The sequence below is a fragment of the Streptomyces cynarae genome, from assembly GCF_025642135.1.
Lineage (GTDB): Bacteria > Actinomycetota > Actinomycetes > Streptomycetales > Streptomycetaceae > Streptomyces > Streptomyces cynarae.
Genome location: NZ_CP106793.1, coordinates 4,628,875 through 4,856,357, shown reverse-complemented (window position 1 = coordinate 4,856,357; position 227,483 = coordinate 4,628,875). Strand labels below are relative to the sequence as shown.

Below are 227,483 nucleotides of genomic sequence, written 5' to 3'. Positions count from 1 at the left end.
GCCGTCGATGCTGCGCACCATCTGGGGCGACGACCAGCGCTTCATCGACACCTACTGGTCGCGGTTCGAGGGCAGGTACTTCGCCGGTGACGGCGCCAAGAAGGACGACGACGGCGACATCTGGCTGCTCGGCCGCGTGGACGACGTGATGCTGGTGTCCGGGCACAACATCTCCACCACCGAGGTGGAGTCGGCCCTCGTCTCGCACCCGTCGGTCGCCGAGGCGGCCGTCGTCGGCGCGGCGGACGAGACGACGGGCCAGGCGATCGTCGCCTTCGTGATCCTGCGCGGTACGGCCGCGGAGACCGAGGACCTGGTGGCGGAGCTGCGCAACCACGTGGGCACCACGCTCGGCCCGATCGCCAAGCCCAAGCGGATCCTGCCGGTGGCGGAGCTGCCGAAGACCCGCTCCGGCAAGATCATGCGGCGCCTGCTGCGCGATGTCGCGGAGAACCGCCAGCTCGGCGACGTCACTACGCTCACGGACTCGACGGTGATGGACCTCATCCAGGCCAAGCTCCCGGCGGCACCGAGCGAGGACTGAGAAATCCGGACCACGACGGGGCGCTCGGCAGTACGCCGGGCGCCCCGCTGTCACGCCCCCTTCGCACAACCCGGGAGCACCGGAGTGTAATGATCAGGTAAAATGGCTTTTCTTAGGTGTGCCGGGAAGTCTGGTCGGCAAGCGGTCCGCACGTTCCGTGTCGGCCGTCCGTCTGCCGTGCCCACCCGGAGGTCCCCACCGTGGCAGCGTCCCGCACCCGCACCTTCCTCGGACGTCTGTCCCTGCCCGAGCGCACCTTCGTCGCGGACGCGCTGCGTACCGAGACCGTCGGCGGCGTACTGCTCCTGCTCGCCGCGGTGGCCGCCCTGGTGTGGGCGAACACGCCCGGCCTCGACAGCAGCTACGAGAGCGTCGGCCACTACCACCTCGGCCCCGCCTCCCTGGGCCTGAACCTGTCCGTCCAGCACTGGGCCGCGGACGGTCTCCTCGCGATCTTCTTCTTCGTCGCCGGGATCGAACTCAAACGGGAGCTGGTCGCGGGCGATCTGCGCGACCCCCGCGCCGCCGCCCTCCCGGTGGTCGCCGCACTGTGCGGCATGGCCGCGCCCGCACTCGTCTACGCCCTGACCAACGCGGCCGGCGGCGGGTCCTTCGCCGGCTGGGCCGTCCCCACCGCCACCGACATCGCCTTCGCGCTGGCGGTCCTCGCGGTCATCGGGACCTCCCTGCCCTCCGCCCTGCGCGCCTTCCTGCTCACCCTGGCCGTCGTCGACGACCTGTTCGCCATCCTGATCATCGCGATCTTCTTCACGGACGGCCTGAACTTCGCGGCCCTCGGCGGTGCCGTCGCCGGCCTCGCCGTGTTCTGGGTGCTGCTGCGCAAGCGGGTGCGCGGCTGGTACGTGTACGTGCCGCTGGCACTGGTGATCTGGGGACTGATGTACAACAGCGGCATCCACGCCACCATCGCCGGTGTGGCCATGGGGCTGATGCTGCGCTGCCACCGACGGGAGGATGAGGAGCGGTCCCCCGGGGAGCACATCGAACACCTTGTACGCCCCCTGTCGGCGGGACTCGCGGTGCCGCTGTTCGCCCTCTTCAGTGCGGGCGTCGCGGTCTCGGGCGGGGCGCTCGCGGAAGTGTTCACCCGGCCGGAGACGCTCGGCGTCGTGCTCGGCCTCGTCGTCGGCAAGACGGTCGGCATCTTCGGAGGTACGTGGCTGACGGTCCGCTTCACCCGGGCCTCGCTGAGCGAGGGCCTCGCGTGGGCCGACGTGTTCGCGGTCGCCTCCCTGGCCGGTATCGGCTTCACCGTCTCGCTGCTCATCGGCGAACTGGCCTTCGACGGCGATCCGGCGTTCGGGAACGAGGTGAAGGCCGCCGTCCTCACCGGATCGCTGATCGCGGCCGCCGGCGCGACGGTGCTGCTGAAGATGCGCAACGCCAAGTACCGCGCCCTGTGTGCGGAGGAGGACCGCGACGACGACCTGGACGGCGTCCCGGACGTCTACGAGGAGGACGACCCGGGGTACCACCTGCGCATGGCCGAGATTTACGAGCGGAAGGCCGCCGAGCACCGCAGGCTCGCGGTGCTGAAGTCGGCCGGGCGGGACACGGACGCCGGTCCGCCTGCCGCAGACCCTGACGGCTCGCTTGCGGAAGTGGCGGGCAGGGCAAGCGAGGAGAACGAGCGTCCGGCATGATCTGACACATCACCACACTCCGCAGCGTCCGCGGAGCCCGTATGCAGAGAGCAGGGAGATCGCGATGAGCGCACCCGACGGCAGCCCGGTCGGCGCCGAACGCAGCATCGGCCAGCTGTTCGCCTCGGCGACGACCGAATTGTCCGCACTGGTGCACGACGAGATCGCCCTGGCCAAGGCCCAGCTCAAACGGGACGTCAAGCGCGGCGCGATGAGCGGCGGCGCCTTCTCGGCCGCGGGAGCGGTCCTCCTGTTCTCGCTGCCGATGCTGAACTTCGCTCTGGCGTACGGCATCCGGACGTGGAGCGGCTGGAACCTGGCCGTCTGCTTCCTGCTCTCCTTCGGCGCGAACGTGGTGGTCGCCGGCCTGCTCGGGCTCATCGGCCTGGTGTTCGCGAAGAAGGCGAAGAAGAGCAAGGGCCCGCAGAAGGTCGCCGCGTCGATGAAGCAGACCGCCGGCGTCCTGCAGAACGCCAAGCCGCACCCGCGTGAGCCCCAGCAGGCCGACAAGGCCGTCGAGCCTGTGGCACGCTCGTCCTCATGACGGACCCCGCCACCCCTTCGGCGCAATCCCCCTCGGTCGTACGACTTGACGTCCTCGGCGGGAAAAAGGTGACGCACCGGGACGTAGCGGCCAATGGCGCACGCTTCCACATCGCCGAACTGGGCGACGGACCGCTGGTCCTGCTGCTGCACGGCTTCCCCCAGTTCTGGTGGACCTGGCGGCACCAGCTGGTGGCGCTGGCCGACGCGGGCTTCAGGGCCGTGGCGATGGACCTGCGCGGGGTGGGCGGCAGCGACCGTACGCCGCGCGGTTACGACCCGGCGAACCTGGCGCTCGACATCACCGGGGTCGTACGGTCCCTGGGCGAGCCCGACGCCGCGCTCGTCGGCCACGACCTGGGCGGCTACCTGGCCTGGACGGCGGCCGCCATGCGTCCCAAGCTCGTGCGGCGCCTCGCGGTCGCCTCGATGCCGCATCCGCGGCGCTGGCGCTCGGCGATGCTCGGTGACGTCAGGCAGTCGTCCGCGAGTTCCCACATCTGGGGACTGCAGCGGCCCTGGATCCCCGAGCGCCGGCTCACCGCCGACGGTGCCGCTCTCGTGGGGCAGCTGATCCGGGACTGGTCGGGACCGCGGCCGCCGGACGACGAGGCCGTGGAGGTGTACCGGCGCGCCATGCTCATCCCGTCGACGGCGCACTGCTCCATCGAGCCGTACCGGTGGATGGTGCGCTCCCTGGCCCGGCCCGACGGCATCCAGTTCAACCGCCGCATGAAGCGGCCCGTACGGGTCCCGACCCTGCATCTGCACGGCTCGCTGGACCCGGTGATGCGGACCAGGAGCGCGGCCGGGTCCGGCGAGTACGTCGAGGCGCCGTACCGCTGGCGGCTGTTCGACGGTCTCGGGCACTTCCCGCACGAAGAGGACCCCGTGGCGTTCTCCGCCGAGCTGATCAACTGGCTGAAGGACCCCGAACCCGACCGCTGACCCGCCGCCCACCATCCGGAATCGGCCTGCCTACCGGAACGCCGACGGCCCCGGCCGGTGACGCCGCGCATCCGCCCGGTATCCGGACGAGAACGCCTGTTCCACGAACGGCCACATGCCCGCCGCATAGGCCAATTGGGCGGCCCGGAAACGGTTATCGACCTTCGGGCGGGGGCAGACGTCCGGGTATGGGCTGGACGCACGACTACAGTGACGTAGCACGCAACCGCCGCTCGGCCACCGCGCCGAGCTCCCACCAGAGGGGAACCCCGCAACTGGCGGGCACGGACACCCAGGTGGGGATCCCCCGCATTCTGCGCCGCCGGGCCCGCTGGGTCTCGGTCCGTCTGCGCCACCCGCGCGGCTGAGCCGGCGCCCGTCCACGACACACGGCCGCTCTGGCCCGCCGGGCCTCACAGGGCACAGCTGTCGCTGTCCACCTGCTGGTTCGCCGCACGCCCCTGGGCGATGTCCTCACGGACCTCGTCCGCCGTCAGCGCGTACCCCGTGTTGGCGTCGTCCAGGGACTTCGCGAACACCACCCCGTAGACCCTGCCGTCGGGGGTGAGCAGCGGGCCGCCGGAGTTGCCCTGACGGACGGTCGCGTACAGCGAGTACACGTCGCGGCGCACCGTGCCGCGGTGGTAGATGTCGGGGCCGTTGGCCGTGATGCGGCCGCGGACACGCGCGGGCTGGACGTTGTACGCCCCGTTCTCCGGGAAGCCCGCGACGATCGCGCCGCTGCCTCCGGTCGCGTCCGTGGACGCGAACTTCAGCACCGGGGCGTCCAGGTCGGGCACGTCGAGTACCGCGATGTCGCGCCGCCAGTCGTACAGGACGACCTTCGCGTCGTACTTCCGTCCTTCGCCGCCTATCTGGACGGTGGGCTCGTCGACGCCGCCCACCACGTGCGCGTTGGTCATCACACGGCGGTCACCGAAGACGAAACCGGTGCCTTCGAGGACCTTGCCACAGCTCTGCGCCGTGCCCATCACCTTCACGATGGAGCGCTGCGCGCGCACGGCGACCGCGCTCCTGGCGAGGGCCGGGTCGGGCGGCTGGACCTCGTTGATGGGTTCGTTCGCGAACGGGCTGAACACCTGCGGGAAGCCGTTCTGCGCGAGGACCGAGGAGAAGTCCGCGAACCAGGTGCCCGCCTGTTCGGGCAGGGCGCGCGAGACGCCGAGGAGCACCTTGGAGCCGCGCACCTCGCGGCCGAGCGTCGGCAGCGTCGTACCGGCCAGGGCGGAGCCGATCAGCCAGGCGACCAGAAGCATCGCCACCACGTTGACGAGGGCGCCGCCCGTGGCGTCCAGGGCGCGCGCCGGCGACCAGGTGATGTGTCCGCGCAGCTTGTTGCCGAGGTGGGTGGTCAGGGCCTGGCCGACGGAGGCGCAGACGATCACCACGACGACGGCGACGACGGCGACGGTCGTGCCCACCTCGTGGTCGCCCGTCGCCCGGTCCCACAGGAACGGCAGCAGATAGACCGCGACGAGACCGCCGCCCAGGAAGCCGATCACCGACAGGATGCCGACGACGAAACCCTGGCGGTAGCCGACGACCGCGAACCAGACGGCGGCGACCAGCAACAGGATGTCCAGCACGTTCACTGCTTCAAGCCTCGCCTCGCCTCGTCACGTTCCGGTCGCCGTCGTCCGGCCGGGGACACGGCTCACCACACGGCGGCATGGCGGCACGCCGCTCCCCGGGAAGACACGGCACGGGGGTCACCTTGTCATGCGCGCCAGTCGAGCGGGACCTGCTTGTCGCGGTCCCAGGGGCGCTCCCAGCCTGCGTAGTGCAGCAGACGGTCGATGACGCCGGCCGTGAAGCCCCAGACGAGGGCCGATTCGACCAGGAATGCCGGACCTCGGTGGCCGCTGGGATGGACCGTGGTGGCTCTGTTGGCCGGGTCCGTGAGATCCGCCACGGGCACGGTGAACACCCGCGCCGTCTCGTTCGGATCCACGACACCCACCGGGCTCGGCTCGCGCCACCAGCCGAGGACCGGTGTCACGACGAAGCCGCTGACCGGGATGTAGAGCTTGGGGAGCACGCCGAAGAGCTGCACCCCGGCCGGGTCGAGCCCGGTCTCCTCCTCGGCCTCCCGCAGGGCCGCCCGCAGCGGTCCCTCACCCTTCGGGTCGCCGTCCTCGGGATCGAGAGCGCCACCGGGGAAGGAGGGCTGTCCGGCGTGCGAGCGCAGCGAACCGGCGCGCTCCATCAGCAGCAGCTCGGGGCCGCGCTCACCCTCGCCGAACAGGATCAGCACGGCCGACTGGCGCCCCGCGCCGTTCTCCGGCGGCAGGAAACGGCTGAGTTGGACGGGCTCGACGGTCCGCGCGGCCCGTACGACCGGGTCGAGCCAGTCCGGCAGGCCTTCCGTGCTCAGCCGCAGCCGCCCGCCGTCCGTGTGGTGCCTGTGGCCAGTGTTGCTCGCGTGCGTCATCGCCACCCCCGTTCTGCCGAACCCAACGCCCGCGGCACCACGGATCGTTCCGCACGTCCCTCGTGCGGGTGTCTCACCTCGCGGCCCGCCGCGACACGTCCCTTCCCCGGGTGGCGTGCCGCACCGCGCACGGCCGTCACCCGGCACCCAGCGGCGGGGCCGCCTTTCCGCCCGCGTCCAGGTACGCCTGCGGGGGCTTGAGCCGCTGGCCGGGGAAGCCGCCCTTCTCGTACTTCAGCAGCTTCCTCGCCTTCTCCGGGTCGGTCTCGCCCTCCCCGAAGGCCGGGCAGAGCGGGGCGATCGGGCAGGCACCGCAGGCCGGCTTGCGGGCGTGGCAGATTCGGCGCCCGTGCCAGATGACGTGGTGCGACAGGTCGGTCCAGTCACTCTTGGGGAAGAGCGCGCCGACGGCCGCCTCGATCTTGTCGGGGTCGGTCTCGTCGGTCCACCGCCAGCGGAGCACCAGCCGCTTGAAGTGCGTGTCGACGGTGATGCCGGGCCGCCCGAACGCGTTGCCCAGCACCACGAAGGCGGTCTTGCGGCCGACACCGGGCAGTGTGACGAGGTCCTCCAGCCGGCCGGGGACCTCGCCGCCGAACTGCTCCACGAGGGCCTTCGACAGGCCCATGACCGCCCTGGTCTTGGCCCGGAAGAAGCCGCACGGCCGGAGGATCTCCTCCACCTGCTCCGGGTCGGCGGCGGCAAGGTCCTCCGGTGTGGGGTACTTGGCGAAGAGGGCCGGGGTCGTCTGGTTGACCCTGAGGTCGGTGGTCTGGGCGGACAGGACCGTGGCGACCAGAAGCTGGAAGGGGTTCTCGAAGTCCAGCTCCGGGTGGGCGTACGGATAGACCTCGGCGAGTTCGCGGTTGATCCTGCGTGCCCGCCGTACCAGCGCCGTGCGTGACTCGGGCTTCTGCGGCTTCACAGCCGCCCGCACCACTGGGGGGACCGCCTTGCGCACCTTGCTCTCTGCCATGCAGGAAGGCTACGCCGACGCGGCAGGGGCCGGTGGTCGATCACCGGACCGCCGCACCCTCCCAGGCGCTCGAAGCCCGGTGTCGCCGACAGGGAGGCCCCGGACGCAGCGACGACTCACGCGGAACACCACGGGAGGGAACCCCATCCTCACTCAGACCACGCAGCCCGCACAGCCGGCGCAGTCCGATCTCGCCTCGACCTGGTGATCGAGGACCTCTTCGGGGGACGACGGTACGGCCGGCACGTGCGTCTGCTGGGTCGACCGCCCGGCCGCCGCATGATCCCGGAGTCCGAGAAGGGCCGCTCCCTCGCCGGGACCGACGCCGTCCGTCCCGCGTTCCGGGCTCACCTGCGGGTCGAGACGGTGCCCGGCGAGGGCGTCTACCTGATCTCGGAGCGCAGTGTCACCGCGCTGCGCGGCAGCCAGGCCGTGGCCCTGTGCCCGCTGCTGGACGGCAGCCGGGACCTCGACGCTCCGGCCGTCCAGGCGGGGCTCCCCGGGCCGTGGTGCGGGGACTGCTCGGAAAGCTTTCCACGGCCGGTCTGCTCACCACGGTGCACGACGCCGCCGGGCCGCCCGCCCGGCGGAACACCCCGTGCGTGCCTACTGGGAGCTGACATCGAGGCGCGCGAACTCCGGTACTTCATCGCGGTCGCCGAGGAGTTGAACTTCACGCGGGGGTCCGAGCGGCTGGGGATGGCCCAGCCGCCGCTCTCCGTGGCGATCGGCAAGCTCGAGCGGAAGCTCGGGGTGTCGTTGCGGGAGCGGAACAGCCGCAGGGTGAGCCTGACACCGGCCGGTACGGTCCTGCTCGAGCACGGCCGGATCGCCCTCGAGGGGCTGGGTGCGGCCGTGGAGCGGACCAAGCGGCGCGGGCCGGCCCCCGACCGGCTGACGGTGGCGGTGAAGGCCGACGGTTCGACCGATCTGCTGCGGGAGGTGCTGCGCCGCTGTGCGGATCAGCCGGGCATGCCCGAGGTGACAGCGGAGGTGGCGGCCTGGGGAGAGCCCTCGGTGGCGTTGCGCGAGGGCACGGCTGATGTGGCGCTGCTCCGGACGCCGTTCGAGCCGCGGGGGCTGGACACCGAGGTGCTGCTGGTCGAGCCGCGGGTGGCGGTGCTGCCCGCCGGGCACCGGCTGGCCGGCCGCAAGCGGCTGCGCCGGGCGGATCTGGCCGGCGAGCCGATGCCCCGCTGGGCCGGAGCGGACGAGCGTACGGCGGCCTACTGGGCCGGGCGCGACCCGGAGTCGGTGGACCGGGAGTGGCCGGACGAGCGCCACCCGCCACGCCGCAGGGACCCGAGGTGAGTGATCTGAACCAGCTCCTGGAAACCGTCGCGCTGGGGCGGGCGGTGGCCTATGTGCCGATGTCGGTGACCCGGCGGTACCGGCGGGACGACGTCGTCTCCCTGCCCGTCAGCGATCTGAGTGGCGGCCAGGTGCTGGTGGCCTGGCCGGAGGTGTCCCGCTCGGCGGCGGTGGCGACCTTCGACCGGCTGGCGCTTGAGGTCGCAGAGAGCCATCCGGACCGGGCCGCCGCGTTCGGCTGACGGGTCGCGTATCACGGACCGCCGGACCGGACCGCGGCACCGGATCGCGGCACCGGACGGCAGGACCAAACCGCGGCACCGGACGGCAGGACCAAACCGCGGCACCGGACGGCAGGACCAAACCGCGGCACCGGACGGCAGGACCAACCCGCGGCACCGGACGGCAGGACCAACCCGCGGCACCGGACGGCAGGACCAACCCGCGGCACCGGACGGCAGGACCAACCCGCGGCACTGGACGACAGGACCAAACCGCAGGACCGGATCGCGACACTGGACCGCGGCACCCGACCGCAGGACCGGACCGCAGGGACCCGCCTGCAGGACCCGACCGAAGGACCGGCCCACGGCCCGACCGCAGGTCCGTACCCATACCGCTCGGAGACGGTGTCAGGTGCGGCGACGTCTGTCAGGAGGTGCAGCCTCAGGCCGGGCCGGTCCGCGGAGCCGGCGGCTTGGCGTGGCTGGGCCGTGCCTCGTAGGCCACGGTCAGTCGGCCGCCGCCCAGGAGCAGCCGGGCGGTGTCCTGCCGCTGTTCGGCGCTCCCGTGCAGCCAGACGTTCGCGGCGGCGACGAACGAGGTGGCGCCGTAGCCGAGTCCGATCGAGACGTCCCGGCCGAACACCGGTCGCACCGCCCGGACCGACCCGTCCAACCGGGCCAGGCGGCCGGCACGAACTCGGCGTTTCACCCCGGCCGAGCGGAGGAGTGCCTCACCGCCCGGGACGAACCGGGCCTAGTCGTCGGCGGCCAGCACCTCCGCGTCGCTCAACGGACGACCGGGATCATCCGGACTGCCGAACAACTCCTCCAGCCGGACGACGCGGTCCCGGATCGCTGCTCCTCGTTCTCGACCCCGTCCGACGTGTTTGTTGTTGCATGTACCAGCATGTCGGCAGCGTGGCCGGACGGGCTCGACCGGTCCGTGAAGCCCGCCGGTGACCACCGTCCGCAGAGCACCACGCAGGCCGATTTGCGCAGTTTCCCGGGCGCCCGCGCCCCCTGTTCGCCCACAGCGGAATCACGTCGGTCCCCCCGGCCCGCCCGACCCAATCGCCCTGTTCCCACCGGCGATTTGGACACCCGGCCGGCCCGAAGCCCTGCACCGACATCCGCTCCGCACCCGGAAGATCAGCATCCAATTGGACCCCTGCCGCGTACCCCAGCCCATCGGTGCGGCATCCTTGTGACAGATCACACTGTTTGGACCGTCCGGCAAAATGGGGAACACGGTCCCCTGGTATCCGGGGGAGCAAGATCCCCTGAGCAGGTCGACAAGGAGAGAACTCGTGGACGACGTTCTGCGGCGCGCCCCGCTCTTCGCGGCGCTCGATGACGAGCAGGCCGCGGAGCTCCGCGCCTCCATGAGTGAGGTGACCCTCGCCCGCGGCGACTCGCTGTTCCACGAGGGCGACCCCGGTGACCGCCTCTACGTGGTCATGGAAGGCAAGGTCAAGCTCCACCGCACATCCCCCGACGGCCGCGAGAACATGCTGGCGGTCCTCGGCCCCGGCGAGCTGATCGGCGAGCTGTCGCTGTTCGACCCGGGCCCGCGCACGGCGACGGCCACCGCGCTGACCGAGGTCAAGCTGCTGGGCCTCGGCCACGGCGACCTCCAACCGTGGCTGAACGCGCGGCCCGAGGTGGCCGCGGCGCTGCTGCGCGCCGTCGCCCGGCGGCTGCGCAAGACCAACGACCAGATGTCCGACCTGGTCTTCTCGGACGTGCCGGGCCGTGTGGCCCGCGCCCTGCTGGACCTCTCGCGGCGCTTCGGCGTGCAGTCGGAGGAGGGCATCCACGTCGTGCACGACCTCACGCAGGAGGAGCTGGCCCAGCTGGTCGGCGCGTCCCGCGAGACCGTGAACAAGGCGCTGGCGGACTTCGCCCAGCGCGGGTGGCTCCGCCTGGAGGCGCGGGCCGTGATCCTGCTGGACGTGGAGCGGCTGGCGAAGCGGTCGCGCTGACCCTCGGCCTCGGTCGTACGGCTCCGGGTCCCGTCTCTCGTGAGGCGGGGCCCGTTGTCGTTTCCTCCACCGGGTCTGCCGCCCCGGAGATCCGCGCACGCCTGAACGGCGGAGTACGCGCGCGTGCACGGCGTCAGAACCCCGCGCGCAGGGCTCAGATCAGGCCGTGCTCCCTCAGGTAGTCCAGCTGAGCCCGCACCGACAGCTCCGCCGCCGGCCACAGGGAGCGGTCCACGTCCGCGTACACATGGGCGACGACCTCGCTCGGGGTGCGGTGGCCGTTCTCGACCGCCGTCTCGACCTGAGCCAGGCGGTGGGCGCGGTGGGCGAGGTAGTACTCCACGGCGCCCTGGGCGTCCTCCAGGACGGGCCCGTGGCCTGGGAGCACCGTGTGGACGCCGTCGTCGACCGTGAGCGACCTGAGGCGGCGCAGGGAGTCGAGATAGTCCCCCAGGCGGCCGTCGGGATGCGCCACCACCGTCGTACCGCGGCCCAGGACGGTGTCGCCCGTCAGCACGGCCCGGTCGGCCGGGAGGTGGAAGCACAGGGAGTCGGAGGTGTGGCCCGGCGTCGGCACGACCCTCAGTTCCAGGCCGCCGACCGTGATCACGTCCCCGTGGCCCAGTCCCTCGTCGCCCAGGCGCAGCGTGGGGTCCAGGGCGCGCACCTTCGTGCCCGTCAGCTCGGCGAACCGGGCGGCGCCCTCCGCGTGGTCGGGGTGGCCGTGGGTGAGCAGGGTGAGCGCGACCCGCTTCCCGGACTTCTCGGCCGTGTCGATCACGTTGCGCAGGTGGCCCTCGTCGAGCGGTCCGGGGTCGATCACCACCGCCTGCTCGGAGTCCGGCTCGGAGACGATCCAGGTGTTGGTGCCGTCCAGGGTCATCGCCGACGCGTTGGGCGCGAGGACGTTCACCGCGCGCTTGGTGGCCGGGCCGGAGAGGACCGCGCCGCGCGGCCGGCCGGGGAGGGCTGCGGCGTCCGTCATGCCAGGGCACCTTCCGTCGCGTGGGTCGCGTGGGTCATGCGGGCGCCTGGCCCGTCGGGATGTGCTTGGTGAACTCGTCGTGGCCGGGCCAGGACAACACGATCCGGCCGTCCTCCAGGCGGGCCGTGGCCAGGACGGGGGTCAGATCGCGGCCCGGCGCGGCCTTCAGCGCCTCGGCGGCGGTCGCACAGCCGATCAGCTGGCGCAGGGTCGCGATGGTGGGCGGCATCATCAGCAGCTCGCCCTCGTCGTACGCGGCCGCCGCCTCGGCAGGGCGGATCCACACGGTGCTGTCGGCCTCCGTGGAGGCGTTGCGGGTGCGCTGTCCCTCGGGGAGCGCGGCCACGAAGAACCAGGTGTCGTAGCGGCGGGGCTCGAACTCCGGGGTGATCCAGCGGGTCCACGCCCCGAGCAGGTCGGAGCGCAGGACCAGCCCCCGGCGCTCGAGGAACTCCGCGAACGACAGGTCACGGGCGACCAGGGCCGCGCGATCCGCCTCCCAGTCGGCGCCCGTGGTGTCGCCGACGACCGTGTCGGGGGCCGGCCCGGCGAGCAGCACGCCCGCCTCCTCGTACGTCTCCCGTACGGCGGCGCAGACGACGGCCTGGGCGGACGTCTCGTCGACGCCGAGGCGCTGGGCCCACCACGCGCGCGTGGGACCCGCCCAGCCGATCCTCAGGTCGTGGTCGCGCGGGTCGACGCCGCCGCCCGGGTAGGCGTACGCGCCTCCGGCGAACGCCATGGAGGCGCGTCTGCGCAGCATGTGGACGGCGGGTGCGCCGCCGTCGTCCCTGAGGAGCATGACGGTGGCCGCGCGCTTCGGGGTGACCGGGGTGAGCGTGCCCTCCGCGAGCGCGCGGATCCGCTCTGGCCACTCCGGGGGAAACCACTGCCCATTCGCCATGGGCGGAGGCTATCCCGTAGTGAGCGGATGTTCGAGAGGCAACGATCGCCCGCCGAGGGACGTCGTCCTCGCCCTCTCCAGGACGTCATCGCCCTCGCGTGTTCGGCGAGGGTCGATCACGCCTGCGTCAGCTCCACCTGGATCTCCACCTCGACCGGAGCGTCCAGCGGAAGCACCGCCACGCCGACCGCGCTGCGGGCGTGCACGCCCTTGTCGCCGAGGACCTCGCCGAGCAGTTCACTGGCGCCGTTGACGACACCGGGCTGGCCCGTGAAGTCGGAGGCCGACGCCACGAAGCCGACGACCTTCACCACGCGCGCGATGCGGTCCAGGTCGCCCGTCACGGACTTGACCGCCGCGAGCGCGTTCAACGCGCACGTGCGGGCCAGCTCCTTGGCCTCCTCGGCGGTGACCTCGGCGCCCACCTTGCCGGTCACCGGCAGCTTGCCGTTCACCATCGGGAGCTGCCCGGAGGTGTACACGTAGGGCCCCGACTGCACGGCGGGCTGGTAGGCGGCGAGCGGCGGCACGACCTCCGGCAGGGTCAGGCCCAGTTCGGCGATCCGGGACTCGACCGCGCTCACGCCTGCTTCTCCCGCTTCAGGTAGGCCACCAGCTGCTCGGGGTTGTTCGGCCCGGGCACGACCTGGACGAGCTCCCAGCCGTCCTCGCCCCAGGTGTCCAGGATCTGCTTCGTGGCGTGGACGAGCAGCGGCACGGTGACGTATTCCCACTTGGTCATGGGGCCGACTGTAGCCGCTGTGGCCCAAGGGACACTCGGTCGGCCACCATCGTGCCCACGACCTGGCGGAAAGCCGGGCGGAACGGCCGCCGCGGCCGCCGTGCGTGCCCGGCCGGGACGGCGCGGGCACCGGGCGGGAGGCCGACCGGGACCACCGTTGTCCACAGCCTCCCGCGTAGCCCGCGCGCGAACTGGTTAGGCTCGAGGACGTGAGCAGGCTCCAGGTCGTCAGCGGTAAGGGCGGGACCGGAAAGACCACGGTCGCCGCAGCACTCGCGCTCGCCCTCGCGACCGAGGGCAAACGCACCCTTCTGGTCGAGGTCGAGGGCAGACAGGGCATCGCACAACTCTTCGAAACGGAGGCGCTTCCGTACGAGGAGCGGAAGATCGCGGTCGCCCCGGGCGGCGGCGAGGTGTACGCGCTCGCCATAGACCCCGAGCTGGCGCTGCTGGACTACCTCCAGATGTTCTACAAACTGGGCGGCGCGGGACGGGCCCTGAAGAAGCTCGGCGCCATCGACTTCGCCACCACCATCGCGCCCGGCCTCAGGGACGTGCTCCTGACCGGCAAGGCGTGCGAGGCCGTCCGCAGGAAGGACAGGAGCGGCCGGTTCGCGTACGACTACGTGGTGATGGACGCGCCTCCCACCGGCCGCATCACCCGCTTCCTGAACGTGAACGACGAGGTGGCCGGCCTCGCCAAGATCGGCCCTATACACAACCAGGCCCAGGCCGTGATGCGGGTGCTGAAGTCCCCCGAGACGGCTGTGCACCTGGTGACGCTCCTGGAGGAGATGCCCGTCCAGGAGACCTCGGACGGGATCGCCGAACTGCGCGCGGCGAGGCTTCCGGTGGGCCGGATCATCGTGAACATGGTGCGGCCCACGGTCCTGGACCAGGCGGACCTCGACCTCGCGCACACGCTGCCGCGGACGGCCATCGCCCAGTCCCTCTCGGGCGCCGGGCTCGGCGGCGCGCGGCGCGGTGGACTCGCGGAGCGGCTGGTGGACCCGCTGCTGAAGCAGGCCGACGAGTACGCGGAGCGGTTCGGCCTTGAGCGCGAGCAGCGTGCCGTCCTCACGCGGCTGGGCCTGCCCCTGCACGAACTGCCGATGCTCGCCGAGGGAATGGACCTGGCGGGCCTGTACGAACTGGCCACGGAACTGCGTCAGCAAGGGATCTCATGAGCTCGGACCCGGCCCCCACGCACGACGACCAGGCCCCCGCACAGGCCGACACGGCATCCACGCACGACGACACCCACGACGACACGGCCCACCGGCACGCCGGGGCGGCCGATCCGGCCCACGATGCACCGTACGCCCACGACACGGGCTCCACGCGCGCGTTGAACCCGGTGCCCGTCCTGGAGATCGACCCGCTCCTCGACGATCCGCAGACCCGCATCGTCGTCTGCTGCGGCTCCGGCGGCGTCGGCAAGACGACCACGGCGGCGGCCCTTGGGCTGCGCGCCGCCGAGCGCGGCCGCAAGGTGGTGGTGCTCACCATCGACCCGGCCCGCCGGCTCGCCCAGTCGATGGGCATCGACGCGCTCGACAACACCCCGCGGCGGGTGAAGGGCATCGACGACGCCGCGCACGGCGAACTGCACGCCATGATGCTCGACATGAAGCGCACCTTCGACGAGATCGTCGAGGCGCACGCGGACCCCGAGCGGGCGGCCGCCATCCTGGGCAACCCCTTCTACCAGTCGCTCTCGGCGGGCTTCGCGGGCACGCAGGAGTACATGGCGATGGAGAAGCTGGGGCAGCTACGGGCGCGGGACGAGTGGGACCTCATCATCGTCGACACCCCGCCCTCGCGCTCGGCGCTGGACTTCCTGGACGCCCCCAAGCGCCTCGGGTCCTTCCTCGACGGCCGGCTGATCCGGGTGCTGATGGCCCCGGCGAAGATGGGCGGCCGCGCGGGGATGAAGTTCCTGAACGTCGGGATGTCGATGATGACCGGCGCCCTGGGGAAGCTGCTCGGCGGTCAGCTCCTGAAGGACGTCCAGACGTTCGTGGCGGCGATGGACACCATGTTCGGCGGGTTCCGCACACGCGCGGACGCCACGTACAAGCTGCTACAGGCGCCCGGTACGGCGTTCCTGGTGGTGGCGGCCCCGGAGCGGGACGCACTGCGGGAGGCCGCGTACTTCGTGGAGCGCCTGGCCGCCGAGGACATGCCGCTGGCCGGCCTGGTGCTCAACCGGGTCCACGGCAGCGACGCCGCCCAGTTGTCGGCCGAGCGGGCGCTCGCCGCCGCGGAAAATCTTGACGAGTCCCGCATTGTGGATCAGCGGGACGGGAAAGCTGGACTTCGTAACGCTCCCGACACGTACGGCAGTTCAGAATCCCCCTCATCCGGAGCGTCTGGCCCCGGCGCGGACTCCCCCACCGCCACGGACCAGGACCGGAGCGTCGAGCACCTCACCGTGGGTCTGTTGCGACTGCATGCCGAGCGTATGCAACTGCTCTCCCGCGAGCAGCGCACGCGTGACCGCTTCACCGCGCTCCACCCCGAGGTGGCCGTGGCCGAAGTGGCCGCACTGCCCGGCGACGTCCACGACCTCGCGGGGCTACGGGACATCGGTGACCGCCTCGCGGCCAACCAGCCCGATCGGCCCGAGGAGCGCGAGGCATACGCCTGAGCACCCCGACGCAGCCGCCGGGAGGCAGCCGAGACGGGTGTACGACCGCCGGACGCCCGGGGCCGCTCGGAGGGTCGAGGCAGGCATTCGGCCGTGCGCGGGCCCCACGGCACGGCAGTCGGCCTCGCAGGGCCCGGCAGGCAGGGCTGCTGACGCCTGCGCGCCGCCCGTGTCGGCGCGCCCGCCCGGTCGTGCCGCGCCGCACGCGGCACGGACGCGCGGCCGCGCAGGCCGTGACACCCCCGTCCCTGGCGGCACCTTCCTCGAACAGGGCCCTCGGACAGGCCCGTTGGAGGACACCTGCGAAGAGACCCAGGCCGGAGTGGAAGGCACGCCGAGGGCGCCATGAGGTGCCGTTGCCCGCCGACGGCGGGCGCCCGCCTCGGACGGTGGCCGCCCTCAGCTCACCGCCGCGTAGTTCTCGTACGTCTCTTCCTCAACGAGGGGCAGCAGGCCCGCCCCGCGCTCGTACTCCGTACGCGCGGTCTCCAGCAGGTGACGCCACGAAGTGACGGTCGGCCGCCTGCGCAGCAGTGCGCGGCGCTCCCGCTCGGTCATGCCACCCCACACGCCGAACTCGACGCGGTTGTCCAGCGCATCCGCCAGGCATTCCGTGCGTACCGGACATCCGGTGCACACCGCCTTGGCCCTGTTCTGCGCTGCTCCCTGAACGAACAGTTCATCCGGATCGGTAGTGCGGCAGGCCGCCTGCGCACTCCAGTCGGTTACCCAGCCCATACCGGCGCCGTCCTCTCCCGAATCGAGGCTCCCCCACGGCGGCAGCGGCATATTCACCGCCGCCAGTTGAGGACGTTACGGAAGGAGGGGACAGCGCAACACCCCCTTCGGGCCCAATCTTGAATGGTCCGAACGGACTATGGGTAAACGGCAGATCACCCGTGGGAGTGAGCTGGTAACGAACGCGACTTTCCGGACAGACCAGGGCAATTCAGCGGTGTCACAACGGACGCCTGGTGACACACAAGGCGAATCCGGGCACGCATCCGCCAAAAAAGTTCGAGGAACACCGGAACGATTCGGGGTCGCCGGACGTACTTGATACGTGGCCCTACTGCTGTGACAGTTGGGAGCAGCTTAGGCCAAGGCCTGTACGCGTGTCCGGCGAATGAGAACGTAGGCTGCCCTCATGCCAAAAAAGCGCTCGGGCGGGGGGCAGTCCCCTGTGCAGCAGGCCACCAAGTTCCTCGGAGTGAGTGTGCTCGCGGGGGCTGTGATGGCCGGCATCGCGCTGCCCGCCGCGGGTGCGCTCGGTCTTGTGGCCAAGGGGTCGGTCCAGGGATTCGACGACATCCCGGCCAATCTGAAGAGCCCCCAGCTGAGCCAGCGCACCACCATCCTGGACAGCCAGGGCGGCCAGATCGCCGCGGTCTACTCGCGCGACCGCACGGTGGTGGACCTCAAGGACGTCTCGCCGTACGTGCAGAAGGCGATCGTCGCCATCGAGGACTCGCGGTTCTACCAGCACGGCGCGATCGACCTGAAGGGCGTCCTGCGCGCACTGAACAAGAACGCGCAGAGCGGCGGAGTGGCCCAGGGCGCCTCCACGCTCACCCAGCAGCTGGTGAAGAACTACTTCATCGAGGAGGCGGGCGACGACCCGACCAAGGTCGCCCAGGCCACCCAGCAGACCCTCGGCCGCAAGGTCCGCGAGCTCAAGTACGCGATCCAGATCGAGGAGAAGCTCGGCAAGAAGAAGATCCTCGAGAACTACCTGAACATCACGTTCTTCGGCCAGCAGGCCTACGGCGTCGAGGCCGCCTCCGAGCGGTACTTCTCCAAGCACGCCAAGGACCTGAACCTCCAGGAGTCCGCGCTCCTCGCGGGCCTCGTCCAGTCGCCTACGCGCTACGACCCCGTGAACGACGCGGCGGAGGCCAAGCAGCGGCGCAACGTGGTGCTGCAGCGCATGGCCGACCTGCACGACATCTCGCAGGCGGACGCCGACAAGGCCAAGGCGACAGGGCTCGGCCTGCACGTGAGCCAGCCGAAGAACGGCTGCATCACGGCCGTCAAGGGCGCGGGCTTCTTCTGCGACTACGTCCGTGAGGCGTTCCTGAACGACCCGATCTTCGGCAAGACCCAGGCGGAGCGGGCGAAGATCTGGAACCAGGGCGGTCTGACGATCCGCACCACGCTCGACCCGCAGGCGCAGGACTCGGTGCAGAAGTCCGTCAAGGACCACGTCAACAAGAGCGACGAGGTGGCCACGGCCGCGACCATCGTCGAGCCGGGCACCGGCAAGATCCTCGCGATGGGCCAGTCCCGTCCGTACGGCTTCGGCAAGTACGAGACCCAGATCAACCTGTCCGTGGACCGGAACATGGGCGGCGGCGCCGGCTACCAGGGTGGTTCGACGTTCAAGCCGATCGTGGCCGCGGCCGCCATCGAGGGCGGCAAGCCGGCGACCCAGGAGTACTCGTCGCCGTACGAGATGGAGTACCCGAGCCCGGTCGCCGCCTGTGACGGCAAGCAGTGGAAGAACACGGACGGCACCAAGCTCACCAACGAGAACGAGACGGAGCACGGCCCGTACCGCATGAAGGAGGCGACCGCCAAGTCGGTCAACACCTACTACGTGCAGCTGATCAGCGACATCGGCATCTGCCCGGTCATAGACACGGCCAAGAAGATGGGCTTCCACCGCGCTGACGGCGCGCCCATCGCCCAGGCCCCGTCGATCGCGCTCGGCACCCAGGAGGTGTCACCGCTGACCATGGCGAGCGCGTACGCGACCTTCGCCGACCGCGGCACGTACTGCACGCCGGTCGCGATCGAGTCGATCACGCAGACCGTCGGCAACGAGAAGAAGTCCCTGCCGGTCCCGAAGTCGACGTGCTCGCGCGCGATGTCGGAGACCACCGCGGACACGGTCAACACGCTCCTGAAGGGCGTCGTCGAGGACGGTACCGGTACGGAGGCCGGACTCGGCAGCCGTCCCAGCGCCGGCAAGACCGGTACGACGGACTTCCGGTACGCCGCCTGGTTCGTCGGCTACACGCCGAACATGGCGGGCGCGGTCTGGGTCGGCGACCCGGCGCACAAGCGGCAGATGACCCACATCACCATCGGCGGCGTCAGCTATGAGAAGGTCTTCGGCGGCCAGGTCCCGGGCCCGATCTGGCGCGACATGATGACGGGCGCGCTGGCGGGCAAGCCGGCCCCGGACTTCAACCTCGTCGACATCCCGGACGACCACGGTGGCGACAAGGGCAACGGCGACGGTCACGACAAGGGCCGGGGCAACGGCAACGGCAACGGCGGGCAGCAGACGATCGGTGGACTGATCGGCGGCCTGACCACCGGCGGCGCGGCCGACAACGGCGGTACCGCCGGCGGACAGCTCCCGACGCCCACCTTCTCCCTCCCCGACGGCTTCATCCAGGGCACCGGAAACGGCGGCAACGGGAACGGCACCGGCGGGCGGAGGGGATAGCCCTTCACGACAGCGGGGGCGCCCCTCTCGATGAGAGGGGCGCCCCCGTCGGCGTATGCGCCCGCGAGCAGGCGAACCGGTTCAGCCGCTCGCGAGAAGCTGCTTGACCACGGCGGCGACGCGGCCGCCCTCCGCCTGGCCGGCCACCTTCGGGTTCACGATCTTCATGACCTGCCCCATGGCGCGCGGGCCCTCGGCGCCCGCCGCCTTCGCCTCCTCCACGGCCTGCGCGACGATCTGCCGCAGCTCGTCGTCGGACAGCTGCTTGGGCAGGTACGCAGCCAGCACCTCGCCCTCCGCCTTCTCCCGCTCGGCCTGTTCGGCGCGGCCGCCCAGAGCGAACGCGTCGGCGGCCTCCCGCCGCTTCTTCGCCTCACGGGTGATCACCTTGGTGACCTCCTCGTCGGAGAGCTCGCGCTTCTCCTTGCCCGCGACCTCCTCCTTGGTGATCGCGGCGAGCGTCAGCCGGAGCGTCGAGGAGCGGAGCTCATCGCGCTCCTTGATCGCGGCGTTGAGGTCTTCCTGCAGCTTCGACTTGAGCGTGGTCATGCCTCTGATTGTCGCAGGTGCGGCGGGGCGGGTGCCCGTACATTTCCGGGGCGTGGTGGGCGACCGGGACCGTCGGTGCCGATCCCGGGCGTCGCCGGGTCGGGGTCGTCCACAGGTGAACGCGGTGCGGCAGCAGGTTCTGACACGATGGCCGTATGCGCGCACGATACGGAGTACCCCTGGGAATCACGGCGGTCGCCGCCGCCGGACTGCTGTACTCGGCCGGGTTCGAGGCCCGTTCCTTCCGGCTGCGCCGGGTGACGGTCCCGGTGCTGCCCCCGGGGGCGCACCCGCTGCGCGTCCTGCAGGTCTCCGACATCCACATGGTGAGCGGGCAGCGCAAGAAGCAGCGCTGGCTGCGCTCACTGGCGGGCCTGCGCCCCGACTTCGTGATCAACACCGGGGACAACCTCTCCGACACCGAGGGGGTGCCGGAGGTGCTGGACGCACTGGGCCCGCTGATGGAGCTCCCGGGGGCGTACGTCTTCGGTTCGAACGACTACTACGGCCCCAGGCTCCGCAACCCGGCCCGCTACCTGGTGGAGAAGGCGAGGGGCCACCACGGTCTGAACGGCAACCCGCCGGTGGTCGGCGCCATCCACAACCCCTGGGAGGAGCTGCGCGACAGCTTCGACGCGGCGGGCTGGCTGAACCTGACGAACACCCGGGGCACCCTGAAGATCGAGGGCCTGGAGATCGAGCTGACGGGCCTGGACGACCCGCACATCAAGCGCGACCGCTACGCGCGCGTGGCGGGCGGTCCCTCCTCCTCCGCGGACTTCTCGATGGGCGTGGTCCACGCGCCGTATCTGCGCTGCCTGGACGCGTTCGCGGCGGACGGTTATCCGCTGATCCTGGCGGGCCACACCCACGGCGGCCAGCTGTGCATCCCCTTCTACGGCGCCCTGGTCACCAACTGCGACCTGGACGCGGACCGGGTGAAGGGCCTGTCACGGCACACCGCGGAGGGCCGGACGTCGTACCTGCACGTGTCGGCCGGCTGCGGTACGAACCGCTACACGCCGGTACGGTTCGCCTGCCCGCCGGAGGCGACGCTGCTGACGCTGGTGGAAAGGGAGGCATCGCCCGAGGCGTGACCCCCGCCGTACCCCGCCCGGACCATCCCGTATCGCCCCTTCTGCCCCACCCGCTTAGCGTGAGGGCATGATCACGCCGATACCCAAGGAGATCCCGGACCTCCCCCCGGTGCCGGGCAAGCCGACGCTTGCACCGTCCATCGTCCCCGCCGCGGCCGTGGTCGCCCCCGTACGCCGCCACGCAGCGGCCCGCTACCGTCTGCTGGTGGCGCTGACGGCCGCGGCGGCGGTGGCCATGGACCTGGCCCTCGGCAGCCCCTCCCGGGTCCTGAGCTACTTCGCCATCCAGGCCAACGTGCTGCTGGCCCTGACCTTCGCCCTGTCGGCCTGGCGGGCCCGAACGGCCCGCTACCCGCTGCCGGCGCTGATCACCGGCGGCACGCTGTTCTACGCGCTGATCGCGAGTCTGGTCTACCACGTGCTCCTCGTGAACGAGCCGGGCCCCTTCTCGATGACGGACAGGCCCACGATCTGGTCCGCACTCGCCAACCAGGTACTGCACACGGTCACCCCGATCGCGGCCCTTCTGGACTGGCTGCTCCTGACCCGCCCGGCCCCCCTGGGCCTGCAGCACGCCACGCGGTGGCTCCTCTACCCCCTGGCGTACCTGATCTTCACCCTGGCCCGCGGCGCACTGCTCCCACCGACCGCAGACGCGCGCTACCCGTACCCGTTCCTGGACGTCGCCCACCTCGGCTACAGGAGCACCCTCGCCAACGCACTCCTGCTCGGCCTGGCCTTCTTCGGCCTGGCCCTCCTCCTGGTCCTCGCCGACCACGTCCGCCCGGACCCGACGCGCCGCCGCCGGAAAACCGGATTTCGTCTCCGGCCACCAGTGGGCTAAAGTAAACGTCGTCGCCGCGACAGCAGCGACACCGGGGTGTAGCGCAGCTTGGCAGCGCGCTTCGTTCGGGACGAAGAGGTCGTGGGTTCAAATCCCGCCACCCCGACAGCCGAAACAGCAGATCAGGCAGGTACTGAATTCAGTACCTGCCTGATCTGTTTCTGCCTGCGTGTCTACCGCTTCCCGCGTGCCTGCAGCCGCCGTTCCTGCATGCCGAAGATGCCGTCCATGACCACACGGCGCCGGTCTGGATCACGCGCCGGATCTGCTTCCGGTAGACCTCTTCGGTCACGGCGGTCCCCGAGCGCCCGACGGGCCGCGAGATCTCTTCCAGCGGAACGCCCCGGTCGGACAGCAGAGACACGAAGCTGCGCCGCAGCTCCCTCGGCGTCCCTTCGCCTGGCGGAAGGCGCGGCGGACGTCGGCAGCGTCGAGCGGCTTACCCACGGCCGAGGAGAAGACGAGGCCGTGATCCTCCCAGTCGTCCCCCAGCGGCGAGCCGATCCCACCCCTGATCTTCGAACTGCTGCCAGAGGGAGACCAAGCCGCGTTCACGCGACCCCACAGCAGCAGGCCCGCCCCGCCGGGTGGGACGCGGCCGAACCTCGCCGCCCGACGTGGTCACGGAGTGGGTCCGAGGCCTGTCGGCAGCCGTCGGTGGTCGGGCCACCGACGGCGTCCGCGTCGGTCAGCGGGTGCGGAGACTGCCGGTGTACACGTCCGTGCGGTTCTGTGGTGCGCCGGAGTGGGTCTCGGTGAGCACGGCCCGTACTCCCTTGCCGTCTGCCACCAGGCCTTGGTAGTCGCCGAGGAAGTAGCCCCCGGCGAACGGCGCCTGCAGCCAGTCGAAGACCCGCGAGATCCGTCGTTCGGTCCGGAGCTTCGGGTTTCCGTGGTGCAGCGTGGCCAGTTGGTAGGCGGTGGGCAGGGTGGTGGTGTTGCCGGGCTTGAGGAAGCGCAGGTCGTAGTAGGTGAGCGCGACCGTGCCCCGCTCGGCGACCGCGATCGACGGTGAGAAGGCGGGAACGCCCTTGGGGCTGATCAGCTCCGGGGTTCCCCAGGTGCGTCCGCCGTCGGTGGACCGCACAAGCTGGACGGAGTCGAACTTTCCAGCGGAGAAGTCCGAGCCCTCGTAGGCCATGTACAGCGTGCCTGTCTCAGGGTCGACGGCAGGGCTCGGCAGGGTGGCCGCGGCGCGCAGCAGTTTGGTGGGGTCGTTCGGGTCGACCTCCGGTACGGAGGTGTCCCGGGCCACGGTGACCGGGGCGCTCCAGGTCTCTCCGGCGTCGGTCGAAGTGACCACCTCGTAGCGGGCTTCGACGGCTGTGCTCAGGTCGTCGGAGTAGGTGATCCGGTCGAAGAAGTCGTACAGGGTGCCGGTGCGCCGGTCGGCGACGATCAGATGGCCGATGGTCTGGGTGTTGGGCACGGTGCTGGTGTCGACGAACGGCCGGGCCTTGCTCCAGGTGCGGCCGCCGTCGCGGGTGAGGGAGATGTAGCCGGGACCGTCGAGGGAACTGGGGCCGGGTGGGTCGTTGTCGAGGTGGTTCCAGACCTGGTAGGCGGTGCCCTTGCGGATCGGGTCGGCGGTGAGTGAGGGCTTGTCGTTGAAAAACGGCTGCTCGTCGACGTGCGTGGTGGTGAGGTTCTGCCAAGTGCGGCCGCCGTCGCGGGAGGTGACTGCCAGCAGGGCGCTGCGCGTGCTCTTCGTGAAGTCGACGCCCTCCCCGCCGGCGTAGACCGTGCCGTCCGGTCCGGTGCTCACCCAGGGGTCGGAGGCCCGTTCGTAGTCCGCGCCGCCGGGGGCGCACAGGCTGAACGGCAGCGTGCTCCGGTGGAAGGTGTGGCCGTCCGTGGTCCAGCCGGCCGCCAGGCCACGGGCGCCGCCGTCGTTCCAGCGGTCCTGCTGGAACACGGTGACCACGCGCTTGGGGTCGCGCGGATCGACGGACAGGTACGGCTCGACCTCGGTGGCCGGGTAGACGATGCTGTCGGGGGACCTCGCTCCGATGGTGCACTTCGCGTACGGGTCGCCGTGGGACACCTTGACCAGTGGTGTGCCGTCGGGGTTCAGGTCCGCTGCGGCGGGAGTCGCGCCGGTGACCGTGACGGACAGGAGCGCGGCGGTGGTGACGGCGGTCAGGGGCAGGAAGACGCGCATGCGGGATCTCCTCCGGGCCTGTCGGCCGGGGTATGGGACCGCTGTCATCGGGGCGGCCTGGGGCGCGGAGGTGTACCGGAACGCGAGGGTGGGGCGACTCCGCTTGGTCCTTTTCGGCGTTGCAGCCGGTGCCCTTGATGGACCGAACGACGGAGTCGTCCCCGGGGTCGTCGAGGAGCACGGCGGAGCCGACCGGCGGGTGCACCGTGCCGGTCGGCTCCTTGGTCGTGCGGGCGGGGTCGGCCTTGGCTCAGACGGGTTGGTGGAACGGGATGAGCTGCTGGACCTCTTCCACGGTGGGGATGAGTCGGCGCTCGCGCCGGAAGGAAGACTCCATCACCGTCGGCACATGCACGCTGGGGGCCGGCGGGACTGCTCGTTCTTCTGCGCCTGTTCAACTGACGACATGGCAGAGACCGTTCAGGACGGCCGCGAGCGCGGTGTTCAGGACGGCGCGGACCGTCTCGAAGCGGTGACGGCCTTGGCTTCGAGACGGTCGGCGTCCACCATCGCGAGTGCCGCGGTGTCGAGACGGGCGCGGGCGACCCACCCGACGGTGGACCGGGTGCCGTCACCACATACCCACCGCGCCGGGTGCACCGGCCGGACTGGTTGCCCAGCCGTGCGCCGACCGGTCAAGTGATCGCCGGCGTGGTCCCGTCAGGCAGCGCGCAGGCGTCGCCGGCGTAGGGGCGTGAAACGATCTGTCCGCCGGCGGCCGTGCAGTCGTCCCTGGAGATGGTCGGAGACGAGGCGGCCGCGGCGCTGACAACGCCGACGGCGCTCACGCCGGCAAGGGTCGCCGCGGCCAGGGTGAGGCCCAGGATTCTTCGCATGCGCATGACTTCCTTCTCCTCTCAGGCGCCTGCCGTACCTGCCTCCGACGGGTGCCGGGGGCTGCCGCGCGCGGTCCTCTAACGCGGTTCGTGTGCCGCCGCCCGACAGGCAGCGGTCGCGGCGCCGCCCGCCACTCCCGCCCCGGTCAGCCCGGTCACACAACTCTGCAGGTCTCCGACCACGCCACGGCTGCAGGCCGCTGTGACGGAGTCGGAGGCGGTGGCACCGGCCAGTTCGGCCATCTGTGTGCAGGCGGGGATGTCCGCCCGGACCGCGGGAGCGGCGAGGACCGCACCGCCGAGGGTGAGGGTCAGGCCGGTGAGGGCACCGGCGATACGGGTCGACGTGCGCATGGGACGCACCTGCCTTCCGGGTTGGTCGCGCGGTCCTGTTCCCGGCGGGCCGGATCCACGCGGTAAGGCCGCCTGGCGACGCTCGGTGACTGGTGCCCCGGCCGGCGATTCTGCGTCGCATCCATTGAGCCGCACGGGGACATGGCCACCAGGCCGAAGGAGAGGGCCCCGGAGGGGATGAGACGACTCTCCCGGCTACGCTCGCGCGGGAGCGCCCCGCGGCGCGTGGCTGCGGGGCGCCTTGTGGTTTTTAGTCGACCTGCTCCCCGTCGTACGTACCGCCCCTGCAGTAGTTGCCCGCCTCATTGATCGCGGGCGTTCCGCCGCCCTGCCTGCACTCAGAAGGGGTTACGTAGGATGGGGCACCCTGTGCGGTGGCGGCGGTGGCGGCGCCTGTGACGCCGAGTCCGGCGAGGGCTGCCGTGGCGATGGCGGCGGCGAGGATTCGTCGAATGCGCATTTGGTTCCCCTTTCACGGATTGCCCCGGTTGGGGTACTAGCCAGCCTGATCTTCACCCATGTGGGTGGCACGTTACGTTGCTCCATTCGGGTGACAGTGCTGTCGGGTGCAGAGTCGGTGACGCGACCCGTCGGACAGGCCCTGAACGCGGGGTACGTCGAGTTTGCTGCTGCGGCCCTTGGCGCGACGCCGCTGCCGTGAACGTCGAACGGGGCCCGCATATGCATTCGCGGTGATTCGGTGAAGGAATAAATGCGGAACGCGTTCGAATTCACACACCCTCCATTTCCTTCATGGAATGCGATGCACGGTTTTGAGGTGGGGAGGTCCGTTCTCACAGCCCGGCAGGGGTCGGGTATGAGGCAATGAAACGGGCGATTAACTGACGCGTAGCTGTGGGGAATCCTCGTCCCGGTCCACTCCTGGGCACTGCCTTTCACGCACAGCGTCAGGAGGGGCCATGTCCTTTTTCGCCAGGGCGTCCTGGCCGGGAGACCATCGCGACGAGATCGTCGCGGGTGCGCTGGTCGCGGCGGTGATCGTCGTGCTCGGATACGCCTCCGGCATCGGCGCGCCGGCACCCACGACCCTGGGCACCGCCGCACCGCCCGCAGCCCCGGCTCCGTCCCCTTCCGCCGGCCCTTCGCAGGGTACGGCGTCCGGGGCTTCAGAAAATCCTGGTGGCGATATGGGGGCCGGTTCATCGGGGGGTTCCTGGGCCGAAGGCGGCGGTGCCGGAATTCCCGTCATCAGCGACACGTCTTCTGCCGGTGTGCACGGCGGTCCCGACGCCGGCGGTGGGGACGGAGGCCGGATGCCCATGCCCGGCCCCTCAGATTCGGCACCCGATCACCCTCCGCCCCTGCCTTCCCCCATTCCTTCTCCGTCGCCGTCGGACAGCTGCCGGAAGGGCGAGGTGCACCTCGTGCAGCCGCTGCTGAGCGGAACGCTCACCGCCGTGACCGGGCTGCTGGACGGTCTGATCGGGCCGGACGCCTCTGGAGTCACGGCCTCCCCGACGCCCTCTCCTTCCTCGTCGCCGTCGGCTGCCGGCCTCTCGTCGCTGTGCGTCGGCGCCGCACCGTCGCCCTCGGTGCTGCCGGAGGTGCTCCCGTGAGACACCGCGCCGTGTCCCTGTGCACGACCGCCCTGACCGCCGCCGTCGCCGTCGCCGTCTTGCTGTTGCTCGCGCCTGCCGCTTCGGCTCACACCGAGCTGGAATCCTCCTCACCCAAGGACGGCACTCGGCTCACGCACACGCCGGCCACGGTGCGCCTGACCTTCAGTGAGCCGGTCGACCTGCCCGACGTCCGCGTCAGTGCCGGTGGCAAGCGGCTCGTGGTGTCCCGTCCGGACCAGGACGGTCGTCGCGGCAATGTCATCGAGGTGGCCGTTCCGAAGGCGACCGGGCAGGACCGGCTCAACCTGGTTTGGCAGGTGCGCGACCTGGAGGACGGCCATCCGACCTCCGGGACACTCTCCTTCCCCCTCACCGCGAAGACGACGGCTCCACCCGCCTCCGAAGACGCATCCGCACCCGCGCCTTCCGCCGACGTGCGCGCGGCATGGGCGGCCGTTCGCTGGGTCGGATACCTCGCCCTCGCCCTCTACATCGGCGGCCTCGCCTTCCTCGCACTGCTCTGGCCGCAGGGCACCCAGGATCCTCGTACCCGCCGCATCCTCACGCTCGCCTGGGCAGGTGGGCTCGCGACCGGCGTGGTCGCGCCGGGGCTTGAGGGCGCGTACGGAGCGATGGGAACGATCGGGGATGTGTTTCACCTGGCCACGTACCGGGATCTGCTGGGTACGGAGGTCGGCGTCGTGGCCGCCTGCCGGGTGCTGATGTGGGTGCTCGCCGCAATCGTGCTCACCGCCCTCCTTCAGGGTGGTGAGCGGGCCGCACGCTCCCCGGGCTGGCGGGTGGGTGCTCTCGCGGTCGCCCTCGGACTGCTCCGCACCACCGGCATGGCGGGCCACGATGCCGAGGGCACGCACCCGGGTTGGGGGGCGGTGGCCGACCTGGTGCACCTGCTCGGCGTGTCGGTGTGGCTGGGCGGGCTGATCCTGCTGCTGCTCGGGGTGCTGCCGCGACGGCGCCCGGATGAGCTGTCGGCCGCCGTGTCGGGCTACTCAACGCTGGCCGGCGTGTCCGTCGCGGCGATCGCTGTGGCCGGAGCGGTGCTGGCCTGGCAGATCCTCGGCTCGTTCGGGGCCCTGTTCCACACCGGCTACGGCCGCCTGCTGCTGCTCAAACTGGCCGTCCTGGCCGCCGTGCTCCTGATCGCCCAGGGCAGCCGGAGCTGGGTGCGCACCCGGCTCGACATCGCCGTGCTGCTGCGCGGGGACCGCGCCACCGTCCGGCCCTTCGTCTACTCGGTCGCGGCTGAGACGGGGCTCGTCCTCGTCGTTCTCGCCGCGACGAGTCTGCTGGTCACGTCCGCTCCCGGCCGCTGACCGGCTTCCTCCCTGTCCCACCCCCTCTCACCCCCTCAGCTGACAAGGAGAGACGCACGATCATGCGTACCGACGACATCCCCGCTCCCCCGCCGCGCCACCGGCGCTCCCGGGTGGGCAACCGGGTGCTGCTGGCCACCGGCGCGGGCGCGGCCTCGCAGCCGTCGCCTGTCTGGGCCTGCTCCAGGCGTCCAGCGGCGCAGCCGCTCCGGCGACCGCCGCACCGGCCGCCGAGGCCCACTCCATGGCCCAGGCCCAGCCGGCCGCTTCCCAGGCCAAGGCGGCCGACTACATCATCAAGATCACGAACTACAAGTTCGCCCAACAGGCCCTGACCATCAAGGTCGGCCAGACCGTGAAGTGGGTCAACGAGGACTCCGCTCCGCACACGGTCACCACCACGAGCGGCCCGGCCAAGTTCGACTCCGGCACCCTGAACAAGGGCGACAGCTGGTCGTACACCTTCACCAAGCCCGGTACATACAAGTACTACTGCGCCGTCCACCCGGACATGACGGCCTCCATCACCGTCGTCGCCGACAGCGGCGGCGGCACCGGCGGAGGTACGGGCGGATCGGGCTCCGGGGGTTCGTCCGGAGGCTCCACGGGTGGTTCGACCGGAGGCTCCACGGGCGGGTCCACGGGCGGTTCCACCGGGGGCAGCACGGGCGGCTCGAGCTCCGGCGGCTCCAGCGGCGGCTCGCACGGCGGCAGCAGCGGCTCGGGCGGTACGGGCGGCGGCAGCGGTGACGGCGGCAGCGAGAGTTGCGTCAGCATCCAGCAGGTCCTGCTGCCGATCCTCCAGCACATCGACAAGGCCCATCTGGAGGAGTCCCCGGGGCAGCAGGTCCAGGACGCGCTCAACCTCGACAACTACATCAAGATGCACACCGTCTGGGTGGAGTCCATCCTCACCCCGGCCGTGAACGGCGCCGGCTCCGTCGGAGACGACACCCTCACAGTGCTCCTCCAGCACATCAACTCCGCGCACCTCGAGGAGTCGCTGGGCCAGCAGGTCTCGGACATCCTCAACCCCGACGCCTACGTCAAGATGCACACCGTCTGGGCCGAGCACATGATCACACCGACCGAGGACTACCTCACCAACTCCTGCTGACGAAAGGGCGACGAGACGTGACGGGCCGGCCGAGTCGCAGTCGGCCGGCCCGCCACCACCGCCATTGTCCCGGATCCGTCAGGCGCCCGCCACGAGCCGAGGTACCGCCATGACCACCGAACTCCCGCCCACGCAACCGCTGCCGGCGCACACGTCGTCCACCGCGACCCTGCTACCGCGGACCCGTCACGACCGGCTGCCCCGCGCCGGCGCGTACACAGCCGCCGCCAACCGCTGCATCACCGAACTCACCTACCGGATAGGCCCATTGGTCACCCTGCGCCGACGCGCCGACATCAAGGAGGCGGCGCTGACCATCGCTCCCGACCCCGAAGACTGCGTCCTGAGCCTCGCACTCGGCGGCGACGCGCTCGGCGGCGAACTGCTCACCTTCGTCAGTACCGCCATCGAACCGGTGGCGGGCGGAACACGGCTGCGCCTGCCCGGGAGCCTCGGCACGGGCGACACCTCTCTGGAGCCCGTCCCCGCCGCGCTGCTGCTGCGTGTCGTCGAACGCACCGACGACCGCCTCCTCGTCCTCGGCACCGCACGCGTCCCCTACGGCCCGCTGCGCCGCACGACCGGTTTCGCCCTGTCCCGGACACGCCCAGCAGGCCACCTCGGCCTGCTCCTCGCCGCGGAGTTCATATGCACCACCTGACCGCCCCGCTCCGGCCGGCCCGTGCCGTACGCCTTCTGCTGGCCACCCTGCTCCTGGCGGCCACCGCCACGCTCCTCACCTCCCGCCCCGCGCACGCTGTCACCTCCTACCGCGTCGTGATGTCGGACTACGCCTTCAGCCCGCGCTCGCTCACCATCTCGGCCGGTGACACCGTGACCTGGGTCAACCAGGACCAGGCACCCCATGACGTGAAGACCACCTCCGGCCCGGAGTCGATCCACTCCCCGATGCTGAACAAGGGCGCCACCTGGAGCCACACGTTCACCAGTCCCGGCACCTATGGCTACGTCTGCACCGTGCACCCGGGCATGATCGCCCAGCTCGTGGTGAAGGCGGCCGCCGCCCCCACTCCCACCGCGCACCAGCACACCGGGTCCACCGCCGCAGCACCCCAGCCCGCCCGGTCCGCCGCCGCAGCCGGTCCCACCGCGCACACCGGCCGCAGCGCGGCGGCCGTCGCACCCGTATCGAGCAGCCCGTCCCCCTCCCCGACAACGGCAGCCCCCGCGGCCGCACCCACCCAACAAGCCGTCGAACCGACCGACAGCACCGCCTCCGCGGCCCGCCCCCTCGACCCACTGCTGCTCCTCGCCGGGCTCGTCGCCGGGGTCGCCGTGCTCTGCCTGCTCCTGGTCGGTTCGCGCTCGTCCGCCGCACACGCCCCGCCGACGACACCGCCGTCATCGACATGACCGCGCATGAGGAAAGGGCAGGGTGGCTTCGCCGCCACGAAGGCGGCGAAGCCACCCACCAGCACAGGACCGCGAGGGCCGTTGGCGGAGGAGTGGAGCGGGATACGCGGGATCAGCGTCTGACGAAGACCGTCGCCGAGGCCTCGGACGCTTCGTGCAGGTCGTCGCCCGGCCAGCTGACCGTGTAGGTCACCTCGCGCCGGGCGCGCGGAACGTCGTCGATGGTGAACGTGCCGTCCGCGGCGACGGTCACCGACGACAGCGTGCCGGTGCCGAGCCGGTCGGTCCTGACGACCTTCAGCACCGCCCGGTCCGGCAGCGTCTTGCCCTGCGCGGTGAAGGTGCCGGTGATGTGGACGCCGTCGAGCGTCGCCTCCGCCGGGGCGGTGAGCGCGATCGACGTGGGCGCCTTGGCGACGCTCACGGTGTGCGTGACGTCGGTGGCGGGGCGGTGGGTCAGGTCACCGAGGAAGGACACCGTGTACGTGGCGTCGCCGACGAGGTCGGGCTCGTCGAGGACCGTGAAGGTGCCGTCCTCCTTGACGGTGGCGGTGCCCAGGTCGTGGGTGCCGGTCGCGTCCGTGCGGGTCGCCGTGACCTTCAGCGGAGTGGCGGGAGCGGGCCCGTCGAACTCCAGCTTGCCCCGCACGGCCAGCGGCTCGCCGGCGACCGCCTGTGCGGGGCTGTGGGTCAGGCCGCCGGTGAAGCGGGTGTCGTACTGGACGGCCGGGGGCTGGATGATGTGCAGCCAGAACTGGCTGCCGGCGGCGTTGGTGGTGACCGCGAACAGCCGGGAGCCGTCGGCCGACCATTCCATGCCGCGCGGGGCGACCCGGTCGCCGTCGAGGCTGCCCTCGAAGACGAACTCCAGCGGCGCCGTCGAGTCGGTCGGATCGGCGGGCTGGAGCAGCAGGTCGGGCGTGGAGCCGGTGGCCGCAGCGCCCCGTGCGAGGTACTTCCCGTCGCCGCTGAAAGCGACAGAACTGGCCGTGGCGCCGGCCGGGAGCGCCGGATAGGCGTTCGCCGCGTCGGAGAGGTCAGCGGTGTTCAGCAGCCGGGTGCCGTAGGCGGCGTCGGCGACGGCGACCTTGCTGCCGTCGGAGGAGAACGCCATGTCCTTCAGGTCGAGCGCGCCGTTGCCGGCGCTGTCGGCGAAGCGGCGGGCCGCGCCTCGTACGAGGGAGCCGTTGCCGGTGTCGTACACCGCGAGGAAGGGGTCGGCCGCGTTGTCGTTGCGGGGCTGGCCCATCAGCATCCGGTCGCCGGGGCCGGCCTCCAGCTTGAGCTTGCCGTAGTCGTTCCAACCGGTGCGGGTGTGCACGCCGTTGATGATGCCGTCCAGGTAGGTCTGGGCGGTGGAGCACGTGCCCACGTACTGCGAGTAGGGCGTGGTGAAGTACAACTGGCCGCCCGAGAAGGCGAGTTCCCGGCCACAGGTGTCGGTGTTGGTGTAGGCGAGGACGGCCGGTTGGAAGGTGGTGGTGTCGTACGTCTGGATCTGCTCGCGCAGACCGGCGTAGAGCTTGGTGCTGTCGGCGCTGAGGGCCAGGCCAGAGACATGGGCCGGGGTCTGGATGGTGGTGAGGCGCTCGCCCTGGAAGTCGTAGACGGCGATGACGCCCTTGTTGAGGTAGTAGTCGGTGTTGCTGTCCGCGACGAAAACGCGCTGGTGCACGGAGTCGACGGCGATCGCCGAGTACGACGAGACCGGCAGCTTGATCACCGAGTCGGAAGCCGCCGCGTGGGCCACGGGTGCCACGGCGACGGTCAGGCCGGTTCCCGCCAGGACGGCGGCGAGCATGGTGGCCGACAGGCGTCTGCGATGGTGTGCGGTATTCAAATGTGCCCCCCAAAAGCTGAGTCGGGCGCCGGGTGAGGCGCCCGTCATGGACATGAAACAGCCGTGAAAATCTCCGATCAAGGGGGCGTGAGGCACTCGAGTGAGCGGCGAGGGGTGTTCACCGCGGGAGCAACAGCCCTGGCGGTGACGGGGATCGAGCGGCCTTGCCTGGGAACTGTTTGGTGAATGGGTGCTCTTCTCGCGCTGACCTCGGCGGTCTGCTACGGCGCCGTCGACTTCGCCGGCGGACTGCTGTCCCGCCGGGTTCACTTCACCGTGGTCACCTTCCTCGGGCAGGTCGGCGGTCTGCTGTTCGCGGTGGTGGCCGCGGCTCTGGTGCCTGCCGAGACGGTTCGGCCCTCGGACGCGGTGTGGGGCGCCCTGTCGGGGGCGGGCAGCGGGACCGCCATGCACTTCCTCAACCGCGGGCTGAGCCGGGGAGCCATGAGCATCGTGGTCCCGGTCAGCGCCGTCACCGGGGTCGCCCTGTCCGTGCTGAGCGGCGTGTTCCTCCTGGGCGACCAGCCCACAGGGGCGGCCTGGCTGGGGATCTGCCTCACCCTGCCTGCCCTGTGGCTCGTCTCCGGTGGCTCTCGCCCCGGCCGGGGCGGGGACGGGAGGGAGGCGTCGGTGGACGGGCTGATCGCCAGTTCGGGGGTGGCCCTGCAGTACATCGGCCTCGCTCAGGCCGCCCCGGCGAGCGGTCTGTGGCCCGTGGCCGCCGGGCGTCTCGCCGCCGTCCTGCTCCTGTCACCGAGCGCCTGGCGGCAGGATCACCGGTTCCGGCAGCCCGTGCGGCGGCTGGGTGAGGCGGTCGTCGTCGGGGCGGGTGCGAGCTTCGCCCTCATCCTCTATCTGTTGGCGGCCCGTCGGCAGATGATGGCCATCGCCGTCGTCCTGGCCTCCCTGTACCCGGCGATTCCCACGGTCCTCGGGCTTGCGGTCCTGCACGAGCGGGCCACCCGGACGCAGGTGATCGGCCTGGTGGGCTCGGCCGTCGCCATCGTTCTGCTCACCCTGGGGTGAGGCGGATTCACGCCCGGCGCAGCGCCACGAGCACGACCAGGAGCACGGTGGCGCCGGCGCTCGTTCCGTGCGCCACCACGGCCGCGAGGGGGAAGTGCCGTTCGGCGGTGGTGCCGCCGTGGGAGTGCCGACCGGAGCTGGGCAGCCAGCGCAGCAGCATCATGAAACCGAAGGCGGCCACGACCAGGACGACCGCGCACGCCGTCCAGGCCGAGGCCCCCGTCCCGCCCACGAGGTACACGGTCCAGGCCGCGAGCCCGGCCACGGCGAGTGCCACATGGCCCACGACCAGCCACAGCGGCAGTCGCGTCACGCCGGGCGTGCGTTGCCGCAGTCCGCCGTGACGGATCCACACGGTGGCGAGGTAACCGCCCAAACCGGCGGTCAACAGCCACGCGCACAGCACGAACACCCGCATCGCTTCCCCCTCTTCTTCCCCTCTTCGCCGGTCCGGGCACGGCATGCGTGCCTCAGGACACCGCACCGAAGGGGGGCAGCCCGGACATCCATCCACTTGTTCACTCTTTGGGGTGAATCAGGGCTTGCGCACCATCGGGCACGGCACGCAGGGCAGGGCGGACGACCGAGCAGTTCACCGCCCATGCGGCGCTCGTCCTACGCCAGACCGGATGCGCCGAACTGAGCCGTGGCCAGGACCGTCCCGTCGGGAGCCGCCAGTCGGGCGCCCGCCAGTGTCGAGGCATCGACGGGGGCGGGGCCGGCCCAGTAGCCGTAGCCCTTGTGCAGGGTCAACTCGCCGACGCGGACCGTGCTGCCGTCGTGCCGCACCAGCAGGCAGGAGACCTTGCCGTCGTACGGCGTCCCGGCGTCGGCCAGATCGACGGACATGTAGAGCCAGCCCTGGGGCCCGGGGTGGGCGTAGATCTCGCCCGCCGACTTCCCGAAGGCCCGGGCCGAGACCAGTGAGGCCCTCAGCATGCCCGTGGGTGCCCCGGCGGGGTTGGAGGGGCCGGCCGCGAGCTCCTCGATCGCCGTGCCGACGGCCCAGCCGCCGAACCCGAAGGCGAGGGCGAGGGCGGCCACGGCGGAGGCGACCCGCAGCCGTACCCGGCGCCCGCGCCGGCTCTGACGGGGGATGCCGGCCTCGCGGGCGCGCGAACGCCCTTCGTGCGCCGGAGTTCCCTGCGCCTGTGCGCCGTTCGTCTGCATACCCTCGACCTGCACACCGTCGACCTGCGCGCCCTCGACCGGCACACTCTCGACCTGCACCCCGTCGCCGACCTGCGCACCCGGGGCCTGCGCGTCCTCTGTCCGCACATCCTGGGCCTGCTCACCCTGCCCCTGCGCGCTTCGTGTCAGCGCCTGCGCCACCCGGGTCTCGAACCCGACCGGCGGCTCACCGCACGGAAGCAGCCCGATCAGCCGGTCGCCGACGAGAGTGAGCTGCGCGACGTACTCCCGGCAGTCCGCGCACCGGTCCAGATGGGCGACCGCCCCGGCGCGTTCCCGGCCGGGAAGCACGCCGAGGGCCAGCTCGGCGCCGATCTCCCGCACCTTCTCGCAGGTCACGTCACTGGGCATGGTCCCTCCCCTGGGGAGGGGCGAGGGTGGTGCGCAACTTGCCCATCGCCGTCCTGATGCGTGTCTTGGCGGTGCCCAGCGGGATGTGCTCCCAGTCGGCGATCTGCTGGGCCGTCATTCCGTATATGCCCGCCATCACCAGGGCACGGCCCTGTTCGCGCGGGAGCTGCGCCACCGCGGCCCGCAGCCGCGAGGAGGCCTCGTCGGCCAGGGCGTACTGCTCGGGTGTCTCGCTGACGACGCCCAGGATCGCCTCGAGGTCGTCGGGCGCCAGCGGCTCCGGCCGCCGGGACCGGACGGCGTCGATGGCGAGGTTGTGGGCGATGGTGGTCAGCCAGGTCGTCACGGAACCCCGGCGGGAGTCGTAGATCTGTGCATGGCGCCACGCCCGTTCGAACGTCTGCTGGGCGATGTCCTCGGCGAGCTGCGGGTCCCCGGTGACGGCGACGGCGACACCGAAGACCTTGTGCTGGAACCTCCGTACGAAGGTGACGGCGAGCTCCGGATCGCCGGTGGCCAGCCCGGACAGCAGAGCCTCGTCCGGGAGACGGCCCACCGGGAACCGGAACCTCTGCATACCGCTATATACGGCCTGCTCGCGCCGAGGGATTGCCCGGCCGCGCCAGGGGACTGCCCGCCCGCCACGGAAAGTCATGACCGCGTCCGTGCCGGCAGCGAAGGCCGGGGGGCGGTGCCGACGGCTCGGTTGGAGTTCATGGCGACTCCGGCTGGGCTCGGGTACGGCGTCCCCGGATCACCACCCGCAGGTGACATCTGCCTCAGATGGGATCCAGTCCCACAAATCCATCCTATCGTCCATCACTTTGGGTGAAATCCGCAGTGCGCGGCCACCACGGCCCTCGCCTTCCGGCCGCCGGGCACCTGCCGCGCCGGGAGGAACGGCGAGAACGGTCCGGCAGCCCGCCCGAGCGGCGACGCTTGCGATGTCAGCACCCTCCGATGGGCGTATTGTCCGGATATGGCCATGGGTGGCGGCGACGAGCCGAAGGGCACGGCTCCGGCGCTGGGCGATGCCCCCGACGGACTGGAGGATGCCCTCGACACGGTCCTGGCCACGACGGTGCGCCGCACCGGAGCCTCCATCGGCGGTATCTACCTGATCGAGGAGGCGGAGCCGGTGCTGCGGCTGGTGGCCGTATGCGGCATGCCTCTGGAGTTCACCTCCCCATGGCGGCGGCTGCCGCTCACCGCTCCCGTCCCGCTCGCCGACGCGATCCGCGAGGAACGGCTGGTGTGGATCGGGGACCAGAGCGACATGGCCCGCCGGTACCCGCGTGTCGCGGCGGTCCTGCCCTACAGGTTCCCGCTCGCCGCGCACGCCGTGACCGGAATGCGCCGCTGCTGGGGCGGACTGGTGCTGATGTGGCCCGCCGACCACGCCCGGAGGCCCACCTCCCGCGAACGCCACCACATCACCTCCAGCGCCCGCCGTCTGGCCCGTCTCCTGGACCACGCGTCACGCCCGCCCACGCTTCCCGACCAGCCGCGCATCGTCTCCCTCGACGCCCCGCGCCACCCCGCCCACGTCGGCCTCGTCGCCGTCGACTACGCCGAACGCCTCCCCGAGGGCGCCTTGGCCCTCGATCTGGAGGGCAGGATCACGTTCGTCACCAAGACCGCCGCCCGCCTGCTGGGCCGCGACGACGGCCGACTGCTGGGCACCCGGCCCTGGCAGTCGCTGCCGTGGATGGACGACCCCGTGATCGAGGACCACTACCGCACGGCCGTGGTCAGCCGCGCCCCCCTGTCCTTCACCGCCCTGCGCCCACCGGACCAGTGGCTGACCTTCGAGCTCTACCCGGACACCAGCGGCATCAGCGTCCGTATAACCCCTGCCGCGGAGCAGTCCACACCGAGTACGCGTCCCCGGCCGGTCACGGTGACCCCGACCGGCCGTCTGTACCAGCTGGTCCACCTGGCCGCCGCGCTCACGGAAACGGTGAGCGTGCGCGACCTGTTCGAGCTGATCGCGGACCAGATCCTCCCCGCCTTCCGCGCCCAGGGCCTGGTGCTGTCGGCCGCCGACGCCGGCCGTCTGAAGATCCTCGGCTCGTTCGGCTACCCGCCCGAGGTCGTCGACCGCCTGGACGGGCTCATGCTGGACACCGACCTCTCCCCCGCCGGGCAGGTCCTCGCCACCGGCACCCCCGCCTTCTTCGCCAGCCCTCCGGAACTGTCCCGCAGTTACCCCGATGCGCCCCTGCTGAGCGGCAAACAGGCCTGGGCCTTCCTCCCTCTGATGATCACGGGACGGCCGGTGGGCTGCTGCGTCCTCTCCTACGTCCGGCCCCACACCTTCTCCGCCGACGAGCGGGCCGTCATGACCTCACTGGCCGGGCTGATCGCGCAGGCCCTGGACCGCGCCCGGCTGTACGACGCCCAGCACGGCGTCGCGCACGACCTCCAGCAGGCACTCCTGCCGCGCGCCCTGCCGACCGTGGCCGGACTCGACGTGGCCGCCCGCTACCTGCCCGCGAGCCGCGGCGTCGAGGTCGGCGGCGACTTCTACGACCTGCTGCGCCTCGGCGCCACCACCGCGGCCGCCGTCATCGGCGACGTCGAGGGCCACAGCATCGCCGCGGCCGCCCTCATGGGCCAGGTGCGTACCGCCATCCACGCCCACGCCACCGCCGGCGCACCCCCGGACCAGGTCCTGGCCTGCACCAACCGGCTCCTCGCCGACCTGAACTCCGGTCTGCTCGTCTCCTGCCTCTACGCACAGCTCGACCTGGCCGGCCGGGAGATCGCCCTTGCCAGCGCCGGCCACGTTCCGCCGCTGCTGTGCCACGGCTCCCACGAGGCCGGCCTGCTTCAGGTGGAGCCCGGACCGCTGCTCGGCGTCGACGTCGACTTCCGGTACCCCGTCACCCGCGTGCCGCTCCCCGCCGACGCCCTGCTGGCCTTCTACACCGACGGCCTCGTCGAAGTCCCCGGCACCGACACCAGCCGGGCCACCGACGCCCTGGCGCGGTATCTGGCCGACGTCCGCGACCATGCGCTGGAGGACGTGATCGACGGCCTGGTCCGCCACGTCTGGCCCAGCGGCCGGCACACCGACGACATCGCCGTCCTCCTGCTGCGCGCGCCCGGTGGGCATCCGGTCTCCGGTTGAGATTCCTTTGCGCTGAGATGCGGGCGTCCGGTTCAGGCGGGCCGCCGGTCACTCCTCGTCCGTGGCCTCCGCCGGACGGGCCCGGCCGGGTTCCGGCCGCTCGCCGCGCTGTGCCCGGATGTGCAGGACGTCGCCGATGAACAGGTCGTAGACCAGGACCCCGACCACACCGCCGACGAGAGGACCGACGATCGGGATCCACCAGTAGTCGCTGAAGGAGCCGGGGAGCGTGCCGGGCAGCGCGAGGCTCTGCCAGCCCGCCACCCAGGTGAACAGGCGGGGGCCGAAGTCCCGGGCGGGGTTGATGGCGTACCCGGCGTTCGCGCCGTAGGACATGCCGATGGCGGCGACCGCGAGGCCGATCACGAAGGGCCCCAGGTTGGCCCGTACCCCCGTGTTGCGCAGGTCGATGACCGCGACGACGAACACGACCAGGAAGGCCGTACCGACGATCTGGTCCACGAGCGGACCCCAGATGCCGCCGTGGAAGAACGGCGCGGGGAACGTACCGAAGATCGAGAAGCTGGCGAGCGTGTGCCCGTTCGTCTTCGGCCCCGTCATGGCGTGATCGAAGGTGTTGATCGCGTCGTGGTAGACCGCGTACACCAGCGCTGCCCCGCCGAACCCGCCGGCCAACTGCGCGAACCAGTACGGGAGGACCTTGGGCCAGGGGAACCGGCGGCGCACCGCGAACGCCAGCGTGACCGCCGGATTGATGTGGGCGCCGCTGACGCCGCCCGCGACATAGATGCCGAACGTCACGGCGAGGGCCCAGCCCCAGGTGATCAGGAGCCAGTCGCCGGCGCTGAGGAAGAAGACGGTGGGTCCCGCGGTACGGCCGGATCCCGGCAGCGCGGCGACCGCCGTCGCGACCGAACCGCATCCGAACGCGACGAGGACGAACGTCCCTAGGAACTCCGCGAGGCACTCGCCCAGCAGGCCCCCTCGGCGCCTGAGGCGGGAGGGTGTGAGCAGAGGCGGGGTTTCCACAGCCATGATGGCCCCCTCAGGGACTGTTCCGGCCGGTGACGGGCTCGTTCCCCGGCCGCGGTCGAGGACGCCGGTCGAGCACACCATGAGTATGACTCAAGGACAGCGGCCCCGCTCTTCACCGTCGTCACCGTCACCCGTGCGGGCGAGACCCGACGCCTCTCGCGCCTCTGTGGAACCAGCACCCCCGATACGGCAGTCTTTCTCCCCGTGGGGGCAGGGGTTCCGCAGCAGAACGGGTCGGGTGACGGCGTCCCGCACATGGTGGTGTGCGGGGACGACGGGCTCGCGCACCGGCTGGCCGCCGAGTTGCGCGGGGTTTACGGCGAGCAGGTGACGCTCGTCGTCCCGCCCGCCGTCCGGGTCGCCCGGCAGCCGGTGGTGGGCCGTGCCCGCGCCTCGACGCTGCTCGACCGGGTCTCCGCCGCGGTCACGCGCGCGGCGGGCAACGGTCATGGCAACGGCAACGGCAACGGCAACGGCAACAGTACGGACGGGCGCGCCACGGGATCCGGCGGCGGCGGCCGCAGCACCGAACCCGCCGGTTCGGTACGGATGGTGGAGGCTCCCGAGGCGTCCGAGGCCGTGCTCGCGGAGGCCGGCGTGGACCGGGCGGCGGCGCTGGCGCTCGTCTATGACGACGACGAGACCAACATCCGCGCCGCGCTCACCGCCCGCCGCCTCAACCCGCGGCTGCGGCTCGTCCTGCGCCTGTACAACCGGCGGCTCGGGCAGCACATAGAGGCACTCCTCGACCAGGCGGCGGCCCTGGCGTCCGGCTGGACCGGCGACGCCGAGGCGTTCGACGCGTCCACGACCGTGCTGTCCGACGCCGACACCGCCGCGCCCGCCCTGGCCGCGACCGCCGTCGCCGGCACCACCAAGGTGGTGCAGACCGACGGGCTGATGCTGCGGGCCGTGGAGCGCCCGCCGCCACGGCCGGGTCAGGTCGCCGACCCCGGGCTGTGCACGCTGGCGTTGCTGTCCGCGACGGTCAACGCCCCGGCCGGGGGCGACGGCTTCGACGGCTTCGACGGCGAGCAGGGTCCCGAACTCCTGCCGGACGAAAGCGCGGTGGCGGAGGCCACCGGACGCGGCACCATCGTCCTGGAGACCGTCTCCTACACCGGTCCGGCGCTGCCCGCCGGGCGCAGTGTCGTACCGCTCGGCTCGCTGTTCTCGCGGCGGCTGCGCTGGTCGGTCGCCGGGCTGGTGGGCTGCGTGGTGGGACTCGCGATCGCGTCGATGGCGGTCACCGGTGAACCCCCGCTGCGCGCCACCTACTTGACGCTGCTGGACCTGTTCGCCATCGACAACCCGGCCATCGGTGAACCCGTCGGGCGGCAGATCCTGCAACTGCTGTCCTCGTTGGTCGGGTTGCTGCTCCTTCCCGTGCTGCTGGCGGCCGTGCTCGAAGCCCTCGGCACCTTCCGCAGCGGAACCGCGCTGCGCAGACCGCCGCGCGGGCTGTCCGGACACGTGGTGCTGCTCGGCGTCGGCAAGATCGGCACCCGGGTCATGACCCGGCTGCGGGAGCTGAAGATCCCGGTGGTGTGCGTGGAGGCCGACCCGGAGGCGCGCGGCCTCGCGACGGCCCGGCGGCTCCGGGTGCCGGTCGTGCTCGGGGACGTGACACAGGAAGGTGTGCTGGAAGCCGCCAAGATCCACCGGGCGCACGCGCTGCTCGCCCTGACCAGCTCCGACACGACGAACCTCGAGGCCGTCCTGTACGCCCGTTCGGTACGCCCCGACCTGCGGGTCGTCCTGCGCCTGTACGACGACGACTTCGCGACCGCCGTCTACCGCACCCTGCGCGCGGCGCACCCGCACGCACAGACGCGCAGCCGCAGCGTGTCCCACCTGGCCGCGCCGGCGTTCGCCGGGGCCATGCTGGGCCGGCAGATCCTGGGGGCGATCCCGGTGGAGCGGCGGGTGCTGCTGTTCGCCGCCGTGGACGTGGCCGGGCATCCGCAGCTGGAGGGGAAGACGGTCGCCCAGGCGTTCCGCGCCGGGGCGTGGCGGGTGCTCGCCCTGGACACGGCGGCGCCGGGAGAACACGGCCGGACGCCGGACCCGGAGACGCGCCCGCCCGACCGCGCCTCGGGCCTGGTCTGGGACCTGCCGCCCACCTACGTTCTGCGCGCGGAGGACCGAGTGGTCCTGGCGGCGACGCGGCGCGGTCTCGCTGACCTGCTGGGGCGCAGGCGCCGGGAGCCGCCCGGGGCCTGATCCTGCCCACGAGCGTGCCGAGGGGGTGGAGCCGAGTTGTCCACAGGCTAGGACCTCGTCTGCGGGCGAGTTGTCCACAGGCTGCGGACCGCACCCGCGGGAAGTGGGGCGGGCCAGGCACTATGGGGCCATGACTGAGAGCAACGGGTCCACGTCGCCCCAGCGCGGCGGGGACATGCCGGACTGGGAGAAGCGCTTCCGGGCGCCGCGGGTGTCACTGCCGGACTGGGCGGAGGACGCGCCGCACCGCTCGCTGTTCGTCTCCAACGCCACCGGGACGTACGAGCTGTACGCCTGGGACCGCGTCACGGGTGAGCAGCGCCAGGTCACGGACCGGGCGACCGGCACGACGGAGGGCGTGCTCACGCCGGACGGCGAGTGGATCTGGTGGTTCGACGACACGGACGGCGACGAATTCGGGATCTGGAGACGCCAGCGGTTCGTGCCCGGTGCCTCCGGTGCGGGTGCCGGGCCCGACGAGCCGGCGGCTCCCGGACTCGAGCCGTCGTACCCGGCTGGGCTCGCGATCGGGCGGGACGGGCGGACGGCGGTCGTGGGCCGCTCGACCGACCAGGACGGTTCCACGATCCATCTCGTGCGGGCCGGCCGGGAGCCGGTGGAGATCTACCGGCACCGCGAGTCGGCCGGGGTGGGCGACCTCTCGCATGACGGCTCGCTGATCGCGATCGAGCACACCGAGCACGGCGACGCGATGCACTCGGCGCTGCGCGTGCTGCGGCCGGACGGTTCGACGGTGGCGGAGCTGGACGACACCAAGGGCGGCACGGTCGAGCTGGGCCTCGAGGTCCTGGGCTTCGCTCCGGTCGACGGGGACACCCGGTTGCTCATCGGGCACCAGCGGCGCGGCCGGTGGGAGCCGCTGGTGTGGGACGTCGCCTCCGGCGAGGAGACGGACCTGCAGCTGGACCTGCCGGGTGACGTGGCCGCGGAATGGTATCCGGACGGCTCAGCGCTGCTGATCGTGCACGGTTTCGAGGCCCGCAGCGAGCTGTTCCGCTACGACCTGGCCACGCGGGAGCTGGTGCGGGTGCCGACACCGCCGGGCACGGTGTCCGGGGCGACGGCCCGGCCCGACGGGACCGTGGAGTACCTGTGGTCGTCCGCGGCCGAGCCCCCGGTCGTCCGGTCCACTTCGGGCAGGGTGGTGCTGGATCCTCCCGGGATCAAGGCGCCCGGGTCGGTGCCGGTGGAGGACGTGTGGGTGGACGGACCGGGCGGCCGCATCCACGCGCTGGTACAGCGGCCGGCGGGGGCTTCAGGCCCGCTGCCGACGGTCTTCGACATCCACGGCGGCCCGACCTGGCACGACAGCGACTCCTTCGCCGCGGGCCCGGCGGCCTGGGTGGACCACGGGTACGCGGTGGTGCGGGTCAACTACCGCGGTTCGACGGGGTACGGGCGCGAGTGGACGGACGCGCTCAAGCACCGGGTCGGGCTGATCGAGCTGGAGGACATCGCGGCGGTCCGGGAGTGGGCGGTGTCGTCCGGGCTCGCGGACCCGGAGCGGCTGGTGCTGACGGGCGGCTCGTGGGGCGGCTACCTGACGCTGCTCGGGCTCGGCACCCAGCCCGAGCTGTGGACGATCGGGATCGCGGCGGTACCGGTCGCGGACTACGTCACGGCGTACCACGACGAGATGGAGGCGCTGAAGGCGATGGACCGGACGCTGCTCGGGGGCACGCCCGAGGAGGTGCCCGAGCGGTTCGAGGCGTCGTCGCCCCTCACCTACGTCGACGCGGTGAAGGCACCGGTGTACATCTCGGCGGGGGTGAACGACCCGCGCTGCCCGATCCGCCAGGTCGAGAACTATGTGAACCGGCTCGCCGCGCGGGATGCGGTGCACGAGGTGTACCGGTACGACGCGGGGCACGGCTCGCTGGTGGTCGACGAGCGGATCAAGCAGGTCCGGCTGGAGCTGGACTTCGCGGCGCGGCATCTGGGGGGTGGTGCCGTGGAATAACGGGCCCCAGGGGCGGGCCCGCGGTGGTGGCACCGTACCGTTGAAGGCGTGTACCGGTTTCTGCTGACGCCCCGCTGGTGGGGGATCAACGTCTTCGTGCTGCTGGCCATCCCCTTCTGCATCTTCATGGGGTCGTGGCAGCTGGGCCGGTTCGAGGCACGGGTGCACGAGCAGCGGGCGGCGAGCGAGCAGGTCACCGCGGACCGCAAGGAGGCGGCCCGGCCGCTGGCCGAACTGCTGCCGGTGGACAAGAGGACGTCCGGGAAGCAGGCCACGGCCCGCGGGCGGTACGGCAAGCAGTTGCTGGTACCGGACCGGGATCTGGACGGCAAGCGCGGGTTCTACGTGCTGACCATGTTGCGGACCGACGGCGGCAAGGCGCTGCCGGTGGTGCGGGGCTGGCTGCCGGGTGACGCCGACCCCGCGAAGGCCCCGGCGCCGCCGGCCGGCGAGGTCACCGTCACGGGCGCCCTCCAGGCCCCGGAGAGCCCGGGGTCGAACGGGGTGAGCGCCGCGGGCGGACTGCCGGCCGGGCAGACGGCGGACATCAGCACGGCGACGCTGGTGAACCTGGTGCCCTACGACCTGTACGAGGCGTGGATCACTCTCACCAAGGCCGACAGCGGGATGAAGGCGGTACCGGCGACGGCGCCCCAGGGGAGCGGACTCGACCTGAAGGCGTTCCAGAACCTGGGTTACACCGGCGAGTGGTTCGTCTTCGCGGGCTTCACGGTCTTCATGTGGTTCCGCCTGCTGCGCCGCGAGGTGGAGTACGCCCGCGACGCACAGCTGGGCCTCGTACCGGAAGGGCCGGACACCGGCACGACCGGCGAGGCCGCGCCCTCCCGGGCGGCCGGCGAGGAGTCGGCCACCCGGGAGTCGGCCTCAGGCGGGGAAGCCGTCGGTGAATCGGCCGCAGGCGAAGAAGCCGTCGGCGAGTCGGCCTCAGGCGAGGACGCCGTCGGCGAAACCCCGACGCCGGCCGCCAAGGCCTGAGGCGGGGCCGGGCGGCCGCTGAGAGCAGGTCGGGCCGGCGCGCGGGGGCTGCCGCGGGCTCAGGACCCCGCCAGCATCCCCGTGTGGTAGATCGTGCCGGCGCAGGCGTTCGCGATCGTGGTCGAGGAGCTCGCGGCGCCGGTGCCCGGGGTGAGGGAGACGGTCACGCTGCCGTCGGCCACGCCGTCCTCCGTCATGAGCTGCGGTGCCGTGCCGCTGCTCTCCGGGCTGGAGCCGCCGCCGCTCGTGCTCGTGCTGTCCGAGGGGCTGGGGTCGGGTGAGGCGCCCCCGCCACCCCCGCTGCCGCTGCCCGTGGTCGGGCAGGTCTCCGAGGGCACCCAGGCGAACTTGACCTCGTACGCCGCCCCGGGCTTGAGCACCAGGGAGGAGACTTCCTGCGTGGGGTCGGGCAGGCCGGTGGCCGGGTCGCCGGCGACGTGGTTCACCACGGTGATCTTGGTGGGGTCCGCCGCGCCCTGGGTGGCCGTCGTGACGGTGCCGCTGCTGGAGACGGTACAGCTCGTGGTGGAGGTGTTGCCGACCCGGAACGTGCCGTAGACCGCGCCGGTGGAGTCCGGGGCGGCCGCGGTGGCGGTCGGCTGGCCGATCTGGGCCGCGGTGCACGCAGGTGCGGTCTGCGCGGAGGCCGACGGGTTCGTGCCGCCGGTGGCGCCGTCGGCCGTCCCCTTGCCCTTGTCCTCCTTGCCCTTCTGGCTCCCCTTGCCCGTCTCCTTGGACGTCCCGGCCGATCCGGCGGAGCCGCTGGAGCCGCCGTCCGGGCCCTTGCCCTGGTCGGCGCTGCCCCGGGCCTGTGAGGCCTGGCCGGCGATGGACGGGTCGGCGTTCGAACCAGTGGCGTCCGAGACATGGACGAGGGCCGGGATCGCGGTGCCGATGAACAGGGCGGCGGCCGCCATGCCGACCACGGCCTGCCGCTTGCGGGCCCGCCGGGCGGGTACCGCGCGCCGCAGATGGTCGAGGCTGCCCTCACGCGGCTCGATGTCGCCCACGGCCTGGTGCAGCATCCGCCGCAGCGCCAGTTCGTCCGAACCGAGCCCCTCGGGCGTCCCGTCGTCGCCGGCGGGCAGATCCTCGCCACCGCCGCCGGAGCCCGACCCGGCCCCGCCGCCCCCGAGCGCCGCCAGGAGCCGGTCCCGCCCCGCGCCGGGGTCGTCACCGGCACCGCCCGTGTCCCTGCCGAAGGCGTCGGAGAGGTGGTCCGCGTCGGCGCGGTCCTGTCCGGTGTCCGCACGGACGTGGTCGTCGGGGCGGTGGTTCACGGTTCCGTTCCCAGCGTGCTGCTCGTGGTCGGCCTCGAGGGACCCCGGCCGGTCCGTCGGCTCGTGCCACTCGTACGGTTCGTGTCGTTCGTGGGAGTCGCTCCCCCAAGGGGTGGTGCGCCGCTCCTCGTACTTGCTCATGCCGATGCCCCCATGGCGACACGGAGCGCCGCGATGCCGCGCGAGCCGTACGCCTTCACCGAGCCCAGCGATATCCCCAGCGTCTGCGCCACCTGAGCCTCGGTCATATCGGCGAAGTAGCGCAGCACCAGGACCTCACGCTGACGGCGCTGCAGGCCCTTCATCGCCTTGATCAGCGAGTCGCGCTCCAACTGGTCGTACGCGCCCTCCTCCGCGCTCGCCATGTCCGGCATCGGCTTCGTCAGGAGCTTCAGGCCGAGGATGCGGCGGCGCAGCGTGGAGCGCGACAGGTTGACGACGGTCTGGCGGAGGTACGCGAGCGTCTTCTCCGGGTCGCGGACGCGCTTGCGCGCGGAGTGCACGCGGATGAACGCCTCCTGGACGACGTCCTCGCAGGACGCGGTGTCGTCGAGGAGGAGCGCCGCCAGACCCAGCAGGGAGCGGTAGTGGGCGCGATAGGTCTCGGTGAGGTGGTCGACCGTGGTGCCGGCGACCGTGGTCTCCTCAGCGCCCTCGCGCTGGTTCGGTATGCGGGTGGGCCGCGCTGCGGGCATGGGGGCGATCACCGGCATGCCGCCGGGCGCGCCGGGCATCCGGGGGCGGCGGGGCGGACGAAGGGCCGCGCCCCTCGCCTGTACCGCGGTGAATTCGAGTACCTCTGCCACGCCAGTTGGACACGTCTGACCCCGCCAGGGTTGTACGCGACAGGCATCACGTTCGCGTCGGACAGCACATCCGTCTGCACGTCCCCTCCTGCGCCCCCCAGCGCACCGGACCGTGCGTCAAGTGCCCTCATGCGTACCAGCTCTTCCCCTATGCCCCGTGTGTGGTGGTGCCCAGCCCCCCGAAGGGCGACCGCAAAGACGCTCCCCGCCCTGGACGCGGTTGCGGAGGGCGGGGAGTGAAATCTTCGAACGCCGAGAGACTTCGATTCAAGGTCCGGACCACGGGATGGTCCGTGCAACCCACACAGATCCTACAAACGTTTCAGCCAACGGCCAGGGGTTTCCGGCCGCCCGCCGCCAGTCGGGGCTCCAGGTCGGCCGTCTGTCGGGGCTCTACGCGGTGGCGCCCAGTTCTTCCGCCACCAGCTCGGCGATCTGCGCGGTGTTCAGTGCGGCGCCCTTGCGCAAGTTGTCGCCGCAGACGAAGAGTTCGAGCGCCGTCGGGTCGTCCAGGGCCCGCCGGACCCGACCGACCCACGTGGGGTCGGTGCCCACCACGTCCGCGGGCGTGGGGAATTCGCCCGCCTCCGGGTTGTCGAACAGGACGACGCCGGGCGCTGTGGCGAGGATCTCGCGCGCCCGGTCCACCGTGACCTCGCCCTCGAAACAGGCGTGGACGGTCAGCGAGTGCGTGGTGACCACCGGCACACGGACACAGGTGACGGCCACACGCAGCTGGGGCAGCCCCAGGATCTTGCGGGACTCGTCGCGGACCTTCATCTCCTCCGAGGACCAGCCGTCCTCGCGCGGCGACCCGGCCCACGGCACGACGTTGAGCGCGACGGGCTCCGGGAAGGGCCCGGTGTTGTCGCCCACCACGCGCCGTACGTCACCGGGCTTGGTCCCCAGCTCCGTGCCCGCGACCAGCGACAGCTGCTGCCGCAGGGTGTCGATGCCCGCGCGGCCCGCGCCGCTCACGGCCTGGTACGAGGAGACGACCAGCTCACGCAGCCCGAACTCGGCGTGCAGGGCGCCGAGAGCCACGATCATCGACAGCGTCGTGCAGTTGGGGTTGGCGATGATGCCGCGCGGCCGCACCCGGGCGGCGTGCGGGTTGACCTCCGGCACGACCAGCGGAACGTCGGGGTCCATGCGGAACGCGCCCGAGTTGTCCACCACGATCGCGCCCAGCGCGGCGGCGATGGGCGCCCAGTGCGCCGCGACCTCGTCCGGTACGTCGAACATCGCGACGTCGACGCCGACGAACGCCTCTTCCGAGATCGCCATGACCTCGACCTCCTCGCCGCGCACGGCCAGCTTGCGGCCGGCCGAGCGCGGCGAGGCGAGCAGACGGATCTCGCCCCAGATGTCCGCGTGCTGGGACAGGATCTGGAGCATGACCGAACCGACGGCCCCGGTCGCACCCACGACCGCGAGCGTCGGCTTCGTCCCCCCACGGGGGAGCCCGGTCATCGCCCGGTGCCTCCGTAGACGACCGCCTCGTCGCTCTCGGAGTCCAGACCGAACGCGGTGTGCACCGCACGGACCGCCTCGGGCACGTCGTCCTTGCGCGTGACGACCGAGATACGGATCTCGGAGGTCGAGATCAGCTCGATGTTCACGCCCGCGTCGGACAGCGCGGTGAAGAAGTCGGCCGTGACGCCCGGGTTCGTCTTCATCCCGGCGCCGACGAGGGAGATCTTGCCGATCTGGTCGTCGTAGCGCAGCGAGTCGAAGCCGATCGCGGTCTTGGCCTTCTCCAGGGCGTCGATCGCCTTGCGCCCCTCGCTCTTCGGCAGAGTGAAGGAGATGTCCGTGAGCCCCGTCGACGCGGCCGACACGTTCTGAACGACCATGTCGATGTTGATCTCTGCGTCGGCGATGGCGCGGAAGATCGAGGCGGCCTCGCCCGGCTTGTCCGGCACGCCGACGACCGTGATCTTGGCCTCGGAGGTGTCGTGAGCGACACCGGAGATGATGGCCTGCTCCACCTTCGTTTCCCCTTGCTGCTGTGTCTTCTGAGCGACTGGCTCGCTGCTGACCCACGTGCCCTGGAGCCCGCTGAAGGAGGAGCGGACGTGGATCGGGATGTTGTAGCGGCGGGCGTACTCCACACAGCGGTGGAGCAGCACCTTGGACCCGGACGAGGCAAGCTCCAGCATGTCCTCGAAGGAGATCCAGTCGATCTTCCGGGCCTTCTTCACCACGCGCGGGTCGGCGGTGAACACGCCGTCGACGTCGGTGTAGATCTCGCACACCTCGGCGTCGAGGGCGGCCGCGAGCGCCACCGCCGTGGTGTCCGAGCCGCCACGGCCCAGCGTGGTGATGTCCTTCTTGTCCTGGCTGACGCCCTGGAAGCCCGCGACGATGCAGATGTTGCCCTCGTCCAGCGCGGTCCGGATGCGGCCGGGCGTGACGTCGATGATCCGGGCTTTGTTGTGGACCGAGTCGGTGATGACACCTGCCTGGCTGCCGGTGAACGACTGGGCCTCGTGCCCCAGGTTTTTGATCGCCATGGCCAGCAGTGCCATGGAGATCCGCTCTCCGGCGGTCAGCAGCATGTCGAGCTCGCGCCCGGCAGGGATCGGGGAAACCTGCTCGGCGAGATCGATCAGCTCGTCCGTCGTGTCGCCCATCGCGGAAACCACGACAACCACCTGGTTGCCGTTCTTCTTCGCTTCCACGATCCGCTTGGCGACGCGCTTGATGCCTTCGGCATCGGCTACGGAGGAGCCTCCGTACTTCTGCACGACAAGGCCCACGTGCGCTCCTCGCTCAGTCCGTCTCTTTCCGCGCCTGCGAGACGCAGGTGCGGTCGGCTCAGTCTATCGAGCGACCCAATTTCCCTTCCGGGATACCGCATGGTGAGATGTCCCGCTCACGCGCGGATCATCCCGGTTTTCTTCGGACGTACGACGGCCGTACGACGGTTTTTCACCACCGCTTTCCGTCGGCGCCCGAGGCCGCTCAGCACGGCATCTGCCCCAGGGCCGGGACGGTACGCGAAACGTGCCGCGAGTCACAGCCCGAAGGTGTGAATCACCTTTCAAGCATGAGTGCCATGGACGCGTGACGCCCTTGGGCGCGAGGATGCCGACCCGTGACGCATGGGTGGGCGGGAGACGTGCTGCTGGCCGGGATCGTGCTGTTCGGCGGGTGTGTGCAGTGGCTGACCGGGATGGGGTTCGCTCTCGTCGCCGTGCCCGCCCTCGTGCTGCTGCTCGGTCCCGCCGAGGGCGTCGTGCTCGCCAACTGCGCCGCGGGGGCCATCAGTGTCGTCGGGATCGCCGAGGGGTGGCGCAGGGTGCGGGCCCCGGTGATGGTGCCGTTGTGCATCGCCGCCGTGATCACCGTGCCCGCCGGGACGTGGGTGGCCCGGCAGCTGTCGGAACCCCTGCTGCTGGCGTCCATGGGGGCGCTCGTCACCGTGGCGGTGACGCTGGTCATGCGGGGTCTGCGGGTGCCCGCCCTGCGCGGCGGCCGGGGGGCCGTCGTCGCCGGAGGCCTGGGCGGGTTCATGAACTCGGCCGCCGGGGTCGGTGGACCGCCCGTCTCCCTGTACGCCCTGAACGCCGACTGGAGCGTGCGGGAGTTCGTGCCGAACGCGCAGTTCTACGGCGTCGTCGTGAACGCGGTGTCCGTGGCGTCCAACGGACCGCCCCGGCTCACCGCGCCCGTCTGGGCCCTCGTAGTCCTGGCCCTGGCGGCGGGGGCCCTGATCGGCAGGGCGCTCGCCGGACGCGTGCCCGAGCGGCGCGCCCGGGCCCTCGTCCTGCTGCTCGCGCTGGCCGGAGGTCTGAGCACCCTCGGAAAAGGTGTCGCCGGGCTGGTGTGAGCGCCCGGCCCGTGTCCCCGCGGGCCTACTTCACCGACCGCAGTCCCAGCGGGTCCGCGATCTCCTTGGCCATGACCCGGCCGGCCTCCTCCGCGAGTATCTCGTCACCGAGGTCCTGGTCGGTGTCGAGGCCGTCCAGTTCCTCCAGGGGCTGGTTCAGGCGGACGTGCGCGACCACGGACTGCAGGGCGCGGAGCGTGGCGGAGGCGGTGGCGCCCCAGTTGGAGAAGTACGAGAACTGCCACCACCACAGGGCCTCCGTGGTGCGGCCCGCCCGGTAGTGGACCATGCCGTGGCGCAGGTCCGTGATGACGTCCGCCAGGTCGTCGGAGATACGGGCCGGGACCGGGGCCTTGCGCGGCTCGTACGGGTCGAAGACCTCGGAGTAGACGTCGATCGGGTCCAGCATGGCGGCGAGCCGTTCACGCAGCTCGTCCACGTCCGGCTCCGGGCCCGGGTCCGGCTCGTAGCGCTCGTCGGGGACGATGTCCTCGTGCGCGCCGAGGCGGCCTCCGGCCAGGAGCAGCTGGGAGACCTCCAGCAGGAGGAACGGGACCGCCGAGTCCGGCTCGTCGCCCTTCGCGACCTCCGTGACGGCGACCAGGAAGCTCTCGATCTGGTCCGCGATCTGGACCGCGAAGTCGTCCGGGTCCTGCGTCGTCGCGTGCAGCGTGGCGTCAGACATCTAGGAGTCGTCTCCCCTCGAAGGCGCGGCCGAGGGTGACCTCGTCCGCGTATTCCAGGTCGCCACCCACCGGGAGGCCGCTGGCCAGGCGGGTGACCTTCAGGCCCATGGGTTTGATCATCCTGGCGAGGTACGTCGCCGTGGCCTCGCCCTCCAGGTTCGGGTCCGTGGCCAGGATCAGCTCGGTGACCGTGCCGTCGGCCAGTCGCGCGAGCAGTTCACGGATGCGCAGGTCGTCCGGGCCCACGCCCTCGATGGGGCTGATCGCGCCGCCGAGCACGTGGTAGCGGCCTCGGAACTCGCGGGTCCGCTCGATTGCGACGACGTCCTTCGGCTCCTCCACCACGCAGATGACGGACGGGTCGCGGCGGGCGTCGCGGCAGATGCCGCACAGCTCCTCCTGCGCGACGTTGCCACAGGTCGCGCAGAAGCGGACCTTCGCCTTCACCTCGAGCAGCGCCTGGGCGAGGCGGCGCACGTCCGTCGGCTCGGCCTGCAGGATGTGGAAGGCGATCCGCTGCGCGCTCTTGGGACCGACGCCGGGCAGCCGCCCCAGCTCGTCGATGAGGTCCTGGACCACGCCTTCGTACAACGGACTGCCTTTCCTGAAGAGCTTCGGTACGGCTTCGGTACGTACCGTAGCCGGGCTCGGTTTCTTCGTACGTACGGTAGTTGGCGCTTGCCTTTCGCAGAAGGGACGGTCCGGTGGACACCCTTCCCCGGGCGGGACCGCCCGGTGGGCTCAGAACGGCAGGCCGGGGATGCCGCCGCCGAGACCCTGGGCCAGCGGGCCGAGCTTCTGCTGCTGGAGCGCCTGCGCGTTCTCGTTGGCCGCCTGGACGGCCGCGACGATCAGGTCGGCGAGGGTCTCGGTGTCCTCCGGGTCCACCGCCTTGGGGTCGATGACCAGGGCGCGCAGCTCGCCGGCACCGGTGACCGTCGCCTTCACCAGGCCGCCGCCCGCCTGACCGTCGACCTCGGTCCTCGCCAGCTCCTCCTGCGCGTTGGCGAGGTCCTGCTGCATCTTCTGCGCCTGCTGGAGCAACTGCTGCATGTTCGGCTGCCCACCACCGGGAATCACGATCAGCTCCTGCCTCGTACGGTTCGGCTCGGATGTGCGTATGCGAGTACGGATGTCAGGGCGGGGTTTGCCGCCTCGGCACGAGCCTACGTGGTCACCGGGGTGCGCGCTGGGGTAGCCCGTCCGGACTCGGTTCCCACCCACGGCGGCACTCTTTCGAGTGAGTTTGCCGAGCGTCGTATACCCGACCAAGGCCCCCTTCCGGGCGGAAAAGCCGCGAAACCAGGTTGCCCGCCACCCGCCCGGCGGTAGGAAGGGTGCGGCGCTTCAGCACCATGCGTCACGAGCACACTGCGGGGGTGCACGAAGTGAGCAGCGCACGTACCGCGGAACGTGCAGGGGATTGTGCATCGCGGAACGTCATAGCCGTAGGTAGGGAGTGCCGGGTGAGTCAGCCGGAGATGCAGCCCGAGGGTCCGCTCCAGGACGGGCGGGGCGACGGAGCGGCGGGGCTGCGGCCGGGCGACCCGGGCGACCCCGGTGCCCCCGGCGACCTCATGGGCCGGTCGTTCCCGCACGGCGACTGGGGGAGCCGCGCAGCGGCTCGACGAGCTGTACCGGTGGGTGGAGCGGCGGGCGCTGGAGACGGCGGCCTGGTACCTCGCGAACCGGGTGTGGAAACGGCGGGGGGCGCAGGCGTTGCGTGCGGGCGCGGCGGTGGGCGCCGTGTGCGGGGCCGCGCTGCCGCTGCTGGATCTGACCGGGGTGGCGGACGGGGTGGCGCCGTGGGCGTATCTGTCGCTGCTGGTGGGGGTGGCGTGTGTCGCCGGGGACCGGTACTTCGGGGTGACGTCCGGATGGATGCGGGACGTGGCGACGGCACAGGCGATCGGGCGGCGGCTTCAGGCGCTGCAGTTCGACTGGGCCTCGGAGAGCGTGCGGGAGGTGCTGGGGCCGACGGAGGGGACCGCGGCGGAGGCCGCGGAGCGCTGCCTTTCGGTACTGCGGCGGTTCTCCGAGGACGTGACGGAGCTGGTGCGGGCGGAGACGGCGGACTGGATGGCGGAGTTCCGCACGGGGTCGGCACCGCTGGCGATGCAGTCGTCGGGCGCGGCGGCGCCCCGCCCCGAGGGCACCCTGCCGGGGCGGTTCCCGCCGCCGGGCGCACGGCCCAACATGCCCCGGCAGCGGCCGCCGGAGGCCAGGTGACCGGGTGACCGGGTGACCGGGCCTGTGCCTACCCCGTTTTCGTGTAGGTCAGGGCCTCGCCGGTGGTCGTGTTCACGCGCTTGAGGCGGCCGTCCGGGAGCAGCGTCAGCTCTGACGCGCCGCCCGGGGTGCAGGACGACGCCGGCCGGCCGCCGCCGACCGTGGACGGGCCGATCCGCAGCGGGCCGTTCACGGCGGGCTTCTCGGCCAGCTCGGCCCGGAAGACGCAGTGGTACGTGTCGCCGTCGGCGGTCAGCGACAACACCGTGTCGCCCACCCCGCCCTGCTGGATGACCAGGCGCCGGGTGTTGTGCCCGGTGGCGTTGTCGATCGCGGCGGTCCAGGTGCCGAGGTAGGCGTCGGGGACGGCCCCCGGAGAGCCGGTGCCGGCTGAGACCGACGCCGACGCCGAGGCCGACGAGGACGGCTGCCCGGGCGTGCTCGGGCCGGGGGTGGTGGACGGGGCGGAGGTCCGCGACGGGGTGCCGCCGCCGGTGGTGCCGGTCCCGTCCCCGCGCAGCACCGCGTACACCGAACCGCCCGCACCGAGGGCGACGACCAGGGCGACCAGGATCAGCAGGGCGGTGAAACGTCCGCTGCGCCGCGCAGGCGCCGGGTCACCGTACGCGGACGGACCGTACGGCGGCGTGCCCCAGCCTGCGGGGGCGGGCGGCCGCGGCTGCTGCGGCGGAGGTCCGAAGACGCCGGGCGGTGGCGGTACCGCGCCGTAGGGGGCGCCCGAGGCGGGGGGCGGCCCCGGGATCGTGGAAGCCGACAGAGGTGCCGGAGCCGTGGGCGCATCCGCAGTGCCGGGAGCCCCCGATCCCGCCCTCTCAGGAACCCCGGGCCCCTGCGGGCCCTCCGGACCCCACGGCCTCTCCGGACGCCCCGGCCTCTCCGGACCCCCAGGCCTCTGCGGACGCTCCGGACCATCCCATTCCTCAGGGTCCTCCGGTTCCTCCGGATCCTCCGTGTCCAGCAACCGCACCGCATGGCGCCCCAGCTGGGCGACCAGGGCGCCCGGCAGCCACGGGTCGCGGCTGCGGCCCTCGCTGAGCGTGTCGTCGGCGCCCGTGCGTTCCAGGATCTGCGCCGGGGTCGGCCGCGCGGCCGGGTCCTTGCGCAGGCAGTCCCCCACCAGTTCCGCCAGCCCCTCCGGCAGGCCCTCCAGGTCCGGGTCCTCCTGTGCGATGCGGAACATCAGGGCGTGCACCCCGCTGTTCGCGCCCCCGAAGGGAAGGGCGCCCGTGGCGGCGTACGCGAGCACGGAGCCCAGGCAGAAGACGTCGCACGCGGGTGTGACGCGGTCGCCCCGCACCTGCTCGGGCGCCATGAACCCGGGCGACCCGACGAGCGCCCCGGTGCGCGTGAACCCGGCGCCCGTGAGGGTCTCCAGCGCGCGGGCGATGCCGAAGTCGATGACCCGGGGGCCGTCGATGGTCACGAGGACGTTGGACGGTTTCAGGTCGCGGTGGATCAGCCCGGCGGCGTGGATGTCCTGCAGGGCGTGGGCGAGCCCGGCGGCCAGCACGCGCACGGACCGCTCCGGCAGCGCACCGTGGTCCTGCGAGACGACGGTCTGGAGGGTCGGCCCGGCGACGTACCCGGTGGCGACCCAGGGGATGTCGGCCTCGGTGTCGGCGTCCAGGACGGGCGCGGTCCAGTACCCGCCGACCCGCCGCGCGGCCTGCACCTCCTGCCGGAAGCGGGCCCGGAACTCCTCCTGCTCGGCCAGCTCCCGCCGCACGAGTTTCACCGCGACCGTACGGCCCCGGTCGGAGCGGGCCAGATACACGCTGCCCATACCGCCGGCCCCCAGCCGCGCCAGCAGCCGATAGCCCCCGACGCTCCCCCGGAGCTTGAAGCCCGGGGGGACCCCCAGTGGATCCCCGGTCCCCAGCCGTTCCATCGCCGCCTCACCTACCCCCCTGTGCGTGCGACAGCCAGAGAATAGTGCCGCCCCAGAGGGAGTCGGCGGCAGCGGCGTGCACGGTTCCGTAACGGGCCGCGTCGAGGCGCCCCGCACCCGACAACCTGTCGCGGAATACCCCTGAGCGCAGACATCCCGCCCATGTCCCGCCCGACTCCGCCGCTCCTAGCCTCGCCGCATGATCCCTCAGACCGACCCCCAGGCCGGCGCCGCCGTCAAGGCCGCGGACCGTGCGCACGTCTTCCACTCGTGGTCAGCGCAGGAGCTCATCGACCCGCTCGCCGTCGCCGGTGCGGAGGGGTCGTACTTCTGGGACTACGACGGCAACCGCTACCTCGACTTCACCAGCGGGCTCGTCTTCACCAACATCGGCTACCAGCACCCCAAGGTCGTCGCCGCGATCCAGGAGCAGGCCGCGACCCTGGCCACGTTCGCGCCCGCCTTCGCCGTAGAGGCCCGTTCCGAGGCCGCCCGGCTGATCGCCCGGCGCACCCCCGGCGACCTGGACAAGATCTTCTTCACCAACGGCGGCGCCGACGCGGTCGAACACGCCGTGCGCATGGCGCGCCTGCACACCGGCCGGCCCAAGGTGCTGTCCGCGTACCGCTCCTACCACGGCGGCACACAGCAGGCCGTGAACATCACCGGCGACCCGCGCCGCTGGGCCTCCGACAGCGGTGCGGCGGGCGTGGTGCACTTCTGGGCGCCGTTCCTGTACCGCTCGCGGTTCTACGCCGAGACCGAGCAGCAGGAGTGCGAGCGGGCGCTGGAGCACCTGGAGACGACGATCGCGTTCGAGGGCCCCGGCACGATCGCCGCGATCGTCCTGGAGACCATCCCCGGGACCGCCGGGATCATGGTCCCGCCCCGCGACTACCTCGCGGGCGTGCGCGAACTGTGCGACAAGCACGGGATCGTCTTCGTCCTGGACGAGGTGATGGCCGGGTTCGGACGCACCGGCGCATGGTTCGCGGCCGAACTGTTCGACGTGGTCCCGGACCTGATGACCTTCGCCAAGGGTGTGAACTCCGGCTATGTGCCGCTCGGCGGTGTCGCCATCTCGCCGAGGATCGCCGAGACCTTCGGCAGGCGGCCCTACCCGGGCGGCCTGACCTACTCCGGTCACCCGTTGGCCTGCGCCGCCGCGGTCGCCACGCTCGAGGTGATGGCCGAGGAGGGCGTCGTCGCGAACGCCGCCGTGATCGGCGCGCAGGTCATCGAGCCGGGGCTGCGCGCGCTGGCCGAGCGGCACCCGTCGGTGGGCGAGGTGCGCGGCGTCGGCATGTTCTGGGCCCTGGAGCTGGTCAGGAACCGTGAGACCCGGGAGCCGCTGGTGCCGTACAACGCCACCGGTGAGGCGAACGCCCCCATGGCCGCGTTCGCCGCCGCCGCCAAGGCGCACGGTCTGTGGCCCTTCATCAACATGAACCGCACCCATGTCGTCCCGCCCTGCACGATCACCGAGGCGGAGGCGAAGGAGGGCCTCGCGGCCCTGGACGCGGCGCTGTCCGTGGCCGACGAGTACACGGTCTGACCGGCTGCATCTCAGACAGGGCGCTCATGGGCTCCCCACCGCGTAAGGTGACGTGTCTCCGGCAGGAACACGCACCCGTACGCGGATGGGGGGACCCAGACAACGATGCCCGGCAATGGCGCCGTCACTCGTAGCACCTTGCGGCAGCAGATCGCGGACGCGCTCCGCGACGAGGTGCTGGCCGGCCGGTTGCAGCCGGGGCAGGAGTTCACGGTGAAGGAGATCGCCGAGCAGTACGGCGTCTCCGCGACCCCTGTCCGCGAGGCGCTGGTCGACCTGTCGGCGCAGGGTCTCCTGGACGCCGTCCAGCACCGGGGTTTCGAGGTCCGCGCCTACTCCCTGGACGACTACCGCGGCATGATCGAGGCGCGCAGCCTGGTCACCGACGGCATCTTCCACCGCCTCATCGAGGACGGCGTCGGCGCAGGCCACCGCAGGTCCGCCGCGGACGACCCGCGCCGCACCGCCGCCCTCGCCGCGGTGCGCCGCCGCGGCGAGGAGGCCGAGCGCGCCGCCACGGCCGGCGACCTGAACGTCCTCATCGGCTACGACCTGCGCTTCTGGCGCGAGCTGAGCGCCCTGTACGGCAACCCCTACCTCGCCGACTTCCTGCACCGGCTGCGCGTGCAGTCCTGGGTGTGCGCGGTGCAGCACCTGCGCCGGGTCACCGATCTGAAGGGCCGGCTGTGGGCCGGGCACACCGAACTCGTCGACGCCCTCGCCCGCCGCGACCCCGCCGCCGCGCACGCCGTGGTCGCCGCGTACAACGCGCACTCCCTCGCGCTGCTGGAGCGGCTGGCCGCTGGTTGAGCACGCGGCAGGCCGACTCCCCTTTCACCGACGCCATGTAAGTGGGTGGGCGGGGTGTGGGTATGGGACCTGCACGGCCCTGCACGGCTGAGCGCGACCGGCCGCCCGCACGCCCGCACGCCCATTACGCTTCCTGCACCACACCGATAACCCAAGGAGCTTACTGTTGGCCTGTGACCTGTGGCTGGTCCCGCTCGTCGACGTGTTGTGCCACACCCCCGACAACCCGTTCGCCGAGGAACTCGCCCTCTACGACAAGGTGCTGGGCGAGGCCGGACTGCCGCCGGTGCCGGTGTACCAGTACATGCCGGGCCTGACCGGTGAGGTGGCCCCCGTCGCGGGATTCGACTACGACGCGCTGCACTTCCTGCGCCGCGCCTATCTGCTCCAGGTGTGCGGTCTCGCCGTGACCCCGGTCGACGAGCTGGGCGGCGACTACGAGCAGCTCCTGGAGATGTTCGAGTCGACGGCCCAGCAGTCGCACCTGGTGTGGCACTACGACCACGCCGGCGCCTACGTCCCGGTGGACTTCCCGCAGCCCCTGTCGAACGACGAACTCCTTGCGGGCGGCGGCCCGTTGGGCTCGTCGCAGGCGTTGCTGCGGGAACTGGAGTTCGTGGGCCCGTCGATCGGCATCGATCCGGCGAACCCCCCGGCCGCCCCGGACCCGCCGCTCGCCCCCACGTCCCTGGAGGAACCCGCGCTTCCGGCTCCGTACGACCCGAGCCCGTTCGCCCGCGAACGCCATGTGTGGCTGGGCCTGCACGCGGCGGCGACGCGGAGCCTGGCGCAGGGTTCGATGATCGTCTTCAGCTGAGGCCGGGGAGGGGCTCCCGGTGGACGCCCTCCCCCGGCAGACGGTCACCGCTGACGCGGCAGCCGGATGGTCCGTACAAGGGGCATGTCCGCGTACAGACCGGGATCGACCGTCAGGACATGGCGTCCATCCGGCCAGTCCGGCGTCGGGCGGGACAGGTGGACCGCGTGGCCCAACCGCCACTCCACCCCGTCGCGAAGCAACGCGCCCACGGTGGAAGCAGCCGCGAAGTCGAGTTCGACGATTTCGACGGCGGGCAGTGCCCCGATGTGCTCAGCCAGTCCCTTGCGCATCCCGTCGGCTGCGGCGAGGCAGAGCGCCGGTACGTACACGTGCCGCATGGGTCCGTGCTCGGTGTTCGCGACGAACTGCGAGGCGAGCGAGTTCCCCGAACCCAGCGCCAGCAGAGCCGACTCGTCGAACACGACCCCCGTCGACCCCGCCCTCGTCCCGCTCACAGGCTGTCCACGGGCCGGCCGGCCTCAAGGTCCTGCCAGACCTTCTCCACCCTGTCGTGGTCCTCATCCGTAAGCGTCACACCGAAGTGCGTCTCGCAGTACGCCTTGGTCTCCTCGTAGCGCTTCCGCAGTTCTTCCTTGGTGGGCGTGGCCCCCGCCAGCTCGGCGATCAGGTCGCGCATGGTCATCCCCCGCTCGCGGGCGAGCACCATGAGGCGGTCACGGACAGCGGGGTCGACCTTGACGGTGGTGTCAGCCATGACGGCAGTATACCGTCGGTATACCGTTTCGGTCCGTTCCAGCAATGCAGTCATCGCATCCCTTTCTGTTGGTGGACCCGGCGGCACGGGCGTGCGGCCGGGAGTCTGTGCGTCTACGTGGGCGCGGCCTGCCCCCGCAGCAGCGCCCATGCCAGCGCGCCGCCTCGCCGGGCGGCCTCCCGGTAGGCGGACGCCCCGGGCGTGCGCGTCTCAACCTCGACGGTCGTGACCGGTCCGGCCGTCGGCGGCGCCGGGCGCTTGCGGCGCAGGCGGTTCTCGATGAGGGCGCGCGGCGAGTACACGCGCGGCGGCAGCCCGTCCGTCAGGGCCGCCCGCACTTGGGCACTGCTTACCCCCGCGTCCCACCACTCCTCCACCAGTGGCGCGAGCCGCAGCGCGTCTTCGGCACCGAGCGTCAGCCGGGGTGTGCGCGGCCGAGCAGCTTGGCGGCGAGCGCGGTGCGCTCGCTCGGAGCGGCGGGCGGGGGCGGCGGCGGGGAGGGAGGTTCTTCTTCCCTGGTCTTTTCCCCCGAAGGGGGATCGTCCGACGGCGCGTCGGCCGACTCGCCGGAGGCCAGGTTCTGGGATTCCTCCGATTCACCCGACGGTGGCTCGTCCTCGTACGGAGTGTCGAACACCTCGTAGACGGTGAAGAGTTGGCCCGTCGTGCGGCTCTTGTGCACCACCCGCCGCAGATACCGGGATTCCTCCAGCTCATGCAGGGCCGCGGCGATCCGCGCCCGCCCCTCCTTGCGTTGCTCCGCGAGCGTGCGGATGGTGACGCGGGCGTCGTTCGGCAGGCTCAATAGGTACGTCAGTACGCCTACCGCGCACCAGGAGATGCTGCGATCGCGGAGAAGAGCGTTGGAGAAGACGGAAAAGGCGCGCGTGGGCGTCGTACGATGAATACGCATTGGGAGGGCTAGCTCCTGATGTCGAGCCCCCGGGTGTTGGCGCACCGCGGGGGCGTTCTTGTTGCCTGTTGGCGCGACTCTATGGGCACGCAGAGCGACGAGTGCAAGCCGGAACTGGCTTTACCTGGGGGGTAGTTCGCTTATTTCACTCCGGGGAGTGAAGGGCGGTCCGCAGGAGCAGTGTGTGGACCAGGTCGCCGAATGCCGTCGGCCGGTAGCGCCAACTCAGGGGCCAGGTCAGGCCGTCGAGCGCTGGGATCGGGATCTACGAGATACGGTTCGGGCCGGCGGTGAGGCGCGTGACTCCGTCCGGCCAGGAGCGGTGGGACGTGGTGCCGACCGGGACGAGGAAGTAGACGGCACGTCTTCCGTTGTCCTCCTCGATGGCGGGTCCCGGGGCTCCGCCGGTCATGCGGGCGAGACGGTCGGCGAGGGCGCGACCCCGGTCGCCGTCGATCCGGAGGGCGTCGAACCGGACGCCGGCTTTGCGGAGTTGGATGCCGGTGGAGGGGATCCAGTCCAGGTCACTTTGCGTATTCATGCGGCCAGTTTCGACAGGCGGGGTTAGCGTCTTCCATAACTCTGTGTCGACCAATAGCAACGGTCGGAAACCGGCACGAGCGACTTGCGACCGGTTGAGTTCGGTTGAGTTCGGGGGTGACCGCAATGGCGCGGGCTGTGAACAAGACGGAGGCGAGCGGGACGGCACATCTGGTCGCCGCCCTGGCGAAGGCGCTGCGCGAGCAGCAGCAGCTGTCGCAGGAGGAGTTGGGGAGGAAGATCGGGTACACCGGGTCGGCGGTCAGCGCGATGGAGACGTGCGCGCAGCCCGCCAGCGACAAGATGCTCGTCAAGCTGGAGGAGGCGCTCGGCGGGGGATTGGGCGTCTTCGAGAAGGCACGCAAGTACGTGCTGCTCGACAAGTACCCGCCGCAGTTCAAGGACTTCGCCTTGATGGAGGCCGAGGCAGTGACGCTGTCGTCATACCAGACGTACGTGGTCGACGGCCTCTTCCAGACGGAGGGTTATGCCCGCGCCCTGATCGGCGGCGGCTATCCAAAGCTCGCCGATGACAAGGTGGAGGAGCTGGTCGAAGCGCGCATGGCGCGCAAGGCGCTCTTCGATCGCGATCCCGTTGCCATGATCGAGCTGATCCTCGACGAGTCGGTGCTTCGGCGGCCGTTCGGCAGTTGGGAGGTGCTGCACGAGCAATTGCGCTCGCTAGCAGAGGTCGCGGAGCGGGACAATGTCAGCATCCAGGTGCTGCCATTGGAACGGGGGCTGCGCGCCGGTCATGCAGGAGCCCGCGGTGACATGAAGCTGGTGGAGACGAAAGAGCACCACCACGTGGTCTACATGGAGATCGAGGATGAAAGCGTCCTCGTCGGTGATCCCACCAAGGTGGCCCAACTCTCGCACCGCTATGCGAAGATCCGCACACAGGCTTTGAGCCCGGACGACTCACTGAGCCTCATCCAGCGGCTGGCAGGAGAAGAGCAGCGATGAGCAGCGCACTGCGGTGGTTCAAGTCGAGCTACAGCAACGACAGTGGCGGGGACTGCGTCGAGGTCGCCCAAGACGTTGATGCCATACACATCCGCGACTCGAAGAACCCCACCGGTCCCACCCTCACCGTGTCCTCCGGCGCATGGGGCGCATTCCTCAAGGGCGCTCGTACCCTTTGATCCCCCGGAAGGGGTGAACCGGACACACGTGCCGCATACGGGCGGTAGCCCAAGGGCATGCCCCGGCCATGCGTCACCTCGTCATCGCCTCTGCCCTCTTGGCGGCCCTCGGGCCGGCCGCCGCCCCGGCCGCGCACGCCGTCGCCGTGCCTCCCGGGCATGTGTACTTCTGGCCGGACCCGAACCAGATGGGACCCGGCGGCGCCTGGGGCTACGCACCACCCGGGTATCGGGAGGCCGACCCTCGGGTGAAGCGGCACGCGTACTCCTTCGACTCGCGTGCCTCCGTGACCGTGTACGCGATCAGTTACCAGCCCGGCGGCTGCCTCTACCGCGCGATCTATCCGGACGACTACTCCAACAACTGGGAGTGGGCGACGAAGTTCGACGGGGTCAGTGACAGCACGATGGGGTGCCGGCCGGGCTGATCCGCAGATGCGTCCGCGTACGACGGCCGTTGCCGCGCTCCTCGTCCCCGGCCTGGTCCTCACCGCCTGTGCGACGAAGGCGACCGCACCACCCCGTCCCTCCCCCGACGACGTCATCAAGGCCGCCACCCGGCGGCTCACCGACGACTGTCTCGCCCGCCAGGGCCTGGTCCCTCCCCGTCCGGGGCAGCCGACGCCCTCGTCCGTCGAGCAACGGCGCGTCTCGGACGCGCTGTTCGGGTCGGGCGAGGCAGAACTGTCGCTGCGCCTGCCCACGGGCTACGTGGTCCGCGCCCACACCGACGGCTGCCTCGCGGCGGCCCAGCAGCGGCTCTACGGCGACCAGCGCCGCTGGTTCCGCACGTCGGTGATCGTGAACAACCTTCAGCCCGAGGCCGAGCAGTCCCACCGTTCCCTGGCCGAGGTCCGTTCCCGGCACCGCGCCGAGATCGCCGAGTGGCAGCGGCTGCGTGCCCATGCCCTCGCCGAGGCCACATCTCTCCTCACCGCGAAAGGAAGACCCTCAGCATGAACAAGCGCCTGGCCGCCCTCCTCGCCGCCACCACCCTGTCCGCCGGGGCCGTGCTCGCCACCTCCGCGTCCGCGCAGGCCGTGCCCTGCGGCAGCGGCAACTTCTGTGTGTGGACCGAAGCGAACTTCACGGGCCTGAAGATCGAGCACAGCGGCGACGACCACTGGTGGGAGGGGGACATGGCCTGGCACGACTCCTCCTGGGCGAACCACGGCATCTCCGGCCCGGGCGTCAAGGACCACGTCAAGGTCTACTCCGCGCGTGAGCTGCTGGGCCATGTCACCATCTGCCTGGCCCCGGGACAGGAGGTCGGCTACAACGCCGCCGCGAACGACCAGGGCGCCTCACACACCTGGACGACCGGCTGCTGAACAGGATGACACCCACCGCCCCCCTCACCCGATAGTCGGAAAAACCGCAACACTTTCTCCAGATCTGTCCCACTTTTCCAGCCAGGTACTACCTCCACCCCTGCCATGCTCCCGGACGTGGACCGATCGACCTCCTCCGTCCGGCAGCCCGGGACGGGCACGGTGTACCGCGCGACCCTGGACGCGCTGGCCCAGTACGGCCCCCGGCGGGTCGGCGTGACCCACGTCGCCCGCCTGGCCCGCTGCAACCGCTCCTACCTCTACCGGAACTGGGCCGGCCATCAGGTCCTGATCCGGGACGCCACGCTGGCCGAGCTGCGGCGTCTGCTGCAGGTGGCCTGCGAGGCACCCGGCCCGCTGCCGCCGCCACGGTGCCTCGCCGTCCGCGTCGTGGTGCGCGCGGCGCGTCTGCTGCGCGAGCATCCCGCCACCCGGGCCATGGCGCTGACCGCCCCGGACCTGACGCACGCCGCCGTACTCCGCCCGACCACCGTCTGGCACCGGACGGCCTGCGACTGGCTGCGCCGGCACGTGACCGGGCACCTGCCGAGGGGCGCCACACAGGACACGGTCACACTCGCCGTCCTCACCACCGTCCTGCCCTACGCGCTCACACCCCCGTCCGAGGACCCGGATCCCACCGCCGAGCGCGAGGCCGTCGACCACAGGCTGAGCCTTGCCCTGCACTCCTGTCTCGGCCTCCCGCCCGCCTGCCCCGACTGCGCGCCCCCGCCTGTCGGAGAGGCGGAGGCGGATGAAGGGCACCCGAGCACGCTCAGCTGATCGCCGGCTCGTCGAGCACCGCCACCTCCACCTCCCGCAGCCGTTCCCGGTCCGCGATCACGTCGATCTCCGTGATCAGGCCGTCGGCCAAGGTGAAGCTCAGCACCAGCCGCAGCCGGCCGGCCTCGAGCATCGCCAGGCCGAGGCGGTCGTCCACCAGGACGGCGGCGGTGAACCGGGCCCGGCCCATGGACGCCATCGCGCCCTTGGCCACCGGGTGGGCACCGGCGATGCGGAGGGGTTCGGGGGTCGGGACGACCGAGCGGTCGGCGCGCAGCACCACGTCGGGGTGGAGCAGCGCCAGCAACCCGTCGAAGTCGCCGCCGCGCGTCGCGGCCAGGTAGGCGTCGACGACCCGGCGCTGCCGGGGCAGGTCGGCCTCGGGCGCCGGGGTGCCCTGACCCGGCGGCGGGCGCGGCTCGCGAGCTGCCGGGTCGCGGCCGGGGTCTTCTCGAGCATCGTGCCGATCTCGTCGAACGGCATCGCGAACATGTCGTGCAGCACGAACGCGAGCCGCTCGTCGGGCGTCAGCCTGTCGAGGACGACCAGCAGCGCCAGGCCCACCGAGTCGGCGAGCAGCGCCTCCTCCTCCGGGTCGACGACCGCACCCGTGACCGGTGCCCTGGCCGCTTCCAGCGACTCCTCGCGCCGGTTCTCGCGCGAGCGCAGCATATTCAGGCACACCCGGGCCACCACGGTCGTCAGCCACGCGGCCGGGTTCTCCACGTCGGCCGTGTCGGCGCGGTCGACGCGCAGCCATGCCTCCTGGAGGGCGTCGTCGGCCTCGCTGAGCGATCCGAGCATCCGGTAGGCGACCGCCCGCAACCTGGGACGCTGCACCTCGAACCACTCGGTTGTCAAAGGAAGTTCGGGCACCGTGTCACATTCCTTCCGGGCGACGGGTCATCTCAGTAGATCACCCACTGAGTGATGGATCGACCGATTGAGGAGAACACCATGAACACGACTAACGCGCCCGTCCTGGTCACCGGTGGCACCGGCACACTCGGCCGCCACGTCGTCCCGCTGCTGCGGGAGGCGGGCCGCGAGGTCCGGGTGCTGAGCCGGCACGCACGGGAACTACCCGCGCAGGGCGTCGAACACGTGGCCTGCGATCTGCGGACCGGCGAGGGACTCGACGCGGCGGTGGCGGGCACCCGGACCGTCCTGCACCTCGCGGGCGGCCCCAAGGGCGACGACGAGGCGACCCGCAGCCTGGTCCGGGCCGCGCGGGAGGCCGGGGTCCGGCACCTGGTGTACATCTCGGTCATCGGCGCGGACCGCGTCCCGCTGGCCTGGCTGCGCTCCAAGCTGGAGGCGGAGCGGGCGGTCTCCGGGTCGGGGATCGCGTGGACGACCCTGCGGGCCGCCCAGTTCCACGACCTGGCGCTGCTCATGGCCGAGAAGATGGCCAAGCTGCCGGTGATCCCGGTGCCCGGCGGGATGCGGCTGCAACCGGTCGACGCACGCGAGGTGGCCGCCCGGCTCGTGGAGCTGACGCTCGGCGGACCGGCCGGCCTGGTCCCCGACCTGACCGGGCCGGCGGTGTACGACCTCGCGGACCTGCTGCGCACCTACCTCACGGCACGCGGCAAGCACCGCCCGATGCTCCCGGTCCGCATGCCCGGCAAGGCCGGCCGCGCCTACCGGTCCGGGGCCAACCTGACCCTCGAGGGCGCCGACAAGGGCACCCGGACCTGGGAGGAGTTCCTGGCGGAGCGGACCGGCACCTTGCTCGGGACGGCCTAGAACACCGGCGTGCCGTCCTGCGTCAGCCGCCAGTTGGTGACCGCGAAGTCCGCCGGGTCCAGGGTCCCCTTGGATGTCACGTAGTCGATCATCAGCTGGCGGATCTCGTTTGTCGAGCTGTACGCGATCGGCGCCGAGGCGATGTGCGGGTAGCCGGAGCCGCCGTTGGCGCGGTAGTTGTTGACGGCGACGACGAAGACCTGGTCGTCGGCGACCGGTGCGCCCTTGTAGGAGAGGTTCTTGATGCGCGAGCCCTCGGGCTGCGCGATGTCGATCTCGTAGTCGACCCCGGCGGCGGTGTCGTACATGTAGTCCCAGAAGTTGTCGGCGTTGGTGAGGGTCGCGGTGTCGACCTTCGTGCCGGACGGGACCTGGTGGTAGTACTTCGCCGCGTACTCCAGGTAGTCCTTGAGCTGGGCGCCGGTCAGCTTCTTGCCGTAGAGGGTGTTGTCGTAGATGTAGAGCCCGGCGATGTCCTTGATCGTCACACTCCCCGCGGGGATGTCCGCGGTCCGGCTGAACGGCGCGGCGACCGAGATCAGCGGGAGGGCGGCGTCGGCGGAGGACAGCCCGGAGGCGACCGTCGCCATCTGCACCTGGTGGATGAAGTCCATGATGGGGACGTCCTTCCAGCAGGACTCCGCCGCCGACAGGTCCGCCGTGCAGGTGCCGACGGGCGTGTTGACGTACTTCACCACCAGTTCGTGGTCGGCCTCCAGGAGCCGCTTGATCTCCGGGTCCTCGTCCACCGTGTTGGGGTTGAGGGTCCGGGCCGTCTTGCTCGTCACCTTCCACCGTCCGTGGTGGAGTTCGAGCTCGAAGTCGAAGACGCTCAGGCGGTAGCCCCAGCAGTACGGCTCGGAGAGGAGGACCTCCTCGCCGGTCTCCTCGTTCTTCACCGTGTAGGAGGGGACCTCGACGTGGGTGTGGCCGACCAGGATCGCGTCGATGCCCGGCACCTGCTCGGCGACGAGGTTCGACGCGTTCTCCACGTACGGGAGTTCGTCGCCGTACGAGGACGAGCCGTCCAGGCCCGAGTGGTCCGTCAGGAACACCACGTCACAGCCCAGCGCCCGCAGCCGCGGCACGTACTTCTTCGCCTGCTCGACGAGCCCCGGGAACACCATCTTCCCGCTGACGTTGTCCTTGTCCCACAGCGCGATCCCGGGGTTCGTGAGCCCGAGAATGCCGACCTTGATGTCGGGGGCGCCGGGGACCCGGACGCACTTCACGGTGTACGGACGGAAGGCGGGCCGCAGGGTCTTGGCGTCGAGTGCGTTGGCGCCGAGGAGCGGGAAGTGGCACTGGCTCTCGAACTTCCGCAGGACATCGATGCCGTAGTTGAACTCGTGGTTGCCGAGCGCGGCGGCGTCGTAGCGCATGTGGTTCATGGCGACGGCCATGGGGTGCTTGGGGGCGTCCTTGCCGGTGATCGGGTCGACGCGGGCGAAGTAGTAGGCAAGCGAGGTGCCCTGGATGATGTCGCCGGCGTCCACCAGCAGCACCCGGTCCTCGCCCTTCGCCTCGCGCTGCTGCTTGATGAGCGTGGCGACACGCGCGACACCGACGGAGTTGCCGGCCTTGTCGCTGTAGGCGGCGTCCTTGTAGTAGTCCCAGTCGAAGACGTGGCTGTGCAGATCGGTGGTGCCGAGGACGGAGAAGGACCAGGTGCGGGGCGTCTTCTCGGGCTGGTGGTCGGCAGCCTCGGCCGTACCGCTGCCGACCGTTCCCGCGACGGCGACCGCCGCCGAGGTGACGGCCGACTTCTGCATGAACTCGCGTCTGTTCATGGGGTTGACGGGCATACGAGGCTCCTGGTCTGGAGAGCGGAGAGGGACGGCACTACCCGCGTAGATAGTTCCGGTCCCTACTTCCGCGCGGAACCAGGAGCAGCCCATGGGCCGGTCAAGGATGTCCATGACCGGCCCAACTGGACGGGGATATAAGGGACTTACAGGAACGAGTTGATCTCGATGGTCTCGTCGCGGCCCGGGCCGACGCCGATCGCGGAGATCGGGGCGCCGGACATCTCCTCCAGCGCCTTGACGTAGTTCTGGGCGTTCTTCGGGAGGTCCGCGAAGGTCTTGGCCTTCGTGATGTCCTCCTGCCAGCCGGGCAGCATCTCGTAGACCGGCTTCGCGTGGTGGAAGTCCGTCTGGGAGTACGGGAGTTCCTCGACCCGCTTGCCGTCGATCTCGTATGCGACGCAGACCGGGATCTGCTCCCAGCCGGTGAGCACGTCGAGCTTGGTGAGGAAGAAGTCGGTCAGGCCGTTGACCCGGGTCGCGTAGCGGGCGATCACCGCGTCGAACCAGCCGCAGCGGCGGTCGCGGCCCGTCGTCACGCCCCGCTCACCGCCGATGCGGCGCAGCGCCTCGCCGTCCTCGTCGAACAGCTCGGTGGGGAAAGGACCCGAGCCGACACGGGTCGTGTAGGCCTTGAGGATGCCGATGACGCGGCTGATCTTCGTGGGGCCGACGCCGGCACCGGTGCAGGCACCGCCCGCGGTCGGGTTCGACGAGGTCACGAACGGATACGTGCCGTGGTCGATGTCCAGGAGCGTGCCCTGGCCGCCCTCGAACAGGACGACCTTGTCCTCCTCCAGGGCCTGGTTGAGGATCAGGACCGTGTCGGCGACGTACGGCTCGATCTTCTCGGCGTAGCCCAGCAGCTCCTCGACCACCTGGCCGACGGCGATCGCGCGCCGGTTGTACAGCTTGGTGAGGATCTGGTTCTTGACGTCGAGGGCCGCCTCGACCTTCTGGGTCAGGATCGACTCGTCGTACAGGTCCTGGACCCGGATGCCGACACGGTTGATCTTGTCGGCGTAGGTCGGGCCGATGCCGCGGCCGGTCGTGCCGATCTTGCGCTTTCCGAGGAAGCGTTCCGTCACCTTGTCGACGGTGACGTTGTACGGCGTGATGATGTGGGCGTTGCCGCTGATCAGCAGCTTGGAGGTGTCGACACCGCGCTCGTTCAGACCGCTCAGCTCGGAGAGCAGGACCGACGGGTCGACGACGACGCCGTTGCCGATGACGGGCGTACATCCGGGCGACAGGATTCCGGAAGGGAGGAGGTGGAGCGCATACTTCTGGTCACCTACGACCACCGTGTGGCCGGCGTTGTTGCCGCCCTGGTAGCGCACGACATAGTCCACCGAGCCACCGAGCAGGTCGGTGGCCTTTCCCTTGCCTTCGTCACCCCACTGAGCACCGAGCAGCACAAGTGCGGGCACGCGCGTACACCCCTTCCGGGCGGGGCATGTCCAGGGTCGGGGGCGCACGCGGAGGGTTCACCGCCGTGTGCACCGCGACCGTCGTTGGCCGCAAACCGTCGGACCGGATGCCCCGGAATAGACGAAACCCCTGACGCAATAGCGCAAGGGGCTCTTGCACAGAGATGCTACCCGAGGAAGCGAGGCAGGACCGAGGTGGCGACTTCCGACCAGCTCCTCGTGGTCATCGACCCGGTCGCCCGTCACAGCGACGGTGAGTCGGTACGGATCGCGAAAGACGTGCTCAGCGCGGGTGCGGCCGCCAAGTTGTGCCTCCCGGAGGGACCGGAGGAATTCGCCCGGGCACTGGACCGCCGGGGGTCGCGGCGGCCGGTGGTCGTGGGCGACGACCGGGCGCTGCTGCGGGCGGTGACGCTCCTGCACCGGCGCCGTGAGCTGGGCACGACGGCCCTGGCGCTGGTGCCGGTGGGCGCCCGGCAGTCGCTGGCGCGGTCGCTGGGGGTGCCGGCGGGGGCGGTGGCGGCGGCCAGGGCCGTCCTGGAGGGGGTGGAGCGGCGGCTGGACCTGCTGGTGGACGACAGTGACGGGGTGGTGCTCGGGGATCTGCGGATTCCTCCGGTGCCGGCGCGTGAGGGGGCGGGGACCGATCCGGTGCCGGCTTCGTCGCCGGGCTCGGGCCGTCCGTGGCTGCGGACGTGCCAGTCGCTGGTACGGACGCTCGCGGCGCGTCCGACGCGGGTGCCGTCGCCGCGGCGGCGGCGCCCGGGCCGGCCCGACTGCGGGTGGAGGTCGACGGCGAGACGCTGGTGGACCTGGACCAGCCGGTGGAGGGCGTGTCGGTGACGCCGGGGGAACCGGGGGTGGCCGAGGTGGAGGTACGACCGGTCTCGGTGGGCGCGGAGGCTTCGCCGCTGCTGGCAGTGGGGCGCAGGGTGACGGTGTCGGGGGCCGATTTCCGCTATCGCGCGGATGCGGTGGTGTCGGGGCCGGTTCGGACGCGGACGTGGGTGGTGCGGCAGGGGGCGTGGGGACTCATGCTGCCCGCACGGGCGGGTGAGCTTCGGGATGAGCCCTGACGGCCTGACGGTGGCGGTCAGCCGACCTCCACCCTCAGTCCATCCAGCCCGCGGATCACGAAGTTCGGCTTCCGCTCCGGCTCCGCCGCAAGGCGCAGCGTCGGGGCCTTCTCCAGCAGCGCCGTCATGGACGCCGCCAGCTCGATACGGGCCAGGGGCGCACCGATGCAGTAGTGGATGCCCGCGCTGAAGGAGATGTGCGGGTTGTCCTCACGGGTCAGGTCGAGCCTCTCGGGGGCGTCGAACACGGCCGGGTCATGGTTGGCCGAGCCGAACAGCATGGCGATCTCCGCGCCCCGCGGGATCACCGTGCCGTCGATCTCGATCTCGTCCAGCACCCAGCGCTCGAAGAGCTGGAGCGGGGTGTCGTAGCGCATCAGCTCCTCCACCGCCGAGGGGACGAGCGAGTGGTCCGCGCGCAGGGCGGCCAGCTGGTCCGGGTGGCGGAACAGCGCCCACCAGCCGTTCACGGTCGCGTTGACCGTGGCCTCGTGCCCGGCGTTCAGCAGCAGCACACAGGTCGAGATCATCTCCTGCTCGGTGAGCCGGTCGCCCTCGTCGTACGCGGCGATCAACCCCGAGATCAGGTCCTCCCCCGGCTCCTTGCGACGCTCGGCGATCAGCTCCCGGAGGTACTCCGAGAACTCCACCGAAGCCCGCACCGCCCTGTGTGCCGTCTCCTCGGAGGGGCCCAGCTCGTACATCCCGCAGATGTCCGCCGACCAGGGGCGCAGCTGCCCGCGGTCCGCCTCGGGGATGCCCAGCATCTCGGCGATCACCGCGACCGGCAGCGGCTCGGCGACGTCCGTCAGCAGATCGCCGCCGCCCGCCTCCACCAGCCGCGCCACCAGCTCGCCGGCGAGGTCACGCACATACGGCTTCAGCTGCTCCACGGTCCGCGGCGTGAACGCCTTCGACACCAGGCGCCGGATGCGCGTGTGGTCCGGCGGCTCCAGGTCGAGCATGCCGTGGTCGTTGAGCGTGTGGAAGGGCTCGTGCTCGGGCGGCGGCGCGGTCCGGCCGAATTCCTCGTGCGTGAACCGGTGCTGGTACGTCCGGCCCAGTCGCCTGTCCCGCAGCAACGCCGACACGTCCGCGTGGTGCGGCACCAGCCACTGGCCGGTGGGCTCGAACCAGTGCACCCGGCCCCGCGCACGCAGCTCGGCGTAGGCGGGGTACGGGTCGGCCACGAACGCCGGGTCCCAGGGGTCGAACGCGAGAGCGGAAGGAGCTGCCATGCCCGGACGCTAACCGAGCGGACGCCCGCTGACCAGGGGGGTCTCACACCGAAGAGCGGATCACCCGGGTGTCACCAGTCTCGCCTCGTACGCGAACACCGCGGCCTGGGTGCGGTCGCGCAGGCCCAGTTTCACCAGGATGCGGCTGACGTGCGTCTTGATCGTGGACTCGGCCACCACCAGCCGCTCCGCGATCTCCGCGTTCGACAGCCCCTGGGCGATGAGGACCAGCACCTCCGTCTCCCGTTCCGTCAGGTCCCCGTACGCCGCCCGGGCCGTCGGCGGGAGCGCCGGCCGGTCCGCCAGGCGGGAGAACTCCGTGATCAGCCGCCGGGTGACCGAGGGCGCCAGCAGCGCCTCGCCGGCCGCCACCACCCGTACGCCCTCGGCGAGCTGCTTGGCCGACGCGTCCTTGAGCAGGAAGCCGGAGGCTCCCGCCCGCAGCGCCTGGTACACGTACTCGTCGAGGTCGAAGGTGGTCAGCACCAGCACCTTCGCCGAACCGTCCGCGGCGACGATCTCCCGGGTCGCCTCGATGCCGTTCAGCTCCGGCATCCGGATGTCCATCAGCACGACGTCCGGGGCCAGCTCGCGGACCCGCTCGACGGCCTCCCTCCCGTTGACCGCCTCCCCGACGACCTCGATGTCCGGCATCGCCCCGAGCAGCACCGAGAAGCCCTCCCGGACCATCATCTGGTCGTCGGCGATCAGTACGCGGATGATGCCCCTCGTCACGCGGTGCCCTCCACGGTGGCCGCCGGCAGGAACACCGTCACCTCATAGCCTCCGTCGTCCGTCTCCCCCGCCGTCATCTCCCCGCCCAGCATCGAGACCCGCTCGCGCATGCCCGTCAGGCCGTGCCCCGCCCCGTGCGTCGACTTGGTGAGCGTGACCTGCGGCGCCGGGCCGTTGACGATGCGCAGGCCCAGCCCACCGAGCACATAGCCGATCTCCACCCGTGCCGGGGCGCCCGGCGCGTGCCGCAGCGTGTTGCTGAGGGCCTCCTGGACGATGCGGTACGCCGACAGCTCGACGCCCTGCGGGAGTTCCCGCACCGCGCCCGTGACCACCTTGTCGACGCTCAGTCCCGCCTCCCGCACGTTCGCCAGCAGGGCGTCCAGGTCGGCCAGGGTGGGCTGGGGCGCGTCCGGGGCCTCGTAGTCCTCCGCCCGTACGACCCCCAGGACGCGGCGCAGCTCGGTCAGGGCCGCCACCGCGTTCTCCCGGATCGTGGCGAAGGCATTCTCCAGTTCGGGCGGCGGGTTCTCCACGCGGTAGGGCGCGGCCTCCGCCTGGATCGCGACCACCGACATGTGGTGGGCGACCACATCGTGCAGTTCGCGGGCGATCGTCGTGCGCTCCTCCAGCAGGGTGCGCCGGGAGCGCTCGTGCGCCGTCTCGGTCTGATGGGCGGTCACCTCCTGCTCGGCGTCGCGGCGTATGTGCCAGACGGTGACGGACAGCAGGGAGATCGCGGAGACCACCAGCATGGGCGGGGTGTTGGTGTCGAAGCTGTTCTGGCTGAAGAGGCTCTCGGCGAAGAAGCCGTAGAGCGCGGTGATGACCCACATCCATGCCGCGGTGCGCGGCCGGCTGCGTATCGCCACGACCGTCACCACCACCAGGTGGGAGATAAAACTGCCCGGCGGCCACGGCCCCGCCGCCCAGTCGGGGCTCAGGACCGCCGAGGCGAGGGTCGCCGCCAAGGACAGCCAGAAGGCTCCGACCGGGCGGACCAACGTCAGCAGCACCGGCGCCAGGGCCAGCAGACCGCACAGCAGGGCCGCCCCTCCGCCGTCGCCGGTCGTCAAGGCACCGAACATCGCCACCAGGCCGGCTCCCACCACCACGGCGTGCCGTTTCCAGGCCGCATAGGTCCGCAGGCGACCGGATGCCCGCCCGGCCGACGGAGCGCCGGCGCCGCTGCGGACCAGCGGGCGGTAGGCGAAGGCGTCGTGGAACAGATCCTGCCGCAGCCCGCGCAGGGCGTCCACGGCCAGCCGGTACTCCGGGCTGCGCGGCGTGTACGGCGCGTACGCGCCGTCCGGTGGCGTCTGCCTCTTGGTCGTCTCGGTCACGTGGAAAAGGTAGGCCCGGACAGCGGGCGCGGTCGTCACCAGTGAGGGGGGTCCTCGGGAATCCTCCTCAAGTACTACGGGCGCGGTCGGCCCCCGCCAGGTCGCCCCGCGCCCGCCCGGACGTCAGTAGCCCGACGGCCGCACCAGCCCCGACTCGTAGGCGAACACGGCCGCCTGGGTGCGGTCGCGCAGGCCCAGCTTCACCAGGATGCGGCCCACATGGGTCTTCACGGTCTGCTCGGCGACCACGAGGCGCTCGGCGATCTCCGCGTTCGAAAGGCCCTGGGCGATGAGGGCGAGGACCTCGGTCTCCCGCTCGGTGAGGTCGCCGACGCGCTCCTTCAGCGGCGCCCGGGGCGTGCTGTGCATCCGGGAGAACTCGGCGAGCAGGCGCCGGGTGATGCCGGGCGCGAGAAGCGCGTCGCCCGCCGCCACCACCCGTACCGCCTCGGCGAGCTGATCGGCGGAGGCGTCCTTGAGCAGGAAGCCGGAGGCGCCGGCGCGCAGGGCGTCGTAGACGTACTCGTCGAGGTCGAAGGTGGTCAGGACCAGGACCTTGGGGTGCGGGGTGGCCTCGGTGATGTGGCGGGTCGCCTCGATGCCGCCGAGCTCGGGCATGCGGATGTCCATCAGGACGACGTCCGGGGCGAGTTCGGCGACCTTGGTGATCGCGTCCCTGCCGTCGACGGCCTGGCCGACGACCTCGATGTCGGGCTTTGCGTTGAGCAGCACCGTGAAGCCCTGCCGGACCATCATCTGGTCGTCGGCGATCAGTACGCGGATGGTGCTGCTCGTCATCGGTTCTCTTCTCCTGTCGGGTCGGCGGGAGCGCCGTCGGGCGGGGCGTCCTCGGGGCTGGGCAGGAAGCACGCCACCGCAAAGCCGCCGCAGGCGGTCCCGGTCGCGAAGAGGGTCCCACCGAGCATCACGGCACGCTCGCGCATACCGAGCAGTCCATGGCCCGCGCCCGGTGACGGCGGAACCGGACGGGTGGGCCGGGAGTTGGCGATGTGCAGCTGAAGACCCCGCGGGAAGTAGGTGAGTTCGACGCGGACGGTGGAGCCGGGGGCGTGCCGCAGCGCGTTGCTGAGGGCCTCCTGGACGATCCGGTACGCGGACAGCTCCACCCCGGGTGACAGGGGGCGCACCTCGCCGACGATCTCCGTCCGCACCTCCATGCCGGCGGCGCGGGTGTTCTCCACGAGGGCGTCGAGCCGGTCGAGGGTGGGCTGCGGGGAGTCGGGCGCCGCGCCGGTACCGCTTCCTATGCCGTAGGGGTCGGCGGGGTTCTCCGAGCGCAGGACGCCGAGGACGCGGCGCAGTTCGGTCAGGGCCTCCAGCGCGTTCTTGCGGATGCCGTCCAGGTTCTCCCTCAGCTCGGCGGAGGGGTTCTCCACCAGGTGGGGGGCGACCTGGGCCTGTATGGAGATGACCGACATGTGGTGGGCGACCACGTCGTGCAGTTCGCGGGCGATGCGGTTGCGTTCCTCCAGGAGGGTGCGGCGGGCGCGTTCCTCGGCCGTGACGACGGTCAGTTCGACGAGCTGCGTACGGGCCTCGCGGCGGCCGCGCAGGGCGGTGCCGACGAGGAGGACGAGGCCGAAGACGACCAGCGCGGGCAGGCCGGTGCCGGAGTAGAAGGCCGCGCCCTCGACGCCCTGGATGCAAAACGTCACGAGGGCGGTCACTGCCCACACGCCGGCGGCGACACGGGTGGGCACCCGTAGGGCCAGCAGGAACAGCACGACGGCGCACGAGGTGATGGCGGAGCCCGTCCAGGGCCACGGCGGCGGTTCGACGAGGAACCCGTGGAGGTGGAACGTGGCCATCCGGCCGATCTGGGAGGCCACCAGGTGCGCCGCGAGCGACAGCCACCACGCGGGCAGCGGACGCCACAGGGCCAGCGCGACGGCCCCGCCCTGCGCGAAGCCGATCGCCACGTCGAGCGCGGGAAGCGGGTTGTAGCTGTTGCTCAGCTCGTTGGCCGCCCCGATCGAGAGCACCAGCGCGAGGACGCAGAGGACGACGTGCGGCGCCCGGCGCAACAGGCGGGGCCGTGACAGCGGCGGGAGCGGGTCGGCGTCGAACGTCCACAGGTCGTCCCGGAGGACGCGCAGTTGCCGGCGGAGCGCGGAGAGGGGAGAGGAGACGCCCGAGCCGGGGGAGCCGGCCGAGCGGGGCTCCCCCGGCTCGGGCAATCCGGCATCGGGGGACGGGTGGCGGCCCGGCGTGCCGAACGCGCCGCCGGCCGGGTCTTCGTGCCGTGCCTCCTTCATCCGGCTCACCCTAGGCACCGCGGGCCGTCTTCGCCCCGGTGCGGGGGAACCTGTGGATGAACACCACGCGGGAACGGCGGCCACGAGGCCTGCGCGGCCCCTGTTCGCAGGTGCGGAAGGCGGACCAGCACACGGTGAGGGCCAGCACGAAGACCGGGAGCCAGACCAGGCGGGCGGCCACCCAGGTCAGGTCGTCGGGGGTGGTGTGCAGGCCCGGCAGGTGGCCGGCGAGGAGGCCCGTCGCGGTGGTCGCCATCAGGGCCGTCTGGTGCCACAGGAAGATCGTCATCGCGGAGAGGTTCACCAGTGCCACCACCGCCCAGGCCAGGGGGCGGCGCATCGCGCGGCGCAGCCGTTCGCGCAGCAGCAGCGCCAGTCCGCACTGCGCCAGGCCGAAGGTGACGGCGGCCAGGGTCGGCGGGTTCAGGTTGGAGACCGGCTCGCCCGGGACCCCGACCATCGACGCCGGGTAGCCCGCCCACGCCACCAGCACCGCCGTCGCCGCCGCGCCGCCCACCAGCAGCACCCGGCCCGCACGGCGGCTCTCCAGCTCGCCCCGGGTCCAGGCCGCGCCCAGGGTGTACGGCACGAGCCAGCCCGCCGGCAGGTTCACCCAGCCGAGCCAGGAGGGGCCGCCGAATCCGAAGCGGACGATGTCCACATGGAGGACGACGGCCAGCGGCCACAGCGGGTTGAGACGCGTCAGCAGCGGGGTCGCCGCCGTCAGCGCCGCGAACACCAGCAGGAACCACAGCGGCGACAGGGCCAGCTTCACCAGGGTGTGGACCGTGCCGGCGTCGGCGCCCGTCGCGAGCAGGCCGCACGCCGCGACCGTCCACAGGGTCACGACCGCCGCGACCGGCTTGAACAACCGGGTCAGGCGGGTGCGCAGCCACTGCCCGTAGGTGACGCCCCGCGCATGCGCCGATGCGTACCCCTTCGTCGCCACATGGCCGCCCACCAGGAAGAACACGGCGAGCGTCTGGAACACCCAGGAGATCGGGGCCAGCCACGGCATGAAGTGCAGCGGGCTCGCGGTGTGCAGCGAGCCGCCGTCCGCGACGAGGGCGGTCACCAGCCAGTGCCCCAGGACGACACCGAGGATCGCCAGGGCGCGCAGGGCGTCGACCGCGCGGTCCCGCTCGGCGGGCGTGGCCAGGTCGGTGCGGTGGGCCGCGGTGCGTATCGCGTTCAGGGTCCGCTGCCGCTTCGGGGTCCGCTGCCGCTTCGGGGTGTGCTGCCGCACGGTCGTGTCACGCACGGGTCACCTCCGCCGTCTCGCCGAGGACGATCCGGGTCAGGTTGGCCAGGGAGGCCGAGCCCGGTTCGAAGTAGTCGCTGTGACCGCCGTCGCCCGCCGCGAACACCCGGGCGCCGTAGGCCGGGGAGACCGGGTCCGTGCCGAAGCCGACGGTGGTGCCGAACAGGTCCGCGCGGTGGTGCGGCACGTGTGCGATCCAGTCGTCGGCGCCGCGGGCCGCCCAGATGCGGGCGTGCGTGTGCAGGGCGGCGGCGGAGTCCACGCCCGTGCCGGGACTGCCGATCAGGACGATGTCCTGGGCGTCGACGCCGGCGCCCGCGCGGGCGCACACCACCGTGCCGTAGGAGTGGCAGAGCAGGGAGATGCGGGGCGACGGGCCGAACGCGTCCCGCAGCTGCCGTACGAACCGCTCCAGGGCAGGGGCGGCCTGCGCCGCACGGGTTGTCGTGAGTACGTCGGTGCCGAGCGTGCGGGGCGTGTCGTAGCCGAGCCAGGCGATCACCGCCGTGTCCCGGCCGGTGCTGCGGTGCAGGGCGAGCGCGGTGGCGCGGAAGCGGCCGTAGGTGTCCAGCGTGGTGTCGGAGCCCGGCACCAGGACCGCTATGTGCCGCGCCGTGGCGAGGTCGCCGAAGACCTCGGTCACCCGGCCCGTGCCCCGGCCGTCGAAGGCCAGCAGATCGCGGGCGGGGGCGGCCAGGGCCCGCTCCACCGCCGCCCGGCTCCGGTCGCCGTGGGTCCCCGCCATGCGGGACGCCTCGGCGGCGTCCGCGCGGTTCGCCTCGTACGTCCCGGTGAGCGTGGCCGCCGAGAGCGGGGCGAGCGCCGCCGGCGGCGGGGCCGGGATCCGGGGCGCGCGGCGGCCGACAGGGGAACGACGACGGCGACCGTGACGAGGACGGCGAGCAGGGTGCGTCGGACGCGGCCGAGGCGCCGTCGGCGAAGGCGCCGCCGTTCGTCGTCTCCCCCGTGCCCGTCCCGAGCGTCCGCGTGCCCGTCCCGAGCGTGCGCGTGTGCAGCCGCGGCCGGGCCCCTGCCCCGAGAACCCATGACGTCCTCCCCTTCCGACGGCCCGCTCATCGGGCGGTCACGGGAAGGAAGTTACGGAGCGTCACCCGTCGTCGGCGTCATGCCGCGGAGCTCACTTGGGAGGTAGCTCTCAGGTATTACGGGTATGACCGGGTCCACCCGGGGGCGGGTCCCGGCTACCACGCCAGCTGTGCGATCTCCTCGGCCACCACCGCGCACGCGTCCGCCGCCGGGTCGATCAGGGGGAAGTGGCCGACGCCCTCCAGCAGCGTGAGGCCGACCACCTCGCCGGCCTTCGCCGCCGCCTCCGCGTACGCCTCGGCGACCGCCTGCGGGACCACGACGTCCGTCCGGCCCTGGACCAGGGTGGTGGCGATACCGGTGGGCAGCAGCAGCGCCGGGTCCGCGTACGGTCTGCGCTCCTCGAACCGGTCCCGGCCGCCGAGGAGCTGGACCGCGGCGCCGCCGCACACCTCCAGCTTGTCGGCGACGTGGAAGTCCGCGATCGGGGCGAGCGCCACGACACCGCGCAGCAGCGCGGGGCGGTCCGTGCGCCACGGGCAGTCCGCCGGCAGGACGTGCCGGGCCGCGGCCCACAGCGCCAGGTGGCCGCCCGCCGAGTGCCCGGTGATCACCGTGCGGCGCGGGTCGGCCTGCGGCAGCGCCTCGCGCACCAGCCCGGGAAGCGCGTCGCACGCGGCCGCAACGTCGTCGAACGTGTCCGGCCAGCGGCCCGCCACCGGCCCCGTGCCGCCGCCCGCACCGGACTCCGCGTCCGCGGAACCGTCGGCCTGGGACGGGATGAGGGCGCCCCGGCGGTACTCGACGCTCGCCACAGCGAAGCCCCGGCGGGCCAGGAAGTCCGCGAACGGCGAGATGTGCCGGCGGTCGTACGGCGCACGCCACGCGCCGCCGTGCAGGAGGACGACCAGGGGGGCGAGTCCCGGGGCGGCCGCCGCCCCGGCCGGCTCGGTCTGCCGCGGGGCGTAGAAGTCGATCACCTGGTCGGGGTGGTCGCCGTAGACGGCGGTGGAGTCGGGGTCCACCGGCGGGTGCGAGAAGGCGGACGCCTCTTCGGCGGCATCGCGGGGGGCGGCGTCGTCCGGCATGCTCCAACCTCTCAGCGGCAGAACGGGATTCGTGCGCGGCGGCCGGAGAGTACCGGCCGCTGGCGGGGACGGTATCAGGCGGGTGACGTGCGTCAGCACGGGGTTGTCACTCTGGGTGAGGAGCAGACGGTTCTGCCGAGCCGCCCCGGTGTGCTGTGACGAAGGCCCCGGCCACGGGGTCCGCGGCCGGGTGGGGGGCGGGCCGCCCCGCCCCCCGTGAACCGCCCGTCAGGCCACCACCTCCGCCAGCACCCGGGCCGCCCGCTCCACGTCCCCGAACCCCACGTACAGCGGCGTGAAGCCGAACCGCAGCACGTCCGGCGGCCGGAAGTCACCGACCACCCCGGCGGCGATCAGCCGCTTCATCACGTCCCCCGCGTCCGCACATCGCAGCGCGATCTGGCTGCCCCGTTCCCCGTGTGCGGCGGGGGTCAGGGAATCCACCGTGCCCGGCGGGACGTAGGCCCTCACGCACTCGAGGAAGAAGTCCGTCAGGGCCAGCGACTTGGCGCGGACCGCGTCGATCGAGACGCCGTCCCACACCTCCAGCGCCGCCTCCAGGGCGAGCATCGACAGGATGTCCGGGGTGCCGACGCGACCGCGCACGGCGCCGGGGGCCGCCTCGTAGTCGCTCCGCATGCCGAAGGGTTCCGCGTGCGAGTTCCAGCCCGGCAGCGGTGAGTCGAAGCGGTCCTGCAGCTCCCGCCGCACATACAGGTACGCCGGTGAGCCGGGGCCCCCGTTCAGGTACTTGTAGGTGCAGCCGACCGCCAGGTCGACCCCGTGTTCGTCCAGGCCCACGGGCAGCGCCCCCGCGCTGTGGCACAGGTCCCACACCGCCACCGCGCCCGCCGCGTGCACGGCGGCCGTCAGGGCGGGCAGGTCGTGCAGCCGGCCGGTGCGGTAGTCGACGTGGTTCAGCAGCACGGCCGCGGTACGGCCGGACAGCACCCCGGGGACCTCCGCCGGAGCCACCGGGCGCAGCGTGCAGCCCGTCATCCGCGCCGCCGATCCGGCGATGTACCCGTCCGTCGGGAACGTCGTCGCGTCGACCACGATCTCGTCCCGGCCGGCGTCCGTCTCCCGGGCCATCCGCACCGCCGCCACCAGCGCCTTGAAGACGTCGACACTGGTCGAGTCGCCCACCACGATCTGCCCGGGCGCAGCCCCGACCAGCGGGGCGATCCGGTCGCCGATCCGCTCCGGCGCCGTCCACCAGCCGCTCTCGTCCCAGGACCGGATCCGCAGCGATCCCCACTGCCTGCGGACGACGTCCTCCATCCGGCCCGGTACGGCGGCGGGCAGCGCACCCAGCGAATTGCCGTCCAGATAGACGACGTCGTTGAGGATGAACTCCGAGCGCTTGGCGGCGAGTTCGTCGGCCGCGTCCAGCTTCTCCGCCCTGACGGCGAGTTCCGACGGTTCAGACATGGGACCGCGCCGTCCACAGCTCGGGGAACACGTTCTTCTGGGCCCGCTTCTCCAGCCAGGCCACCCCGGCGGAGCCGCCCGTGCCGGGCTTGGCGCCCATCGCGCGCCGGGTGGCGAGGAGATGGTCGTTGCGCCAGCGCCAGACCAGTTCCGCGACATCCGTCAACGCCTCGCCCAGGCGGGCGAGTTCCTCGTCCGGGTCCCCCGAGTAGACGGCCGCCCAGACCGACTCGACCTCCTCGGACGGCTCGTAGCGCTGCGCGACGTCGCGCCGCAGCACCGCGTCCGGGACGGCGTGCCCGCGCCGGGCGAGGAGCCGCAGCACCTCGTCGTACAGGCACGGCTCGTGCAGCGCCTTCTCCAGTTCGGCGTGGACGCGGGGCGCGCCGCGGTGCGGGACCAGCATGGACGCGGACTTCTCGCCGAGCAGGAACTCCATGCGGCGGTACATCGCCGACTGGAAGCCGGAGCCCTCGCCGAGGGCGGAGCGGTAGGAGTTGAACTGGGCGGGTGTCAGCTGCGCCAGGGGCCGCCAGGACGCGTTCAGCGCCTGGAGCTCCCGTACGGACCTCTTCAGCGCGTCGATCGCCACCGGCACCCGGTCCTCGCGCAGGGCGCGCGCCGCGGTCTCCCACTCGTGGACGATGACGGTGAACCACAGCTCCATCACCTGGGTCGTGACCAGGAAGACCATCTCTCCGGGGTCGTCGGAGAGGGTGTGCTGGAGGTGGGTGAGCACGTCCGCCCGGACGTAGTCCTCGTACGGGGTCGTGCCCTGGAAGTCGAGATGCGGGGTCTCGGGCTCAGAAGCCCCGGGGGAGGGAGGAGTCTGGTGAGCCTGTTGGGACATCGCTGTCTCCTGTATGTACTCCGGGTAGCGGTCCGCCCCTGCCGATGCCGGCACGGGGGCCCCGGTCCCCACAGGCATCCTGCGCAATGCCCCCGGACACCGCAAGGCCCGCCTGGTCACAGGCGGGCCTGACACGCGTGGGGCGTGGGGGCGTGGGGCCCTAGCCCAGGGTCTGGGCCGCCGTCGGGGAGGAGTCCTTCAGGAACTGCGAGCAGCGCTCGTACTCCTCCTGCTCGCCGATGCCGTGCGCGGCGCGCGCGAGGGCGTGCAGGGCGCGCAGGAACCCGCGGTTGGGCTCGTGCTCCCAGGGGACGGGTCCGTGGCCCTTCCAGCCGTTGCGGCGCAGGGCGTCCAGGCCGCGGTGGTAGCCCGTACGGGCGTACGCGTACGACTCGACGACCGCGCCCCGCTCGAACGCGTCGTCTGCGAGCTGCGCCCAGGCGAGCGAGGACGCGGGGTACCGGGCGGCGACCTCGGCGGGCGCCGTACCGCTCGCGAGGAGCTCGCGCGGCTCCGGGTCGTCGGGGAGGTGCGTCGGGGGCGGGCCCCCGAGAAGGTTCTCGTGAAGGGTCATGGGATCAGTGTGCGCCATGGACCGTGTACGCAGGTCGGGCGCCCTCGGTACCTGCTCAGGAGGCCGGACCGGCCCCGGAACCCGCCGAACCGCGCGGCGGCTCGAGCGGTGGTGCGGTCACGGAGCAGTGCATGCGGCACTCGGGGTGGCGGCACTCCGGGGCCGGGCGCCGTACGGTCGCGAAGGCGAGCGCCGCGCCCGCCAGCAGGACGACCGCGCACAGCGGCATCGCACGGCGGAAGGCGGCTTCGAACGCGTCCGGCACGCGGTACGCCTCCGGGCCCATCCCGGTGAGCAGCGGCAGCGCGGCCACGGCGATCAGACCGGCCGCGCGGGCAGCCGCGTTGTTGATGCCGCTGGCCAGGCCGGCCCGGTCGGTGTCCACCGAGGCGAGCACGGTGGCGGTCAGCGGGGCGACCAGGATGACCATGCCCGCGCCCATGACCAGTACGGCGGGCAGGACGTCGGCGGCGTACGCGGCGTCCTTGCCGACGCGCAGCATCAGCAGCATGCCGGCCGCGCAGAGCAGGGGGCCGACGGTGAGCGGGATGCGGGGGCCGATGCGTTCGGCGAGGGCGCCGGAGCGGGACGAGAACAGGAGCATCAGGACGGTCGTGGGCAGCAGGGCGACCCCGGCCCGCAGCGGCGAGTAGCCGGAGACGACCTGGAGCTGGAGCGCGGTGAGGAAGAAGAAGCCGCCGAAGGCCGCGTAGACGCAGAGGGTCACCAGGTTGACCGCCGTGAACTGGCGGGAGGCGAAGATGTCGAGCGGCATCATCGGGTCGGGGCGGTGCCGTTCGACGTGGATGAAGGCGACCCCGGCGGCGAGTCCCGCGACCGCGGTGAGGGCCACCGGGAGCGAGCCGCCGTGGGCCTCGATGAGGGCGTACGTCACCAGGGCGAGGGAGAGAGCGCCGAGGGAGGCGCCGAGGGCGTCGAAGCGGCGGCTGTGCGAGCCGCCGGCGGAGGACTCGGGGACGTGGCGCACGGCGATGGGGGCGCAGAGGAGGGCCAGGGGGACGTTCAGGAGGAAGACCCAGCGCCAGCCCGGGCCGACCACCAGCCAGCCGCCGAGGAACGGGCCTACGGCGGCGCCGATGCCGCCGAAGCCGGACCACAGGCCGACCGCCCTGCCGCGGTCGTCGGGGTGGAAGGTGGCCTGGATGAGGGCGAGCGACCCGGGGGTGAGCAGGGCACCGCCCACACCCTGGAGGGCGCGGGCGACGATGAGGACCTCGGCGGTGGGGGCGAGACCGCAGAGGAGGGAGGCGGCGGCGAACCACAGGACGCCGAGGACGAAGATCCGGCGGCGGCCGTAGCGGTCGCCGAGGGCGCCGCCGAGGAGGATGAGACCGGCGAGCGTGAGCATGTACGCGTTGACGGTCCACTGGAGGGCGGCGAGGCTCGCGTCGAGGGCGTGGCCGATGCGGGGGAGGGCGACGTTGACGACGGTGGAGTCCAGCAGGGCCATGCTGGAGCCGAGCACCGTGGTCAGCAGGATCCATTTCCCCTGTGGGCTGCTGAGCCTGACAGCGGGGGTCGGCTGCGCGGTAACCGCCATGCTGGGATCATCCCCCGTCGCGGGCGCTCGAGCCAGGTTTGCGGTACCCGGGGGAGGTTCCGCGACCCGGTGGTGGCGGGGTGCCCGCAGCTGCGCAGGCTGCGGGCACCCCGCCGACCGTTGTTACTTGATCTTCGTGCCCGTCGAGCGGAGGTTCTGGCAGGCCTCCAGTACTCGCTTCGACATCGACGTCTCCGCCAGCTTGCCCCAGGTGCGCGGGTCGTAGGTCTTCTTGGAGCCGACCTCGCCGTCGACCTTCAGGACGCCGTCGTAGTTCTTGAACATGTGGTCGGCGACCGGACGCGTGAAGGCGTACTGCGTGTCCGTGTCGATGTTCATCTTGACCACGCCGTTCTCCAGCGCCGTCAGGATCTCCTGCTCCGAGGAGCCGGAACCGCCGTGGAAGACGAAGTCGAACGGCGACTCCTTGCCGAACCGCTCGGCCACGCCCTCGTTCAGCTCCTTCAGCAGCTCGGGGCGGAGCACGACGTTGCCCGGCTTGTACACGCCGTGCACGTTGCCGAACGAGGCGGCCAGCAGGTAGCGGCCCTTCTCGCCGAGGCCCAGCGCCTCCGCCGTGCGGAGCGCGTCGTCGACCGTCGTGTACAGGCTGTCGTTGATCTCGTGGGAGACGCCGTCCTCCTCGCCGCCCGTCGGGGTGATCTCCACCTCGAGGATGATCTTCGCGGCGGCGGTGCGGGCGAGCAGCTCCTGGGCGATCGCCAGGTTGTCGGCCAGGGTCTCGGCGGAGCCGTCCCACATGTGCGACTGGAACAGCGGGTTCTGGCCGGCCTTCACGCGCTCCTCGGAGATCGCGAGCAGCGGACGTACGTACCCGTCGAGCTTGTCCTTCGGGCAGTGGTCCGTGTGCAGCGCGATGTTGACCGGGTACTTCTCGGCGACGATGTGGGCGAACTCGGCCAGGGCCACCGCACCGGTGACCATGTCCTTGCTGTACTGGCCGCCCAGGAACTCGGCGCCACCCGTCGAGATCTGGACGATGCCGTCGCTCTCCGCCTCCGCGAAGCCGCGCAGGGCCGCGTGCAGGGTCTGGGAGGAGGTCACATTGATGGCCGGGTAGGCGAACTTGCCTGCCTTCGCCCGGTCGAGCATCTCGTTGTAGACCTCGGGGGTTGCGATGGGCATCTGTCCGCTCCTTGTTGTGCGGGTTGCGTTCTGCGTGCTTACGGCCCTGACCTAGGGAGTGACGTCATCGTCGGCCCCATCTTTCCAGACGTGACCGGATGCTTCGGACACCCTGTCCAGCCTGTGGATGCCCCCGTGTCCTCAGTCCAGACCCAGGTCGTCCTTCGAGTAGGCGAACAGGTAGGGAACCCCGGCCTTCTCCGCGATCGCCTCGGCCGCGCCCGTCGCCCGGTCCACGATCGTCGCGACCGCGACGACCTCCGCGCCGGCCTCCCGCAGCGCCTCCACGGCGGTCAGCACCGAGCCGCCGGTGGTGGAGGTGTCCTCGACGGCCAGCACACGGCGGCCCGCGACCTCCGCGCCCTCGATACGGCGCTGCAGGCCGTGCGCCTTGCCCGCCTTGCGGACGACGAAGGCGTCGAGCGTCTTCCCCCGCGCGGCGGAGGCGTGCAGCATCGCGGTCGCCACCGGGTCGGCGCCCAGGGTCAGGCCGCCGACCGCCTCGTAGTCCAGGTCGGCGGTCAGGTCGAGCATGACCTGACCCACCAGCGGGGCGGCCACGCCGTCGAGGGTGATGCGGCGGAGGTCGATGTAGTAGTCGGCTTCCTTGCCCGACGACAGGGTCACCTTGCCGTGCACCACGGCCTTGTCCTTGATCTGCTGCAGCAGCTCGCCGCGAACGTCACTCATGGCAGCCAGCTTAGAGCCCCGTGTTCAGGGGCCCTCAGAGCCGTCGCCAGGTCCACGTGGTCATGGCCTCCAGCGGCTCGATGGGGGTGACCAGGCGCGGAAGGGTGTTGAGGCCGTCCGGGGGGCCGGTCTGCGGTTCCACGCACACCGCCTCGCGCTGCTCGTCGTAGACCACGACCCACTCCTCGCGGCTGGAGACCTTCAGCTCCAGCTGCCCGGGCCAGGTGAGGGTGACGTCGACGCCGCCGGGCATGCCGAAGCAGTCGTCCCAGGGGCCGGGCTTGGGGTCGACGCGGTTGCCGGTGGGCAGGTGGTCGTCGCCGCGCTCCTCCTGCCAGGCGGGGTCGAAGTCGATGCGGACGTCATCGCCGCCGAGGCTGCGGTGGAACCAGGGGTGCCAGCCGATCTGGGCCGGGAAGGAGTCGTCGTACGTCTCCACGGACATGGTCAGCGTGAGGGCGTCCTCGGTGAGCGCGGCCAGCTGGGTGACGCGGCCGGCATAGGGCCAGGGGGCGACCAGGTCGTAGGTGAGGACGGCCTCGGCGGGCTCGGCGCGGGCGACGCGCCAGACGCCGTCGCGGACGGTGCCGTGGATGGCGTGCGGCGGGGCGTTGAGAGGCATCTGCTGGACGGTGCCGCCGTTGCGGAACCTGCCGTCCCGGACCCGACCGCACCAGGGGGCCATGGGGAAGCAGCCGAACCGTTCCCCCTGCCGCAGCAGTTCGGTCCCGCCGATACGCAGACTCCTCACGCGCCCGCCGTTCCCCGGCGCCAGCACGACTTCCGCGTCTCCCGCGGCCAACGTGATCTCGTCGTTGCTCACGAGCCCGACCCTACTGGGCGGATCAAGGGGGGCGGGTGGTGACGCCGGTGGGCTTACGTCAGCGCCGCCGCCGCAGCAGCCGGCCCGCCACGATCGCCGATGCCACGAGCAGGGCCGCCGCCGGGGCCGCCCAGCGGAGGGTGGCGGTGGCTGCCGCGGCTTCCGGCGGCGGGACGGGCGCGTACCGGCCGCGCGGGGGCGCGTGGTCGACCTCCTCGGCGCTCCGGCCGATCATCGTGCGACGGGCGTGCGCCGCCTCGGCGGGCGGCTCCTCGTCGAAGGTGTCGGGCGCGAGGCCGCCTTCGACCTCCTCGTCGAAGGCATCGGGCACGAGACCGGGTTCGACCTCCTCGGCGAGGGGCTCGGGGGGCGACGCGGGGACCTCGGTGTCGCCGGCCGAGGCGGGTCGCTCCTCGGGAGCCGGCTCCTGTGACGGCGGTTCGGTCATCTCCCGAGGGCCTTCCTCCGCCACCTCCCCGAGCTTCTCGGCGAACCGTCCCAGCAGTCGCGTCGCCGCCGACGCCACCGTCTCCGCCGGCAGGTCCGCGATCCGGCCGTCTGCCGTGGCCGTGCCCGTGAACGTGACCGTGGTGCCGTCCTCGGCCCGGGTCAGGCGCAGGGACAGGGACAGTTTCGCCGTGCCCGTGCCGCGGGCCTCGGTGGCCTCGCCCTCCACCGCGTACGAGCCGTCGTCCCGCCCCTCGATCCGCAGGGTGCCGCGGTAGGTGATCGTGTGGCCGCCGGCGCGCACCTTGAGGCGGCCGGCGACCGGCTCCGTGCCCGCGTCCTGTTGGAGCCCGGGAATCGCGCGGGCCACCCGGGCCGGGTCGGCCAGCGCCTGGCTCAGCCGCTCGGCGGGAACCGGAACGAACACCTCATGCTCCATGTCTGACGAGCCTACCCAGCAGCGCCCGAACCGCACCCGTGCAGGAGGGGATTCGCACGTCCGTGGGGGCCGGGAGGCTCATTCCTGGTACCTCGGATGCACCAGCGTCGACGGGAGCAGCCCCGGCACCCGGGTGCGCGCCGCCGCCCGTGCGTCCGCCCGCAGGGCCGCCCGGGTCAGCGTGCGCAGGCACGGCGTGCGCGGGTCCAGGGTCAGCGTGGGCCGGGTGCGGGCGGCGAGCACGAACCCCCAGTCGCGCGGCGCCCAGACCGCCCCGGCCGTGCGCTCCAGGGCGCGGCCGTCGACGCGGTACGGGGTGGTACCGAGCCCCACCGCCCGTACCGTCGCCTCCACCGTCCAGAACGCGCGCGGCCGGGCGGTCACCGGCCCCGCGTGCACCACCAGCCGCCCGCCCGGTGCGAGCACGCGCCGGGACAGGCCGTAGAACTCCTGCGAGTACAGCTTCGCGCTCGCCGTGCCGCCGGGGCCGGGCAGGTCGGCGATCACCACGTCGTACGCCCCCCGGGTCCGCCTCAGCCAGCGGAACGTGTCCTCCGCATGGACGTGGACGCGCGGGTCCGCGAAGGCGTGGCCGTTCAGCGAGGACAGGGCCGCGTCCTGGCGGGCGAGCCGGAACAACGCCGGGTCCTGGTCGACGACGTCGACCCGCAGCACCCCCGGGTGCCGCAGCACCTCGCGCGCCGCGAGTCCGTCGCCACCGCCGAGGACGAGCACGCGCGCGTGCGGGCCGCCGCTCATCGCGGGGTGCACCAGCGCCTGGTGGTAGAGGCGTTCGTCGCGGCCGTCGACACGGAGCCGGCCGTCGAGGAACAGGTCGAGGGGACGGCCGGGGGTGCCGCCGGTCAGCACCACCTCCTGGCCGCCGGTGCGCAGCGCGACCCGTACGTGACCGCCGTACACCGCGTGGCGCGCGGCCCGTTCGAAGTCGTCGACGAGCACGGCCGCCGCGGCGAGTACGCCGAGGACGAGCAGGTTGGCGACCAGCAGCAGCCGGCGCCCGCGCCGGGACAGGTCGCGCCGGAACAGCCCGAGCACCAGGGCGCCGCCCGCGACCGCGTTCACCGCACCGGTGACCAGGGCACCCGTCAGCTGGCCGAGCTGCGGCAGCAGCAGGAAGGGAAAGGCGAGGCCGCCGACGAGTGCGCCCACGTAGTCGGCCGCGAACAGGTCCGCGACCGCGCCGCCCGCGTCCTGGCGGCGGATGCGCTGGATCAGTTCCATCAGCAGCGGCACCTCGGCGCCGGTGAGCAGCCCGATGGCCAGGGAGAACGCGACCAGCAGGCAGCGCGGGCCGCCGGACCAGACGCCGCCCCAGCCGCCGGTCCAGGCGAAGACCGCGTACAGGGCCATCGCGCTCAGGCCGCCGACGAGTGCGAGCGCCGCCTCCACCGCGCCGAACCCGGCCGCGGCGCGGCAGCGGAGCCGCTTGGCGGCGAGCGAGCCGACCCCCATCGCGAACACCATCACCGACAGCACGACCGAGGCCTGCGTGACCGAATCGCCGATCAGGTACGAGGCGAGCGCGACGAGTTCGAGTTCGTACACGAGTCCACAGGCCGCGCAGACGAACACCCCGGCGAGGACCAGGAACCGCCCGGTGCCCGGGCCCACGGGCAGCCGCGCCTGGTTCCGGCCGCCACCCCAGGAGGCGGCAGCGCCGGGTGGTGCGGGCGCGTGCGGTTCGATCACGTTCGGAACGCTACGTCACGCTTGCGCTCAGCCTTGTCACCCACACGTGTGGCGCCGGGTCGTTCGACACCGAGGGGTGGTGCGGCCGAGTGGGGGCTACCGCCCCCGGAGCGTCGCTTCGGCCTGAACGGGCTCGTCCGCACACGCCGGCCGGGATGACGGTGCACAGCCATGAGTGAATGGGCGCCGATCGTCCTCACCTGCCCGACAGGACCGACTTCTCCCTGGCGTCGTCCCGTCGTTTCGTCCGCTGCCTCACCCCGACCCGGGTCCGGGTCGCCACCAACTGGCCGTCCTGCGGGTAGGCGTGCCAGGTGCGCCAGTGGACCTGGCCCTCATGACGCTGGGCCAGCATCGCGGTGAACGCGTGCGGGCTGCCGGGGAAGACGCCGGCCAGGCCGTTGGGGTGGTCGGAGACCAGGGCCAGGAGCTCCTGGGCGCGGCCGGCGAAGGAGCCGGGCGAGAGCACCTCGACGCGGGCCGCGAACTCGTACTCCCAGTCGCCGACCCGCTTGGCGACACCCAGTGGCAGCGGGGTGCTGGAGCCCGCGATGCACGCCACCGTCTCCGAGCAGACGCCCCGCTCCTCCTCCAGGAGCACCTGGTGGGACGCGCCGAGGAGCCGCAATTGCAGCTGCGCACCGGAGAGTTCGAGGTCGAGGGTGGCGAGCGCGGGCAGCGGCTCGCGGCCCAGGGTCCAGGCCAGATCGGCCGCGCGCGTGTCGGTGTAGGAGGTGTTCAGGGTCGTGAGCATGGATCGGCTCCGCTAGCACGCAAAGTGAGAAGTGGGGATCCGGAGCACCCCGGTCGTGGCGCCGGGGACAAGGCCGGCTCAGCCAGTCGGGTAATGCTTCCGGTCGGCCCGGTGGGGAGGGACTCCTGCCGGACAGGTGTCCGAAGGGCGTCCGCGGGCTGCGTTGGTGTGTTGAGAGGGAATCATGAACTGTCGTTCCGGCAAAGCGTTTTTACCCAAGTTCGTAGGGTTTCCATCCCACGAGGGCTGCCCAGCTCAATTGTTCAACTACCGCGTGCGCCTGGAGTGTTGCGGTGGAAGCCGTGCGCCCCTCCACGACTCGGAAATGAGCGCACGTCTCACGCACAGCGCCGTCAACACGCGCCCTCGCGCCCCCTCGGGAGAGGGAATCGTCTGTCCCGTGCTGACCTGTGGCGCATGGACCGGGTGACCGCCGGGATTCCTCCCGGCGGTCACCCGGTCCGCACGGCCGGATGCGTCCGGAGCTCGACTGCCCCGTGTCAGTTGCCTCCGCCGCATCCGCCCCCGCCGCACGAGGACCCGCACGACGACCCGCACGACGAGTGGCCGCCGCAGGAGTGGCCCCCGCTGGAGTGGCCCCCGCCGCACGAGTGGTGCCCGCCCGAGTGGTGACCGCCGGAGTGGTGACCGTTCGACGAACCGCCGTCGGCCCCGGCCACCCACCAGCTGCCGCCCCGGTGTCCCCGCTGCCCCCGTAGCTGCCGTCGTGCCCCCGGCCCGTGCGTGCCCGCGCCCCGGAGCGGCCCCCCGACCGCACCGCCCCCTTCTTCGAACGACGCTGTGCCGACACGAGCAGCGCCACCACAACGACGCAGACGATCGCCAGAAAAATGCCGGTGACCATGGCGCCGTCCCCCTTTCGCATCCCCCGAAGCGGCCCCCCGTGGGCGCCTCTGTCTTCCTGCGTGGTCGGGGGATGCCCGCGGCGGTGACCGGCCAAAGCAGAGTTGAGCAAGTTCTGAGGGTCCCTCAGGGACGTGCTCCGAGGCGAGACTCTTCGAGTGAAAAACCGGAGCAAGGCCACCTGACTGGCGGTTCGCTGACTGTAAGGGCGATCTGAAAACCATACGTTCAGCTTTAGCGCTCACAGCGGCGGCGCCCGTGCCCAGAGGTCGTCCAGACCTGCCACAGACCATCAAGCCGGGAGGAACAGTCATGCGCCTGATCCGCTGCGGTCTCGCCGCTGCAACGGTGGCGGCTTCCGCCTCAGCCATCGGCCTGCCCCTCTCCACAGGCTGGACGCCTCGGAGTTCCGATGCCACGCAGGTCCGCGTGGTCAGCGCCTCCGGCATCGCGCCGAGCGAATCCGAATCACCCCAGCCGCCCTTCCCGAATCCGGGCCCGCAGGCATGGGCGCCCCCCTGTTACAGCTATGGAGGCCCCTACTGCGGCTGGGTGGGGACGTACTGGGGCGGCTGCGACAGGGAGTGGGGCCTGAGCTACGGAATCAAGAGTCCTTATTGGATCTGCCCCCACGACCCCCGCCCGAGCCCCTCGGACGCACCCACTTCCTCGGGCAGCCCGAGTTCCTCGAACACGCCCAGTCCCTCGGACACGTCCAGTCCCTCGGCCACGCCCAGCCCCTCGGACACCTCGGCCTCCGACGGGAGCAGCAGTTCCGCCGACGAGGACGCCGAGACCTTCGACGACCAGTAGAGCGGCGGTGCGCACCCGCAGGTGGCGTTCGAACCGCCAGGCGCTGCCGAGCTCTTCCTGCCGAGTGTCACGCGGCAGAACGACGGCGGCGAAGCCAGGCCGTGGCCAGCATTCCCAGAACGATCAGCAGACCGACGGCCGCGATCAAGATGTGCTTCGCGCTCAGAAGGTCGACGCCACAGGCAGCGGTCGCAGTGTCCCGTGGGACAGGAACGGGGGGGACGGCGCCCCCGGGGGCGAGAGTCCCCTGCCCACCCCCGCCGCTTTGACGGTGGTCCCCCTTCTGCGGCAACGGGGAGCCGGACGAGCCCCTTCCCTCGGCACCTCTACCACCATGCGGACGACCACGGTCGCCGCGGTGACCGCGCCCACCGTCGTCCTCGCCGTCCTCGCCGTCGATGCAGTGTGCGGCCGGAAAGGGAAAGGCTCGCTCATGGCGGTCGAAGGCCTTCACCACGAAGACCGGGTGGACCCTGAAGAAGCCCTTGATCGCGAACTCGTACTGGGCGGTGGTCTGGGTGGGATAGTTCACGTCCAAATACGTCGAGACGGAGAAGGTGTCCCACGGTGCCGCCGGCGACCAGGACGAGGACGCCGAGCTTCCTTGGAGGACGAGAGCCTCGGGCCCGCGTCGGCCATTCCTCAGAATCGCCCTCAGTCCCTTGTCGATGAGCACCACACGGCGCCGGCTGTAACAGTGGCGCCAGGGATTGCGGTGACCGTGGCCGCCATAGTCCCCTCGATGGAGCCGCAGGGGGCCGGACGCGTGCCGTGCGGACGTCTGCGCAGCGACGCCGGCCGGCGGAGCCACGAGGGCGATGGCCACGCCCGCCAGCGGCGCTGCGACCCAGGGACGGAATTTCATTCGATGACCTCCATGGGTTGCGGACGCAGGCGACCGCCTGCTGCGCGGCACATCGGAATCTCAGAAGAAGGTAAGAGGAATCAATTGGTCATATCGTGGACATCCTCCTGGAGCCGTCCTCCTCGTCACTCAACCGCAGCAGTCTCATGGGCCGCCTGCGCGTTCCCCGGCGGCGCGGTCGTCCGCGCACCGGTGCCGGACGTCGAATGCCCCGGTGTTCGTCCATGAGGGAAAGTTGAGGAACTGGAGAGCTTGGGCGCAGGATGGCGGCCATGACCTCCAGCGCGCGCCCCTTCCTCAACCGCCGCCTCACCGAGTTCGGGACGACGATCTTCGCCGAGATGTCGGCGCTCGCCGTGAGCACCGGGTCCATCAACCTCGGCCAGGGCTTCCCCGACACCGACGGCCCCGAGGACGTGCGCGAGGCCGCCGTACGGGCGCTGCGTGACGGGCGCGGCAACCAGTACCCGCCGGGGCCCGGCGTCCCCGAGCTGCGTGCCGCGATCGCCGTCCACCAGGAGCGGCGCTACGGGCTCGCGTACGACCCCGACACGGAGGTCCTGGTCACCGCCGGCGCGACGGAGGCGATCGCCGCGGCGCTGCTGGCGCTGCTGGAACCGGGCGACGAGGTGGTCGCCCTGGAGCCGTACTACGACTCGTACGCCGCCTGCATCGCGATGGCGGGCGGCCGGCGCGTACCGGTCACGCTGCGCCCGTCCGAGGGCGGCTTCCGGCTGGACCTGGACGAGCTGCGCGACGCCGTCACCGACCGGACCCGGCTGCTGCTGATCAACACCCCGCACAACCCGACCGGGACCGTGCTCACCCGCGAGGAACTGCGGACGATCGCCGAGCTGGCCGTCGAGCGCGATCTGCTGGTGGTCACCGACGAGGTGTACGAGCACCTGGTGTTCGACGAGGCGGAGCACGTACCGCTGGCGACCTTCCCCGGGATGCGCGAGCGGACGGTGACCATCGGATCGGCCGGGAAGACGTTCTCGTTCACGGGGTGGAAGGTCGGCTGGGTGACGGCGGCGCCGGGGCTGGTCGCGGCGGTGCGGTCGGCCAAGCAGTTCCTGACCTACGTGGCGTCCGGGCCGTTCCAGTACGCGGTGGCCGAGGCGCTGGCCCTGCCGGACTCGTACTTCGACGCCTTCCGCGCGGACATGCTGGCCAAGCGGGACCTGCTTTCGGCGGGGCTGACGGACGCCGGCTTCCGGGTCTTCCGGCCCGCGGGCACCTACTTCGTCACCACCGACATCCGCCCCCTCGGCGAGAGCGACGGCTTCGCCTTCTGCCGCGCCCTGCCCGAGCGGGCGGGTGTCGTCGCCATCCCGAACGCGGTCTTCTACGACCACCAGGAGGCGGGGGCACCCTACGTCCGGTTCGCGTTCTGCAAACGCACCGAGGTGCTGGCGGACGCGACGGAACGTCTCCGCAAGGCGTTCACGCGCTGACCACTGTCGAGACAGGGCCCTCCCTTCACCTGCCCTTGCAGCTCCCACTGCCCCTCACGTCCACCCCCGGGCATCGCGAACCAGGTGCTCGTGGAGTCGCGCCAGCCGAGGTTCGGAGAGGGTGCCGGAGCGCGTGGCCAGGTAGAGGGTGTTGATGGGCGGGATCTCCGGTTCCATCAGGGGAACCAGCGCCCCGGAGGCCAGTTCCGCGGCGCACAGATATGTCGGCAGGACCGAGATGCCCGCCGACGACGTGACAGCCGCGATCACGGCGCGCAGGTCGGGGACCACCACCGCCGGCGGACTCGGTGGCGGGGCATCGAAGACCGTGCGCCAGTAGCGGCGGATGATCGGCAGCGTCTCCGCGTACGCGATCATCGGGAGTTTCGCCAGGACCTTCAACTTCTCGCAGTCCTCGGCGTCCGCCGGTACCCCTGCGGCGATCCGGGGCGAGGCGAGCAGGGCGAACTCCTCGTCCGTCAGAGGAGTGAAGTCCACCCCGCGGCCCTGGGGCTGGATCGTGGACACCACGATGTCCAGATGCCCGCTGCGAAGGTCCTCCAGGAGGCTCGACGCCTCGCCGAGGCTGATGCGGACGTCGAGGCCGGCGGCGATGAGCTGGCTGATGGACGCCATGACCCTGGCGGTCACCAACTCCGCCGGCCCGCCCAGGCGGATGGGACGGTTCTCCGTGGTGTCGGCGAAGTGGCGTGAAACGGCTGAGTTGATCTCGGCCATGGATGCCTCGATCTCGTAGGCCAGCGCCTTTCCCTCCGCGGTGGGTGTCGCGCCTTGCGGCGTGCGGTGGAACAGCGGCTTGCCCAGTTCGCTCTCGAGGCAGCGGATCTGCTGAGTGACCGCCGGCTGTGTGAGGCCGAGTTGCCGGGCCGCTTTGGTGAACGAGCCTGTGTGACATACGGCGATGAAGGTCTGTAGCCATCCCAGCTGCATAGTCGTACCGGCCCCCCAACCGGCGGTGGTCGGGGTGTTCCGCGCTATGCGACCGCCCCGAGCATCGGTTCGAACGATACCGGTCCGCATCGCGGGGGTCTTCAAGTCGCTTTCAAGCCCTTGTAAAGTTACAAAATCGTATCAGCGGGGCGGCGAGAATCCGCCCCGCTGATAGTGAACCCGTTTCTTTTTCAACTGGTCAGTTGGCGCTCTGAAGAATTGCCAGTTCGGCGACCTTGGCGGCCGAAGCCGGGTTCTGACCCGTCACGAGACGGGTGTCGGCCACCGCGTGCTCGGTGAAGTTCGCGGCCTTGGTGAACTTCGCGCCCCGTTCGGTCAGGGCGGTCTCCAGGGCGAAGGGCACGACGTCGGACAGTCCCACGGCGGCCTCCTCCTCGTCGGTGAAGGACGAGACCTGCTTGCCGGCGACCAGATGAGAGCCGTCCGTGAGGGTGAGGTTCACCAGGGCGGCCGGACCGTGGCAGACGGCGGCGACGACCCCGCCGCGCTCGTAGACGGCCGCGGCCAGCCGCGCCAGCGCGGTCGCGTCGGGGAAGTCCCACATCGTGCCGTGGCCACCGGCGAAGTAGACGGCGTCGTAGTCGGCGGCGTCGAGTTCCGCGGCGGTGGGGGTGGCGGCGAGCGCTGCCTCGTTGTCGGCCAGGAATCGGGCCGTGACGGTGTCGTCCGGCTTGATCCCGTCGCGCGGCGGCTGCCCGCCGGCGACCGACACGAACGCGATGTCCCAGCCGGCCGCCCGGAAGACCTCGGCGGGGTGGGCGACCTCGGGGACGTAGAAGCCGGTGGTGCGGCCGGTGTCGCCGAGCCGGCCGTGCGAGGTGAGGGCGAAGAGAACCTTCGGCATGTCAATCCTCCGTCGTGAGATGTGTCCGGTGGAGCGGGGTGCGGTGGGCGAAGGCGCCGATCAGGCGGTCAGCTCCGCCAGTTCGGGCAGGTACACCCGCCGCTGCCTGCGTGCGATGGCACGCTCGACGTGCTCGGGCGTGTGGTAGCCCCACCACGCCCACAGGCTCGTGGCACCCGTGTCGCGCACCGCGAGCGCGTTGGTGATGTGGTCGTCGATGAACGTGACGGCGTCCGGCGGGAGTCCGTCGGCCGCGGCGATCCGCCGCACGACCGTGCGCTTGTCCGAGCACTCGCCGACGACCTGGGCCACGGTGACGTCCAGACCGTGGTGGGCCAGGATCTCCCACACGCTCTGCTCGTCCTTCGCCGTGACGATCGACGTGCCTCTGCCGCTGTGGCGGCGGAGCAGCCCGGCGATTCCCGGATACAGGGTGTGGAGGTCCAGCCACTCCGTACGCCGGCGCTCGCGCAGCGCGGCCCGTACCGCGGTCGCGCCCCGTACCAGGGCGTCGAGCCTGGGCCCCGGGATGCGGGCCGCGAGGGCCTCGAAGTCCTTCAGGCCACGGATCGAGTCGGCGGCGGGGTCGCGGGCCACCATGAAGTCGTCCAGCAGCCGGGCGTAGGTGCGGACCGTGCGGAAGCGGGACACGAACCCGGCGGGCATGGCCGCCGCCAGCTCGGCGATCGGCTTGGCCGCGACCGTGGCCGGGTCGTGGTCGGCGTAGTGGGTGACGACAGCGCACTCGGTGAAGGCGTCGGCGATGACGCCGTCGAAGTCGAGTATCAGCAAGGTGTCTCCTCAAGGCCTCGAGGATGCGAAGGGCGCGCGCCGTACGGGGGATGGGGGCGCGCCCCCCGCGGGTGACAACGGCCACTCAGGCCGCTGCCACCTGCTTCTTGGCGACCGTTTCGAAGACCCGCTGCATGAACCGGCCCACATAGGCGTAGTAGGAGCAGGTGATGATGTGGCCGTCGACGATCACGTCGGAGTCCACGACGTCGGCGCCGGCGTTGATCACATCGTCGCGCAGACCTATGTAGGCGCAGGCGCGACGGCCCTTGAGCACGCCGGCGGAGACCATGATCCACGGGCCGTGGCACAGGCCGGCGACGACCTTCTCGGCCGCGTCCATGGCGCGGACGAAGTCGAGGACACGGGCGTCCTGGCGCACCCGGTCAGGCGCCTCGTGGCCGCCGGTGAGGATGACCGCGTCGTAGGCCGCGGCGTCCAGCTGCTCGAAGGCGATCAGCGGCTTGGCGGTCTTGTCCATGGGCAGCGGGACGCCGTACTTGCCGACGACATCGGCGCCGTTGCGGGTGGCCACGTCCACGTGCCAGCCCTCTTCGAGAAGCCGGTAGTAGGTGTAGACCACGTCGTGGTCCTGGAATCCGGGGCCGGTGATGATGACGGCACTGGGCATGAGTGTGCTCCTTCTTCGGCGTGGTTGCTGAGTGGGCCGTTCGGTGCGGGTTCCGTCGTCCGGGCCGGGGCCGGCCCGGAGGGTCAGGCGAGCGCGAGCGAGAGGTAGTACTGGTCCAGCGCGGGACGGCGCACGTCGCCCTGTGCAGGGGCGAGGATGTCCACCTCGCCGGTGACCACTCCGGTCAGGCCGAGCGGGACGTGGAACAGGTCCCGCTCCTGGCGCCGGTAGAACACGTCCGCACCGGCCCGGATGGAGAACGCGAACTCCGAGCCCGGGGACCGGTCCCGCAGCCGCGCCTGCGGCAGATACGTCACCGGCCTCGCCGGCAGTTCGGGTGCCTCGGTGTGGTGCCGCTCGTAGGCGGTGCCCTGCCGGTCGTAGGTGTCGCGCAACCGGATCAGGTCGAACTTGTTGCGCGGTGCCTCGACCTCGACCAGCCACAGCGGGCCGGGGCCGATACTCCGGGAGGAGTGGAAGGCGCCGCCCCCGATGCGCAGGACCGATCCGCTGCCCACCGGGATCTCGCCCGTCAGCGTGTCGGTCACACCCTGCCCCGCGAGGCAGAGGAGATACGTCAGCTTGCGGGGGTGCACGTGCATCGACGTGGACTCGCCCTCGTCGATCTTCAGATTCCACACGTCGATGAAATCGTCGACGTAGATGCGGTACTCGAGCCCCCACGGCTTGGGGATGATCTCGTTGAGGTGGCCGTCCTCGTCCAGGCTCTCGTTTCCGATGCGGGAGCCTTTACGGACGACTTCGTTCAGAGCGGCGAAATCCCGTGGGCCCGGGTCTATTCTCACCGCCATATCGATCGGACTCAAATTCTGCGTCAGCTCAGACATGTCGATCCCCCAATCGAGCATTTGAGTGTGGACTCCCCGTCCGGGAAAGGACAGTAGCCGGACGGCCTGAATGGTCCAAATAGCCGGGGCGGTAGTCCCCGATAACCATCCCGGGGGCCCTCACTGAAGTAATGGCCCTCCCCGGGTTGCTTATTTGAAGCCACCCCGGTGCTGTTGGCACTGTTTCCTGGCGGGGCCGGGTTCAGGTCCGGCGGTGTCCGAGCCGGCCGGCCCCGCACACACACGAATGGGGGAGCACTGTGAGTACACCCACGTCCACACCCGCCCTCGGTACCACGGCATCCGGCGGGGCGCCGGCCCAGATCGGCTCCATCGCGGTTCTCGGCTACGAGGCATGCTCCGAGCAGGACACCATCACACCGCTGGAGATCTTCAAGGGCGTCGCGCTGGTCACCAGCGGACAGATCGCGCCGTGGGAGCGGGAGGCCGCCAACCGCGAGCTCGACGTGCGCCTGGTCTCCCTGGAGCCCGGCGTCGTCAAGATGCAGATGGGCACGAACGTCGTCGCCGACTCGGTACTGAACGACGACGACCTGTTCGACATCCTGTACATCCCGGGCGGTGTCGGCTCCGGCGCGCTGCTGACCAACGACCGTGTGCACAAGCTCATCCGGCGCCACCACGAAGCGGGCAAGGTCATCGCCGCCAACTGCTCGGGCGTCGGCGTCATCGCCCGCTCCGGAATCGTCAACGACGAGCCGTTGACCTGTGTGGCCGCGGTGGCCCGCGGACTGCGCGGCGAGGGCTTCAACGTGCCCCTCGGCCGCCGGATGTGGATCGCCAACACCGCGTCGCGCATATGGACGTTCACCGGCTCCTACGGCGTGAACGGCGGTGCGGTCGCCATGGTGGCGCACTACTTCGGCCGGGAGGTCGGCACCATCGTCTCGATGATGTTCGACACCATCGGCGGCATCGGGGACGCGATCTTCGAGGAGACCGGGCCGGAGTTCTACCAGCACCCCGAGCTGGAGGAGTCCTTCCAGAACTTCTTCCAGCCGATGCTCTTCCCGCCGCTCGACGAGTCCGCCGAAGCCTGAGCGCCGACGCACCCGGGAGCCTCACATGCCCACACCGGTCGACCTCAGAGACCTCAGCTGGATCCGCGGCGCCCTGCAGACGGCGATCGCGCTGGAGCACTCCACCATGCCGCTGTACTGCGCCGCGATGTACTCGCTCGAGGTGCAGAACTACCCCTCGTACAACACCATCCGCAGCGTCCTGATGGAGGAGATGGTCCACATGGCCATCGCCGCCAACATGGTCGCCGCACTCGGCGGAAGCCCCGCGATCAAGGGCCTCAAACCGACCTATCCCGGCAGCGGCGGCCTGCCCGGCGCAGTCGCCCCCGACCTGAGGCCGCGGCTGGCGAAACTGTCCGGCGCCGCGCTGGAGTCGTTCATGCGACTGGAAGCACCGCTGTTCGTCCTCAACACCCGGCAGCGCGGCGCCTCCTATCCCACGATCGGCGCTTTCTACGACGCCATCCGAAACGCGATCAAGCGCAACGCGGCGGCCGTCGAGCGGTCCGTACGCCTGGGCGGGCCGGCCAACCAGGTCGGCGGAAACCTCGGCTACCTCACGTTCGACAGGGACGACCCGGACCCTGTCGCCTCGTTCCTGCACGCGCTGGACATCATCACCGAGCAGGGCGAAGGCGGCGGCGAGGGCACCGTGGAGACGGCCGCCGAGACCTTCCAGAAGGAGGGCTCCCACTACGCCCGGTTCGCCGAGCTGCGCTACGGCCGGCGCTACCAGCCCCTCGACGCGGTGCCCTTCTCCCGGGAGACGGAGCGCGAGTTCTTCACCGGCGAGGAGATCGTCTGGCCGGTGGTCATCAACACCCTCGCCGTTCCCGCGGACGGCTACGAGGCGGTGCTGGCCCTCGATCCGCGCGGGCCCGAGGTGCGCAAGGAACTCGAATCGTTCGACGACGCCTACACGCAGATGATGCTCGCGCTGGACACCACCTGGAACGGCCCGGTGGAGACCTGGTGGCCCTCGCTCGGGGCCGCGGTCACCCAGATGGACCAGATGCGGGTGCGCTCCTGCTTCACGATCATGCGCAACGAAATTCCTCCGGAGGTCGTCGCACGCCTGGAGGAGCTGTACCCCAGGGAATTCCGGTCCCTCGAGCGTTACACCGACCTGGCCCGGCCGGTCTTCTACGGGCCTCGATTCCTCAACAACGCGGCCTGACCGCGAAAGACGCGCGTCGCCCCATCAGCCGTCCGTAACCCCTCCGAACAGGAATTCCTCATGACATTCGCCAGCGACAGGGTGACCGCGCCCTCCCGCCAGGCAACGCCGTCGCGGCGGGGCCTGTTCGCGGGGGTCGCCGCGGGCAATTTCCTCGTCCTTCTCGACACCTCCATCCTCAACGTCGCGCTGCCCGACGTCCGCTCCGATCTCCATGCGAGCCGGGCGGCCCTGCCCTGGGCCGTCGACGCCTACACGATCGTCTTCGCCGGCCTGCTCCTCGCCTCCGGCGCGGTGGCCGACCGGTTCGGTGCCCGCAGCGTCTACCGGGGCGCCGTGCTGGCCTTCGGCGCCCTGTCCCTCCTCTGTGCGACCTCGCCCGACGCCGCGTTCCTGATAGGCGGGCGGGCGCTGCTGGGCGTCGCCGCCGCCGGAATGGTCCCTGCGTCACTGGCACTGCTCGCCGGGCTGTACCCGGACCCGGCGGAGCGGGCCAAGGCCATCGGCACCTGGGCGGCGGTCACCTCCACCGGTCTCATCGCGGGCCCCGTCCTCGGCGGCGCGCTCGTCGAACTGGGCGGCTGGCGGCTGGTGTTCCTGGTGAACCCGGTCATCGTGGCCGTCACGCTGCTCATGTCCCGCGGACTGCCCAGCGGGCGCCCGGACTCCGTCCGCAAGGTGGACCGGGCCGGAATCGGGCTGTCGGTCCTGGCACTGGCCTCCCTCACGTTCGGCCTGATCGACGCCGGGACCGAGGGCTGGGGGCGTCCGCTGCCGCTGCTGGCCCTGGCACTCGCGGCCGTGACGTTCGCCGCCCTGTTCGTCGTCGAACGCAGGGCCACCGCGCCGATCCTGCCGCCGGCCCTGGTCGGACTGGCACGGGTGCGGGCGGACATCGTGGCCGGTGCCATGGCCTCGTTCATCTTCTACGGAGTGCTGTACGCGCTGACCCAGTGGATGGTCGAGGAGCGGGGCCTGTCGGCGTTCGAAACGGGTACGGCGTTCCTGCCGATGACGCTGCCGATGTGCTTCATGCCGTTGCTGACCGGCCGCCTCGTCGCCCGGATAGGGGCGCGCCGGGTGATTCTGGCCGGGCTCGCCCTGGACACAGCGGCCGGTGGAGTCCTCGCGTTCGCCTCGAACGACACGCCGCTCGCCCTGGTCATCACGGCCCAGGTCGCACTCTCCTTCGGTTCCACACTCGCCATCCCGGCGGCCACCGCGGACATGGCCATCGCCTCTCCGAAGGAGCTCGCGGCCACCGGCCAGGGAGCGTTCAACGCCGGTCGGCAGGCGGGCAGCGCGCTGGGAGTCGCCGCACTGGCACCGCTGGCCACCCTGTCCTCCTCCGGCACCGTCCTGGCCGCAGGCGGGCTGCTCGCCCTGCTGCTGGTGGCCGCGGTGCGTCCCGCGCCCGCGGCCGTCTGACCGGGCCCCCGTCCCCTACCGCTTCCCTCCTCGGACGTCTCACTGACAGGAGTAACTCGTGACGATCACCGCGACCGCACGGCAGTTGGTCAAGCCGGGCACCGAGGCCCGTCTCGACGCCCTGATGGCAGGGCTCGAACGCAACATCCGTGCCCATGAACCCGGCTGCCTCCGCTTCGACTACGTCATCTCCGAGGACCGGCCGGGAGAACGCCTCGTCATCGAGGAGTACGCCGACGAGGCCGCCCTCGAAGCGCACAAGCACACTCCGTACCTGGCGGAGTTCATTCCCCAACTCCTTCAGTGCCTGCTCGAACCGCCGATCCTGGAGACGTTCCGGCCCGCCGCGGACAAGGCGCCGCTGCCGGAGTCGTGCTTCCACGTCGGCGTCGTCGTGCCGGACCTGGCCGAGGCCGTCGAGCTGTACTCGCAGTGGTTCGGCATCGAGTTCACCGAGCCGGCCACCTTCGAGATCCCCTATCTGGAACAGGGCGGGCGGGGCGGCCCCGGCCGGATGACGGCCGCCTTCTCGCGCACCGCGTATCCGCAGTACGAACTCATCCAGGCGGACGGGGACGGTATCACCTCCCTCGAACATGCCGGGAAGGTCCTGTACTACGGGGTGTGGGAGAACGACATGGAGGGGCGGCTGAAGAAGCTGGAAGCCGCGGACATCAGCGTCGACGCCTACTTCCGGCCAGGACCCGGCGAGACGCCGTTCGCCCTGATCACCGGGCCCGACCTGCAGGGTGTACGGATCGAGTACGTGGACACGGCGGACCGGCCGGCCATGGACGAGTGGGTGAACACGGGCCGCTACCCGGGACTTTCGGGACGCTAGGGGCTGGCGGATGGCGTTGTACCACGTGGGTTTCGCCGTTTCCGACCTGCCGGCGGCGATGCGCGAGTTGCGTGCCGCCGCCGGCGTGGAATGGGCGGAACCGCGCCCGGGACGGATCGGTGACTGGGACTTTCGCATCGTCTTCAGCCGTCCCGGGCCGCCGTTCGTCGAGTTGGTCGAAGGCGGTCCCGGCAGCCCCTGGGACGCCTCGGCGGGACCGCGCTTCCATCACCTGGGGTACTGGACCGACGACATCGGCGCCGGTGTGCGGCGGCTGGAGAAGCAGGGTTTTCCGGCCGAGTTCTCCGGATGTCCCTTCGGTCGGCCCTACGCGTACCACCATCTCAAGAGCATCGGGGCGAACATCGAACTCGTCGACGCCGTCCTCCAGCCGGACTTCCTGGCTGCCTGGCAGCCGGGAGGCGAGCCGATGGACGCCCTGCACGAACGAGCACTGGAGGAACAGTGAGTGCCAGCCCCACGCCCGTCACGCTGATCACCGGAGGGTCGACCGGCATCGGCGCCGAGACCGTACGGCGGCTGCTCAAGGCCGGTCACCGGGTCACCGCAACCGGGCGCGACGCGGACAAACTGAGGGCGTTCGCCCGGACCCTCGGCGACCCGGAGGAACTGCTGCTCCTGCCCGGTGACGCCGCCGACGTGGACGCGGTCGAGGAGGCGGTGCGGGCCACGGTGCAGCGCTTCGGGCGTATCGACAACGTCATCGCCAACGCCGGTTACTCCACCCACGACTCGGTGGCGGACGGCGATCCGGAGCTGATGCGCTCGATGCTCCTCACCAACGTCCTGGGGCCGACGCTGCTGATCCGTGCGTCGCTCGAGGAGCTGAGGAAGTCCCGTGGCCGGATCGTGCTGGTCGGCTCGGTCGCCGGCCTCAGGTACGCTCCCGGGAACTTCTACTCGGTCACCAAGTGGGCTGTGCACGCCCTCGCCGAGAACACCCGCTTGCTCGTCACGGAGTCGGGTGTCGGGGTGAGCCTGATCGCCCCCGGCAAGGTCGACACGCCGTTCTGGGACACGCGCGGCGGCACTCCGCCCGGCCCGGCGCTCAGCGCGGAGAACATCGCCGACGGCATCATGTGGGTGCTCGGCCAGCCGGCCGGCGTCGACGTGAACACCGTCACGATCCGGCCGACCGGGCAGACCAACTAGGGGCCTCGCAGATCACGTCTCCCTGAAGCCGACCAGAGCGGGAGCCCGCCGGTACCGCCGCACATCGCGGTGTGGAGGCCGGTACCGGCGGGAGGCCGGCTCGCCGACGGCGGTGGTGGTGGTGCCGAGGTTGCCTCTGGTGGCTGTGTTGCGAGACCGCGCGAAATGCGTGTCAGGCGTGGGAATTCGTCGGCACGCGGACGCGCAAGGTCGCAAATCGGACATGATCGACGCATGGTTCCGGTGTGACCCACGCCAGTACCGTCCCGGCCCCCGCCGCCGAGCGCCCGGGCCACAGCGACCCCGTCCGTCCGGCCGGTGGCGGGCGGCGGCCAGCCGCAACGGCCCTCATCGCCCTCGGGCTGTTCCTCGCCGCCCGGCTGTCCGGTGTGCTCGTGCTCGCCGTCGTCGCCCGGGCGGCGGGCAAGAACCCGCTGCTCCTGCTCGGGCGCTCCTGGGACTCCGTCTGGTATCTGCGAATCGCCGCCCACGGCTACGGGTTCACCCAGCACACCAGCACCGGCGTCCACAGCGACCTGGCGTTCTTCCCGCTCTACCCGGGCATGGTCCACGCCGTCACCACGATCTCCCCGCTCGGCGGCGGCGCGGCGGGACTGCTGGTGTCGTGGACGGCGGCCGCGGCCGCCGCATGCGGCATCCACCGGATCGGGCTGCGGCTGTACGGCCCCGCGGTGGCCGTCGCCCTGGTCCTGCTGTGGGGTCTGCTGCCGCACTCCGTCGTGCTGTCGATGGCCTACACGGAACCCGTCATGGCCGCGTTCGCCGCCTGGTCGCTGTACGCGGTCCTGACCCGCCGCTGGGTGTGGGCGGGCACCCTGGCGACGCTCGCGGGCCTCGCCCGGCCCAACGGCGTCGCGGTGGCCGCGGCGGTCCTCGCGGCGGCCGGCCTGGAGGTGTGGCGGCGGCGCGGGCGCGGAGTTTCCCACAGGCTGTGGACGGGCGCGGCGCTCGCACCGCTCGGCTGGAGCGGCTACGTCGTGTGGGTGGGCCGCCGCCAGGGCGACCCGCTGGGCGGCTACTTCACCGTGCAACGGCTGTGGGGCTCGCACTTCGACTTCGGACGGGGCGCCCTGAGCTTCACCGAGCACATGCTGCTGCACGGCACCCGGCTGCTGTTCCCGATGGCGCTGGTGATCGTCGGCGTGAGCACCGTGCTGTTCGCCCTGCTGGTCGTGGACCGGGCCCCGCTGCCGCTCGTCGTCCACAGCGGCGTGCTGCTGCTGATCACGCTCGGCGGCTCCGGGTTCTTCGAGTCCAAGCCGCGTTTTCTGCTGCCGGCGTTCCCGCTGCTGATCGTGGTGGCGCGGGCGCTGGTGCGAACAGCGCGAGCCCGGCCGTGGCACGCCGCGGTGGTGGCGGGCGCGCTGGCCGGGCTCTCGTTCGTCTATGGGGCCTATCTGGTGGTGCTGGCCCGATCTCCCCTCTAGTGCCCACAGGGCACTCGCCGGGGTTACTCCCCGTCGTCCTCGGGCTTCTCCGCGTCGTCGACCTCTTCCGCGAGGCCGAGCTGCTCCACGAGCCACCGGTCGAACTCGATGGCGGCCCGCACCCAGCTCACGGTCGAGGAGACGAAGTGCTCCAGGCTCACGCCCGTTCCGATCAGCATCTGCGCCTCGCCGATGAGGCGGACGGTGCCGTCGTCGTGGGTGTGGCTGTAGACCTTGGGCCACAGCGTGCGCCGGTTCCAGTCGTCGATGGACTCCAGCAGCTGCGGCTTCTCGTCGATCTTGTGGGGCCGGTCGTAGAACGTCCGCACCGAGAAGACCTGCTGATCGCCCTCGCCGCGGAACATGAAGTACGTACGGAACTGCTCCCACGGCGCGACGAGGTCACCCTCTTCGTCGACGAGGTGCTTGAGCTCCATCTGGTCCAGGAGCTGCTTCACGAGGTCCTGATCCGGAACCACGGGGCCCGCCGGCGGCTGCGGCTCGGGCTGGCCCCCGAAATTCGGAATCGAGGACGGGTCGATGCTCACCGTGTTCTTCCCTTCGTACGGATTCCGCCATCCTCCCTCATGCGGGGAGGGGGGTGGCAACCCCGGACGGGTCGTGTCCGCCGGTGGCTGACATGATCTGGCCGGTCTTCCACCGTCGGGCGGGGGCCTACGGCCGGGGGTGCGCATTGCGCTGGATCATGTGGGGACGCCGGATCATGTGGGGCCTCTGGTGGCTGTGCACGGCGTTCGTCGTCGTGTGCCTGGTGGGGTTCGGCTGGGCCGTGTACTCGTTCACGACCGACGACGACCCGTTCCACACCATCGACCAGGTCGACTGCTCCGAGGCCGTGAAGTTCGCGGGCGCCTCGCTGCCCGACCGTATGAGCGACGAGGACTGCACCTCCTACAGCTGGCAGGACCAGGAATACGACGGCAGCTGGCGTATGCCGCGGGCCGACGTCGTGGGCTGGCTGGAGAAGTCGTATCCGCGGCAGACGCCGACGACGCGATGCCTCGAGGGAGACGACCTGTGCCTCGACGCCGACTCCGGCCTGCCGGAGGGTGTCGAGGAGGTCCGGGTGTCCGTGGTGTACGAGAGCGGGGACACCGCTCTCGTACACCTGGAGGCCTACTCTGCCTGACGCCCGGCCGGAGCCCCGGTCAGAGCGTCTTGCCCGTCGCCGGGCCCACCAGCAGGCCCTCGCCGAACCGGTCCACCCGGACGGTGTCGCCGTCCTTGACCTCGCCCGCCAGGATCTCCTTGGCGAGGCGGTCGCCGATGGCCGTCTGGACCAGGCGGCGCAGCGGGCGGGCGCCGTAGGCCGGGTCCAGGCCCTCCTCCGCGAGCCAGGCCAGGGCCTCGGGGGTGATCTCCAGGGCCAGGCGCCGCTCGTGCAGCCGCTTGGCCAGGCGCTCGATCTGGAGCTGAGCGATCCGCTCCAGCTCGGGCTTGGTCAGCGCCGAGAAGACCACCAGGTCGTCGAGCCGGTTGAGGAACTCCGGCTTGAAGGAGGACCTGACCACCTCGAGGACCTGCTCCTTCTTCTCCGCCTCGCTGGTGAGCGGGTCGACCAGGAACTGGCTGCCCAGGTTCGAGGTCAGCACCAGGATGGTGTTGCGGAAGTCGACCGTCCGTCCCTGACCGTCGGTCAGCCGGCCGTCGTCGAGCACCTGGAGCAGGATGTCGAAGACCTCGGGGTGCGCCTTCTCCACCTCGTCGAGCAGGATGACGCTGTACGGGCGGCGGCGCACCGCCTCCGTCAGCTGGCCGCCCTCCTCGTAGCCGACGTACCCGGGCGGAGCGCCGACCAGCCGGGCGACGCTGTGCTTCTCGCTGTACTCCGACATGTCGATGCGGACCATGGCCCGCTCGTCGTCGAAGAGGAAGTCCGCGAGCGCCTTGGCCAGTTCCGTCTTGCCGACGCCCGTCGGGCCCAGGAAGAGGAACGAGCCGGTGGGCCGGTCGGGGTCCGAGATGCCCGCGCGGCTGCGGCGTACGGCGTCGGAGACGGCCCGCACGGCCTCGCTCTGGCCGATGAGCCGCTTGCCGATCTCCTCCTCCATGCGCAGCAGCTTCTGCGTCTCGCCCTCCAGGAGGCGCCCGGCGGGGATGCCGGTCCAGGATGCGACGACGTCCGCGATGTCGTCGGAGCCGACCTCCTCCTTGACCATGGTGTTCTTCGTGGCCTCCTCCTCGGCCTGTGAGGCGGCCTCCAGTTCCTTCTCCACGGCCGGGATCTCGCCGTACAGCAGCTTGGACGCGGTGTCGAAGTCGCCGTCGCGCTGGGCGCGCTCGGCCTGGCCGCGCAGGTCGTCGAGCCTCTCCTTCAGCTCACCGACGCGGTTGAGGGACTGCTTCTCCTTCTCCCAGCGGGCGGTCAGGCCCCGCAGCTCCTCCTCCTTGTCGGCGAGGTCGCGGCGCAGCTTCTCCAGGCGCTCGCGGGAGGCCGCGTCGGTCTCCTTGTCGAGGGCCAGCTCCTCCATGCGCAGCCGGTCCACGGCACGCTGGAGTTCGTCGATCTCGACCGGGGACGAGTCGATCTCCATGCGCAGCCGGGAGGCCGCCTCGTCGACCAGGTCGATCGCCTTGTCGGGCAGGAAGCGGGAGGTGATGTAGCGGTCGGACAGCGCGGCGGCGGCCACCAGGGCGCTGTCCGCGATCTGCACCTTGTGGTGGGCCTCGTAGCGGCCCTTGAGGCCGCGGAGGATCGCGATGGTGTCCTCGACGGTCGGCTCGCCCACGAACACCTGCTGGAAGCGGCGCTCCAGCGCGGCGTCCTTCTCGATGCGCTCACGGTACTCGTCGAGCGTGGTCGCGCCGATCATGCGCAGCTCGCCGCGGGCCAGCATCGGCTTCAGCATGTTGCCGGCGTCCATCGAGGAGTCGCCGCCGGCGCCCGCGCCCACGACGGTGTGCAGCTCGTCGATGAAGGTGATGATCTGGCCGTCGCTCTCCTTGATCTCGGAGAGCACGGCCTTCAGCCGCTCCTCGAACTCACCGCGGTACTTCGCGCCCGCGACCATGGCGCCCAGGTCGAGGGCGACGAGGCGCTTGTTGCGCAGCGACTCGGGCACGTCGCCCTTCACGATCCGCTGGGCGAGTCCCTCGACGACGGCGGTCTTGCCGACGCCGGGCTCACCGATGAGGACGGGGTTGTTCTTCGTACGGCGGGACAGCACCTGCACCACGCGGCGGATCTCCTGGTCCCGGCCGATGACCGGGTCCAGCTTGCCGTCGCGTGCGGCGGCGGTGAAGTCGGTGCCGAACTTCTCGAGGGCCTTGTACTGGCCCTCCGGGTCGGGGGTCGTCACCCGGCGTCCTCCCCTGGTCTTCTGGAACGCGTCCAGCAGCTTCTTGGCGTCAGCTCCCTGCCGGGACAGGACGTCTCCGGCGGCGCCGCCCTTCGCGGCGATGCCGATGAGCAGGTGCTCGGTGGACAGGTAGTCGTCGCCGAGGTCCTTGGCGCGCTTGTCCGCGTCCGCGATCACGGCGAGCATGTCGCGGCTGGGCTGGGGCGGCGCGACGGTCGACCCGGCCACGCGGGGCAGTCCGGCGAGCAGGCGCTCGGCACCGGAGCGCACGGAGGCCTGGTCGGCGTCCACGGCGACGAGCAGGTCGATGATGTTCTCGTTGTCCTGCCCCTCGAGCAGCGCGAGGAGCAGGTGGGCGGGGGTGAGGTCCGGGTGGCCCTCCGACACGGCCCGTTGGGTGGCCGCGTTGATCGCGTCCCGGCTCCTGTTGGTCAGCTCGGCGTCCACGTGTCCGTTCTCCTCCTGCGGGTCAGCCGCGCTCAGCTGTTGCCTTCCAATGTGACTACGTCAACGTACACAAAGTTGAGTCTATTCCACTCAAGGCCGCGCGCGGGAGAGGGAACGGCTAGGTTCCGGTTCCATGGCCACGTACTCCCAAGACCCTGGCGCACCCGATGCCGAGTACCTCAGGTTCTGGCAAGAAAGACACCTGTGCACGCTGACGACCCTGCGCCCGGACGGCAGCCCGCACGTCGTCCCGGTCGGAGTGACGTACGACCCCGAGGCACGGCTGGCCCGGGTGATCACGAACAAGGCGAGCGCGAAGGTGGGACATGTGACGGCGGCGGGGCCCGAGGGAGCGCCGGTCGCGGTCTGCCAGGTGGACGGGCGGCGATGGGCCACCCTGGAGGGGCGCGCGCACGTCTGGGCCGACCCCGGGCGGGTCGCGGAGGCCGAGCGGCGCTATGCCGAGCGCTACGGCAGGGTGTCGGCGCCGAACCCCTCACGCGTGGTGATCGAGATCGCGCTCTCCCGGGCGCTGGGACGCGGCTGACCGCCGGGCCCGCCGAAGCGACTGATTTCGGCCACCGTCGGATCCGGGCGATGTCCGGAGATGTCCGCCGAAAACTGCAGCGGCGTCACCGTGTTCAGGTCACGGTGACGCCGCTGCGGGGGGAAGCACCTGAGCGATTTGTTACGACGGGGGAATCGCGTCAGGCACTGCGGGGGGTGGCTGAGATGGTCCTCACTTCCGGGCTGTCCGTCTCGGACAGTCGGTGGTCACGCTGGTCCAGGTTCACAAAGATCATTCCGTACCGGATGGCACACCGAACGGGCTGCGGCGCACCCCGGGGCCGCCGCAGCAGCCGGTAGGCCCGCACGTCCTCGTCCTCGTCACGGGTGACGACGACGGGCTCCCCGAACACGGTCACCATCAACGAGTCACCGCTGTGGGGGATGGCGGTGGCCAGGTCGATGAAGTGCCAGCCCGAGCGGTAGGCGGTGGCCATTTCCCGACGGAAGGACCGGTCGTCGGGCGGGGTGGTCATGAGGTCGTCTCCGGCGCGGCGAGAGGCGCGCTCGCCCCCCAACCCGTGTCCGCCGGCGTCGCGACGATCCCCGTCGGCTCACTGGCACCCCAGCCGGTGTCCAGCTTGGCGACGCCGACCGCCTGCGCCGTCCCCGCCCCGGCACCGAAGACCACGGCCGCAGAGAAGGCAACGGCAAGCGCCGATCGAAGCATTCTCTTGTACATAGTCGGCTTCGTCCTCACTCAACGAGTTTCCTTCCCCCGTGCCACCAAGACGATGGCTCATTCAGGCACGTCAATGCCACAGGGTCGATGCATCATGTTCCTGCATGTTCAGGACCCTGGGGGGTGGAGATTTGCCTAATAGCTATCCGAAAGGGACACATCCACACGCGATAACCGATCTCTGTGAGGAGGGGACACAGCTTTATGCAAGCGCGTTGAGCACCGGGCGTATCGCCCGGGCGGAGATCAAGGACGCCCCCTGCCTCCTCGAGTTCGCGTTGCTGCACCCGGATCCTGACGACGAGAACTGGTTGCGGCCGGTTCCGCCCTCCGTCGCGCTCGCCCAACGGCTGCATCCGCTGGAGCGGGAGATCCTCGATCGTCGGCGGATGTCCATCGAACTGACCGAATCCTTCGAGCCGTTCATGGCGCTCAGCGCCCTGGCCCCCGCCCCCACCCATGCCATCACCGTGCTCGAGGGCTCCGACCGGATCAACGCGGCGCTCAACCTCGCCACGGCCGAATGCCGTCACGAGGTCCTGACGGTCCAGCCGGGCGGGGGACGCAGCGAGCACATCCTGAGGCAGGCCCTCGAGCGGGACCGGCCCCTGATGGAGCGCGGCGTGAGCATGCGCACGCTCTACCAGCACACCGTGCGCCACAGCCTGGGAACCATGGCGTACGTGGACGTCATGTCACGCGGCAAGGTCGAGATCCGCACCCTGGAGGAACTCATAGGGCGGCTCATCATCTGCGACGAGACGGTCGCCTTCGTCCCGGCGCACGACGACCAGCAAGTGGCCCTGGAACTCCGTCATCCCGGCCTCGTCAAGTATCTGATCAAGGTCTTCGAGCACCTCTGGCGCCGCGCCACCCCCCTGCGCGAGGAAGTGCCCTACGAACCCGCACGAGACGGCATCACCGGCGTCCAGCGCTCCATCGCCAAGCTCCTGGTGGAGGGTCACGTCGACGAGGCCATCGCCCGCCGGCTGGGGATGAACGTCCGCACCTGCCGGGCCCATATCGCCAAGCTGGCCCAGGCCCTGGGCAGCGGCAGCCGCGCCCAACTCGGCTACCTCATCGCCCGGTCCGGCATCCTGGAGGAGGAGCACTGAGGCGCGGGGGTCCTACAGCCCGGTGGGGGATTCCGGAGCGCCCGGAGCGGTGACGGGCAGCAACTCGGGCGCGTGCGGCGGACCGTCCAGGCCCGCCTGGGCGATCCTCACCCCGAGCTGCGTACGGCTCGCCGCGCCCAGGGTCTCGGACAGCCGGGCGATGTGCGCGCGACAGGTGCGGACGCTGATGCCCAGCCGTTCGGCGACCACCGCGTCCTGGTGGCCCTCGGCGAGCAGCGCCGCGATGGACCGCTCCCGGTGGGTGATGCCGTCGATGCCCGTCTCGGGCAGCGGCGAGGTGAGCGGGATCGCCAGACGCCATAGGCGTTCGAACACGGTCACCAGGTACTCGATGATGGCCGGATGGCGCAGCTCCAGCGCGATCGTGCGGTCCGCGTTCGCGGGGATGAAGGCGACGGTGCGGTCGAAGACGATCAGCCGCTCGGGCACCTCGTCCAGGGTGCGCGCCTCGGCCGCGTCGCCCATCAGCTCCATGTAGGTGTGCAGGCCCTGGCCGTGCCGGGCGACATGCGTGTACAGGTCGCGCATGCGGACCCCCCGGCGGCGCATCTCCAGCGCCCGCGGCAGGCCCTCGGCCAGTTCGTCCTCGCGGCGGATACCGCCCGGCTGCACGGTCAGCACCTCGGTCGTGCACTGTTCCGTGGCCTCGTCCATGGCGGCGCGGATCCGCGTCAGCCCGTCCAGCACGCGGATCGCCACGCCCTCCTGGGAGCCCTGCTCACGGCCGCCCAGCCCGGCGTACCACTCGACGGCGGCCACCGCCGTGCCGACCCGCGCCCGACTCGCGGAGACCTCCTCGTGCACACCGCGCAGCAGCCGGGTCATGACCTCCTGCGGGGCGGTGGGCACCAGCCAGTCCATGTCGTCGGGGTCGGGGTGCAGCAGCGCCAGCTCCAGCAGGCACGGCACCTTCGCGGCGTCGGCACGGGGCACCCGGCCGCGACGCACGGCCCGGGAGTACACGCGGGTCCCGGCCTCGCAGAGCCGGTCAGCGCCGTGCGGATGCGCGTCCGTCCCGTGCCCGGCCATCTTCCACCCCTGGCTTACGACTCCTGGCTCCCGCGTCCCGCGCGACGCGGCCCGCCGGCGACTCCCTCACGCACCCGGACGCGCGCCGTCCGCACCGCGCCCCGCACGCCTTCGCAGCGCAACTATGCGCGGACCCGCCCGCCACCGCAACACGGCTCCCCCGCCACAACGCCCGCCCTTGACCGGGAACATGCTGGTTTCACCCCACCTCCGGAACTTCCGCTGCACCAAGCTGACGGGGCCGTTCACGGAACTCCTCGATCCGCAATGGCCGCGACCCGTGCCCCTTCAGGGGCACGGGTCGCAGAAGGCACGGCCGGGGTCCGGGCCGACACGCCGGCCGCCCGGTACCCCGAAGGCGCGCTAGCGCAGGCGGATCGCGGAGCAGTCCGCCTTGTACTTCGCGGTGCAGATGTCCTTGACGGTGTAGATGCCGTCCTGGATCACCGTGTCCTCGATGTTGTCCCTCGTGAGGGCGACCACCGGCACGAGCATCGACGGGATGTTCTTCTCCGTCGGGCTGTCGACATGGTCACGGGTCAGCGCGTCGAACTCGATCGAGCGGCCCTGGACCTTGGCCACGGCCATCTCCGCGGCGTTGTTCGCCTCGTCCGGGTACGACTTGTACACGCTCATGTACTGCTCACCGGAGACGATCCGCTGCACCGCGTCCAGCGCCGCGTCCTGCCCGGTCACCGGCGGGAGCTTGCTGACGCCCGCCTCCTTCAGCGCGTCGATGACGGCGCCGGCCATGCCATCGTTCGCGGAGTAGACCGCGGCGATGTTGCTCAGCCCGACGGCCCGGATCGCCTCGGCCATGTTCGCCTTGGCGTTCTCCGGCTTCCAGTCCTTGGTGTCGAAGGACTTGACGATGTTGACCTTGCCCTGGAGCTCGCTGAGCGCGCCCTCCTTGAACTGCGCCGCGTTCGGGTCGGTGGGCGAGCCGTTCATCATGACGATCTTGCTGCTCGAGGCCTTGGCGCCGAGTGCGTCCATGAGGGCGCGGCCCTGCACCTGGCCGACCAGTTCGTTGTCGAAGGAGATGTACGCGTCGATGGGGCCCTGTGCGAGCCGGTCGTAGGCGATGACCGGGATGCCGGCGTCCTTGGCCTTCTGCACGCCCGGCGCGATGGCCTTGGCGTCGACCGCGTCCACCAGCAGCACGTCCACCTTGTCGGCGATCATCTGGTCGAGCTGCTTGTTCTGCGTGGCCGCGTCGGCGTCGGCGTTCGCGTAGACGACCTTGCCCTTGTTGTCGGTGAGGGAGGCGACCTGCTTCTCGATGATGGGGTAGTCGAACTTGTCGTACCGCGGGTTCTCCTTCTCGGGCAGAAGGAGACCGACCGTGATGTCGTTGCCCTTCTTCGGGGTGGCGGAGCTGCTGCTGCCGCCGACTCCGTCGATGACGCCGCACGCGGCGAGCGAGACGGCCGACGCCGAGGCGGCCAGGGCTATGGCGGTACGACGCACAGCGGTCCTACGGGTGGTACGAACGTTCACATCAGGTGCCTTCCGGGCGAGGGAGCAGCGTTGCGACCCAGGTGGCTGAAAGCCAACGCGGGGACGGTGGGCAGCGTCAAGAACTACGGGTTAACGAGATGGCAACAGGATCACTGTGCGAGTCAAGTGAAAACCAAGAGAGCGTTGTGTGGGGGCCGCTTCCGCGCCTCGGCCTGACATCGACTCACCCCGTCACCTGGAGCGATCGACGACTGACACATGGTCAACTTCTCGGCGGCGCCCGTCACTTCGGCCGGATCCCGGAAAACGTGATCCGCATCACGTGCTGCCAGGCGGGTCACTCCGCCCCCGATCCCGAAGAGTCAGCGAAAAGTAAAGTTCCTGTACAACCTCTCCCTCACCTCACGGGTCGTGATCACAAACGCCTCACCGCGTCCCGATCCGATCAGAGGACCGAATGAACCAAGCCAGACGACGCACGACCGCCGCCGCGGCCACCGCCGTCGTGCTCGCCACCGCGGGCGGCCTGCTCACCACCGTCATCACCCCCGCCTCCGCCGCGACCACCTGCACCTCACCGGTGTTCAAGCGGCAGTTCTTCGCGAACACCGGCTTCTCGGGCACCCCGAAGAAGACCGACTGCGACAGCACGGTCAACGAGAACTGGGGCACGGGCGCCCCCGCTTCGGGGCTGCCCAGGGACAACTTCTCCGTCCGCTGGACCCTGACCCGCGACTTCGGCTCCGGCGGCCCCTTCGCCTTCACGGTCAGCACCCAGGACGGCATCCGCGTCTACCTCGACGGCACCCGCAAGGTGGACGTCTGGAAGAACGTCTCGACCACCCAGAGGAAGACCGTCAACGTCACCATCCTGTCCGGCAAGCACACCCTGCGGGTTGACTACGTGAACTGGACCGGGACGGCGAACGTCTCGTTCTCCTACACGCCCCGCACCTCGGCCACCGTCGACAAGGTCAGGCCCCTCGCCCCGACCGGCGCGACCTGGAAGTCCCAGACCGGCACCGGCAACAGCACCACCGCGGTCCTGTCCTGGGCCGCGAACAAGGAGATGGACCTCGCCGGTTACCGCGTCTACCGGCAGGCGGCGGGCACCGGCACCTGGGCCAGGGTCGGCACGACCACCGGCCGCACCTTCTCCAACACCCCGCCGCAGACCGGCCAGTCGTACCTCTACCAGGTCCGCGCCTACGACAAGGCGGGCAACGAGTCGGTCGGCTCCGCCGCCCTGGGGCCGCTCACCACTCCGGACTTCGTCGCGCCGGCCGCACCGGTCCTGACCGTCACGAGCACCGCGGACGCCAACGACCTGTCCTGGACGGCCCCCGCGGACGCGGTCTCCTTCCAGGTCTTCCGCAAGAAGACCTCGGACCCCGACACCGAGTGGAAGGAGTACCCCGAGACCACCGGCACCAGCTGGTCGGACACCTCGGCGGTGTACGGCATCTCGTACGACTACAAGGTCCTCGCCCACGACGCTGCCTGGAACCACACCTTCTCCGCCGTCGTCAGCGGCCGGCCGACCATCACCCCGCCACAGAACGTCACGGCCACCACACCGTCGTACGGCGCGGTCATCAGCTGGACGGAACCCTCAGGCGACGACACCACCGGCTACACGGTCCTGCGTTCGCCGGCCCCCGCGGACGGCACCCGGACGTGGACGACCGCCGACTGCCGCAGCCGTACGACGACCACCGACGAGTCCGGCGCCACGGTCCACAGCTGCACCGACTACGACGGCGACCGGGGCGTCACCTACGCGTACGCGGTGCGCCGCAAGGACTCCTACGACCGCTGGTCCGTCGCCTCCCCCGAGGTCCTCGTCACCCGACCCGGCGACGAGATCGCCCCGCCGGCCGTGACCGGCCTGACCGCCGAGCCCCTGGAGTACGGGATCCGGCTCGACTGGGACCCGAGCCCGGCGGCGGACCTGGCCAAGTACTTGGTCTACGAGCAGCCGACGCGCTGGGCGACGCCCCAGCTCGTCGGCTCCGTCGACGGCACCAGGTCGGACGCGCTGCTGCGGACGCCCGCGGACGGCGAGCAGAAGCGGTACGTGGTCGTCGCCGTCGACGTCTACGACAACGCCGCGACCTTCGAGAGCGAGGACTGGACCTCGCCGGTCGCCACGGTCGAGGTCACCGAACGGGACCTCAGCCCTTCGACGGTCCCCGAGAACACTGCCTGCGACCTGGACGTCATCGCCCTCGCGTCGGGCGACGTCCAGGTCGACCCGTTCTGCTCCGGCTCGCGCTTCACCGAGACGGACGGCTACCACGTCTACCGCTGGGACCCCAGGACCGGCAGCTGGGTCCGCCTGACCGAGACCCCCGTGACGACGTCCTACTGGATCGACACCGCCGCCCCCGCCGGAACCACGGTCTACTACCTGGTCTCCTTCACCGAGGCGGACGGCACGGAGGCGTTCTCCAACGCGGACGACGCGGTCACCCTGCCGAGCGCCCCATGAGGACCACGCGGTGAGGACACCGTGAGCCGAACGACGAGGAAGGGCCCGGAGCAGGTCTCCGGGCCCTTCCTCGTGGGTGTGTCGGCGTCCGCCAGGGTCTGGCTAGGACAGGCCCTGGTCCTTGGCCTTCTTCGGTCGCCACACCACCAGCGCGCTGGTCTGCTGGACCTCCTGATACGGCACCAGATCCCTGCGGTAGGACGCGTGGACGGCCGCCTCACGCTGGCGCATCGCCGCGGCCGCGCCGTCGAGCGCGTCCTGAAGCTCCGCGATGCGGGACTGGAGCGCGGCGACCTGGTTCTCCAGTTCGATGATGCGCTTGATGCCGGCCAGGTTGATGCCCTCGTCCTGCGACAACTGCTGCACCTGGCGGAGCAGTTCGATGTCACGGGCCGAGTAGCGCCGGCCCCGCCCCGCGGTGCGGTCCGGGGACACGAGCCCCAGGCGGTCGTACTGGCGCAGCGTCTGCGGGTGCAGTCCGGAGAGCTGGGCCGCCACCGAGATGACGTAGACCGGGGTGTCCTCGGTCAGCTCGTACGGGTTGCGTCGACGGCCGTCCATCTCGTCATGCTCCCTTCGCGGCCTGGAACAGCTCCGCCCGCGGGTCCTCGTCCGCGGTTGCCTCGCGATACGCCTCCAGCGCGTCACGAGCCTTCCCCGACACGTCCTTCGGGACACTCACCTCCACGGTGACCAACAGGTCGCCGCGGGTGCCGTCCTTGCGGACCGCGCCCTTCCCACGGGCGCGCATCGTACGCCCGTTCGGCGTGCCGGGGGGCAGCTTCAGCGTCACCGGGGGCCCGCCGAGGGTGGGCACCCGGATGTCGGCGCCGAGCGCCGCCTCCGCGAACGTCACCGGGACGGTGACCGTCAGGTTGTCGCCCTTGCGGCCGAAGACGGGGTGCGGATTGACATGCACGACCACGTACAGGTCACCGGCCGGGCCGCCCCGCTCGCCGGGCGCGCCCTTGCCGCGCAGCCGGATGCGCTGCCCGTCGGACACTCCCGCCGGGATGCGCACCTGCATCGTCCGGGACGACTTGGCCCGGCCGCTGCCCTTGCAGACCTCGCACGGGTGCTCCGCGATCAGCCCGCGGCCCTTGCAGTCCGGGCACGGGTCGGTCAGCGAGAAGCCGCCGCCCGAGCCCCGCGCCACCTGCCCGGTGCCGACACACGTCGGGCACACGCGCGGCGTGCCGTTCTTGTCGCCGGTACCCGAACAGGCCTTGCACGGTGACTGCGAGGACATGCGCAGCGGCACGGTCGCCCCGTCCACCGCCTCCATGAAGCTCAGCGTGACCTCGGACTCGATGTCCTGGCCGCGCCTGGGCTGCGTACGCGTGCCCGCGCCGCCGCCACGGTTGAACAGGCCCCCGAAGACGTCACCGAGACCACCGCCGAAGCTGCCCCCGGCGCCGCCCTGGCCGCCGAAGAGGTCGCCCAGGTCGAAGTTGAACGAGCCGCCCGCCCCGGGGCCGGGACGGAAGCCGCCGTTGCCGAACAGGGCGCGGGCCTCGTCGTACTCCTTGCGCTTCTTGGGGTCGCCGAGGACGTCGTTCGCCTCGGAGATCTCCTTGAAACGTTCCTCCGCCTTGGCGTTGCCCTTGTTGGCGTCCGGGTGGAACTCGCGGGCGAGCTTCCGGTACGCCTTCTTGATCTCGGCCTCGGTGGCGTCCTTGGGGACGCCGAGGACCTTGTAGTAGTCCTTCTCGATGAAGTCCTTGGTGCTCATCCCCGACGTCCCTCCTTCCCTTCGCGTTCGTGGTGTACGTCAGCCCTCGTCCGGGCCACCGTTCTCCTTGTCGTCGCCCGCCTCGCCGGTCTCCTCGGCCTTGACCGTCTGCGCTCCCGGCTGCGGCTCGGCGACGGCCACCCGCGCGGGGCGGATGGTGCGCTCGCCGAAGCGATACCCGGGCTGCAGAATCGCCACGCACGTCGTCTCGGTGACGTCCGGCGCGTAGCTGTGCATCAGGGCCTCGTGGATGGTCGGGTCGAAGGGCTCGCCCTCCTTGCCGAACTGCTGCAGACCCATCTTCGCCGCGACGGTCTCCAGCGACTCGGCGACGGACTTGAAACCGCCCACCAGTTCGCCGTGTTCCCGCGCGCGGCCGATGTCGTCGAGCACGGGCAGGAGCTCGCTCAGGAGGTTCGCGACGGCGATCTCCTTGACCGCGATCCGGTCGCGCTCGACGCGGCGGCGGTAGTTCTGGTACTCGGCCTGGAGGCGCTGGAGGTCCGCCGTGCGCTCGCCGAGCGCCTTGCGCACCTGGTCCAGCTGGGCCACCACACCGGCGTTGTTCTCGCTTGCGTCCCCCGCCGGGGCCGCCGCCTCCTCCGAAGAGGGGGAGGCGGCCTGCGGCTCGGCGTCATCAGGGGTGGCGCCGGAGGGGACGTCGGGCTTCTCCTCGAAGCCCGGGGTCTCCTCCGTCACGCGGCACCGTCCTTCCGCTCGTCGTCGACGATCTCGGCGTCCACCACGTCGTCGTCGGCCTTGGCCTCACCGGCACCGGCCGAGGCACCGCCGGCGGCGGCCTGCGCGGCCTGGGCGTCGGCGTACATGGCCTGGCCGAGCTTCTGCGAGACGGCCGCGACCTTCTCGGTGGCGGAGCGGATCTCGGCCGTGTCCTCGCCCTTGAGCTTCTCCTTCAGCTCGGCGACGGCGGCCTCGACCTCGGTCTTGATCTCGCCCGGGACCTTGTCCTCGTTGTCCTTGAGGAACTTCTCGGTCTGGTAGACGAGCTGCTCGCCCTGGTTACGGGCCTCGGCGGCCTCGCGGCGCTTGTGGTCCTCCTCCGCGTAGCGCTCGGCCTCCTCGCGCATGCGGTCGACCTCTTCCTTCGGGAGCGAGGAACCGCCGGTGACGGTCATCTTCTGCTCCTTGCCGGTGCCGAGGTCCTTCGCCGTCACGTGCATGATGCCGTTGGCGTCGATGTCGAAGGACACCTCGATCTGCGGGACGCCACGCGGCGCCGGCGGCAGACCGGTCAGCTCGAACATGCCGAGCTTCTTGTTGTACGCCGCGATCTCGCGCTCGCCCTGGTAGACCTGGATCTGCACGGACGGCTGGTTGTCCTCGGCCGTGGTGAAGATCTCGGACCGCTTGGTCGGGATCGTGGTGTTGCGCTCGATCAGCTTGGTCATGATGCCGCCCTTGGTCTCGATGCCGAGGGACAGCGGGGTGACGTCGAGGAGCAGGACGTCCTTGACCTCACCCTTGAGGACACCGGCCTGGAGCGAGGCGCCGATGGCGACGACCTCGTCCGGGTTCACACCCTTGTTGGCCTCCTTGCCGCCGGTCAGCTCCTTGACGAGCTCGGCGACGGCGGGCATACGGGTGGAGCCACCGACGAGGACGACGTGGTCGATCTCGTTGATGGAGATGCCGGCGTCCTTGATGACGTTGTGGAACGGCGTCTTGCACCGCTCCAGCAGGTCCGCGGTCAGCTGCTGGAACTGGGCGCGGGTCAGCTTCTCGTCGAGGTGCAGCGGGCCCTCGGCCGAGGCGGTGATGTAGGGCAGGTTGATCGAGGTCTCGGTGGACGAGGACAGCTCGATCTTCGCCTTCTCGGCAGCCTCACGCAGACGCTGCAGAGCCATCTTGTCCTTGGACAGGTCCACGCCGTGGCCGGACTGGAACTGCTTGACCAGGTAGTCGACGATGCGCTGGTCCCAGTCGTCACCACCGAGGTGGTTGTCACCGTTGGTGGCCTTCACCTCGACGACGCCGTCACCGATCTCCAGCAGGGACACGTCGAAGGTGCCGCCGCCGAGGTCGAAGACGAGGATCGTCTGGTCGTCCTTGTCGAGGCCGTAGGCCAGGGCGGCGGCGGTCGGCTCGTTGACGATACGGAGCACGTTCAGACCGGCGATCTCGCCGGCCTCCTTGGTGGCCTGCCGCTCGGAGTCGTTGAAGTACGCCGGGACGGTGATGACCGCGTCGGTCACCTTCTCGCCCAGGTACGCCTCGGCGTCCCGCTTCAGCTTCTGCAGGATGAACGCGGAGATCTGCTGCGGGTTGAAGTCCTTGCCGTCCAGCGAGATCTTCCAGTCGGTGCCCATGTGGCGCTTCACCGAGCGGATGGTCCGGTCCACGTTCGTGACCGCCTGGCGCTTGGCGACCTCGCCGACCAGCACCTCGCCGTTCTTGGCGAAGGCGACGACGGACGGCGTGGTCCTGGCACCCTCGGCGTTGGTGATGACGGTGGGCTCGCCGCCCTCCAGAACGCTGACGACGGAGTTAGTCGTGCCCAGGTCGATGCCGACCGCACGTGCCATGGTGAATCCTCCAGCTGACTTGAGTGGAACAGGCTCAAGGATGCACGAGGGTCGGCGCGGCGTCAACAGAGCTGAGTCCGAGGGACTCAACTTTTATCCGGCACCGTTCAGCAATCGGGGAATCACCGCAGGTGGCAGCGGGTGCAGAACACGCAGGGAAAAAGAGCAAGCTTCCCCCTCATACCGTTTTGTCCCCCACCGATGATGCACCCCCGTCGCTCATGACCCACAGCCGGGCCAGCCTGCTCACTGTCCCGTCGATCTCCCGGGCGCACTCGTACAGCTCATGCCGGGGCCTGCCCCAGGGGTCCGGGACGTCGTCCTCGTCCGGCGGCACCGGGGCGGCGGTCCCCCTGCGGGCGGCCGCGGCCGCCACCAGGGCCTGGAAACCGCCCACACCCCCGCCGCTCTCGTCCGCGAGCCGCATGAACTCCCTCAGCGTGAAACAGCGCCGCATCGCCCACGGAGCGAGCCGCACCGCCGCCTCCCGGTGCTCGCGCGCGAGCCCCAGGACCAGCGTGGCGCTCGCGACGAGCTGGTCCGTGAGCGGGCGGGAGACGAACCCCGAGCCGTCACCACCGAGCTCCTTCAGCACCGCACTGGTGGCGTCCTCCATGGGAGAGCGGTGCCACGCCTCCGTGCCGGCGCTCTCCGGCCGCAGGGAGGACCCGGGCGGAAGCCGCGCCGCCAGCAGCCGCTCGGCGAATACCGAGCGGTGCACGTTGCCCGTGCAGACGAAGAGGATGCGGGTCATCTCCCACCGGTCACAGGTGTCCCCGCGGATGCGGCCGCCTCCGTCCGGTGAGCCGAAGCACGGGGCGCGGGCAGTTCTCCGTAGCTCCCGTAGCCGTAGGTGCCGTAGCGGCCGTAGCGGCCTCCCTTTGGCACCGGGGCCATGCTGAAGACGGTGCCGAGGATGCGGACGCCCACGCGCTCCAGCGACTCCGCGGCGGTGCGGACCTGTTCCCGGCTCGTCTTCGCGGCGCGCACGACGAGCAGCGCGCCCTGGGTGAGCGAGGCGAGTCCGACTGTGTCGGCGACCGGCAGCAGGGGCGCGGTGTCGACGATCACGACCTCGTAGATGTCCGCCAGCTCTTGCAGCACCTCCTTCATACGCGTGGAGGCGAGCAGTTCTGTCGGATTCGGCGGTACCGCGCCGCCGGCGAGCACCGAGAGCCCGCCCACGACCTGCTGCATCACGTCCTCGATGCGGGCCTGCCCGATGAGCACCGTGGTCAGACCGGCGTCCTGGACGAGACCAAAGGTGGGCGCCACGCACGGGCGGCGCAGGTCGCCGTCCACCAGGCAGGTCGAGACACCGGCCTCCGCGAGCGACAGGGCGAGATTCACCGCCGTGTTGGTCTTGCCCTCCCCGGGTACCGAACTCGTCACCACGATGATCCGCGGCGGATCGTCGACCTGGGAGAACTGCAGGTTGGTGCGCAGCTTGCGAAAGGCCTCGGCTCGTTTGGAGTGCCCATCGCTGTTGGCGAGCGGCCGTTTGGGGGCGTTCTTGTCATACGGGATGGTGCCGAGGCCGGGCAGTGCGGTGAACTCGCCGAGCGTCTCGCTCGTCTTGAACGTGGTGTCGAGCGTCTCCCGCAGGGCCACGAGTCCGGCACCGAGCAGCAGCCCCGCGAGCGCGCCTGCGCCCAGGTTCAGCAGCGGGCGGGGCGAGACGGGGACGACAGGGGCGACGGCCTCCTGGGTGACACCCAGGGACACCGGCGAGACCGGAGCGTCGTCACCGCCCGTACGGCCCTTCTTGGACTGCTTCGTGCCGGCCGGATGCTTGGGTGTCTCCAACTGCTCGACGACGGAAATGAACCGTTCCGCAACGGCGTTGGCGATGCGCGCCGCACGCTGGGGTGCGGTGTCCCGGACGGTGATGTCGATGAGCACGGTGTTGAGGGGGGCTACAGCGGTGATCCGGGATGCCAACTCCTCCGGCGTGCTGCGCAGCTTCAGCTGTTTCACGACGGGCGCCGTCACCTGACGAGTGGTCACGATTTCGGCGTACGACTGCACGCGCGCCTGCGAGAAGCTCTGACCCTGGTTCAACTGCGCGGAGTCGTCCCCGGTGTGAGTGGCGACGAAGAGCTGGGTCCTGGCCTCGTAGACGGGGATGCTCAAGCCCGTCGCGGCGAGTGCCGCCCCGACCGCGAGAACCAGACAGACCACGACGGTCGGCCAGCGTCTGGCGAGAGCCTTCAGGAATCCGTGGAAATCCAAGCTGCACCCCTCTTAGAACCGAGAGAACCGCCCGAAACGGGGCAATTTGTTCCCTTTACACGCAGCGAAGATAGGGACTCGCGTGCTTGCACTGGGGGAGCCACCCCCATGTCCGACCATCGGACAACTGCCCGGGCGCCCACCGCTCGGCCATTCGATACGGCGGCGTGGGCCATCGGCGGGTCGTGGCTGCCCCATCCGGTGACTTCTGGGCGTCGCCACTACGACAGATGTCGGTATGTCCCATTTATTCCATGTATCTAGATGTTGGTACCCACATCCTGACAACGGCCGACGCTGCTGGCCTGGCCCTGACAGAAGTCGAGGAGAGTGAAGAAGATGACAGCACCGCGCAGATGGCGGGTTGCTCTGGCATCGGCAGCATCGGCTGCCATGCTCATCGGGGCACCGCTGGTGGGGGCGCAGGCCGCCTTCGGGCAACCGTACCCGCCGACCCCACCCCTGACCCTGCCCGCCGGCACCACGCTGACGGCCGGGGAGCCGGTGGACTTCAGCGTCCCTGCGGAGGTCTTCCCGCACGACGCGCCCATCACGGTACTGCTGGAATCGACGCCGGTCGTCCTCGGCCACTTCACGGCCGCAGGCGACGGATCGGTGTCGGGGACCGTGACCATCCCGAAGAACGCCGTCAACGGCTGGCACGTCCTCCGGGTCACCGCGGACAACGCCGAGGTCAGCGTCGGCGTCACCGTCTTCGTCCAGGGCGGGCTCACGCAACCCCCGCCTCCCAGCCCCAGCCCCACCCCGACCAAGAGCCCGCGACCGACCAAGAGCCCGACCCACCGGCCCACCCATCCCGGCAGTCCGGGACACCACAGTGGGCACGGCGGACATGACGACGGTCCGGGCGGTTCGCACGGACGCGTCGCAGTCGGCGACCGGGCGGACTACCAGCACCAGAACCACGACCATCACAGGAGTCTCGCGGCGACGGGCAGCGACGGGACCTTGGTACTCGGTGGCACCGCAGCGGCCCTGTTCATGGTGGGCGGTGGCACGATGCTGGCCGTACGCCGTCGCCGCAGTTCATGACGGACCAGGACATCCGTACGGCGGAACCACGGCGTCCCGGCCCTGCCCAGGGCGCCGCCCGCTTCCCCCCGACCGGCCGACGTCGCACACTCGGATTCGTCCTGCTGGCCGGTGCGGCGCTCCCCCTCGCGGGCGCCGTCTGGATCGGCGTCACCGGAGTGCTCGCCCGCTCGGAGCTGCTCGCGGCACAGAGGGACCTCGACGCGCTGCGCCAGTCCGTGGCGGCCGCACCCGTGGGCGGCCCGGAGCGGGAACGGCAGCGGGCGGTGCAGTCCGCTGCCGCCCACGCAGGCCGGGCGCACCGCCTCACCACCGGCCCTGCCTGGTACACCGCCGCCCATGTGCCGTTCCTCGGGGGCCCGCTCAGAATCGTGCGCGGCGCCGCGTATGCGGCGGACCGGCTGGCCGGGGACGTGCTGGCTCCGCTGACGCGAGTGCTGCCGGCGCCCGACGCCCGCGGTACCGGCATGTCCGAGGCGCTCATGTCCCTGCAGAAGCACGCGCCCGATGTCGCGCGGGCGGCAGACGTCGCGACCCAGGTCCAGGCGGACGTACACGGGCTGCCCCGCTCCACCTGGCTGCCGGCGGCCGACCGGGCCCGTGCCGTCCTCGCGCAGCAGATCGACCGCCTCGTCCCAGTGACGACCGACGCCTCCGTGGCGGCCCGCGTCCTGCCGTCCATGCTCGGGGCGCAGGGGGAACGGCGTTACTTCCTCGCGTTCCAGAACTTCGCCGAAGCACGCGGCACCGGAGGTCTGCCCGGAGCCTTCGCCGTGCTGCGGGCCGACCGGGGCCACCTCTCCTTCGAGCGGTTCGGCAACGACAGCGAGATGGGCACGGTGAAGGCGGACATCGACCTGGGAGCCGACTTCAACGCCCGCTACGCGGGCAGCGACCCCACCCATGTGTGGGTCAACTCCAACATGAGCCCGCACTTCCCCTACGCGGCCCGTATCTGGGCCGCGGCCTGGCGGGGGCACACCGGCGAGCAGGTGGACGGAGCGATGGCCGTCGACCCGGTCACCCTGAGCCGTTTCCTGAGGGTCACCGGTCCGGCGCGCATGGCAGACGGCACCGCACTCACCGCCGACAACGTCGTGGACCTCACGGAACGAGCCAGCTACGCGCTCTACAAGGACGTCAGCCGGCGCAAGGCGTTCTTCGTCGACGCGGCCCGCGCCGCCGCCGGGCCGCTGATCGCCGCCGCCGAAGACACGCGCCGGCTGCCGGCCTTGCTCGTCGCCGTCAACGACGCCCAGCGGGACGGCCGGATCAAAGTGTGGAGCGCACACCCAGAGGAACAGCGCCTCCTCGAGACGCGCCCCTACTCGGGCACGCTGCCGGACGCGCCCGGCCCCTTCGCGGGGCTCGTGGTGAACAATGCGGCAGGCTCCAAGCTGGACTACTACCTGGACCGGAGCCTGACCTGGGAGGCGGGTGGCTGCTCGGGCGGCCGACGCGCGGTCACGGTGACCGTGACCCTGACCAACCGGGCCCCGACCTCCGGCCTGCCCGCCTACGTCACACTGCGGCCGGACCGCCCGCCCTACCGGACCCGTCCGGGCGACAACCGGCTACTGGTGTCGTACTACGCCGGGACCGGAGCCGTGTTCACCGGCGCCACGCTCGACGGTCGTCCCGCGCAGCTCGCGCTGGGCGTCGAACGGGGCCACGCGGTGTTCACGCTGGACCTGGAACTGCCGGCCCGCTCCCACCGCACGCTGGTCCTACATCTGCTGGAGCCCCACGCCACCGGCACCCCCACCCTGCTCCAGCAACCACTGGTGACACCGCTGCTGGCCACCGTGAAGCCGGCCGGAGAGGCCTGCGGTGTCTGAGCCGCTGCGCTCGGCGGCAGCCGTCGCGCTCGCGGGTGCTTTGGTGCTCGCGTCTTCCGCGACCCGCGCCCCGGCACGGGGCGGCGCCCCCGACGACGCGGCCGGAAGTTGGGCCGTGCGCGGACGCCAGGCCTCCGCACACCGGACCGAGCGTCTGCGGGTGAAGGTGATCGAAACCGTCCTTCACGACCCGAAGGCATACACCGAGGGCCTGGAGATGGCCGACGCCACGCTCTACGAGGGCACCGGACTGTCCGGCCGGTCCTCCGTACGGGCCGGGCCGCCCGGCACACCGCCCACGGTGTACGCCGCGCTGCCCGCCACCCTCTTCGGTGAGGGGATCACCCTGGTCGGTCGTACCCTGTGGCAATTGACGTGGCGGAACCGGATCGCCGTCGAAAGGGACGCCGCGACGCTGAGGGAGCTGCGCCGCGTCCCCTACCCGGACGAAGGCTGGGGCATCTGCCTGGATCGCGGTCGGCGGCGGCTGGTGACGAGCGACGGCTCGGCGCGGCTGACCTTCCGTGACCCGCGCACGCTCGCGAAGACGGGCGAGGTCACCGTGACCGAGAACGGCCGGCCGGTGGCGGGACTGAACGAGCTGGAGTGCGTCGGCACCGCCGTCTACGCCAACGTCTTTCCCACCGACCGCCTGGTGCGCCTCGACGCCGCCACCGGCGCGGTGACAGCCGGCATCGACGCCTCGGGCCTCCTGCGAGCCGACGAACGCGTCCCAGGATCCGTCCTCAACGGCATCGCGGCCGTCCCCGGAACGGACCAGTTCCTCATCACGGGCAAGTTCTGGCCCAAGATGTTCCGTGTGACCTTCGCGCCGGCGCAGCCGGTGCGCCCCACCGCGCGCTGAACCGGAAGCGAGCCTTCCCACAGCGACGCAGATCACCGCTCACCCCACTACAGTGCGGCGGGAGAAGTGGGTAGTCTCAGACGGACTGCATAAGTTACCGCTTAGTAATCACCACCTTCGGAGTACACAGGAAGTACGACGAAGGAAACCCCTCGCAGGCCCGAGGAGCCCCCAAATGCAACTCGCCGCGATCATCGTGTCGCTGGTCCTGGCCGTGGTCGGCGTGGCGTTGTTCGCCCGAGCCATCGGCCAGATCTACCGCTTCGTGCGGCTCGGACAGAACGTGCCCGCCGGCACCCGTACCAATGACCCCACCCAGCGCACCGTCACCGTGGTCAAGGAGTTCCTCGGCCACACCCGCATGAACCGCTGGGGCATCGTCGGCGTCGCGCACTGGTTCGTGGCGGTGGGCTTCTTCACCCTGGTCCTGACCCTGATCAATGCCTTCGGGCAGCTGTTCGAGGCCGACTGGGCGCTGCCGGTCATCGGGCACTGGCTGCCGTACGAACTGTTCGTCGAGGTCGTCGGCACCATGACGACGCTCGGCATCCTCACCCTGATCGTCATCCGCCAGCTGTCGCTGCCCACCCGACCCGGACGCAAGTCCCGGTTCGCGGGCTCCAACTTCGGCCAGGCGTACTTCGTCGAGGCCGTGATCCTGATCATCGGCCTGGCGATCATGACCCTGCGCGGCCTGGAGGGCGCCCTGGCCGGCGTCCACCACTACGAGGCCGGGTACTTCGCCTCGTACCCGCTGGTCGCCGCCTTCCACGGGCTGAGCATCGGCACCCTGCAGAACCTGGTCTACCTCACCGCGATGATCAAGATCGCGACGTCCTTCATCTGGATGATCACGGTATCGCTCAAGACGGACATGGGTATCGCGTGGCACCGCTTCCTCGCCTTCCCGAACATCTGGTTCAAGCGGGAGAGTGACGGCGGTACGGCCCTGGGCGCTCTCCAGCCGATGACGAGCGGCGGCAAGCCGATCGACTTCACCGACCCCGGCGACGACGACGTCTTCGGCGTCTCCCAGGTCGAGCAGTTCTCCTGGAAGGGCCTGCTGGACTTCTCCACCTGCACCGAGTGCGGCCGCTGCCAGTCGCAGTGCCCCGCCTGGAACACGGGCAAGCCCCTCTCCCCGAAGCTCCTGATCATGTCCCTCCGGGACCACGCGCACGCCAAGGCGCCGTACCTGCTGGCCGGCGGCGGCAAGACGATGGAGGGCGAGGAGAAGGCGTCCGAGGAGCAGCTCGCCTCGGTGCCCGCGGCAGCGCTCGCCGAAGCGGAGCGCCCGCTGATCGGCACGGTCGAGGAGAACGGCGTCATCGACCCGGACGTGCTGTGGTCCTGCACGACCTGCGGCGCCTGCGTCGAGCAGTGCCCGGTGGACATCGAGCACGTCGACCACATCGTCGACATGCGCCGCTACCAGGTGATGATCGAGTCCGCGTTCCCGTCCGAGGCGGGCACGATGCTCAAGAACCTGGAGAAGAAGGGCAACCCCTGGGGTCTGGCCAAGAAGCAGCGCCTGGAGTGGACCAAGGAGGTCGACTTCGAGGTGCCGGTCGTCGGCCGGGACATCGAGGACCTCACCGAGGTCGAGTACCTGTACTGGGTCGGCTGCGCCGGCGCCCTGGAGGACCGCGCGAAGAAGACCACCAAGGCCTTCGCCGAGCTGCTGCACATCGCGGGCGTCAAGTTCGCGATCATGGGCGGCGACGAGAAGTGCACCGGTGACTCCGCCCGCCGCCTGGGCAACGAGCCCCTGTTCCAGGAGCTCGGCATGGAGAACGTGGCGGCCCTGAACATGGCGTTCGGCGAGTCCCTCGACGAGGACGGCAACGTGGACCCCGCGACCAAGAAGCCGAAGTCGGCGAAGAAGATCGTCGCGACCTGCCCGCACTGCCTGAACACGATCGGCAACGAGTACCCGCAGCTCGGCGGCGACTACGAGGTCATCCACCACACCCAGCTGCTCCAGCACCTCGTCGACGAGGGCAAGCTGGTCCCGGTCACCCCGGTCGAGGGCATCATCACCTACCACGACCCGTGCTACCTGGGCCGCCACAACAAGATCTACACGCCCCCGCGCGAGATCATCGGCAAGGTCCCGGGCCTCAGGAACGAGGAGATGCACCGCCACAAGGAGCGCGGCTTCTGCTGCGGCGCCGGTGGTGCCCGCATGTGGATGGAGGAGCGGATCGGCAAGCGCATCAACAACGAGCGCGTCGACGAGGCCCTCTCCCTCAACCCGGACATCGTCTCGACGGCGTGCCCGTTCTGCCTGGTCATGCTCACGGACTCGGTCAACGGCAAGAAGAACGACGGCACGGCCAAGGAGTCCATCCAGGTCGTGGACGTCGCCCAGCTGCTGCTCGACTCCGTCAAGACGCCGGTGGACGAGCCGCCGGCGGGCCAGGCGGACGCGGAGAGCGAGCCGGAGCCGGAGCCCGTGAAGTAACCGGGCTCGTACGCCGCCGAGGGGCCGGGGTCTCAGGATGGGACCCCGGCCCCTCGCATGTCCGGGGTCCTGTCCGGGCCCAGCTCAGGGCATATGCAACCGGCATGGGGTCTGCTCATCGGGTGAGCTTCCCTCGTCACCCAGCGTCGCACCGCACTCCTTCAATGACAGCCATACACACTCAATTAGTCCCTTTTCATCCCGCTTGGAGGGCGAATGTGGCTGTTCGGGGAGACCATGTCCCAGGTACCGGTTGCACGACATCCGGGGACCCAGGTCATCCGGGAGCAGCCACCGGCCGGGCGCCGCTCCCGCAAGCCCTTCTGGTACGCGCCGGCCGCCGCCCTCAGTGACGCGGCCGGCGCCGCCGTCCCGGTGTATCTGGCTTTCGCCCTGGTGGCCGGCGCGCACGCGGTGGTCTACACGACGGTGGCCACCGCGGCCTGGCTGCTCGTACGGACCTCACGCAACCGCTACGCCGAACACCGTCTCGGCGAGCACAGCGCCCTGCGACCCGCCCTGCAGGACTGGCTGGTCCTGGTCGGGCTGCTCGCGGTGGTACGGGCGGCGACGGGCGAGGAGTCCCCCTTCCTCCTCGCACTCGCCGCCCTGGCGCCGTGCGCCCCGACGAGCGCCGTCGCACACGCGCTGATCCACCGACACCTGGTCGCCCGTCGCCGCGACGGCCGGGTGGTGCGCCGGGCCCTGGTGATCGGGGACGCGCACGCCGTCGACGGTCTGGTCGGCCATCTCGCGCGGCGGACCGACCACGAGTTCGTCGTGGTCGGCGTGTGTCCGATCGGCAACGAGGACCCCCAGGCACTGGCCCCCGTCGCCGCCCGCCTCGACAGACAGGCGCCCCAGCGCATGTCGGCCGACTCCGCCCCGGTGCTGGCGGCAGCCCGGCGGCTGCACGCCGATGTGGTCCTGGTCGTACCGGGAGCGCACATGGCCGGAACCCGCCTGCGCCGGCTGTCCTGGGCGCTGCACGGCGAGGGGTGCCGACTGGTGGTCGTACCGGGCCTGACCGAGGTGGCCGGACGCCGCGTGGGCGTCTTCTCCGTGGCCGGACTGACCATGCTGAACGTGGCACCGCCGCTCAGGCGCGGGCTCGCCGTCCTCCTGAAGTCGGTCACCGACCGACTAGGTGCGGCCCTCCTGATCGTGCTGCTCGCCCCGCTGTTCGCGGTCGTCGCCCTGGCCGTGCGCCTCGACTCCCCGGGCCCGGTCGTGCACCGGCAGACGCGTATCGGCCGCGACGGAGTGCCCTTCACCATGGCCAAGTTCCGCACCATGGTCGCCGACGCGCATCGGTTGCGGCAGCAACTGGCCGGGACCAATGAACAGGACGGCCGGATGTTCAAGATCCGCCGCGACCCGCGCATCACCCGTGTCGGCAGGGTGCTGCGCCGCTACTCCCTGGACGAGCTGCCCCAGCTGTTCAACGTGGTGCTGGGGCACATGTCCCTGGTCGGCCCAAGACCGCCGCTGCCCGACGAGGTGGCCGCGTACAACGAAGTGGAGCTGCGCAGGCTGAGCGTCAAGCCGGGACTGACCGGCCTGTGGCAGGTCAGCGGGCGCTCCGATCTGTCGTGGGACGAGACGATCGCCCTGGATCTCCGGTATGTCGACAACTGGTCCCCCACGGTGGACGTCGGCGTCCTCTGCCGGACGCTGCGCGCCGTCGTAGCGGGCGACGGCGCCTACTGACCGTCCCGCTCATTCACGGAAACAAACTAGGTCGCACTGGTACATCTGCCCCGTGCCGGGATTGTGAAAGCCTGGCAGCACGGACATCAGCGAGAAGTCGTGCTTCTCGACCAGGTCGAGCGCTTCCCGATAGAGCATTCCGCCGTCGTACAACGGGACGAGTGATGCCTCGAGTTGCAGCCCCGTACAGTCGTCCAGCCGCTCACCGGCCCCGCGCAGGACATTCCGTTCATAACCCTGCACGTCCATCTTCAAAAAAACCCGATCTCCTGTTCTCACGAATTCGCTCCACATTTCGTCGAGGCGATGCTGTTGCACCTCCTCACGCCCGACATACCTGGAGTGGGGTGCCGCCTTGACATGCCGGGGCAACATCGGCAGCACGGAGCTGCTCGCCCCGCTGTTTCCCGCGACATTAACCGTCACGGACATCGACGTGTCACCGACTGCACAGGAGATCACCGTCCACAGCGGATCATTCGCCGCCGTCTGCCGGAGTCGACGAAAAGGCTCTTGCAGGGGTTCGAAGGACACCATCCGGCCCTGATAACCAAGACGCCGCAACATGCTCGCGTATTGACCGGAGTTTGCGCCGACGTCGAGAACCAGATCGACGCGATGCGCCTCCAGCAAACGAACGACGCAGCTGTTCAAAGACTCCTGCGGATAGCGTACGAGGTCGACACCCAGGCGGCGGATTGATTTTCGTGCCCGTCGAAGAATAGTCTTGTGCAGAGCCATACGCCAAGCATGCCGCATCATGGACCATTTTCAAGGGAAGCAGCCGAAGCGTGGTGGCAGCACGGTCGGCGAAACGCCTGTGCACAGGCGAGTCGCGCACCCGGCAACGCTACGACGACTAACATGCGCCCCATGGCCACCACTTCCGATACATTTACTGAGCTCTACCTGTCCGGCGACCGGCTCTGGGGGGACGATTTCACCCCTCAACAAATCGACGAGTGGTTCGCCGACGAGTGCGAGGCGTACGCAGATCTGGGAGGCAGCGACACCACGGCAGAAAAGTACGATTACCATGGACTGAATTGGCAGAACGGCTATCGATTGCTACCCCCCGGACGCTTCACACATGCCCTGGGTGTAGGAAGTTCGTTCGGTTTCGAGTTCTCTCCGGTGCTGGACCGGATCGATGAGATCACCATCCTCGAGCCGTCGACTCGACTACGCCGCAAGGAGTTCCGGGGTATGCCACTGCGTTATGTGGATCCATCTCCCACGGGCGTAATGCCGTTCCAGTCCGCGACATTCGATCTGGTCGTGTGCTTCGGGGTGCTGCACCACATCGCGAACGTAACCAAAATCATCCACGAGATGGGGCGTGTGGCGAGTCCGGGGGGGTGGGTTGTCATCAGGGAACCAGTCATCTCCATGGGGGACTGGCGCTCTGGCCGCCGCCCCGGGCTGACAAAACGGGAACGTGGAATTCCACGCAAGTTGCTTGAGGCTGCGCTCCGTGACTCGGGTTTTTTGATCAAGTCGAGCATGCTCTGCTGCATGCCACTCTCCCAGCGGATCAGCCGACTGGTCGGGTGCAACATCTATGCGTCACGGCTGGGAGCCGTAATCGACCGCTCGCTGTCCATCGCGACGGCATGGAACTACCGGTACCACGCCGTCAATTCCTGGCAGAAACTACGGCCGTCTTCGGTGTTCATCGTCGCGCAGCGAGAGTGGGCAACAGTCAGGTGACCGGTCCATATGAACGGGTGTCGGTTGGCCGGACGGAAGAGACAGCGGTCACGAGTCTGCTCGATGGTCGTCGAGTACTGATGTTCTCGACCAATTACGCGCCTGAGCACTCGGGGATCGGGCCGTACGCCGCCCAGACCGCCGAGCACCTGGCGGCCCTGCGGGCGGAGGTGCACGTCCTCGCGGGTATGCCGCACTACCCGGCCTGGCGGGTGCACGACGACTATCGCGGACGTTGGCGAGCCGAGGAAGTCCGGCGCGGAGTGCACCTGCACCGCCGTCGCCACTATGTTCCGTCACGTCAGACAGCCCTCCTCAGGGCCATGTACGAGGCGAGCTTTCTGGCACATGGGTGGTTCCGTCCGCCCTCCATGCGCCCCGACATCGTGCTCAGCCAGATGCCGAGCCTGGCGGGAGCCGTCCTGGGCGCCCGATGCGCACACCGTCACGAGGTACCGCACGTGGTCGTCGTCCAAGACCTCATGGGTGCCGCGGCGGCACAGAGCGGGATCAGCGGCGGCCGACGGGTGGCCTTCCTGGTGGCCGGAGCGGAGGCACGGGTGCTGCGTTCGGCAGCGCTCGTGGGCGTGGTCCACGAATCGTTCGTCAAGCCGGTCAGCGCAATCGGCGTGCCGGCATCGCGTATCAGAGTCGTGCCGAACTGGACTCACGTGTCATGCCCGACGGGCGACCGTAGTGCGGTGCGCGAGGAGCTGGGCTGGCACCGGGACGAGGTCGTGGTGCTGCACTCCGGGTCCATGGGGCTGAAGCAGGGACTCGAGGTACTCGTTGATGCCGCTCGTATCACGGTCGGCGACACCCCACGCATTCGTTTCGTACTCATGGGTGACGGCAACCAGCGGTCCCGCCTGGAGCGCCTTGCCGAGGGGCTGCCGAACCTTGATGTCGTACCGCCGGCGAAGGATGAGAAGTTTCCCGACGTACTGGCCGCCGCCGATCTGCTGGCGGTGACCCAGCGGGCATCCGTACGGGACATGAGCCTGCCCTCGAAGCTCACCTCGTATTTCGCAGCCGGCCGACCCGTCATCGCCGCGGTGACGGCTCAGGGAGGCACGGCGCAAGAAGTGAGGCGCTCGGGCGCGGGCGTCGTGGTCGAGCCTGAGAACCCCAGGGCGCTGCTCGACGCCGTACGGCAGCTGAGCTTCGAGCGGGACCGCTCCGCCGCACTGGGCGCGCATGGGCCTGAATATGTCAGGGAGCGGCTCGGACGGGAAGCCGGTCTCATGCGGATCGCCGCACTGCTCGGCGAAGCGCTCAAGACGAAGGCCTCGCGTAGCCGGGCCGCGGCCGTCGGCTGAGTGCGCGGCACGGTCGCGCCCGCCGCCGGTGCCCGCTTCCAGCACGTCACGCCGCGGAGTCCACCACCTCGCGATACACCTGTTCAAGTCGGTCACCCACCGCGTGGATGGAGAAGGCTTCTTCGACGGCGAGGCGGCCTGCTTGGACAAGCGAACGGGACAACGCTTCGTCGCTGAGGATCGCGCACACCGCCTTCGCCATGGCCTCCGGGCTTCCGTCGGTGATCAACGCCGCTCCCCGGTCTGCCAGCTCCTCGGCAATGCCGCAACTGTCCGTGCACACGACGGGTGTTCCTGTGGAGAGGGCTTCGACAACGGTCATGGGGAATACCTCTGTGGCGCTCGGCAGCACGTACACGGCTGCGTCGGTGTACGCCTGCACGGCCGCGGCGTGCTGAAGAGCACCACCATAGGAAACGACCTCTTCCAACCCGCGATCCGCGATCAGTCCCTGCACCGTGGGCAGCGAGCCCTCGTCGGGACCGTACATGGTGAACGACACTTGTGGCAGTTGTTCATGGACCAGTGCCGCCATCTCGACAAATGCCTCAGGGCGCTTCACGGGATGCAGTCGCGCCAGATAGAGCACGCGCCGACTTCGGCGTGCCGCCATCAGGCTCCGGGGGCGCACTCCATTCGGCAGGTGAACCCGCGGTGGCCCCTGGGCCCCGGTCACCTCGGCCAGTCCCCGGCTCTCCCCGTCGGTGAGCACCAGGTAGCGGCGCGCCCTGCGCAGCAGCGGCACATAGACGCGGTCGAAGATCCTGGCAACGGCGGTGTGTCGAGGCTGGACCATGCCGTGGGTCTGCACGAGGAAAGGTTTGCGGCGCAACATCGCGGCGGCCAGCGCTGTCAGCGAGACCAGATCGCGGCTGGCGTGGATATGCACGACGTCGACGACTTCCAGGGCGCGCCACAAATCCTTGACCAGCAGCGGATGCATCAGCCCCAGAAAACCCCGGCCGGGGACCAGCGCACGTGCCGGTCTCGACCTCAATGGCACTGTGCCGATCCGTTCCGGGGACGTCGACATGCCGCGCCACAACGACACCAGTTCGACGTCGTGGCCGCGCGCGGCCAGTTCCTCGAGGTGTCCGATGGCCACGCTCGTCGGACCACCGAAGCACCCGTCGTCACTGACCAGGGTGACGACATGCACGATCTTCATACTTTGGTCCCTGCCGTGACGACCGCGCCCGGGTGTACATCGCGATGAGCGACGGCCGAGGCGCCCACGACCGCTCCGCGGCCGATGGTCACGCCCCGCAGAACAACGGCCTTGGCCGCTACCCACGAGCCGGATTCCACCACGATCGGCGCGTTGTCGAACTCGAAGGTACTCGAGAGGCGCCGGTGGCTCCCGGCGCACAGCATGGCACCCTGAGAGACGCAGACGTCGCTCCCGATAGTAATTTTTTCGAGGTTGAGCAGCCAGGCGTCCTCGCCGATCCAGACATCGTCACCGACCTCGAGTTTCCAAGGCCAGTGCACACGCACGCGATGACGGATCAGGACACGCCGCCCGATCCGCGCGCCGAAAGCCCGCAGCAAGGCCGGCCGCCATCGCGCCGGAAACCACCACCTGACGAAAAGAATATTCAGAGCGGCAAACCAAATCGCTTGAACAAGCAGGCAGCGCCCCTTGTCGTAACCGGCTCCGGTGAAGCCACGCAGAGAACGCCAAGTCATGTCGCACCCTTCTTCTCAGGTGACGGATCGGCTCCGATTCAGCCGGCCAGCGGACTCCGACTCCTGAGCAAACATTCTCTGCAAACCTGCGGTAATCCGCAACGACCACCGGCGACTCACCGAAATCGATGCAACTGTGGTCGGCACGTCCAGAACCAAGAAAGCGGATAGAGTCATCGGCGCCCGCACCGACCGTAGTTTATGGGCAACGACCCGGTCGCCGCCCATAAAATAACAGTTAACAGTGAGGCCATCATGCCGAGCAGCAAAACCCCCCGGCGACGCATTCTGATCATTCAATCATATGTCCCCGCCTATCGGACACGTTTCTTCAATCTGCTGCATTCCCGCCTTGATGCCGAGGGCATCGCCCTGGAAGTGCTGCACGGATCGCCGCCGCCCGACCAGGCAGCCCGGCGGGACGCCGATATCTGCCTGTGTTCGAAGCAAGTGCCCACCCGTCGGCTGTCCTTGCCCGGTGGAAGGTCTCTGTCATGGTGCCGTGTGCAGGACCGTGCGACTGCCGCGGACGTGGTGGTGCTGGGGCAGGCCCTGCAGAACATCGAGGCGTATCCACTCCTACTGAGACAACACATCGGACGGTTCGCCGGGCACGCTCCCCCGGTTGCCCTCTGGGGGCACGGCCGGACGTACACCAAGCCGGTGAGCCGTCTTGAGGCGTGGGCAAAAGATGTGCTGACCCTGAAGGCCTCCTGGTTCTTCGCCTACACGGAAGGCGGGGCCGCACACGCGGCCGGCCGCGGCTTTCCACGCGATCGCATCACTGTCGTACGGAACTCCGTGGACACAACAGAGCTGGCTGACGCCCGCGACCGCGCCGACGTACCGGGAACGCCCCAGCACACCGAGGCAACACTGCTGAGAGAGCGGTACAACCTGGTGCCCGGTCTCACCGCGCTGTTCCTCGGGGGACTGGACAGCCCCAAGAGGATTTCCTTTCTCCTCAAGTCCGTCAGGCGGATCGCGGCCGAACTGCCCGGCTTTCGTCTGCTGGTCGCCGGAGAAGGAACCGATCGAGGGCTGGTGGACGATGCCGCCTCTCGGCCCGGCAGCGCGGTGGTGGCGCTGGGTCGGGTGATCGGGGAGCGCAGAGCGCTGCTCGGCGCTGTGAGCGACGTCATGCTGATGCCGGGGCGGGTCGGGCTGTGCGCGGTGGATTCCTTCGCGTTGCGGACGCCTGTGGTCACGACCAATTGGCCTTGGCATGCGCCCGAGTTCGATTACCTGGAAAGTGACCGCAACGCCGTGGTCACCCCGGATGACCCGGTTCTCTACGCCGCCGCCGTGACGGCGCTGCTGCGCGACGCTCCGCGATTGCAAAAACTGCGCGCGGCCTGTGCGGCGGATGCGGCGGACTACACCGTCGAGGACATGGCCGCACGTTTCTGCGACGGCCTGCTGCGGATGCTCGGCGAGCGCAAGGACCGCGTCACCGTTTGACGATACGTTTCCACAATTCCGGTGCTAGGAGGCCGGCGCGGGTTTCTCCCGCCGCCCGGTCAGGATCTGCGCGTACCCCCACGCTCGGCAGGTGTACTTTGCCGCGGGCCACCAGCAGCCCTCCAATGACCGGGCCACCGGACCCAGGTACCGCCGCATCACGATCAGACGTTCGGCATAGGGATCCGGGTTCAACGCCGTCAGGGCCTCAGGATGGCGGCGGTATGAGGCGAGGAGCCGCGGTACGTAGCTGAGCGAGCCCTGCTGCCGCAACCGGAGATGCAGGTCATAGTCCATCGCGTAGTGCAGGGACGGATCCAGCAGACCCGCTTTGCCGAGGGCAGCCCGTCTGTACAGGGATCCCGGCTGCCAAACGAAATTCTGACCGTATTTGATGAACCATGACGCCAGCCTTCCTGGACGAATCGTGTAAATGTGATTACTCTCCGCATCGATCACACGCACCCGGCCGTAGACCATGGCTGCAGCCGCGTTCCTGTCGAGTTCCTCGATGGCGACCGCCACTGCTCCCTGCGCGAGCAGGTCGTCGTCGCCGAGCCAGCCGAGGTAGTCCGCGTCCGCACCTTCCCACCCCTGATTGACCGCGTTGCTCAATCCCGTGGCCCGTTCGGCCACGAATCGGCACCGGTATCTCATGGCCAGACTCTCCAACAGCGACGCAGCCGCTGTCGGGCCGACGATGACGATCTCCACCGGCTGCGATTGACGTCTGATCGAATCCAGGCACTGCCGAATGTAGTACGGGCGCCGACCGGTGGTCGGGACGACCAGTCGGACACGTGGCACGGCACGGTTCATCCCAGCCGCCTCTCCGGTTCGCACTGGGGCGCCAGCAGTCCACGTTCGGCCAAAAGCCCGCGGAGCCGACGAGCTTGAGTCGACAAGTTGAACTTCTCCTCGGCGAAGAGCCGCGCGGCCCGTCCCATGTCCGTGGCCATCGAGTCGTCGACGAGTACGCTCCCGAGAGCACGCGCGAGTTCTGGGACGTCCCGCTGAGGGACCACAAGGCCGGTTTCCCCGTGAACCACGGTCTCCTGCAGTCCACCGGTGTCGTACACCACGACCGGCCGGGCGTGTGCCGCAGCCTCGCAGGCGACCAGCCCAAGGCCCTCGGACGCGCCCGACCGCGCCTCCACACTCGGCACGCAGAGCACCCGGTGCTCTCGCATGAGGCGGTAGACGCTGTCGTGTGGCTGACTTCCGAGGAACCGTACAGTGGCACCGGCAGGCAGTGTGGCAGCCAGGTGTTGCAGAGCTTGTCGTTGCGGCCCGTCTCCCACCACCGTGACCTCGATACGGCGCTCTCGGGCGATCTCGCCCACGGCCCGCAGGAGGAAGTCACATCCCTTGTTGTCCACCAGCCGACCGACGAAGAGCACGCCGGAGCGCTCTGCGGCACTCCCGAGGTCGGCACTCTCGGGAATCGGCACACCGAGATAGTGAACAGCGATCCGGGACGTCGGAACTCCGTTTTCCGCAAGTCGCCGTCCCAGGAACTGGGATACCGGCAGAAAGAGCTCAACAGCTTCCACCAGTCGCGGCCAGTTGGCCGCCAACTGTCTCAGGGCTCTGGACCGGGGTCGTAGTGAACCGTGCATTGCCAGCAGATCGGATCCGTGGCAGAAGGCGGCGAGCGGGACACCACAACGCTCAACGAGACGGGCAACGCGCCAGGCGTTCGGCAGATGGTGGGCGATCACCAGGTCCGGCCTGAACGCCCGCACCGCCGACGACAGGCGTGGGGCTCGCCGCACGGCTTTCCAGGCGACTCCTTCGGCCGCTCCGAACACACAGTCGCGGCCCAGTACGAACGTCCGACCCCCTACTTGGATTCCTGGAACGGAGTCGACCCCGAACAGGGCGGCGTCGATGTCGTTCATCGCTCTCAGTTGCTGGGCGACAAAGGTCTCTGACGGCGGCAGTACCCACTGCGTGTACCAAGCGATTCTGGGTCGCAATATCAGGCCGCCTTCCTGTCCCACTGTTCCTTGTTGCCTGCTCCGAGGGCAAGGCTCCACGCAATTCCCAGGATCACCTCGTAACCGGGAGACCAGGGTGAAAACAGAAAATCCCACGACATCAGGAGTGCCATGAAGAGCGTCACAGGATAGAGCAGGGTTTCCCGCCCACTCCATTTCCGCATCACTGCCCTGTACAACACCAGAAGGAAGAAAATCCAGGGAGCGCATGCCAGAATGCCTCCGGATACCCACGAACCAAGAGCGATGGAGTGGGAATTCACTCCGTTGCCGAAGAGCCTGTGCTGCTCGTTCAGGGAGAGGTTGAAGCCTCGCTCGTCAAGCGCCATGGCTGCTTCCCGGCGTTCATGCGGCGTCAGTGACGCCTCTGAACCGCGGCCGAGGAACGGCTGCTCCGCGATGATCTTCGACGAGACGATCAGCTCCGGGCGGGCCGCGACCAGGTAACCGCCCTCGACCTGAGATTGGTACGCCTGCTTCCGGTACTGCTCCTGGCCGAGCCAGCCGCGTGAGATGGCCCCAGTGATGATCACGCAGGAGATCCACACCGCGAGCAGGCTGGCAGCGGCCAGGAAGGTGGCGCGGGGAAGGGTGAGACTGCGATCCGGCCGCCGTACGAGCAGCAGCCCGGTCACCACCAGGCAGATGGCCGCGAGGCTCCGGAAACCCATGGTCAGGTGGAACATCGAGACTGCGGCGAGCAACACCACCGCTGCCAAGGGGACCATCTTTTGCCGTAGCCAGCCGGCCGCCACAGCGATCACGATCGTGACCGGAATTCCAAGACCGTACTTCCAGGGGTCCTGCTGGAAGAACCTCGAGGAATAGGTTTCAAGGAACACACAGTACCCGATGGAAGCAGCCACCGTCAGGGCAGCGACTCGCGCGACCGTGCCATACGACAAACGCGAAAAGACGAACACCCCCACCGCCGTCAGCGCGGGAAAGGTGAAGGCCTTCAGAACCGCGTGCCCCGGAGAGATGCCGGCCCACAGATTCGAGACTGCCTGGGAGAGGAACCAGCAACAGAGCAGAACAGCGAGCGTCCTGTTCTCTCTCCGTGCCTTGATCCAGCATCCGATGTCCGGAGCCATCAACACCGCGACCATCGCCAGCCCCGAGACAGGGATTCTCCCACGACTGGAAAAGGGAAGGTGCACGGCTACCAGAGTTGTGCACGCGACAGCCACGGCAAGAGGAAGGTGCCGAGGACCTCCACCCGAGAGATGGAGCACATCGCGGCGTGAAACTCTGTGTCGCCGGTTCGGCGGAGAGGAACACATGGTCAACTCAACCATGATTATCTTTCTGAGAAGGGGGCGTGGAGGCGAACTCCGGAAGGGAATCGGCTCACCCCCTACGTCCGGGAGTGACCAAGCCGGTCATCGGTGCCGGGCACTCGCGATCGTCCACGCCGGGGAAGAACACCTTGCGATAACACGGGAGGGTGACGCATAGAAAGTAGGCACCGGCGGATGCGAGGACCGGACCCGCCGGACCGATCACGAGGGCGAGCGCCACAGAGGCGATCAGGTTGACGACAGTCATGATGACGGCCCTTACCGCCTGGAAGCGGAGTCCTGCCGCATCGGAAAGCCACATGCCTACGGGATAGTTCAAGGCATGGGCGAGAACCAGTGCCCCGAAGGCCGCCATCAGCCCCGGTCCGACGGAGGCGCGGCCATGGAGCATCCAGCTCGCGACCGCAGGGCCGACTGTCACCAGACCCGCGCCGATCAGCACCGCACCGCCTGCGAAACAGGCTGTCAGTCGTAGCAGTTGCGACCGAGGAATCATCGAGCAGTCGCGACGACGCTGGTGGAACAGGCTCCACAGCGGCAGTGCCGACGCCGCGACCAGAGCGGACGCGGGGACATATAGCTGAGCCCCAGCGGAGTAGACCGCGACGGCTGTGGCATCGGTCAATTTGCTCAGGACGATGCGGTCCGTGCCATAAGCGACCGCCGAGGTCGCATTGATCACGGCCATCGGCCCGGCCAGGTGGATGATGCGGGTGCCGAGCAGTCGGCGCCGGGGCCAGAGCACTGTGCGGAGCAGAGGCATCCCGGAAGTGCGGCCGGCCACGATCAGGCTGGTGAAACCCGCCATGCACTGCCCGATAAGTCCGGATACGGCGAAGACCGCCGGGGGGGCCTTGCTTGCAGCGGCGAGCAACACGATGATCAGTGCCAGCACCGTGCCGCCGCTCTGCAGAAGCACCGCGACGTGGTTGCGTCCCAGCCCCGCGAGCGCGGCACCCCCCAGACTCAGCGGCAGGCTGCAGCCGAAGAGGGCTGTGACGAGCACGATGCACAGGGCCAGGTCAGGGCCGGAGGCACTCTCGAGCAGAGAGGCGGCAACTCCGGAAAGAGCTGTCAGTGCTCCGCAACCGCAAATGGCAGCGCCGGCGCAGGTGAGTGCGCGGGCCGCGGAAACGACGGTGCGTCGGATGCGTTCGCGGTCGTTGTCGGCGAATGCGTCGAGTACGGCGGCCCGAATGCCCAACTCCGTCAGCGTCAGGAACGTCGGCAGGGTGCCGACCAGGGTGACCAGCGCGTAGCCGGAGACTCCCACGACGTCGACGACGGTGCGTGCCGAGACGAGCGCGGCGCCACCGCTCAGAACGAGCGCGACAGCCTTGGCGACGGATGACAGGGCGACCGCACGAAGGTAGGGGGACGCCCGGCGGGGTGCGACGGCTGTAGCCTGCGAACTGCTGTGCGTTGATGCACTCATGGAAGCCACTTCACGTTGTCTGTCACACGGTGCTGGATGCCGTCCGGCCGAAGTCCGACCGGATCGCGGGGCCGGGCAGACGTGCATGAGATCTCGGCAGGCGCGCAGCGGAAAGTACCCGTCAGTGGGCGACGACTCTTCCATGAGGAAGCGCGCGGAGTCGGACCGACGCGCCATGCATCGTTGTTTCACCACAGTGGCCGGTCGGGTTCTCGCCTGAAGGCACTGCGCGCGCCGCCGAGCATCTGCGCGCCGCCGCCGACGCGGGAAGACCAGGATCAGGCGCCTCACACCACGAGTGAGGCAAGGACCCCGCGCTCGGGTGTCTGAGCTGCCGGGACCTTGGGATGCGACAGCGCTTCGAGTTCGGCATCGACCATGAGCCGGGCGAGTTCGGGGGCGAACACGGTCGGTCGCCAGCCGAGGAGCCGTTCGGCCTTGGAGGCGTCACCCACCAGGTTGTCGACCTCTGTCGGCCGCAAGTAGCGCTCATCGAAACACACGTGCTCGCGCCAGTCCAGGCCCACGTGTTCGAAGCACTGCTCAACAAAGTCGCGGACGCTGTAGCTGACGCCGGTGGCGATCACGTAGTCGTCCGGCGCGTCCTGTTGCAACATCCGCCACATCGCCTCGACGTACTCAGCCGCATAACCCCAGTCCCGCCGTGCGTCGAGGTTGCCCAGATAGACCCGCTCGTGCAGTCCCGCCTTGATGCGCGCTGCGGCTGTGGCGACCTTTCGGGTAACGAAGGTCGGGCCGCGACGTGGGGATTCGTGGTTGAACAAGATGCCGTTCACCGCGAACATCCCGTATGCCTCTCGGTAGTTGCGCGTCGCCCAGTACGCGTAGACCTTGGCCACCCCGTACGGGGAGCGCGGATGAAATGGTGTGTCTTCGCGCTGGGGAGGCGGCGCGGCGCCGAACATTTCCGAGCTGGAGGCCTGATAGAAGCGGCAGGACAGGCCCACGGACCGGATGGCCTCCAGCAGTCTCGTGGTGCCCAGGCCCGTGCAGTTCCCGGTGAATTCCGGTTCATCGAAGGAAACGCGTACGTGGGACTGAGCGGCCAGGTGATACACCTCGTCCGGCTGCAGGCTCTCCAAGAGGTTGGCCAGCCGTGTCCCGTCCGTCAGGTCGCCGTAGTGCAGGAAGAGCCGGGCCTGCGGGTCGTGCGGGTCCTCATAGAGATGGTCGATGCGCTGGGTGTTGAACGTCGAGGCGCGGCGTGCGATGCCATGGACCACGTACCCCTTTTCCAGCAACAGCTCCGCAAGATAGGAGCCGTCCTGGCCGGTGATGCCGGTGATAAGGGCCTTCTTGGCGGTCACGTGCGCTCCTCGCTTGTGGCGTGACGTTGGACCAGGGCTGCCGGGCCTCTCCCATGCAGCGGGCCGAACCACAGGGCCAGAATAGGGAATTTGTCGGTGGTTTCCCCGTATCCTGACGATGTGTTCCGTTCGCTCCTTTAGGTAATAGGCTGAGACCTCAACCCACCGTGCCCCGGCTGCCAGGAGCGCCACTGATGAGCACCGCACCCACGCTGTCAACCATCACGCAGCCAACGGACCGTTCGGCTCCGGTCTTTGTTGCCGGACGGAATGGGCTTGTTGGCAGCGCACTCTGGAGACACCTGACCAACGAAGGGTTCACTGCGCTGCTCGGACCCGGCTCAGCCGAACTGGACTTGAGGGACCGTCCGGCCGTCTTCAACTGGTTCGCAGCCAATCGCCCGCATGCCGTCATCCTGGCGGCGGCGCGGGTGGGGGGAATCAAGGCCAACGCCACCAGGCCGACCGAGTTCATCTCTGAGAATCTACGCATCCAGGTGAACGTCCTGGACGCGGCCCTGCAGTACCGCGTGCAGCGTCTGCTGTTCCTGGGCTCAAGCTGCATCTACCCAAAAGCAGCTGATCAACCCATCCGCGAGGAAGCTCTCCTCAACGGCGCCTTGGAAGAGACCAATGAAGCATACGCACTGGCCAAGATCGCCGGAATCATGCACGTCAGGGCCGTGCGACGACAGCATGGCCTACCGTGGATCTGCGCCATGCCCACCAATCTGTATGGCCCTGATGACAATTTCCACCCCGAACACTCGCATGTGCTACCGTCGCTGATCAGGCGGTTTCATGAGGCCCGGATCCATATGGCTCCCAAAGTAGTCAACTGGGGTACCGGAACGCCGCGTCGAGAATTCCTCCACGTAGACGACCTGGCACGAGCGTGTTTGATGCTCCTCGACCGCTACGACTCGGACTCCCCCATCAACGTGGGTACGGGCGAAGACCTCAGCATCAAGGAACTGTCGGACATCGTGGCGTCCGTGGTGGGCTACGAGGGTTCCATCGAATGGGACACGAGTCAGCCGGACGGAACATACCGCAAGGTCCTGGACATCTCGAGGATCGCTTCGCTGGGATGGGCTCCAGCGATCAAGCTCTCCGAAGGAATTGCGGACACATATGCCTGGTACAGGTCAACTGTCGGCTGAAACGTACACGGAGAGGCCCCTGCCCGGGCCGCGGTACCAGCCATTTCGATTCGACAGATCGGGGCACCCATGGCCGTCATCGAAACGATGAAGCAGAGTCTGCGCAGACTGCCCCTCACGGGCTCGGCAGCCGATGTCCTCTCAAAAATGGTCTCCAAGCACTGCTTCCCCGGATCAAGGGAATACTGGGAGCGCCGTTACGCGCAGGGAGGCACATCCGGCTGCGGTTCCGAGGGGGCGCTCGCGCAGTTCAAGGCACAGATCCTCAACACCTTCGTCAAAGAGAACAGCGTGTCCTCTGTCATCGAATTCGGATGCGGCGATGGACGGCAACTGCGGCTCGCGGCATACCCGCGTTACCTCGGTGTCGACGTCTCCGAGACTGGCCTGCGGAAGGCTATGCGAGAGTTCTCGGGAGATACCACCAAAAGCTTCCTCGGATACGATCCGCGCACCTTCAGGGACGAAGCGCGGTTCCTGACCGCGGATCTGTCCCTGTCGCTCGACGTCATCTACCACTTGGTAGAGGACGAGATTTACCTCCTTCATCTCGAACATATTTTTGGGGCAGCTAGAAGATTCGTGATTCTCTACACAAGCGACTCGAGCAGTCTCGACGTCCACGAATACGTCCCCCCACATGTCCGGCACCGGCCCGTGACGCGCGACATCGAAAAGAAATTCCCAGGATGGCGACTCCGAGAGAGGGTAAAGAACGCCTACCCCCACACCGGCGGGGACGGCAGACTCACCTCCTTCGCCAACTTCTACATCTATGAGGCCGTCTGAAGTGAACACGGCCCTGACTCCCCGCCTGACGGTCCCCTAGGGGATGTCACAGCTCAGCCCCAAACCCGTCCCCATTCCCCCGCCCCCCACACGCCACCCCCCGACACCAGGTACGTTCGAAGACGTGGCTGGATTCAGGATCGGACGCGGCGGCCGGGACGGCCGTGCCCCGCAAGCGCGAGCGCAACACCCCCCGTACGGACAGCAGGCGCCGCAGGCCCCGTCGCACGGCTACCCCGCTGCACCGCCGCAGCAGCAGTACGGCGGGGCGGGACCCTACGGTGGGCGGCCGCAGTGGCAGGCGCCGCAGAGCCACGGTGAACCGGAGTACTTCGGCGACGACGGCCGGGGCCACCCTCACACCGCGGATCCCTACGCGGCCAACAACCCGGGCCACACCCAGGCCTTCTCCGTCGGCGAGGACCCCTACAGCGAGGGCGAAACCTACCGCGCCGGCCAGGCCTCGGTGCCGCCGGCCGGCCCGCGGCTGCACTGGAAGGAGCTGCTGCAGGGCATCGTGCTGTCCCCGACCCAGACGTTCCTCCAGATGCGGGACTACACGATGTGGGGCCCCGCCCTGATCGTGACGTTCCTCTACGGCCTGCTCGCGGTCTTCGGCTTCGACGGCGCCCGTCAGGACGCGATCAACGCCACGCTCTCCAACGCGATCCCGATCGTCCTGACGACCGCGGTGGCGATCGTGATCAGCTCCTTCATCCTGGGTGTGGTCACCCACACCCTGGCCCGCCAGCTCGGCGGCGACGGCGCCTGGCAGCCCACGGTCGGCCTGTCCATGCTGATCATGTCCATCACGGACGCGCCGCGCCTGGTCGTCGCGATGTTCTTCGGCGGCAACGCGTCCTTCGTCCAGCTCCTGGGCTGGGCGACCTGGGTGGCGGCGGGCGCGCTGCTGACCCTGATGGTCTCCAAGTCCCACGACCTGCCCTGGCCGAAGGCCCTGGGCGCCTCGGCGATCCAGCTGATCGCCATCCTGTCGATCATCAAGCTGGGCACGTTCTAGCGGCAGCCCCACGCAGAGGCTCCGGCACAGCGGCGCCGGGGGGGCGCCGTCGCCGACCGCGGGCACATGGTCCTCGCTCTCTCCGAGACGCGGACAAAGCGCAACACCCTCTCTGTCAAGACCCTCTTGGTGGGCTGACACCAACGCCGGCCACCAACAAGCTCGGACGGTGACGGCCTGAGCCGCACTCCGGCGAACGAGCAGCCGAAGGCTACGGCCCGTTGACCGACCCTGTGGCTCCCTCATGATCGACCCGATAAGGATGAGGCCACAGCTTCAAGCCCGTAGCCATTGCGGGTGCTGGCCGCACTTCAACGGTGCGCACCGACTGAGACCCTTTCGGCTACTTGGCGAAGCTCGCTATGAACATGTGGATGTCGGCGGCGAGACTACGCATGTCCTCGCCTGCCGCATGTGCCGTGGTGGTCTCGAAGTGCCATTCCTCGGAGGGCGCCCGATCGTGGATGCCCCAGGTCAGTTCGACGTGGCTACCACGGTGCTCCGCTGAGAGGGTCAGGTCATGGCAGAGGGAGTGCCAGGTACGTGCGCCTTCCCAGCCCCGGAAGTCTTCGGCAAGCGAGCCGAGGAAGGTGTCGAGGTCGTCGCCGTTCCAGGTCTCCACCGAGGTCTCAACACTTCCCCAGGGCCCGAGCGCCCTGATGAGGAAGTCGAGCGTTGGTTCATCCTCGAACGGGCGTGTCGGCTCCGACAGCAGCAGGCGGACTGGGCCGGGGTTCCCCACCTGGACGGCTGGGCGTCCGGAATCGTCATAGTCGATCACGCGAACAGGCTAGAAGACTGCTCCGGCTGTACAGCAGCGAAGTACAGCAACCACAACGACCAGGCCTGTCCTTTGGCAGCCGCACCGAGCCGATGCATGTCCCGATACGACCGTCGGTGGCCGATCCACATTGAGCTACGGATCAGATGCTTGCAGGACCTGGAATCCTGCCGAGTGCGAGCAAGTCTGCCCCGTCGCAATCCAGGGCCTGACGTGTCGGCATGCGTTCGCTCTATTCAACGAGAGGGCTGCGGCGTTCGACCAGGACGACGTCGCGCCACATGCCGTAGTGCCGGCCGATGCGTTCGCGAGTGCCGATGACGCGGAACCCGGTCCGCTGATGCAGAGCGAGACTGCTGGTGTTCTCGGGGAAGATGCCGGATTGAATCGTCCAGATCCCGGCGACCTCGGTGGACCTGATCAGTTCCTGGACGAGTGCGGCGCCGATGCCGTGGCCGCGTGCGTCGGGGTGGACATACACCGAGTGTTCGACGACGCCGGCGTACGCGCATCGGTCCGAGACTGGCACGGCTGCGACCCATCCCAGGACCCTGCCCGCGTCGTCGAGGGCGACGTATCGGTGTTGCGGCAGCTTGGCGGCGTCGAACTCTTTCCAGGTGGGGGCGGTGGTTTCGAAGGTGGCGTTTCCTTCGTCGATGCCGAGTTGGTAGATGGTCAGGACCTGGTGGGCGTGCTCGGTGCCCATCGCGGTGATGCGGTACTCGGCGGCGGTGTCCATGGTCAGCTCGCCGGGGCGATTTCGTCGACCAGGCCGCGGATGCGCTTCTCGATCTCGTCGCGGATCGGGCGGACCGCTGCGACGCCCTGCCCGGCCGGGTCGGGGAGTTCCCAGTCGAGGTAGCGCTTCCCGGGGAAGAAGGGGCAGGTGTCGCCGCAGCCCATCGTGATCACGACGTCGGACGCTTGGACGGCCTCCACTGTGAGCACCTTGGGCACCTCGGCCGAGATGTCGATGCCCAGCTCTGCCATGGCTTCGACGACGGCCGGGTTCACGGTGTCGGCGGGGGCGGATCCGGCGGAGCGCACCTCGATACGGTCGCCTGCCAGGTGGGTGAGGAAGGCGGCCGCCATCTGCGAGCGCCCGGCGTTGTGGATGCAGACGAACAAGACGGAGGGGCGCTCGGCGGGAGAGGGCATGGTGGTGTCTTTCCGGGTGCGGTGGTCAGAGGCTGGCGGGGGCGGCGAGTTCCGGTTCGCCGGGAGCGGGGACCGATGTGACCGGCGTCGGTGTGGGCTGTGCGAACACGGCGGCCACCAGGACCAGGCCGACCACGACGCCGGCGACTTGGGCCGCGATGAACGGGCCGACCGAGGCGGGCGCGATGCCGGCGAAGGTGTCGGTGAAGGCGCGGGCGACGGTGACGGCGGGGTTGGCGAACGATGTGGAGGACGTGAACCAGTACGCCGCGCCGATGTAGGAGGCCACAGCCACCGGGGCGAAGTGAGCCCGGCCGGTACGTCCGAGCCCGAAGATCAGCAGGACGAGACCGGCGGTCGCGACCAGCTCGCCGAGCCACAGGTGACCGGCGAAACGATCATGACTGGACCACTGCACCAGGGGCTTGGCGAACATGGCATCGGCCAGGACGGCGCCGCCGATCGCTCCGCCTGTCTGGGCGGGGATGTAGGCGGCCACGTCCCGGAGGGTCAGCCCATCAGGGGTGCGCCGGCCGGTGAGCCAGGCCGCGAGCGTGACGACGGGGTTGAAGTGCGCGCCGGAGACGGAGCCGAACAGCGCGATGAGCACGCCCAGTCCGAACACGGTGGCCAGCGAGTTGGCGAGCAGTTGCACGCCGACGTCGTGGGTCAGCTCTGTGGCCTGGATGCCGGAGCCGACCACTACGGCGACCAGGGCGGCCGACCCCAGGGCTTCAGCGAGGGCGCGACGCGTGAGTGGTGCGCTCACGCGGTCGCCTCGGCCTTCTGTGCCGTGGTGAGGAACGCGGCGAGCCGGTCCAGGGTGCCGGGCAGCACCCAGTAGTAGACCCAGGTGCCTCGGCGCTCGCAGTCGATCAGACCCGCCTGCCGGAGCAGCTTGAGGTGGTGCGAGATCGTCGGCTGGGACAGCTCGAAGGCCGGGGTCAGGTCGCACACGCAGACTTCGCCACCGGCCCGCGAAGCGATCAGCGACAGCAGGCGCAGGCGCACCGGGTCGCCCAGTGCCTTGAAGATCTTCGCCAGCTCGGCCGCCTGGTCCTCGTCCAGGGGCGCGGTCACCAGCCCCGGGCAGCAGGCAGCGGACTGATCGTCCTGCCCGAGTACCACCAATTCTTGCTTCGACATGCTTCTATGTTGACGATTCTCGATTCAACGCGCAAGCTCTGTATCGACAGACATCAATGCAGCCAGATGGGAGTCACGTCATGTCCCGTGCTCAGCTCGCCCTGCGCGTCAGTGATCTGGAAGCGTCGATCACCTTCTACTCGAAGCTGTTCGGCACCGAACCGGCCAAGCGGCGTGACGGCTACGCCAACTTCGCCATCACCGAGCCCCCGCTCAAGCTCGTCCTGATCGAGGGCGAGCCCGGCGCGGAGACCCGCCTGGACCACCTCGGCGTCGAGGTCGAGTCGACCGACCAGGTCCACGCCGCCACCACTCGACTCAAGGACACCGGCCTGGCCACCTTCGAGGAGAACGACACGTCCTGCTGCTACGCCCTCCAGGACAAGGTGTGGGTGCACGGGCCCGGCAAGGAGCCCTGGGAGGTCTACGTCGTGAAGGCCGACGCCGACACCCTCGGCAAGAGCGCCGACCCCAACGCGACCGGCGACGGCTGCTGCACCAGCCAGACCACCGAGGAGACCCCGGCAGCGGCCGGATGCGCCTGCGGTTAGTGATCTGAACGGCCTGGTCAGCCGCCCGTCCGTCTCAGTTTCCGTCTCATTCAGCGGCGGTCACCATCGTTCAGGCGAGCCGGCCGACGACTTCCGCTGAACAGGCGGACGGGCATGAACCCAGGTGAACGCGCCGGGATGCTGGCCGCTGGACCACCAACAGACTTGGAAAGCGCGCACCTGGTGACACCAGCAGCGGCGAACCGAGCCGGGCAAGAGCGGCCCCACCGCAGGGTTCGAAAACCCGTGAGGACCAGAGAGGACCAGCGGGGACCGGGAAGCTATAGTCGTGGATGACCACGGGCAAATCTGTACACCAGGTCAAAGAGCAGGCGATCACAGCGAGTGACGCTTCATAGTTTGGCTCCACGCAGCGTGAGCCCGAATCCTGGCTGCAACCAGGACCGGGCTCACGCGTGGAGTCGTTAAGCGGGTCCGGCCGACTATGCAACGGCCGGGCTCGCTTTGCTTTGCCCTGCCTTCGTCCGGTGCACCACTCAGCGTCGGCGCGCTAGCGCGCCGGATGCTCCACACAGCTTGCGATCGCCGTAATGGTCGTAAGGATCGCGATCAAGATCTGGGCCTTCGTGGGGCCCCCGCCCTGACCGCTCTCCGACTCTTGCGGCTCTCGCTCTACTGCCATGTCTCACTTCCCGTCGGGTGGTGCCAACCCCTAAGGTTCCGGGGTCCTCAGCTCCTCTGGCCGAGGCGCGGAATGGACCGGAAGTGGACGGCAGAAGCATATCGGTAGGCACTGACACCTGGGCGGTCGTCATCCGGGGCGCCAGCCCCCAGCCTCGATCTATAGGGCCTCCTTCGAGGGCGTGATCGGCTCTCCCGACTTACGCACTGGAGGCAAAACAGACCACGGGAAGTTGATCCAGTCATCGGTCCGCTTCCACACGTACTCGCACTTCACCAGTGACTGGGACTTCTCGTAGATCACCGCGGAGCGGACCTCGGCGACGGTCTCCACGCAGAAGTCGTGCACGAGTTTCAGAGTCTTGCCGGTGTCGGCCACGTCGTCGGCGATCAGCACCTTCTTGTCGGTGAAGTCGATCGCGTTGGGGACCGGGGCGAGCATCACCGGCATGTCGAGCGTGGTGCCCACACCGGTGTAGAACTCGACGTTGACCAGATGGATGTTCTTGCAGTCCAGGGCGTACGCGAGCCCGCCGGCCACGAACACTCCGCCGCGCGCGATGCTGAGCACGATGTCGGGCTGGTAGCCGTCGTCGGCGATGGTCTGCGCGAGTTCCCGGACGGCGCGTCCGAAGTCCTCGTAGGTCAGGTTCTCTCGTGCGTCGCTGGTCATGTCTCGCTCACACCTGTGTCCGGTGGAAGTTCAGGAAGGAACGGGACGGCGTGGGACCGCGCTGGCCCTGGTAGCGCGAGCCGTACCGCTCGCTGCCGTAGGGGAACTCGGCCGGCGAGCTGAGCCGGAACATGCACAGCTGCCCGATCTTCATGCCCGGCCAGAGCTTGATCGGAAGGGTGGCGAGGTTGGACAGCTCGAGCGTGACGTGCCCGGAGAAGCCGGGGTCGATGAACCCCGCGGTGGAGTGGGTGACGAGCCCGAGCCGCCCGAGGGAGCTCTTGCCCTCGAGCCGCGAAGCAAGATCATCGGGCAGGGTGATGACCTCGTAGGTCGAGGCCAGCACGAACTCCCCGGGATGGAGGATGAACGGCTCGTCGCCCTCGGGCTCGACGAGCCGCGTGAGGTCGACCTGCTCGATGGAGGGGTCGATATGGGGGTACCTGTGGTTCTCGAACACCCGGAAGTAGCGGTCGAGCCGCACGTCGATGCTCGAGGGCTGCACCATGCTCGGATCGAACGGGTCGATCACGACCCGGCCCTTGTCGATCTCGGTCCGGATGTCCTTGTCTGAGAGAAGCACGCCCTGAGAATACGCAAGGCGCGCGGAGCCACCACAATCGCGACGACTCCACGCGCCCGAACCGCTGGCCGCCAGGGCCTCTCCGCCCCTGCCGCTACTGCTTCTGCAGGGTCACCGGCACCGCGCTGCGGAGCCGGGCGCAGCGCGGACACCGAACGAGCCGGCCGGGGCCGAGGCGCTCGGCCTGCTGCATCGGGAACGAAGCGGTGCTGAACACGTGCCCTTCGGCACAACGGACGACCGTGCGCTCCATCAAGTCCTCAGAATCCCTTCCCCAAGAGGCTTCGTCTCACTGCCGTGACGGACGACGAAAGCCACATTACGGGATGAAAGGGACGGCCCTCCACGCGGCACTCCGACCGCGCACGACCCCTCCGCTCCCCCACCACCGTACGCCCCAACTCCGGCCCGCCGCAGCCACATCCACGCCCCGAAACGACACCGGACCCCAGGGCGCGAGCACCGGGGGTCCGGGATGAGGTACAGTGAGCAGCGTTCCGGGACCGGATCTCCGGGCGGAACTTACGCGGGTGTAGTTTAATGGTAGAACATCAGCTTCCCAAGCTGAGAGCGCGAGTTCGATTCTCGTCACCCGCTCCATGATTAAGGCCCAGGTCAGAGACCCGGGCCTTTTTGCTGTGTGGGGTGATCAGCGGTCGCGTTTCCAGGTGGTCTCCAAAGACCAGTGGCTCCGAGCGGTATCGATCAGCACCACCGCCGGCCTTGGGCCGGTGAGTGAGGCTCGTACGAGCCGACCAGCACGCCCATCTCGCACAGCTCGCCCAGACTCCGGCGGTACGGGGTGGGGCGACCTGGGCCGAGTTCAGGTACATGCCGTATCCCTCGCACAGGATGCCCAGGGCGAGGGTGTCGGAAATGCCGGCGGTCACGGGTGGGGTCCAGGATGGTGGGCTTCTCGTTGGGCGGCCAGGTGGTCCGCAAGCGCATCGGACCCGATCTTGCTCAGGGCCCACAGGCTGCTGGATCGGCGAGCCCCCTGCCAGAGTGGGTCATCCACAGGGGTGTGGAAGGGCAGCACGGGAATGCCGTGGGCGTCGAAGGGGCTGGCGTCGAGGTAACGCAGACCACCGGTGCCGCACAGACAGTGGGCACTGCCGGTGGCAGCCGCAAGGTCGGCGAGGCGCTCGGAGCGGCCTTGCCGGGTCGGGATCTCGCTGCTGTCCCGCACCTTCCCCGACCAGCCATCAGGCGTTCGCCACCGCCGGCGTTATGCGTGCCGTGCTCCGCAGCGAACGGGAAGCGGTCAAGGCGAAAAAATCTGTGGATCTTCGCGGCAACCTTTTCGGCGTCTCGGACCACTCAGCGTTGTCCGGCCAAGTGGTCCGGTCAGATGCGACGGCTGAAAGAGAGCACAGGCATGTCCCTGGAACGAGAGCACAGACATGTCCCCGGCCCACCCACGTCATCGGTGGCGTCCCGCGTCGGCGGCCACCGTGCCGACGGCCACGCCCGCGGTGGTCACCCGAAGCATCGTGGCCGTCGGTTGCTCGCGCGTCGGGGTCTCTGGGCGGGTCTCGCCATGGTGGTCGTTGCCGGCTCGGCTGTCGTGGTCAGCCAGGCTTCGGCGCAGCAAAAAACCCTGGATCTGAAGAAGTGGTACGTGTTGGTCAACCGCAACAGCGGCAAGGTGCTGGACGACCGCGGCTCCGCCAAGAACGACGGCGCGGCGGTGGTGCAGTGGGCGCGCCACGGCGGGACCAACCAGCAGTGGCGGTTCATCGACGCGGGTGACGGGTACTACCGGCTGAAGAACCGGAACTCCGGCAAGGTGCTGGACGACCTCGGCTGGTCGAAGACCGCCGGCTCCGCCATCGTGCAGTGGAAAGACCTGAACGGCACCAACCAGCAGTTCAAACTGGCCAAGTCGTCGAACGGCTACGTGCGTTTGGTCAATCGCTTCAGTGGCATGGCTGTCGGTGTCCACAACGCCGCCAAGGCCGACGGGGGCGGCGTCGTCCAGAACCGCGACCGCGGCGCCGATCAGCAGTGGCAACTCGTCCCGGCCGGGAGTGTCGGCGGCGCCGGCACGCCCACCGCGCCCGGCAGCGGCGTTCCCGCAAGCCCGACTCCGAGCGGCACGCGACCGTCGTCTTCGTCTTCGTCGCCCGCGGCCGGTGGCGGCAGCTCGACGAAACGCTTCATGGGCAGTGACACGGTGCTCATCGGCGGCTCGATGTCCGACGCCTCGGCGGCCGCCGCTCCGTTCGACGTGCGGTACGCCTATGTGCACAGCCAGCCCGCGCCCTCGTCGGACTACTACTCGGCAGCGCGCTGCCAGGACGCGTGGTCGAGCTGGTGGGGCTGCTGGAACGGCAGCACCACGGCGCCCGGTACTTACGTGACCTGGCGGGACGACGTGGCGGCCCACGCGACGTACAAGGGCAGCCCGCGTCCGCAAAAGATGCTCTGGACCTGGTACTCGTTGCGCGACCTCGGGGATGCGGCAGGCCAGGGCGACGGTCCGGGCGAGGTCAAGGCCATCAACCGGCTTGACCTGCTCACGCGGTACCTGAACGACTACCGTTTCTTCCTCCAGAAGATCGGCACGTCGCACGACGCGATCGACCTTGAGCCCGACTTCTGGGGCTACGTCCGGTCGCTCGGCGATCCGCACCAGGTTCCCGCACAGGTCTCGGGCGCGAATCCGAAGGATTGCGGATCGCAGGAGAACAGCGCCGCCGGACTCGCCCGCTGCCTGATCTCGATGGCGCACAAGTACGCGCCGAACACCGCCGTGGGGATGCACCTTTCTTGCTTCGACTGGGAGACCGACACACAGGCTTGCGTCAAGGACTACGCGAACCTCGGGGCGCAGAACGCCGACTTCCTGGCCACCGATGTGTCGGACCGCGACGCGGGCTGGTACGCACAGCCGGCTCACGGCGGCAGTGACCACTTCTGGACCGACCAGAAGGCCGCCGCCGCACTGACGTTCTACAAGACGATGGCCGAGTCCGTGGGCAAGCCGGTGGTCCTGTGGCAGATCCCCGTGGGCAACATGGCGCAGAACAACACCCTCAACCATTACAAGGACGACAAGGTGGACTGGTTCTTCGCCCACATGGACCAGGTCGCGAACGCCCATGTCGCCGGCCTGTTCTTCGGTCCAGGGCAGCAGGAACAGACGACGGTCGAGTCCGACGGCGGAAACCTGATCAACAAGACGATCGCCTATCACAACTCGGGCGGTACAGCACTCAAGTAGGTGAAGCTGACGAATGCGCCCCCATCTCTTCGATGAGGGCGCATTTCGTCATCTTCGTCGGGCTGAGGACTTCTCCGGTCGGCGCCGGCCATGCCGCCGTCGGTGCGGGCGCCGATCGCGGCGGCCTTGGCGAAGGGGGTGATCGTGCTGACAGGTGACGGCGGGGACGCCGGCGCCCACACCGCGCAGGACCAGGAGCCCACCCATCAGCCCGACAAAGCCTCGCCGAGCCTCCGCCTGGTCCCCAAACGATCGGAACCCCAGCCGGCGCACGGCTGGGGTTCCTCGATGCGGTGAGTAGCGTGGATCAGGCGGGTCAGCGCTTCAGGGTGAGGATGCCGGGCCGGTACGGCAGGTTGTCGTAGGAGGTGTTCGGCGGTGTGTCGGGGGACTTGCCCTGGTAGAGGAACTGCAGGTTGCAGGGGTCGATGGTCATGGTCTGGTCGGGGTTGTTGCGGACCAGGTCACCGTGGCTGATGTCGTTTGTCCAGGTGGCTCCGCTGTTGGCCTTGCCCGCGAAGGGGTTGGACTCGGTGGCGGCCTGCGGGGTCCACGGACCGTTCAGGCTGGTGGCGGTGAAGGAGCGGAAGTAGCGCTGCTCGCTCGCACCGCGAGCTTCGACGATCATGAGGTACTGGTTCTGGCCCTGGACCTTGTAGACCTGCGGTGCCTCGAACAGGTTCTTCACCGTGTCGCTCATGACGGTCGTGTACGACGAGCCGAAGTTGCCGGGGAAGTTCCCGATCGGCATGCTCGCCCGGTAGATCTTGCCGTTGTCACCGGCGAAGAACAGGTACATGTTCTTGTCGTCGGCGATCAGGGTCTGGTCGATCGGGCCGGTGGGGGAGTCGGTGCGGGGGATGCTGCCGGTGAACAGCGGCTGCGGCGCGGACCAGCCGTTGGGGTTGGTGGGGTCGCTGGAGGTGCGGTAGCTGAAGGGCCACGGACCCCACTGGTACGCCAGCACCCAGATCTTCTTGGGCGCGAAGTAGAACAGCGTGGGCGCCACCGCCTTCTCGCTCATGCCGGTCTGGCGGGCCGACGCCATGTCCGACCAGTTCGTGAAGGGGCTGAACGCCATCGAGCCGTAGGCCGATCCCGAGTAGTTCGACCCGTAGACCAGGTGCTTGCCGTTGTAGGTCACGGTGGTGAAGTCCTTCAGCGAGGCCCACCCGTTCGCCGGCTGCGCTAGCGGGTCCGTCGAGGTCCACCGGTATGTCGACGGAAGAGCACATGTGTCGCTCTTCGGCGCCGCGGTCGGCTGGAAGTTCCAGCGTTGGTTGGCGCCGCCGCCGTTGGTGTCCCAGATCTGAACGGGAGTGCCGTTGGCGGTCCGACCGCCGGGGATCTCCAGCGCCCGGCCGCTGGCGACGTTGGTGAGCGTGTAGGAGCCGTCGCTGTTCCGGTTGGCCTTCCAGTGCTGATGGGCGCCGCCATTGGAGTCCCAGACCGTCATCCTCGTCCCGTTGGCCGTCCGGTTGGCCGGCTCGTCCAGTACTCGGCCGCTGGCGACGTTGGTCAGGGTGTAGGAGCCGTCGCTGTTCCGGTTGGCCCGCCACTGCTGGTTGGAGGCGCCGCCGGCGTCCCACACCTGGACCGGGGTGCCGTTGTCGTTCTGTCCCGCGGGCTCGTCGAGAACGCGTCCGGCGGCCGCGTTGGAGAGCGTGTAGACGGTGCCGGAGGTGATGTCCCCGCCCGTCGTGCCGCCGCCCACCGTGCCCCCGCCGCTGCTGCCGCCCAGGGCGGTGAGCACCGCGTTGTACGCGGGCTTCTTGTTGCCGCCCGCGTCGAACAGCAGCGGGTTCTCACCGGTGCGCCAGGAGTCGCTGTCGCGGATGCCCCACACAGTGATGCCGGTGCAGCGGGCGACGTTCATGCACGCCTGGACGGCGTTGGCGTAGGCGGTCGGAGGCGCCTGGGCGATGTCGAGCTCGGTGATCTGGACGTCCACGCCGAGCGCGGCGAACTTGGACAGGGTGGTCTGGAAACTCGCCGGCGGGCCGCCGGCGCCGAAGTGGCTCTGGAAGCCGACGCAGTCGATGGGCACGCCGCGGGACTTGAAGTCCTTGACCATGCTGTAGACGCCCTGGGTCTTGACGTCGGTCCAGTTCTCGATGTTGTAGTCGTTGTAGCAGAGCTTGGCCGACGGGTCGGCGGCCCGGGCGGTGCGGAAGGCCTCCTCGATGAAGCCGTTGCCCAATACGTCCTGGAACACGGAGCTGCGGTGCTGGCCGCTGCCGCCGTCGGCGAAGGCCTCGTTGACCACGTCCCAGGCGTAGATCTTGCCCTTGTAGTGGGTCATCTCCTGGGTGATGTGGTTCTTCATCACCGTGCGCAGGGTGCTGGCGTCGGTGATGGACTTGACCCAGCCGGGCAGTTGGGAGTGCCACACCAGGGTGTGGCCGCGCAGGCGCTGGCCGTGCGCGGAGGCGTGGCTGACGATCGAGTCGGCGGGGGCGAAGTTGAAGGAACCCCGGGAGGGTTCGATGGTGTCCCACTTCATCGCGTTCTCCGGGGTGATCATGTTGAATTCCCGGTCGAGGATGGTGGAGTACGCCGAGTCGCCGAGCTTGCCCGCGGCCACTGCCGTGCCGAAGTAACGGCCGCTGCCGGCCGCCGCGTCGGCGGCCGTGGTCGGTGTGCGGGCCTCCGGCGTGCGTGCGGCCAGCGCGACCAGCGGTACGGCGGCACCCGCGGCGGCGAGGACCACGGCGGCGGCGATCACGCGGCGGGTTGCCGGACGGCGGCGATGAGAGCGGTTCTGATCTGACAACGGCATGTCCTTCTGACACAACGGGCCGTGATCCGGCCCCGGTTACCCGCCAGTTGCCACCACGCACACAAAGGTTGCCGCAATCGAGGGAGTGATTTTCACGGCCGCCGTCACCGTCCCCACCCAATTCCACGGCGACCCACTGGCCACAATGGAGGCCACCTACGCCGACGGGACCGACGTCGGCCCGGCCGACTGGACCCCGTACCAGCAGTGCGGGTACTTGTTCTCCCATCGAGGTGGAGGGCGCTCACCGGGTCGGGGCGAACCCTCCCCGGACCGACGCGGAGTGGCCCGGCCCCTGCGCGTCGACGCGGTAGCCGTCGCCCGCGCCACTGCGCACGCCGGTGCCGTTGTTGAACTGGGCGGCGAACTCATAGCTTCCGGCCGGCACGGTCAGGACCGGCTTGAGGACCCAGCGGTAGACCAGCGTGCCGCCCACTCCAGTGGTACGGCCCTGAAGCCGGCAAATGAGCCAAGTGCAGGCGGGACGCTTCGCCGGATGACTGTCCACTCGCAAAGCGCTCCTGAAGCTGGGCGTATGAGCCGGCCGAGCCGAGAGCGGCGCTCGTTCGCTCTGGTGCTCGGCCTGCCGCGCTTCAGAGCCGTGCCTACAGCGTGCCCGTAAGAGCGGACAACCACGGTCAACAGCGGTGCGAACCAGTTCTCGCGAGGCGGCCGCTACGCCACATGAGCGCAGGTCAACGGTCACATGACCTTCCAAGCGCCGTTGCGTCCCAAGCTGAGAGCGCGAGTTCGATTCTCGTCACCCGCTCCATGCGAAACCCCAGGTCAGCCGCCTGGGGTTTATTTGTTGTCCAGGTCAATTCGAGGTGGCACGCCCTCTTCGTGAGAGTCTCGACGAGCGAGGCTGGGAATCGGTCGACTCGATCACCGGCCTTACGGCGCGTCCGACGCACCCTCGGCGATTCCGCTCCCGCTGCCAGGAGCGTACGGCCTGCATGACGGCGGTGGACCGCGTGCAGTCGCTGCTGTTGCCGCCGGTGACGGTGCAGCCGAGCGGGCCGCCCAGTTCGTCACACGCAAGGTGGATTTTGGTGGTCAGACCGCCCGGGGCCTTCCAGGCCCCGGGCTGCAGAGCCCCTACTCGGCTCCGGCAGCGTGCTGGCGGGCGCGCACGATGGCGGAGTCGGCCGCCACCGTTCAGTCGACGGTGCCGGCCACATCCGCCCGCCAGGCCGAGCCCGCACGGAACTTCCACGCGATCCCGTCAGGACCGGCCGTCCAGCCGCTTCCGTCCCGCAAGGGCACATGCAATGCGCTCGCACGAACTCCCACTCGGAGTCCGACAACTCAAGGCGATGTTTCACACAGCAGGCCCTACGCGGACGCCGCCACGAAGACTGCCTGCGAGGTGGCCGACTGGAAGTTGTCGTCAGCGTCGAAGACGGCCCGGTAGTAGCCGGCATCGCTCTGGTCGACGTCCGCGGCGAAATCATTGCCGCTGCCGCCCCAGGAAGCCTCGACCGTGGTGAGCGTCGACCAGTTCACGCCGGCGGGCGAGTACTGGATATGGACGTTGATCCAGGCGGGCGTCCACCCGTCGGGGAAGTCGATGAGCCCCTCGGCGTGGACCTGTCCCGTGTCGGAACGGGCGGCCGTGAAGGCCGTGAACTTCGATGCCCTGTGCACGTGGACGACATCGCTCGTACCGGTGCCGGCCTGGAGGAACGGGTCGTCGGAGGTGTCCAGTGCGAGCTGGAAGTAGCCGCCCTGCCACGGCTTGTACTCCATCGTGAAGGTGCCGTCATCAGCGGTGGTGAAGCGGGTGCGGTGTGTCGGAACTGAGGCCGCGCAGGGCGGCTTCACCGCGAGGCACTCCGCCGACGGCGGCCGCACCTTCACCACGCTCAGTACGGTGCAGTCCGCCTCCGCCCTCGGCTTCGGCAAGGCCGCGCCGGGCGCCGGCTACCAGGCCCTGTACCTGATCGGTACCGTCAAGGACGTCACCGGGGTCTTCCGCTCCACCGACAAGGGCGCCACCTGGCTGCGCGTCAACGACGACGCGCACCAGTGGGGCAGCATCGGCAGCCTCGGTGTCATCACCGGCGACCCCGACGTCTACGGCCGCGTGTATGTCGGCACCAACGGACGCGGCCTCCAGTACGGCGACCCGTCCTGACCCCGACGCCCCGAGTGGGGCCGCAGCCGCACGGCCTGCGGCCCCGCCGTGGCTGAGTGACTTCGCGGAGGCGTTGGCAGCGGCGTCTGATCTGATCCGCGCAAGTGCCTTTTGGGCGGCCCAGCGGGCGCACAGCCCTCGCGCGGCGGTAGTGCGCGCTGTGTGTGCGGGCGGTGTTCAGGCGGGTCGGCTCTGCGCGGGTCCGGCACGAGCGGAGATCACTTCCGTGCGTCTCGGGCGGGCCGGGTGGACCAGGTGGGCCAGAGTGCGGTGGCGGCGTCGTTCGGGGGTTCGGTGACCATCCGATTCACCGAGGCCGAAAGGCCGGCGACGGCTCGTGAGTTGCCTGCCGCGTCCCGGTCGTAGACCGGCCAGCCGGGGTCACCGGTGGCGGCGAAGGCGGCCCACGCGCTGACGAGGGTGTCGCGTGCGGTGAGGTGTTCGGGGGTGTCGGCGCCGACGAGGGAGAGTTTGTCGAAGACGTGGAGCAGGTCGGCACCGTGGAAGGCGCCCATGGCCGGGCCGCACGGTTCGTCGAGCAGGAGGTAGTGGTAGGCGCGGCCTCCGGCGGCGACCTGGGCCCCGGCCAGGCGGACGGCCGGCATCCGGTAGGCGGCGTCGCTGAGGAAGACGCTGCGCAGGGCGGACAAGTCGTAGGGGTCGGCGACACGTTGACGGTAGGCGTCGAGGAGCATCTCCGGCTCCGTGATCCCAGCGCGCCGCATCTCGTCGTACAGGGCTTTCTCGTCGGCGGGCCGGAAGGAGTCGCCGCCGATCATCTGGAAGAGGCGTACTTCGTCGCGGGTCGTGCCGAGGAGCAGCGGAATATCGATGGCCGCGCCTTCGGTGACGCACCGGTGCGGGTCGCGGGGCAGTACGCTGCCGTCGAGTACGGCTCCCCAGGTCCGGCCGCCGGGCAGATTGCGGTGGCCGATGTCGCCGGTGACGACCGTGCTCTGCGCGTCCAGGATCCGCTCGACGGGGACGGTGAGCAGGCCCTCGGCGTCGTCGAGACCGAGTGCGGTGATCAAGTCCTCCGCCATGGCGGACGCGGTGCCCCTGTCGATGATTCGGGATGTGCTGCCGCTCTGCAGGATCGCCTTGTGGAACAGCCCGGCGGCTGCCGGGGCGGCCAGCAGGGCGCCGATGGAGAACGCGCCGGCGGACTGGCCTGCCACGGTGACGTTGCCGGGGTCGCCGCCGAAGGCGCCGATGTTGTCTCCGACCCAGCGCAGGGCGGCCACCTGGTCCTGCATCGCTTGGTTGGTGGATCCGGCCCACTGGTTGCCGAGGTCCGCGAGGTGAAGGAAGCCGAGGGCTCCCAGGCGGTAGTTCGCGGTGACGACGACGGCGCCGGTCTGGCGGGCGAGGGCCGCGCCGTCGCTGTACGGGGGCGCAGCCGAACCGGCCTCGAAGCCTCCCCCGTAGATCCACACGATCACCGGACGCGGACCGCCGTCGCTCGGTGTCCCGGGCGTCCACACGTTGAGGTGCAGGCAGTCCTCGGAGGTCTCCTTGATCTCCGCCGTGGGGAAAGTGGGGAAGGAGGATTTCTGGCTCGCCTCCGGCATCAGGGTCGAGGCCCCCTGGGCGGGGGCCGGGGCGAAGCGGTCGGCCCGGCGGACGCCCCGCCACGGCTCGGGCGGCTGCGGCGGGCGGAACCGCAGATCGCCCACCGGGGGAGCCGCGAAGGGGATACCGGCGAAGAGCGTGCTGCCGTCCGGGAGGGCGCACCCCCGAACGGTTCCCGCGGTGGTGTCGGCCAGGAGTACATGTGTCATGGGTGTGAGCCAGTTCTTCCCGTGTTGCGGTGTCTTCCGGCTGGACAGCGTTCCAGCCATACGTGACATCGGGCGTCAGGATTTACGCTCACTCGCGTGAAAGCCGACCGACTCCTGTCCATCCTGTTGCTGCTGCAGACCCACGAGCGCGTCTCCCACGTCGAACTCGCCGAGCGACTGGAGGTCTCCGTCCGCACCATCTACCGCGATGTCGAGGCGCTGTCCGGCGCCGGCGTACCGGTGTGGACGGAACGTGGGCGCAGCGGCGGTGTCCGGCTGCTGCCCGGCTACCGCACCGACGTCACGGGGCTGACCAACGACGAGGCGCGGGCACTGTTCGTCCTGGCCGCAGAGGGCACCCACGACGCGCTCGGACTGGGCGAGGCGATCCGCTCCGCGCTGCGCAAGGTGATGGCCGCACTGCCCGCCCCGCACCGCGGCGACGCCGAGCGCACCAGGCGGCGCATCCTCGTCGACCCCGTCCGCTGGATGCAGAGCTCCGGGACGGCCTCCGACACGGACCTCGCCCAACTGCAGCACGCCGTGTTCACCGACCGGCGGCTGCGTCTGACCTATCGCAGCGGCGACGCCCGCCGACCGCGCACCTACGTCGTCGACCCGTACGGACTGGTCAGCAAGGCCGGCATCTGGTACCTGGTCGCCGACCGGGACGGCGAGCCGCGCCTGTTCCGCGCCGACCGGGTGGTGGCCGCCGCGGTCACCGACGAGCCCGTCCGTCACCGCCCCGGCCAGGACCTCGGGACCGTCTGGAGTCTGCTGCGCGAACGCTTCGAGAGCCTGCCGGACGGGATCCGCGTCCACTGCCGGGTCCGCCGCGCGCAGCTGGAGATCTTCCAGCGCCTGTTCTCCTCCAGCCTGGTCGCCCCGCCGGAACCCGTGGACGACGACTGGTCCCGCGCCGAGCTGGCCTTCCGTGAGCTGCCCGACGTACGCGGCCTGCTCTCCCTCGGCGCCTGCGTCGAGGTCCTCGACCCGCCCGAGGCCCGCGCCGAACTCACCGCCGTCGCCGGCGAACTGGCGGAACTGTACGGTGCGCGGGCAGGGTCGACGTGACGGCGCCGGAGTCCGACCGGCTCCTCGGGCCGCATGGGACCGTAGGCGTCGAGGTGGACCATGAGGCGCCGGCGGGGCCGGACGGCATCGGCAAGGGCGTCGACCCGAGCGACGGTGGCGATCCTTCGCTCAGCGGCGGGCTCCTTGCCCGCTCCCGTGATCCGGCACGGGTTGCGGCTGATCAGCTCGTCGCAGGCGCGTGCAGCCGAGGTCGGACCGGCGCTGCCCGGTCCCACGCAGGCGAAAGGGCTTCCGCCCGGGAGCGGAGACCCTTCCCCTCGGTCAGAAGAAGCCGTTCAGGCCGAACCAGTCGTTCGCCGTCTCCACGCGCGATCCCAGCGTGCCGTTGCCGCGGCCCTGGTACACGAGCTGGCAGCCGACCCCTCGGCAGCTCTCGCCGACATAGCTGCTCTTGGTGATGGTGACGAGGTCGGCGCGGCCGTCGCTGCCGACATCGCCCAGGCCCAGGAACGTGTCCATGACGTTCCAGCCGCCGCTGCCGATCAGCACACGGGACCCGAGGGCCCCGGCCCTGCCCGGGTACAGCCACAGTTTCCCGGTGGACGCCTCGCGGACGATCAGGTCCGCACGGCCGTCACCGTTCATGTCACCCGCCCCGACCAGGGCGTTCATGGCGTTCCAGCCGCCGTTGCCGATGAGCCTGCGCGCACCGAGGGTGCCGCTGCCGGTGCCGGGGTACAGCCACAGCTTGCCCGTGGCCTTCTCGACGGCCAGCACGTCGGAGCGGCCGTCGCCGGAGAGGTCGCCGTACGCCACGATCCGGCTCATGGCGTTCCAGCCGCCGTTGCCCATGAGCTTGCGCGCACCGAGGCTGCCGGTGCCGGCACCCGGGTACAGCCACAGCTTCCCGGTGGACGCCTCGCGGGCGATCACGTCCTCTCGGCCGTCACCGCTGAAGTCGCCGTGCCGGACGAGGGCGTTCATGGCGTTCCAGCCGCCGCTGCCGACCAGCTGCCCGGTGCCGTCGCCGCGCAGGAACCACAGTCGGCCCGCCTTGTCCCGGACGAGGACGTCGGCCTTGCGGTCGGCGTTCAGATCACCGAAGCCCGCCGCCTGGGGCGTGGTCGACGAATACCACTCCGGGTAGGCCGGGAACCAGCACTCCCGCTCGGTGGCGACGAAACTCACCGAGCTGACGGTACGTTGCGAGCCTCCCCACTCGGTCCCCGCGGGGTCGGGGGCCCACGAGGTGACGCCGCCGGTCCTGCTGTAGTTCGGATCGTCGTGCAGGCAGGCGTACTTGGACGTTCGGTTCACCACGGACTGGAACGTGTTGTCCCACGTCCCCAGCGTCGCCTTGTTCGTGTTCGTCTTGAACATGGCGCCCGTGCCGTTGTCGGTCTTCCAGGCGCAGAAGTAGCCCGCCGGGCAGTCGCTGATCGCGGCCTGTGCGGGCGTCGTGGCCGCACCGAGCAGCCCGAGCGAGGTGAGCCCCAGCGTCGTGGCCAGCGTGGCCAGGCGCCGGAGCAGTGATACGCGCATTTCTTCCCTCCCTGACGCGGCACGGAGAGAAGCTCGACGTGCCGCGGGAGGAAGATACCTTGCCCGCGCGATCACTCCGTCTCGCGCGTCGCCGTCCCGTGCGGCAGGCGTCGCATTCGGTGTGTCCGCCCCCGCACCGGCAGCCGGTCCCGCTCGGGGAGCGCTCGGCCCACGGCCTGAGGCGCCATGACTCAGACCGCTTCAGGCTGCGGTTCCGGTTGCCGCGGTGGTACGGCCTTCGGTTTCCACAGGGTGGTGGTCCGTACGTAGCCGTAGACCACTGAGGTCATCGCCAGAATGAGAAGGGGTCCGAACACCCATGGATGTTCGGCCATCTCCACCGGCAGATAGCGGTACGACAGCAGGAGTGCGGCGAAGACCGCTGCACCGTGAGCGACCAACTGGATCCCTGATCGGTCCCAGCCGTGGTCGACCGAGCGCAGAGCCGCCTCGATCGTGAGCGCGAACACCACGCCCGCAACAAGATCCGCACCGTAGTGGAAGCCGAACCCGAGCGTCGCGCCGAGCGTGGCGATCAGCCAGAACGTGCCCGCGAAGCGCAGAATTCGTGGGCCCTTCCGGGAGTGAACGAAGATCGCGGTGGCCCACGCCGTGTGCAGGCTGGGCATGCAGTTGCGTGGCGTGATCTGGTCGAACGGCATCTGGTGCGGGGTGCTGATCGGCGGCGGCGTGTTCGGCCACACATCGGCCACCGCCCAGTGCACGGTGGGCGGCGTCGCCGGCCACAGGTCGGCCCACGCCCAGTGCTCGTTGCCCGCGCCGTAGGCGTAGAGCGGTCCGACGACCGGGAAGATCATGTAGATGGCGGGCCCGAGGAGCCCGATCACCAGAAAAGTGCGCACCAGGTGATGGCTCGGGAAGCGGCGCTCGACCGCCACATGGCGCAGCTGGTACAGCGCGACGACGACCGCGGCGACCGCGAGCTGAGCGTAGACGTAATTGAGAACATGGGCGCCGATGGAGCCGGTGGCCGTGACCATCCGACCTACCAGCCAGGACGGATTACCCAACGCGTGATCGGCGGTGGCCACGTACTGGTCGTACACCGCCGGGCGGGACTTCGACGTGATCAGCAGCCAGGTATCGCCGGTCTTGCGGCCTGCCACCAGCAGCAGGCCCAGCCCGACGCCCTTCAGCATCAGGACACGTTCCCGGCCGGTACGGCGCGTGACAGCGATGACCGCACAGCCCGACATGACCCACAAGGCGCCGTTGCCGAAGGGGTGTCCGCCGGTCATCCTGGCACCGACCGCCCACCGCACCAGCAAGAAGGCGGCGTCGATGCCGATCGCGGCACCGGCCGCGATGAACCGTTCGCGCCGGGTGAGCACCACCATCGTCAACGCCAGACTGGCGTACAACAAGAAGCCTGATTTGGGCGGGTATATCAGCTCTCGCACCTGGCTGGCCATCGGCCCCGGCAGGCCGTAGCGACGGGCGACGATCTCCAGCGTGATGAGCAGTCCGAGGGCCGCCACACCCGCTGCGGCCCATAGCATCGCCCGTGGTTGACGCCACACGGAGAAGGCAGTTCTGCCGTCTATTCGCGAAAGCAGCCGCGATTTTATAGGTCTCAATCAGTTAGCCGTTTGTTAGATGTTGGTCGAATAAGATTATTTAGTATTGCCGGATAGGATGATCTTCCGACGACGGACGGACGGTTGATATTCGTCGTAAGTTTCGAACATCCTATCGGAGCGATGCGGGCCGGCCACGGCTGAGTTCGAAGGACAGTCGTTCCCGCGAACGACACGGTCCGGCAAGTCGCGGAGAAGTACCTCCGGAAACCGGAGCGCACGGGACCAGGCCACGGTGGGACGTGGTCTTGAGCCCGGAAGCCGCGCCCCTCGCGCCGGATGTCCGGCTCGCCCGGCAGGCCGGTCAGACCCGGTCCAGGGGCCGGTGCGGACCGCTGGGAATTTCCGCTTCGATCGGGTCACCGGGGCGCACCACGCCACCCTCCCTCACGATGCTCATGATTCCGGCCTTGCGCACGATGTTCCCCGCCTCGTCGCGGCCGACGACCTGCTTCAGCAGCCCGCCCTGGAAGTTGTCGATCTGCAGACAGGGATTGCGCAGGCCGGTGACTTCCAGGACCGCGGAGTCACCGATGCGCAGCAACGTGCCGACCGGCAGCCCGAGCAGGTCGATGCCGCGCGTGGTGATGTTCTCGCCGAGTTCGCCCGGCCCCACCTCGAAGCCTTCTTCAACGACCTCGGCGAAGAGCTCCTCGTGCATGAGGTGGACCTGGCGCAGATTCGGCTGCGTGGGATCCTGCGCGACGCGCGAGCGGTGCTTGACCGTCACACCGGCGTGCACGTCCCCCTCCACACCGAGCCCTGCGAGCAGTCTGATGCTGTCCCGATTCGGCTTGGTGAACGAATACTCGCCGTTACTGCTGACCGCCGTCACTCTTCCGCTCATACCTCGGAACCCCCTCCTGAGTAAAAATGATCAGCACGAGCCTAACTCTCGCCCCTCGAGGCGCGAGAGTGTGAGTTCGGTTCTCGTCGTGCTTGTGCTTCTTCTCCGCGGAGCCGGGGCCTTCCGGTGTGCGGGACCTTCCCGCCGTGTCAGGGCACGGGCGGGCCGGCCTGTACGAGGCCCGACTGGTAGGCGATGACCACGAGTTGGGCACGGTCGCGGGCACCGAGTTTCGTCATGGCGCGGTGAATGTGGGTGCGCACGGTCAGCGGGCTGAGCACGAGGTCCTCGGCGATCTCGGTGTTGGACTTCCCTTCCGCGGCCAGGGCCATGACCTCGCGTTCGCGGACCGTTAGGTCTGCCAGGCGTTCCGGGGGTGCGAGGTGGGTGCCGGGAGCGGGGGTGGTGAGGAAGCGGGTGATGAGGGTGCGGGTGGCGCCGGGTGACAGGAGGGCCTCCCCGGAGGCCACGGTGCGCAGGCCGGCCAGAAGAGTGTCGGCGGTGACGTCCTTGCCGAGGAAGCCGCTGGCACCGGCCCGCAGGGCCTGGGCGACGTAGTCCTCGGTCTCGAAGGTGGTGAGGATGAGGACGCGGGTGGTGGACAGGGCGGGGTCGGCGCAGATGGCGGACGTGGCGGCGAGGCCGTCCGTGCCCGGCATGCGGATGTCCATGAGGACGATGTCGGGGTGGTGGGCGCGGGTCAGATCGACCGCCTCGGCGCCGTCGGAGGCTTCGCCGACCACCTCCATGTCGTCGCAGGAGTCGATCAGGATCCGGAAGGTGGCCCGCAGCAGGGCCTGGTCGTCGGCCAGCAGTACCCGGATGCTCATGACGTCTCGCTTTGTTCGGCGACGGCGGAGGACGGCTGGAGCGGCAGCGCGGTCGTGACCTCGAAGCCGCCCTCCGGGCGGGGGCCCGCACACAGTTCGCCGCCGATGGAGTGGGCGCGTTCGCGCATGCCCATGACGCCGAAGCCCCGGCTCAGGGCCCCCTCGGGGACGGGGGTGGCGGCCGGGCCGTCGTTGCTGACCGTGATCAGCAGACGGGAGCCGGAGTAGGCGAGCCGTACGTGGGCGGCCTCGGCGGCGGCGTGCTTGGTGACATTGGTGAGCGCCTCCTGCACGATCCGGAACGCGGTCAGGTCCACTCCCGGGGAGAGCGGTTGCGGCTCCCCCGTCGTGGTGACCGTGACGGTGAGTCCTGCGGACGCGCACGACGAGACCAGTTCCGGCAGGCGGGCGAGGCCGGGGGACGGCTCCAGCGGTGCGGAGGCCGAGTCGTCGGTCTGGCGCAGCACTCCCAGCGTGGCCTTCAACTCGCGCAGTGCGGAGGACGTGGTGCCGGTCAGGTCGGTGAGGATCGCCTTCGTCTGCTGCGGACTGGTGAGCACGAGGTGCGCGGCGGTGCCGGCCTGGGCGTTGGCCAGGGCCAGGTGGTGGGCGACGACGTCGTGCAGTTCGCGGGCGATGCGCATGCGCTCCTCGGTGACGCGCAGCCGTGCCTCCTCCTCACGGGTGCGCTCGGCGTGTTCGGCGCGGGCCTGTACCGCCTTCAGGTAGGCGCGCCGCAGCCGGGTCATGTTGCCGGCGGCCAGCGGCAGCAGCAGCCAGAAGAACGGGCCGATCGTCCTGAGCAGCAGCGAGAGGTGGTCCATGGAGTCGGAGAACACGGCCGCGACCATCAGCGCCGCCATGGTGGTGACGCCGTAGACGCGGGTGGTCTTCCGGTCGGTCTGCGTGGCCAGCCAGTAGAGCGCCGCCATGATCGGCGCCAGCAGCAGGGGGGTGAGCAGGTAGCCCAGTGCGACCGCGATCACCGTGCAGACGGCGGTCACGGTGACGGCCGTACGCGGGTGGCTGCGGTGCTTCAGCAGGGCGAGACAGGACACGCCCATGAGGAGGGTGGCGGTCTTGTCCTGGTCGGGCGGGTCGGCGCCGGGCAGGGTGAGATGGCTGCCGAGGCTGGCGCAGCCCATCAGCGCCAGGACCACCACGACATCCACAGCGAGGGGGTGGCGGTCCGTGAACTGCTCCAGGCGGTCCGTGTAGCGGCGCTCCAGGCGGTCCGTGTAGCGGCGCTCCAGGCTGGTGCTCATCGTGCTCTCCGGTCGGTGGGCTGGGGTCCATCGTGGACGCCTTCGGTTGTGAACGGCGAACGGGCCGCCCGTGTCGTTGGCCACGGGCGGCCCCTGTGGGTTGGGCGGTGGTGTCAGGTGCGCGCCGCGGCCAGGTCGGCCGCCGCGGCCGGGGCGGGGTCCGTGACGGAGCGGCGGCTGAGCGCCTCGCCCTCCACGTCGACGCGCGGCAGAAGCCGGTCCAGCCACTTCGGCAGCCACCAGGCCTTGTCGCCGAGCAGGGCGAGGACGGCGGGCACGATCGCCATCCGTACGACGAAGGCGTCGAAGAGGACGGCGGAGGCCAGCCCGAACCCGATCATCTTGATCATGGAATCGCTCTCGCCGATGAACCCGGCGAACACCGCGATCATGATCAGCGCGGCGGCCACGACCACGCGGGCGCTGTGCCGGAAGCCGGACGTGACCGCCTGGCGGGGCGGCTCGCCGTGGACGTGCGCCTCCCGCATACGCGAGACGAGGAACACCTCGTAGTCCATGGCGAGGCCGAAGACGATGCCCACCAGGAAGATCGGCGTCAGGCTCATGATCGGCCCGGTCTGTTCCACCCCCAGGAGCCCGGCGCCGTGGCCCTGCTGGAAGACCAGGACGACCACGCCGAGGGAGGCCAGCACCGACAGCAGGAAGCCGAGGGCCGCCTTGAGCGGGACGAGGAGGGACCGGAAGACCACCAGCAGGAGGACGACGGCCAGGCCGACGACGACCCCGAGATACGGGACCAGGGCGGCCTGCACCTTGTCGGCGATGTCGATGTTCAGCGCGGTGGTGCCGGTGACCTCGAAGGACGCCCCGGTCTCGGCCTCGACCCCGGGACGCTCGCCCCGGATCGTCTGCACCAGGTCCTTGGTCCTCTCGTCGGTCGGCGCGGTGGACGGCACGACCGAGATCACCGCGGTGTCACCGGCGGCGTTGAAGCGGGCCGGGGAGACGGACACGACGCCCTTCGTGGCACCGATCTGCTCGGAGATCGTCTGCGCCGCGCCCTTCGGGTCGGCATCGCCCTTGGCGTCCACGACGACGGTCAACGGCCCGTTGAAACCCGGCCCGAAGCCCTCGGCGAGCGCGTCGTAGGCGCGGCGCTCGGTGGTGGAGGTCGGCTTGGCCTCGTCCCCGGGCATGCCCAGTTGCAGGGACGTCATCGGCACCGCGAGGGCCCCGAGGCCCACCACACCGAGAAGCAGCACGGGCACGGGACGGCGCAGCACGAACCGCGCCCAGCGGGTGCCCCCGTTGTTCTCGCCGCCCTCCTCGATACGGCCGCTCGTACGGGCCTTGCGCGTGAGCACCGCGTTCGGCCAGAAGCCGAGGACCGCCGGGACCAGCGTCAGTGCCACGAACACGGCGACGATCACCGCGCCCGCCGCGGCCAGACCCATCTTGGTGAGCATCGGGATGCCGACCACCGCGAGCCCGGCCAGGGCGATGACGACGGTGAGCCCGGCGAAGACGACCGCGGAACCGGCGGTACCGACCGCCAGCCCGGCCGCCTCCCGCGGCGCCCGGCCCTTGGCGCGCTCCTCGCGGTAGCGGGAGACGACGAAGACCGCGTAGTCGATGCCGACCGCGAGGCCCAGCATCATCGCCAGGGTGCCGGTCGTCGTGGACAGGCCGAGGGCGTGGGACAGGGCCAGGATCGTGGCCATGCTGACGCCGGCGCCGACGACGGCGGTGAGCAGCGGCAGCCCGGCGGCGGCCAGCGAACCGAAGGTGACCAGCAGTACGACGGCGGCTATCGCGATACCGATCCCCTCGGCGGCGCCGCCCGCGCCGCCGCGGTCGTCCATCGCGCTCCCGCCGGCCTCGACGGTCAGCCCGGAGTGGCGGGCCTCGTCGAGGGTCCGCTCGAGGTGGATCCTGCTGGCGTCGGTGAGGTCGTTGGCCTTGACCTTGTAGGTGACGGTCGCGTACGCCGTCGAACCGTCCTTGCTGACCGCCTTCGCCCGGAACGGGTCGACGGCGCTCGCCACCTGCGCGCCGTCGGCCAGTTCGGCGACGGCCTTCTCGACGGCCTGCTTGTGCCCGGTCGCGGTCACCTTCTCACCGCTCGGCGCGACGAAGACGACACGGGCGGTCGCGCCGTCGGCCGTCGCCCCCGGGAAGCGCTCGTTCAGCAGGTCGAACGCCTTCTGGGATTCGATGCCCGGCATGGAGAAGCCCTCGTCGGAGGCCCCCGGCGCCTTGAGGGCGCCCAACCCGAGGGCGGCCAGGACGGCCGCCCAGACCAGGGCGACGTACCAGCGTCGCCGGAAGGCCAGACGGCCCACTCGATACAGGAAAGTAGCCACGGCAGGAGGTCTCCACATCTGGGTGCCGACTGTCCGCCCAGCCTCTCCGGGGGCGGGCCGTCCCGTCGTCCTGCGCCTGCCGACAATCCCCGCTACTCAGAACGCAGTACGGACCGGCCGACAGGTCCACCGCGAGTACGACGGGGACACTCCCGCGTCGGGCCGAATCGCTCAGGTGGCCGGGTGCGCTTCCCGTGTCCGCAGCCTGCGTGCGAGCAGGCCGAGCAGCGCGGCGTCGACCAGCCCGGACAGGGCCACACCGACGGAGAAGAGCAACGGGCTCAGCCAGGAGAGCGAGGAGTACTGCGCGGGTGCCGCCACCAGGGAGGCGACGATGCTCAGCGGCGCCGTGGCCATCAGCGGCCAGATCCCGGCGAATCCCGGGTCCGGCGACAGGTACACCGCGTACAGGAAGAACCCCAGCGCCGCCGCGACCACCGCGAGGTATCCGCGCGCGAGCCAGTTGTCCACCGCGGGCGCCAGCAGGCCCCTAATGCCTCGCAGGCCGGGGCGTTCGGTGGGCGCCATGTCCGTTCCCTTCTCTTCGGAGGGGACCGGGATCCGCGGGAGGGGCTCACGCGCGCCGGCCGGTGCGGCGGCCGCGGACCTCGCGACGAGGGCACCGAGCACGGCGGCGTTCACCAGGGCGCACAGCAGGAGCCATACGGTCCACAAAAGCGTGGCGAGCACCTCGACCACCCCTCCGCCCTCGGTGCCGGGGCCGAAGGGGAGGACCGCACTCAGGAAGGAGAGCGGCGCCGTGAGCATCAGGGGACCCGGTGCGAAGCCGCTGTCCGGAAAGAGGAACACGACCCAGACAGAGGCGGCGAACACGGCCAGATAGGCCCGGGCGAGCCAGTTGTCCGTGGCGAGCGCGAGGAGCCGGCGCAGGCGTGGAAGACGGCGAGGGAGGGAGGAGCTCGGCATCGCGGGTTCCTTCGGGTCGGTCCGTTGGCGATGTCCCCAACGGTGGACCGGAGGGCGCGTACAGACATGAGTACGGGTACTCACCGGCAGGGCGCTGGACCTACCACGCCGCGTGCTCAGCGAGCCGGCAGTCCGCGGAGCTCCGCGGTGATCCGGCCGGGGGCCTCCTCGGCCGTGTAGTGGCCGCGGCCGACGGTCCTGTGAGTCGGGTCCGGTGCCCAGGCGGACCAGAGGACTCGGGCGTCGAAGCCGGGGAAGGCGCCCCAGCCCTGCCGGTGGAACCCGATGGCGGCACCGGTGCCCTGCATCACCTGCCACATGAGGTGATGTGAGCAGCCCGGCTCCCGCACCGTGGGGCATATGTCCCTTACTGTGGCTTTGGGCGTAGGGCCTGCGCGGACGGGATGGAGTTGGGGCCGTGGCGTTCGCGGAGTCGGCCGGCGGCGGTGAGTCCGTACCCTCCCCCGAGTCGACCCCCGAGCCCGAACGACGGTCGTGGGCACCGCTGTTGACGGTGTGCGCCGGGTATTTCATGGTGATCCTGGACGTGACGGTCATCAACGTCGCCGTGCCGGTGATCGGCCGGGAGCTGTCGGCCTCGCTCACCGGCATCCAGTGGATCACCGATGGGTACACCCTGGTCTTCGCCGGCTTCCTGCTGACCGGTGGCGCGCTGGGCGACCGGCTGGGCAACCGCCGGGTCTTCTGCTGGGGCGTGGCGGTGTTCACCGTGTCCTCGGCCGCGTGCGCGCTCGCGCCGAGCGCCCCCTTCCTTGTCGCGTCCCGGTTGGTGGAGGGGCTCGGCGCGGCTCTGATCGTGCCAGGTTCCCTGGCCCTGCTCCAGCAGGCCTACCCGGGGCCCGCCGCACGCTCGCGGGCCTTCGGGCTGTGGGGTTCGATGGCCGGCGTCGCGGCCTCTGCCGGTCCGCTGCTCGGTGGGCTGCTCGTCTCCACGGTGGGTTGGCGCTGGGTGTTCCTCATCAACCTGCCCGTCGGTGTGGTCTGCCTGGTGCTGACGCTGCGGTACGTGGCGCGCTCGCCCCGGCGTACCGCCCGGGCCCTGGACTGGCCGGCGCAGTGCGCGGTCGTGGCGGCGGTGGCACTGCTGACCGCGGCGCTCAACGAGGCAGGACGACGGGGCTGGTCCGATCCGGCTGTTCTGGCCGGGGTGGGCCTGGCCGTGTCGGCCGCCGTGGCGTTCGCGGTGCGGGAGCGGCTGGCCCGGTCCCCTGCTCTGCCGCCGAGCCTGCTGCGCTCTCGTGCGGTGAGCGGCGGAGCCGCCATCGGTCTGCTGTTCAACTTCGGCTTCTACGGCATGCTGTTCACCGCCAGCCTGGAATTCCAGCACCGGCGCGGCTTCAGCGCGCTCGGCACCGGGCTGGCGCTGTTCCCGGCGGTGGCGATGACCATGTTCGCCTCCGTCCTGTCCGGGCGGCTGACCCGCCGCACCGGCGATCGTCCGCTGGTGATCTCCGGCATGCTCCTGGCCGCCCTGGGGCCGGCCGGCTGGGCCGCTGCGGGAAACGACCCCGCCTACCCGCTGCTCGTGGCCCCGATGATGGCCGCGGGGTTCGGTACCTCCTTCGCCCTCACCGGCTCCACCGCCACCGTGATGGGTGCCGCACCCCCGGCGTACTCAGGAGCCGCCTCCGCCCTGTTCAACACCACCCGCCAGATCGGCAGCGCCACCGGCGTCGCGCTCGGCGGCAGCCTGCTCGCCACAGCCGCCGACTACGGCGCCGGGCTGCGCACCAGCATGGCCATCGGCGCGCTCGCCTACCTGGCCGCCGCAGGCCTCGCGTGGCTGTGCGTGCCGGCCAGGTCCGAAGGGACGTAGGGCGGCCCGAGGCCGTCGGGCGGTCCTGGCGGTCTTCGCCTCCGACGGGCAGCAGGCGTTCTGCGAAGGGCAGGTGCGGGCAGCTGAGGCACACCGCCGGGAGGCGCCCCGCACGCCGTTCACGCGGCGATCACGGCGACCCCTGTCCTGCCCCCGTCGACGTCCACCACGGTTCCGTGCACGAAGGCCGCTTCGTCACTGGCCAGCCAGACCACGGCATGCGCGATGGCGTCCGGCGTGCCGACGTCACCGGCCGGGGTGCCCTTCATCATGATCTCGCCCGGATGGGGCTCGCTGCCTTCCGGGGCCGGGGGGAGGATCACACCCGGCGAGACGGCGTTCACCCGCACGCCCATCGGTCCGAACTCCGCGGCCCACGCCCGCGTGAGCGTCTCCATGGCTCCCTTGGTCGAGCTGTAGAGCGCGCCGAGAGGAACGCCCAGGCGCGCGATCCACGAGCCGAGGTTGACGATCACCCCGCCGCCGGACTCCGTCATGGCCGGGACGAGGGCGGCCGTGAGGAAGAACGGCGCCTTCACGTTCACTCCGTAGACCTTGTCGAACGTCTTCTCGTCGGTGGCGGTGGTGCCGGGGGCCGGATAGATGCCGGCATTGTTCACCAGGATGTCGATCCGCCCGCCCAAGGCCTCAAGGGCGCGATCCGCCAGGTCCCGGGAAGCCTCCGCGCTGCCGTCGAGGTCCGCCATCAGGAAGTCGGCCCGGCCACCGGATGCGCGGATCCCTTCGACGACCTGTTCCCCCCGTTCCCGATTGCGCCCGGACACGATGACGTGCGCCCCCTCGACGGCGAACGCTTCGGCGATCGCCTGCCCGATGTTGCTGGTCGACCCCGTGACCAGCGCCGTCTTGTTCCGCAGTCGTCCACTCATGACGCACCTTCCTCTATCTCGCAGTGTGCGGACAACTGTGCACCGCAGAAAATGGACCAGCAAGTCCAGACGGAGGGGATTCCGGTCGTCACCGCCGACCGAGCCTCATGCCGGTAAACTGGACCCGCCAGTCCACTGAGGGTGAGGGGGGAGGGAGGCGGAATGCCGGACGCACCGACCGCGAAGGGCCGCGCCACACGCGCTCGCATCATCGAGGGGGCGGCCGAGGTGCTGCGCGAGCAAGGTGTCGCGTTCACGACGCTCGACGACATCCGCAGCCGCACCGGCACGAGCAAGAGCCAACTGTTCCACTACTTCCCCGACGGCAAGGACGAACTGCTGCTGGCGGTGGCCCAGTTCGAAGCGGACCGCGTCCTGGAGGACCAGCAGCCGCACCTGGGGCGTCTGGACTCGTGGGAGTCCTGGCAGCAGTGGCGGGACGTGGTCGTGGAACGCTATGAACGCCAGGGCGACCACTGCCCCTTGGGGGCGCTGTTCCTCCAGGTCGGGCGGTCCAGCCCCGGTGCACGGGCGATCGTGACGGAGCTGATGCGCGGGTGGCAGCAGCAACTCGCCCGCGGCATGCGCGCCCTCCAGGCGAACGGCCTGGTCTCGCCCGCTCTCGATGTGGACCGGGCGGCCGCTGCGCTACTGGCGGGGATTCAGGGAGGCGTGACCATCATGATGTCCACGGGCGACTCGAGCCACCTCGAGGCGGCGCTCGACACCGGCATCGAACACCTCCGCGCGACGGCGGGCGAGCCGGTACGGACCTGACGCCCAGGGGTCGCTCCAGGCGGAAACCCCAGGCGGCGGACCGGGGTTCGCCTGTCGTCCGGGTCGACCGGACGGCCGCCCGACCGCTGCGTGCGCCAAGTCGGTCACCCCGAACCGCGGTTCATGGCGTGATCCGCGTGGTCCACCGTGTGTGACGTCCGGCCGGGCCTTTGCGCTTGATAAGTGGCCGCCTGTCGATCTTGACAGGGGCTGCGACGAGCGAAGAGCCGGACGGCTCAGCTCGTCGCGCCTTCCACGGACCCCACTTGCAGACGTCCTACTGAAGGAAGCGACCGACCGCATGCGCATAAGACAGTTCGCAGAAAGAGCAGCGCTCTCCGCTGCCTTGAGCCTCTCGCTCCTCGGCCTCGGAACGACCACCGCCGCCGCGGACACCAGTGCCCCACTGCCGATCAGCTCGTATCGGGACATGGCTGTCGACGCGGCTCATCAGCAGGTCTTTCTCAGTGATCCGTTCGGTGGCAGCGTCCTGGTGACGGACTACTCGGGCCAGGTAGTGAAGCAGATCGGCGGTGAGGCCGGTGCCTGGGGCATGGCGCTTTCCAGCGACTCCCGAACGCTGTACGTGGCACTCCGCGACGCCGGCGCCATCGCCGCGATCGACACCGCCACCCTGCAGGAGACCGCCCGGTACGACACCGGAACCGGAGCGGGCGCCTACGCCGGCCCGACCTCCCTCGCGCTGGCCGGAGGAAAGATCTGGTTCGGCTACAGCACCGACGCCTGGAACGGCGCCCTCGGCTCCCTGGACCTGAGCGGCGCGCAGCCGGTCGTCGCACGGGGCCAGGGCCTCGACACGTTCCGCGGCTCGCCCCGCCTGGCTGCCACGCCGCAGGACCCGGACACCCTCGTCGCCGCCGAATCCGACGGCAACGCCGCCACCCTGGCGGTGTACGACGTGAGCACCGGCCAGGCCGACGTACAGGCCAAGCGTGTCGATCCGGGAACGGACGGGTGCACGAGCCTGCAGGACCTCGCCTTGACGCCGGACGGCGCACGGGTGGTCGTCGCCTGCTCCTCGCCCTACTACCACCAGGCGTTCCGCACGGCCGACCTGGCGGACGACGGCCGCTACACCACCAGCCACTACCCCGACGCCGTGGCCATCGCCCCCGACGGCACCATCGCTGCGGGCATCGACGGCGCTTCCTCGCCCGACGTCTACCTGTTCACGCAGGACGACTCCACGGCCTTCAAGACCTGGGACTTCCCCGCGTCGTCCCCGTACGCCACCAACACCCTCCAGCCCGCCGGTCTGGCCTGGGCTCCGGACGGCAGCAGGGTGTTCGCGGTCACCGAGGACAGCGGCTCGTCATCCCTGACGCTCCAGGTCCTGGACCTCCCGCAGTTCGCCACCACCGTCACCGTGCAGGCACCCGCCTCGTCACCCCGGAACCAGGACCTCACCCTCACCGGAAAGCTCCAAGCGCCCGTGGGATTCGGCGTGGGGACCACTGTCGACATCTGGCGGCTCGACGACCCCACGGCGGGCGAGGGCACGCTGATAGGGTCGGCGACCGTCGCCGCGGACGGCACGTTCAGCTACACGGACCGCCCGAAGGCCAAGGGCGACGTCCAGTACACCGTGCAATACGGGGGCGACGCGCGGCACACCAGTGCCTATGGCACGGTCACGGTCGACATCACCTCTGACTGAGTCCCGTCCGCCTCGCGCCACGGGCTCCGCTCGAACCTGCGCTCGGCCGGGGTTTCCCGGCCGAGCGTGTCGCGCGGCCTCGGCTCGACCGCGGGCGCCGGGCGGCCCCGAGCGCTTCGGGCTCACCCCGGGTGGACCGTGAGGTACGTCCACCGGCTCCACACGCTGCCGGTCTGTGCGCCCTTGGCTGGTGGCGTGTAGTGGCCGCGGATGCGGTAGTGGTCGTTGCTCGTGAAGAGCTTCAGAGCCCGGACGTAGCCGTACCAGCCGTCGGCGTACACGCCCCCGCAGTCCTGCGCGGTGACCTGGTGCCAGGCCCCCGAGTAGTAGTGCTCGAGGTACACCGTCATGTGACCGCCCGACTGGCGGGGAGTGACCAGGAGGTTGAAGCCCATGTCGACTTCGGACTTGTTGAAGACCTGGTAGGTGGTGGACCCGATGCGGGTGGTCCCGGTCGGCCACTGCATCTGCGTCCGGACCGTCGGCGTGACGGTCGTACCGGTCGTCACCGTGCGCGGCGCATAGCGGTAGTCGCCGGCGAAGGCCGCGGTGAAGACGGTGTTGCGGCTGATCCTGTAGTACGCCACGAGGTTGCCGTACGCGTCGACCTTGCCGCTCTTGAGCTGCGTCCGCGACGCGCCCGCGGGCTGGGCGTACAGCGTCACGACACGGGAGTTGTACGTCGTCCCCAGGTGCGCGGTCACCTTGACGGTCGCGCCGGAGTGGTACGACTTCGCGTCGGTCGCCACGCTCAGGCCCGGAGTGGCCCGGGACACCTGCACCTTCGCCGACGCCGTGACCGGGAGGTAGGACGTGCCACCGTCGTAGGTGAAGGCGTAGGTGTTCGCGCCGCCGACCTGAGGGGTGTCGTGGAAGGCGAAACCGCCGTCGGCGGCGACGGGCACGGTGCCCACCGCATAGCCGGAGGGGTGCGCCTGGTCGGTCTTGACGACGTGGACCGCGCCGGTCGTCACATGCGCGTGCGGCCAGGTGAGCCGACCGGTGATGGTCATCGCTGCGGCACGGTTCGCAGCGGAGGGAGCGGTCAGCGCCATGGTGGGCGCGTACTTCGCCACCGGGATGTCGAAGGTCTGGCTCGCCGGGGCGTAGTGGCCGCCTCCCGAGTAGTCGACGCGGAAGCTCAGGGAGCCGGTGGCAGGAGCGGTGCCGGCGACGGAGTAGGAGCCGAAGAAGTCGACCGGTATGTGTGCCGGTGTGCTTGTCGGGTCCGGGATGAGCAGGCCGTCCGGATCGGCGTCGTCGTAGCGGGTGATCCGTACGGTGCCCGGAATCATGGACTCCCCGGCACCGAGGCTGAGCGGCGAGTCGAAGCCCGCCCGGAACGTGTAGGCCTCGCCGGGGGCGAGCGGGGTGGTGGTCGAGCTGCCGTGGAGACGGACCCCGGCGGTTTCGGGGTCACGGGCTGTCCGGAGCGTCGGGGTGCCTCCGGCGGCGTCCACGCCCACGGCGTAGAGACGGCTCCCGTCCGGTGCCCAGGCGAGGCCGTCCGGGGCCAGGCGCAGCGGGTCGTCGAAGTAGTACTCGCGGTAGTAGCCCGCGCCTGTTTCCGGAAATGCCTCGAAGGCGCCATTGCAGCCGCAGCCGGCCAGAGTGCCGTCCGGGGCCACGGCGACAGCGTCGGCGGCCACCGGCGTGGCGAACTGCCCGTCGACCGCCAGGTCCGAGACCCGGTACCGGTTGCTGCTCGCGCGCAGCCAGGACGAGACCGCCAGATGCTGCCCGTCCGCCGTGACCGCGAAGTCGCTCAGGTCGGGGACGGGCAGCGCCTTCGCGGCCCGCCGGGTCAGCGCACCGCCCTCGGCCCGGTACGTGACGACGGCGGAGGTGTCGCCCGTCTGCGCGGCGGCCGCGAGGACGCCGGAGGGCGTCGGGGTCGTCGTCAGCATCGGCGCTGCCGGCCAACTGCCGGAATCCTGCCGCAACGTGACGGTTCCGGCCCCGTCGACGGATCCGATGCCGCCGGCGCCCGCCGTGCCGTACCCGAACCAGAGGGTGCCCCCGGCGACGGCCAGCGAGTCGGGACGGGTGCCCGTGCCCGTGCCGTACCGAGCGGACTCGGTCAGGCTTTCCGTGCTGATCGCGGCGATAGCGTCCTGGTCCGGCAGAGCCGCGTACAGTGCGGATCCGTCGTCGGAGAGGGCGAGACCGGTGGCGCCCGGCTCACCACCGATCATCGTCGGGTTCCCACCGTCGAGGTCGGTGACGAGAATGCCGTCGGTGCCGGAGCCGCCGCTGATGAACAGGTGTCCGTGCGGGGCATCCACCACCATGTGCGCGAAGTGCGCGATCGGCAGCGGTACGTCCGAGGCCGCGTACGAGTCGACCGTGCCGGGACCGAGGACGGTCGTCAGTCCGAGGAGCAGAGCTGCGGCGGTTGGCGGCGAGAATCGCGCCAGCTTCATGAAAGGCCCCCACATAACCTTCACGATCAAGGGGCGCAACCTAGCACGGAAAGATCAGCTGCCGGTAGCGGGCGGCCGGAGATCACCCTCGACCGCGTCGTCCAGGGCGACGGAGCGGGCGCCCTCGCCTCGAGGACGCCCGCTCCGCGGGGCGCGTCAGGCCGGGGTCCCGACCACCGGGCCCGTCCGGGCCGGCTCCTGCACGACGCGGCGGGTCCGGGTCGGCATTCCGAGCGTCGGGTTGGCGATGCTCCAGGCCGCGCCCTTGCAGACTAGCTCCTTGTAGACGGCGGCGAGCCGTCCTGTCAGGGCCGCCCGGACGGCGCGGTCGTCGGCGGTGACGTACTGGATCAGGCCTTCCCTGCGGCCCAGCGAGATGCACTGGTTGAAGTAGCGCAGCGGTGCGTTCGGGAGCTTCCCGCCGGTCAGGCGCGCGGCGATGGCGTCGGCGGCCTGCCACGCCATGGGGGTGCCCGAGGCGCACGACATCCGCAGCGGCTTGTCACCGGGGCCCATCGCCATGGCCGCGTCGCCGACGGCGTACACGTCGGGGTGCGAGACCGAGCGCATGGTTCGGTCGACCACGATCCGGCCCGTGTCGGTGACTTCCAGGGTGCTGGCCTTCGCGATCGGGTGGACGGCGAAGCCCGTGGTCCACACGGTGACCGCGGCGGGGACGGACGTGCCGTCGGCGGTGGTGACGCGGTCGGCCTCGACTGCGCTGACGTCGGCGTGTTCGTGCACGGTGACGCCGAGCTTGCCGAAGACCTGCCGCAGGTGCCGGCGCCCCTTGGGCGAGAGCCAGTCGCCGAGGCCGCCGCGGGCGACGAGGGCGACATCGAGGTCCGGGCGGGCCTCGGCGATCTCGGCTGCGGCCTCCAGGCCGGTGAGTCCGCCGCCGACCACGACCACGGGCTGTCCGGCGTCCAGGCGGGCCAGGTGCTCGCGCAGCCGGAGAGCTCCGGGACGACTCGCGATCTCGTGGGCGTGCTCGGCGGTGCCGGGGACGCCCTGGTCGTTCCAGCCGCTGCCGAGGGCGTACACGAGGGTGTCGTACGACAGCTCCTCCATCCGCCCCTCGGTGCCGTTGGCGTCGACGACGGTCACGGTCCTGCGGTCGACGTCGACGCAGGTGACCTTCGCGAGCTTCAGTTCGACGCCGGTGCCCGCGAAGACCTCGCGCAGCGGCCGCCGTTCGAGGTCCTGGCCGACCGCGAGCTGGTGCATCCGGACGCGCTCGACGAAGTCGGGCTCGGCGTTGACGAGGGTGATGGCGACGTCTTCACGGCGCAGCCGCTTGGCGAGGCGCCCTGCGGCGATGGCTCCGGCGTATCCGGCTCCGAGGACGACGATGCGGTGCTGCATCTCCTTGCTCCTGTCTCGAGCGCTGCTGTCGTGGGTGGGTTCGGCCCTTGAACCGGGCGGCCCGCCGTTTCCTGACAGGAACGCGATGTGAAGCACCTCACATCGGGGTCGGAAGAGTCAGAAGGCGCTGAGCAGGGGTTCGCCGTGGTCGGCGGCCGCCCATCGCCGGGTCGCGCGTTCGAGCTTGTCGGGGTTGACCTGGTTGCGGAAGGCGGCGATGCCCTCGGCGGTGATCTCCAGGCACATGACGCCGACGACCCGGCCGTCGACGACCGCCACGAGGGCGGGGTCGCCGTTGGCGGTCGTGGCGTACACCTCGGGTGAGCCGCCGACCAGGGCCTGCTTGGCCTTGCTCGGTTTGAACAGGCCGCGCATGAACTTCGCGACCGCCAGAGCGCCTTCGAACGCCTTGGCGCGGGCCGGGACCTTCCCGCCGCCGTCGCCGATCGAGACGGCGTCCTGGGTGAGCAGCCGGACGAGCGGCTCGGTCCGGCCGCTGGTGGCGGCCGCGAGGAACTCGTGGACGATCCGCCGGGCGGCGGCCTCGTCGATCTCGCTGCGGGCCCTGCCGTCCGCGACGTGCTTCTTGGCGCGGTGGTAGATCTGCTGGCTGGCGGCCTCGGTGATGTCGAGGATCTCGGCGATCTCCCGGTGCGGGTAGTCGAAGGCCTCCCGCAGCACGTACACCGCCCGCTCGTTCGGGGAGAGACGCTCCAGCAGGGCGAGCACCGCGTAGGAGACCGATTCGCGCTGTTCGGCCGTGTCCGCCGGGCCGAGCATCGGATCCCCGGCGAGCAGCGGCTCGGGGAGCCACTGGCCCACGTAGGTCTCGCGCCGGGCGCGGGCCGAAGTGAGCTGGTTGAGGCACAGGTTGGTGAGGACCTTCGTCAACCAGGCCTCGGGGACCTCGATGCGGTCGACGTCGGCGGCCTGCCAGCGCAGGAACGTCTCCTGCACGGCGTCCTCGGCCTCGCTCGCGGAGCCGAGGAGGCGGTAGGCGATGGCCTCCAGGCGTGACCTGGAGGCCTCGAACCGGTCCACGTCGCTCATGGTCAGGGCCATGGCCCGGATCCTAGCCGTCGCGATGCGCGACGACCCCCGCATTGCGGGGGCGGCCCCTGCCCTGCCCGGCCGATGCCGCTCGACACGTGCCGCACGTCCAGGGCACCGGGCCGCTCCCGCTCATCTCGCAGAGCGGACGCCGAACCGATCCGACGCCGCGGCCCCCCGACGCCCAACGCGCCCTGACCGGTTAGCCTCCCGGTCCATGAACTGGCTTCCCGATGACTTCGTCCACCCCGTCCGCGTGCCGCTCCCCGGTGGCCATCACCTACGGCCCGTCTCCGCCGCCGACACGGACCTCGACTACCCGGCGGTCATGGGATCGCGGGAACGGCTGTGGTCCATCTACGGCGAGGCATGGGGCTGGCCTCCCGCCACCATGACGTACGACCAGGACTACGAGGACCTGCTGCACCACGAGCGGGAGATCGCCGAGCACAAGTCCTTCAACTACGCACTCTTCGACGAGGTCGGCACCGCCCTGTTGGGCTGCGTGTACATCGACCCGGCGGAGAAGGCCGGCGCCGACGCCGACATCTCCTGGTGGGTGGTGGACGACAAGGTCGGTACCGACCTCGAACGCGCCCTGGACGCGTTCGTCCCTCAGTGGATCGCCGACGCCTGGCCCTTCCGCAAGCCGCGCTACATAGGCCGCGACCTCACCTGGAAGGAGTGGCTCGCCCTCCCCGACAACGTCTGACGAACCCCGTGCCAGGGCCCGGGGTTCGTCGTCCCGTGCGAGCCGGGGGTTACGCCACGACCGCGCCGGGTGCCTCTGGCGCGTGCGCCGGGTGCGCGGTGAGCAGGTCGGCGAGGTCGACGCGGGTGAGGAACTCGCGGCGGACGCGGTCGGCAACGTCGGAGACCTCTTCCGAGCCGTCGTCGGCGGGGTCGATGTGGACGCGGTACGGCCGCTGTCCGGCGGGGAGCGCGACGATCCGGGCGATCTCGTCGGAGACCATCGAGGCGTCCGCGTCCTCGGGGGCCAGCGCGGCCAGCTTCCGGGCGACCTGTTCCATGAGGCCGGGGTACTTCGTCTCGTACTGCGCCTCGGTGGCGCTGTCGGCGGGGCGGCCGGAGTGGGCGAAGTGATTGGTGCCGCTGGTGAACGAGCCGGGGACCACGATGGAGGTCTCCACCCCCCAGCGCGCGAGCTCGGCGGCGTAGCTCACGGCCAGGGAGTCCATGGCGGCCTTGGCGGCGAAGTACGGGGCGAGGTACGGCGGGGTGCCGCCCTTCACGCTCGAGCTGGACACCCAGATCACCAGGCCCCGGCCCGCCTTCCGCAGGTGGGGCAGGACCGCCCGGTTGACGCGCTGGGTGGAGAGGACGTTCACGTCGTACAGCTCGGCGAGCTGCTCGGGGGTGAACGCCTCGGCCGGTCCGGTGACCATGTGCCCGGCGTTGTGGATCAGGACGTCGATGCGGCCGTGCTCGGTGACGACCCGGTCGATGGCGGCGTCCACGGACTCCTGGGAGTTGACGTCGAGTTCGATGGCGCGCAGGTCGACGCCGTGCCGGGCGCTGTAGTCGGCGGCGGCTTCGACCTGCGGCGCGTTGCGGGTGCCGGTCTGGCGCATGCCGGCGTGGACGGTGTTGCCGGAGTCGGCGAGGGCGCGGGCGGTCAGGGCGCCGAAGCCGCTGGAGGCACCGGTGATCACGACGATGTTCTTCATGGGAGTTCTCTCCTCGAGAGAGGGCTTCGCGGGCGGGTGGGGGAGGGCTCAGGGACGGGAGGGCGTCAGGGAGGGAAGGTGGCCGGGTCAGGCCACGCCGCCGTTGGCGTACAGGACCTGGCCGTTGATCCAGCGCGCCGGGCCGGCGAGGAACGCGACCGCCTCGGCGATGTCCTCCGGCGTGCCCAGGCGCTCCAGGGGAGCCGCCTTGGACAGGTTGTTGATCGCGGCCTGGTCCTTGCCCTCCAGGAACAGGGGCGTGGCGGTGGGGCCGGGGGCCACGGCGTTGACGGTGATGTCCTTGCCCCGCAGTTCGCGGGCCAGGACCAGGGTCATGGCCTCGACCGCGCCCTTGCTCGCCGCGTAGGCGCCGTAGTTCGGGAACTGCAGGCGGGTGACCGAGGTCGAGAAGTTGATGATCGCGCCACCGGCGCGCACCCGCCGGGCCGCCTGCTGGGAGACCACGAAGGTGCCGCGGATGTTGGTGCGGTGCATCCGGTCCAGGTCGTCCAGGTCGAGCGTGGCGATCGGCGACAGCAGCATGATGCCCGCCGTGTTGACGACGACGTCGATGCCGCCGAACTCCCGCTCCACGGCGTCGAACGCCTCCGCCATGGCGTGCTCGTCGGCGATGTCGCCGCCGACCGCGATCGCCCGGCCGCCCGCCGCGGTGACCGCGGCCACCGTGTCGTCGGCGCGGGCCTTGTTGCCGGCGTAGTGCACGCCGACGGCGATGCCGTCCCTGGCGAGGCGCTCGACGACCGCGCGGCCGATGCCGCCGGAGCCGCCGGTGACCAGGGCGACGCGGGGCGTGGTGGTGGTGTTGTCGGTCATGGTGTTCCGTCCTTCGTGGCTGTGGGTTACGGGTGGGTCTGTCAGCGTTCGCTGTCGAGCGTGGCCATGAGGGGGGCGGCGTACCGCTCCCCGGCGGCGGAACCCGCGGGGACCGCCGCCTCGATCTCGGCGAGGGCATCGGTGTCCAGGTCGAGGCCGGCGGCGCCGAGGGATTCGGTCAGGCGCTCCCTTCGGCGGGCGCCGATCAGGGGGACGACGTCCTGGCCCTGGGCGGCCACCCAGGCGATGGCGACCTGACCGGTGGTGGCGCCCAGGCGCTCGGCCACGCGTCCCAGTGCCTCGACCAGGCGGAGGTTGGCCTCGAGGTTCTCGCCCTGGAAGCGTGGGCTGTGGGCGCGGAAGTCGTCGGCGCCCAGGTTCCGCGCGGCGCTCCAGTGGCCGCTGAGCAGGCCGCGGGAGAGCACGCCGTAGGCGGTCAGTCCGATGCCGAGCTCGCGCAGCGCCGGGATGACGGACGCCTCCGGGCCGCGGGAGAGCAGCGAGTACTCGATCTGCACGTCGCTGATGGGTGCGACGGCCGCGGCGCGGCGGATGGTGTCCGCACCGACCTCCGACAGACCGATGTGCCGGATGAAGCCGGCCTGCCGCATCTCCGCGAGCGCGCCGACGGTCTCCTCGACAGGGATGTCCGGGTTGAGGCGTGCGGGACGGTAGATGTCGATGTGGTCGGTGTTCAGCCGCCGCAGGGAGTAGGCGAGGCGGTCCTTGACCGCGGCCGGGGAGACGTCGTACGGCACGGGCTGGAAGCCGCCGTCGGGGGTGCGGCGGGAGCCGAACTTGACGCTCAGCACGACCTCGTCACGCCTGCGCTCCTTCAGCGCCCGGGCGATGAGCATCTCGTTGGCGCCCGAGCCGTAGAAGTCCGCGGTGTCGATGAGGTTCAGGCCCGCGTCGATCGCGGCGTGCAGGGTGGCGACGCTCTCGGCGTCGTCGGCGGGCCCGTACAGGTCGGACATACCCATGGCGCCCAGGCCGATGGCGGACACCTCCGGTCCGTGCGCACCGAGCTTGCGGGTCGCGATGGTCATGGCGGTTCTCCTTGGTCTCGGGGCGAACACCCCGGTTCGCGGGCGTGGGGCTTCGGGAGCGTCGGTTCGCGAGCGAAGGAGGCGTCGGGCAGGGGATCACCCGATCGACATATCGCCGATAACCGGTCTGACACATCAACGCTAACACATCATCGATGCACCGCAAGTGTTATCGTCGATGTCATGGCAACGGTCGAGACGACGACAGCGCAGCCCCGCGAGCGGATCCTGCAGGCCGCGACAGCCCTGCTCGCCGAAGGCGGACGGGAGGCCGTGTCCACCCGTGCGGTCAGTGCGGCCGCCGGAGTGCAGGCGCAGACGATCTACCGGCACTTCGGCGACATGCAGGGACTGCTCGACGAGGTGGCCCGGCGCGGATACGCGTCCTACCTGGCCGCGAAGCAGGCCCAGGACGCGGACGGCGACCCCGTGGCGCAGCTGCGCAGCGGCTGGGACATGCACGTGGCCTTCGGACTGGCCAATCCCGCGCTCTACCGGCTGCTGTACACCGAACCGCGGCCCGGCCAGCAGTTCGCGGTCACGGGTGACGCCCACCAGGTGCTGCTGCGCATCGTCGAACGGGTGGCCAAGGCCGGCCGGCTTCGGACGGGCGTCGAGGCCGCCGCGACGATGATCCACTCCTCGGGCATGGGGGTGACGCTCACGCTGATCGCCGCGCAGGCCGACGGCAGGCTCTCGGACTACGAAGGCCTGTCCGACAACGTCCGGGAAGCCGTGCTGGACTCCGTGCTCGCCCCGGCCGACGACACCGCTGCCCGGCCGAGTGCCGGCGCCCACCACGCTGCCGTGCACGCCGTCGCCCTGAAGTCCCTGATGCGCGACGGGGTACGGTCCCTGACGCTCGGGGAGCGCACCCTGCTCGGCGAGTGGCTGGACCGCATCGCCGCCGAGGACGCGGAGGTCGGCGCCGCGGACCCCGGCGAGGAACCCGCGCGACGGCGGTAGCGGACCGATCAGGCGGCTCGGCCACGTCGGAGCGGGCCGTGGCGGGGTCCTCGTACCCGCGCCCGTGACGCAGGTCCCGCGAGTCGACCACGGTGACGATGCCTGGCGGGCCGTGTCGGAGCGTCAGAGCTCCCGCACGCCCGCACCACCCTGCGCGGACGCCCGGCCGGAGGCCATCTGTGCGGCCAGTGCGGTGAACGCCCGGACCTTGGCGTTCTCGGTGTCCGCGCGCCAGACGAGGGCGCCGTTGGCCGGGGGCAGTCCGCTGAGCGGCCGGTGTACGACGCCGGGGTGCCGGTAGGCGTGGAACAGCCCTTGATGGGTCGTCCACACCGTCTCGCCGGTGGCGACCTTGTGCAGCGCCTCCTGATAGGTCCGTCCGCCCCTCCCGCGGCGCAGGGGCCTGCCGAGCGGTGTGAACGGCGGACAGAAGCCGTGCCGAAGGGCGTCCGGCAGTTCGGCGGGGCCGTCGAGCAGAACCCAGTCCGCCAGGTCCTCGATGTCGACCGACGCGCGCTCCGCGAGCGGATGGCCGGCACCGGCGGCCAGCACTCGGCCGTGCGACACCAGGACGGTCCCCACCTTCAGATCCGGTTCGTCGACGGGCAGCAGCGTGAGCAGCACCTCGACCTCGCCGTTGCGCAGCGGCCCATAGGGGTCGCGCCAGGGCACCTCGGTCACCGTGGTCTCGCAGGCCGGGTGCCGGCGGCCGAACGCGACGACGGTGTCGGTCAGCGGCGGGCCGTTGAGACAGCCGAGGAAGCCCACGCGCAGGGTGCCGACCATGCCCTGCGCGATGGCGCAGGCCTCGTCGTAGCTCCTTCTGAGGCCTTCGTAGGCGGCGCCGAGAGTGCGTCGGGTGTGCTCGCCCAGCGGGGTCAGGGCGACGCGGCGGCTGGTTCGGACGAACAGCGGTGCGCCGATGCGTCGTTCCAGCGCCCGGATCAACTGGCTGACACGTGACTGGGACAGTCTCATGCGCTCCGCGGTGCGTCCGAAGTGCAGTTCCTCCGACAGCGCCAGGAACGTCTCGATCTCCGTGAGGTCCACTCCAGTGCTCCCGCATCGATGAGCCCGGCTCATGGATTGTGCAGTACTTCGACCTTGATCGGCCAACGCCCCACTGAGATCGTCTGGTTGGCGGCCGGCCGGCTCGTCGGCGATCGGGGGGGTCGGCACGTCGGCCGGCGCCGCCCTCGTCGCCGTCCGGTGCGCCACCGCACCGCGACTCGGCAGGAGTCGTCGGCTCACGTCCGTGTGTGCATGCCCCGGGCCACCCTCCGACGACTTTGCCATCTCTTTACAACCCGTCCTAGCGCCGCCTCGTCTCTCCGCTCGATCCGTGATTCAGCCCGCCGCAGTACCGGGCGGACCGACGAAAGAGAGCGATTCGATGCGCCGAACTGTCCACAGCGCCATGGCACTTGCGTGCACCGCCGTGCTGGCGGGCACCGTGCCCGCGTTCGCCCACGGGGCGACCCCCTCCCCTACCGCTCCCGCGGCCACCGCCTCCCCGTCCACCGCTCCGGAACGGACCGCGGCGCCGACCGCCGCGAGCGCGGTTCCGAGTGCCGCGCCGACGAGGGCGCGCGGCCAGGTCTCGGTCGTCCCCAGCGGCGCGCCCGACACCGGTGTGACGGCCGAGACCTCCCGGTCCGTGTCCCCGGGCTGATCGGCGCGGGCGCCGGCCTGGTGCTGGTCGGCGGTGGCGCTGCCGTCCACGTCGTACGCCGCCGGCGGGCGACCGGGGCATGACCCGGCTCTCCAGGCGCGCCTTCGCCACCGCGGCGTTGGCCGCGCTGCTCGCGGGCTGCGGCGGCCACGAGGCCGCCGGTCCTCCGCCACCCTCCAGGAACCGTCCGTGACGGCAGTACGCCACCGCCCGCGTCGACCGCCGCAAAGGCGGCACCGGCGCTGGCGCGTTCGGCCCCCGTCGGGCTGCGCATCCCGGCCATCGGGGTCGACACCCCGGTCATGCGGCTGGGGCTGGCGCAGGACGGCAGTGTGCAGGTGCCGCCGGTCACCGCACACGACCGGGCGGGCTGGTACTGGCACTCGCCGACACCGGGCCAGGTCGGGCCGTCGGTCATCCTCGGCCATGTCACGGTCGGCAGCCACGGGGACGGGGTCTTCCGCCACCTCGCGGAGCTGCACCGGGGCGACCGGATCGTGGCGCGCCTGGAGAACGGAACGGCGGCCGTGTTCACGGTCAGCGCCGTACGGACCGTCGCCAAGGCGGACTTCCCGACGGAGGAGGTCTACGGGAACGTGAACCGGCCGGAGTTGCGACTGATCACCTGCGGGGGTCCCCGTACCGGCGACGGATACCTCGACAACGTGATCGTCTTCGCCGCGCTGACCACTTCCACGCCCTGAACCGCCGTACTGATCCCGGGCCTTCGGAACGTACGCCGACGGCCCGGGGTCCTACCCCACGACTGCCCCACGACCATGGAGAGCGTTGAAACGGTCCCGTGAGAGGGCGGCGTCCGAGCTGTTCGCCGCTGTCTATCCACGCCTCGCCGGCTGGTGCCGCCGTCTCGTCGACGACGACGAGACGGCCCACGAGATCGCCTCGGAGGCGTTCACCCGGCTCTGGGCCCGCTGGACCTCCGTGGACGAGCCCCGCGGGTTCCTCTACGTCACCGCGGCCAACATCGTCCGGGACCACTGGCGCAAGCTGGAGCGCGAACGCAGAGCCGTGCACCGTGCCACCACGGAGGCCGCCGTCCGCCCCCACACCGAACAGGCCGACCCGTCGGTGCGCCTGCTCGTGCAGTCGCTGCCGGAGCGACTGCGCGTCCCGATCCTGTTGCACTACTACGCTGACATGCCGATCCGGGAGGTGTCCGTGCTGACCGGACGCAAGGAAGGAACCGTCAAGGCCGACCTGCACGCGGCCCGGGAACTGCTCCGCGTCCACCTGAGGAGAAGCCTTGACCACACGCTCTGACGACGGTCCGGAGCTGGAACCCGACGACCCCCTCGCGGTGATCCTGCGGCCCCCCTCGGACCATCTCGGCCCGCCCCCCGGCCGCTTCCGTGCGATCCGCCGCGCCGCGGCCCGCCGCCGGCTGCTCCGCGCGGCGGCCGGGGCCGCCTGACCGCCGCCGTCGCCGTCCTCGTCACCCTGCCGCTCCACCTGGCGACGCCCTCCACACCGGCGCCCCCGTCGGTCCCCCTCGCACCCCCGCCCCCGAGCGGCCGTCCGGCGCCCGCGGGTCCGTCGGCGTCGCCCTCGCCGTCGGCGTCGGCGTCGGCGTCGGCGTCGGCGTCGCCCGGGAGCGTCATCCCGCGTCCCACCACGGCTCCCCGTACCGGCGGTTCCCGCAGCCCGAGCCGCCCGCCGCCACCACCCGGCAACCGTCGGCGACACCGACCGCGGCACGTCCCGAGCCGTCGGCGAGCCGGACCGCGGCCGACACCGCACCGTCACTCAGCCCGTCGATACGGCAGAGGTAGCCACGGCCACTCGGTCGGCGCGGCGCAGACGTGCACGGCCCGGGGCCACGGCAGGCGGATCTCCATGCCGGTCCGCACGGTCGAGGTCGCGGGAGGCCCGCGAAAACGGCGGCCCCCTGGACGTTCGAACACTGAGCCCGCAGGTCAGCCTGTGTTCCGGAGTGTGCCGGCACAACCGTCCGTCTCACCACCACCGCCCCCTGAGCCGCAAGGCACGGGAGGCACCCCTGCAAGGCCCCCGGAGAATCCCCTCACGAGCCCCACACAGCCTGCACACGGTCTTTCGATAGCCCCGTTAGCGTGGCAACCCGTTCGATTCCAGGTGCGAACGCAGCCCGTCGGGGCGGCGGCCAGCCAACACAGGAAGACCGCAATGGACTACTGCTCCTCGTGTCGTCGGCATCTCAACGGCGCACTGGTGTGCCCCGGATGCGGTGCCTACGCCCCCGACATCGCCCCGGTCACCGCCGACGGCCACACCGCCCCGGGCCCGGCCACCACCGCGACGCCGGTCATGGAGGCGACGGCGGCCACGACGGCATGGGAGTTCGCGGCTCCGGACATCGACGGGGACCCGGACATCGACGAGGCTCCGCACGCCGGCCCGCCCGCCGACCTCACGGGCCCGACGCGCCGCACGGAAGGGCGTGCCGCGCGGCGGCGCCGGCTGGCGCGCTGGAAGAAGACCCAGCGCAAGGCCCTCGTGGCGACCGCCGTCGCCCTCGTCGGAGGCGGTCTGACGGTGGCCTCGATGGACCGGCACACCGCCGACCGCGCCCAGGCGGCCCCGGCTCCGGAGGCGTCGGCCCTCGGTGGTGCGGAGGAACCGACCTCGCTGTACAGCAGTCCGGCGCCGCCCCGCTCCGGCACCCCGGGTTCCGGCGCGCCCCGGGCAGCGCACACCCCCACCGCGCAGTCCCCCGCGGCCGACCTGGCCCGACTCTCCTCGCCGGGCTCGGCCCACGCCACGTCGTCGGCCGCTCAGCCGGACACGGTCACCTCTTCCCGTACGACGCACACGACGGGCACGACAGGGGCGGCGGGCACGGGCACGTCGGGCACGGGTCACACGACGGCGAACTCTCCCTCCCAGTCGGGGACGGACTCCTCGTCCTCCTCGTCGTCCACGGGGACGTCCCAGCACCCGTCCTCCCCGACCACCGGCACCGGCGGCGGCACGGACCCGGGCACCTCGCAGACCACCCCGTCCCCGGCGGCCACCTCGCCGTCGCAGGTCTGCCTGCTCGTCGTCTGCCTCGGCTGACCGCAGGCGAACCCACCACGGCCACTCACCGCCCCCCGCGATCACGCGGGCGGGCGGTTTCTGCGTGCCCACGGGACGCGCTCACGACCCCGGGCCCGGCGCCCCGGCGTTCGGTCCCGCTCCTACCGGGGGACCGGCCGGCCAGGAGTGTCGGACACGCGAGGATTGCGCGGCCGGACCGACACCCGGTGGTCACCGGATGGGGGAGACCGTGATCGAATCGTGTGTCCGTGCCAGTAGGCTGTGATCCGCTGCGGCACCCCACCCCCACCCGCCCTGGCGGAATCCTGTCCGGCGGCGGTCGAGTCGTCGCACGGCATTCGTCTCCCGGCATGAGGATGAAACAACAGGTGCTGATCGCGGGCCGGTACCAGCTGAACACCACCATCGGACGTGGCGCGATGGGAGAGGTCTGGCGGGCGTACGACCAGATGCTCGGCCGTCCCGTCGCCGTCAAGGTGCTGCTCGACCGGAACGCCGACCCCACCGCGGACTCCCGCTTCCGCCTCGAGGCACAGACCGCGGGCCGGCTCCACCATCCGCACGTGGTCGGTGTGCTCGACTTCGGGGAGCACGAGGGGCGGCTGTTCCTGGTGATGGAGCTGGTGGAGGGTGACAGCCTCGCCCGGGTGCTCGCCGACGACGGGCCGCTGCCCGCCGAACAGGTCGCGGCCATCGCGGCCCAGGCGGCGGCCGGGCTCGCAGTGGCGCACGAACAGGGCATCGTGCACCGCGACATCAAGCCCGGCAACCTGCTCCTCGACACGAACGGCACTCTGAAGATCGGCGACTTCGGCATCGCCCGCTTCATGGACGACCCGTCGGGCGCGCTCACCGCGACCGGGCAGATCGTCGGTACGAGCCTGTACATCGCGCCCGAGCGCGCCCTGGGCAAGCCCGCCGGACCGGCCAGCGACGTGTACTCGCTCGGCTGCGTCCTCTACCAACTCCTCACCGGTCGGCCGCCGTTCCGCGCCGACAGCCCGATCGCGATCCTGCACCAGCACCTGGACGCGACGCCCGTACCGCCGCGCGAGCTGGGTGCCGCCCTCCCGCCCGCCTTCGAGAACTTTCTGCTCGGCCTGCTCGCCAAGCGGCCCGAGGACCGGCCGACGGCACGGCAGGCCGCCGACTGGTTCGCCACGGGCGCCTGGCGGGGCCGCCCGGAACCGCTTCCGGCAGCGGCACCGGTCCCGGCCGCGGCACCGATCCCGGTCCCGGCCCCGGCCCCTCAGTCGCCGATTCCGCCCCGGACGAAGGGCGCGGCGACGACGTACAAACTCCCGTCCGCACTCCCCGGCCACCGCGCTGCCCGCCCGCGGTCGTCGTCGGGGAACCGGCGCGCGCGGCCGTCGCTGCGCACGTTCGTCGCCGGGCGGCCGCGCGCGGTCGGGCTCATCGCCGCGGCACTGCTGTTCCTGACGGCGATGTACGTGGGCATGTCGGTGTTCAGCCCGGACAGCAGCTCGGCGGAGACACCGCAGGAGACGGGTCGTTCGAGCCCGGCCACGCCGACGCCGTGACACCACCACCCAACGTGCCCGCTACCCAGGCAAGTTGAGTTGACGAAGGCTTGACCGAACGAAAAGAAACGACGATGGGGGCGAACTGTAGGTTCACCGGCATGCCCCCACAGCCCCCACAACCCCCGCGCCTGCCCGTCCTGCCGTACCGCAAGCCCACCCGTGGCCGCGACTACTGGATCCTCGACGACGTGCTGCCGAACGTGGACGAGGTCCGGGCCCGCTGTCTCGCCAAGGACGACTGGGTCAAGGGACACCCGTACACGCAGGAGAGCTGGCCGGGGATGCGCACCATGCCCGGTCTCGAACCGGCCGAACTCGCCCGGATCGAGCGGCTGGTGCGCAAGGAGACCGGTGCGCCGAAGCTCTGGCAGGAGACCGCCCCCGGCGGCGGCACCCTCAACCACAACTGCGTCCAGGTCGTCGGCAAGGACGAGGGCGAACCGCGCCCGCACACCGACTCGCGCGCCCTGTGCCGGTACGCCGCCGTGCTCTACCTCAGCCCGAACATCCCCAAGGACTGCGGCACGAGCTTCTTCCGGCAGAGCCTGCCGGGCGGCGTCCTCGGCGGCAACATGGTGCAGGCGCCGCACACCAACCTGGTCGAGGCGCTGGGCACGCGGTACGTCTCGCCGGACGCGTTCACCGAGGACGTCCGCGTGCCGCAGCGCTACAACCGGCTGCTCCTGTACAAGGCCAACCTCATGCACAGCGCCACCGGTTACTGGGGCAGCGACCTGGAGGACAGGCGCATGACGGCCGTGTTCTTCTGGATGGCCTAGCAGGCCCGGGGCTCAGCTCAGGCCGAGGCTGGAGAGCGCGGTCGTCCAGTCCGTGATGATCGCGTTCTGGGCGTCCTCCAGGCTGACGTCGCCCGCGCAGACGGCCTTCTTGAGCTTGTTCTCGACGACGTCCTTGTCGGCCGAGGTCTCGTCGCCGTAGTGCGGTTCGGGCCAGAGGTTCAGCTCGCTCCTGGGCGCGCCGCCGAGTTCGAGCGGCACGAAGTGGTCTTCCTCGTAGTCCGAGGCGCTGGTGTCGCTGTAGCCGTACTCGACGATCTGCTTCTTCTTCAGCGCGGTGGTGTACGAGCTCGACGGCCGCACGGTCGCGGTCCAGCCGGAGACACAGATCGTGGAGTCGATGGTGTCCTGCGTGACGTCCGGGTTGAGGGCGCCGGGCTGGCAGCTGGGGTCGGGGAGGGGCAGGTAGTCCTGGCTGCACGACTGCGCGTGCGCGCTGCCGGTGGTGACGGTCAGGCCCGCGGCGGCGAGGGCGAGGGTGGACAGGGTGGTCACCAGGGGGCGCGGTATTCGGGACATGGGGAGTCTCCCGGTGGGGGTGCCCGGCACGATTCCGGGCGGTCGTGAGCATGACAGCACCGGGAGCGTCTATGCGGGTAGACCCCTTTGCGGGACCGGGAGAAGCTTGGTTGAAGGTTTGTCCGGGCGAAGGCACCGGGTTGTGAAGTCATGGGCGGTGCTTGGGCGTTGGTTCACCCAGGTGTACAGCGAGCGGACGGTCTCCCCGCTCCGGCGGGACGCCGTCAGCGGGACGGCGTCAGCGGCAGGTCGTCCGTGTACGCGTTCACCGGCTTGTCCACCCGCTCGACGGTACGGGCGTCCAGCGCGGCCGGCGCCGACCGTGTGCCCAGCGTCCCGCCGGGGTGCCAGGTGCCCGTGACGGCCACCCAGGTGTCGGCCGGCGGCGCCGGGGCCCCGTGGATCCGTACCTTCACGGACTGCGCGTCCGCAGCGCAGCACGAGAAGATGATCCGGGTCAGATACCAGCCCCCGCCCCGCCCGTCCGGCGTGACGAATCCGGTCAACGTGACGCTGCGCCCCTTGATGGCCTGCGCACGGTCCTGCTGCACACGGCTGGTGAACTCCGTGAGCGTCATCGGCAGCGGCGAGGTCGCGGCCAGCGGTTCGAAGTGCCGCTGCTGCGCGACGGCCCTGGCGGGCTCACGGGAGGCGGTGTACGAGCCGAGGGCGGGCGGGGCGTAGATGAGCAGGCTCAGCGCGGGCAGGAACAGCAGCCAGGCGACACGGGGTGCGGCGGAGTGGCCGTGGCCGGTGTCGCCGTGACCGCCGTGCTCGGCGTGGCTGCCCCGCCCGCGGTCGAGGGCCGCGCTCGCCAGTCCGAGCACGAGCAGCAGCGCGCCCGAGGCGATCAGATACGGGCGCAGTCCCGGCCGCACGTACCTCAGGCACAGGTCGGTGAAGAGCGAGGCGTGCAGCAGACCGAGGCCGCTGAGGACGAGCAGGACCGCCGGGAAGGGCCGTTTCACAGCAGGGCCCCTCCGATCAGCGCGCTGCACGCCACCGCCACGACGGTCGTGGCGGTGGAGAAGCGGACCGCGAACGCCCGGCCGAACGTGCCCGCCTGAAGGGCGATCAGCTTCAGGTCGACCATCGGCCCCACCACCATGAACGCCAGCCGCGCCACGGGCGAGAAGCCGGTGAGCGAGGCGGCCACGAAGGCGTCGGCCTCGGAGCACACCGCGAGCACGACGGCGAGCCCCGCCAGGAACAGCACCGACAGCCAGGTCGAGCCGGAGAACACGTCGAGCACGGAGCGCGGGACCGCCACGTTGAAGGTGGCCGCCGCCATGGCCCCGACGACCAGGAAGCCGCCCGCGTGCAGGAAGTCGTGCTGGAAGCCGAGCCGGAACTCCCGCCAGCGGCTGTGCCCCGGTCGGTGACCGGTGTGCCGCACGGTCGGCCGCAGCCATTCCTCCCTGCCGAGCCAGAGCCACAGCCAGCCCATCACGGCCGCGGTGGCGAGCGAGGCGAGCAGCCGGGCCAGGACCATCAGGGGGCTGCTGGGGAAGGCGACGGCGGTGGCGGTCAGCACCACCGGGTTGACGGCGGGAGCCGACAGCAGGAACGCGAACGCGGCGGCCGGGGTGACACCCCGCCGGATCAGGCTGTTCGCGACCGGCACCGACGCGCACTCGCAGCCGGGCAGCACCACCCCGGCGACCCCGGCGACCGGAACGGCGAGCGCGGGGTTGCGGGGCAGCGCCCGGCTGAACGCCGTCGCCGGCACGAACGCGTTGATGGCGCCGGACAGGGCCGTGCCGAGCAGCAGGAAGGGCAGCGCCTGCACGGTGATGGCCAGACAGACGGTGCGCCACGCCTGCATCGCGGGCACGTCCATCCACCGGCCGAGCAGGAGCAGCGCCGGACCGGCGAGGACGGCCGCCGCCAGGAGCAGCGGCCAGAACGCGGGCCAGCCGCGGGCGGGGACGCGCTCGGGCGCCGCGGGGACCGCGACGGCCGCCTCCGCCTCCTCGGCCAGTTCTTCTGTCTTCTGCATGACGGCTCCGACTGTCGGATGTTCGGATCGAACATAACGGGCACCCGACCTCCCCTCCCGGCACCGCCACGCCCTCAGTCTGCCGGGGCGGACGTGCGCGCCCCGCCGTGTGACCGGCGACGGCACGGCGAACGTGCCGCTCGGCCGTGTGACAGCCCCCACAGCCCGGGCCGTGGATTTTGCCTGTGGAAAAGGTTTCCGGCTCCGCTCGCACCCGTACCCCTGGGCGTTGGAACAACCAGGAGGTGCCATGCGCATTTCGCGGACCGCGGCGGGAACCCTCTTCGTCACGGGCGCCCTCACCCTGACGCTCACGGCGCTCGTCTATCCGTCGATGCTGGGAGTGCAGACGGTCTCCAGCGCCCCCTCACGCGTGATCGCGAACACCTCGGCGGGACCTTTGACCGAGGCGGACCGCGACTTCGTCGTCAAGGTACGGGCGGCCGGCCTGTGGGAGTTCCCGTCCGGTGAACTGGCCATGAAGAAGGGCACGACCCCGGCCGTACGCACCGCCGGGGCGCATCTGGTCAACGGACATGCCAACCTCGACGCCGTCGACCGGAAGGTGGCCGCGGAGCTGGGCATCACGCTGCCGAACCAGCCGAGCCCCCAGCAGCAGGGATTCGTGACGACGCTGACCAACGACACGGGCAAGCAGTTCGACAACGACCTCGCGAACATCCTGCGGCTGACGCACGGACAGATCTTCCCCGCCATCGCCAACATCCGCGCCACCACGAAGAACACGCTGGTCCGCCAGCTGGCCGACGTGGCCAACGACACCGTCCTCGACCACATCACGGTCATGGAGCAGACGGGCCTGGTGAACTTCGACTCGCTGGTGTTCCAGGAGACGACACCGCCGAAGCTCCCGAAGTCCAGCCTGACCCCGCCGGCCCCGCAGCCCGGCGAGCCGACGGTGATCCTCTCCCCGCCGCCGGGCTTCACCCCGCCGCCGTCGACGACTCCGGGCGCGGCGGCGGCCCCCGGGTCGTCGCCGACCACGGGCTGACGGTCCGGGACAGGTACCGAGCGCGAAAAATGGGCCCGGCGCTCTCCGGGGACAAGAGCGCCGGGCCCGTCGGGGATGGTTCAGCGGACGCCCGGAGGCGTCAGGCGCGACCGCGGGACGTACGGCGCCGGGCGGCGACCGCGATGCCCGCACCGGCCGCGACGAGGGCCGCCGCGCCCGCGGCGATCGGCAGCGCGTTGCTGCCGCCACCGGTCTCGGCGAGGCCACCGGGCGGGGTGGACGTGCCGCCGTTCGGGGTGGGCGCCGGAGGCGTGCTCGACTCGCCGGTGGCGGGCGGGGTCGAGACGGAGGCGGACGGAGAGGCGGGCGTCGCCGGGGTGGCCGGGGCCGACGCGGGCGGGGTGGTGGCCGGGGTGCTCGGCGGCTGGGCCGTGCAGTCCTTCGTACCGCCGTTCCAGGACGCGATCAGCTTGTCCTTGATGACCGGGCGGTCCGGGCCCTTGGGCACGTCACCGTGCTCGAAGCCGTCCTGCGCGCCGAGGTTCCCGTCGAACTTGACCTTGCCCCGGTAGAGGTCGATCTGCGCGAAGCAGCCGGCGTCCGGCACGGAGATGTCGAGGGAGTCGGTCTCGCCCTGCTTCACCGTCACCGAGTCGAAGTCGTGGAAGACCTGCAGCCCGGACGTGTTGAAGGTGGCGCCGTGCGTGCGGTACGAGGCGAGGGAGGCGGTGCAGGTCGCCGCGTCGCCCGCTGCACGCACCTTGATGTGGACCTTGCCGTCCTCGGTGGGCTTCAGGTTCTGGTCGTCGACCCGGACGGAGTCGGTGAACGTGTTTCCGTCCAAGGAGAACTGGCAGTGGTCGGCCCCGGTGACGGTGCCGGGCCCGTTCCCGGACGCGTACGCGCGGCCCCCCTGGTCCCAGCCGCCACCACCGGGCGTACCCGAGGCCCAGGCGGCGCCCCCGGTGACGGCGGTGAGGGTGAGTGCCGCGGCGCCCGCCCCCAGCAGACGGCGCACGGTGACACCTCTCGTGTCGGACATTCGGTCCCCCATCTTGACGGGCCGGACCCGGCCGACGGCAGCGGGCAGCACGAAGCCGCCGGGACCGTGGCCGGGAAGAAAGTGGTCGAGAGAAACGAGTGGCTCTTTGGTCACATGAGCCACAGCGCGAGCACATATTCGATCACGGTGACGACACTGTCAACCTCGTTGAAACCACGACGAGTTCAGAACGCGATCACGTTTCGGCCACATCAGGAATGACACGATCCGCCAGGCGGCGGAATCGCGGGAGAAGCACCCGCCCCGCGGAGCTCGCCCGGGTGCTCACTCCACCGCCTGTTCCACCGGCTGCGGCTCCGGCCGGGCCAGTCCCGCCGTCCACTTCTCCTCGATACGGCCGACCTTCCACACCACCAGCGCGAGCGCCCAGGTGGCGAAGAAGAGGCCGACGATCACGAAGCCCAGGGTGTTGAGGTCGACGCCGGCGATCCAGTCCCAGAAGGCCCCGTGCAGACCGAGCTTCTCGGCGAGCAGGCCGAGCAGTTCCGTCGTGCCGATGATCAGCGCCACGGCCACGGACAGGCCCGTGATGGTGAGGTTGTAGTAGACCTTGCGGACCGGCTTGGAGAACGCCCATCCGTACGCGAAGTTCATGAACGACCCGTCGATCGTGTCGAGCAGCGACATTCCGGCCGCGAACAGGACGGGCAGGCACAGAATCGCGTACCAGGGCAGCCCGGAGGCCGCGCCCGAGCCGGCCAGGACGAGGAGCGCGATCTCCGTCGCGGTGTCGAAGCCGAGGCCGAAGAGCAGGCCCAGCGGGTACATCTGCCACGGCTTGGTGATCGACTTCATCACGCGGCCGAGGAGTCGGTTCATGAAACCGCGGTTGTTCAGCTGCTCCTCCAGCGCCGCCTCGTCGAACCCGCCCGACCGCATCTGCCGGAACACCTTCCAGATGCCGGCCAGGATGACGAGGTTGATCGCGGCGATGACGTAGAGGAACGTGCCGGAGACCGTCGTGCCGATGACGCCGGTCACGTCGTGCAGCTCGGAGTTGTCGTCGCGGACGGGTCCGGCCAGCGTCCTGACGCCGAGCGAGAGCAGCAGCGCCAGTCCGAAGACGACGCTGGAGTGGCCGAGCGAGAACCAGAACCCGACCGACAGCGGCCGCTGCCCCTCGCTCATCAGCTTGCGGGTGGTGTTGTCGATCGCCGCGATGTGGTCCGCGTCGAACGCGTGCCGCATGCCGAGGGTGTACGCGGTCACGCCGATGCCGATGCCGAACGACTTCTCGCCGATGGTGTAGTGCTCGGGCGCGACGACCCCGACGAGCGTGAACCACCCGATGATGTGCAGAGCCAGGACGAACGCGGCCATGCCGCCCAGCCGGCCCCACTCCTGCCGCGTGATGGACAGGCGCATCCGGGAGGAGGACGGAGGCATGGAGCGGGGCCTTTCTTCTCTGGGTGCTGCGCCACCCACTTTCATGCAGCAGAGTTCTACTTGCAAGAAAGTCGCAGTAAAGCCTACGCGGCCGCGCGGCACCTACCCCATCCGCTCCACGGCCTCCTTGGCCTCCTTCAGGCCGGCCCCGGTGATCTCGCGGTACACCTTGATGGCCTGGATGTTCTTGCCGTCCCGCAGCAGGGCGGCGACCCGCTCCAGGTCCGGGTCGGCCTCGTGGAGCCCCAAGTGGTCGAGGACCAGGTCGAGTTTCCGCTCGACCCGGGCCATCCGGCGGTCGGTCCGCTTGGTCCTCGCCTCGACCCCTGCGAAACCGGCCACGAGCAGGGCGAACACTATCAAAAAGCTCAGCATGTCCATGCTCGGCATCCTAGGAGCGGGCCTCAGCGGGAGCGCGGCCGGACGCGCGGCACGTCCCGGTGCGGTTGCTCACACCGCACCCGGCACCTCGAACGGTCCCCCACCGCTGGCCCGCCGTCCGCCCCGGCCCCAAGCTGGCCGCATGGACGCCCCGCCCCGTGACGGCCTGCCGCCCTTCGAGGACCGGACCGACCTCGAGAACGCCGACCGCGGTTTCGTCGCCGCCCTGGAGACGGGCGTGGTGGCCGACCGGGACGGGCGGGTGGTGTGGGACGCGGACGCGTACCGGTTCCTGGACGAGGAGTGCCCTGGCACCGCGCATCCGAGCCTGTGGCGGCAGTCGCAGCTGTGCGCGCGGCAGGGGCTGTACGAGGTGTGCGAGGGCGTCTACCAGGTACGCGGCCTGGACCTGGCCAACATGACGCTCGTCGAGGGACGTGCCGGCGTCGTCGTCGTCGACCCGCTCATCTCCGCCGAGTGCGCGGCGGCCGCCCTCGCCCTGTACCGGCGGCACCGCGGTGAGCGGCCCGTGACCGCGCTGATCTACACCCACTCCCACGTCGACCACTTCGGGGGCGCCCGCGGGGTGCTGCCGCGCGAGGCGGAGGCGGGCGTCCCGGTGCTCGCGCCGGCCGGGTTCCTCCAGCACGCGGTCAGCGAGAACGTGTACGCGGGGCCCGCGATGTCCCGCCGCGCCGGCTTCATGTACGGCGAACGGCTGGCGAAGGCGCCCGACGGGCAGATCGGCACGGGCCTCGGCCTCACCATGTCCACCGGCACGGTCACCCTCGTCCCGCCGACCGTCGACATCACCCGCACCGGGCAGACGGAGACCGTGGACGGCGTGCGCATCCTGTTCCAGCTGACGCCGGGCACCGAGGCGCCGGCCGAGATGAACTTCCTCTTCACCGAGCAGCGCGCCCTGTGCCTGGCGGAGAACGTCACCCACACCCTGCACAACGTCCTGACCCTGCGCGGCGCCGTCGTCCGGGACGCCCGCCTCTGGTCCCGCTACCTCGACGAGGCCATCGACTTCTTCGGCGACGGCTACGACGTGGCCTTCGCCTCCCACCACTGGCCGACCTGGGGGCACGAGAGCGTCGTACGCCTGCTGGCGGAGCAGCGCGACCTGTACGCGTATCTGCACGACCAGACGCTGCGGCTGCTCAACAGCGGTCTGACCGGCCCGGAGATCGCGGAGGAGCTGCGGCTGCCTCCCGTGCTGGAGGACGCCTGGCACGCACGCGGCTACTACGGGTCCCTCAGCCACAACGTCAAGGCCGTCTACCAGCGCTACCTGGGCTGGTACGACGGCAACCCCGCCCACCTGTGGGAGCATCCGCCGGCCGCCCTCGCGCGGCGGTACGTGGAGGTGGCGGGCGGTCCCGAGGCGACGCTCGCGGCGGCCCGCCGGTATGCGGAGGCCGGTGACCTGCGCTTCGCCGCGAGCCTGCTCAACCACCTGGTCTTCGCCGACCCGGGCGACGAGGAGGCGAAGCAGACGCTGGCGGGGGTGTACGAACGCCTCGGGTACGGCGCCGAGAACGGACCCTGGCGGAACATCTACCTGACCGGCGCCCTGGAACTGCGCGAGGGGGCGAGTGCCCCCGCCGTCACCTCGGACACGCCCGAGCTGACCTCGGAACTGACCGTGAGCATGCTCCTCGACGCCCTCGCGGTGCGCATCGACGGGCCCCGCGCGGCCCAGGAGCCACGCCTGATCATCGACCTGGTGGTGATCGACGAGGAACGCCGCCACCGGATCAACCTCGAGCACGGCGCGCTCACCCACCGCGGGATGCCGCTGCACCGCACCCCGAGGCCGCACGCGGGCCTGACGCTCACCCTGACCCGCCCCGAACTGCTCGGCCTGCTCGCGGGCCACGGCCTCGCCGGCATCGAGACGGAAGGGGACCGGGGCCTGCTCAAGCGCCTTTTCTCCTACGTCTCCCGGCCGGACCGGGGGTTCCCGATCGTCACCCCGTAGACAGGCCCGGGGCCGTCACAGCGGCGGCTGGGCGGGGGCCGGGCCCAGGGTCGTCGTGCCGGGCGCGGTGCGGTGGCCGAGGCCGGTGCGGTAGGCGTCCAGGGCGGCCTCCACCCGGCCGGTGCGGCGCAACAGATCGCCGAGCAGCCGGCACAGGTCCGCGAGGTCGCCCGCGGCGCCCGCCCGTTCCAGCAGGCTGAGCGCGCGCACATAGTGCTCCTCGGCCGCCTCCGTGTCGCGCCCGTCCTCGGCGATGATGCCGAGGAGACGGTGCGCGGCGGCGGAGTGCACCGCGCCGCGCTCGGGTCCGATGTCACCGAGGACGTCGCGCAGCAGCCGAGCGGCCTCGGCGGACCTGCCGCGCCGGTGCAGCACGTCCGCCAGCTCCACCGCGACCTGGCTGCTGTAGAGGGCGGCCCGCTTCTCCGACAGCATGGCGAGGGCTTCGCGCAACTCGCGCTCCGCACGCTCCAGTTCGCCGTTCTGCGCATACAGATAGCCGCGCATCCAGTGGCAGTTGGCCAGCTCGGTGCGGATCTGCAGCTGCCGGTACAGCTCGGCGGCCTTGGCGAGGTTGGAGTCCGCCTCGGCCAGGCGCCCCTCGGCCAGCAGCGTACGCGCCACGGAACGGTGCATACGGGCCACCAGCGCCGGGTCCTGGACCTGGGGCGCCAGCGCGAGGGCGAACTCGGCCGCCTGAGCCGCCCTGGCGTGCGCTCCCATGTCCATGTACGGGCCGATGGCGCTCGCGTAGAGCAGCAGCAGGGCGTCCGGATCGTGCAGTCCCGAGCGGTTCAGCTCGTCGAGGGTGGTCTCCAGCAGGTAGCAGGCATAGCGGAGTTCACCGGCGAGGTAGTGCGAGACGGCACGGCCGCGCAGCGCCGGTACGCGGCTCGGCAGCGGTGCGTCGTGCAGGCACTTCTCGGCCCGCTCGAAGTACTGCCGCCCCGCCACCAGGTCGCCCAGCTCCATCGCGCACTCGCCGAGGCCCAGCAGCGCGGCGGCCCGCTCGGCGGTGAGCCCGTACTCCTCGGCCTCGGCCAGAAGCGCGGCGTACTGCTCGGCGGCCACCTCGGCCTCACCGGTGGCGAGAGTGCGCTGGGCGTCGGTGAGCCTGAGCCGCAGCCCGGTGGCGAGGTGGGCCGGACGTCCGGTGGCCAGCTCGTCGAACGCGACCCCGAGCCGCTCCGCGAGATGCCTGAGCGCCTCGTCCGAGGGGCGGACCCGGCCGGCCTCCAGGGTGGAGATGTACGCGGGCGTGTAGGCCGGCTCGGCCAACTGCCGCTGGGTCAGTCCGCGTTCCCGCCGCAGCCGCTGCACCCTGCGCCCGATGGTCTCCGGGTCGTCCCGCTCCGCCATACGGTTCATCATGCCAGTAAGCCCACTTACCAGTGAGCCTTTACTGACTATTCGTCAATCTCCTTTAGGCACATGCCAACCGGCCTGAGCCTCTTCCCCGGCACCCGACCCAGCCCCTAGCTTGGAAGAGGCATTAAACGTGCTTAATCCGCGACTGTCATTGCGAGGTCGGTTGCCGTGCCCCCACGCCCTTCCGTGCACCTCGGACGCATATCCGCGCGTCACGTCAGAGGGTTCGGCGCGGCCGTCGTCGCCGTGGCCGCCCTGGTCACCGCCGCCAACGCGGGCCCGGCCCGGGCCGCGGAGCCCCGGCAGCCGCTCCCCGCACAGGCGGTCCCCCGTGGGCACACTCACCCCGGAGGCCTGCCGGGCCGCCTGCGCTGACCGCGTGGCCTCCCCCGCCGCACGCACCGCGCTGGACCTCACCGCCGACATCCCGCTCGCCGACCCGGCGGACCGCTACCGGGACCTGCACCGCCATCCCGAGCTGTCCCAGCTCGAGCACCGGGCCGCGGGAAAGCACGCCGACCGGCTGCGCACGGCCGGGTACGCGGCGACCGAGTCGGGGGCGCCGGCCCACTTGCCGGTGGCATGACCTGAGCCCGCTGACGGCCCGGCGGCTCCCACCGGGTCGCGTACGCGGTGAACGCGGCCCGGCCATTCGGGAGCCGTCGGTCGCTACCCCGGCACGCGCTGCGACTGCCTCAGTTCCTCGAGGTGCTGCCGGACGTGGCGGAGCGCTCCCTCGCGGCGCCCCGGTACCCGTTGGCGCAACTCGGCAAGGGCTGGGCCCAGTTCGCGGGCGCGGGTCGCGTCGGTCATGCTGCCCCACTGGTGGTGGGCGCGGTCCACGGCCGCCTCCACCGCCGGGTCCTCGGGGACTGGCCGGCCGCGAGGCGGGCGGCGGCGACCATCAGCCAGGTCTCGCAGCTGCGGCCCGCGTCGCCCGCGAGCATCGCGAGGTCGGCGCGGACCTCCATCCAGTGCAGCGCCTCCTGCGAGCCGGGCCCGTGCTGCCGCAGCGCGGCCTGTTCCCACTGTGCGGCGAGCGCGGCGGCCTCGGCGTGCCGGCCGTCCTGGACGGCGGCGGTGAGGGCGGCGTGGGGGTCGGGGGGCGCGACCGGATGAGGGGGTGGCACGGGAACGGGCTGCCGGCTTCTCCGGACGGGAAGCTGCGCCGGCGGCTGGTACGGGGCGAGCAGTATGTCCCCCCGCGTGCCGTCGTCCGCGTAGGCCCGGGTCACCGCCTGGTGGTGGAGGGTGGCCGGGTCCGGGCGGTGGCCGCTGCGGAGCAGGGTCGCGACGGCCTTCATGTAGGTGGGGGTCGCGAGCGCGCGGCGCGGGGGCGGTGGGGCGACCCGGCCGTAGAGGGTGACCGCGGGGCCGCAGTCCGGCGCGACACCGCGCAGGTGCTGCCAGGTCTCCGGATCCGCGTGCAGATCGGCGAACACGGTCGTCGCACCGGGCGGGCGCAGCCTCAGCTCCTCACGGAACCAGTGCCAGGGGAAGCCGGTGTAGCGGACGGTGGCCGGGGTGGTGCGGGCCAGCGCCAGGTGCGGCAGGTGCTGGCGGCGGTCGAGCTGGAGCTGCCCGGTGAGGAACACCGTCAGCGGGACGGGGGCGGCCGCGGCGGCCCGCAGCCGGGTGAGGACGGCCTGCGGCTCCAGCGGGTCGGCGAGTTCCACCACGTTCGCCGTGTCCGTGCCGGAGAGCACCGGCGGGGCGACGGCCGCGAGCACCGGAAGCACGGAGGCCGCGTCCACCAGGCATCCCTTGCCCGCCGGCGAGGCCGCGAGCAGCAGCACGGTTCCGGGCATCGTTCCCTCCCCCATCGATCAGGTACGTCAGCACCGTAACCTCTGCGCCTGCAAAGGGGCGACGAGTCCGGCGAACGCTCAGCGGCCGACGGACGGGCGGGGCCGGGCCGCGGAGATCTCGGCGCGCCCAGCCGTGGGGCGTCCTCTCGCCGGCGTACGGCACCGCCCTCTTGCCTCCGGCCTTCCTCCGGTCGGTCATCGGGGGCTCGTCTCGTGCGCACCGGACCTGCCTGCCGTTCGCCGGTCTCGTCAGTTCGCCGGTCTCGTCAGTTCGCCGGTCCGTCGCGCTTCGTCAGTACGCCACGGACATGCGGGTGCGTACATGGGCGCCCTGTTCCAGTTCGTCGAGGAACGCCGCCGCGTAGTCCTCCGCCGCCGGTCTCGTCAGTCCGCCGGTCTCGTCAGTTCGCCGGTCTCATCAGTCCGCCGGTCCGCCGGTCTCGCCGGTCCGTCGCGCTTCCTCAGTACGCCACGGACATGCGGGTGCGTACATGGGCGCCCTGCTCCAGTTCGTCGAGGAACGCCGCCGCGTAGTCCTCTGCGCTGATCCGGCTGCGGCCCTCCGCGTCGGTCAGCAACTGGTCACCTCCCACCCGGAAGCGGCCCGTGCGCTGCCCGGGGGCGATCTCGGCGGCGGGGGAGACGTACGTCCAGTCCAGGTCGTCCACCGTGCGGTAGAAGTCCAGGGCCGTGCCGTGCGTCAGCGCCTCCGCCCGGACCGCCTCCGGAAAACCGGGCTGGTCGTACAGCGCCTCCCCGGGCGCGACCTCCAGGCTGCCCGCGCCGCCGACCACCATCAGCCGCCGCACCCCTGCTTCCCGGGTGCCCTGCACGAGCGCCCGGTTGATCGCGAGGAAGGGCTCCTCCGGGTCCGTACCGTCCCGGGGCGGTGCGCACGCGCTCGCCACCGCGTCCGCCCCCCTCGCCAGTTCCGCGACTTTCGCGGGATCCGACGCGTCCGCCGCCGTCGCGGTCACCCCCGGCACCGGCGACCGGCCGGAGCGGCTGACGGCCGTCACCCGGTGCCCGCGCCGCGTCGCCTCCGCGGCGATCCGGCTGCCCACCATCCCGGTCGCGCCGAACAGGACGATCCTCATGAGCCCCAGCGAAACACGCTCCGAAAGGCCTCGCATCCCGACTTGCCCGCCGCCCCCGTCAGGGTGTGCCCTGGTGTGCAGGGGCGAGGAGAGAGGAGTGCTCCCATGGCTCACGCGGCACCCGCATCGAGGACCCCGCACCCACCCGCCACCACCTCCCGCGCTTTCGTCCCGGCCCATCGGCCGCCGAACCTCTTCGACCGGCGCGTGCACCGCCTCGGACGACTGGCCGTGCCGCTCGCCATCGGCCTCCTCTACGGCTACTGGGCCGCGGCCAACCGGCGCCAGGGCGGCCCCATCACCGGCTGGAACCTCGTGTTCGGCTTCGCCTGCACGATCGTCTTCACGGTGCTGTGCTCCGCCCTGTTCGTCATGACGCCGCGCCTTCGGCGCGGGGCGCACGCGGTGGTGTGGGGCGCGTTCACTGGCATCACGCTCGGCTTCCTCTACATCCAGACCAACGTGAGCGTGCTGCACGCGGCGGGTCTGGCGCTCGTGGTCGCGCTGGCCGTGTTCCTGTTCGACTTCTACCGCTACTCGACGTTCTCCCACTACGTCGCGCGCGAGGACGGAGAGGGCCGCCCGGCCGGCTGACCCGTCCGTGGACGGGTCAGCGCGCGGGCCCTGCGCCGGGCCCGCGCCGACCCGGCCCGGCCGGGGCCGCGTCCGTCCGTGGTCCCGCGCTCCGCCGGCCCCGTCCACCCGTTTGCAGGCGGTCCGCTCGCGCGTCGTCCGTGCCGACGTTTCCCTGGTGGCGTGTCCCGACGTGTTCGCAGCGTCCTGTCCGCCGTACTGGTCGGCCTCGCGTGTCTGCTCGCGCCGCTCGGCGTGCTCGCCGCGTGGGCGAAGTTCGGAATCGAGGACGCCGACCGCTACGCGGCCAGCACCGCCCCGCTCGCCTCCGACGCCGAGGTCCGCGACGCCATCGCCGGTGCCGTCACCGACGGCATCATGCGCGACGTGCGCGTCAGCCCGCCCCTGCGGGGCTCCATGCACGCCTTCGTCCACGACGCGGTGCGCTCGTTCACGGACACGGAGGCCTTCCGCGCCGCCTGGGACACCGCGAACCTCAGCGCGCACGACGCCGTGATGCGCGCGCTGCACGACGACGACCGCGCCGACGGGCCCGTCACCCTCGACCTCGCCCCCGTCACCGAGCGCATGAAGCAGCAGCTCGTCGACGACCATGTGCCGTTCGCGGGCCGCATCCCCGTCGCGCACACCGAGATCACGCTGTTGCAGTCGCAGGATCTGACGAAGCTCCGGAAGGGGTTCCACGTGCTCGAAGTCGCGGGGTTCTGGCTTCCCGTCGCCACCGTGGCCTTCGCGGTGACCGGCATCCTGGTGGCCGTCTGCCGCCGCCGGGCCGTGCTGGCGACCGGCCTCGGCACCGCGCTGGGCGCGGCACTGCTCGGGGTCGCGATCGCGGTGGGGCGCCGCATGACGCTGGCGGACCTGCCACCGGACGTCTCGCACCCGGCGGCCGGCGCGGTCTACGACGCGCTCACCGAGACCCTGCGCCTGGTCTCCTGGGTGCTGCTCGGACTCGGGCTCGTGGTGGCCCTGGGCGCCTGGCTCACGGGCCGGTACGTGCGACGCCGGCGGGCGTCCGAAGAGCCCGCACCGGTTCCGGCGGAGCGACCGTCGCAGGTCCAGGCCTGACGCGGTCCGCGACAACACCCTCCGCGCCGAGCGGCCGCGGGAGTTCCGCACTCACCCGTTCGGACCGCTTCACCCTGCGGCGCACCTTCCTCGGGGTGAACCTGCGGGGGAAGGCCCCGTCCCTAGGAGGCAACCCCATGGTCCAGCACACCGCATCCACCACGCACGCCAGACAGACGGCGTGGGCCACCGGCGGCATGGCGTTCGCCGGGGTCCTGATGATGGTCGGCGGCATCATCGGCGTGCTGAACGGCATCGCCGGCATCGCCACGAACAACGTCTACGTGCGCGTGGGGAACTACGTGTACCAGTTCAGCCTCGCCACGTGGGGCTGGATCCACCTGATCGTCGGCGCTCTGGTGGCGATCACGGGGTGGGGTGTCCTTCAGGGCCTGGAGTGGGCGCGCTGGGTGGGTGTGGGCCTGGCGGCCCTCTACATGATCCTGTACTTCATGTTCCTGCCGTACGCCCCGATCTGGTCGATCATCGCCATCGCGATCGGCGGCTTCGTGATCTGGTCCCTGGTGACGGTACCGCGCACGGAACGGGCCCCGTAGCTCTCCGGTAGGCCGGTCGCTCTCCGGTGGCACCGCGGCTCTCCGGCAGCACCGCGGCTCTCCGATAGCACCGCTTCCGCGCTGCCTCTTCCCTCTCCGCGTCGGCAAAATCCCCCGCAACTCCCCGTCTTGAGGGAGGATTCGGGCATCCGGTCCACCGGGGGGAAGGCGGCGGCTCGTGGAGACGACGATCGTGGCTGGGGGCCCGCAGGCCGAGGTGCGGCGGCGGTCCCGGGGGCGGGTCGCCGGGGCCTGGTGCGGTGGGGTCGTGCTGGCCGGAGTGAGCGTGGTCGTCGTGTGCCGGGCCGCCGGCACCGACGGCGTCACCCCCGTGCCCCAGTTGCTCGCCTTCCTGCCCTGGCTGCTCGTCCCCGCCGCCCTCGCCCTCCTCCTCACCCTGCTCGCCCGCTGGCGCACCGGAGTGCTGTGGGGCGCCCTGGCGCTCGTCGCGCTCGCGTGGTTCTCCAAGCCGTACGGCAGCGAGACGGAACCCACCGGCAGTCCGCTCACCGGCCTCCGCGTGCTGACCTCGAACGTCGAGTTCGGTCGCGGCGCCCCCTCCCTCGTCCCCGCGATCCACCGCGCCCGTCCGGACATCGTGTTCGTCGAGGAGTGCGAGCACCGCTGTTCCGCCCTCCTGGAGCGCGCCTTCGGCGGCCCGCACGGCACCTACCCCTACCGCAGGGCCGTCGACGGCAGCGGCTCGGACGGGTCGGTCATCCTCAGCCGGTTCCCGCTCGGGCCCGCACCCGGCGTGCCCGGCACCATGGGCATGCCCGGCGCGGTCGCCGACGTCGACGGCCACCCGGTACGCCTCCAACTCGCCCACCCCATGCCCCCGCTCCCCGGCCGGCTCGCGCTGTGGCGCCGTGAACTCGGGGAGCTCCGCGCCTACGCGGCAGCCGGTCACGGGGCCCCGACCGTCCTCGCCGGCGACTTCAACGCGACCGAGGACCACGCCGCCTTCCGCCGCATCCTGAGCGCCGGCGTGCGCGACAGCGCCCGCCTCGCCGACCACGCCCGTACGCCCTCGTGGCCCACCCGCACCGCCCCGCCGTTCGGCGCGCAGATCGACCATGTGCTGGTCTCCCCGGACTTCTCCGTGGGCTCGGCCCGCTTCCTGCACATCGCCGACACCGATCACCGCGCCCTGGTCGTCGACCTCACTCTCCACGAGTCCGGCCCGCACACAGGGCGCCGAACAGCGCAAAGGGTCACCCGTACGCATTAGCGATAATGAGGGCATGCCCCGCGAGTTCCCCATCGGCCTCACCCCTCCCGACTGGCTGGTCAGGAACCTCCAACCCCAGCAGGCCCCCGTCAACCGGCCCGCCGCCGTCCGCGCCGCCATCGCGATGTCCCTGCCCCTCGCGATCGGGCTGGTCTTCGGGGAACCCGCCTACGGCGCCATCGCCTCCATGGGCGCCCTGTCCGGCGTCATCGGCGACACAGCGGACGCGTACCGCATGCGCATCCTCAACATCGCGATCCCCCAATTCTTCGGCGCCGTCGGCGTCACCGTCGGCTCCCTGGTGTTCGGGCAGGGCTGGCTCGCCGTCGCCGCCATGACCTCGGTGGCACTGCTGTCCGGACTGATCTCCTCGATCGGCGCGGTCGCCTCCGTCTCCGGACTGCTGCTGCTCCTCAACTGCGTCATCGGCGCAGGCCTTCCGCTGCCGCAGCCCTGGTGGCTCCCCCCGCTGCTGCTCTCCGGCGGCGGTCTGCTCGTGCTGGCCCTCGCCCTGCTGTCCTGGCCGTTGCGCTCGGGCGTACCCGAACGGGCCGCCGTCGCGGGCACCTACCGCGCGGTCGCCGATCTGCTCGGCGCCTGCGGGACGAAGACGTACGACGCCGCCCGGTACGCCGTCACCCAGTCCCTCAACCAGTCCTACGACCTCATCCTCGCCCGGCGCGCCCGCCACCACGGCCGCAGTCCCGAACTGGTCCGGCTGATCGCCGAGTTGAACGCGATCACCCCGGTCGTGGAGGCCGCCCCGGCCGCCCACCACTACGGCAGGCCGCTGCCCGAGCAGGTCCCCGCCGCCGTACGGCTCCTCGCGGACGCCATCGCCGCCGGCCGCCGCGACGCCCTGGACCTCGGCCTGCCGGTCCCCGCCGGCGAGACGGGCCGCGCCCTCGACCACGCGCTGCGCCACGCCGCCGAGGTCGTCACGGCACACAACCTCGACCCCCGCACGATCGTCGACCGCCTCGGCCGCCCCGCCTCCCTGCGTGTCCGCGTTTACCGCACGGCCCGCAACGTCCTGCTGTCCGGCACCTCCTGGCGCTACGGCCTGCGCCTCGCCCTGTGCATCGGCATCGCCCAGGCCCTGGTGTCCCTGGTGCCCGTCCCGCGGTCCTACTGGATCGCCCTGACCATCACCTTCGTGCTGAAGCCCGACTTCGGCTCGGTCTTCTCCCGGGCCCTGCTCCGCGCGCTCGGCACTGTGGCGGGCCTGCTGGTGGCGGCCGTCGTGCTCGCCGCGGTGCCGCGCGGCTGGTGGGACGTGCCGACGCTCGTGGTCCTCGCCCCAATCATCCCCGCGCTGACGCCCCGCGGCTACGGCTACCAGACGGCCGCGATCACCCCGGTGATCCTGCTCCTGTCCGACATCCTGAACCACCTGGGCACGGCCCTCCTGGTCCCCCGCCTGCTCGACTCCCTCATCGGCTGCGCGATCGCCCTCGTGGCCGGCTACCTGTTGTGGCCGGAGAGCTGGCACACACGTGTCGGCGACCGGCTCGCGACCGCGGTCGCCGACACGGCGGTGTACGTGGAGAAGGCGTTCGGGGAGACCGCGGACCCCGCCTCCCGCGCCCGGATGCGGCGGCGCCTGTACCGGGATCTGTCCACCATCCGTACGGAGTTCCAGCGGGCCCTGACCGAGCCACCGCCGACCGGCCGCCGGGCCGCCGCCTGGTGGCCGCTGGTCGTCGCGGTGGAACGGATCGTGGACACGACGACGGCGGCCCGGGTACGGGTGAAGCAGGGGGCACCGCCGCCGTCGCCCGCCGAGATCGCCCAGATCACCCTGCAACTTCGGGAGTTGTCGCAGGGCCTGCGGGAGACGGAGGTACTGGTCCCGGTCCGCACCGACCTCACAGGCCCGGTGGAGAGCATCCTGGAGCCGCTGCGGCAGGAGGTGGCGGCGGCACGGGCGATCGCGTCCCCGCACTGAGACCACGACCGCCCACGCCCTTTACTTTCCCTGTACGAACCCTTGGTGTGGGCGTGACGCCAGGGGGATCGGGTGTGCGGGAGCAATGCCGAGCGGTCGGCGATCGGTGAACCGAATGGAACCGTACGGGGGTTGGGCGGCACTCGGCGTGGCGTGCCGCGCGAGCCGAGCCGTCTCGCCCCCGAGGATGTGTAACGGCGGAATCGCGGTATTGACAGGCGGCGGTTCCGATGTTCGGACGGTACCCAGGATCGCCGCCTTCGGCCGCTAACCTTACGTGTCCGTCCTGGCCAGGGATTGACGGGCATCAACTCACGCGAAGGGTTGCGCACATGGGCATTCTCACTCTCCTGCGGAACGCGTTCGGCCGCTCACGCAAGGGTCGCTCCGCCGAGGAGGAGCCCACGCGGGAGCCACAGGAGCCGACGGTACCGGCCCAGTCGACGGCCGCGGAGCAGGCGGTAACGGCACGACCGGCGGAACCGGAGCCGACGGTACCGGCGCAGTCCACGGAACCGGAGCCGACGCCGACGGCCGCGGAGCCGACGGTACCGGCGCAGTCCTCGGGCCGTACGGACGAGGAGCACGAGCTGGTGGCGGCGGCGTTCGACAACGTGACGGTACCGAGGCAGCCGACCCACAGGGAGGACCCGCCGGCCACGGAGACACCGGAGCCGACGGCGACAGAGCAGCCCACGACCGAGGCAGAGCCCGAGCCGCAGTCCGACACGAACCCCGAGGCCGAGCCGAAGGCAAAGACGCCGCCCGAGCCCGAGGCCGAACCCACCACCGAGGTGACGGCAGAAGCCGAGGCGGAGCCCACCATCGAGGTGACGGCGGAGGCCGAGACGAAGGCCGAGGCAGAGGCAGAGCCGGAGCCCATCGCCGAGGTGACGGCAGAGGCCGAGACGGAAGCAGAGGCAGAGGCAGAGCCGGAGCCCACCAGCGAGGTGACGGCAGAGACCGAGACGGAGGCAGAGCCCGAGCCCGAGCCCGAGGCCGAGCCCGAAGTGAAGCCCGAAGCCGAGACGGCGGCTGTGGTCGAGCCGGAGCCTGCGCAGGAACCTGTTGCCGATACGGCGCCCGAAACCGGGCAGGACGTCGAGGCGGAACCCGAGCCGCAGGCCGACACGAAGCCCGAGGCCGAGCCGGAGGCAGAGGCACCGGAACCGGCCGCCGCCGAGCAGCCCGCCACCGCTCCCACAGAGGCCCCGGCAGCCGCCGACGGCGAAGAAGCCCCACAGGAGGCACCTGCACCCGAGGACACGACCCGCACGGGTGGTGCGGGTGGGAACACCCCCGCCGAAGGCGAAGCCGAGGCGGAAGCGCAGGCCGAGGCGCAGCCCCCCGCCGAGGCGGAAGCGCAGGCCGAGGCGGAGCCCACCGCCGAGGCGCAGCCCCCCGCCCCCCAGCCCGAGCCGGAGGCCATCGCCCCCGGGCTCCTCACCGCCTACAAGGCCGCGGCCACCGTCCTCGACGAGCGCCGGCTCACCGGCACCCGGGCCAAGGTCTACCTCGTGCTCGACCGTTCCGCCTCCATGCGCCCGTACTACAAGGACGGCTCCGCCCAGGCGCTCGGCGAGCAGGCCCTCGCCCTCGCCGCCCACCTCGACCCGGAGGCCACGGTCCCCGTCGTCTTCTTCTCCACCGAACTGGACGGCACCGGCGAGCTCACCCTCGCCGACTACGAGGACAAGATCGACACCCTCCACGCGTCCCTCGGCCGTATGGGCCGCACCAGCTACCACGCGGCCGTGGAAGCGGTGATCGCCCACCACGACAAGTCCGAGAACCCGACCCTCCCCGCCCTGGTGATCTTCCAGACGGACGGCGCCCCGGACGCGAAGACCCCCGCCACCCAGTCCCTCACCGAGGCCGCGAAGAGCCACCCCCACCTCTTCTTCTCCTTCATCGCCTTCGGCGACCCGGAGAACAAGGCCTTCGACTACGTCCGCAAGCTCAAGACGGACAACACGTCCCACTTCCTGGCCGGTGAAACCCCGCGCGAGCTCACGGACGCCGAGGTCTACGAGGGCGTCCTGGCGAACTGGCGCCCGTAAAGCTCCCCGGACGCCCCCTCGGACGCCGCCCGCTTCTCACGCCGCAAAACGGGAAGCGGGCGGCGTACCCGTGTCGGCTACGATTTCAAGGTTCGTAGACGATGCGCAGCCGGCCCGAGAACCGGCCTGTCGTCACCCCACGTACCGACCTGGGAGCAGCCCGCGATGGCTCGACACCTCATCACCAGCGCCCTTCCGTACATCAACGGGATCAAGCACCTGGGCAACATGGTGGGGTCCATGCTCCCGGCGGACGTGCACTCCCGTTACCTCCGTCAGCGAGGCCACGAGGTCCTCTTCATCTGCGCGACGGACGAGCACGGCACCCCGGCCGAGCTGGCCGCCAAGGAGCAGGGTCTCCCGGTGGACGAGTTCTGCGCGCAGGCGCACGACGCGCAGAAGGCCGTCTACGACGGCTTCAACCTGGCGTTCGACTACTTCGGCCGCAGCTCCTCGCCGCAGAACCGCGAGATCACCCAGGAGATCGCCCGCGAGCTGAAGGCGAACGGCTTCATCGAGGAGCGGGCGATCCGCCAGGTGTACTCGAACGCCGACGGCCGCTTCCTGCCGGACCGGTACATCATCGGCACCTGTCCGCACTGCGGCTACGACAAGGCCCGCGGTGACCAGTGCGAGAACTGCACCCGTGTGCTGGACCCCACCGACCTGATCGACCCGCGCTCGGCGATCAGCGGCAGCAGCGACCTGGAGGTCCGCGAGACCAAGCACCTCTTCCTCCTCCAGTCGGCCCTGGCCGGCGAGGTCGAGGCCTGGGTGGACGAGCGCGCCGACAACTGGCCGGTCCTCGCCTCCTCCATCGCCCGCAAGTGGCTCACCGAGGGCCTGCACGACCGTGCGATCACCCGTGACCTGGACTGGGGCGTCCCGGTCCCGGCCGACACCTGGCCGGACCTGGCCGCCGAGGGCAAGGTCTTCTACGTCTGGTTCGACGCCCCGATCGAGTACATCGGCGCGACCAAGGAGTGGGCGGACCAGGACCCGGAGAACCGCGACTGGCGCTCCTGGTGGTGGGAGTCGGACGCGGACGTCCACTACACCCAGTTCATGGGCAAGGACAACGTGCCCTTCCACAGCGTGATGTTCCCGGCGACCCTGCTGGGCACCCGCGCGCCGTGGAAGAAGGTCGACGTGATCAAGGCCTTCAACTGGCTCAACTACTACGGCGGCAAGTTCTCCACCTCGCAGAAGCGCGGCGTGTTCACGCACGACGCGCTGGAGATCCTGCCCGCCGACTACTGGCGCTACTTCATGATGGCGAACGCGCCCGAGTCGGACGACTCCTCCTTCACCTGGGAGCACTTCACGGCCACGGTGAACAAGGACCTCGCCGACACACTGGGCAACTTCGTCAACCGCGTGCTCTCCTTCTCCCGCAAGCGCTTCGGGGACTCCGTCCCCGAGGGCGGCGAGCCCGGTGAGGCCGAGGCGCGGCTCGGCGAGGAGATCGCCCGTCTGCTCGCGGAGTACGAGGAGCACATGGAGGCCATCCAGTTCCGCAAGGCGGCGGCGGCGCTGCGCGCCCTGTGGTCGGCCGGCAACTCGTATCTCGAGGAGAAGGCCCCCTGGCTGGAGATCAAGACCAACAAGGAGGGTGCGGCCCTCACCCTGCGCACCGCGATGAACCTGATCCACCTGTACGCGGTGGTCTCGGAGCCGTTCATCCCGACGTCCTCGGCGGCCATGCGCGCGGCCTTCGACCTGAAGGACGACACGGCGGCCTGGGTCACGCCGGAGGAGGCCAGGTCCCTCACCGCGGTCGTCCCGGGCACGCCCTTCACGGTCCCGCCGGTGCTGTTCGCGAAGCTGACGGACGAGGACCTGGCCGCGTACAAGGAGCGCTTCGGCGGCGAGACGGAGTAGCGGCGCCCGCACACCGGAAGGGGCCCGGAAGCCGAAAGGCTCCCGGGCCCCTGTTCGTCTGCGCACTCCTAGGAGAGGACCCCGGCGCCGGTGGTGCCGGCCAGTTCCGTCGGCAGGTTCTTCACGGACGTCTGAAGACCCGCGGTGAGCGTCGGCTTCCAGTTCACGGTCGTCTTGATCTTCTTCGACGAGGCGGCATTGTACACGGCGACGAGGTCGGTCGCCGTCCCGTTGACCAGGTTGCCGCCGCCCGCGCCGCTACCGATCCCACCGGCCACGACGACGGCGACGGAGCCCATGACGACACGGCGCTTGCGCGGGGAACGACGGTGCGAGGGGGATGCCACGGAGGAGTCCTTACGGGTTGCGGGACACGTATGAAGCCCCGTGGAGGGGCTTTTGACTGTCCGTGGTCACGAACCCGAAAAAGGTTGCCGCACTCACCTGCGATTCTTCCCGGTCACCGCCTCATGGCCGCGAACTCGCGCGGCCCGGGGAACGGGATGTTCAACACCTGCTGCGGGGCAGGCGTCAGCAGTGCCGGGTCCTTCTGGAAGATCCGGTGCAGCCGGGTGGCGGGCCGGCCGGGCCTCTGCCACGCGAAAGCGGCCCGGAACCGACCGTCGGTTCCGGGCCGCTCTCTCGCCTCGCTACTTCGCCTGCGGCTTGCGCACCGAGATGTGCAGTTCCCTCAGCCGCGCCTCGTCCAGCTCCGTCGGCGCGCCCATCATCAGGTCCTGCGCGTTGCCGTTGAGCGGGAACGCGATCGTCTCGCGGATGTTCGGCTCGTCCGCCAGGAGCATCACGATGCGGTCGATGCCCGGGGCGATGCCGCCGTGCGGCGGGGCGCCGAAGCGGAATGCGCGGAGCATGCCGGCGAACTCGCGCTCGACCGTCTCCTCGTCGTAGCCCGCGATACCGAAGGCCTTGAGCATGATGTCCGGCTCGTGGTTCCGGATCGCGCCCGAGGACAGCTCCACACCGTTGCAGACGATGTCGTACTGCCAGGCCAGGATGTCCAGCGGGTCCTGCGTCTCGAGCGCCTCCATGCCGCCCTGCGGCATGGAGAACGGGTTGTGCGAGAAGTCGATCTTTCCGGTGTCCTCATCCTTCTCGAACATCGGGAAGTCGACGATCCAGCAGAAGCGGAAGACGCCGTCCTCGAAGTGGCCGGCCCGCTTGGCCGCCTCCACCCGGACCGCACCCATGATCTTGGAGACCTCGTCGAACTCGCCCGCGCCGAAGAACACCGCGTGGCCGGCCGACAGCGACAGCCGCTTCGTCAGCTCCGCCACGTTCTCCTCGGTCAGGAACTTCGCGATCGGGCCGGACAGCGAGCCGTCCTCGCCGACCCGCACCCACGCCAGGCCCTTGGCGCCCTGCTCCACCGCGTACTCGCCGAGCTGGTCGAAGAACTTGCGGGGCTGCGAGGCCGTGTCCGGCACCGGCAGCGCGCGCACGTGCTTGCCCGCGAACGCCTTGAACTCCGAGCCCTCGAAGATGTCGGTGATGTCGACCAGCTCCAGCTGGGCGCGCAGGTCCGGCTTGTCTGAGCCGTACTTCAGCATCGCCTCACGGAACGGGATCCGCGGGAACGGGGAGGTGACGTGCCGGCCGCCTCCGAACTCCTCGAAGATCTCCGTCATCAGCTTCTCGATCGGCTGGAACACGTCCTCCTGCTCGACGAAGGACATCTCCACGTCGAGCTGGTAGAACTCGCCCGGCGAACGGTCCGCGCGCGCGTCCTCGTCACGGAAGCAGGGCGCGATCTGGAAGTAGCGGTCGAAGCCGGAGATCATCAGCAGCTGCTTGAACTGCTGCGGCGCCTGCGGCAGCGCGTAGAACTTGCCCGGGTTCAGGCGGGAGGGGACCACGAAGTCGCGGGCGCCCTCCGGGGAGGTCGCCGTCAGGATCGGGGTCGCCATCTCGTTGAAGCCCATCGCGGCCATCTTGTGGCGGATCGCCGAGATCACGGCCGTGCGCAGCATGATGTTGCGGTGCATGCGCTCGCGGCGCAGGTCCAGGAAGCGGTACTCCAGGCGCCGCTCCTCGTTGACCCCGTCCTCGGTGTTGATCGTGAAGGGGAGCGGGGCGGCCGCGCCCAGCACCTCGACCTCGCCGACCTCGATCTCGATCTCACCGGTGGGCAGGTCCGGGTTCACGTTCTCCGCACCACGGGAGACGACCCCGCCGTCGACGCGGACGACCGTCTCCTTGGAGAGCTTGTCCAGGGCCTCGTACGACGCCGTGCCCGGGCGGGCGACGAGCTGCGTGATGCCGTAGTGGTCGCGCAGATCGATGAACAGGATGCCGCCCAGGTCGCGCCGATTGTGCAGCCAGCCGCTCAGCCGGACGTCCTTGCCGACGTCAGAGGCGCGGAGCTCGCCGCAGGTGTGGGACCTGTACCGGTGCATCGTCGTTCATCCAGTCTTCGCAGGATCGGGGTCTCGCCGCGGCCGCTCGCCCCGGCGCCTCCGGGCGGGCACGGCCCGGACCCATCAAGCGTACCGGCCGCCCCGACATCGCCTCGCCCCGATTCTTCCGGTGCGCCGGAATCACCGCGAACCCGCTCGAGATCTGCTGTTGCTCACTTTCAGTGGCACCTCCCGATCCCCTCTTCTTACAGTGGGGCAATGCGCACTGGTGAGCCCCTGCCCGCCGTGGGGGAGGTCCTGTCCGACCTCGCGACCGGCATGTGGCGCTACGACGCCGCCGCCGGGCTCGTCACCCTGGATGCCGAGGCCGCGCGGCTCGTGGGGCTGCCCGCGGAGCCGACCACGCTCACCGAGGCCCAGATCCGTTCCCGGTTCCACCCGGTCGACTGGAACGAGGTCGACGGGGTGGTCCAGCTCGCCCTCGCCGAGGGCACCATCGCCGAGGTCCGGATGCGGATCATGGACGAGAACAACCGTGTCGTCCGTGTCGTCCGCAGCCGCTCCAAGCCGTCGCTGGACGCACGCACCGGCGAGTACAAGCTGGTCGGCACCCTCCAGGAGGTCACCGAGCCCGTCCCCGGCGCCACCGCCCGGGCACCCGTCATCGGCGACTGGCGCCGCTCCCGCGAGGCGTTCCTGCTGGACGCGGGGCGCGCGCTGGCCGAGGCGCGGTCCACGGAGGAGGTGCTGCGGGTCGCGGCCGGGCTGTCGATGCCCGGGTTCTCACCGGACGGGCTGGCAGTCTTCGGGGTCGAGGCCGACCGGCTGACCGTCATCGGCCACCACGGGCACAAGCCGGGCGACGAGGCGCCCTTCATCCAGATGTCGGTGGACACGGACTACCCGGCCGCGGAGGTCGTCCGCACCGGCCGCGCCGTGTACATGTCCTCGCCCGAGGAGTACAAGGCCCGCTATCCGGCCTCCTGGCCGCTCGCCGCGCAGTTCGGCCGCCACTCCTGGGCGTTCCTGCCGCTCACCGTCGCGGGACGCACGATGGGCGCCTGGATGGCGGCGTTCAAGCACCCGGTCGCCTTCACGCCCGACGAGCGTTCGGTGCTCACCACGGTCGCCCGCATGCTCGCCCAGGCCCTCACCCGGGCGGGCGCCGCCGAGACGGAGCGGGAACTGACGGACGGGCTGCAGCGCTCGATGATGCCCACGCTGGGCCCGCAGATACCCGGCATGACGGTGGCCGCCCGCTACGTGCCGACCGGCGGCGGGCTCCAGGTGGGCGGCGACTGGTACGACATGATCCAGCTGCCCGGGGGCACCCCCTCCGGGGGCGGCCGGTTCGCGCTGACGATCGGCGACGTCCAGGGCCACGACGTGCGCGCCGCGGGCCTCATGGGCCAGCTGCGGATAGCCCTGCGCGCGTATGCCGCCGAGGGCCACCGCCCGGACGCGGTCCTCTCCCGCGCCTCCCGGTTCCTGCACGGGATGACCTACGGCGAGGACGGCGCCGACCTGCGCTTCGCGACCTGCCTCTATGTGGAGGTGGATCCGGCGACCGGGACGCTGGAGATCGCCCGGGCCGGCCACCCGGACCCCGCGATCCGCATGGCGGACCGCACGGTGCTGATGCGGCCGACCTCGGGCGGACTGCCGCTCGGCATCGACCCGGACGCGGACTACCCGACCACCCGGCTCGTCCTGGAGCCCGGCGAGACCATGCTGCTCTGCACGGACGGCCTGATCGAGACCGGCGGGCACGACCTGGAGACCGGCTGGCGGCGGATCCGGCGCATCCTCGAGGAGCACGAGGGTGACATGGAGGAGCTGGCCGACGCGCTGGTCCAGGCCGTGCACGGCCCCTCCTCGCACTACGCGACCGGGCCGCTGACCGACCGGCGCGAGGACGACATCGCCGTGGTGCTCCTGTGCCGTGCGAGCGCGGCGGGCATCTGCGGCGGCACGATCACTTCGGTACGGTCGGTGATACGGCGTACGGCGCTGACGATCGCGCAGGCCGAGCCCGAACGGATCGCGGGCGCCCGGCAGCAGCTGCGCGAACTGCTGCACGACTGGTCCTCCCCCGAGCAGGTCGACTCGGCGGTGCTCCTGGCCTCCGAGATGCTCACCAACGTCCTGGTGCACACCGACGCGGACGCGCTGCTGGTCGCCGAGGTCTCCGGCGACGTCGACGGCCTGGGCGGCCGGGCCGGGCGCCGGGTCCGGGTGGAGGTCACGGACGCCAGCGACGACCTCCCGCACCGACGCCACCCCGGCGAGCTGGCCTCCTCGGGCCGCGGCCTGGTCCTCATGGAGCTCCTCGCCGACGCCTGGGGCGTCGATCCGCGGGGCGAGGGCAAGAGCATCTGGTTCGAGCTGGAGGAGGAGCCGGTGAAGGAGGACGGGGAGGCGTAGGAGTTGCGGCACACAGGGCACGGGGGACTGCGAGGCAGCACGGGCTCGTGGGTGCCGCAGCGGGTGCTGCCGGCTGCCCTACGGCTCCTGTGAAGCCTGAGGGCCGCGCCCGTACCGCGCGCGCAGCTCGTGCGCCACGCCGAACGCCGCCGCCGTCACCGGTACGGCCAGCAGCATCCCCAGGATCCCGGCCACCGACGCCCCCGCGGTGAGCGCCAGCAGCACCGCCGCCGGGTGCATCCGCACGGTCCGGCTCTGGACCACCGGCTGGAGCACATGCCCGTCCAGGACCTGCACGGCGACGACGACGCCGAGCGCCCACAGCGCGATGACGAGCCCGCGGTCGGCGAGCGCGACCAGCACCGCGACGGCACCGGAGATGAAGGCGCCGAGGTACGGGATGTACGCGCCGACGAACACCAGCGCGCCGAGCCCGATCGCGCCCGGGACATGGAGGACCAGCAACCCCACGGTGATCAGGGTGGCGTCGATGAACGCGATGACCGTGGTCCCGCGCATGAACCCCTCGACGGCCTGGAAGGCGCGCCGCGCCGTGGCCTCGAGGGCGTCGGCGCCGCCGTGCGGGGCGAGCGAGCGCAGCAGTCCGACGGCCCGGTCGGAGTCGCGCAGGAAGAAGAAGACGAGCAGCAGGGCGAGGACGGCCATCGCGAGGCTCTCGGCGACGACGCTGACGCCGCTGATGACGTTGGAGGCGGCGGTCCCGGCGAACTTGCCGACCAGTTCCCTGGCGTGGGAGGCCAGGTCGTCGAGCGAGGTGCCGGCCGCCCCGAAGTACCGCCCGAGCGACTTCGCGGCCCGTTTGAGCGAGGCGAGGATCTGGTCTCCGGTGTCGATGAGCGCGGTGACGACGATGTACACCGCCCCACCGACCACCGTCACCACGGCGACACACGTGATCCCGGCCGCGAGCGACCGGTGCACGCCGACCCGCATGAGCCACCGGTGCAGCGGCCCGAGCAGCGCGGTCCCGAGCAGGGCGAGGAGCACGGGTACGACGGCCGTACGAAACTGGCCGCACAGCCGGGCCACGATCCAGACGACCCCGGAGACCAGCAGCACGACGGCGCACCAGGCGGCGAGCCGGCGGACGGGTTCGGGGAGGAGCTGCACTCCTCCAGCCGATCACGCCGAGGGCGGGCTGTCCTGTACGGACGGCCCGCCCGGGTGACGCGGCGTCAAGAAATGATCCTTCAGGAACCCTGCGGTCCGCTGTCCGTCATCCCGTGGACCGCCGGGACGGTTCCCAGGCGCCCCTTCTGGAAGTCCTCGAACGCCTGCTGGAGCTCCTCGCGGGTGTTCATCACGAACGGCCCGTAGTGCGCCATCGGCTCACGGATCGGCTGCCCGCCGAGCAGGACGACCTCCAGGTCCGGGGTGTGGGAGTCCTGCTTCTCGTCCGCGCGGACGGTGATCGAGGAGCCCGCACCGAACACGGCGGTCTGGCCGAGGCGGATCGGCCGCCGCTCCGCGCCCACGCTGCCGCGGCCGGCCAGGACGTAGGCGAGGCCGTTGAAGTCCTCCCGCCACGGCAGGGTGACCTCGGCGCCGGGCGCCACGGTGGCGTGGATCAGGGTGATCGGGGTGTGCGTGATGCCGGGGCCCTGGTGGCCGTCCAGCTCACCGGCGATGACACGGATCAGCGCGCCGCCGTCGGGGGTGGTCAGGAGCTGGACCTGGCCGCCGCGGATGTCCTGGTAGCGGGGGGCCATCATCTTGTCCTTGGCGGGCAGGTTGACCCACAGCTGGATGCCGTGGAACAGGCCGCCGGAGACGACGAGGGACTCCGGCGGGGCCTCGATGTGCAGCAGGCCGGAGCCGGCGGTCATCCACTGGGTGTCGCCGTTGGTGATGGTGCCGCCACCGCCGTGCGAGTCCTGGTGGTCGAAGACGCCGTCGATGATGTAGGTCACGGTCTCGAAGCCACGGTGGGGGTGCCAGGGGGTGCCCTTGGGCTCACCGGGCGCGTACTCCACCTCGCCCATCTGGTCCATCATGATGAACGGGTCGAGGTGGCGGTAGTGGATCCCGGCGAAGGCGCGACGGACCGGGAAGCCCTCGCCCTCGAAGCCGCTGGGCGCGGTCGTGACACCGAGCACGGGACGGGCCACCGCGTCGGCGGGCGCGACCACACGGGGAAGGGTCAGCGGGTTCTCGACGGTCACTGCAGGCATGTCGGTACCTCCTTGTGGTCCGAGTTTAGTTGACCGTTGAACTTTCTGCCACTCCGAAACACAGAAAGCCCGGAGGGCATTCCCTCCGGGCTCGGGGTGCGCCCCGCCAGGGGCGCGAGAGTGGTCAGGACGGCACCCGGCCGTCCGCGCAGCAAGGGCGTCTAGCCATACATCCGGCGCATGGCGAACTCGACCATCTGCTCGACGGCCTTCGCGTCGAACACCATCCGGTGCTCGCCCTCCATGTCCAGGACGAAGCCGTAGCCGGTCGGCAGCAGGTCGATCACCTCCGCCCCGGTGATCACGAAGTACTTCGACTCCTTGCCGGCGTACCGCCGCAGTTCCTTGAGCGAGGTGAACATCGGGATCACCGGCTGCTGGGTGTTGTGCAGCGCCAGGAAGCCGGGGTTGTCGCCGCGCGGGCAGTACACCTTGGACGTGGCGAAGATCTGCTGGAAGTCCTCCGCGGACATCGACCCGGTGGTGAAGGCGCGGACGGCGTCCGCGAGCGACGGCGGCGACGGCTCGGGGTACAGCGGCGGCTGCTGGCCGTAGCCGCCGGGCATCTGCCCACCCGGCATCTGCTGCCCGGGCATCTGCTCCGAGGCGTAACCCTGCTGAGCGCCCGCGTTCTGGTAGCCGTACATGCCCCAAAGAGTAGTGGGCCACATCTGGGCCATGAGGGGTTGCTTCTTATTACCGACGGGTAGCATCATCGGAGCTACTTGTTGGTAGATGAACCAGTTGCGAGGAGACAGTGCCTCGCCGATCCCTCTACGGAGCCGTCGCCATGGGGCACTACAAGTCGAATCTCCGCGACATCGAGTTCAACCTCTTCGAGGTGCTCGGGCGCGACAAGCTGTACGGCACCGGCCCGTTCGCGGAGATGGACACCGAGACCGCCAAGAGCATCCTCGAGGAGCTCACCCGCCTTTCGGAGAACGAGCTGGCGGAGTCCTTCGCGGACGCCGACCGCAACCCGCCCGTCTTCGACCCGGAGACCAACACCGCCCCGGTGCCGGCGTCCTTCAAGAAGAGCTACGAAGCCTTCATGGACTCCGAGTACTGGCGCCTCGGCCTGCCCGAGGAGATCGGCGGCACCACCGCCCCGCCGTCCCTGATCTGGGCCTACGCGGAGCTGATCCTCGGCTCGAACCCGGCGATCTGGATGTACTCGTCCGGCCCGGCGTTCGCGCGCATCCTCTTCGAGGAGGGCACCGAGGCCCAGAAGGAGATCGCGAAGATAGCCGTCGAGAAGCGCTGGGGCTCCACGATGGTGCTCACCGAGCCGGACGCCGGCTCGGACGTGGGCGCCGGGCGCACCAAGGCGATCCAGCAGGAGGACGGCTCCTGGCACATCGAAGGCGTGAAGCGCTTCATCACCTCCGGTGAGCACGACATGGAGGAGAACATCCTCCACTACGTCCTCGCCCGTCCCGAGGGCGCCGGCCCCGGCACCAAGGGTCTGTCCCTCTTCCTCGTGCCGAAGTACCTGTTCGACTGGGAGACCGGCGAGCTGGGCGAGCGCAACGGCGTGTACGCCACGAACGTCGAGCACAAGATGGGCCTGAAGGCCTCCAACACCTGCGAGATGACGTTCGGCGACAAGCACCCCGCCAAGGGCTGGCTGATCGGCGACAAGCACGACGGCATCCGCCAGATGTTCCGCATCATCGAGTTCGCCCGCATGATGGTCGGCACGAAGGCGATCTCCACGCTGTCCACCGGCTACCTGAACGCGCTGGAGTACGCCAAGGAGCGCGTCCAGGGTCCGGACCTGGCGAACTTCATGGACAAGACCGCGCCCAAGGTCACCATCACCCACCACCCGGACGTGCGCCGTTCGCTGATGACGCAGAAGGCGTACGCGGAGGGCATGCGGGCGCTGGTGATGTACACCGCCTCCGTCCAGGACGCGATCGCGGTCAAGGAGGCGAACGGCGAGGACGCGTCGACGGAGCACGCGCTGAACGACCTGCTCCTGCCGATCGTCAAGGGCTACGGCTCCGAGAAGGGCTACGAGCAGCTCGCCCAGTCGCTGCAGACCTTCGGCGGCTCCGGCTTCCTGCAGGAGTACCCGATCGAGCAGTACATCCGCGACGCCAAGATCGACACCCTGTACGAGGGCACCACCGCGATCCAGGGCCAGGACTTCTTCTTCCGGAAGATCGTCCGCAACCAGGGCGCCGCGCTGAACTCCCTCGCCGAGGAGATCAAGAAGTTCCTGGCCGTGGGCGAGGGCGGCGAGGAGCTGGCCGGGGCCCGCGACCACCTCGCCAAGGCGGCCGTGGAGCTCGAGGCCGTCGTCGGCCTGATGCTGACCGACCTCGCGGCCACCGAGCAGGACGTCAAGAACATCTACAAGGTGGGCCTGAACACCACCCGCCTGCTGATGGCCTCCGGTGACGTCGTCGTCGGCTACCTGCTGCTGAAGGGCGCCGCGGTCGCCGCCGAGAAGCTGCCGAACGCGTCGACCAAGGACAAGGCGTTCTACCAGGGCAAGATCGCGGCGGCGAAGTTCTTCGCGGCCAACGTCCTGCCGGGCGTGACCCTGGCCCGCAAGATCGCCGAGGGCGTGGACCTGGACCTCATGGAGCTGGACGAGGCCGCGTTCTAGGACCACTTCCACATACCCCTTACGAGGGCCCGTTCCCCATCACCGGGAGCGGGCCCTCCTCCGTCGTTAAGGTGAACCCATGAGCACAAGTGCGCGCTTCGACCGCGGCCACACCGACGACCTCATGTCCTTCCTGGCGGCCTGCCCGTCGCCGTACCACGCCGTGGCAGGCGCCGCCGAGCGACTGGAGAAGGCCGGCTTCCGGCAGGTCTCGGAGACGGACGCCTGGGACGGCACGTCCGGCGGCCGGTACGTGCTGCGCGGCGGCGCGATCATCGCCTGGTACGTCCCCGAGGGCGCCGATCCGCACACCCCGTTCCGGATCGTCGGCGCACACACCGACTCGCCCAACCTGCGGGTCAAGCCGCGGCCGGACAGCGGCGCGCACGGCTGGCGGCAGGTCGCGGTGGAGATCTACGGCGGCCCCCTGCTCAACTCCTGGCTCGACCGGGACCTCGGCCTGGCCGGCCGGCTGTCGCTGCGCGACGGTTCGACGCGCCTGGTGAACATCGACAGACCGCTGCTGCGCGTGCCGCAGCTGGCCATCCACCTGGACCGCTCGGTCTCCAGCGAGGGCCTGAAGCTGGACAAGCAGCGCCACCTCCAGCCCGTCTGGGGCCTGGGCGACGACGTGCGCGACGGCGACCTGATCGCGTTCCTGGAGCAGGAGCTGGGTCTCGCCGCCGGTGACGTGACCGGCTGGGACCTGATGACCCACTCGGTGGAGCCGCCGGCCTACCTGGGCCGCGACAAGGAGCTGGTGGCGGGTCCGCGCATGGACAACCTGCTGTCCGTGCACGCGGGCACCGCGGCGCTCGCGGCCGTCGCCGGTTCCGACGCCGCCCTGTCGTCCATCCCGGTGCTCGCGGCCTTCGACCACGAGGAGAACGGCTCACAGTCGGACACCGGCGCCGACGGCCCGCTGCTCGGGTCGGTCCTGGAACGCTCGGTGTTCGCCCGGGGCGGCTCCTACGAGGACCGGGCGCGGGCCTTCGCCGGCACGGTGTGCCTGTCCTCCGACACCGGGCACGCCGTCCACCCCAACTACGCGGAGCGGCACGACCCGACGCACCACCCGCGCGCGAACGGCGGACCGATCCTCAAGGTGAACGTCAACAACCGCTACGCCACCGACGGTTCGGGGCGCGCCCTGTTCGCCTCGGCCTGCGAGAAGGCGGGCGTGCCCTTCCAGACATTCGTCTCGAACAACGCCATGCCCTGCGGCACCACCATCGGCCCCATCACCGCCGCCCGCCACGGCATCAAGACGGTGGACATCGGCGCGGCGATCCTGTCGATGCACAGCGCCCGCGAACTGTGCGGCGCGAAGGACCCGTATCTCCTGGCCAACGCCCTGACGGCGTTTCTGGAGGGCTGACACTCCCGCCCGCCCGCCGATCGTCCGGGCATGTCCACGGATGTCCCGGGTACCCGGGTTCGGGGCCGGAAGGACCGGACCCACAGGGAGGGCAGGACTCATGGGCCTGGGTGGATGCATCATCCTGATCGCCGTGGGGGCCATCCTCGCGTTTGCGACCGACTGGCACATGCAAGGCGTCAACATCCACTTGGTCGGCGTCATACTCATGATCGTCGGGCTGATAGGAGTGACCACCTTCAGCGGCATCTACCGCCGCAGGCGGGTCGTCGTGCCGCCCCCGACGACCGTCGTCGAGGAGAACCGGCACCACCGCGGCGACGGCTACACCGACGGGTACGGCGTGTAAGGGTCGTAGCCCACGTACGGCGCGCAAGGGACGATGCGGCGACCTCGGGGCGACAACAGACAACCTTGGCTATTCCGTTACCGGAGTCATCTTGTCGTCTTGTGTGGAAAACGTGAAGACTGTGGCCTCATGAGCGCCCGGGGGGTGGAGCTGCCGGGCGCGCCACAGCTTCACGACGGGGGGCTCCTGCCGTGCACGACCCGGCGGCAACGGGCGGCAGACCGCATCTGACGGTCCTGATCCCCGCCCACAACGAGCAGGAACGCATCGCCGCCGCCATCGACGGCCTGTGGCACCAGACCCGCCGCCCCGATCTGATCGTGGTGGTCGCCGACAACTGCACCGACGACACCGCCGCCGTCGCGGCCGCCCACGGCGCGCAGGTCTTCCACACCCGGGGCAACACCCACAAGAAGGCGGGCGCTCTCAACCAGGCCATCGACTGGATACTCCCCCACCTCGACGACCGCGACCTCGTGCTCGTGCAGGACGCGGACACGGTCCTCAACCCCTGGTTCAACGAGACCGCCATGGGCACCTTCAACCGCAAGGTGGGCGCGGTCGGCGGCGTCTTCTACGGCGAACCGGGCGGCGGATTCCTCGGTCTGCTGCAACGCATGGAGTTCCACCGCTACGCCTGGGAAGTCGAGCGCACCGGCGGCAGGGCGCAGGTGCTCACCGGAACCGGCACCATGTTCCGTGCCCGGGTGCTGCGCGAGGTCCGGGCCGCCCGCCTGTCCGGGGTGATCGGTGGCGGCGACGGCTACTACAGCCTGGCCTCGCTCACCGAGGACGACGAGATGACCAAGGCGGTCAAGACCCTGGGCTACCGCGCCATGTCCCCGGCCGGCTGTGCGGTCACCACCGAGGTCATGCCCACCCTGCGCAAACTCTGGCACCAGCGCCTGCGCTGGCAGCGCGGCGCTCTGGAGAACCTGCGCGACTACGGCTGGACCCGGGTCACCGCCCGTTACTTCATGCAGCAGCTCCTGATGGGGTTCGGGGCACTCTCCTTCCTCGTCTACCTGATCTTCACGAGCACCTACACGACCATGTACGGCTGGCCCGGACTGTCGCCGTTCTGGACCGCGATCGGCCTGATCTTCGTGGTCGAGAAGACCGTCTCCGTCCGCCGCGCCGGGCCCCTGGCCGTCCTGGTGGCCGCGCTGATGGTCCCGGAGATGCTCTACGACCTGTTCCAGCACGCCGTCTACTTCACCTCGCTGTGGGGCCTCGTGCGCCGCAGCGAGGAGAAGTGGGTGGCCACCTGAGCCCGCCCCCCACCCTCTCTCGCACCAACGCCCAAGGAGATTCGACGATGTACGGAAGAGTGATAGGCGCCGGCACCACAGGCGCGGGCGGCGCCACACTGGCCGCCACCGGCCTGTGGATGAACAGCATGGCGCTGATGGTGGCGGCCACCACCCTGGTGGCGGCCGGAGTGGCCCTGTTCAAGCTGGCGCCGCGCCCGCGCCGCCGCTGACACCCGTCCACCGATGCCATCCCGTCCCCGGGCGCGGCCGCCCGCGCCCGGGGACGCTGGGGCCCGGGGACGCTCGGGCCCGGGGAGGCTCGGGCCCGGGGAGTCGGGCCCGGGGAGGCTCCGGCCCGAAGACGCTCCGG

At 70.7% G+C, this 227,483-nt stretch carries 204 protein-coding genes, 2 tRNA genes and 14 pseudogenes (1 of these 220 running past the window's edge); 95 read left to right on the top strand and 125 right to left on the bottom strand.

Going from position 1 to position 227,483, the window contains the following annotated elements; translation table 11 throughout:
- From acs to N8I84_RS22295, 5 genes are all read left to right on the top strand, one after another.
- Window positions 1-544, top strand: the end of a protein-coding gene (gene acs / locus N8I84_RS22315) for an acetate--CoA ligase (RefSeq protein ID WP_263231162.1). It extends 1,412 nt beyond the left edge of the window; 544 of the gene's 1,956 nt are visible here — the last part of the coding sequence; its start codon lies off the left edge, out of view; the stop codon is at window positions 542-544.
- A gap of 200 nt (window positions 545-744) precedes the next feature.
- Window positions 745-2,208 carry a Na+/H+ antiporter NhaA gene (nhaA, locus tag N8I84_RS22310; RefSeq protein WP_263231161.1) on the top strand — a complete coding sequence of 488 codons (1,464 nt, stop codon included), beginning with the start codon at window positions 745-747 and terminating at the stop codon, window positions 2,206-2,208.
- 64 nt (window positions 2,209-2,272) lie between these two features.
- Window positions 2,273-2,752: a phage holin family protein gene (locus tag N8I84_RS22305; RefSeq protein WP_263231160.1), complete on the top strand. Its 480-nt coding sequence runs from the start codon at window positions 2,273-2,275 to the stop codon at window positions 2,750-2,752.
- Complete coding sequence (locus N8I84_RS22300; RefSeq protein WP_263231159.1) at window positions 2,749-3,699, top strand: alpha/beta fold hydrolase; 951 nt, start codon at window positions 2,749-2,751, stop codon at window positions 3,697-3,699. The genes N8I84_RS22305 and N8I84_RS22300 overlap by 4 nt, the downstream gene beginning before the upstream one ends.
- Window positions 3,700-3,887: 188 nt before the next feature.
- A complete protein-coding gene (locus tag N8I84_RS22295) occupies window positions 3,888-4,067 on the top strand; it encodes a hypothetical protein (RefSeq protein WP_263231158.1) in 180 nt (59 codons plus the stop codon).
- A 45-nt stretch (window positions 4,068-4,112) separates the two neighbouring features.
- Here the strand turns inward: N8I84_RS22295 and N8I84_RS22290 are convergent, their stop codons facing one another.
- The 3 genes from N8I84_RS22290 to nth form a co-directional block, all read right to left on the bottom strand.
- Window positions 4,113-5,312 (bottom strand): MarP family serine protease, encoded by a 1,200-nt coding sequence (locus N8I84_RS22290; RefSeq protein ID WP_263231157.1) that lies wholly within the window; start codon window positions 5,310-5,312, stop codon window positions 4,113-4,115.
- A gap of 125 nt (window positions 5,313-5,437) precedes the next feature.
- On the bottom strand, window positions 5,438-6,151 hold the full coding sequence (locus N8I84_RS22285) for an NUDIX hydrolase (RefSeq protein WP_263231156.1): 714 nt from the start codon (window positions 6,149-6,151) through the stop codon (window positions 5,438-5,440).
- A 136-nt stretch (window positions 6,152-6,287) separates the two neighbouring features.
- Window positions 6,288-7,127: an endonuclease III gene (gene nth, locus N8I84_RS22280; RefSeq protein ID WP_263231154.1), complete on the bottom strand. Its 840-nt coding sequence runs from the start codon at window positions 7,125-7,127 to the stop codon at window positions 6,288-6,290.
- A 246-nt stretch (window positions 7,128-7,373) separates the two neighbouring features.
- Between nth and N8I84_RS22275 the strand changes: the two genes are divergently transcribed.
- Together N8I84_RS22275 and N8I84_RS22270 are read left to right on the top strand one after the other, a co-directional pair.
- The gene (locus N8I84_RS22275; protein ID WP_263231153.1) at window positions 7,374-8,438 is read left to right on the top strand and encodes a LysR family transcriptional regulator; all 1,065 of its coding nucleotides are present in this window, start codon (window positions 7,374-7,376) and stop codon (window positions 8,436-8,438) included.
- Entirely contained in the window at window positions 8,435-8,680 is a 246-nt protein-coding gene (locus N8I84_RS22270; RefSeq protein ID WP_263231152.1) for a type 2 periplasmic-binding domain-containing protein, read from the top strand. The genes N8I84_RS22275 and N8I84_RS22270 overlap by 4 nt, the downstream gene beginning before the upstream one ends.
- Before the next feature lie 424 nt (window positions 8,681-9,104).
- On the opposite strand, the gene N8I84_RS22265 is transcribed toward N8I84_RS22270, so the two are convergent.
- The gene (locus N8I84_RS22265) at window positions 9,105-9,371 is read right to left on the bottom strand and encodes a hypothetical protein (RefSeq protein WP_263231151.1); all 267 of its coding nucleotides are present in this window, start codon (window positions 9,369-9,371) and stop codon (window positions 9,105-9,107) included.
- A 598-nt stretch (window positions 9,372-9,969) separates the two neighbouring features.
- Between N8I84_RS22265 and N8I84_RS22260 the strand changes: the two genes are divergently transcribed.
- Window positions 9,970-10,644, top strand: coding sequence for a Crp/Fnr family transcriptional regulator (locus N8I84_RS22260; RefSeq protein WP_103837943.1), 675 nt, complete (start codon window positions 9,970-9,972; stop codon window positions 10,642-10,644).
- A 154-nt stretch (window positions 10,645-10,798) separates the two neighbouring features.
- Here N8I84_RS22260 and N8I84_RS22255 read toward each other — a convergent pair whose 3' ends face one another.
- From N8I84_RS22255 to N8I84_RS22240, 4 genes are all read right to left on the bottom strand, one after another.
- Window positions 10,799-11,629, bottom strand: a complete 831-nt coding sequence (locus N8I84_RS22255) for an MBL fold metallo-hydrolase (RefSeq protein WP_263231150.1) — start codon at window positions 11,627-11,629, stop codon at window positions 10,799-10,801.
- Window positions 11,630-11,663: 34 nt separating this feature from the next.
- Window positions 11,664-12,533, bottom strand: coding sequence for an NUDIX hydrolase (locus N8I84_RS22250; RefSeq protein WP_263231149.1), 870 nt, complete (start codon window positions 12,531-12,533; stop codon window positions 11,664-11,666).
- A gap of 116 nt (window positions 12,534-12,649) precedes the next feature.
- Window positions 12,650-13,117, bottom strand: a complete 468-nt coding sequence (locus tag N8I84_RS22245; RefSeq protein ID WP_263231148.1) for a RidA family protein — start codon at window positions 13,115-13,117, stop codon at window positions 12,650-12,652.
- The gene (locus N8I84_RS22240) at window positions 13,114-13,275 is read right to left on the bottom strand and encodes a DUF4177 domain-containing protein (RefSeq protein WP_003981536.1); all 162 of its coding nucleotides are present in this window, start codon (window positions 13,273-13,275) and stop codon (window positions 13,114-13,116) included. The genes N8I84_RS22245 and N8I84_RS22240 overlap by 4 nt, the downstream gene beginning before the upstream one ends.
- A gap of 209 nt (window positions 13,276-13,484) precedes the next feature.
- On the opposite strand from N8I84_RS22240, the gene N8I84_RS22235 reads away from it, so the two are divergent.
- Both N8I84_RS22235 and N8I84_RS22230 read left to right on the top strand, forming a co-directional pair.
- Window positions 13,485-14,462 (top strand): ArsA family ATPase, encoded by a 978-nt coding sequence (locus N8I84_RS22235; protein ID WP_263231145.1) that lies wholly within the window; start codon window positions 13,485-13,487, stop codon window positions 14,460-14,462.
- Window positions 14,459-15,925 carry an ArsA family ATPase gene (locus N8I84_RS22230; protein WP_263231144.1) on the top strand — a complete coding sequence of 489 codons (1,467 nt, stop codon included), beginning with the start codon at window positions 14,459-14,461 and terminating at the stop codon, window positions 15,923-15,925. Before N8I84_RS22235 ends, N8I84_RS22230 begins: the two co-directional genes overlap by 4 nt.
- Window positions 15,926-16,324: 399 nt before the next feature.
- On the opposite strand, the gene N8I84_RS22225 is transcribed toward N8I84_RS22230, so the two are convergent.
- Window positions 16,325-16,663, bottom strand: a complete 339-nt coding sequence (locus N8I84_RS22225; RefSeq protein ID WP_200422454.1) for a WhiB family transcriptional regulator — start codon at window positions 16,661-16,663, stop codon at window positions 16,325-16,327.
- A 409-nt stretch (window positions 16,664-17,072) separates the two neighbouring features.
- On the opposite strand from N8I84_RS22225, the gene N8I84_RS22220 reads away from it, so the two are divergent.
- Entirely contained in the window at window positions 17,073-19,379 is a 2,307-nt protein-coding gene (locus N8I84_RS22220; protein ID WP_263231143.1) for a transglycosylase domain-containing protein, read from the top strand.
- A gap of 81 nt (window positions 19,380-19,460) precedes the next feature.
- Here the strand turns inward: N8I84_RS22220 and N8I84_RS22215 are convergent, their stop codons facing one another.
- On the bottom strand, window positions 19,461-19,928 hold the full coding sequence (locus N8I84_RS22215; protein WP_263231142.1) for a GatB/YqeY domain-containing protein: 468 nt from the start codon (window positions 19,926-19,928) through the stop codon (window positions 19,461-19,463).
- Between the two features lie 155 nt (window positions 19,929-20,083).
- Between N8I84_RS22215 and N8I84_RS22210 the strand changes: the two genes are divergently transcribed.
- The 3 genes from N8I84_RS22210 (at window position 20,084) to N8I84_RS22200 (ending at window position 21,975) form a co-directional block, all read left to right on the top strand.
- Window positions 20,084-21,025 carry a metallophosphoesterase gene (locus tag N8I84_RS22210; protein ID WP_263231141.1) on the top strand — a complete coding sequence of 314 codons (942 nt, stop codon included), beginning with the start codon at window positions 20,084-20,086 and terminating at the stop codon, window positions 21,023-21,025.
- A 67-nt stretch (window positions 21,026-21,092) separates the two neighbouring features.
- Window positions 21,093-21,869, top strand: a complete 777-nt coding sequence (locus N8I84_RS22205) for a Pr6Pr family membrane protein (RefSeq protein WP_263231140.1) — start codon at window positions 21,093-21,095, stop codon at window positions 21,867-21,869.
- A gap of 32 nt (window positions 21,870-21,901) precedes the next feature.
- A tRNA-Pro gene (locus N8I84_RS22200) sits at window positions 21,902-21,975 on the top strand.
- A gap of 67 nt (window positions 21,976-22,042) precedes the next feature.
- On the opposite strand, the pseudogene N8I84_RS22195 reads toward N8I84_RS22200, so the two are convergent.
- From N8I84_RS22195 to N8I84_RS22175, 5 genes and pseudogenes are all read right to left on the bottom strand, one after another.
- Window positions 22,043-22,410 (bottom strand): annotated as a pseudogene (locus N8I84_RS22195) (site-specific integrase); the annotation flags it as partial.
- A 147-nt stretch (window positions 22,411-22,557) separates the two neighbouring features.
- Window positions 22,558-24,030, bottom strand: coding sequence for a sialidase family protein (locus N8I84_RS22190; RefSeq protein WP_263231139.1), 1,473 nt, complete (start codon window positions 24,028-24,030; stop codon window positions 22,558-22,560).
- A gap of 635 nt (window positions 24,031-24,665) precedes the next feature.
- Complete coding sequence (locus tag N8I84_RS22185; RefSeq protein WP_263231138.1) at window positions 24,666-24,872, bottom strand: hypothetical protein; 207 nt, start codon at window positions 24,870-24,872, stop codon at window positions 24,666-24,668.
- A gap of 72 nt (window positions 24,873-24,944) precedes the next feature.
- On the bottom strand, window positions 24,945-25,220 hold the full coding sequence (locus N8I84_RS22180) for a hypothetical protein (RefSeq protein WP_263231137.1): 276 nt from the start codon (window positions 25,218-25,220) through the stop codon (window positions 24,945-24,947).
- Window positions 25,221-25,470: 250 nt separating this feature from the next.
- Complete coding sequence (locus N8I84_RS22175; RefSeq protein WP_263231136.1) at window positions 25,471-25,680, bottom strand: hypothetical protein; 210 nt, start codon at window positions 25,678-25,680, stop codon at window positions 25,471-25,473.
- A gap of 925 nt (window positions 25,681-26,605) precedes the next feature.
- Between N8I84_RS22175 and N8I84_RS22170 the strand changes: the two genes are divergently transcribed.
- The 5 genes from N8I84_RS22170 to N8I84_RS22150 all read left to right on the top strand — a co-directional run bounded on the left by N8I84_RS22170 (window position 26,606) and on the right by N8I84_RS22150 (window position 30,625).
- Complete coding sequence (locus N8I84_RS22170) at window positions 26,606-26,797, top strand: hypothetical protein (protein ID WP_263231135.1); 192 nt, start codon at window positions 26,606-26,608, stop codon at window positions 26,795-26,797.
- The gene (locus N8I84_RS22165; RefSeq protein WP_263231133.1) at window positions 26,794-28,134 is read left to right on the top strand and encodes a copper resistance CopC/CopD family protein; all 1,341 of its coding nucleotides are present in this window, start codon (window positions 26,794-26,796) and stop codon (window positions 28,132-28,134) included. The genes N8I84_RS22170 and N8I84_RS22165 overlap by 4 nt, the downstream gene beginning before the upstream one ends.
- A gap of 244 nt (window positions 28,135-28,378) precedes the next feature.
- Window positions 28,379-29,251: a cupredoxin domain-containing protein gene (locus N8I84_RS22160; RefSeq protein ID WP_263231132.1), complete on the top strand. Its 873-nt coding sequence runs from the start codon at window positions 28,379-28,381 to the stop codon at window positions 29,249-29,251.
- Between the two features lie 109 nt (window positions 29,252-29,360).
- Window positions 29,361-29,912, top strand: a complete 552-nt coding sequence (locus N8I84_RS22155; protein ID WP_263231131.1) for a hypothetical protein — start codon at window positions 29,361-29,363, stop codon at window positions 29,910-29,912.
- Complete coding sequence (locus tag N8I84_RS22150) at window positions 29,900-30,625, top strand: cupredoxin domain-containing protein (protein WP_263231130.1); 726 nt, start codon at window positions 29,900-29,902, stop codon at window positions 30,623-30,625. The genes N8I84_RS22155 and N8I84_RS22150 overlap by 13 nt, the downstream gene beginning before the upstream one ends.
- Before the next feature lie 112 nt (window positions 30,626-30,737).
- Here the strand turns inward: N8I84_RS22150 and N8I84_RS22145 are convergent, their stop codons facing one another.
- Window positions 30,738-32,465, bottom strand: coding sequence for an Ig-like domain repeat protein (locus N8I84_RS22145; RefSeq protein ID WP_263231129.1), 1,728 nt, complete (start codon window positions 32,463-32,465; stop codon window positions 30,738-30,740).
- Window positions 32,466-32,651: 186 nt separating this feature from the next.
- Here N8I84_RS22145 and N8I84_RS22140 point away from each other — a divergent pair, with 186 nt between their 5' ends.
- Window positions 32,652-33,491 (top strand): DMT family transporter, encoded by an 840-nt coding sequence (locus tag N8I84_RS22140; RefSeq protein ID WP_263231128.1) that lies wholly within the window; start codon window positions 32,652-32,654, stop codon window positions 33,489-33,491.
- Window positions 33,492-33,498: 7 nt separating this feature from the next.
- Here the strand turns inward: N8I84_RS22140 and N8I84_RS22135 are convergent, their stop codons facing one another.
- The 3 genes from N8I84_RS22135 to N8I84_RS22125 form a co-directional block, all read right to left on the bottom strand.
- Window positions 33,499-33,909, bottom strand: coding sequence for a hypothetical protein (locus N8I84_RS22135; RefSeq protein ID WP_263231127.1), 411 nt, complete (start codon window positions 33,907-33,909; stop codon window positions 33,499-33,501).
- A 197-nt stretch (window positions 33,910-34,106) separates the two neighbouring features.
- On the bottom strand, window positions 34,107-35,033 hold the full coding sequence (locus N8I84_RS22130) for a zf-HC2 domain-containing protein (protein ID WP_263231126.1): 927 nt from the start codon (window positions 35,031-35,033) through the stop codon (window positions 34,107-34,109).
- Window positions 35,023-35,610, bottom strand: coding sequence for an RNA polymerase sigma factor (locus N8I84_RS22125; protein ID WP_263231125.1), 588 nt, complete (start codon window positions 35,608-35,610; stop codon window positions 35,023-35,025). The genes N8I84_RS22130 and N8I84_RS22125 overlap by 11 nt, the downstream gene beginning before the upstream one ends.
- 408 nt (window positions 35,611-36,018) lie before the next feature.
- On the opposite strand from N8I84_RS22125, the gene N8I84_RS22120 reads away from it, so the two are divergent.
- On the top strand, window positions 36,019-38,166 hold the full coding sequence (locus N8I84_RS22120) for a SpoIIE family protein phosphatase (RefSeq protein WP_263234854.1): 2,148 nt from the start codon (window positions 36,019-36,021) through the stop codon (window positions 38,164-38,166).
- A 48-nt stretch (window positions 38,167-38,214) separates the two neighbouring features.
- Here N8I84_RS22120 and N8I84_RS22115 read toward each other — a convergent pair whose 3' ends face one another.
- Window positions 38,215-39,162 (bottom strand): MIP/aquaporin family protein, encoded by a 948-nt coding sequence (locus tag N8I84_RS22115; protein WP_263231124.1) that lies wholly within the window; start codon window positions 39,160-39,162, stop codon window positions 38,215-38,217.
- A 255-nt stretch (window positions 39,163-39,417) separates the two neighbouring features.
- On the opposite strand from N8I84_RS22115, the gene N8I84_RS22110 reads away from it, so the two are divergent.
- The 3 genes from N8I84_RS22110 to N8I84_RS22100 all read left to right on the top strand — a co-directional run bounded on the left by N8I84_RS22110 (window position 39,418) and on the right by N8I84_RS22100 (window position 44,362).
- The gene (locus tag N8I84_RS22110) at window positions 39,418-41,385 is read left to right on the top strand and encodes an NAD-binding protein (protein WP_263234853.1); all 1,968 of its coding nucleotides are present in this window, start codon (window positions 39,418-39,420) and stop codon (window positions 41,383-41,385) included.
- Window positions 41,386-41,515: 130 nt separating this feature from the next.
- Complete coding sequence (locus N8I84_RS22105; RefSeq protein ID WP_263231123.1) at window positions 41,516-43,366, top strand: S9 family peptidase; 1,851 nt, start codon at window positions 41,516-41,518, stop codon at window positions 43,364-43,366.
- A gap of 48 nt (window positions 43,367-43,414) precedes the next feature.
- A complete protein-coding gene (locus N8I84_RS22100; RefSeq protein WP_263231122.1) occupies window positions 43,415-44,362 on the top strand; it encodes an SURF1 family protein in 948 nt (315 codons plus the stop codon).
- 59 nt (window positions 44,363-44,421) lie between these two features.
- On the opposite strand, the gene N8I84_RS22095 is transcribed toward N8I84_RS22100, so the two are convergent.
- From N8I84_RS22095 to N8I84_RS22080, 4 genes are all read right to left on the bottom strand, one after another.
- Window positions 44,422-45,783, bottom strand: a complete 1,362-nt coding sequence (locus N8I84_RS22095) for a hypothetical protein (RefSeq protein ID WP_263231121.1) — start codon at window positions 45,781-45,783, stop codon at window positions 44,422-44,424.
- Window positions 45,780-46,376 carry a SigE family RNA polymerase sigma factor gene (locus N8I84_RS22090; protein ID WP_263234852.1) on the bottom strand — a complete coding sequence of 199 codons (597 nt, stop codon included), beginning with the start codon at window positions 46,374-46,376 and terminating at the stop codon, window positions 45,780-45,782. The genes N8I84_RS22095 and N8I84_RS22090 overlap by 4 nt, the downstream gene beginning before the upstream one ends.
- Before the next feature lie 465 nt (window positions 46,377-46,841).
- A complete protein-coding gene (locus N8I84_RS22085; protein ID WP_263231120.1) occupies window positions 46,842-47,921 on the bottom strand; it encodes an aspartate-semialdehyde dehydrogenase in 1,080 nt (359 codons plus the stop codon).
- Window positions 47,918-49,210: an aspartate kinase gene (locus N8I84_RS22080; RefSeq protein ID WP_263231119.1), complete on the bottom strand. Its 1,293-nt coding sequence runs from the start codon at window positions 49,208-49,210 to the stop codon at window positions 47,918-47,920. The genes N8I84_RS22085 and N8I84_RS22080 overlap by 4 nt, the downstream gene beginning before the upstream one ends.
- A 338-nt stretch (window positions 49,211-49,548) precedes the next feature.
- On the opposite strand from N8I84_RS22080, the gene N8I84_RS22075 reads away from it, so the two are divergent.
- Window positions 49,549-50,283, top strand: a complete 735-nt coding sequence (locus N8I84_RS22075) for a sulfite exporter TauE/SafE family protein (protein WP_263231118.1) — start codon at window positions 49,549-49,551, stop codon at window positions 50,281-50,283.
- Window positions 50,284-50,308: 25 nt separating this feature from the next.
- On the opposite strand, the gene N8I84_RS22070 is transcribed toward N8I84_RS22075, so the two are convergent.
- From N8I84_RS22070 to N8I84_RS22060, 3 genes are all read right to left on the bottom strand, one after another.
- On the bottom strand, window positions 50,309-50,968 hold the full coding sequence (locus N8I84_RS22070) for a DUF5063 domain-containing protein (protein ID WP_263231117.1): 660 nt from the start codon (window positions 50,966-50,968) through the stop codon (window positions 50,309-50,311).
- A complete protein-coding gene (gene recR / locus N8I84_RS22065) occupies window positions 50,961-51,560 on the bottom strand; it encodes a recombination mediator RecR (protein ID WP_103837909.1) in 600 nt (199 codons plus the stop codon). The genes N8I84_RS22070 and recR overlap by 8 nt, the downstream gene beginning before the upstream one ends.
- A 150-nt stretch (window positions 51,561-51,710) precedes the next feature.
- A complete protein-coding gene (locus N8I84_RS22060) occupies window positions 51,711-52,049 on the bottom strand; it encodes a YbaB/EbfC family nucleoid-associated protein (protein WP_103837908.1) in 339 nt (112 codons plus the stop codon).
- Between the two features lie 386 nt (window positions 52,050-52,435).
- Between N8I84_RS22060 and N8I84_RS22055 the strand changes: the two are divergent.
- A pseudogene (locus N8I84_RS22055) lies at window positions 52,436-53,198 on the top strand (SLATT domain-containing protein).
- A gap of 28 nt (window positions 53,199-53,226) precedes the next feature.
- Here the strand turns inward: N8I84_RS22055 and N8I84_RS22050 are convergent.
- Window positions 53,227-55,107: a serine/threonine-protein kinase gene (locus N8I84_RS22050; RefSeq protein ID WP_263231116.1), complete on the bottom strand. Its 1,881-nt coding sequence runs from the start codon at window positions 55,105-55,107 to the stop codon at window positions 53,227-53,229.
- Window positions 55,108-55,306: 199 nt separating this feature from the next.
- Here N8I84_RS22050 and N8I84_RS22045 point away from each other — a divergent pair, with 199 nt between their 5' ends.
- The 3 genes from N8I84_RS22045 to N8I84_RS22035 all read left to right on the top strand — a co-directional run bounded on the left by N8I84_RS22045 (window position 55,307) and on the right by N8I84_RS22035 (window position 58,289).
- Window positions 55,307-56,662: an aspartate aminotransferase family protein gene (locus N8I84_RS22045; RefSeq protein ID WP_263231115.1), complete on the top strand. Its 1,356-nt coding sequence runs from the start codon at window positions 55,307-55,309 to the stop codon at window positions 56,660-56,662.
- A gap of 105 nt (window positions 56,663-56,767) precedes the next feature.
- A complete protein-coding gene (locus N8I84_RS22040) occupies window positions 56,768-57,472 on the top strand; it encodes a GntR family transcriptional regulator (protein WP_263231114.1) in 705 nt (234 codons plus the stop codon).
- A 166-nt stretch (window positions 57,473-57,638) separates the two neighbouring features.
- Window positions 57,639-58,289, top strand: a complete 651-nt coding sequence (locus N8I84_RS22035) for a hypothetical protein (protein WP_263231113.1) — start codon at window positions 57,639-57,641, stop codon at window positions 58,287-58,289.
- 44 nt (window positions 58,290-58,333) lie between these two features.
- Here the strand turns inward: N8I84_RS22035 and N8I84_RS22030 are convergent, their stop codons facing one another.
- The 5 genes and pseudogenes from N8I84_RS22030 to N8I84_RS22010 form a co-directional block, all read right to left on the bottom strand.
- Window positions 58,334-58,747, bottom strand: a complete 414-nt coding sequence (locus tag N8I84_RS22030) for a PIN domain-containing protein (RefSeq protein WP_263231112.1) — start codon at window positions 58,745-58,747, stop codon at window positions 58,334-58,336.
- Window positions 58,744-59,007 (bottom strand): hypothetical protein, encoded by a 264-nt coding sequence (locus N8I84_RS22025; protein ID WP_228044417.1) that lies wholly within the window; start codon window positions 59,005-59,007, stop codon window positions 58,744-58,746. The genes N8I84_RS22030 and N8I84_RS22025 overlap by 4 nt, the downstream gene beginning before the upstream one ends.
- A 113-nt stretch (window positions 59,008-59,120) precedes the next feature.
- The gene (locus N8I84_RS22020; protein WP_263231109.1) at window positions 59,121-59,345 is read right to left on the bottom strand and encodes a hypothetical protein; all 225 of its coding nucleotides are present in this window, start codon (window positions 59,343-59,345) and stop codon (window positions 59,121-59,123) included.
- Window positions 59,346-59,422: 77 nt separating this feature from the next.
- Window positions 59,423-59,920, bottom strand: coding sequence for a hypothetical protein (locus N8I84_RS22015; protein WP_263231108.1), 498 nt, complete (start codon window positions 59,918-59,920; stop codon window positions 59,423-59,425).
- 145 nt (window positions 59,921-60,065) lie between these two features.
- A pseudogene (locus N8I84_RS22010) lies at window positions 60,066-60,461 on the bottom strand (hypothetical protein).
- 116 nt (window positions 60,462-60,577) lie between these two features.
- On the opposite strand from N8I84_RS22010, the gene N8I84_RS22005 reads away from it, so the two are divergent.
- The 6 genes from N8I84_RS22005 (at window position 60,578) to N8I84_RS21980 (ending at window position 63,719) form a co-directional block, all read left to right on the top strand.
- Entirely contained in the window at window positions 60,578-61,426 is an 849-nt protein-coding gene (locus N8I84_RS22005; protein WP_390898932.1) for a helix-turn-helix domain-containing protein, read from the top strand.
- Window positions 61,423-61,605 carry a DUF397 domain-containing protein gene (locus N8I84_RS22000; protein ID WP_263231107.1) on the top strand — a complete coding sequence of 61 codons (183 nt, stop codon included), beginning with the start codon at window positions 61,423-61,425 and terminating at the stop codon, window positions 61,603-61,605. The genes N8I84_RS22005 and N8I84_RS22000 overlap by 4 nt, the downstream gene beginning before the upstream one ends.
- 68 nt (window positions 61,606-61,673) lie before the next feature.
- Window positions 61,674-62,033: a hypothetical protein gene (locus N8I84_RS21995; protein ID WP_263231106.1), complete on the top strand. Its 360-nt coding sequence runs from the start codon at window positions 61,674-61,676 to the stop codon at window positions 62,031-62,033.
- Between the two features lie 7 nt (window positions 62,034-62,040).
- The gene (locus N8I84_RS21990; protein WP_263231105.1) at window positions 62,041-62,565 is read left to right on the top strand and encodes a hypothetical protein; all 525 of its coding nucleotides are present in this window, start codon (window positions 62,041-62,043) and stop codon (window positions 62,563-62,565) included.
- Window positions 62,562-62,936: a peptidase inhibitor family I36 protein gene (locus N8I84_RS21985; RefSeq protein ID WP_263231104.1), complete on the top strand. Its 375-nt coding sequence runs from the start codon at window positions 62,562-62,564 to the stop codon at window positions 62,934-62,936. Before N8I84_RS21990 ends, N8I84_RS21985 begins: the two co-directional genes overlap by 4 nt.
- 117 nt (window positions 62,937-63,053) lie before the next feature.
- Entirely contained in the window at window positions 63,054-63,719 is a 666-nt protein-coding gene (locus N8I84_RS21980) for a hypothetical protein (RefSeq protein WP_263231103.1), read from the top strand.
- Here the strand turns inward: N8I84_RS21980 and N8I84_RS21975 are convergent.
- Window positions 63,712-64,523: pseudogene (locus tag N8I84_RS21975) on the bottom strand (sigma-70 family RNA polymerase sigma factor). The gene N8I84_RS21980 and the pseudogene N8I84_RS21975 overlap by 8 nt on opposite strands.
- A gap of 153 nt (window positions 64,524-64,676) precedes the next feature.
- Here N8I84_RS21975 and N8I84_RS21970 point away from each other — a divergent pair.
- Complete coding sequence (locus tag N8I84_RS21970; protein WP_263231102.1) at window positions 64,677-65,468, top strand: SDR family oxidoreductase; 792 nt, start codon at window positions 64,677-64,679, stop codon at window positions 65,466-65,468.
- Here N8I84_RS21970 and N8I84_RS21965 read toward each other — a convergent pair.
- Together N8I84_RS21965 and N8I84_RS21960 are read right to left on the bottom strand one after the other, a co-directional pair.
- Window positions 65,465-67,273 carry a bifunctional metallophosphatase/5'-nucleotidase gene (locus N8I84_RS21965; RefSeq protein ID WP_263231100.1) on the bottom strand — a complete coding sequence of 603 codons (1,809 nt, stop codon included), beginning with the start codon at window positions 67,271-67,273 and terminating at the stop codon, window positions 65,465-65,467. The genes N8I84_RS21970 and N8I84_RS21965 overlap by 4 nt on opposite strands.
- 146 nt (window positions 67,274-67,419) lie before the next feature.
- Complete coding sequence (locus N8I84_RS21960) at window positions 67,420-68,703, bottom strand: adenylosuccinate synthase (RefSeq protein WP_263231099.1); 1,284 nt, start codon at window positions 68,701-68,703, stop codon at window positions 67,420-67,422.
- Between the two features lie 195 nt (window positions 68,704-68,898).
- On the opposite strand from N8I84_RS21960, the pseudogene N8I84_RS21955 reads away from it, so the two are divergent.
- Window positions 68,899-69,779: pseudogene (locus N8I84_RS21955) on the top strand (diacylglycerol kinase family protein).
- Between the two features lie 17 nt (window positions 69,780-69,796).
- Here N8I84_RS21955 and N8I84_RS21950 read toward each other — a convergent pair.
- From N8I84_RS21950 to N8I84_RS21855, 20 genes and pseudogenes are all read right to left on the bottom strand, one after another.
- The gene (locus N8I84_RS21950) at window positions 69,797-71,017 is read right to left on the bottom strand and encodes a cytochrome P450 (protein ID WP_263231098.1); all 1,221 of its coding nucleotides are present in this window, start codon (window positions 71,015-71,017) and stop codon (window positions 69,797-69,799) included.
- Between the two features lie 60 nt (window positions 71,018-71,077).
- A complete protein-coding gene (locus tag N8I84_RS21945; protein WP_313884273.1) occupies window positions 71,078-71,752 on the bottom strand; it encodes a response regulator transcription factor in 675 nt (224 codons plus the stop codon).
- Entirely contained in the window at window positions 71,749-73,095 is a 1,347-nt protein-coding gene (locus N8I84_RS21940; protein WP_263231097.1) for a sensor histidine kinase, read from the bottom strand. Before N8I84_RS21940 ends, N8I84_RS21945 begins: the two co-directional genes overlap by 4 nt.
- Window positions 73,096-73,218: 123 nt before the next feature.
- On the bottom strand, window positions 73,219-73,893 hold the full coding sequence (locus N8I84_RS21935) for a response regulator (protein WP_263231095.1): 675 nt from the start codon (window positions 73,891-73,893) through the stop codon (window positions 73,219-73,221).
- Window positions 73,890-75,371 carry a sensor histidine kinase gene (locus N8I84_RS21930; protein WP_263231093.1) on the bottom strand — a complete coding sequence of 494 codons (1,482 nt, stop codon included), beginning with the start codon at window positions 75,369-75,371 and terminating at the stop codon, window positions 73,890-73,892. The genes N8I84_RS21935 and N8I84_RS21930 overlap by 4 nt, the downstream gene beginning before the upstream one ends.
- A 10-nt stretch (window positions 75,372-75,381) precedes the next feature.
- On the bottom strand, window positions 75,382-76,566 hold the full coding sequence (locus N8I84_RS21925) for an acyltransferase family protein (RefSeq protein ID WP_263234849.1): 1,185 nt from the start codon (window positions 76,564-76,566) through the stop codon (window positions 75,382-75,384).
- 58 nt (window positions 76,567-76,624) lie between these two features.
- Window positions 76,625-77,679 (bottom strand): annotated as a pseudogene (locus N8I84_RS21920) (alpha/beta hydrolase).
- Window positions 77,680-77,834: 155 nt separating this feature from the next.
- The gene (locus N8I84_RS21915; RefSeq protein WP_263231092.1) at window positions 77,835-78,767 is read right to left on the bottom strand and encodes an alpha/beta hydrolase family protein; all 933 of its coding nucleotides are present in this window, start codon (window positions 78,765-78,767) and stop codon (window positions 77,835-77,837) included.
- A 228-nt stretch (window positions 78,768-78,995) separates the two neighbouring features.
- On the bottom strand, window positions 78,996-80,198 hold the full coding sequence (kynU, locus tag N8I84_RS21910; protein ID WP_263231090.1) for a kynureninase: 1,203 nt from the start codon (window positions 80,196-80,198) through the stop codon (window positions 78,996-78,998).
- Window positions 80,191-81,048, bottom strand: a complete 858-nt coding sequence (locus N8I84_RS21905) for a tryptophan 2,3-dioxygenase family protein (protein ID WP_263231088.1) — start codon at window positions 81,046-81,048, stop codon at window positions 80,191-80,193. The genes kynU and N8I84_RS21905 overlap by 8 nt, the downstream gene beginning before the upstream one ends.
- A 160-nt stretch (window positions 81,049-81,208) precedes the next feature.
- Window positions 81,209-81,622, bottom strand: a complete 414-nt coding sequence (locus tag N8I84_RS21900) for a DUF3151 domain-containing protein (RefSeq protein WP_263231087.1) — start codon at window positions 81,620-81,622, stop codon at window positions 81,209-81,211.
- 55 nt (window positions 81,623-81,677) lie between these two features.
- Window positions 81,678-83,183: an MFS transporter gene (locus tag N8I84_RS21895; RefSeq protein ID WP_263231086.1), complete on the bottom strand. Its 1,506-nt coding sequence runs from the start codon at window positions 83,181-83,183 to the stop codon at window positions 81,678-81,680.
- 123 nt (window positions 83,184-83,306) lie between these two features.
- A complete protein-coding gene (gene fbaA, locus N8I84_RS21890; RefSeq protein WP_263231084.1) occupies window positions 83,307-84,329 on the bottom strand; it encodes a class II fructose-bisphosphate aldolase in 1,023 nt (340 codons plus the stop codon).
- A 141-nt stretch (window positions 84,330-84,470) separates the two neighbouring features.
- Window positions 84,471-85,019 (bottom strand): orotate phosphoribosyltransferase, encoded by a 549-nt coding sequence (gene pyrE, locus N8I84_RS21885; protein WP_200422260.1) that lies wholly within the window; start codon window positions 85,017-85,019, stop codon window positions 84,471-84,473.
- A 34-nt stretch (window positions 85,020-85,053) separates the two neighbouring features.
- Entirely contained in the window at window positions 85,054-85,842 is a 789-nt protein-coding gene (locus tag N8I84_RS21880) for an aldose epimerase family protein (protein ID WP_263231082.1), read from the bottom strand.
- A gap of 58 nt (window positions 85,843-85,900) precedes the next feature.
- Entirely contained in the window at window positions 85,901-86,728 is an 828-nt protein-coding gene (locus N8I84_RS21875; RefSeq protein WP_263231081.1) for an SRPBCC family protein, read from the bottom strand.
- 78 nt (window positions 86,729-86,806) lie between these two features.
- Entirely contained in the window at window positions 86,807-88,438 is a 1,632-nt protein-coding gene (locus tag N8I84_RS21870) for a polyamine aminopropyltransferase (protein ID WP_263231080.1), read from the bottom strand.
- Window positions 88,439-88,634: 196 nt separating this feature from the next.
- The gene (locus tag N8I84_RS21865) at window positions 88,635-89,192 is read right to left on the bottom strand and encodes a DUF2617 family protein (protein ID WP_263231079.1); all 558 of its coding nucleotides are present in this window, start codon (window positions 89,190-89,192) and stop codon (window positions 88,635-88,637) included.
- Window positions 89,193-90,670: 1,478 nt separating this feature from the next.
- Window positions 90,671-90,940, bottom strand: coding sequence for a hypothetical protein (locus N8I84_RS21860; protein WP_263231078.1), 270 nt, complete (start codon window positions 90,938-90,940; stop codon window positions 90,671-90,673).
- Window positions 90,937-91,734 carry a hypothetical protein gene (locus N8I84_RS21855; RefSeq protein ID WP_263231077.1) on the bottom strand — a complete coding sequence of 266 codons (798 nt, stop codon included), beginning with the start codon at window positions 91,732-91,734 and terminating at the stop codon, window positions 90,937-90,939. The genes N8I84_RS21860 and N8I84_RS21855 overlap by 4 nt, the downstream gene beginning before the upstream one ends.
- A 263-nt stretch (window positions 91,735-91,997) precedes the next feature.
- Here N8I84_RS21855 and N8I84_RS21850 point away from each other — a divergent pair, with 263 nt between their 5' ends.
- On the top strand, window positions 91,998-93,191 hold the full coding sequence (locus tag N8I84_RS21850) for a pyridoxal phosphate-dependent aminotransferase (RefSeq protein WP_263231076.1): 1,194 nt from the start codon (window positions 91,998-92,000) through the stop codon (window positions 93,189-93,191).
- Window positions 93,192-93,245: 54 nt separating this feature from the next.
- Here N8I84_RS21850 and N8I84_RS21845 read toward each other — a convergent pair whose 3' ends face one another.
- From N8I84_RS21845 to N8I84_RS21825, 5 genes are all read right to left on the bottom strand, one after another.
- Entirely contained in the window at window positions 93,246-94,142 is an 897-nt protein-coding gene (locus tag N8I84_RS21845) for a LysR family transcriptional regulator (protein ID WP_263231075.1), read from the bottom strand.
- A 199-nt stretch (window positions 94,143-94,341) separates the two neighbouring features.
- On the bottom strand, window positions 94,342-95,007 hold the full coding sequence (locus N8I84_RS21840) for a type 1 glutamine amidotransferase domain-containing protein (RefSeq protein WP_263231074.1): 666 nt from the start codon (window positions 95,005-95,007) through the stop codon (window positions 94,342-94,344).
- A 60-nt stretch (window positions 95,008-95,067) separates the two neighbouring features.
- Window positions 95,068-95,799 carry an HAD family hydrolase gene (locus N8I84_RS21835; RefSeq protein WP_263231073.1) on the bottom strand — a complete coding sequence of 244 codons (732 nt, stop codon included), beginning with the start codon at window positions 95,797-95,799 and terminating at the stop codon, window positions 95,068-95,070.
- A gap of 85 nt (window positions 95,800-95,884) precedes the next feature.
- The gene (locus N8I84_RS21830; protein ID WP_200422250.1) at window positions 95,885-96,430 is read right to left on the bottom strand and encodes a DJ-1/PfpI family protein; all 546 of its coding nucleotides are present in this window, start codon (window positions 96,428-96,430) and stop codon (window positions 95,885-95,887) included.
- A gap of 83 nt (window positions 96,431-96,513) precedes the next feature.
- Window positions 96,514-97,242 carry a cupin domain-containing protein gene (locus tag N8I84_RS21825; protein ID WP_263231071.1) on the bottom strand — a complete coding sequence of 243 codons (729 nt, stop codon included), beginning with the start codon at window positions 97,240-97,242 and terminating at the stop codon, window positions 96,514-96,516.
- Window positions 97,243-97,538: 296 nt separating this feature from the next.
- Between N8I84_RS21825 and N8I84_RS21820 the strand changes: the two genes are divergently transcribed.
- The 7 genes from N8I84_RS21820 to N8I84_RS21790 all read left to right on the top strand — a co-directional run bounded on the left by N8I84_RS21820 (window position 97,539) and on the right by N8I84_RS21790 (window position 104,388).
- Window positions 97,539-98,339 carry a DJ-1/PfpI family protein gene (locus N8I84_RS21820; protein ID WP_263231070.1) on the top strand — a complete coding sequence of 267 codons (801 nt, stop codon included), beginning with the start codon at window positions 97,539-97,541 and terminating at the stop codon, window positions 98,337-98,339.
- Between the two features lie 25 nt (window positions 98,340-98,364).
- Window positions 98,365-99,498 (top strand): ferritin-like protein, encoded by a 1,134-nt coding sequence (locus N8I84_RS21815; RefSeq protein ID WP_263231069.1) that lies wholly within the window; start codon window positions 98,365-98,367, stop codon window positions 99,496-99,498.
- 60 nt (window positions 99,499-99,558) lie between these two features.
- Window positions 99,559-100,926: an MFS transporter gene (locus N8I84_RS21810; RefSeq protein WP_263231068.1), complete on the top strand. Its 1,368-nt coding sequence runs from the start codon at window positions 99,559-99,561 to the stop codon at window positions 100,924-100,926.
- A gap of 58 nt (window positions 100,927-100,984) precedes the next feature.
- Window positions 100,985-101,767: an antibiotic biosynthesis monooxygenase gene (locus N8I84_RS21805; protein ID WP_263231067.1), complete on the top strand. Its 783-nt coding sequence runs from the start codon at window positions 100,985-100,987 to the stop codon at window positions 101,765-101,767.
- 10 nt (window positions 101,768-101,777) lie between these two features.
- On the top strand, window positions 101,778-102,236 hold the full coding sequence (locus tag N8I84_RS21800) for a VOC family protein (RefSeq protein ID WP_263231066.1): 459 nt from the start codon (window positions 101,778-101,780) through the stop codon (window positions 102,234-102,236).
- Window positions 102,233-102,940 (top strand): SDR family oxidoreductase, encoded by a 708-nt coding sequence (locus N8I84_RS21795; protein ID WP_263231065.1) that lies wholly within the window; start codon window positions 102,233-102,235, stop codon window positions 102,938-102,940. Before N8I84_RS21800 ends, N8I84_RS21795 begins: the two co-directional genes overlap by 4 nt.
- Before the next feature lie 245 nt (window positions 102,941-103,185).
- Window positions 103,186-104,388 (top strand): mannosyltransferase family protein, encoded by a 1,203-nt coding sequence (locus N8I84_RS21790; RefSeq protein WP_390898931.1) that lies wholly within the window; start codon window positions 103,186-103,188, stop codon window positions 104,386-104,388.
- A 23-nt stretch (window positions 104,389-104,411) separates the two neighbouring features.
- Here N8I84_RS21790 and N8I84_RS21785 read toward each other — a convergent pair whose 3' ends face one another.
- Entirely contained in the window at window positions 104,412-104,936 is a 525-nt protein-coding gene (locus N8I84_RS21785; protein WP_103837862.1) for a YbjN domain-containing protein, read from the bottom strand.
- 83 nt (window positions 104,937-105,019) lie between these two features.
- Between N8I84_RS21785 and N8I84_RS21780 the strand changes: the two genes are divergently transcribed.
- Window positions 105,020-105,538, top strand: a complete 519-nt coding sequence (locus N8I84_RS21780) for a hypothetical protein (protein ID WP_263231064.1) — start codon at window positions 105,020-105,022, stop codon at window positions 105,536-105,538.
- A gap of 19 nt (window positions 105,539-105,557) precedes the next feature.
- Here the strand turns inward: N8I84_RS21780 and clpB are convergent, their stop codons facing one another.
- Entirely contained in the window at window positions 105,558-108,155 is a 2,598-nt protein-coding gene (gene clpB, locus N8I84_RS21775) for an ATP-dependent chaperone ClpB (RefSeq protein WP_263231063.1), read from the bottom strand.
- A 133-nt stretch (window positions 108,156-108,288) separates the two neighbouring features.
- On the opposite strand from clpB, the gene N8I84_RS21770 reads away from it, so the two are divergent.
- Window positions 108,289-108,702: a pyridoxamine 5'-phosphate oxidase family protein gene (locus tag N8I84_RS21770; protein ID WP_263231061.1), complete on the top strand. Its 414-nt coding sequence runs from the start codon at window positions 108,289-108,291 to the stop codon at window positions 108,700-108,702.
- Window positions 108,703-108,862: 160 nt separating this feature from the next.
- Here the strand turns inward: N8I84_RS21770 and N8I84_RS21765 are convergent, their stop codons facing one another.
- Complete coding sequence (locus N8I84_RS21765; protein ID WP_263231060.1) at window positions 108,863-109,198, bottom strand: Rieske (2Fe-2S) protein; 336 nt, start codon at window positions 109,196-109,198, stop codon at window positions 108,863-108,865.
- Window positions 109,195-109,353: a hypothetical protein gene (locus tag N8I84_RS21760; RefSeq protein WP_200422237.1), complete on the bottom strand. Its 159-nt coding sequence runs from the start codon at window positions 109,351-109,353 to the stop codon at window positions 109,195-109,197. Before N8I84_RS21760 ends, N8I84_RS21765 begins: the two co-directional genes overlap by 4 nt.
- 155 nt (window positions 109,354-109,508) lie before the next feature.
- On the opposite strand from N8I84_RS21760, the gene N8I84_RS21755 reads away from it, so the two are divergent.
- Window positions 109,509-110,519, top strand: a complete 1,011-nt coding sequence (locus N8I84_RS21755; protein ID WP_263231059.1) for a helix-turn-helix transcriptional regulator — start codon at window positions 109,509-109,511, stop codon at window positions 110,517-110,519.
- A 12-nt stretch (window positions 110,520-110,531) separates the two neighbouring features.
- On the opposite strand, the gene N8I84_RS21750 is transcribed toward N8I84_RS21755, so the two are convergent.
- Complete coding sequence (locus N8I84_RS21750) at window positions 110,532-111,569, bottom strand: helix-turn-helix transcriptional regulator (RefSeq protein ID WP_263231057.1); 1,038 nt, start codon at window positions 111,567-111,569, stop codon at window positions 110,532-110,534.
- A 363-nt stretch (window positions 111,570-111,932) separates the two neighbouring features.
- The gene (locus N8I84_RS21745) at window positions 111,933-113,069 is read right to left on the bottom strand and encodes a sugar ABC transporter substrate-binding protein (RefSeq protein ID WP_263231055.1); all 1,137 of its coding nucleotides are present in this window, start codon (window positions 113,067-113,069) and stop codon (window positions 111,933-111,935) included.
- 418 nt (window positions 113,070-113,487) lie between these two features.
- Between N8I84_RS21745 and N8I84_RS21740 the strand changes: the two genes are divergently transcribed.
- Window positions 113,488-115,521: a PA14 domain-containing protein gene (locus N8I84_RS21740; protein ID WP_263231053.1), complete on the top strand. Its 2,034-nt coding sequence runs from the start codon at window positions 113,488-113,490 to the stop codon at window positions 115,519-115,521.
- A gap of 102 nt (window positions 115,522-115,623) precedes the next feature.
- On the opposite strand, the gene N8I84_RS21735 is transcribed toward N8I84_RS21740, so the two are convergent.
- The 6 genes from N8I84_RS21735 to N8I84_RS21710 form a co-directional block, all read right to left on the bottom strand.
- The gene (locus tag N8I84_RS21735; protein WP_263231051.1) at window positions 115,624-116,082 is read right to left on the bottom strand and encodes a heat shock protein transcriptional repressor HspR; all 459 of its coding nucleotides are present in this window, start codon (window positions 116,080-116,082) and stop codon (window positions 115,624-115,626) included.
- Window positions 116,083-116,086: 4 nt separating this feature from the next.
- Window positions 116,087-117,253: a molecular chaperone DnaJ gene (gene dnaJ, locus N8I84_RS21730; RefSeq protein ID WP_263231050.1), complete on the bottom strand. Its 1,167-nt coding sequence runs from the start codon at window positions 117,251-117,253 to the stop codon at window positions 116,087-116,089.
- A gap of 39 nt (window positions 117,254-117,292) precedes the next feature.
- Window positions 117,293-117,952, bottom strand: coding sequence for a nucleotide exchange factor GrpE (gene grpE, locus N8I84_RS21725; protein WP_263231048.1), 660 nt, complete (start codon window positions 117,950-117,952; stop codon window positions 117,293-117,295).
- A complete protein-coding gene (dnaK, locus tag N8I84_RS21720) occupies window positions 117,949-119,796 on the bottom strand; it encodes a molecular chaperone DnaK (RefSeq protein WP_200422230.1) in 1,848 nt (615 codons plus the stop codon). The genes grpE and dnaK overlap by 4 nt, the downstream gene beginning before the upstream one ends.
- A 178-nt stretch (window positions 119,797-119,974) precedes the next feature.
- The gene (locus tag N8I84_RS21715; RefSeq protein WP_263231047.1) at window positions 119,975-120,550 is read right to left on the bottom strand and encodes an arsenate reductase/protein-tyrosine-phosphatase family protein; all 576 of its coding nucleotides are present in this window, start codon (window positions 120,548-120,550) and stop codon (window positions 119,975-119,977) included.
- Window positions 120,547-122,028 carry a polysaccharide biosynthesis tyrosine autokinase gene (locus N8I84_RS21710; protein WP_263231046.1) on the bottom strand — a complete coding sequence of 494 codons (1,482 nt, stop codon included), beginning with the start codon at window positions 122,026-122,028 and terminating at the stop codon, window positions 120,547-120,549. Before N8I84_RS21710 ends, N8I84_RS21715 begins: the two co-directional genes overlap by 4 nt.
- A 393-nt stretch (window positions 122,029-122,421) precedes the next feature.
- On the opposite strand from N8I84_RS21710, the gene N8I84_RS21705 reads away from it, so the two are divergent.
- The 5 genes from N8I84_RS21705 (at window position 122,422) to N8I84_RS21685 (ending at window position 129,958) form a co-directional block, all read left to right on the top strand.
- Complete coding sequence (locus N8I84_RS21705; RefSeq protein ID WP_263231045.1) at window positions 122,422-123,081, top strand: LPXTG cell wall anchor domain-containing protein; 660 nt, start codon at window positions 122,422-122,424, stop codon at window positions 123,079-123,081.
- Window positions 123,078-124,919 (top strand): DUF4012 domain-containing protein, encoded by a 1,842-nt coding sequence (locus tag N8I84_RS21700; RefSeq protein ID WP_263231044.1) that lies wholly within the window; start codon window positions 123,078-123,080, stop codon window positions 124,917-124,919. Before N8I84_RS21705 ends, N8I84_RS21700 begins: the two co-directional genes overlap by 4 nt.
- Window positions 124,912-125,784 (top strand): glutaminyl-peptide cyclotransferase, encoded by an 873-nt coding sequence (locus N8I84_RS21695; RefSeq protein WP_263231043.1) that lies wholly within the window; start codon window positions 124,912-124,914, stop codon window positions 125,782-125,784. The genes N8I84_RS21700 and N8I84_RS21695 overlap by 8 nt, the downstream gene beginning before the upstream one ends.
- A gap of 175 nt (window positions 125,785-125,959) precedes the next feature.
- A complete protein-coding gene (locus N8I84_RS21690; protein WP_263231042.1) occupies window positions 125,960-128,248 on the top strand; it encodes a (Fe-S)-binding protein in 2,289 nt (762 codons plus the stop codon).
- A gap of 237 nt (window positions 128,249-128,485) precedes the next feature.
- Entirely contained in the window at window positions 128,486-129,958 is a 1,473-nt protein-coding gene (locus N8I84_RS21685; protein WP_263231041.1) for a sugar transferase, read from the top strand.
- 9 nt (window positions 129,959-129,967) lie between these two features.
- Here the strand turns inward: N8I84_RS21685 and N8I84_RS21680 are convergent, their stop codons facing one another.
- Window positions 129,968-130,699, bottom strand: a complete 732-nt coding sequence (locus N8I84_RS21680; RefSeq protein WP_263231040.1) for an FkbM family methyltransferase — start codon at window positions 130,697-130,699, stop codon at window positions 129,968-129,970.
- 132 nt (window positions 130,700-130,831) lie between these two features.
- Between N8I84_RS21680 and N8I84_RS21675 the strand changes: the two genes are divergently transcribed.
- Window positions 130,832-131,668, top strand: coding sequence for a class I SAM-dependent methyltransferase (locus N8I84_RS21675; protein ID WP_263231039.1), 837 nt, complete (start codon window positions 130,832-130,834; stop codon window positions 131,666-131,668).
- A gap of 80 nt (window positions 131,669-131,748) precedes the next feature.
- Window positions 131,749-132,987 carry a glycosyltransferase gene (locus tag N8I84_RS21670; RefSeq protein ID WP_263234847.1) on the top strand — a complete coding sequence of 413 codons (1,239 nt, stop codon included), beginning with the start codon at window positions 131,749-131,751 and terminating at the stop codon, window positions 132,985-132,987.
- A gap of 46 nt (window positions 132,988-133,033) precedes the next feature.
- On the opposite strand, the gene N8I84_RS21665 is transcribed toward N8I84_RS21670, so the two are convergent.
- Entirely contained in the window at window positions 133,034-134,155 is a 1,122-nt protein-coding gene (locus N8I84_RS21665; RefSeq protein ID WP_263231038.1) for a glycosyltransferase, read from the bottom strand.
- The gene (locus N8I84_RS21660) at window positions 134,152-134,676 is read right to left on the bottom strand and encodes an LbetaH domain-containing protein (protein ID WP_263231037.1); all 525 of its coding nucleotides are present in this window, start codon (window positions 134,674-134,676) and stop codon (window positions 134,152-134,154) included. Before N8I84_RS21660 ends, N8I84_RS21665 begins: the two co-directional genes overlap by 4 nt.
- 255 nt (window positions 134,677-134,931) lie before the next feature.
- On the opposite strand from N8I84_RS21660, the gene N8I84_RS21655 reads away from it, so the two are divergent.
- A complete protein-coding gene (locus N8I84_RS21655; protein ID WP_263231036.1) occupies window positions 134,932-136,137 on the top strand; it encodes a glycosyltransferase family 4 protein in 1,206 nt (401 codons plus the stop codon).
- Window positions 136,138-136,161: 24 nt separating this feature from the next.
- Here N8I84_RS21655 and N8I84_RS21650 read toward each other — a convergent pair whose 3' ends face one another.
- The 5 genes from N8I84_RS21650 to gmd form a co-directional block, all read right to left on the bottom strand.
- Window positions 136,162-136,956: a glycosyltransferase gene (locus N8I84_RS21650; RefSeq protein WP_263231035.1), complete on the bottom strand. Its 795-nt coding sequence runs from the start codon at window positions 136,954-136,956 to the stop codon at window positions 136,162-136,164.
- A complete protein-coding gene (locus N8I84_RS21645) occupies window positions 136,953-138,038 on the bottom strand; it encodes a glycosyltransferase (protein WP_263231034.1) in 1,086 nt (361 codons plus the stop codon). The genes N8I84_RS21650 and N8I84_RS21645 overlap by 4 nt, the downstream gene beginning before the upstream one ends.
- A gap of 80 nt (window positions 138,039-138,118) precedes the next feature.
- Window positions 138,119-139,246, bottom strand: coding sequence for a hypothetical protein (locus N8I84_RS21640; RefSeq protein WP_263231033.1), 1,128 nt, complete (start codon window positions 139,244-139,246; stop codon window positions 138,119-138,121).
- Between the two features lie 241 nt (window positions 139,247-139,487).
- Complete coding sequence (locus N8I84_RS21635; RefSeq protein WP_263231032.1) at window positions 139,488-140,873, bottom strand: lipopolysaccharide biosynthesis protein; 1,386 nt, start codon at window positions 140,871-140,873, stop codon at window positions 139,488-139,490.
- Between the two features lie 287 nt (window positions 140,874-141,160).
- Window positions 141,161-142,201, bottom strand: coding sequence for a GDP-mannose 4,6-dehydratase (gene gmd / locus N8I84_RS21630; protein ID WP_263231031.1), 1,041 nt, complete (start codon window positions 142,199-142,201; stop codon window positions 141,161-141,163).
- 194 nt (window positions 142,202-142,395) lie between these two features.
- Between gmd and N8I84_RS21625 the strand changes: the two genes are divergently transcribed.
- The 3 genes from N8I84_RS21625 (at window position 142,396) to N8I84_RS21615 (ending at window position 145,174) form a co-directional block, all read left to right on the top strand.
- Complete coding sequence (locus N8I84_RS21625; RefSeq protein ID WP_263231030.1) at window positions 142,396-143,364, top strand: GDP-L-fucose synthase family protein; 969 nt, start codon at window positions 142,396-142,398, stop codon at window positions 143,362-143,364.
- A gap of 69 nt (window positions 143,365-143,433) precedes the next feature.
- On the top strand, window positions 143,434-144,153 hold the full coding sequence (locus tag N8I84_RS21620) for a class I SAM-dependent methyltransferase (RefSeq protein WP_263231029.1): 720 nt from the start codon (window positions 143,434-143,436) through the stop codon (window positions 144,151-144,153).
- 43 nt (window positions 144,154-144,196) lie between these two features.
- Window positions 144,197-145,174 (top strand): Yip1 family protein, encoded by a 978-nt coding sequence (locus N8I84_RS21615; RefSeq protein WP_263231028.1) that lies wholly within the window; start codon window positions 144,197-144,199, stop codon window positions 145,172-145,174.
- Between the two features lie 343 nt (window positions 145,175-145,517).
- Here N8I84_RS21615 and N8I84_RS21610 read toward each other — a convergent pair whose 3' ends face one another.
- The 5 genes from N8I84_RS21610 to N8I84_RS21590 all read right to left on the bottom strand — a co-directional run bounded on the left by N8I84_RS21610 (window position 145,518) and on the right by N8I84_RS21590 (window position 148,259).
- Window positions 145,518-145,955, bottom strand: a complete 438-nt coding sequence (locus N8I84_RS21610; protein WP_263231027.1) for a DUF6228 family protein — start codon at window positions 145,953-145,955, stop codon at window positions 145,518-145,520.
- A 232-nt stretch (window positions 145,956-146,187) separates the two neighbouring features.
- Window positions 146,188-146,694 carry a GNAT family N-acetyltransferase gene (locus N8I84_RS21605; protein ID WP_263231025.1) on the bottom strand — a complete coding sequence of 169 codons (507 nt, stop codon included), beginning with the start codon at window positions 146,692-146,694 and terminating at the stop codon, window positions 146,188-146,190.
- Between the two features lie 2 nt (window positions 146,695-146,696).
- Complete coding sequence (locus N8I84_RS21600; protein ID WP_263231024.1) at window positions 146,697-147,113, bottom strand: arsenate reductase ArsC; 417 nt, start codon at window positions 147,111-147,113, stop codon at window positions 146,697-146,699.
- A gap of 25 nt (window positions 147,114-147,138) precedes the next feature.
- Window positions 147,139-147,882 carry an aquaporin gene (locus N8I84_RS21595; RefSeq protein WP_263231023.1) on the bottom strand — a complete coding sequence of 248 codons (744 nt, stop codon included), beginning with the start codon at window positions 147,880-147,882 and terminating at the stop codon, window positions 147,139-147,141.
- Window positions 147,879-148,259 carry an ArsR/SmtB family transcription factor gene (locus tag N8I84_RS21590; protein ID WP_263231021.1) on the bottom strand — a complete coding sequence of 127 codons (381 nt, stop codon included), beginning with the start codon at window positions 148,257-148,259 and terminating at the stop codon, window positions 147,879-147,881. The genes N8I84_RS21595 and N8I84_RS21590 overlap by 4 nt, the downstream gene beginning before the upstream one ends.
- Before the next feature lie 80 nt (window positions 148,260-148,339).
- Here N8I84_RS21590 and N8I84_RS21585 point away from each other — a divergent pair, with 80 nt between their 5' ends.
- Window positions 148,340-148,810: an ArsI/CadI family heavy metal resistance metalloenzyme gene (locus N8I84_RS21585; RefSeq protein ID WP_263231020.1), complete on the top strand. Its 471-nt coding sequence runs from the start codon at window positions 148,340-148,342 to the stop codon at window positions 148,808-148,810.
- Between the two features lie 802 nt (window positions 148,811-149,612).
- On the opposite strand, the gene N8I84_RS21580 is transcribed toward N8I84_RS21585, so the two are convergent.
- Together N8I84_RS21580 and dcd are read right to left on the bottom strand one after the other, a co-directional pair.
- Complete coding sequence (locus N8I84_RS21580; protein WP_263231018.1) at window positions 149,613-150,125, bottom strand: phosphoribosyltransferase; 513 nt, start codon at window positions 150,123-150,125, stop codon at window positions 149,613-149,615.
- Between the two features lie 7 nt (window positions 150,126-150,132).
- A complete protein-coding gene (gene dcd, locus N8I84_RS21575; RefSeq protein ID WP_263231017.1) occupies window positions 150,133-150,708 on the bottom strand; it encodes a dCTP deaminase in 576 nt (191 codons plus the stop codon).
- A gap of 526 nt (window positions 150,709-151,234) precedes the next feature.
- Between dcd and N8I84_RS21570 the strand changes: the two genes are divergently transcribed.
- Window positions 151,235-151,308: transfer RNA gene (locus N8I84_RS21570), tRNA-Gly, on the top strand.
- Here the strand turns inward: N8I84_RS21570 and N8I84_RS21565 are convergent.
- Window positions 151,260-151,592, bottom strand: a pseudogene (locus N8I84_RS21565) (hypothetical protein); the annotation flags it as partial. The gene N8I84_RS21570 and the pseudogene N8I84_RS21565 sit on opposite strands and share 49 nt — an antisense overlap.
- A gap of 140 nt (window positions 151,593-151,732) precedes the next feature.
- Here N8I84_RS21565 and N8I84_RS21560 point away from each other — a divergent pair.
- The gene (locus N8I84_RS21560) at window positions 151,733-153,934 is read left to right on the top strand and encodes an RICIN domain-containing protein (RefSeq protein ID WP_263231016.1); all 2,202 of its coding nucleotides are present in this window, start codon (window positions 151,733-151,735) and stop codon (window positions 153,932-153,934) included.
- Window positions 153,935-154,250: 316 nt separating this feature from the next.
- Here N8I84_RS21560 and N8I84_RS21555 read toward each other — a convergent pair whose 3' ends face one another.
- Window positions 154,251-156,713, bottom strand: coding sequence for a non-reducing end alpha-L-arabinofuranosidase family hydrolase (locus tag N8I84_RS21555; protein WP_263231015.1), 2,463 nt, complete (start codon window positions 156,711-156,713; stop codon window positions 154,251-154,253).
- 85 nt (window positions 156,714-156,798) lie between these two features.
- Between N8I84_RS21555 and N8I84_RS21550 the strand changes: the two are divergent.
- A pseudogene (locus N8I84_RS21550) lies at window positions 156,799-156,927 on the top strand (hypothetical protein); the annotation flags it as partial.
- A gap of 30 nt (window positions 156,928-156,957) precedes the next feature.
- Here the strand turns inward: N8I84_RS21550 and N8I84_RS21545 are convergent.
- Both N8I84_RS21545 and N8I84_RS21540 read right to left on the bottom strand, forming a co-directional pair.
- On the bottom strand, window positions 156,958-157,149 hold the full coding sequence (locus tag N8I84_RS21545) for a hypothetical protein (RefSeq protein WP_263235067.1): 192 nt from the start codon (window positions 157,147-157,149) through the stop codon (window positions 156,958-156,960).
- 899 nt (window positions 157,150-158,048) lie between these two features.
- Window positions 158,049-158,576 (bottom strand): hypothetical protein, encoded by a 528-nt coding sequence (locus N8I84_RS21540; protein ID WP_263235066.1) that lies wholly within the window; start codon window positions 158,574-158,576, stop codon window positions 158,049-158,051.
- Between N8I84_RS21540 and N8I84_RS21535 the strand changes: the two are divergent.
- Window positions 158,545-158,850, top strand: a pseudogene (locus N8I84_RS21535) (carbohydrate-binding protein); the annotation flags it as partial. The gene N8I84_RS21540 and the pseudogene N8I84_RS21535 overlap by 32 nt on opposite strands.
- Before the next feature lie 218 nt (window positions 158,851-159,068).
- Here N8I84_RS21535 and N8I84_RS21530 read toward each other — a convergent pair.
- On the bottom strand, window positions 159,069-160,631 hold the full coding sequence (locus N8I84_RS21530) for a carboxylesterase/lipase family protein (protein ID WP_263231014.1): 1,563 nt from the start codon (window positions 160,629-160,631) through the stop codon (window positions 159,069-159,071).
- Between the two features lie 96 nt (window positions 160,632-160,727).
- Between N8I84_RS21530 and N8I84_RS21525 the strand changes: the two genes are divergently transcribed.
- On the top strand, window positions 160,728-161,705 hold the full coding sequence (locus N8I84_RS21525) for a helix-turn-helix transcriptional regulator (protein ID WP_263231013.1): 978 nt from the start codon (window positions 160,728-160,730) through the stop codon (window positions 161,703-161,705).
- Here N8I84_RS21525 and N8I84_RS21520 read toward each other — a convergent pair.
- The 9 genes and pseudogenes from N8I84_RS21520 to N8I84_RS21480 form a co-directional block, all read right to left on the bottom strand.
- A pseudogene (locus N8I84_RS21520) lies at window positions 161,696-161,896 on the bottom strand (tyrosine-type recombinase/integrase); the annotation flags it as partial. The gene N8I84_RS21525 and the pseudogene N8I84_RS21520 overlap by 10 nt on opposite strands.
- Window positions 161,897-161,987: 91 nt before the next feature.
- Window positions 161,988-163,208, bottom strand: coding sequence for an FG-GAP-like repeat-containing protein (locus N8I84_RS21515; protein WP_263231012.1), 1,221 nt, complete (start codon window positions 163,206-163,208; stop codon window positions 161,988-161,990).
- Window positions 163,209-163,399: 191 nt separating this feature from the next.
- Window positions 163,400-164,728 carry a DUF5933 domain-containing protein gene (locus N8I84_RS21510; RefSeq protein ID WP_263231011.1) on the bottom strand — a complete coding sequence of 443 codons (1,329 nt, stop codon included), beginning with the start codon at window positions 164,726-164,728 and terminating at the stop codon, window positions 163,400-163,402.
- Window positions 164,729-165,110: 382 nt separating this feature from the next.
- On the bottom strand, window positions 165,111-165,653 hold the full coding sequence (locus N8I84_RS21505; RefSeq protein ID WP_263231010.1) for an MOSC domain-containing protein: 543 nt from the start codon (window positions 165,651-165,653) through the stop codon (window positions 165,111-165,113).
- Between the two features lie 149 nt (window positions 165,654-165,802).
- Window positions 165,803-166,483 (bottom strand): response regulator transcription factor, encoded by a 681-nt coding sequence (locus N8I84_RS21500; protein ID WP_263231009.1) that lies wholly within the window; start codon window positions 166,481-166,483, stop codon window positions 165,803-165,805.
- Complete coding sequence (locus tag N8I84_RS21495; protein WP_263231008.1) at window positions 166,480-167,748, bottom strand: sensor histidine kinase; 1,269 nt, start codon at window positions 167,746-167,748, stop codon at window positions 166,480-166,482. The genes N8I84_RS21500 and N8I84_RS21495 overlap by 4 nt, the downstream gene beginning before the upstream one ends.
- A 113-nt stretch (window positions 167,749-167,861) precedes the next feature.
- Complete coding sequence (locus tag N8I84_RS21490; RefSeq protein WP_263231007.1) at window positions 167,862-170,072, bottom strand: MMPL family transporter; 2,211 nt, start codon at window positions 170,070-170,072, stop codon at window positions 167,862-167,864.
- A gap of 171 nt (window positions 170,073-170,243) precedes the next feature.
- Window positions 170,244-170,999 (bottom strand): SCO4225 family membrane protein, encoded by a 756-nt coding sequence (locus N8I84_RS21485; RefSeq protein WP_263231006.1) that lies wholly within the window; start codon window positions 170,997-170,999, stop codon window positions 170,244-170,246.
- A gap of 116 nt (window positions 171,000-171,115) precedes the next feature.
- Window positions 171,116-171,319 carry a hypothetical protein gene (locus tag N8I84_RS21480; RefSeq protein ID WP_263231005.1) on the bottom strand — a complete coding sequence of 68 codons (204 nt, stop codon included), beginning with the start codon at window positions 171,317-171,319 and terminating at the stop codon, window positions 171,116-171,118.
- Between the two features lie 98 nt (window positions 171,320-171,417).
- Between N8I84_RS21480 and N8I84_RS21475 the strand changes: the two genes are divergently transcribed.
- The gene (locus N8I84_RS21475; RefSeq protein WP_263231004.1) at window positions 171,418-172,836 is read left to right on the top strand and encodes an MFS transporter; all 1,419 of its coding nucleotides are present in this window, start codon (window positions 171,418-171,420) and stop codon (window positions 172,834-172,836) included.
- A gap of 119 nt (window positions 172,837-172,955) precedes the next feature.
- Here the strand turns inward: N8I84_RS21475 and N8I84_RS21470 are convergent, their stop codons facing one another.
- Window positions 172,956-173,726 carry an SDR family NAD(P)-dependent oxidoreductase gene (locus N8I84_RS21470; protein WP_263231003.1) on the bottom strand — a complete coding sequence of 257 codons (771 nt, stop codon included), beginning with the start codon at window positions 173,724-173,726 and terminating at the stop codon, window positions 172,956-172,958.
- Between the two features lie 162 nt (window positions 173,727-173,888).
- Between N8I84_RS21470 and N8I84_RS21465 the strand changes: the two genes are divergently transcribed.
- On the top strand, window positions 173,889-174,503 hold the full coding sequence (locus N8I84_RS21465; RefSeq protein WP_263231002.1) for a TetR/AcrR family transcriptional regulator: 615 nt from the start codon (window positions 173,889-173,891) through the stop codon (window positions 174,501-174,503).
- Between the two features lie 430 nt (window positions 174,504-174,933).
- Entirely contained in the window at window positions 174,934-176,181 is a 1,248-nt protein-coding gene (locus tag N8I84_RS21460) for a YncE family protein (protein ID WP_263231001.1), read from the top strand.
- 122 nt (window positions 176,182-176,303) lie between these two features.
- Here N8I84_RS21460 and N8I84_RS21455 read toward each other — a convergent pair whose 3' ends face one another.
- The 3 genes from N8I84_RS21455 to N8I84_RS21445 all read right to left on the bottom strand — a co-directional run bounded on the left by N8I84_RS21455 (window position 176,304) and on the right by N8I84_RS21445 (window position 181,031).
- Window positions 176,304-178,604, bottom strand: a complete 2,301-nt coding sequence (locus N8I84_RS21455; RefSeq protein WP_263231000.1) for a hypothetical protein — start codon at window positions 178,602-178,604, stop codon at window positions 176,304-176,306.
- Window positions 178,605-178,760: 156 nt separating this feature from the next.
- Complete coding sequence (locus tag N8I84_RS21450; RefSeq protein WP_263230999.1) at window positions 178,761-179,969, bottom strand: NAD(P)/FAD-dependent oxidoreductase; 1,209 nt, start codon at window positions 179,967-179,969, stop codon at window positions 178,761-178,763.
- Window positions 179,970-180,086: 117 nt separating this feature from the next.
- Entirely contained in the window at window positions 180,087-181,031 is a 945-nt protein-coding gene (locus N8I84_RS21445; RefSeq protein ID WP_263230998.1) for an RNA polymerase sigma-70 factor, read from the bottom strand.
- A 205-nt stretch (window positions 181,032-181,236) separates the two neighbouring features.
- Between N8I84_RS21445 and N8I84_RS21440 the strand changes: the two genes are divergently transcribed.
- Complete coding sequence (locus N8I84_RS21440) at window positions 181,237-181,731, top strand: N-acetyltransferase (RefSeq protein ID WP_263230997.1); 495 nt, start codon at window positions 181,237-181,239, stop codon at window positions 181,729-181,731.
- A gap of 49 nt (window positions 181,732-181,780) precedes the next feature.
- Here the strand turns inward: N8I84_RS21440 and N8I84_RS21435 are convergent, their stop codons facing one another.
- From N8I84_RS21435 to N8I84_RS21425, 3 genes are all read right to left on the bottom strand, one after another.
- Entirely contained in the window at window positions 181,781-182,707 is a 927-nt protein-coding gene (locus N8I84_RS21435; RefSeq protein ID WP_263230996.1) for an SDR family oxidoreductase, read from the bottom strand.
- Between the two features lie 87 nt (window positions 182,708-182,794).
- Window positions 182,795-183,541, bottom strand: coding sequence for an SDR family oxidoreductase (locus N8I84_RS21430; RefSeq protein WP_263230995.1), 747 nt, complete (start codon window positions 183,539-183,541; stop codon window positions 182,795-182,797).
- 41 nt (window positions 183,542-183,582) lie between these two features.
- On the bottom strand, window positions 183,583-184,590 hold the full coding sequence (locus tag N8I84_RS21425; protein WP_263230994.1) for an aldo/keto reductase: 1,008 nt from the start codon (window positions 184,588-184,590) through the stop codon (window positions 183,583-183,585).
- A 183-nt stretch (window positions 184,591-184,773) separates the two neighbouring features.
- Here N8I84_RS21425 and N8I84_RS21420 point away from each other — a divergent pair, with 183 nt between their 5' ends.
- Window positions 184,774-185,556, top strand: a complete 783-nt coding sequence (locus N8I84_RS21420; RefSeq protein WP_263230993.1) for a TetR/AcrR family transcriptional regulator — start codon at window positions 184,774-184,776, stop codon at window positions 185,554-185,556.
- 123 nt (window positions 185,557-185,679) lie between these two features.
- Here the strand turns inward: N8I84_RS21420 and N8I84_RS21415 are convergent, their stop codons facing one another.
- Window positions 185,680-186,606, bottom strand: a complete 927-nt coding sequence (locus N8I84_RS21415) for a LysR family transcriptional regulator (protein WP_263230992.1) — start codon at window positions 186,604-186,606, stop codon at window positions 185,680-185,682.
- 343 nt (window positions 186,607-186,949) lie between these two features.
- Here N8I84_RS21415 and N8I84_RS21410 point away from each other — a divergent pair.
- The 4 genes and pseudogenes from N8I84_RS21410 to N8I84_RS42755 all read left to right on the top strand — a co-directional run bounded on the left by N8I84_RS21410 (window position 186,950) and on the right by N8I84_RS42755 (window position 188,660).
- Window positions 186,950-187,311, top strand: a pseudogene (locus tag N8I84_RS21410) (sortase-dependent protein).
- A 156-nt stretch (window positions 187,312-187,467) separates the two neighbouring features.
- Window positions 187,468-187,932: pseudogene (locus N8I84_RS21405) on the top strand (class F sortase); the annotation flags it as partial.
- 85 nt (window positions 187,933-188,017) lie between these two features.
- The gene (locus N8I84_RS21400; RefSeq protein WP_263230991.1) at window positions 188,018-188,509 is read left to right on the top strand and encodes an RNA polymerase sigma factor; all 492 of its coding nucleotides are present in this window, start codon (window positions 188,018-188,020) and stop codon (window positions 188,507-188,509) included.
- Entirely contained in the window at window positions 188,493-188,660 is a 168-nt protein-coding gene (locus tag N8I84_RS42755; RefSeq protein WP_313884272.1) for a hypothetical protein, read from the top strand. Before N8I84_RS21400 ends, N8I84_RS42755 begins: the two co-directional genes overlap by 17 nt.
- A 183-nt stretch (window positions 188,661-188,843) precedes the next feature.
- Here N8I84_RS42755 and N8I84_RS21390 read toward each other — a convergent pair whose 3' ends face one another.
- Window positions 188,844-188,981 (bottom strand): hypothetical protein, encoded by a 138-nt coding sequence (locus N8I84_RS21390; protein WP_263235065.1) that lies wholly within the window; start codon window positions 188,979-188,981, stop codon window positions 188,844-188,846.
- Window positions 188,982-189,391: 410 nt separating this feature from the next.
- Here N8I84_RS21390 and N8I84_RS21385 point away from each other — a divergent pair, with 410 nt between their 5' ends.
- The 3 genes from N8I84_RS21385 (at window position 189,392) to N8I84_RS21375 (ending at window position 192,587) form a co-directional block, all read left to right on the top strand.
- The gene (locus N8I84_RS21385; protein WP_263234846.1) at window positions 189,392-190,282 is read left to right on the top strand and encodes an SCO2400 family protein; all 891 of its coding nucleotides are present in this window, start codon (window positions 189,392-189,394) and stop codon (window positions 190,280-190,282) included.
- Window positions 190,283-190,614: 332 nt separating this feature from the next.
- Entirely contained in the window at window positions 190,615-191,805 is a 1,191-nt protein-coding gene (locus N8I84_RS21380) for a serine/threonine-protein kinase (protein ID WP_313884271.1), read from the top strand.
- A 101-nt stretch (window positions 191,806-191,906) separates the two neighbouring features.
- A complete protein-coding gene (locus N8I84_RS21375; protein ID WP_263230990.1) occupies window positions 191,907-192,587 on the top strand; it encodes a DUF6445 family protein in 681 nt (226 codons plus the stop codon).
- Between the two features lie 12 nt (window positions 192,588-192,599).
- On the opposite strand, the gene N8I84_RS21370 is transcribed toward N8I84_RS21375, so the two are convergent.
- The 3 genes from N8I84_RS21370 to N8I84_RS21360 form a co-directional block, all read right to left on the bottom strand.
- A complete protein-coding gene (locus N8I84_RS21370) occupies window positions 192,600-193,124 on the bottom strand; it encodes a hypothetical protein (RefSeq protein WP_263230989.1) in 525 nt (174 codons plus the stop codon).
- A gap of 224 nt (window positions 193,125-193,348) precedes the next feature.
- A complete protein-coding gene (locus N8I84_RS21365) occupies window positions 193,349-194,092 on the bottom strand; it encodes a TIGR03943 family putative permease subunit (protein WP_263230988.1) in 744 nt (247 codons plus the stop codon).
- Window positions 194,089-195,123, bottom strand: a complete 1,035-nt coding sequence (locus N8I84_RS21360) for a permease (protein WP_263230987.1) — start codon at window positions 195,121-195,123, stop codon at window positions 194,089-194,091. The genes N8I84_RS21365 and N8I84_RS21360 overlap by 4 nt, the downstream gene beginning before the upstream one ends.
- 250 nt (window positions 195,124-195,373) lie before the next feature.
- On the opposite strand from N8I84_RS21360, the gene N8I84_RS21355 reads away from it, so the two are divergent.
- Window positions 195,374-196,135: a DUF4142 domain-containing protein gene (locus N8I84_RS21355; RefSeq protein ID WP_263230986.1), complete on the top strand. Its 762-nt coding sequence runs from the start codon at window positions 195,374-195,376 to the stop codon at window positions 196,133-196,135.
- A gap of 100 nt (window positions 196,136-196,235) precedes the next feature.
- On the opposite strand, the gene N8I84_RS21350 is transcribed toward N8I84_RS21355, so the two are convergent.
- The 3 genes from N8I84_RS21350 to N8I84_RS21340 form a co-directional block, all read right to left on the bottom strand.
- On the bottom strand, window positions 196,236-197,138 hold the full coding sequence (locus tag N8I84_RS21350; RefSeq protein WP_263230985.1) for a hypothetical protein: 903 nt from the start codon (window positions 197,136-197,138) through the stop codon (window positions 196,236-196,238).
- Between the two features lie 285 nt (window positions 197,139-197,423).
- Window positions 197,424-198,545 (bottom strand): Nickel transporter NicT, encoded by a 1,122-nt coding sequence (locus N8I84_RS21345; RefSeq protein ID WP_263230984.1) that lies wholly within the window; start codon window positions 198,543-198,545, stop codon window positions 197,424-197,426.
- Between the two features lie 102 nt (window positions 198,546-198,647).
- Window positions 198,648-198,926, bottom strand: a complete 279-nt coding sequence (locus N8I84_RS21340; RefSeq protein WP_263230983.1) for a ribosomal protein L7/L12 — start codon at window positions 198,924-198,926, stop codon at window positions 198,648-198,650.
- Window positions 198,927-199,068: 142 nt separating this feature from the next.
- On the opposite strand from N8I84_RS21340, the gene N8I84_RS21335 reads away from it, so the two are divergent.
- Window positions 199,069-200,913 (top strand): alkyl/aryl-sulfatase, encoded by a 1,845-nt coding sequence (locus N8I84_RS21335; protein WP_263230982.1) that lies wholly within the window; start codon window positions 199,069-199,071, stop codon window positions 200,911-200,913.
- A gap of 15 nt (window positions 200,914-200,928) precedes the next feature.
- On the opposite strand, the gene N8I84_RS21330 is transcribed toward N8I84_RS21335, so the two are convergent.
- On the bottom strand, window positions 200,929-202,272 hold the full coding sequence (locus N8I84_RS21330; protein WP_263234844.1) for a helix-turn-helix domain-containing protein: 1,344 nt from the start codon (window positions 202,270-202,272) through the stop codon (window positions 200,929-200,931).
- A 177-nt stretch (window positions 202,273-202,449) separates the two neighbouring features.
- Here N8I84_RS21330 and N8I84_RS21325 point away from each other — a divergent pair, with 177 nt between their 5' ends.
- Window positions 202,450-202,656, top strand: coding sequence for a hypothetical protein (locus tag N8I84_RS21325; protein WP_263235064.1), 207 nt, complete (start codon window positions 202,450-202,452; stop codon window positions 202,654-202,656).
- A 4-nt stretch (window positions 202,657-202,660) separates the two neighbouring features.
- Window positions 202,661-202,867, top strand: a complete 207-nt coding sequence (locus N8I84_RS21320) for a hypothetical protein (protein WP_390898930.1) — start codon at window positions 202,661-202,663, stop codon at window positions 202,865-202,867.
- A gap of 83 nt (window positions 202,868-202,950) precedes the next feature.
- Here N8I84_RS21320 and N8I84_RS21315 read toward each other — a convergent pair.
- Together N8I84_RS21315 and N8I84_RS21310 are read right to left on the bottom strand one after the other, a co-directional pair.
- Window positions 202,951-204,089, bottom strand: a pseudogene (locus tag N8I84_RS21315) (hypothetical protein).
- Window positions 204,090-204,550: 461 nt separating this feature from the next.
- On the bottom strand, window positions 204,551-205,186 hold the full coding sequence (locus N8I84_RS21310) for an NAD(P)-dependent oxidoreductase (protein ID WP_263230981.1): 636 nt from the start codon (window positions 205,184-205,186) through the stop codon (window positions 204,551-204,553).
- 105 nt (window positions 205,187-205,291) lie between these two features.
- Between N8I84_RS21310 and N8I84_RS21305 the strand changes: the two genes are divergently transcribed.
- The 7 genes from N8I84_RS21305 (at window position 205,292) to metG (ending at window position 214,525) form a co-directional block, all read left to right on the top strand.
- On the top strand, window positions 205,292-205,780 hold the full coding sequence (locus N8I84_RS21305) for a hypothetical protein (protein ID WP_263230980.1): 489 nt from the start codon (window positions 205,292-205,294) through the stop codon (window positions 205,778-205,780).
- 162 nt (window positions 205,781-205,942) lie between these two features.
- A complete protein-coding gene (locus tag N8I84_RS21300) occupies window positions 205,943-206,848 on the top strand; it encodes a hypothetical protein (RefSeq protein ID WP_263230979.1) in 906 nt (301 codons plus the stop codon).
- Between the two features lie 137 nt (window positions 206,849-206,985).
- Entirely contained in the window at window positions 206,986-207,405 is a 420-nt protein-coding gene (locus tag N8I84_RS21295) for a DUF7144 family membrane protein (RefSeq protein ID WP_263230978.1), read from the top strand.
- 178 nt (window positions 207,406-207,583) lie between these two features.
- Entirely contained in the window at window positions 207,584-208,636 is a 1,053-nt protein-coding gene (locus tag N8I84_RS21290; protein ID WP_390898929.1) for an endonuclease/exonuclease/phosphatase family protein, read from the top strand.
- A 13-nt stretch (window positions 208,637-208,649) separates the two neighbouring features.
- The gene (locus tag N8I84_RS21285; protein ID WP_263230977.1) at window positions 208,650-210,584 is read left to right on the top strand and encodes an FUSC family protein; all 1,935 of its coding nucleotides are present in this window, start codon (window positions 208,650-208,652) and stop codon (window positions 210,582-210,584) included.
- A gap of 332 nt (window positions 210,585-210,916) precedes the next feature.
- Window positions 210,917-212,644, top strand: coding sequence for a VWA domain-containing protein (locus N8I84_RS21280; protein WP_263230976.1), 1,728 nt, complete (start codon window positions 210,917-210,919; stop codon window positions 212,642-212,644).
- A 165-nt stretch (window positions 212,645-212,809) separates the two neighbouring features.
- Window positions 212,810-214,525 (top strand): methionine--tRNA ligase, encoded by a 1,716-nt coding sequence (gene metG / locus N8I84_RS21275; RefSeq protein WP_263230975.1) that lies wholly within the window; start codon window positions 212,810-212,812, stop codon window positions 214,523-214,525.
- 68 nt (window positions 214,526-214,593) lie between these two features.
- Here metG and N8I84_RS21270 read toward each other — a convergent pair.
- A pseudogene (locus N8I84_RS21270) lies at window positions 214,594-214,794 on the bottom strand (pectate lyase family protein); the annotation flags it as partial.
- Between the two features lie 381 nt (window positions 214,795-215,175).
- A complete protein-coding gene (aspS, locus tag N8I84_RS21265; protein WP_263230974.1) occupies window positions 215,176-216,939 on the bottom strand; it encodes an aspartate--tRNA ligase in 1,764 nt (587 codons plus the stop codon).
- Between the two features lie 219 nt (window positions 216,940-217,158).
- Between aspS and N8I84_RS21260 the strand changes: the two genes are divergently transcribed.
- Window positions 217,159-219,324 (top strand): ATP-binding SpoIIE family protein phosphatase, encoded by a 2,166-nt coding sequence (locus N8I84_RS21260; protein ID WP_263230973.1) that lies wholly within the window; start codon window positions 217,159-217,161, stop codon window positions 219,322-219,324.
- Window positions 219,325-219,402: 78 nt separating this feature from the next.
- On the opposite strand, the gene N8I84_RS21255 is transcribed toward N8I84_RS21260, so the two are convergent.
- The 3 genes from N8I84_RS21255 to N8I84_RS21245 all read right to left on the bottom strand — a co-directional run bounded on the left by N8I84_RS21255 (window position 219,403) and on the right by N8I84_RS21245 (window position 222,163).
- Window positions 219,403-220,455 (bottom strand): AI-2E family transporter, encoded by a 1,053-nt coding sequence (locus N8I84_RS21255; protein WP_263230972.1) that lies wholly within the window; start codon window positions 220,453-220,455, stop codon window positions 219,403-219,405.
- An 80-nt stretch (window positions 220,456-220,535) separates the two neighbouring features.
- Window positions 220,536-221,516: a pirin family protein gene (locus N8I84_RS21250; protein ID WP_200421569.1), complete on the bottom strand. Its 981-nt coding sequence runs from the start codon at window positions 221,514-221,516 to the stop codon at window positions 220,536-220,538.
- Window positions 221,517-221,677: 161 nt separating this feature from the next.
- A complete protein-coding gene (locus N8I84_RS21245) occupies window positions 221,678-222,163 on the bottom strand; it encodes an SseB family protein (protein ID WP_263234842.1) in 486 nt (161 codons plus the stop codon).
- A 143-nt stretch (window positions 222,164-222,306) separates the two neighbouring features.
- Between N8I84_RS21245 and N8I84_RS21240 the strand changes: the two genes are divergently transcribed.
- The 5 genes from N8I84_RS21240 (at window position 222,307) to N8I84_RS21220 (ending at window position 227,343) form a co-directional block, all read left to right on the top strand.
- On the top strand, window positions 222,307-224,133 hold the full coding sequence (locus tag N8I84_RS21240; protein ID WP_263234841.1) for an acyl-CoA dehydrogenase: 1,827 nt from the start codon (window positions 222,307-222,309) through the stop codon (window positions 224,131-224,133).
- 79 nt (window positions 224,134-224,212) lie between these two features.
- Window positions 224,213-225,511 carry a M18 family aminopeptidase gene (locus N8I84_RS21235; protein WP_263230971.1) on the top strand — a complete coding sequence of 433 codons (1,299 nt, stop codon included), beginning with the start codon at window positions 224,213-224,215 and terminating at the stop codon, window positions 225,509-225,511.
- A 100-nt stretch (window positions 225,512-225,611) separates the two neighbouring features.
- Entirely contained in the window at window positions 225,612-225,860 is a 249-nt protein-coding gene (locus N8I84_RS21230; protein ID WP_103839426.1) for a DUF6458 family protein, read from the top strand.
- Between the two features lie 191 nt (window positions 225,861-226,051).
- The gene (locus tag N8I84_RS21225; RefSeq protein WP_263230970.1) at window positions 226,052-227,131 is read left to right on the top strand and encodes a glycosyltransferase family 2 protein; all 1,080 of its coding nucleotides are present in this window, start codon (window positions 226,052-226,054) and stop codon (window positions 227,129-227,131) included.
- 47 nt (window positions 227,132-227,178) lie between these two features.
- On the top strand, window positions 227,179-227,343 hold the full coding sequence (locus N8I84_RS21220; RefSeq protein ID WP_181138986.1) for a hypothetical protein: 165 nt from the start codon (window positions 227,179-227,181) through the stop codon (window positions 227,341-227,343).
- Window positions 227,344-227,483: the final 140 nt, after the last annotated feature.

Coding starts and splice junctions, on each gene's coding strand:
- N8I84_RS22305 (WP_263231160.1), top strand. CDS start 2,273: ATGAGCGCACCCGACGGCAGCCCGGTCGGCGCCGAACGCAGCATCGGC.
- N8I84_RS22300 (WP_263231159.1), top strand. CDS start 2,749: ATGACGGACCCCGCCACCCCTTCGGCGCAATCCCCCTCGGTCGTACGA.
- N8I84_RS22295 (WP_263231158.1), top strand. CDS start 3,888: ATGGGCTGGACGCACGACTACAGTGACGTAGCACGCAACCGCCGCTCG.
- N8I84_RS22285 (WP_263231156.1), bottom strand. CDS start 6,151: ATGACGCACGCGAGCAACACTGGCCACAGGCACCACACGGACGGCGGG.
- nth (WP_263231154.1), bottom strand. CDS start 7,127: ATGGCAGAGAGCAAGGTGCGCAAGGCGGTCCCCCCAGTGGTGCGGGCG.
- N8I84_RS22255 (WP_263231150.1), bottom strand. CDS start 11,629: ATGACGGACGCCGCAGCCCTCCCCGGCCGGCCGCGCGGCGCGGTCCTC.
- N8I84_RS22250 (WP_263231149.1), bottom strand. CDS start 12,533: ATGGCGAATGGGCAGTGGTTTCCCCCGGAGTGGCCAGAGCGGATCCGC.
- N8I84_RS22240 (WP_003981536.1), bottom strand. CDS start 13,275: ATGACCAAGTGGGAATACGTCACCGTGCCGCTGCTCGTCCACGCCACG.
- N8I84_RS22230 (WP_263231144.1), top strand. CDS start 14,459: ATGAGCTCGGACCCGGCCCCCACGCACGACGACCAGGCCCCCGCACAG.
- N8I84_RS22225 (WP_200422454.1), bottom strand. CDS start 16,663: ATGGGCTGGGTAACCGACTGGAGTGCGCAGGCGGCCTGCCGCACTACC.
- N8I84_RS22220 (WP_263231143.1), top strand. CDS start 17,073: ATGCCAAAAAAGCGCTCGGGCGGGGGGCAGTCCCCTGTGCAGCAGGCC.
- N8I84_RS22215 (WP_263231142.1), bottom strand. CDS start 19,928: ATGACCACGCTCAAGTCGAAGCTGCAGGAAGACCTCAACGCCGCGATC.
- N8I84_RS22210 (WP_263231141.1), top strand. CDS start 20,084: ATGCGCGCACGATACGGAGTACCCCTGGGAATCACGGCGGTCGCCGCC.
- N8I84_RS22205 (WP_263231140.1), top strand. CDS start 21,093: ATGATCACGCCGATACCCAAGGAGATCCCGGACCTCCCCCCGGTGCCG.
- N8I84_RS22190 (WP_263231139.1), bottom strand. CDS start 24,030: ATGCGCGTCTTCCTGCCCCTGACCGCCGTCACCACCGCCGCGCTCCTG.
- N8I84_RS22185 (WP_263231138.1), bottom strand. CDS start 24,872: ATGCGCATGCGAAGAATCCTGGGCCTCACCCTGGCCGCGGCGACCCTT.
- N8I84_RS22180 (WP_263231137.1), bottom strand. CDS start 25,220: ATGCGCACGTCGACCCGTATCGCCGGTGCCCTCACCGGCCTGACCCTC.
- N8I84_RS22175 (WP_263231136.1), bottom strand. CDS start 25,680: ATGCGCATTCGACGAATCCTCGCCGCCGCCATCGCCACGGCAGCCCTC.
- N8I84_RS22160 (WP_263231132.1), top strand. CDS start 28,379: ATGGCCCAGGCCCAGCCGGCCGCTTCCCAGGCCAAGGCGGCCGACTAC.
- N8I84_RS22155 (WP_263231131.1), top strand. CDS start 29,361: ATGACCACCGAACTCCCGCCCACGCAACCGCTGCCGGCGCACACGTCG.
- N8I84_RS22150 (WP_263231130.1), top strand. CDS start 29,900: ATGCACCACCTGACCGCCCCGCTCCGGCCGGCCCGTGCCGTACGCCTT.
- N8I84_RS22140 (WP_263231128.1), top strand. CDS start 32,652: ATGGGTGCTCTTCTCGCGCTGACCTCGGCGGTCTGCTACGGCGCCGTC.
- N8I84_RS22135 (WP_263231127.1), bottom strand. CDS start 33,909: ATGCGGGTGTTCGTGCTGTGCGCGTGGCTGTTGACCGCCGGTTTGGGC.
- N8I84_RS22130 (WP_263231126.1), bottom strand. CDS start 35,033: ATGCCCAGTGACGTGACCTGCGAGAAGGTGCGGGAGATCGGCGCCGAG.
- N8I84_RS22125 (WP_263231125.1), bottom strand. CDS start 35,610: ATGCAGAGGTTCCGGTTCCCGGTGGGCCGTCTCCCGGACGAGGCTCTG.
- N8I84_RS22120 (WP_263234854.1), top strand. CDS start 36,019: ATGGGTGGCGGCGACGAGCCGAAGGGCACGGCTCCGGCGCTGGGCGAT.
- N8I84_RS22115 (WP_263231124.1), bottom strand. CDS start 39,162: ATGGCTGTGGAAACCCCGCCTCTGCTCACACCCTCCCGCCTCAGGCGC.
- N8I84_RS22110 (WP_263234853.1), top strand. CDS start 39,418: ATGGTGGTGTGCGGGGACGACGGGCTCGCGCACCGGCTGGCCGCCGAG.
- N8I84_RS22105 (WP_263231123.1), top strand. CDS start 41,516: ATGACTGAGAGCAACGGGTCCACGTCGCCCCAGCGCGGCGGGGACATG.
- N8I84_RS22095 (WP_263231121.1), bottom strand. CDS start 45,783: ATGAGCAAGTACGAGGAGCGGCGCACCACCCCTTGGGGGAGCGACTCC.
- N8I84_RS22090 (WP_263234852.1), bottom strand. CDS start 46,376: ATGCCCGGCGCGCCCGGCGGCATGCCGGTGATCGCCCCCATGCCCGCA.
- N8I84_RS22085 (WP_263231120.1), bottom strand. CDS start 47,921: ATGACCGGGCTCCCCCGTGGGGGGACGAAGCCGACGCTCGCGGTCGTG.
- N8I84_RS22070 (WP_263231117.1), bottom strand. CDS start 50,968: ATGTCTGACGCCACGCTGCACGCGACGACGCAGGACCCGGACGACTTC.
- N8I84_RS22050 (WP_263231116.1), bottom strand. CDS start 55,107: ATGGAACGGCTGGGGACCGGGGATCCACTGGGGGTCCCCCCGGGCTTC.
- N8I84_RS22045 (WP_263231115.1), top strand. CDS start 55,307: ATGATCCCTCAGACCGACCCCCAGGCCGGCGCCGCCGTCAAGGCCGCG.
- N8I84_RS22040 (WP_263231114.1), top strand. CDS start 56,768: ATGCCCGGCAATGGCGCCGTCACTCGTAGCACCTTGCGGCAGCAGATC.
- N8I84_RS22025 (WP_228044417.1), bottom strand. CDS start 59,007: ATGGCTGACACCACCGTCAAGGTCGACCCCGCTGTCCGTGACCGCCTC.
- N8I84_RS22015 (WP_263231108.1), bottom strand. CDS start 59,920: ATGCGTATTCATCGTACGACGCCCACGCGCGCCTTTTCCGTCTTCTCC.
- N8I84_RS22000 (WP_263231107.1), top strand. CDS start 61,423: ATGAGCAGCGCACTGCGGTGGTTCAAGTCGAGCTACAGCAACGACAGT.
- N8I84_RS21995 (WP_263231106.1), top strand. CDS start 61,674: ATGCGTCACCTCGTCATCGCCTCTGCCCTCTTGGCGGCCCTCGGGCCG.
- N8I84_RS21990 (WP_263231105.1), top strand. CDS start 62,041: ATGCGTCCGCGTACGACGGCCGTTGCCGCGCTCCTCGTCCCCGGCCTG.
- N8I84_RS21985 (WP_263231104.1), top strand. CDS start 62,562: ATGAACAAGCGCCTGGCCGCCCTCCTCGCCGCCACCACCCTGTCCGCC.
- N8I84_RS21970 (WP_263231102.1), top strand. CDS start 64,677: ATGAACACGACTAACGCGCCCGTCCTGGTCACCGGTGGCACCGGCACA.
- N8I84_RS21965 (WP_263231100.1), bottom strand. CDS start 67,273: ATGCCCGTCAACCCCATGAACAGACGCGAGTTCATGCAGAAGTCGGCC.
- N8I84_RS21950 (WP_263231098.1), bottom strand. CDS start 71,017: ATGGCAGCTCCTTCCGCTCTCGCGTTCGACCCCTGGGACCCGGCGTTC.
- N8I84_RS21935 (WP_263231095.1), bottom strand. CDS start 73,893: ATGACGAGCAGCACCATCCGCGTACTGATCGCCGACGACCAGATGATG.
- N8I84_RS21930 (WP_263231093.1), bottom strand. CDS start 75,371: ATGAAGGAGGCACGGCACGAAGACCCGGCCGGCGGCGCGTTCGGCACG.
- N8I84_RS21915 (WP_263231092.1), bottom strand. CDS start 78,767: ATGCCGGACGACGCCGCCCCCCGCGATGCCGCCGAAGAGGCGTCCGCC.
- kynU (WP_263231090.1), bottom strand. CDS start 80,198: ATGTCTGAACCGTCGGAACTCGCCGTCAGGGCGGAGAAGCTGGACGCG.
- N8I84_RS21905 (WP_263231088.1), bottom strand. CDS start 81,048: ATGTCCCAACAGGCTCACCAGACTCCTCCCTCCCCCGGGGCTTCTGAG.
- N8I84_RS21900 (WP_263231087.1), bottom strand. CDS start 81,622: ATGACCCTTCACGAGAACCTTCTCGGGGGCCCGCCCCCGACGCACCTC.
- N8I84_RS21895 (WP_263231086.1), bottom strand. CDS start 83,183: ATGGCGGTTACCGCGCAGCCGACCCCCGCTGTCAGGCTCAGCAGCCCA.
- fbaA (WP_263231084.1), bottom strand. CDS start 84,329: ATGCCCATCGCAACCCCCGAGGTCTACAACGAGATGCTCGACCGGGCG.
- pyrE (WP_200422260.1), bottom strand. CDS start 85,019: ATGAGTGACGTTCGCGGCGAGCTGCTGCAGCAGATCAAGGACAAGGCC.
- N8I84_RS21875 (WP_263231081.1), bottom strand. CDS start 86,728: ATGGAGCATGAGGTGTTCGTTCCGGTTCCCGCCGAGCGGCTGAGCCAG.
- N8I84_RS21865 (WP_263231079.1), bottom strand. CDS start 89,192: ATGCTCACGACCCTGAACACCTCCTACACCGACACGCGCGCGGCCGAT.
- N8I84_RS21855 (WP_263231077.1), bottom strand. CDS start 91,734: ATGAAATTCCGTCCCTGGGTCGCAGCGCCGCTGGCGGGCGTGGCCATC.
- N8I84_RS21850 (WP_263231076.1), top strand. CDS start 91,998: ATGGCGGCCATGACCTCCAGCGCGCGCCCCTTCCTCAACCGCCGCCTC.
- N8I84_RS21845 (WP_263231075.1), bottom strand. CDS start 94,142: ATGCAGCTGGGATGGCTACAGACCTTCATCGCCGTATGTCACACAGGC.
- N8I84_RS21840 (WP_263231074.1), bottom strand. CDS start 95,007: ATGCCGAAGGTTCTCTTCGCCCTCACCTCGCACGGCCGGCTCGGCGAC.
- N8I84_RS21830 (WP_200422250.1), bottom strand. CDS start 96,430: ATGCCCAGTGCCGTCATCATCACCGGCCCCGGATTCCAGGACCACGAC.
- N8I84_RS21825 (WP_263231071.1), bottom strand. CDS start 97,242: ATGGCGGTGAGAATAGACCCGGGCCCACGGGATTTCGCCGCTCTGAAC.
- N8I84_RS21815 (WP_263231069.1), top strand. CDS start 98,365: ATGCCCACACCGGTCGACCTCAGAGACCTCAGCTGGATCCGCGGCGCC.
- N8I84_RS21810 (WP_263231068.1), top strand. CDS start 99,559: ATGACATTCGCCAGCGACAGGGTGACCGCGCCCTCCCGCCAGGCAACG.
- N8I84_RS21800 (WP_263231066.1), top strand. CDS start 101,778: ATGGCGTTGTACCACGTGGGTTTCGCCGTTTCCGACCTGCCGGCGGCG.
- N8I84_RS21770 (WP_263231061.1), top strand. CDS start 108,289: ATGGCCACGTACTCCCAAGACCCTGGCGCACCCGATGCCGAGTACCTC.
- N8I84_RS21765 (WP_263231060.1), bottom strand. CDS start 109,198: ATGACCACCCCGCCCGACGACCGGTCCTTCCGTCGGGAAATGGCCACC.
- N8I84_RS21755 (WP_263231059.1), top strand. CDS start 109,509: ATGTTCAGGACCCTGGGGGGTGGAGATTTGCCTAATAGCTATCCGAAA.
- N8I84_RS21750 (WP_263231057.1), bottom strand. CDS start 111,569: ATGGCCGGGCACGGGACGGACGCGCATCCGCACGGCGCTGACCGGCTC.
- N8I84_RS21740 (WP_263231053.1), top strand. CDS start 113,488: ATGAACCAAGCCAGACGACGCACGACCGCCGCCGCGGCCACCGCCGTC.
- N8I84_RS21735 (WP_263231051.1), bottom strand. CDS start 116,082: ATGGACGGCCGTCGACGCAACCCGTACGAGCTGACCGAGGACACCCCG.
- dnaJ (WP_263231050.1), bottom strand. CDS start 117,253: ATGAGCACCAAGGACTTCATCGAGAAGGACTACTACAAGGTCCTCGGC.
- dnaK (WP_200422230.1), bottom strand. CDS start 119,796: ATGGCACGTGCGGTCGGCATCGACCTGGGCACGACTAACTCCGTCGTC.
- N8I84_RS21715 (WP_263231047.1), bottom strand. CDS start 120,550: ATGACCCGCATCCTCTTCGTCTGCACGGGCAACGTGCACCGCTCGGTA.
- N8I84_RS21705 (WP_263231045.1), top strand. CDS start 122,422: ATGCTCATCGGGGCACCGCTGGTGGGGGCGCAGGCCGCCTTCGGGCAA.
- N8I84_RS21700 (WP_263231044.1), top strand. CDS start 123,078: ATGACGGACCAGGACATCCGTACGGCGGAACCACGGCGTCCCGGCCCT.
- N8I84_RS21690 (WP_263231042.1), top strand. CDS start 125,960: ATGCAACTCGCCGCGATCATCGTGTCGCTGGTCCTGGCCGTGGTCGGC.
- N8I84_RS21685 (WP_263231041.1), top strand. CDS start 128,486: ATGTCCCAGGTACCGGTTGCACGACATCCGGGGACCCAGGTCATCCGG.
- N8I84_RS21680 (WP_263231040.1), bottom strand. CDS start 130,699: ATGGCTCTGCACAAGACTATTCTTCGACGGGCACGAAAATCAATCCGC.
- N8I84_RS21675 (WP_263231039.1), top strand. CDS start 130,832: ATGGCCACCACTTCCGATACATTTACTGAGCTCTACCTGTCCGGCGAC.
- N8I84_RS21670 (WP_263234847.1), top strand. CDS start 131,749: ATGTTCTCGACCAATTACGCGCCTGAGCACTCGGGGATCGGGCCGTAC.
- N8I84_RS21665 (WP_263231038.1), bottom strand. CDS start 134,155: ATGAAGATCGTGCATGTCGTCACCCTGGTCAGTGACGACGGGTGCTTC.
- N8I84_RS21660 (WP_263231037.1), bottom strand. CDS start 134,676: ATGACTTGGCGTTCTCTGCGTGGCTTCACCGGAGCCGGTTACGACAAG.
- N8I84_RS21655 (WP_263231036.1), top strand. CDS start 134,932: ATGCCGAGCAGCAAAACCCCCCGGCGACGCATTCTGATCATTCAATCA.
- N8I84_RS21650 (WP_263231035.1), bottom strand. CDS start 136,956: ATGAACCGTGCCGTGCCACGTGTCCGACTGGTCGTCCCGACCACCGGT.
- N8I84_RS21645 (WP_263231034.1), bottom strand. CDS start 138,038: ATGAACGACATCGACGCCGCCCTGTTCGGGGTCGACTCCGTTCCAGGA.
- N8I84_RS21640 (WP_263231033.1), bottom strand. CDS start 139,246: ATGGTCGCGGTGTTGATGGCTCCGGACATCGGATGCTGGATCAAGGCA.
- N8I84_RS21635 (WP_263231032.1), bottom strand. CDS start 140,873: ATGAGTGCATCAACGCACAGCAGTTCGCAGGCTACAGCCGTCGCACCC.
- N8I84_RS21625 (WP_263231030.1), top strand. CDS start 142,396: ATGAGCACCGCACCCACGCTGTCAACCATCACGCAGCCAACGGACCGT.
- N8I84_RS21620 (WP_263231029.1), top strand. CDS start 143,434: ATGGCCGTCATCGAAACGATGAAGCAGAGTCTGCGCAGACTGCCCCTC.
- N8I84_RS21615 (WP_263231028.1), top strand. CDS start 144,197: ATGTCACAGCTCAGCCCCAAACCCGTCCCCATTCCCCCGCCCCCCACA.
- N8I84_RS21605 (WP_263231025.1), bottom strand. CDS start 146,694: ATGGACACCGCCGCCGAGTACCGCATCACCGCGATGGGCACCGAGCAC.
- N8I84_RS21600 (WP_263231024.1), bottom strand. CDS start 147,113: ATGCCCTCTCCCGCCGAGCGCCCCTCCGTCTTGTTCGTCTGCATCCAC.
- N8I84_RS21590 (WP_263231021.1), bottom strand. CDS start 148,259: ATGTCGAAGCAAGAATTGGTGGTACTCGGGCAGGACGATCAGTCCGCT.
- N8I84_RS21585 (WP_263231020.1), top strand. CDS start 148,340: ATGTCCCGTGCTCAGCTCGCCCTGCGCGTCAGTGATCTGGAAGCGTCG.
- N8I84_RS21580 (WP_263231018.1), bottom strand. CDS start 150,125: ATGACCAGCGACGCACGAGAGAACCTGACCTACGAGGACTTCGGACGC.
- N8I84_RS21555 (WP_263231015.1), bottom strand. CDS start 156,713: ATGCCGTTGTCAGATCAGAACCGCTCTCATCGCCGCCGTCCGGCAACC.
- N8I84_RS21530 (WP_263231014.1), bottom strand. CDS start 160,631: ATGACACATGTACTCCTGGCCGACACCACCGCGGGAACCGTTCGGGGG.
- N8I84_RS21515 (WP_263231012.1), bottom strand. CDS start 163,208: ATGCGCGTATCACTGCTCCGGCGCCTGGCCACGCTGGCCACGACGCTG.
- N8I84_RS21510 (WP_263231011.1), bottom strand. CDS start 164,728: ATGCTATGGGCCGCAGCGGGTGTGGCGGCCCTCGGACTGCTCATCACG.
- N8I84_RS21505 (WP_263231010.1), bottom strand. CDS start 165,653: ATGAGCGGAAGAGTGACGGCGGTCAGCAGTAACGGCGAGTATTCGTTC.
- N8I84_RS21500 (WP_263231009.1), bottom strand. CDS start 166,483: ATGAGCATCCGGGTACTGCTGGCCGACGACCAGGCCCTGCTGCGGGCC.
- N8I84_RS21495 (WP_263231008.1), bottom strand. CDS start 167,748: ATGAGCACCAGCCTGGAGCGCCGCTACACGGACCGCCTGGAGCGCCGC.
- N8I84_RS21485 (WP_263231006.1), bottom strand. CDS start 170,999: ATGCCGAGCTCCTCCCTCCCTCGCCGTCTTCCACGCCTGCGCCGGCTC.
- N8I84_RS21480 (WP_263231005.1), bottom strand. CDS start 171,319: ATGTGGCAGGTGATGCAGGGCACCGGTGCCGCCATCGGGTTCCACCGG.
- N8I84_RS21470 (WP_263231003.1), bottom strand. CDS start 173,726: ATGAGTGGACGACTGCGGAACAAGACGGCGCTGGTCACGGGGTCGACC.
- N8I84_RS21465 (WP_263231002.1), top strand. CDS start 173,889: ATGCCGGACGCACCGACCGCGAAGGGCCGCGCCACACGCGCTCGCATC.
- N8I84_RS21460 (WP_263231001.1), top strand. CDS start 174,934: ATGGCTGTCGACGCGGCTCATCAGCAGGTCTTTCTCAGTGATCCGTTC.
- N8I84_RS21455 (WP_263231000.1), bottom strand. CDS start 178,604: ATGAAGCTGGCGCGATTCTCGCCGCCAACCGCCGCAGCTCTGCTCCTC.
- N8I84_RS21450 (WP_263230999.1), bottom strand. CDS start 179,969: ATGCAGCACCGCATCGTCGTCCTCGGAGCCGGATACGCCGGAGCCATC.
- N8I84_RS21445 (WP_263230998.1), bottom strand. CDS start 181,031: ATGGCCCTGACCATGAGCGACGTGGACCGGTTCGAGGCCTCCAGGTCA.
- N8I84_RS21440 (WP_263230997.1), top strand. CDS start 181,237: ATGAACTGGCTTCCCGATGACTTCGTCCACCCCGTCCGCGTGCCGCTC.
- N8I84_RS21435 (WP_263230996.1), bottom strand. CDS start 182,707: ATGAAGAACATCGTCGTGATCACCGGTGCCTCCAGCGGCTTCGGCGCC.
- N8I84_RS21430 (WP_263230995.1), bottom strand. CDS start 183,541: ATGACCGACAACACCACCACCACGCCCCGCGTCGCCCTGGTCACCGGC.
- N8I84_RS21425 (WP_263230994.1), bottom strand. CDS start 184,590: ATGACCATCGCGACCCGCAAGCTCGGTGCGCACGGACCGGAGGTGTCC.
- N8I84_RS21420 (WP_263230993.1), top strand. CDS start 184,774: ATGGCAACGGTCGAGACGACGACAGCGCAGCCCCGCGAGCGGATCCTG.
- N8I84_RS21385 (WP_263234846.1), top strand. CDS start 189,392: ATGGACTACTGCTCCTCGTGTCGTCGGCATCTCAACGGCGCACTGGTG.
- N8I84_RS21380 (WP_313884271.1), top strand. CDS start 190,615: ATGAGGATGAAACAACAGGTGCTGATCGCGGGCCGGTACCAGCTGAAC.
- N8I84_RS21375 (WP_263230990.1), top strand. CDS start 191,907: ATGCCCCCACAGCCCCCACAACCCCCGCGCCTGCCCGTCCTGCCGTAC.
- N8I84_RS21370 (WP_263230989.1), bottom strand. CDS start 193,124: ATGTCCCGAATACCGCGCCCCCTGGTGACCACCCTGTCCACCCTCGCC.
- N8I84_RS21360 (WP_263230987.1), bottom strand. CDS start 195,123: ATGCAGAAGACAGAAGAACTGGCCGAGGAGGCGGAGGCGGCCGTCGCG.
- N8I84_RS21355 (WP_263230986.1), top strand. CDS start 195,374: ATGCGCATTTCGCGGACCGCGGCGGGAACCCTCTTCGTCACGGGCGCC.
- N8I84_RS21350 (WP_263230985.1), bottom strand. CDS start 197,138: ATGTCCGACACGAGAGGTGTCACCGTGCGCCGTCTGCTGGGGGCGGGC.
- N8I84_RS21345 (WP_263230984.1), bottom strand. CDS start 198,545: ATGCCTCCGTCCTCCTCCCGGATGCGCCTGTCCATCACGCGGCAGGAG.
- N8I84_RS21340 (WP_263230983.1), bottom strand. CDS start 198,926: ATGGACATGCTGAGCTTTTTGATAGTGTTCGCCCTGCTCGTGGCCGGT.
- N8I84_RS21335 (WP_263230982.1), top strand. CDS start 199,069: ATGGACGCCCCGCCCCGTGACGGCCTGCCGCCCTTCGAGGACCGGACC.
- N8I84_RS21330 (WP_263234844.1), bottom strand. CDS start 202,272: ATGGCGGAGCGGGACGACCCGGAGACCATCGGGCGCAGGGTGCAGCGG.
- N8I84_RS21310 (WP_263230981.1), bottom strand. CDS start 205,186: ATGAGGATCGTCCTGTTCGGCGCGACCGGGATGGTGGGCAGCCGGATC.
- N8I84_RS21305 (WP_263230980.1), top strand. CDS start 205,292: ATGGCTCACGCGGCACCCGCATCGAGGACCCCGCACCCACCCGCCACC.
- N8I84_RS21295 (WP_263230978.1), top strand. CDS start 206,986: ATGGTCCAGCACACCGCATCCACCACGCACGCCAGACAGACGGCGTGG.
- N8I84_RS21285 (WP_263230977.1), top strand. CDS start 208,650: ATGCCCCGCGAGTTCCCCATCGGCCTCACCCCTCCCGACTGGCTGGTC.
- N8I84_RS21280 (WP_263230976.1), top strand. CDS start 210,917: ATGGGCATTCTCACTCTCCTGCGGAACGCGTTCGGCCGCTCACGCAAG.
- metG (WP_263230975.1), top strand. CDS start 212,810: ATGGCTCGACACCTCATCACCAGCGCCCTTCCGTACATCAACGGGATC.
- aspS (WP_263230974.1), bottom strand. CDS start 216,939: ATGCACCGGTACAGGTCCCACACCTGCGGCGAGCTCCGCGCCTCTGAC.
- N8I84_RS21260 (WP_263230973.1), top strand. CDS start 217,159: ATGCGCACTGGTGAGCCCCTGCCCGCCGTGGGGGAGGTCCTGTCCGAC.
- N8I84_RS21250 (WP_200421569.1), bottom strand. CDS start 221,516: ATGCCTGCAGTGACCGTCGAGAACCCGCTGACCCTTCCCCGTGTGGTC.
- N8I84_RS21245 (WP_263234842.1), bottom strand. CDS start 222,163: ATGTACGGCTACCAGAACGCGGGCGCTCAGCAGGGTTACGCCTCGGAG.
- N8I84_RS21240 (WP_263234841.1), top strand. CDS start 222,307: ATGGGGCACTACAAGTCGAATCTCCGCGACATCGAGTTCAACCTCTTC.
- N8I84_RS21235 (WP_263230971.1), top strand. CDS start 224,213: ATGAGCACAAGTGCGCGCTTCGACCGCGGCCACACCGACGACCTCATG.
- N8I84_RS21230 (WP_103839426.1), top strand. CDS start 225,612: ATGGGCCTGGGTGGATGCATCATCCTGATCGCCGTGGGGGCCATCCTC.
- N8I84_RS21220 (WP_181138986.1), top strand. CDS start 227,179: ATGTACGGAAGAGTGATAGGCGCCGGCACCACAGGCGCGGGCGGCGCC.